This window comes from Actinoplanes sp. NPDC019969, assembly GCF_055562375.1.
Genome location: NZ_JBVHFK010000006.1, coordinates 115,344 through 344,363, shown reverse-complemented (window position 1 = coordinate 344,363; position 229,020 = coordinate 115,344). Strand labels below are relative to the sequence as shown.

The following is a 229,020-nucleotide window of genomic DNA, read 5'->3' as shown; positions in this document are numbered from 1 at the left end:
CCCAGGCCGCCCCGGGCGGTTCGGCGACCGGCGCGGCGCCCGGCACCTACGAGGCGGGCATCGAGGACTACAAGGTCCTCAAGACCAAGTGCCCGGCCACCAGCACGATCGCCGGCACCGCGTACGCGCTGTGCGGCAACAACTGGTGGAGCTACGACACCCCGTCGACGATCGCCGGCAAGATGACCTACGCGAAGAACCAGGGTCTCGGCGGCGCGTTCTTCTGGGAGCTCTCCGGTGACACCACCAACGGCGAGCTGATCAGCGCCATCAAGAGCAACCTGTAATCCGTTCCATGAGAAGAGGGGCACCGGCCGCAGGGTCGGTGCCCCTCTTTCGTAGGCTTTCCGATATGCGCCGTGAGTGGCATCAGCTCAGTCACCCCGGGGTGGGTAACCCTGCTCTGCAGACGTCCCGCCCGTCCACCGACTCCGCCGAGGACGAGGCTCTCGGCCTGGACCACTGGCGGAGCCTGCCGCGCGTCCAGATGCCGCCCTGGCCGGACATGGCCGAGGTCGCCGAGGTCTGCAAGGTCCTCGACAACGTGCCGTCGATCGTCGCGCCCTACGAGGTCGACCAGTTGCGGCACCGGCTCGCCGAGGTCTGCGAGGGCCGGGCGTTCCTGCTCCAGGGCGGCGACTGCGCCGAGACGTTCGCCGACAACACCGAGAGCCACCTGCTGGCCAACGCGCGGACCCTGCTGCAGATGGCGGTCGTGCTGACGTACGGCGCGTCGATGCCGGTGGTCAAGGTGGCGCGGGTCGCCGGGCAGTACACCAAGCCCCGCTCGTCGCCGACCGACGCGCTGGGCCTCCCGGCGTACCGGGGCGATCTGATCAACTCGCTGGACGCGAACGAGGCGGCCCGGGTCGCCGACCCGCAGCGGATGATCCGGGCGTACGCGAACTCCGCGGCCGCCATGAACATGCTCCGGGCGTACCTCTCCGGTGGTCTCGCCGACCTGCACGGCCTGCACGACTGGAACAAGGACTTCGTCCGCGCCTCCCCGGCCGGCGAGCGCTACGAGGCGATCGCCCGCGAGATCGACCGCGCCCTCGACTTCATCCGCGCCTGCGGCATGACCGACAGCGAGGCCCTGCGCACGGTCAGCCTGTACTGCTCGCACGAGGCCCTCGCCCTGGAGTACGACCGGGCCCTGACCCGGGTCTCCGACGGCCGGGCGTACGGGTTGAGCGGTCACTTCCTGTGGATCGGCGAGCGGACCCGCCAGCTCGACCACGCGCACATCGACTTCATCAGCCGGATCGCCAACCCGATCGGCGTCAAGATCGGGCCGGGCACGTCGCCGGAGACCGCGATCGAGCTGTGCGAGAAGCTGAACCCCGCCAACGAGCCGGGACGCCTGACCCTGATCAGCCGGATGGGCAACGGCAAGGTCCGGGACGTGCTCCCGCCGATCGTGGAGAAGGTCAACGCCTCCGGCGCCAAGGTCGTCTGGCAGTGCGACCCGATGCACGGCAACACCCACGAGTCCAGCAACGGCTACAAGACCCGCCATTTCGACCGGGTCGTCGACGAGGTGCTGGGCTACTTCGAGGTGCACCGCGGCCTCGGCACCCACCCGGGCGGCATCCACGTCGAGCTGACCGGTGAGGACGTCACCGAGTGCCTCGGCGGCGCCCAGGGCATCGAGGACCTCGACCTGCCGGACCGCTACGAGACCGCCTGCGACCCGCGGCTCAACACCCAGCAGAGCCTGGAGCTGGCGTTCCTGGTCGCCGAGATGCTCCGTGGCTGACCTGCGGTCGGACACCGTGACCCGGCCGACCGCCGGGATGCGGGAGGCGATGGCGAAAGCGGCGGTCGGCGACGACGTGTTCGGCGACGACCCGACCGTCAACGAGCTCGAGGCGTACGTCGCCGGCCTGTTCGGGCACGAGGCGGCGCTGTTCGCGCCGTCCGGGACGATGGCCAACCAGATCGCCATGCAACTGGTCGTCCCGGCCGGCGGCGAGCTGCTGGCCGGCGCCGACGCCCACGTGGTGACGTACGAGCTGGGCGCCGGCGCCCTCTACGGCGGCATCCAGACCCGCACCTGGGGCTCCGACGGCGCCGACCTGGACGCCGAACGGATCGCCGGGATGATCCGGCCGGCCGGCTACCCCTCGGTGCCGACCGCGGCGATCGCCGTCGAGCAGACCCACAACCTGGGCGGCGGCGGGGTCGTCCCGCTCGCCACCCTCCAGCACCTGCGGGGCGTCGCCCAGGCGCAGGGGGTGGCGCTGCACTGCGACGGCGCCCGGATCTGGCACGCCCACGTCGCCGACGGGGTGACCCTCGCCGAGTACGGCGCGCTCTTCGACACCCTGTCGGTCTGCCTCTCCAAGGGTCTCGGCGCGCCGGTCGGCTCGCTGATCGTCGGCAGCCGGGAGCGGATCACCCGGGCCCGGCTGATCCGCAAACGGATGGGCGGCGGCATGCGGCAGGCCGGGATCCTGGCCGCGGCCGGGCGGTACGCGCTCGACCACCACGTCCGGCGGCTCACCGAGGACCACGAGCGGGCCCGGATCATCGCCGAGGCGCTGGCCGGGTTCGGGGTGGTCGATCCGGAGAAGGTACGGACGAACCTCGTACCGCTGGATCTGTCGAAACACGACCTGGACGCGCCCACCCTGACCGCCCGTGCCGCCGAACACGGCGTGCTGATCTCCGCGATGCTGCCGCGCACCGCGCGCCTGGTCACTCACCTGGACCTCGACGACGAGGCGATGGACCAGGCCATCGAGGTATTGAGCGACTTGCTCGCCTAAATCCTTTGGTCGGACCGCCGGGAGCCGATATGTGCCATCGCTATGGTGAACACATCTCGAGCCCGCAGGGCCACCGCACTCACTGCCACCGCTGTGGCCGTCGTCGGCACCGTCGCGATCTCCGTCGCGCAGCCGGCGGCGGCCATCGGACGGACCGTCCTGGCCGCGACCTCAGCGGCCCCTGCCATCTCGGGCATCTCACCCGCGGTGGGCGTCCTCGAAGGGGGCACTCCGGTCGTCCTGACCGGCGCCGGCTTCAAGACCGTCGACACCGGTGACAACAGCGCCGTCACGTTCGGGGGAGTGCCCGCGCTGAGGTTCGTGATCCTCTCGGACACCAAGATGATCGCGGTGGCCCCGGCCGGCACCGGCACCGTCGCGATCAAGGTGGCCACCGCCAGCAAGACCGTGACCGCCGCCACGAAATTCGGGTACCGGATGGAGCTGGGGGCCGACTTCGAGAACCTCCCGGCCGGGGCCGGTGGTGGTCAGGCCGTCGTTGTCACGGTCACCGGCGGCACGGTCGGCGCCACGGCCCGGGAGTTCAGCGCGCTGCGGATCACCGCTCTGGTCGGCGGTGTGGCCGCGAAGGTCGCCTGGGTCGACTCCGAGCACGTCAAGGTGATCGTCCCGGCGACCACGAAGGCGGTCGCGTCCAGTCTGCAGCTGGTCCACGACGGTTACGCCGGGCCGTCGTCGGTCGCCAAGGTCGAGTACTTCCCGGTCGTCACCTCGGTCAACCCGTTCTCGGTCGGCATCGGCGGCGGCTCGACCGTCAAGATCAATGGTGCGGGTTTCCTCAGCGTGGACGCCGACGACGCGGACGCGGTGACCATCGGCGGCGTCCCCGCGATGTCCTTCGAGGTCAAGTCCGGCACCCTGATCGAGGCCGCGGTCCCGGCCGCGTCCAGCGGGTATGCGGCGGTCCGGGTGACCACCCCGGGCGGGACCAGCCCTGAGGAGGGCGCGCCCCGGGTCGTGTACCGCGGGCCACTGGCGATCGACACCTCCGGCGACCAGTTCCTGCGGGCCGACGGCGGCCAGCACATCCTCGCCGTCACCGGCGGCGTGCTGGGGGAGAACGCCAAGGAGTTCGCCGCCTCGAACATCACGGTACGGATGGGGGACCGCAAGCTCGTCGCCGCGTACCACGACTCCGCGCATCTCAAAGTCACCGTCCCGGCCCTGACCACCGCCACTGCCGCTCTCACGGTGACGAACGAGAAGGTCGCCGGCGAGCCGGCCACGCTGCCCGTCGGCCCGGTGGTGACCCGCCTCTCGGCGTCCGCGGACACGGTCGCCGGCGGCAAGACGGTCCAGATCAAGGTGGCCGGCGCCCAGATCGCCGACGCGTACGACTTCATGTTCGGCTCGAATCCCGCCACCTGCGAGCCGAAGGGCTCCGGGACGACCTTGATCTTCCACTGCGTCGTTCCGCCGGCCGCCGAGGCCGGCCCGGTGTGGGTGCGTTTCACCTCAGGTGACGACACCCCCAGCCGGTTCACCGCCACCGCCGCGTTCGCCTACACCGACATCGACTGAGGGACAGCCATGGCGCATTCGAGGAAGACCCGCAGGGCCGCCGGAATCGCGGCTGCCACCGTCGTCATCGCGGCGGCCGGCCTCTCCGCACCGGCCGGAGCGTTCGCGGCGCCGGGCACACCCGGCACGGTGAGCGTGCTGAGCGAGGCCGCCAGCCTGGGCGCGGACTTCGAGGACGGCGTCGAGGCCACGATGGCCGGCGGCACCGTCATCCCGGTGACCGTGACCGGCGGTGGCGTCGGCGCCACAGCGAAGGAGTTCTCGGCCGCGAAGGTGACCGCGAAGATCGGCGGCGTCAGCGCCCGGGTCACCTGGACGGACGCCACCCACCTCAAGGTGACCGCGCCGGCCAGCACGAAGGCGGCCCTCGCGACGATGCAGCTGTTCAGCAACGGCGTCGCGGGTCCCGAGTCGTCGGCGAAGGTGGCGTACCTGCCGGTGGTCAGCAGCGTCGTACCCGCCAAGATCGCGGTGGCCGGCGGCGTCACGGTCACCATCACCGGCGCCGGCTTCCTCGACGTGAACAAGGACGACCCGTCGGCGGTCATGTTCGGCGGGACCCCCGCCACATCGTTCGCCGTCGTGTCCGCCACCAAGATCACCGCAGTCGCTCCGGCCGGCGCCGACGGCACGGCCAAGGTGACCGTGATCACGGAGAGCGGCGAGAACGCCGCCGGCACCAAGGCCACCGTCACCTACCGGGCGACCCTCGGCCTCGATGTCGCGGACGAGACCGCGGTCCGCGCCAACGGCGGGCCGCTCGTCCTGACCGTCACCGGCGGCACCCTGGGCGAGAACGCCAAGGAGTTCGGCGCCTCCCGCGTCTCGGTCAAGATGGGCGCGAAGCCGCTCAAGGCCACGTACGTGGACGCCACCCACCTCAAGGTCACCGTTCCGGCCGCCACCACCGACACGGTGTCGCTCGCCGTGGACCGGGACGGGTTCGCCGGCACGCCCGCCGCGGTCTCGGTCGCGCCGGTGATCACCGGCCTGTCCGTGAAGTCCGGCGCTGTCGGCGGCGGCGTCCAGGTCGTCGTGAAGGTGGCCGGCGGCGACATCACCGGAGCGACCGACTTCACCTTCGGTGAGAACCCCGCCACCTGCTCCAAGCAGGGCGTGGGGGCGGCGACGACCTACCGGTGCACGGTGCCGGCGGCCGGTCAGCCCGGCCCGGTCGAGGTCGCCTTCGTGTCCAGCACCGGCAAGGAGAGCCGTTTCACCTCGGCCTCACTGTTCAGTTACACCGCGAACTGAGCGGAGGCCCTTCAGCAGGGCGATGTCGGCGGCATGGCCTTCGTGCTCGACCGTCGGCGTCTCCACGATGACCGGGACGCCGGCGGTGGCCGGATGGGCGAACAGCTCCGTGAACGGGGCCGCGCCGATCCGGCCCTTGCCGATCGTCTCGTGCCGGTCCCGCGTCGACCCGCACTCGTCCTTCGAGTCGTTGGCGTGGATCAGCTGCAGCCGGCCCGGGCCCACCGCCGCGACCAGCGCGTCCAGCGTCTCGGTCATGCCGCCCGGGGTGGCCAGGTCGTGCCCGGCCGCCCAGGCGTGACAGGTGTCGAAGCAGACGCCCATCCACGGGTGGTTCTCCACCGCCGCGAGGTAGGCCTCCAGGTCCTGCACCTTCGAGGCCAGACTGCGCCCGCCGCCCGCGCTCGGCTCCACCAGCAGTTTCGGCAGGCCCTCGGCGGCGGCCCGGTCGAGCAGCGGCAGCAGCGCCTCCCGGACCTGATGCAGGGCCTTGCCGTCGTGCGCCTCGTCGACCGAGCTGCCGGCGTGGTAGACGACAGCGGTCGCGCCGATCGCCCGGCCCCGCTCCAGCGCGTGGACCAGCGTCGCGAGCGACTTCTCCACCGTGAGCTCGGTCGGGGAGCCCAGGTTCACCAGCAGCGACGCGTGGATGTAGGCGGGCAGCCCGCGCTCGCCGATGCCGTCGCGGAACAGGGTGTCCTGCTTCGGGTCGCCGGCCGGCAGCGCCCAGCCCCGGGAGTTGGACACGTACACCTGGAGGGTTTCCGAACCCGCGGCGTCGGCGTACGGGAGGGCGGCCTTGGCGAGCCCTCCCGACGTCTTCGTGTGCGAGCCGATCCGATGACTTACAGGAAGCACGTCAGCTGCACCACGCTCTGCGGTTCGACCTGGGTGCCCGGCGGCGGGTTTTGCCCGCGGACGGTGGCGTTCGGGTCGATGCTGATCTGCACCTGCAGCCCCATGCCCTGCAACGTCTGCTGCGCCTGCGGGCACGGCTGGTTGTTGAAGTCGGGCAGCGTCAGCAGCGGCGGGCCGAGGCTGATCTGCAGCTTGACCTCGGTGTTCTTCTCCGCGCCGGTGCCCGCCTTGGGTGTCTGGCTGATGACCTCGTCGCGTGGCCTGTCGCTCTCCACCGACTCCTCGACGGCCTTCAGGCCCTTCTCGTTGAGCAGCTGCCGGGCCTCGTTGATGTTCTTGCCGACCACGTCCGGTATGTCGATCGGCGGCTTGCCCTTGCTCAGCACCAGGGTGACCGTCTCACCCGGCTTGAGCTTGGTGCCCGCTTTCGGGTTGGTCGAGACGACCACACCCTCCGGGGCCACGTCGCTGTAGACGCCCGGGCCCTGCTTGACCTTCAGCTTGAGGTCGGTCAGCGCGGCTTTCGCGAAATCCAGCTCCTGACCCTCCAGGTCGGGGACCGGGTGCATCTCCGGGCCGAGCGACAGGTTGACCGTGATGGCGTCGCCCTTGACGATCTCCTCGCCGGCGCCCGGGGTCTGCTTCACCACCGAGCCGGCGGGCACCTTGGCGTCGTAGATCCCGTCGCCGACCAGGACGGTGAAGCCCTCCTTGTTGGCGAGCGCGGCGGCCTGCTCCTCGCTCATCGTGAGCAGGGTCGGTGCCTCGGTGTACCGCCCGGAGGTCACCCACCACGTGCTGCCGAGCACGACGACGGCCATCAGGGCGATCAGCGAGGTCAGCACGACCCGCCGCCGGTCGGCGAAGAACCCGGGCAGCCCGCCGGCCGGCGCGGCGGAGCGGCGGTGCGGCGTGGTGCGGCCGCCCTGCTCCGGCAGCCGGGCCCAGGCCGGGCGGTGCGAGGCCTGATAGGTGCCGGCCGGGATCTGCGGCACCAGGGCGGTGGCGTCCGCGGCCGGGACGGCGGGCACGATCGCCGTCGCGTCGGCCGGGCGCGGCATGCCGGGGACCGGGCGCATCATCGCGGTCTCGGCCTGCGCGACGCCGAGACCCTCACGGGCCGCCTGCACCTCGGTCAGCAGGCCGCCGGCGTCGGTGGGCCGGGCGGCCGGGTCGCGCCGGGTGGCCCGGGCGACCAGCCGGTCGAGCAGCGTGGGCAGGCCCGGGACGGTCCGCGAGGGCGGCGGGACGTCGTTGTCGACGTGCTGCCAGGCGACCTCGATGGGTTCGGCGGCGTCGTACGGCACCTTGCCGGTGAGCATCTCGTAGAGCACGATGCCGGCCGAGTAGACGTCGGTGCGGGCGTCGGCCTGGCCGGTCTGCACAAGTTCGGGGGCCACGTACGCCACGGTGGCCATGAGCTGGCCGGAGTCGTCGACGGTGCTGGCCTCGATGGCCCGGGCCAGACCGAAGTCGGCCACCTTGACCACCGCGTCGACCAGGTCCGCGGAGCCGCCGCTGGGCGCCTCGGCGACGAGCACGTTCTCCGGCTTGACGTCGCGGTGCACCAGGCCGGCGCGGTGCGCGGCGGCGATCGCGGCGAGCATCTGCTCCAGGATCGCCAGCGCCTCGACCGGGTTCAGCCGGGTGCGCTGGCTCAGCAGGTCACGCAGTGTGCGGCCCTGCACGAACTCCATCACCAGATAGGGGAGTCCCTGATGCCGGCCCTGGTCGTAGACGGCCACCACGTTCGGGTGGGTCAGCCGGGCGATCGTCTTGGCCTCGTCGGTGAAACGGTCGACGAAGTGGACGTTGGTGGCCTGTGACGGGTGGATTATCTTCAGCGCGACGGTGCGCTCAAGCCGCTCGTCGGTGGCCCGGTAGACGGTCGCCATGCCACCACGGGCGACGCGACCGGTGATCCGGTAGCGCCCGTCAATCGTTGTGCCGATCAACGTATCGGCGACTGTGGTGTCCATCGGCGTGAAGTGTATGTGTCTTTCCCGTGAGGGTGACCCAGGATGTCACAGCTGAGTCCAAACGGGTATCCAAACGCTCTCAGTGACGGCGCCAGCGGTGACGACGGTCACTGCGTACCCCCGAGGAGCTGCTGTCCGGGGTGGGGGAGAGGGTCGGGTCGCTGCTGACGGAGGGGGACGGGGAGCCGGAATCCGACACGGAAGGTGTGGGTGACGGCGCGGTCGGGGTCGGCACCGGCGGTGTCTCGCAGTGACATTCCGGGGATGCCGTGGTCTCCGGGACCACGGTGCTCCGGGGCGGCGTGCGCGTGGGCGGGGCCGCCGGCGGGATGGTCTTCCGCGGGGCCGGGGTGACCGGCGCCGCGGTCGCCGGCCGGGCCGGCGGGGCGGCGCGGGGTTTGCGGGTGCTCGCCGGCACTCCGCCCATGGCCTCCTCGAAGGCGGGCGGCGCGGGGGCGGCGGCAGCGGGCGGCGCCACCGCGGCGACCCGGTCGCTCATCCGGTCGGCGAACGCCGTGGTCGCGACGAGGTACGACCCGGCCGCTCCACAGAGGGAAAGCGCGCAGAAGGCCGTAACCGCGACAAATCGCCGTGGGGGGCGGGCGTCTGCCGCCACCGGTGGCACCGGCAGGTCGACGAGCGATCCGGGGAACGTCTCCATCCCGGTCGACGTGACATCCGGCTCCCTCCCCTCCCGGGACACACCGCGCCGGCCCAGGTCGTAACAGATCGACCGCCATGCGCCGGCCATCTCGCCGCGGACGTTGCGCCACAGGCTCATCAAACGTTCTCCGATCCGGTCTGGCACGCTGTACTGGTGACCGATCCCGTAACCCCCGGCCCGACAGAGTGGGTCACTCTGCCGGATGTGTCCGAAAAGCTCGGTGTGACGATCAGCAAGGTGCACCAGCTGATCCGCGAGGGCTCACTGCTCGCGGTCCGCAGGGACGGCATCCGGGTGGTGCCCGCCGAGCTGGTGGCGAACGCCACTGTGCTCAAGCACCTGCCCGGGGTTCTGACCCTGCTCCATGACGCCGGGTACAACGACGAAGAAGCCCTCGGGTGGCTCTACGAACCGGACGAGACCCTGGACGGCAACGCGGCGATCGCCCTCGGCGGCGACCGCGCACGGGAGGCCAAACGGCGCGCGCAGGCTCTCGGTTTCTGAAACCCTTGATGTGGTACGGGGTGGAGCAGCCGAAATGCCCCACCCCGTCTTGTCTCAGACCGTTCGTCTGATCGCGGCCTCCGCCAGGGCCAGCAGCGCCGTGCGTCCCTCGCCGTCGATCGGGGCCGCCTCCAGCGCCGTCAGGGCCTCCCCGCTCAGCGCGTCGATCCGCGCCTCGGTGGCGGCCAGCGCGCCCGACTCCCGGATCATCGCCCGCAGCCGTTCCACCCCGGCGTCGTCCAGCCCCGGGTCGCCCAGCGCCCGGTCCAGCTCGGCCCGCCCCGCCTCGTCCAGCCCCCCGAACGCGGCCGCGACCAGATAGGTCCGCTTGCCCTCGCGCAGGTCGTCGCCGGCCGGTTTGCCGGTCTGCGCCGGATCCCCGAACACGCCGAGGACGTCGTCGCGCATCTGGAACGCCTCACCCAGCGGCAGCCCGAAGGCCGCGTACGCCGCGAAGATCTCCGGACCGGCGCCCGCAAGCGCCGCGCCCAGCAGCAAGGGCCGCTCGACCGTGTATTTCGCCGACTTGAACCGGGCCACCTTCCCGGCCCGCTCCAGGGACATCTCCCCGGTCGCCTGGGTCAGCACGTCCAGGTACTGCCCGACCGTCACCTCGGTCCGCATCTGATCGAACACCGGCCGTGCCCGGGCCAGCTCCGCCAGCCCCATCCCGGACGAGTGCAGCAGATCGTCCGACCACACCATCGCCAGGTCGCCGAGCAGCACCGCCGCCGCGTCGCCGAACCCGGCCGCCCCGCCCCGCCAGCCCGCCTCGACGTGCAGCACCTCGAACCGCCGGTGCACCGACGGCTCCCCGCGCCGGGTGTCCGACCGGTCCATCAGATCGTCGTGGATCAGCGCGCTCGCCTGCACCAGCTCCAGTGCCGAGACCGCCGCCACCACTTCGTCGGAGTCCACGCCGCCGGCGGCCCGGAACCCCCAGTACGCGAAGGCGGGCCGCAGCCGCTTCCCGCCGCCCAGCACGAACGCCGACACCGTGTCGGCGACCTCGGCCAGCGCCGGGTCGATCTCCAGCAGGCGGGCCCGCTGGGTGGCGAGGAAACCGGAGAGCGCCTTGTCGACACGCGGCCGCAGCCCGGCCCGATCGAGCGGAGAAGTCGTCACCCGGCTGACGGTATCGCGTGGCTGTTCACATCCGATCACGGCCGTGCCGGGCCGGTAGAGTTCGGCTATGTCCCTCGGTTTTCCCACCCGGCTGCCCGGCGCCCCGTCCATCGGCGACCTGGTCCGTGGCACGGCGCCGACGTTCTCGTTCGAGTTCTTCCCACCCAAGACCCCGGCCGGTGAGCAGTTCCTCTGGCAGGCCATCCGTGAGCTGGAGTCGTTGCGGCCCAGCTTCGTGTCGATCACCTACGGCGCCGGTGGCACCACCCGGGACACCACCGTCGCCGTCACCGAACGGGTCGCCACCGAGACCACCCTGCTGCCGATGGCGCACCTCACCGCGGTCAACCACTCGATCGCCGAGCTGCGCAACGTCATCGGCCGGCTGGCCGGCGCCGGCATCGGCAACATCCTGGCCGTCCGTGGCGACCCGCCCGGCGACCCCGCCGGCGAGTGGATCCCGCACCCCGAGGGCGTGCTATACGCCGAGGACCTGGTGCGGCTGATCCGCGAGTCGGGGAACTTCAGCGTCGGGGTGGCCGCGTTCCCGTACAAGCATCCCCGCTCCCCGGACGTGGAGAGCGACACCCGCGACTTCGTCCGCAAATGCCGGGCCGGCGCCGACTTCGCGATCACCCAGATGTTCTTCGACGCCGACGACTACCTGCGCCTGCGCGACCGGGTCGCCGCCGCCGGCTGCGACACGGCGATCCTGCCCGGCCTGATGCCGGTCACCCGGATGGCCACCATCGAACGTTCGGCCGTGCTGTCCGGCGCGCCGTTCCCGCCGGCCCTGCTGCGCCGCTTCGAACGCATCGCCGACGACGAGCAGGCAGTCCGCGCCCTGGGCGTCGAACTGTGCGCGGAGATGTGCGCCCGGCTCCTCGCCGAGGGCGCCCCCGGCATCCACTTCATCACCCTGAACCGTTCCACGGCGACCCGTGAGGTGTGGCAGCTGCTGGCCCCTTCCGAGATCGCCACCACCGCCTGACCTGAGCCATGCCAACCATCCCCACCGGCCCGCAGGCCTACGGCGGCTCGGCGGCCGGCTCCACGCCGTCCGAGCCGCCGCCGGCCTCCTCCATCTCGCCCTCCTACCCCGTCCCGCCCTCCAGCTCTGTCTCGCCTTCTGTCCCCGCCTCTCCTTCCACCCCTGCTGCTTCTTCCAGCTCTGACATTTCCTCCGGCGCTCCCGTTGACGCCGGACTGGGCACCCCCTCCCACTCCGCCATGTCGGATATGCCAGTCATCGGAGGAGATGTCGAGGCGGGCCTGACCTGGGATGAGTACGCGGTGGCATGGTCGAGGCTGCACGGCGGATTCGATCCGCGGCAGGCGTCGCTGGTGGTGCGGGGGTGGGTGCGAGGGGCGTACCGGATCGGCTCCTGGCTCGGCCGCAACCGGGTGGGGCCGCTCGCCGTGACCCTCGCCGGTCTCGCGCTCTGCCTGGCCGTGCCGCTCGCGGCGCTGGCCGGCCCACCCGGTCTCGCCATCGGTGCGGTGCTGGTGCTGCTCGCAGCCGCCGCGGACGGCCTCGACGGTGCGGTCGCGGTGGTCACCGGACGGGTCACCCGAACCGGTTTCGTGTACGACTCGGTCGCCGACCGCCTCGGCGAGATGGCCTGGCTGACCGCCTTCTGGGTGGCCGGCGTCCCCGGCTGGCTCACGGTCTGCGCCGGTGCGGCGAGCTGGCTGCACGAGTACGTTCGTGCCCGCGCCACCACCGCCGGCATGCCCGACATCGGCGTCGTCACCGTCGGCGAACGGCCCACCCGCGCCGCGGTCACCATCACCGGCTGCATCGTGGCCGCCCTCGCTGCCCTGATCATCCCCAGCTGGACCGTCCTGGTGCTGGTCGTCGCCACTGCCGTCTGGCTGATCCTGCAGCTGATCGGCCTGGCCCAGCTGGCCCATGCAGTCCGCGCCGCCCTCCGCTGACCCGCACGACCCGCCTCAGCCCCGCTGGCCCAGACGGTTCGCCCTGGCCCCACTGGCCCGCGCGGTCCGCCTCAGCTCCGCCGGTCCAGGCGGTTCGCCCTGGTTCCATGGCCGACGCGGCCCGCCTTGGTCCCGCCGGCCGATGCCAGACCCACAAGATCCCGAGTTGCGGCCGATTCCGGCGGTCGGCGTCTGAAGATCGTCAGGCCATGCGCCCACCGCCGCCGAGGGATTGCGGAGGCGATCGTGAGCAACTCGGAAGACCCGGCCATGAGCCCGATGATCGACTCCTATCCGGTGATCGTTTATTCGGTTGTCGGTGGTCGATGGCGCGCCTATTTTTCTCCTCAGCGGATCTGCCGGGGGAGGAACGCCCCTGAGCTGTGGATTCCCTATTTCGCAAATGATTTTCCGGGGGTGATGAAATGAGTGCGGTTCTGGTTCTGAACGCCGACTGCGGACCGCTGCACCGGGTCAGCCTCCGGCACGCGATCCGGATGCTGTTCCGTCAGGTCGCCGTGGTGCACGAGGCCCAGCCGGACACCCGGATCGGGGTCTATCCGGTGCCGACCGTGGTGCGGCTGGTGTCCTACGTCGTCACGCGGTGGCGGCGTGGCCGCGGTCCGGGCTGGTCGCGGGCCGGTGTGCTGGTGCGGGACGGGCGGAGGTGCGCCTATTGCGGCGACGCCGCCTCGACCATCGACCACGTCCTGCCGCGTTCGCGTGGCGGCCGCAACGAATGGCTCAACACGGTGGCGGCCTGCGGCCGGTGCAACAACCGCAAGGGCGACCGCACCCCTGCCGAGGCCCGCATGCCACTGCGTACGACGCCGTTCGCTCCGGTCTGGACCGCGTCCTTCCACTGACCGGCATTTCCTTCGGTCTTTCCTGAACGGGCGGTCGGCGGGTTTACACGGGGACCCGCCGGCCGCTCTCTTCCCGGCGAACCCCGACACCAGCCGGATGCTGGCGCGATCTGGCCACCTCTCCATGTCAACAAAACGTTGACAGTCAGATAGGCTGTGACGGTGGTTGATCTGGAAGCTCTTCGTGACATCCAGGCCCGGCGGTCCCGCCTCGACGCCGAGGAGCTGGAGACGATCGACCGTGCCCGGCGAGACGGCGCCACCTGGCCGGAGATCGCCGCCGCGCTCGGTCTGTCCAGCCGCCAGGCCGCCGAGCAACGCCGGCATCGCCTCGCCACGGCAGCCGACCGCGCCTTGCGGTCGCAGCGCCAAGAGCTTGACGAGGGGTACGGTCCCGCCGCCCCAGAACTCCGCCGCCGCGCCACCGACCTGCACCGCCGCATCGGCGCCGACCGCCGCTGGGATCACCGGTTCACTCGCGCTCCCTTGGTTCGCGAAACCCTGGCCGCCGCCCCCGACGCCCCTGCCGGCGCCCTCTTCGACCTGGTCACCGCCGCGTTGACCGACCTCGCCGCCCCGGACGTCCCCGCCCTCCCGGCCCCCTTGCGCGCCGCCGTCGATCACCTGCGCGAAGCCGCCACCCGCCCATAGCCCAGCCACTTTCGGTGCCCTGGTGGCTGTCCCTTGTGGTGTGCCGCCGCCGCAACTACCAGTTGACGTCTATTCCTGTCGCCCGCCAAGATATGAGCCGACAAGGCTCAGTCTTGTGAGTCGGCCCTGTGGCACGGCCGAGAGGTGGGAGTACGGCATGCGACGTAACGCGGCTCTCTTCGTACTGATCTCGGTCCTGTCCGGTTTCGGTGGCACCGCCATGACCTTGGCCGCCGGCATCTGGATCCTCGACCTGACCGGAAACGCCGGTCTCGCCGCACTCGGCGCCCTCGGTATCTACGCGCCCAGCCTGGCCGCCCCCTGGCTGGGCGCGCTGGTCGACCGTTTCCCCCGCCGTACCCTGCTGGTCTGCACCGAGATCATCCTCGGGCTGACGATGCTGAGCCTGCTCGCTGTCGGCAACGCGGGTCAGACCTGGCTGATCTACGCGGTCATGCTGATCCGTGGCATCGGCTACGTCCTCTCCGACGCCGGCGAGTCGGCGCTGCTCCCGGCGACCCTGCCCACCCGGCTTCTCGGCGACGTCAACGGCTGGCGATCCAGCGCCCAGGAAGGCATGAAGCTCCTGGCCCCACTGGCCGGCGCGGCCCTCTACGCATCCGCCGGCCCCCGCCCGGTGATTCTGCTCTGCGCCGCGCTGCCCCTGCTCAGCGCCATCCTGTACGCCTTCATCACCCTGATGCCCGCATCCTCCGCCGTGCCAAGCGATCTCGCGCAAACCCGCAGGCCAGCGGACGAGAAGCCGGTGCGGCCCGACGAGCCGATGAGAGCGGAGCGGCCCGGGCCGGTCGGGGAGAGGCATGGGATGCGGCCCGACGAGCCGATGAAGGCGGATCACGCCGAGGCGGCGGCTCCGGGGAAGCGGGTGACGCTGGGCTGGAGCAGCGTCCGGCAGGGGCTGGTCCTGTTGATGCGTGAACCGCTACGGACCCCGGTCCTGCTGGCGACCGTAGCGATCGCGGTCTCCGGGTTGACCAATGCGGCCGTACTGTCCCGGCTCGTCGACGACCTGCGCCTCCCCGCCACCCATCTCGGCATCCTGTCCAGTGCCCAGGGCGCCGGCTCCCTGATCGCCGGTCTCGTGGTGGGCCGCCTCCTCGCCCGGACGTCAGCGGCACGGGTCGGGGCGATCGGCGCGGCGGTCTTCGCGGCGGCCTGCGTCTTCTGGACGCTGCCCTGGTGGCCGACCATGATCGCCGGAAATGTGCTGGCCGGCATCGGCCTGGTGTGGGCGCTGATCGCCGCGGTGACCGCCGTGCAGACCGGAACACCCGCCCACCTGCTGGGCCGCGTCGCCGCCACCAGCAACACGGCCGTCTTCGGCCCGATCGCGATCGCCATCCCCCTCGGCGCGGCCCTGGTCCACATCAGCGACCGCCTCGTCCTCGCCACCGGCGCGATCCTCGTCCTCGTCACCGTCCTCCTGACCCGACGTCATCTCCGGTGACCTCGATTCCGGCTTCCTGAAGACCACCGTCCACTCTGCGACTGGTTCTCATGTGCCCGGGGGCAGCCAGGAGAACGGCGCCGACGGTGGGTGCGGAGACGATCCTGACGACCGGCTGAAGACTTCGACTAATCTCGATCACACCGCTGTCGATCCTGGAGTGAGAACTTGAGAATGCACCGCAAAGGCCCGACCATGTTCGCCGTCATGCTGGCCGCCGCTGCGGCGACAGTGGTTCCGGCGGCGGGGCCGGCCGCTGCCGCGCTGCCGGCCTGCCCGGAGGTCTACGGGCACGGGGGATATCCGACCAACGGCGTTCCGTACAACCTTGACAAGGTGCGCCAGCCGAACCACCCGAAGGGCCTCGGCGACCAGCGCAGCTGGGGTGCGGACGGGGTGGAGGCGGACGTCCAGCTCACCCGGGACGGCACCAAGGCGGTCATGTGGCACAACACCTCCACCGGCAAGCTGACCGGCACCTCGGCGAACATCACTGATCTGTGGTGGGCGTCCGGCGCCGACAAGCTGTCCGGGCGCACCATCGAGGTCGGCCCGTACGCCGGGCAGACCGTCTACACGCTGCGGGAATGGTTGAACTCGGCGAAGGCCAACGGGCTCAACGCCTACTTGGAAGTGAAGGGTGAGGCCAAGCAGTCGCTGCTGAACAGCGATGCCGCGATCAAGACGCGCGCCTGGTCGGAACTGCTCGCTCCGGTGCAGGAGCGGTACGCGGGGCAGGTCATCACCATGTACTCGAACGACGCCGCGGTCGCCGCCGAGCTGAAGACGCGAGCGACCGCGCTCGGGCTCGCCGCCGTGCTGACCGGCCGCCCGAAGTGGACCGACAGCGTCGCCTGGACGGAGCCGCCGGCCGCGGCGAGTGCGAACCACGCCCAGTGGGCGGCGGTGCTGGCGACCGGTCCGGCCCGGGTGTTCACCAGTTACCCCAGGGAGTACCGCGTGTGGCTGACCCAGCAGACCGGAACCCTCTGCACGGCCTGACCGAGGAGCCGGCCGGTCAGAGGGCGATCTGCTTGAGGTAGGCCAGGACGTCGGCGGGATCGGTGGTGACGCAGCCGACGTAGTTGTCCGGGCGGATCAGGAAGAGAGCCGGGCCGGTCGCGTCGTACGTCGCGGCGGCCTCGGAGACGTGGTGCACGGGAACCGGCAGGTCGGGCAGCAGCGCCGTCCAGTGGAAGGCCAGCAGAGTGGCGTGCGGGCCGCGGAGCAGGTCGAAGACGCGGCCCGCGGCGGTGCGGGCGTCGGGGGCGCGGTCGCCGGCGCGGACCGCGCCGGGAAGCGTCCGGTGGTCGGCGGCCAGGGAGGCGCCGCGGTAGTGCAGGGACAGCTGACGGAGCGCGGGGTCGTCGCGGCGTAGGGCGTCCTCGGCGCCGTCGACGTGACGCTGGTGCAGGCGGGTGCTGATGCCGAGCACGTCCGCGGCGACCGGGAGACGCTCCTCCTCGTAGGTGTCGAGGATCGTGGAGCTGCCGGTGGCGATCTTCCAGCCGAGGTTGTAAGCGTCCTGCACGCCGGTGTTGAGGCCCTGCCCGCCGGCCGGGGAGTGCACGTGTGCCGCGTCGCCGGCGAGGAAGACGTTGCCGCTGCGGAAGCGGGACGCCAGCCGGATGTTCGCCCGGTATTCCGAGGTCCAGCCGATCTCGGTGATGGTGATCGACGGATCGACGGCGGCGACCAGCTCCTCGACGGACTGTGTGGACGGAGGCGCGGTCAGCTGGAACCAGTCGGTGCCGGCCAGCGGGCACAGGCCGAGCCGGAACGACCGCTCGCCCTCGCCCGGCCACACGTGCCAGAACTCGCGGTCGAGCCCGGTCAGCCGGACGTCGGCGATCAGCAGGCGCTCCTCCTCGTGAGTGGAGCCCTCGAACGCCACACCGAGCAGCTTGCGGATCGTGCTGCGGCCGCCGTCGGCGCCGACCAGATGACGCGCGTCGATGACCTCGCCGGTGTCGAGGGTGACCCGCACCCCGTCGCCGGTGTCGGTGAAGCCGGTGACGCCGACGCCGAACTCGACCGGAATGCCCTCGGCGAGCAGCTCGCAGGTGCGCCACTGCGGGACCATCAGCCCGTTGGGATAGGGGACGGCATCCGTGGGGGCGCGCAGCTCGTCGAGGCGGAAGTCGTGGTTGCCGCCGCCTGGCACGTGCGCGCGCAGGACCGGATAGTCGCCGCCGGCCGCCAGGAACCGGTCGATCAGCCCCAGGTCGTCAAGCACCTCCAGCGTGCGGGGCTGCAGGCCCTTGCCCCGGGAGCCGGTGAACGGCTGCGCCGACTGCTCGACGATCCGGTAGGGCACGCCGTGGCGCTCCAGCTGACGGGCCAGGACGAGACCGGTCGGCCCCGCGCCGGCGATGACGGTGAATTCGGATTCAGTGAACATGAATTCACCATAGGTCGGTTGATAGCCTCGGTCAAGGCCGAAAGGGGGCAGCAGTGGTGGTTGGCACGCGCAAGGAGCAGGCGGCGCAGACCGAGGCGGAGTTGAAGGCGGCTGCGATCCGGGTGTTCCAGCGGGTGGGCTACCTGAACGCCAAGATCACGGACATCACCGCCGAGGCCGGCCGGGCGACCGGGTCGTTCTACAAGCATTTCGCCGGCAAGGAGGCGCTGCTCGTCGAGCTGCTGGCGGACCTGCTGGCGGAGAACGACGCGACCATCGATCCGGGCAATCACCCCGACGACTTCCGGGACCGGGCGGCGGTCCGCTGGCACATCGCGATGTACTGGGACTTCCACCGCCGGCACGGCCCGGTTCTGAACGCTCTCCATCAGGCGGCGATCATCGACGAGGGTTTCGCGCGGCGCGCCCGCGAGTTGATGGAGCCCGACCTGCACCACATCGCCGGTCACCTCACCGGTCTGGACCTGCCCGGTGATCCGCTGGTCGCGGCGTCACTGATCACCACGACGATGTCCGCGGCGGCGTCGGCCTGGTTCGCCGGCAGCGGCCCCACCGCCGGCGAGGAGGAGATGATCGAGACCCTCGCCACCTTCCTGCACAGCGGCCTGGGTGGCGACAAGATCAAAGACTGAGGATCAGGAGCGGGCCAGGCCCGCGAAGACGACGGCGAGGGTACGGGTACGCAGCTCCGCGTCCCACCCCCCGTGCAGCGCGCCCTGGCACACGCTGACCAGCAGCGCCATCACCTCGGGCAGCCGCACGCCCGCCGCCACCGTCCCGGCCGTCGCGGCCTGACCTCGCGATCCGGCTGGTTCTCAGGGCTGTCTCCGGGTGTTCGAGACAGCCCTGAGAACCAGCCGGGGTGGAACCGTACCCCTGGAAAACCGGAAGCCCGGCACGCCGTTGTGCCGGGCATCCGAAGAAGCCGGGTACCGGACACGCCGTTGTGCCCGATACCTGGAGTCGCTCTGGCGATCAGCGCTTGCTGACCGCCTTGCGGTAGTCGCTGTTCAGGCGGCCGATGAGGCTCAGCGGGATGCCCTTCGGGCAGACCGTGGTGCACTCGCCGGCGTTGGTGCAGCCGCCGAAGCCGGCGTCGTCCTGCGCCTGGAGCATGTCGAGGACGCGGCTGTCGCGTTCCGGCTGGCCCTGCGGCATCAGGCCGAGGTGGGTGATCTTCGCGGCGGTGAACAGCATCGACGAGCCGTTCGGGCAGGCGGCCACGCAGGCGCCGCAGCCGATGCAGGTGGCCGCCTCGAACGCGGCGTCGGCGTCCTTCTTGGGCACCGGCGTGGCGTGGGCGTCCGGCGCGGTGCCGGTCGGCACGGTGATGTAACCGCCGGCCTGAATGATCTTGTCGAAGGCGCTGCGGTCGACGACCAGGTCCTTGATGACCGGGAAGGCGGCGGCACGCCACGGCTCGACGTCGATCGTGTCGCCGTCCTTGAATTTGCGCATGTGCAGCTGGCAGACGGTGGTGGCCTTCTCCGGGCCGTGCGCCACACCGTTGACGACCATGCTGCACATGCCGCAGATGCCCTCGCGGCAGTCGTGGTCGAACGCGATCGGGTCGTCACCGTTGAGGATCAGCGTCTCGTTGAGCACGTCGATCATCTCGAGGAACGATGCGTCGGGGGAGATGCCCTTCACGTCGTAGGCGACCATCTTGCCGGCCGCGGACGGACCGGCCTGACGCCACACCCTGACCTTGATGTCCATTACTTGTAGCTCCGCGTGCTCGGGTGGACGTACTCGAAGTTGAGGTCCTCCTTGTGCAGGACCGGCTTGCCGTCGGCGCCGAAGTACTCCCACGCCGCGGCGTAGCTGAACTCGTCGTCGTGGCGCAGCGCCTCGCCGTCGGGGGTCTGCGACTCGGCCCGGAAGTGACCGCCGCACGACTCACGCCGGTGCAGCGCGTCGATGCACATCAGCTCACCGAGTTCGATGAAGTCGGCCACCCGGCCGGCCTTCTCGAGGTTCTGGTTGAGCTCCTCGCCCTTACCGGGCACCTTCACCCGGGTCCAGAACTCCTCCTTGAGCGCCCGGATCAGGCCGATGGCCTTGGTCAGGCCCTCCTCGGAGCGCTCCATGCCGCAGTACTCCCACATGATCTGGCCGAGCTCGCGGTGGAACGAGTCCACGGTGCGGTCGCCGTCGATGGAGAGGAACTTCTCGATCCGGTCCTCGACCTGCTTACGGGCCTCGACCACCGGGGCGTCCGACGCCGAGACGGCAGGGAACGGGCCGGCGGCGAGGTAGTTGCTGATCGTGTTCGGGAGTACGAAGTAGCCGTCGGCGAGGCCCTGCATCAGCGCGGACGCGCCGAGCCGGTTGGCGCCGTGGTCGGAGAAGTTCGCCTCGCCCACCACGAACAGACCGGGGATCGTCGACTGCAGGTCGTAGTCGACCCACAGGCCACCCATCGTGTAGTGCACGGCGGGGTAGATGCGCATCGGCGTCTCGTACGGGTCCTCGCCCGTGATCCGCTCGTACATCTCGAAGAGGTTGCCGTACTTCGCCTCGACCGCCTTGCGGCCCAGCCGCTTGATCGCGTCGGCGAAGTCCAGGTAGACGCCGAGACCGCCGGGACCGACGCCGCGGCCCTCGTCGCAGACGTTCTTGGCGGCACGCGACGCGATGTCACGCGGCACCAGGTTGCCGAACGACGGGTAGATCCGCTCCAGGTAGTAGTCGCGGTCCTCCTCCGCGATCTCCCCGGCGGGCTTCTGGCAGTCCTTGGCGTCCTTCGGAACCCACACCCGGCCGTCGTTGCGCAGCGACTCCGACATCAGGGTCAGCTTCGACTGGTGCGAGCCGGACTCCGGGATGCAGGTCGGGTGGATCTGCGTGTAGCAGGGGTTCGCGAACAGCGCGCCCTTGCGGTGCGCCCGCCACGACGCGGTGACGTTGCAGCCCTTGGCGTTGGTGGACAGGAAGAACACGTTGCCGTAGCCGCCGGAGGCCAGCACGACCGCGTCGGCGAACTCGGTGGTGATCTCGCCGGTGACCATGTCCCGGACGACGATGCCGCGGGCCTTGCCGTCCACGATGATCAGCTCGAGCATCTCGTGCCGGGCGTTCATCTCGACGTTGCCGAGGCCGATCTGGCGTTCCAGGGCCTGGTACGCGCCGAGCAGCAGCTGCTGGCCCGTCTGGCCCCGGGCGTAGAACGTCCGGGACACCTGGGTGCCACCGAACGAGCGGTTGTCGAGCAGGCCGCCGTACTCACGGGCGAACGGGACGCCCTGGGCCACGCACTGGTCGATGATGTTCACGCTGACCTGGGCGAGCCGGTACACGTTGGACTCGCGGGCGCGGAAGTCGCCACCCTTGACCGTGTCGTAGAACAGCCGGTAGACGGAGTCGCCGTCGTTGCGGTAGTTCTTCGCGGCGTTGATGCCACCCTGCGCGGCGATCGAGTGCGCACGGCGCGGGCTGTCCTGGTAGCAGTACGACTTGACCTTGTACCCGGCCTCGGCCAGGGTCGCCGCGGCCGAGCCGCCGGCCAGGCCGGTGCCCACCACGATCACGGTCAGCTTGCGGCGGTTCGCCGGGTTGACCAGCTTGGCGGAGAACTTGCGGCGCTCCCAGCGGGTCTCGACCGGCCCGTCCGGGGCGGCCTTGTCGAAGACGGGCTCGCCCTCGGCCCAGAAGTCGTTGGCACTCATGATCAACCCACCAATCCGGTCAGCACCGCGACGGGCACCGAGAGGTACATCGCGACCAGCGCGACCGAGAGGACCAGCGCGATGGCCTGCGCCCGGCGCTCACCCTTCGTCGTCTGCTGGCCCAGCGTGCGGAACGCGCTCCAGATGCCGTGCCGCAGGTGGAAACCGACGGCGACCACGGAGACGACGTAGAAGAGCGTCACGTACCAGCGGTCGGGGGCGAAGTCCGCCACCACCCGGGCGGACGGGTTGGAGTCGCCGCCCTCGGGGTTCAGGTGACCGGTGGTCAGGTCGAGGATGTGGTAGATCACGAACAGCACGATGATCACACCACCCCAGCGCATGGTGCGTGCGGCGTAGCTGCCCTGGATCTTCGGCCGGTGCGCGTACTTGACCGGGCGCGCCTTCTTCGCGCGGATGGTCAGCGCCGTCGCCGCCCAGATGTGCAGGCCGATCGCGACCAGCAGGCCGACCCGCTGGATCCAGAGGAACCACGCGTGCGGCAGCAGGGGCGTGCCGAGCCCGCGCAGCCATTCCGCGTAGTGGTCGAAGTCCGACTCGCCCACGAAGATCTTGAGGTTGCCGGCCGCGTGCGCGAAGAGGAAGAGGACCAGCAGCGCGCCGCTGACCGCCATGATCAGTTTGAGGATGACCGACGAGGGCCGGACCGACTTCCGCGGCGTGGGGCGTGCCGTCGCACCCGCCGCGTTCGTCGTTTTCGGAATAGGAGTGTCTACCGCCACAACTTGGACGGTAAGAAGTCCCGCACGATTCGTCTAATGCATGATCGGTGAGGAGTCCATAGCGGTAAGCTATTACGGTGCAGCTGCAACAACTCAGGTACTTCTTAGCGGTGGCAGAGACGCGACATTTCACCCAAGCGGCGGACGAAATGGGCGTATCGCAACCGACGCTGAGTAAGCAGATTCACACCCTGGAAACCTCACTCGGCGCGCCGCTCTTCGAGCGCATCCGCGGCGGGGTGACCCTCACCGTCGCAGGCGAAACTCTGCTCCCACTGGCGCAGCGGATGATCGCGGACGCCGACGCGGCGCGGGACGCGGTCGCCGACATCGTGGGGCTGCGGCGCGGCGAGATCCGGCTGGGCGCCACCCCGAGCCTGTGCTCCTCCCTGGTGCCGCCGGTGCTGCGCGCCTACCGGGCCGATCATCCCGCCATCCAGCTGCACGTGAGCGAGGGCAGCTCGCAGGACCTGATCGACAGCCTGCTCGCCCACGCCCTCGACCTGGCCCTGATCGTCTCGCCCGAGTCCGGCGTGGATCCGTCCCTGGAGGCGACCGAGCTGCTGCGGGAGAGCCTGGTGGTGGCCTCGGTCGCGTCCGGCCCACCGTTGACGGTGGCCCGTCAGCTCGACCTCGCCGAGCTCCGGCACACCCCGATGGTGATGTTCCGGGTGGGGTACGACATCCGCGACGTCACCCTGCACGCCTGCGAGCGGGCCGGGTTCACCCCGAAGTTCGCCGTCGAGGGCGGCGAGATGGACGCCGTGCTGGCCTTCGTCGAGGCCGGCCTCGGGGTCGCGGTGGTGCCGAGCATGGTGCTCGCCAACCGGCCGTTGCTGCGCGCCACCCCGCTCGCCCCGCCCGGGATGCGCCGGACCATCGCGCTGGCCCACCGCCGTGGCGCGGTGCTGCCGCACGCGGCCGCCGCGCTGCGCGAGGTGATCATCGAGCACAGCGCCTCGCTGTGAGGAGCGGGAGACGACTGTCCACTTCGGGTGGTGGAGTGGTTACCGCGCGTCTAGGCTCCCAGTGTGTGGCACGGTGAGTACCGGGACCCCCGCCTCGTCGAGGTGTACGACGCCGAACGCCTCCTGGGCTGGGAGGACGACTTCTTCCTGCGAATCCTCGCCGACCGGATGGCGCCGCGGGTCCTCGACCTCGGCTGCGGCACCGGCCGCCTGGCGATCGCGATGGCCGAGGCCGGTCACGAGGTGACCGCTGTCGACCCGGCCGGCCCGGTGCTCGACGCGGCCCGCCGCAAGCCCGGCGCCGCCCGGGTCCGGTGGATCCAGGGCTCGTTCGAGGACCTGCCGCCGCGATCGTTCGACGCCGCGTTCATGACCCGGCATGTCGCCCCGCACCTGGTCACCGACGACGAGTGGAACGGCGCGCTGCACGCCCTGCGCGACGCCCTGGTCACCGACGGGCGGCTGATCTTCGACAGCCCGGATCCGGCGGCCCGGCCCTGGCAGGACTGGACCCGCGCCGGCACCGAGCGGCCGATCGTGCTGACCGACGGCTCGATGGTGCGGGCGTGGACCGAGGCCGGCCCGGCCGGCGCCGACGACGTGGTTCCGGTCGTCCACCACTACCACTTCGACGACGGGCTCGAACTGAGCAGCACCGCCGCGCTCCGGTTCCGGGACGAGGCCCTGCTGCGCGCGTCGCTGCGGTCGGCGGGGTTCCGGGTGGATCAGGTGTACGGCGGCTGGGGCCGCGAACCACCCGGTCTCGGCGCCGACGGCGAATTGATAGTGATCGCCGTCGCGGAGCCTCGAATCCTGCCGTGATGTGCCGCTTTGCACATCGAACCATTGCGAGACATGAATCCCGGACTACTATCCGGCAGGCATCCGTCCCTCCCCTTACGACGGGTTAGGTGGAATGTCCGACAACGAGTGGCCAGAGCCACCGCAGGCCCGGAGCCGGGTCCTGCTCTCCGCGGCCCTGGTGATTGTGGTCCTGCTGGTCGCCGGCGGTGTCGCCTGGCGGCTGATGAGCAACGGAACGTCCCGGACGGCCGCTCAGCCCAGCTCCGGGCCGGTGCCCTCGGCGACGCAGCCCAGCGTCGCCCCCTGCCCCGACCCTCAGCTCACGGTGGCCGCCGCCCCCGAGATCGAGCCGGTGATCCGGGCCGCCGCGGACACCCTCAAACCGGCCGGGCAGCGCTGTGCGCCGATCCTGGTGCGGGCCGAGGAGCCCGGCGTCACCCTGGAGTCGGGCGGCAAGCCGGACGTCTGGGTGCCGTCGTCGACGGCCTGGCTGCGGATCGCCGAGGAGCGCCGGCTCGTCTACCGGACCTCCGGCGCCACCCTCGCCTGGTCCCCGATCGTCCTGGCCGCGCCGGAGTCCATCACCGGCCAGTTCGTCAAGGACGGCAGGACCAGCTGGGTCGCGGTGACCGAGGCGATCACCGAGGGCCGCATCCCGCTCGTCACCATGAGCAACCCGCTGCGGACGACCGCCGGGCTGCTCAGCGTCCACGGCGTGCAGGCCGCGACCGCGCTGACCACGAAGGACCCCGGCATCGCCCAGCTGCGGGCGCTCACCCTGCGCAGCCGGATGACGGTGGCGGCGGCCGACCCTGCCACCCTGATCGCCCGGCTGGCCGAGGAGTCCGACGCGGTGAAGGCGACGTACCAGATCGGTGTCTTCCCGGTGGCCGAGCAGCAGCTCGCCGTCTACCGCAAGGGCGGTTACAAGGTGCCGCTCGTCGGCGCGGTCCCGGCCGACGGTCAGATCGAGGCGGACTACCCGTACGCGATCCGCACCGGTGTGAAGAGCGGCCTGGCCGAGCAGCTGCGCGCGGCGATCAGCAAGCAGGCCGTCAGCGACGCCGGTTTCCGCACCGAGCCGACCGCCGGCGGCGCCCGCCTGCCCGAGTCCGGCGCGGGCCTGCTGACCCCGGCCAAACAGTGGGCGCAGTTCCAGGACCTGGCCTTCCAGGTGCTGCTCCTGATCGACGCCTCCGGCTCGATGAACGAGAAGATCGGCAAGGGTACGGCCACCAAGGCGTCCCTGCTGCGCGAGTCCGGGTCGGTCGCGGCCGGTCTGTTCGACGAGGACACCCGGATCGGCATGTGGTACTTCGGCGCGGCCTCGGCGAACAGTCCCGCCCACACCGAGGAGGTCGGCTTCGGCGACCTCACCGACACCGCCGACGGCAACGCCCGGCGCCAGAGCCTGGTCGGCAAGATCAGCTCGTACCGTCCGGTGCCGTCCGCCGGGACGCCGCTCTACCAGAGCGTCCTCGACGGGGTCGACTTCCTGCGCGGCAAGGCCCAGGCCGACCGGCCGTCGGTGGTCGTGGTGCTCACCGACGGCGCCGACGGTGGCACCCGGTTCGCGATGTCGAATCAGGAGTTCCTGAAGCGGCTCAACGCCGGCCGGGACCCGGCCAAGCCGGTGCCGATCATCGCCGTCGGTTACGGGCCGGACGCCAACATGGCCGCCCTGCAGGGCATGGCCAAGGCCACCGGCGGTCAGGCCATCGCCGCCCGTGACCCGGCCGACCTGGCCTCCGCCATGGCCAAGGCCTTCCTAGCGGCCCGTACCCCGTCCTGAGTTCTCGATCAGCTCGGCGGCGATCCGGGCGGAGAGGGTGACCATCGGCAGCCCACCACCCGGATGCACCGAACCGCCGACCAGGAACAGCCCGTCGACCGGCCCGCGGTTGCCGGGCCGCAGCAGCCCGCCCGCGGTGCCGTAGATCGACCCGCCCGGCGCGGCCGCCGCCTCCGCCAGGTCGGCCGGCGTCCGGACCTCCGTGAACGCCAGCCGATCCCGCACGTCCAGGCCGCGCCGGGCCAGCACGTCCAGGACATGGCCGGCGTACGCGTCGGCCAGCCCCGGCCGCCGCCAGTCCACAGCGGACCACGCCGACCCGTGCCGTGGCGCGTTGACCAGCACGAACCACGCCTCGTGACCGTCCGGCCGGACCGCCGGATCGTCGGCCCGGGTCACGAACACCGCCGGATCCGGCACCGGCCGGGCCCGCCGCCCCGGCCCGGGGAAGATCGCGTCGAACTCGGCGTCGTAGCGGCGCGGGAAGAACACCGTGTGGTGGGCGAGTTCCGGCGTGTGCCCGCGCACCCCGAGCAGCAGCACGAACCCGGCGAGACTGCGGTCCGCCAGCCGGGTCAGCGGTTTCGGCGCGGGAAGCAGATCCCGGTAGAGCGACACGGCGTCCACATTCGACACGACCACGTCGGCGGGCACGAACCCGCCCGAGGCCAGGCGCACCCCGCGGACCGCGGTGTCCGCCTCGATGCCGGTGACCTCGGCGCCGAGGCTCACCCGTACCCCCGCGGCAAGGCACTTGGCGTGCAACGCCGTGGCGATCGTGCCGAGACCGCCCGGCAGGTACCAGCCACCGTGGGTGAGTTCCGCGTAGGGGATCGCGGCCAGTGCGGCGGGCGCCCGGCGCGGATCCGTGCCGGTGTAGGTGGCGTAGCGGTCCAGCATCATCCGCAGCCGCGGATCGCGCAGGTGCCGGCGGCCCAGCGCGCGCAGCGACCGGCCCGGCGCGATCGCCGCGAGATCACCGAGCCGCCAGGACAGCCGGGCCAGCGACGCCGCCGTCACCGGCTGTTGCAGCACCGATCCCCACGAGGCCTGCCAGATGCGTGCCGCCCGCCGCCAGAACCGATCCCAATCGGCCGCCGCGTCCCCGCCCAGCGCCGCCGCGATCCGCTCCAGGAAGACACCGTGATCGGACGACGAGTCGAGCACCACCCCGTCCGGGAAGACGTGCCGCACCACCGGGTCCAGCGGTTCCGGCCGCAGGTCCAGGCCCAGTTCCTCGAACACCTGCGGCAGCGTCAGCAGGCTCGGCCCGGTGTCGAAGCGGTAGCCGTCCCGCTCGAACACCGCGAGTTTCCCCCCGGGCCGCGCCGCGCGTTCGAAAACGGTCACCCGATGTCCCGACGACGCCAGCCGCAGAGCCGCGGCCATGCCGCCGACCCCGGCTCCGATCACCACGATGTCACTCACGGTCAATTCCTATCCTGTACGCCGTCGGAGTCCCACCGAACCACACCTCCCGCCCGTGACAGCGCGGGGTCCGGCCGGGGTTGCCACCGAAACGCGCCTTTCGCGCGAGGCGTCCGGTCAGAGCGCCCGGCCGCGCCAGGACAGGCGGCCGGTGCGCCGCAGGTGGAAGGAACGGGCCACCAGCCAGGCGAACAGAACCACCGAGAGCGGGTGCGCGAACGCGTCGAGCAGCCGGCCGCCGGTCGCCGCCGCGCTGATCAGGCGGCCGGTCACGCCGAGCAGAAGCGCCGAGAGGGCGACGGCAGGCCAGGGGGAGAGGAGGAACAGCGCGGGTACGGCGTACAACGCGAGAAGAAGGACCACGACGGCGCCCGCACCCGCCGCCGACCCGAAGGACGCCCACAGGGATTTGCCGTAACCGTCCGCGAGCTCGCGCCAGGACCCGTACATGTGGCAGGTGGCCAGGCCCGAGCCGTCGGCGAGGGCGATCCGGCCGCCGGACCGTTTGACCGCCCGCGCCAGGCCGATGTCCTCCAGGACGTCGCCGCGGACCGCCGCGTGCCCGCCCGCCCGCTGATAGCCGGCCCGGTCGGTGACCAGCCACTGCCCACCGGCGGCGGCCAGGGACGGGCGCGGCGAGCGTTCCATCGCGCGCAGCGGCAGGAACGTCAGCCACGACCACTGCAACAGCGGCTGGACGAGACGCCCGGAACCCACGATCTTCGGGTACGGCGACAGCAACGTCACCCCGCTGTCCCGCAGCAGCGTCACCGCCCCCGCGACGGCGTCCGGCGCCAGGACCACGTCGGCGTCCACGAAGACCAGCACGTCCGCGTCCCCGGCGTCGTCGGCGAGCCGCCGGCAGGCGTTCGGTTTGCCGAGCCAGCCGTCCGGCGGCGGCGTGCCGGTGATCAGCCGCACCCGCGCGTCCCCGGCGGTGACCGCCCGCACCACATCGGCCGTGCCGTCGGTCGAATCGTCGTCGAGGACGTGGATGGTCAGGTCCGCCACGCCCCGCTGCGCCAGCAGGGACTCCAGGCACGGCGTGACCCGGTCCGCCTCGTCGCGCAGCGGCAGCAGGACGGCGACCCGCTCGCACGTCGTCCTGCCCCGGCGCGGGCGGCGCAGCAGCACGGCGTTGACCGCGGTGTGCGCGGTGAGCAGCACCAGCGGCGCCAGCGCGAACCAGCCCGTCATAGCCGCCGCAGCAGTGGCAGGACCGCCCCGCCCATCAGGAGACCACCCCAGGCCGCGGAGGCCGGCAGGTCGAGGAAGACGGCATGCGCGAGGACGGAGGACGCATAGGTCCAGAGCCACAGCGCGAGCATCGGCCCATCCCCGGCCCGCTTCTCGAAAGCGGATCCCGCGGCGAACGACAGGGCCGTCATCAGCAGCAAGGCGAACCCCAGCCAGCCCAGATAGTTGCCGATCGGGACACCGGGCACGCCGGGCAGCGCCGGCACCGGGTCGTGCCAGCGCCAGTACCCCTCGGCGACCATCTGCGGGTCCAGGAACAGGTCCCAGGCGGCCAGCCCGGCCGCGGCGATCATGATCCGGGGGACGCGGCCCCGGGCCACCCGGGTCGCCGCCAGCCAGGCCGGCCAGGCCATCCAGGTCCAGGCCAGCGGGATGATCAGCGGCACCCCGAGGACCTTCGGGCCGAGCTGGCCGGAGTAGTCGTACGTCCCGAACGGGAAACCGGTCGCCACACCGATCGCCTCGACCGCGAACCCACCCAGCGTCGCCGTCCCGACCAGCGCCAGCCCGGCGCGCACGCCCCGGCTCAGCAGCGCGTGCGACACCGACAGCAGCACCCCGATCAGCACCGTCGTCACGGTCAGTCCGGCGCGCAGCTCACCGTCGGTGAGCGGATAACAGATCTGGGCCAGGATCAGAGCGCCCAGCAGAACCCACGGGACCTTGCGCAACGGTGTCAGTCCGTGCCCTCGGACGGCAGCGGTATCTCCCGGCCGAGAATCGCGAACGCCCGCTCGTCACCGGGGAAGATGAAGTTCCGCAGCACGTCGGTGAAACCGTGCCGCCGGTACAGACGCCACGCGCGGGACGCCTGCTCGTCGGCCTCCGGTGTGGACAGCAGCACCGTCTTGCCGTCGGCCATCGCCAGCAGGGCACGCAACTGCTTGGCACCGACACCGTGACCCTGCGCGACCGGGCGCACATGCAGCTCGACGACCTCGAAACAGTCCGTCAGCCACTGCCGGCGGGCCGGCTCGCCCAGCGCCGACCGCACCTGGTCGTGCCACCACTGGCCGGGGGCGGAGGTGTAGCCGTACCCGAAACCGGCGACCTTGCCCTCGGCGGTCAGCGTCGCCACCGCCCGGAACCCCGGCCGGCGCACATGCGAGCCGATGTAGCCGCGGCGGGTCTGCAGCAACTCCTTGCGGTATCCCATCGCCTCGCCGTAGACGGTCACCACGTCGTCGAGCCGGCGCAGCAGGTCATCCGGCTGCCAAGCAACGAGCCTCATCGCTCCGTGCGCTCCTTCTCGTCGGCGGTCCAGCCCAGCACACCCCGGTCACCGCTGATCTCCCGCACCGCGAAACGGGCGAAGAGCTCCTCGGCGTACCAGCGGTCGGTGGGGGTGCGTGCGATCACCGCGCGGTGTTCTGGCTGACGGTACGCGAACGCGGTCAGGTCCGTCGTGCTGCGCCACACGCTGACCGTGCCCTGCCAGCCGATCGGCGCCTCCCCGATCCCGAACCGGGCGAGCAGGCCGGGCGCGGCACTGATCTCCCGGGCCACCGGCGGGATCGACCGCCAGAACGTCAGCGCACGAGTCGGGCGCAGCCGGGCCCGGGTGAGCGACAGCACCATGCCGTCGGTCTTCCCTCCCGCTGCCGGGAAAGGGCTCACACCCGACCATTTCCCCCGGCTGACCAGCGGGTCCAGGTCGACGCGGGCATGGCTCTCGGCGATCGACTCCCAGGCCGGGAACCGGACCTGACGATCGCTCACGGTGATCGCGGCCCAGCGGGTCAGATCCGAGTCGCCCGGGCCGAACGTGGCGCCGGTGCCCGTACCGAGGAATTTGCCGAAACGGACCCCCGCGAGACGGCGGCGGGCGAACGCCATGCGCAGCAGGGCGGAGCCCACGGAACGCCGGGGGATCCGCCAGACATGCAGGCTGACCAGGTCATCGGTCACCGGGTCACGCCACCACCGTCGGCGTGCCCGAGGTCACCCGGACCAGATCGGCATAGCCGATGGGGAAAACCGAGCGGGGTACGCCGCCCGCCGCCCACAGCACCGGGAATTGCTCCAGAGCGACGTCCACCAGCGTCCGCACCGGCTTCGGATGACCCAGCGGCGCGACGCCGCCGATCGCCTGCCCGGTGTGCTCCCGGACGAACTCCGGCGTGGCCCGCTTGATCTTCTCCGCACCGATCGCGGCGGCCACCGTGGCGGTGTCGACGCGGTGCGCGCCCGACGTCAGCACCAGCAGCGGAGCGCCGTCCGCGTCGAAGATCAGCGAGTTGGCGATCTGGCCGACCTCGACATCGAGGGCCGCAGCCGCTGCCGCCGCGGTGTGCACGGCCTCGTCCAGGATCACGACCTCGGTGGGCAGGCCGGCCGCCGCCAGGGCGTCCCGTACCGCTGTGACGTTGGGATGGTCGTGCATGGTCACCTCGCCACCGCCGCGGCGCTGGCGTCCCACAGCCGCGCGGCCAGGCCGGCGTCGCGGGCGTGCGGAGCCGGGGTGGTGAGCTGGTGGCCCACGTAGTAGCCGCCGTTCGTCAGCTCGGACTCCGGCGCGGTCGCCAGCCACACCAGCAACTCACCCGCCTTCTCCGGAGTCACCAGGAACGGCGCGAACCGGTAGAAGAACCGGGTCACCCTGCCCGCCCCGAAATTCGTCCGCACCACACCCGGGTGGAAGGACACGCTGAACACATCCGGCCAGCGGCGTGCCGCCTCGGCGGTGAACAGGATGTTCGCGGCCTTGCCCGCCCCGTAGGCCCGCCACGAGTTGTACTTCGCCGGATCACCCGCGAGGTCTTCCGGATCGGGGCTGCCCTGCAGGTGCGCACGCGACGCGGTGTTCACCACGCGGGCGCCGCGCAGACGCTCCCGCAGCAGGGTGGTCAGCAGGAACGGGGCCAGATGATTGCCCTGGATCGTCGCCTCGAAGCCGTCCCCGGTGCGCCGGAAGTCGCCGACCATGCCGCCGGCGTTGTTCGCCAGGACGTCGATGCGGGGGTGCGCGTCAAGGAGACGGGCGGCGAGATCGCGTACCTCATCGAGGTGTTCGAAATCGGTCCTGAAGTGGGCGGGCTCCCGGCCGTCGGCGACGGCCCGCACCTGCGCGACGGCGGCGGCCAGCCTGCCGGGATCACGGCCGACCAGAACCACCTCGTCCCCGCGGGCGGCGAACTGCTTCGCAGCCGCCAGGCCCACACCCGAACTGCCGCCGGTCACCACGATCGTCGCCATGCCGACCATCGTATTCATGATTCGCGTGAGGTCAGTGGTGGCGGGTGTTTCGTCGCTTTCCGGGGGGTTCGGCGCGGGTCCGGGTCCGCGCGGGGGTTCCGCTTGACCTCCCTTGCGGTTTCCTCCGCGGCGGTACGGGGGACGAGTTCGCCTGCCACCGCATCGCCTTCCGCCGTACCGCCTTCGTCCTTTGCCGCCGGTTTCGGCGCCTGCCCGGCCCGGCTCGCGCCTGTCCGCCCCGGTTCGCGCGTACCTGTTCCGGTTCGCGCGTGCCCGTTCCGGTTCGCGCCTGGCTGTTCCGGTTCGCGCCTGCTTGCGTCGGCCCGGCCCCTGTCAGCGTTTGCTCGCCCCTGCCCGTGCTTGCGTGCGTCGGCCGACCTCAGCCTGCGCCTGTCGACCCCGCCCCGCACCTGCTCAGCGATCGCCCTGGTGGCCTTCCCCTGCTCGGGTGCGGCTGGGATCTTGAGCACTTCGCGCCGGTGCCTCCTGCTCAAGATCGACAGCCTTCGCGATCTTGAGCAGGAGGCACCGGATTTCCGCAGCTCAGCGCACAAGGAGGGGCAGGAATTCGATCTTGTGCGCTCGGCTCCGGCGTCGAGTCCACAAGATCGGGCACTGACCCGGGCCCCGGCCGTACTCGTGACGGCATTGGCCGGGCAGGGAGGATCAATGGTGGTACTGGTGGACTGCCGCATGACCTTTGCCTCGAGCGATCAGCCACCGGTTGACCGGCACGGTCAGCACGAAGGCGACCGCCAGCGCGAACGCGAGCGACGCCCAGAACAGCGCGTTGCCCAAGCCGGCCTCCATGGCCCCGGGAACGGCGACCATGACCGCGTTGTCGACGATCTCCATGACGGCGATCGATACCGTGTCCGCTGCGAGCGCCACCTTGAGTGCCGTGCGGATGTCGATCCCGGAACGCAGCAGAGGCCGCATGGTCAGCGCATAGCCGAAGACGAACGCCAGCGCGATCGCCAGAGCCACGGTGGCTGCCGTGGGCCAGCCCAGCGCGCTGCCGATCACCATGCCGAGCACCTCGCCGATGGCGCAGCCGGTGAGGCAGTGCAGTGTCGCCCTCATCGCCGTCCGCCACGACTTCCCGTGTACTTCGTGATGCGCATGGTCGTTCATGTCCGTACCTCCTTCGCTCCCCAATATACCCCCGGGGGGTATACAGGTGAAGTGACGGTGGTCTCCGGATGGGGCGTTCTCCCGTCTTCAGGCAGTGGGTTCCGCAGCTTGCCGGCCTGGTCCGAGAGTTGTCGATCATCCGTACGAAAAAGCTGGCGGCGCGGGGTGCCAAAGGTTGCGTTTTTGTCGGAGGGGGGTGTTAGTCTCTGCAGTAGTTAGAACGGATGTTCGAAAGGGTGTTCGTTCTGCTCCGGGAGCGTGTTTCGCGGCGCGCCTCCCGGGTGCGGCGCCCGCGAAGTGCCGCACGCGTGGTCCGGGCATTCGCGGGTCCGGGCCCGTTCAAAGGCAGGCCGTCGCTCGCCGCCCCCGACCCCCGGTGGCGGGCGACGGACCCGCCGGCGGTGCCGGCCGGGTGTGGTGTGGGGAAGCTTCACGCCCGGCCGGCTTGCCGCTCGGCGACCCGAGTGGTCGCCCGCCGGGGCTCCGGCCGCCCGTTGGAGCTCCGGTTCCGGCTTCGGCCGGCAGGCAGGCTGCGTCTTCCTCCGCGGCGATCGATCCGGCCACCACGCCGGATGCGGAACAGGTGAGGAGAAACGACGATGGCGAGCACCACGGCCCCGGGCCTCACAACGGCTCCCGGTCCCGCTCTCGGCCCTATGCGGTCTGCGGCTGCCCCACCCCCGGGTGCACCCTGCCCCGCTTCCGGCTCGACACTCCCTGTTCCCGGCCCATCCCGGGCCAGTGCCGGCGTGCCCTCCGCCCCGGCCTCCACTGCTGCCGGCCCGGCTCCCATCGTGGCTCGGTCCGCTTCGGTCCCGGCTGTCGCGGGCCCAGCCGCCTCTGTTGTCGATTCGGCTTCCGGTCCAGCGTTGACTGATGCCGCCCCTGCCCTCGTTCCCGTGCAGCCTGCCGCCGGCCCGGCCTTGGCCCCAGCGCAACCCGCTGTCGGCCCGGCTCTCGGTCCATCGCAACCTGCCGGCGGCTCGGTGGCGCGGTCTGCCAGCGATTTGGCTTTCGACTCTGCGCGGTCTGCTGGCGGTGCGGCTTCCGGCCCTGTGAGGCCTGCCGGCGGTGCGGCTCCCGATTCCGCGGGGCCTGCCGCCGATGCGGCTCCCGGTCTCGTGGGGTCTGCCGGCGGTGTGACTTCCGGGCAGGGCCGGTCCGGTGGGGGTGCCCGGGCGGAGGCGCCGACGGTTCCGGCGCACATGCTGCCGCACCGGACTCCGGCTCAGCTGCTGACGATCGCCCGCGAGGGTTTGAGCGAGGCGGCACGTACTGCTCCCGACGGTCTGCGTTATGCGACCGCGCACATGGCCGCCCTGCGCGCGGCCGCGGCTCTGTTGGCTGCGCGGGCCCGGCCGTCGGCTCGCGGCAGTAGTCGCCGGGCCAAGGCGACAAGTGTCTGGTCGTTGCTCGTCATGGTGGCTCCGGAGTTCGGCGACTGGGCCGGCTATTTCGCCCTCGGCGCCGGCAAGCGCGCCGCCGCCGAAGCGGGCATCCCCCACGTGGTGAGCGCCCGCGAAGCCGACGACCTGTTGCGCGCCGCCGAGCAGTTCGTGGCGGTCGCCGAGTCCTCCCTCGGGTTCTCCTACCAGCCACCGCTAGCGGCATGAGCACCCCATCGGCGCTCCTCGCCGTTCCGCACGCCTGCCCCGCCTCTCGGTCTCTGGCGGATGCCGTCAGGCGGCGTTCGTGTCAGCCGTCCACCCGTCGGATCGGTAGGGGTCTGAGCCCGCCGACCCCAGGCAGAGCCTTGAGCCGTCTGCCTACTCCGTGGTTCCGGGGGTCTGGTCGGCCTGCTCCCTGGCCTCGGTGAGCCGTTCGATCTGTTCCTTGGCTTCGAGGCGGGCTGGGCGGTCCGATCGTTGGTTCCAGCGGGCCGGTTGACCTGCTTCTTGACTTCGGTGGTCGGTTGATCTGATCACCGGGTCCCGTGAGCCGTTTGCCCTGTTCCTGGGCTGCTCGGCCTGTTCTTGGCTTCGGGGCCGGGCCGGCCGATCCGCTCCTAGGTCCCGGTGGGTTGGTTGACCTGTTCCTCGGTTCGGCGAGCAGCTCGAACGGAGCGGGGTTGAACCGGCTTTGAACCGACTGAGGGGCTGGCTCTCCCCGTTAGTTGATCTTGATTCGTGCCGCGTGGCCGGTTCGGGAGGGTGATGCCTTCTAGGTATTCGTGGGGGTTGAGGCCTGTCGGGTGGCGCGGGGATTCGGGGGCGGTCCATTTCGGGGCTGGTCAGGTAGCCGGCTGATTGGAGGTCGGCGGGCTGGGCTGGCCGGGTGACTGGTGATCGGGCGGTGTGCGTGGCAGGGCCGGCCGTGGTGGTGCTTGGTGGGGGTCCGTCGCGTGACTGGGGTTGCCGTTCGGTGGCGCTTGACGGGGAGCAACAGAGCGGGGCTTGACGTGGCTGGGCGCATGATCAATGGTGCGGCCGCCCTCGCGGAGATGGTCCGGACGGCCACCGGGACCGGTGCGCCGGACATGGACCGGATGCTGCCGGTGGCGGCCGAGTTGAGCGGGCTGCTGCCGGGACGCGGTTTGCGCCGGGGCAGCACCGTCGCGGTCGCGGGCGCACAGACGTTCACGAGCGGGCAGACGTTCGTGAACGGACGGACGGTCACGGGCGAGCAGACGTTCGCGAGCGAGCAGACACGGGCGGGCGGGCGGAGGGTCGCGGGCGGGCAAGTGGGCACGGGTGCGCGGATGTTCGCCGGTGGGCAGACGGGCGGGGGTGGGCAGGCGTTTGCGGGTGGGCAGACGGGATCGGGCGGGCGCGTACCGGCAGGTGACCGTGCGTCTGCGGACCCGCGGGAGTTTGCGGGTGGGGGAGCGGCAGCGGGTGGTCGGGCCTCTGAAGTAGGGCGGTCGGCTGCGGGTGGTCGCCTGTCCGGGGTGGGGCCGGCACCGGTGGGTGGCCGGGCGTTCGCGGGTGGGAGAGACGGCCGTGGGTTCGCTGAGAGGCAGTCGCCGGCTGTGGGCGGGCCGGCGTACCCGGCGGAGCGGGGCATGCCGGCCGGTGGGGGCACGTCGCTGATGCTGGCGTTGCTGGCCGCGGCGTCGCGGAGTGGATCCTGGTGTGCGGTGGTCGGTGTGCCCTCGCTCGGGGCGCTCGCGGCGGCCGAGAGCGGGATCGTGCTGGAACGGCTCGCGCTCGTTCCGGACCCCGGGCCGGACTGGCCCACCGTGGTGGCCGCGTTGATCGACGGGGTGGACGTGGTGGTCGCCGCGGTTCCCGGGCCGGTGCCGGCGTCGATCGTCAGCAGGTTGGCGGCGCGGGCCCGGCAGCGGGGCAGTGTGCTCGTGCCGCTCGGGGACTGGGCCGGGGCGGATGTGACCCTGCAGGTCGGTAAGGGCCGCTGGGACGGTCTGGGTTCCGGGACCGGCCGGCTGCGTCGCCGTGAGGTCACCGTGGTGGCCCGCGGGCGAGGGGCCGCTGCCCGGCCACGGGAGATCACGATGTGGATGCCGGGTGTCACGGTCCGTCCCTTCGCCGTCCCGCCCGCTCCTCCGAGATCCGATGACCCCACCCCGCGCCGTTCTGCCCGCGCGGCCGGAGAGCCCCTCGGGCGCGAGAGGGCTCGGGCGGACCAGGTGGTGGTGGAGGGCGGCGTGGCGCGGGCGGACCAGGTGGTGTGGGAGGACGGCGTAGCGCGGGCGGGCCGGGCGGTGGGGGAGAGCGGCGTCGTGGCGCGGGCTCTTGAGGGCCGGGAGGGGGCGTAGTGGAAGCGGCGGTTCGTACGTTGCTGGTCTGGTGTCCGGACTGGCCGGTGGTGGCGGCGGAGATCGTGGCGGGGGTGGCGGCTTCCGAGCCGGTGGCGGTGATGTTCGGGAACCGGGTGCTGGCCTGTTCGGAGGCGGCGCGGCGGGAAGGGGTGCGCCGGGGGCTGCGGCGGCGGGAGGCACAGGGGCGGTGTCCGCAGCTGATCGTCGTCGAGCACGATCCGGGGCGGGACGCGCGGGCCTTCGAACCGGTGGTGGCGGCCGTCGAGGAGGTCGTGGCCGGGGTGGAGGTGCTGCGGCCGGGAGTGTGTGCGGCGGCGGTGCGCGGGCCGGCGCGGTACTTCGGCGGGGAGGAGGCGGCGGCCGAACGGATCGTCGAGCAGGTCGCGCTCGCCTGTGCGGTGGAGTGCCAGATCGGGATCGCCGACGGGGTGTTCGCGGCGGGTATCGCGGCGCGGACCGGGCGGGTGGTGGAGGCGGGGAGGAGCGGGGAGTTTCTGTACGGCGTACCCGTGGAAGCTCTGGAGGAACCGCAACTGACGGACCTCCTGAAGCGGCTCGGCATCAAGACCCTCGGGGAGTTCGCGGCGTTGCCGGCGGGGGATGTGCTGACCCGGTTCGGGTTCGAGGGGGCGCTCGCGCACCGGCTGGCGTCGGGAGCCGACCATCGGCCGCTCGCGGTGCGCAGGCCGCCGCCGGATCTGGCGGTCGAGGAGACATACGACGAGGCGCTGGAACGGGTGGACGTGGCGGCGTTCGCGGGGCGGGCGCTGGCCGAACGGCTGCACGACCGGCTCGCCGCGCACGGGCTGGCCTGCACCCGGCTCGGCATCGAGGCGGTCACGGCGGACGGCCAGGAGCTGTTCCGGGTGTGGCGGCACGACGGGCTGCTGACCGCCGCGGCGATCGCCGAGCGGGTGCGCTGGCAGCTGGACGGGTGGCTGACCGGGGCGCGGCGTGGTGGCCCGGCGCGGCCGACGGCCGGGCTGGTGCGGTTGCGGCTGGTGCCGGACGGGGTGCTCGCCCATGCGGGACTGCAGGCGGGGTTGTGGGGGGAGACCGGCGACGAGCGGGAGCGGGCCCATCGGGCGTTCAGCCGGGTGCAGGGCCTGCTCGGGCCGGAAGCCGTGCTGATACCGGTGATCGGCGGCGGGCGGTCGGCGGACGACCAGGTGCGGCTCGTGCCGTGGGGTGACGAGCGCGAGCCGGAGCGCCCGGCGGCCCCGCACCCGGATCCGATTCCCGGGGTCGAGACCGTCCCGGTTCTCGACAAGGCGACCGGGCCACCGCTGCGCCTGGCCTGGCCGGCGGAGAGGAGCCGGCCCCACCACGGACTGACGCTGGTCAACGGCCTGGCCGGCGCCGGCGGTCCGGAGACGGGGGAGGAGCGGGGAAGGGAGCGGAAGAAACCGCTGCCGCCGTGGCCGGGACGGCTGCCGAGGCCGTCGCCGGCGATCGTGCTGGAGCATCCGCTGCCGGCGGCGGTGTTCGACGAGGCGGGGCAGCCGGTCGGGGTCAGTGCCCGGCTGGAGCTGTCCGGCGCCCCGGCGACGCTGCGGATCGACCGGCGCCGGCCGGTGGCGATCACCGGCTGGGCCGGGCCATGGCCGGTCGACGAGCGCTGGTGGACGGCCCGGGAGTCCCGCCGCCGGGCCCGTTTCCAGATGCTCCTGGAGGACGGCCGGGCGCTGCTGATGTCCCTTTCCGGCGGCCAGTGGATGGTCGAGGCGATCTATGACTGACGGGGAACGTAGTGGGATTCAATAATCCGGATGTGCCGTGGGGCCGGCTGGAGGCCGCGCTGAGCGGCAAGGCGGTCGTCGATCCGCTGACGGTGGACGGGGACGGCGGTGACTCCCCGGCCTGGTCCCGCAAGCGGGAGCCGTACCGGGCCGCGCCCGGGCTGGTGCGGGCCGAGAGCCGGGTGGAGTACGCGGAGCTGCACTGCCACACCAACTTCAGCTTCCTGGACGGCGCGAGCCATCCGGAGGAGCTGGCCGAGGAGGCGGCCCGGCTCGGGCTGACCGGGCTTGCGGTCACCGACCATGACGGGTTGTACGGCGTGGTCCGCTTCTCCCAGGCCGCCCGCGAGCTGCGGCTTCCCACCGTCTTCGGCGCCGAGTTGTCGCTGGGCCTGACCCGTCCGCGCAGTGGCGAGCCGGATCCGGAGGGCCCGCACCTGCTGGCCCTGGCGCACGGCCACGAGGGGTACGCCCGGCTGGCCCGGGTGATCTCCGAGGCGCAGCTGCGCGGCGGGGAGAAGGGCCGCCCCGACTACGGCAGCCTGGAGCAGGTCGCCGAGCTGCTGCGGGATCACGTCCTGGTGCTGACCGGCTGCCGGAAGGGCACGGTTCCGCTCGCGCTGACCACGCACGGGCCGGAACGGGCGGCGTACGAGCTGGATCGCCTGATCGACGGTTTCGGCGCCCCGAACGTGGTGGTGGAGCTGACCGATCACGGCGACCCGTACGACGGCGACCGTAACGACGCTCTCTTCGACCTGGCCCGGAGCCGCCGGCTGGAGGTGGTGGCCACCAACAACGCGCACTACGCGACCCCGGGCCGCCGCCGTCTGGCGACCGCCCTGGCCGCGGTCCGGGCCCGGCGCAGCCTGGACGAGATGGACGGCTGGCTGCCCGCGGCCGGGGGCGCCCATCTGCGCAGCGGCGAGGAGATGGCCCGCCGTTTCGCCGGGTACCCGGGCGCCGTGGCGAACGCCGCGATGTACGGCAGGGACCTCGCGTTCAGTCTCGACCTGGTCGCGCCGAAGCTGCCGGACTATCCGGTGCCGCCGGGCCACACCGAGATGAGCTGGCTGCGGGAGCTGACGATGCGGGGCGCCCGGCAGCGGTACGGCGTGGATCATCCCCGGGCGTACGAGCAGATCGAGCACGAGCTGCGGATGATCGAGGAGCTGGGCTTCCCCGGCTACTTCCTGGTCGTCTACGACATCGTCCAGTTCTGCAAGGAGGCGAACATCTACTGCCAGGGCCGCGGTTCGGCGGCCAACTCGGCGGTCTGTTACGCGCTCTGGATCACCAACGTCGACGCGGTCAAGCACCGGCTGCTCTTCGAGCGGTTCCTCACCCCGGAACGGGACGGCCCGCCGGACATCGACGTCGACATCGAGTCGGACCGGCGGGAGGAGGTCATCCAGCACGTCTACCGCAAGTACGGCAGGGAGCACACCGCCCAGGTCGCCAACGTGATCTCCTACCGGCCCCGGTCGGCGGTGCGGGACATGGCGCGGGCGCTCGGGTTCTCGCCGGGCCAGCAGGACGCCTGGAGCAAGCAGATCGACCGCTGGGGTGACGTGGCGGAGGCCGAGGACATCCCGGAGAGCGTGATCCAGGCCGCCAACGAGGTGCAGGACTTCCCCCGCCACCTGGGCATCCACTCCGGCGGCATGGTCATCTGCGACCGCCCGATCATCGAGGTCTGCCCGGTGGAGTGGGGGCGGATGCCGGGCCGCACCGTCCTGCAGTGGGACAAGGACGACTGCGCCGCCGTCGACCTGGTCAAGTTCGACCTGCTCGGGCTGGGGATGCTGTCGGCGCTGCACTACGCGTACGACCTGATCGAGGACGAACTCGACATCGGGACGATGCCGCTGGACGACGAGGAGGTCTACGCGATGCTGTGCCGGGCCGACTCGGTCGGGGTGTTCCAGGTGGAGAGCCGCGCGCAGATGGCCACGCTGCCCCGGCTCAAGCCCCGCGAGTTCTATGACCTGGTCATCGAGGTGGCGCTGATCCGGCCGGGGCCGATCCAGGGCGGTTCGGTTCACCCGTACATCCGCCGCAAGAACGGTCTGGAGAAACCGGATGTGCCGCATCCCCTGATGAAGAACGCCCTGGCCAAGACCCTCGGGGTGCCGCTCTTCCAGGAGCAGCTGATGCAGCTGGCGATCGACGTCGCCGGGTTCGATCCGGCGGAGGCGGACCAGTTGCGGCGCGCGATGGGCTCGAAACGGTCCATGGAGAAGATGGAGAGGATCAGAAAGCGACTGTACGAGGGGATGGCCGCGAACGGGATCACCGGGAAACTGGCCGATGATCTCTTCGTCAAGCTGTCCGCGTTCGCCAGTTACGGCTTCCCGGAGAGCCACGCGATGAGCTTCGCCTACCTGGTGTACGCGAGCGCCTGGCTCAAGCGGTACCACCCGGCGGCGTTCTGCGCGGCGCTGCTCAACGCGCAGCCGATGGGTTTCTACTCGCCGCAGACCCTGGTCGACGACGCGCGGCGGCACGGCGTCGAGGTCAGGCGGCCGGACATCAACCTCAGTGACGCGATGGCGACGCTGGAGACCACGCCGGCGAGCCGGCACAAGAGCGAGGCAGGCGAGCCTCCGCAGGCGTGGGGCCTGGGCGGTCCGGCGGTGCGGCAGGGGCTTTCCCGCATCCGTACGATCGGCGCCGAACTGGCCGGGAAGATCGAGCGGGAACGCCGTACCCATGGTCCTTATCGGTCGATGACGGATCTCGCCCGGCGTACCGGATGCTCCACCGCCCACCTGGAAGCCCTCGCCACCGCCGACGCCTTCGCGAGTTTCGGCCTGTCCCGCCGTGAGGCGCTGTGGGCCGCGGGCGCCGCCGCCCAGGACAAACCGGACCGCCTGCCGGGCACCGTGACCGGCACCGAGGCGCCCACCCTGCCCGGCATGAGCGACCTGGACGTGCTGGTCTCCGACGTGTGGGCGACGGGCCTGTCACCGGAGACGCATCCCGCCCGGTTCCTGCGCGCGGAGCTGGACCGGGCCGGGGCGCTGACGATCGCGCGGCTGGCCGACGTGGAGGCCGGCACCCGGGTGCGGGTCGGCGGGATCGTGACCCACCGGCAGCGCCCGGCGACGGCGGGCGGGGTCACCTTCGTGAACCTGGAGGACGAGACCGGGATGCTGAACGTGACCTGCTCGGCGGGGTTGTGGGTGCGGTACCGGCGGGTGGCGCGCAGCAGTGCGGCGCTGCTGGTGCGCGGGCGCCTGGAGAAGGTGGCGGGCGTGCTGAACCTGGTCGCCGACCGGCTCGACGCCGTCACGCCACCAGTTGCCACGACTTCTCGTGATTTCCGGTGACATGCACCTTTAGCACGATAGGGTGCACTCCGAAGTCATCCGGGGGTGCCTCATGATCCATACGATGATCGGTCTCGCCGCGGCGTTGGCGCTGGTACCAGGGCCTGCCGTGGCCGACTCGTCGCTCACGCTCACGTATGAGGCGAAGGCGGTGAAACTGACCTGCAACCCGCCCGGCGGCGGCCATCCCAAGGCCGACCAGGCCTGCGCGACCCTGCGCGGCAGCGGCGGCAACCCGGCGAAGCTGAAAGCCGGCGACGCCATGTGCATGATGCTCTACCAGCCGGTCACCGCCAAGGTGAAGGGCACCTGGCAGGGCAAGCGGGTCAAGTGGGAACGCACCTACGGCAACAGTTGCGAGATGACCCGCGCGACCGGGGTGCTGTTCCAGTTCTGACTCGACAGTCTCGCTAGGCTGCTGGACGTGGAAACTTCTGCGCGTACCGGCCGCCCGCACGTCACGGCCCGCACCGCCGCGGTCTGGGCGGTGCTCCGCCGCGAGCTGGAGCGGCAGGGCCGCGAGCTGACCGTTCTCGACGTCGGCGGCGGCACCGGCGGGTTCGCGGTGCCGCTCGCCGAGGACGGCCACACCGTCACCGTGATCGACGCCAGCCCCGACGCGCTCGCCGCGCTCACCCGCCGCGCCGCCGACGCCGGGGTCGCCGACCGGGTCCGGGCCGTGCAGGGCGACGGCGACGCGCTCGCCGCCCTCGTCGAACCGGCCAGCGCCGACCTGATCCTCTGCCACTCCGTCCTCGAGGTCGTCGACGACCCGGAGCGGGTGGTCTCCGCGATCGCGGCCGCGCTGCGTCCCGGCGGCGCCGTCAGCGTGCTGGTCGCCGGCCGGGCCGCGGCAGTGCTGGGCCGGGCCGTCAACGGCCATCTGCGGGCGGCGGCCGCCCTGGTCACCGACCCGGCCGGCCGGGCCGGGCCGCGGGACACCCTGCTGCGCCGCTACGACGACGCCACGGCCAGCGGTCTGCTCACGGCTGCCGGGCTCGAGGTCGAGGAGACCCACGGCGTACGGGTGATCGCCGACCTGCTGCCCGCCACCGTCCTCGAGGAGGACCCGCAGGCGGTCCTCGAGCTGGAGCTGGAACTGAGCAGCCGGGCGCCGTTCCGGGACGTGGCCTCGCAGTTGCACCTGTTCGCGCGGCGCGCCGAGGACCTTCATACCGGCTCCTTCAGCGGAGGCGTCCCGGGCCGGTCATGACCGGGGCCTCTCCCGCTGCCGAGCCCGCCTTCCCTCCTGCCGGGGTGCCGGCGGATGGGCTGCCGGACGAGGCGTTCCGGGTGGTGGCGCCGGCCTACGGCTCGGGGAGTCTCGCGGACCTGCTGCCCAGCGTGTGCGCGGTGCTCGGGGTGCCGGGGGCGGTGGACGTGCTCGGGCTCACCGAGGCGCTCGACGGCGTGGACCGGGTCGGGGTGCTGCTGGTGGACGGCCTCGGGGCGTACCAGTTGCCCACGGCCGCGCCGTACGCGCCGATCCTGGCCGGTCTCGCCGCCGGCTCCCGTACCCTGACCGCCGGTTTTCCGTCGACCACCCCGGTCAGCCTGGTCACCGTCGGCACCGGGGTCCCGCCGGGGGCGCACGGCGTCCTCGGATTCACCGTGCGCCGGCCGGACGGCAGGGTGCTCAACCACATCGCCTGGGGTGACGACCCGGACCCGTACCTCTGGCAGCCGAAACCCACCACCCTGGAGACCGCCGCGGCCGCCGGTGTGCCGGTCACCGTGGTCAGCCGGGGCCTCTACCAGGGCACCGGGCTCAGCGTCGCGGCCAACCGGGGCGGCCGGTACCACATCGCCGACGACGGCCCGGCCGTCGCCGACGGGATGCTGGCGGCCCTGCGTGCCGGGCCCGGCCTGGTCTACGGCTACCACCCGGACCTGGACAAGGCCGGCCACGAGGACGGGGTGTGCTCCCCGCTCTGGCAGGCCGCGGCCCGCGGCGTCGACGACATCCTGGACCGGATCGTGCACGGGCTCCCGCCCGGCGCCGCGCTCCTGGTGATCGCCGACCACGGTCAGCTCAACGTCCCCGCCGAGGGCCGGTACGACGTGGCCGCGCTCGGCCCCGGCGTGATCGGGGTGGCCGGCGAGCCCCGGGCCCGCTACCTGTACGTCGCGGACGGCGCCCGGGACGACGTCCTGGCGAACTGCCGGGCCGTGCTCGGTGCGGACGCCGCCGTGCTGAGCCGGGACGAGGCGATCGCCGAGGGATGGTACGGCCCGATGGCCCCCGCACACGCCGGCCGGATCGGCGACGTGGTGATCATCTGCCGGAACCGGGCGGTCGTGGTGGCGCCGGTCTGGGAACCGGAGCGGGCCGGCCAGCTGGTCGCATACCACGGTTCGGTCACCGCCGCCGAGATGACCGTCCCGCTGTTGATCGCCCGGGCGGATCTCTGAGAGAGAACCTGGTCGATTTGTGCGCCTTACGGCAACAGCTTTTCGGATCATGTGTTGAGGCAGGTCACAGGCCGTGATCAGGGCCACACGCTGCCGTGACGGACGCGTTGTGCGACCGGATGATCGGTCTTTTGGGACGAACCGATCTTACGGACATGGAAAATCACCCGCACTCGGCGGTCGTCCCGCTTTCCGACCCGCCAACCCGCTCGTAGACTTGCGTGATAAGGCAGCCGACGGCTGCCCCGCATCATCACACCTGCACCACCCCGACCCCACTACGGGGCCGGACATGCGCCCGGGGAGGAATGCCGTGCCGCTCTCGGAGCACGAGCAGCGGCTGTTCGATCAGATCGAGCGGTCGCTTGCCGAGGACCCCAAGTTCGCCTCGGCTGTGCGGGCCAGCGACCCGCGTTTCCACGCACGGCGCCGGCTCCTCATCGCCGCGTTCGTGATCGTCCTTGGTCTGGCCATCGTCGTCTACGGGGCGATGAGTCAGAACCCGCCGCTTGGCGTGGCCGGTTTCGTCGTCATGCTCGGCTCGGCCGCCTTCGCGATGCAGTCGCGGCGCCGGGTCCAGGCCCCCGACCTGAAATCGGTCGGCGGCACGGCGTCCCGCCGCACCCGCCAGAGCAGCCGCAAGAGCGGCGGTTTCCTCGATCGTCTCGAGGACCGGTGGCGCCAGCGCCCGGAGGGACATCGCTGACCCAGCGAGCCGGCCGTCGGCCGGCTCCCGACGAACGGCGGCCGCCACCCGGCCGCCGTCGTCATTCCCTGCCCACCGCGCGTCCCGCCCCACCCGAGCCGTCGCTCCGCCCTCTCACCGCAGCCCGATAACCGCCCTCCCCAACGGCCGGCGTAGCCGTTCGGTCGTGGGCCGTCGTGGCGGCCGGTTTCCGCAGCCCGATAACCGCCCTGGCCGACGGCTGGCGTAGCGGTTTCGTTGGTGAGCCGTCGCTGGGGCCGGTTTCGGCGGGCCGATAGCCGTTGTGGCCGACGGCTGGCGTAGCCGTTTGGTGGTGGGCCGTCGTTGCGGCCGGTTATCGCGGGTCGGTAGGCGCTGTGGGCGACGGCTGGCGTAGCCGTTGGGTGGTGGGCCGTCGCTGGGGCCGGTTTCGGCGGGCCGATAGCCGCTCTCACCGACGGCTGGCGACCTTTCGGCCGTGAGTCGTCGCGCTACGGAGGGCTGATAGCCGCGCCGGCGGGCTCAGCGATGCGGCGGCGAGAGGATCCGGCGGGTAAGCGAAGGCGCCGCCCTCCGACGGAGGACGGCGCCCGAATCGCTCAGCGGGAGCGGGTCAGCAGCCGGCGAGGGTTGAAGCGGGTCAGGGTCTCGGCGACCCGGCTGAGGCGCTCCGCCGTCCGCGTGGACCACTCGGCCAGACCGAGGCGCCAACTGAGCAGCACCGACGGTGGCAGCAGAAGAGCCTGCATCCGGGTCCGGAACGTCGCCGTCTCGGCCATGCCCGACCGGACCCGGCCCAGTGCCGTCGTCAGCTCGGCGCCCTGCATCGGCTGCCGCGCGTACCGGGCCCGTTCCTCGGCGGTGCCCAGCAGGGTCGCCGCCTCGGCCGGGTCGCCGGTCAGCGACGACTCGCGGATCAGCCGCTGGGCGGTCACCCGGGGCGTCTCCGTCGGGTCCACCGGCACCCGGAAGTCGACCATGCAGTCGATCAACTCGTCCCACGCGGCGTGCGCGTCCTCCCGGGCCTGACCGGACTCGGCGGTGACCGTGATCTCGGTGCCCGTCGCGCCCCCGTCGGCCGACAGCACAGCGGGCGCCCGGGGGACAGTGGCGGCGTGTCTGCGGCGTCGCAGCAGCATCCGCCGCAGGGCCGGGATCAGCAGCAACGCGATGACCAGGGCGACCCCGACGGCGATCAGCAGACCGGTCCACGAGGTCTCCTCGGCGACGGCTCCACCGGTGCCGCCGGCGGCGGCGTTGTTCTCCGCCGGGTCGGGCCGGCCGACCTGGCCGGGCCGGGCCGAGGAATTGGCGCCCGGAACTCCGGCCCCGGCCGAGGCCGAGGCGGCCGGTTCGACCCGGTCGACGTCCGGCGCCCAGGCGGAGCGGGCGTTGCCGGCGACCCCGGCGGATGGGGTGGCGTCGAACGGCACCCAGCCGAAGCCCTGGAAGTAGACCTCGGTCCAGGCGTGCGCGTTGCGGTTGCTGATCTGGTAGACGCCCTTGGCCCCGTCGACTGCCGTGCCGCGGGTGAACCCGAACGCCACCCGGGCCGGGATGCCGGCGGCCCGCACCATCCAGGCCATCGCCGCCGCGTACTGCTGGCAGTAGCCGATCCGGTTGGTGAGGAACTGGGAGATCTCCGAGGCCGTCCCGTTGCTCTTGGCGTTCAGGTCGTACGAGAATCCGTTCTCCTTGGAGAAGAAGTTGTAGATCGCTCGTACCTTGTCGTAGTCGTTGGTCTTGCCGGCGGTCAGCTTGATGACCTCGGCGTTGACGTTCGCGTCACCGGGCGTGGTGGTGTACGCCCGCAGCGGGTCGCCGGACTCCAGCGACGGCGCCCGCCGCAGCAGGGCGGGCGGGTAACTGGCCCGCTGGTAGGTGAAGGTGTACGTCTGCCCGCGAGTGGTGGTCTGCCCGGAGAAGAGCACCTGCTGGTTCTGGTCGTACGACCACGCGCCGCCCAGATCCTGGACATCGGTGGTGTACGAGTACAGCGGCGCCATCGTCTGCTGCAGGTTGTTGGAGATCTCCACCGTCGCGGTGTACTGCGCGTACTCCGCGTTGCCGGTGGCCTCCAGCCGCCGCGGGTCGGGCAGCCCCTGGCTGGCCGAGTTCCCCTTCGGCGCCTGGTGCCCGAACCCGCTCGTGGTGAGCACGTCCGCCACCCCGAACCGCAGATAGAACGGCTCCGGCTCGTTGGTGGTGACCTTGAGCAGCGGGACCGTGCTGGTGTGGGTGAGCTGGCCGCTGAGCGACGCGAACAGGTTGATCCGCCCGCCCCCGCCGCCACCCGGGCCGCCGCCGGGCCCGGCGCCGCTCTGGGTGAGCTGGGTGAGCAGGCCGCCGGTCACGGTCGGCACGGCCAGCGGCAGCGTCACCGCGACCAGCACGCCGACCACGCCGATCCGCCGGCCGGCGGTGGCCAGCGGCGACGGCTCCCAGACGTCCACGTCGCGCCCGTCGCCGGTGAACCGGCGGCCGAAACGGCGTACCCGGTCGACGTTGTCGGCGACCAGCAGCCACATGAACCCGGCGGCGCCGATGACGAACGGCAGCGGGGGAACGCTGTCCAGGTAGACCGCGACCGGGATGGAGTAGATGGCGAGCATCGGCAGCCCGGCGAGGGCCGGCCGGCGGAACACCGCGGTCAGCAGGTCGACGGCGATGGCGACCACGCCGACGCCGAGGACCGCGACGAAGAGCAGGCCTTCCCGGTCCGGGACGGGCACGCCGTACGTCCGGGTGTCCTGCCCGGCCTGCCGGATCAGGTCCGCGAAGTGGGCGAAGGTGTCCGGCTGCGGGATGATGAACTCCCCGCCGCTCGGGAAGATCCAGGTCAGCGCGAGGACCAGGCCGAACACCATGCCGAGCGCCTGCGCCCAGGTGGGGAGGCGGAAGGTGCGGGCGGCCACCGCGGCGCCCTCGATCAGCACCACGGTGAGCAGGCACTCCATCAGCCAGGTCCACGTGCTGAAGATCGACGACAGGGGTGCCGCGGCCAGCAGGGTCGCGGTCGCGGCCACCAGGCCGAGGCGGCGCCGGCCGGTCATCGGATCACCCCGCTCACGGTCTCGGCCATCGCGGCGCGGTAGGCGAAGCCCTGCGAGCCGCGGGCCACGCTGGGCCACAGCGCCGGCAGGGTGTCCCCGTGCGTGACCGGCACCGATTTCCAGCCGCCGCGGACCAGGGCCAGCGACGCGGCAGCGTGCTCCCGGTCGGGTTCCGCGCCGGTCGTGGCCGGCACCCAGGTGGTGCTGTCGATGGCGAAGCCGATGCAGGTCGCGCCGTTGCCGCGCAGGCCGCCGAGCAGTTCCGCCTCGGCCACCGTGAGGGTGCCGAACAGGCCGATCACCAGGCCGCCGTCGTTGCGCCGGCGAACGTGCTCGACCAGCACCGAGATGTCCCCGCTCTGTTCGGTCTTCACATCGGCCAGGGTGTCCAGGATCAGGCCCTCCCCACCGGTCTCGGAGGCGTCGATGTCGATGCCGGTGCCGGTGACGAGCCGCAGCTTGTAACCGGCCTCCCGCAGGTGGACCGCGATGCTGGCGGCCGCCGAGACGGCCCACTCGAAGCTGGCGGTCGGGCCCTCGCCGCGGTGCGCGTAGACCCGGGTGTCCAGCACCACGGTGGCCCGGCTCTCCCAGGGCTGTTCCTCGCGGCGCACCATCAGCTCCCCGGTGCGCGCGGTGGACCGCCAGTGCACCCGGCGCAGGTCGTCGCCGCGCCGGTACTCACGGGTGGCCGCGTCGTCCTCGCCGTGCACCGCCACCGAACGGGCGCGGCTCTCGCCGGTGCCGGCGTACTCCCCGGCCAGGCGCACCCGGGGGAGCGGGGTGACCTGCGGGATCACGGTGAGCCGGTCGACGCTGGGGAACGACCGGGTCAGCTCGCACAGCCCGAACGGATCGGTGAGCCGGACCATGAGGGGGCCGATCGGGTACCGGCCGCGGACGTCGGCACGGACCGTGTACGCCACCGAGCTGGCCTGTTGTGCGCCGAGCCGCTCCAGCACCACCCGGGGGCGGCTGCCCAGCGCGTACGGCAGGCGGTCCTCCAGCAGCATGGTGCCGGTGGGCAGCCGGGACAGGTTCTGCAGGCGCAGGATGACCCGCGCGCTGGAACCGACCGGCGCCCGGCCCGGCTCCAGCGACCGGGTGCACGCCAGCTTGTACCGGCTGCGGCCGACGTACCACGCGGCGAGCAGCGGGAGGACGGCCAGGAGCACCGCCACCCGCAGCAGGTCGCGCTCGCCGAGGATCAGCGCCGAGACCGCGGCGGCGATCGCCGCGGCCAGGAACGAGCGGCCGCGCGTGGTGAGTCCCCGCAGCGCCTCCCGCATGCTCACCGCCCCCGGGACTCGAACGAGGCGCGGCCGTCACGGGTGTCGTAGGGGTTCCGGCTCCGGTCGTGCGGCAGCGGCAGCCGGTGCACGATCTCGGAGACGATGGCGTCCGTGGTGCGCCGGTTGAGCTGGGCGTCCGCGGTCGGGATGAGGCGGTGCGCGAGGACCGGCACGGCGAGCGCCTGCAGGTCGTCGGGGAGCACGTAGTCCCGGCCCTCCAGGGCGGCCACGGCCTTGGCGGTGCGCAGCAGCTGGAGGGTGGACCGGGGCGAGGCGCCGAGGCGGATCTCCGGGGCCTCCCGGGTCGCGGTGACCAGGGCGATCGCGTACTGCTGGACGGCGTCGGCGGCGTGCACCGCGCGGGCCGTCTCGATCAGCCGGCGGACCAGCGCGGCGTCGGCGACGGCCCGCAGATCGTTCAGCGGGTCGTGGTCGCCGTGACCGGTGAGCATGGCCAGCTCGGCCCGCGGGTCGGGGTAACCCATCGCGATCCGGGCGGTGAACCGGTCCCGCTGCGCCTCGGGCAGCGGGTAGGTGCCCTCCATCTCGATGGGGTTCTGGGTGGCCACGACCATGAACGGCGCCTGCAGCTCATAGGTCGTGCCGTCGACGGTGACCTGCCGCTCCTCCATGCACTCCAGGAGAGCGGACTGGGTCTTCGGCGAAGCCCGGTTGATCTCGTCGCCGACCACCAGGTTGGCGAAGACGGCGCCCGGCTTGAACTCGAAGTCGCGCGTCTCCTGGTTGTAGACGCTGACCCCGGTCACATCGCTGGGCAGCAGGTCGGGCGTGAACTGGATGCGCCGCACCGAACAGTCGATCGAGCGGGCGAGGGCCTTGGCGAGTTTCGTCTTGCCGACGCCCGGCACGTCCTCGATCAGCAGGTGGCCCTCGGCGATCAGAACCGCGATCGCCAGCCGCACCGTCGCGCTCTTGCCCTCGATGACCTGCTCGATGTTGGCCATGATGGCTTGCGTCGCGGCGCGGAACTCGGCGCTCGTCAGCGGTCCTGACGGCTCACCCCAGGTCGGCGTTGTCACGGGCCTCCTCCAAAACGTGTCTACCCCCGTAGGGCGGAGATCACCCACCGTCAAGGGGCACCGTAAGGTAGCGGGCGCCCAGCGGCCGTGGGCCTCCGGCGCTCGCCGCCCGTCCCCACAGGTTATCCCTGTACATACGTCTTGCCGAAAGGCCTGTTCGGGGCCCTGTTGATAACGGCGAGGGGGGAATAGGGACGAACTCGTGCCATCCGCCATCCCAGGCTGGTCGCCTGTGGACAGCCGGGAGTATGTCACGCGCCCGCCATACCGGTCGCCGTCCGTGACGGGCGGGGAGTATCATGCATCGCATGGCTCGGTCTGTTCTGCTCCTTAGCCGGCCGTGCTGATTCGCTGACCCAGCGGACCAGGCACGGCAACCCCTCCTGCGCGAGGGGCTTTTTTATGCCCTCTGCACGGCCTGTACATGAAAAAGACGAGACGTAGACGAGATGGTGAAGATGAGCGAGACCGAGACCCCGCCGTTCCGTTACACCGCCGCCCTGGCTGACGAGATCGAACTGCGCTGGCAGGACTTCTGGGACTCCAACGGGACGTTCCACGCGCCCAACCCGGTCGGCGAGCTGGCCGATCCCACCCACCCCCGGGCCGGCGCCCCCAAGCTGCACGTCCAGGACATGTTCCCGTACCCGTCCGGCGCCGGCCTGCACGTCGGGCACCCGCTGGGCTACATCGGCACCGACTGCTACACCCGCTTCCAGCGGATGGCCGGCTTCAACGTGCTGCACCCGATGGGCTTCGACGCGTTCGGCCTGCCCGCCGAGCAGTACGCGGTGCAGACCGGCACCCACCCGGCGGTCACCACCGCGGCGAACGTCGAGCGGTACCGGCAGCAGCTGCGCCGGCTGGGTCTGGCGTACGACGAGCGCCGTTCCTTCTCGACCACCGACCCGGACTACTACCGCTGGACCCAGTGGATCTTCCTGCAGGTCTTCAACTCCTGGTTCGACCCGTCGGTGCAGAAGGCCCGGCCGATCCAGGAGCTGATCGACGCGTACGAGTCCGGCGCCCGTGGCCCGGAGTGGGCCGGTCTGTCCGCCACCGAGAAGCGCAAGGTGATCGACGGGCACCGCCTGGCGTACGTGTCCGAGGCCCCGGTCAACTGGTGCCCCGGCCTGGGCACCGTGCTGGCCAACGAGGAGGTCACCCCGGACGGCCGGTCCGAGCGCGGCAACTACCCGGTCTTCCAGCGCAGCCTGAAGCAGTGGATGATGCGGATCACCGCGTACGGCGACCGCCTGGTCGAGGACCTGGACGCGCTGGACTGGCCGGAGCCGGTCAAGCTGATGCAGCGCAACTGGATCGGCCGCTCCAAGGGTGCGCATGTTGATTTTTCCGTTAATTCGGACAAAATCACCGTGTTCACCACTCGGCCCGACACCCTGTTCGGTGCGACCTACATGGTGCTGGCCCCCGAGCACGAGCTGGTGACCAGGATCGTTCCCGCCGCGTGGCCCGCCGGCACCCACGCGGTGTGGACGGGCGGGGCCGGGACCCCGGCCGAGGCTGTCGCGGCCTACCAAGCGAAAGCGGCCGCGAAGACCGAGGAGGAGCGCACCGCCGACGGCAAGGCCAAGACCGGCGTCTTCACCGGCGCGTACGCGATCAACCCGGTCAACGGTGAAGAAGTACCGGTGTTCATCGCCGACTACGTGCTGGCCGGTTACGGCACCGGCGCGATCATGGCGGTGCCCGGCCACGACGTGCGCGACTTCGAGTTCGCCACGGTGTTCGAGCTGCCGATCGTCCGTACCATCGCCACCCCGGACGGCTTCGAGGGCGCCTACGTCGGCGACGGCGAGGTGATCAACTCGGGCTTCCTGAACGGGAAGAACAAGGACGACGCCAAGGCCGCGATGATCGCCTGGCTGGAGGAGAACGGCAAGGGCGCCGGCGCCACCACCTACCGGCTGCGGGACTGGCTGTTCAGCCGCCAGCGGTACTGGGGCGAGCCGTTCCCGATCGTCTACGACGAGACCGGCCTGCCGATCGCGCTGCCCGAGTCGATGCTGCCGGTCGAGCTGCCGGACGTCGACGACTTCTCGCCGCGCACCTTCGACCCGGACGACGCGGACTCCGAGCCGGAGACCCCGCTGTCCCGCAAGAAGGACTGGGTGCAGGTCGAGCTGGACCTGGGCGACGGGCCGAAGACGTACACCCGCGAGACCAACACCATGCCCCAGTGGGCCGGATCCTGCTGGTACGAGCTGCGTTACCTGGACCCGGAGAACCAGAAGTTCCTGGTCGACCCGGAGAACGAGGCGTACTGGATGGGGCCCCGCTCCGAGGGCGACGCCGGTGGCGTCGACCTGTACGTCGGCGGTGTCGAGCACGCCGTCCTGCACCTGCTGTACGCCCGCTTCTGGCACAAGGTCCTGTTCGACCTGGGTCACGTCTCGTCCTTCGAGCCGTTCAAGAAGCTGTTCAACCAGGGCTACATCCAGGCGTACGCGTTCCGCGACGACCGTGGCGTGATCGTGCCGGCCGAGGAGGTCGTCGAGCGCGACGGCAAGTGGTACCACGGTGACCAGCAGGTCAACCGGGAGTACGGCAAGATGGGCAAGTCGCTGAAGAACGTCGTCACCCCGGACGAGATGTGCGAGCAGTACGGCGCCGACACGTTCCGGGTGTACGAGATGGCGATGGGCCCGCTGGACGTCTCCCGCCCCTGGGAGACCCGCGCTGTCGTCGGCTCCCAGCGGTTCCTGCAGCGCGTCTGGCGTCTGGTGATCGACGAGGAGACCGGCGCCGTCCGGGTCGGTGACGAGCCGCTGGACCCGAAGACCCGGAAGATCCTGCACAAGGTCATCGCCGGGGTCCGGGAGGACATGGCCGAGCTGCGGTTCAACACCGCGATCGCCAAGCTGATCGAGCTGACGAACGCGCTGACCCCGCTGCCGGTCGCCGCCCGCGAGGCGGTCGAGCCGCTGGTGCTGATGCTGTCCCCGTTCGCCCCGCACATGGCCGAGGAGCTGTGGGGCAAGCTGGGCCACGAGGGCACGCTGGCGTACGTGGACTTCCCCGTCGCCGACCCGGCCCAGCTGGTCGCCGACGCGATCACCTACCCGGTGCAGGTCAACGGCAAGGTCCGCGGCCGGGTCGAGGTCTCCCCGGACACCGCCGAGGCGGACGTACGGGCGGCCGCGCTGGCCGAGGTCGCCGAGGCGCTGGCCGGCCGCGAGCCGAAGAAGGTCATCGTGGTCAAGGGCCGCCTGGTCAGCGTCGTCGTCTGACCCACCCACGGCGAACGGCCCGTCGCGACTCCTCGCGGCGGGCCGTTTCTCGCGGTTTTGACCGTGGTTGCGGTCAGAGCAGCTTGCGGCGTACGGGGAAAGCTTTAAGCGGTCTTCAGCCCGTCGCGGCGGGACGTGTGGCGCCAGCGGAGGATGATCGCGGTGGAGAGGGCGAAACTGACCAGCGCGGGCACCAGGGTCAGGAAGTTCATCTCGCCGGGCGCGACCACCGCGGCGCCGATCACCGCGTAGGTGACCGTGGACGGGATCGCGGCGATCGTAGTGCCGAGCAGGTAACGCTTGCGGCACACGCTGGTGGTCCCGTACGCATAGCCGACCAGCCCGAACGGGGCCAGCGGCAGGAACCGGACCAGCAGCACGGCGGCCAGGCCCCGGCGGTTGAGCCAGCCGTCGAGCCGGGCCAGGCGGCTGCCGGCACGGGCCTGAAGGGCGCCCCGGCCGGCCCAGCGGCCCGCGTAGTAGGTGGCGACCGCGGCGATCACCGCGGCGGCCAGCGCGGCCGTGCCACCGGTCAGCGGGCCCAGCAGGGCGCCGCAGGACATCGTGATCAGGGTGCGCGGGACCAGCACCGACAGCAGCATCCCGCCCATCACCGCGACCGCGAAGACGGCGCTCGGGCCCATCGTCGAGAGGGTCTCGGCGATGTCGCGCAGCGGCAGCACCGCCGACACGCCGGCGAGCGCGGCCACCCCGGCGGCCAGCAGCCCGAACCGGACCAGACGCTTGCGCCAGCCGGAGCGGTCGGCCTTGTCAACGGCCTGAGAGTCCACGGAGTCGAGGCCCCGCGGGGCGTTCAGGGAGTCGATCATGCAGGCCTACCGCCTCGGCTTTCTCGTCGGGTCAGGTCAGGGTCATGCGCATCACGCCGCCGGGGTCGCGGCGGTGAGACGCTCGCTCCGCAGCCGCTCGGACCACGAATCGTCGAGAGGCTGAAGCCTATCCGCGCCCGTCGACCAGCGCAGTAGCAGATCGGCTATCGCTGGGTTGCGAGCCAGCGCCGGGCCGTGCGAGTAGGTGCCGAGGATCTTGCCGGCCCACGCGCCCTCGGTCTGGCCGTCGTTGCCGATGCCGCCGGTCACCCGGGCCAGCGGCGCGGCGTGCTGGCCGACGTGGGTCCGGCCGCCGTGGTTCTCGAAGCCGGTCAGCGGGGGCAGACCGAGCCGGGGGTCGATGTCACCGCGCAGCTCGCCGACCGCTCGCGTCTCGCCCCGGTCGGAGGAGATGTCGAGCAGGCCGAGACCGGCGCACTTGGCCCCCTTCGCGTAGAACGAGTGACCGAGCAACTGGTAACCCGCGCAGATGGAAAGGATCGCGGCGCCCCGGGCGACGGCCTCGTGCAGGCCGCGGTCGGCGATCAGGCGCTGGGCGGCGAGCGCCTGCGGACCGTCCTCGCCGCCGCCGATCAGGTAGATGTCGGCGCCGTTGGGCATCTTCTGGTCGGAACGGATCTCGTAGGTCTCCACCGGGATGCCGCGGTCGGCGGCCCGGCGGGCCAGGATGAGCATGTTGCCGCGGTCGCCGTACGTGGAGAGCAGATCGGGGTAGATCCACACGATCCGCAGGGCCTCAGTTGACACGGTCCAACTCCGCTCGGATGTCCTGGAACGCCGTGTAGTTGGCGATCACTTCGAGGCGGCCGGGCGGCACGGCGGCCAGCGCCTCGTCGAAACTGGTCACGTGCCGGAACGGCACCTGGTTCACCTGCAGGCGTACGGCCAGGTCGTACGCCCGGTCGCCGGTGATCAGCACCGGCCGGTCGCGCAGCGGCGAGAAGTCCACGTCGTAGAGCCACGACGTGTCCAGGCCGTCGGGGTCCCGGGCGTTGATCGAGAGCAGTGTCGGCGCCTGGTCGGCCATGTCGAAGGCCTCCAGCCAGCTCGCCGGGTTCTTCGCCAGCAGCAGCCGGATGTTGCGGCCGTCCTTGTCGACCTGCGCGTACCGCCCGGCGATCGACGCCACCCGGGCCAGCCGGGGGAGCGCCTCGATCGGGCGGACCCCGAACTCGCCGGCCACGGCCAGCGCGGTCGCGGCGTTACCGATGTTGACCTTGCCGGGTAGCTGCAGCTTGACCAGGTGCCAGTCGCCGCGCGGGTCGATCACGCCCTCGTCCTCGACCACCCACTGCGGGCGGGGCCGGCGCAGCGGGCAGCCGGTGCACCACCACTCACCCTGGGCGCGCTCGATCGGGTGGCCGCTCTCCGGGCAGACGAACGAGTCGTCGAGCCAGCGCTGGCCGGCGCTGAACCAGGTGATCTGCGGGCTGGCCGAGGCCGCCCACACCACCATCGGGTCGTCGGCGTTGGCCACCACCTTGATCTCCGGGTGGCCGGCGAGCGCGGTCTTCCACAGCTGCGCCATCATCGCCACCTCCTTGGCCCGGTCGAGCTGGTCCCGGGACAGGTTCAGCAGCGCCACCACCTTGGGGCGGGTGGCGTCGATCACCTGGGCCAGGTAGTGCTCGTCCACCTCGAGGACCGCGAACGGGGTGTGTCCCTCCCGCGCCAGGGCCGAGGTGTGGCCGGTCGGCATGTTGGCGCCGAACGAGTTGGTGGCGACCCGGCCGAGCACGCCGACGGCGGCCGCGGTGAGCCGGGTCGTCGTGGTCTTGCCGTTGGTCCCGGAGACGAGCGCCACAGCGCGCCCGGACGCGAGATGGGTCAGGAGGTCAGGGTCGATCTTGAGGCCGATCCAGCCGCCGATCACCGAGCCGTCGCCGCGGCCCGCGGCCCTGGAGAGCGCCGCAGCGGTCTTCGACACGGAGGTCGCGACCTTGGCGATGAGAGGCATCTTCCCGTCCGTCACGCCAGCGAGGGTACCGGAAGCGAACGTTACGTCGCGTTGCCAGACGGTCAAGATCACGAGGCGTACGGCGATTTTCCCGCTGGTTTCCCAGTTCGGGCGTTTCGGGCAAGGTCGCGGGTGAGCCGCCGACTTTTTATGTGTTCTGATTCACCCGTAACCTTCTGCGGAGAGTATTCGATCATGCGCGACGGGTAATGGCATTTGTCTCGTGGAGGTAACAAACTGGACAGTAACAACTGTGCCAATCACTCTGGGTGATCAGGACGGGGCTGACGATCATGGCCGGATTCAGGTAGCAAGGATTCGCCGGCGGCACTCCGCCTGCCGGCCGCACCGGATCGGTTCACGCCGAGCCCTGCCCCGGGCCGGTCGGTGCGACACCGCAGCAGCAAGCCAGACCACAAGGCATTCGGGGGCAGGGACGGGGGACCCAACACCGGTCTCTCCCCGCACCACCGCTCCGGTGGCGCACCGGGAGAAACCTTGGGGTGAAGCCGCCCACCCGCGGCCGGGCAAGCCTTCCCGCCCGAACCCGACAGCTAACCTCGCAGGCGTGCCGGAGGGAACTCTCTACCGTGCACGGACATCGTTCGAGCCGTCCTCGCCACCGCCGCCCGTCCACCATGGGCCCCGGCACCGCCGTCCTCTCGCTGGGGCTGTGCCTCTGCGCCGGGCAGCTGTTCACCTCGTCGCCCGCCGCCGCTGCGGCCGCCGCCCCGGTGAAAGCCACCGCAGTCCCGGTCGCCCAGGCCGCGGCCGTCGCGAAGGTCACGCCGAAGCAGACCGTCTACACCGCCTCGCGCAACATCCCCTGGGGCTCCACCCTCAAGGTCACCACGAAGGTGATCAACCCGAAAACCGGCAAGATCGCCAAGGGCAACGTCAGCTTCCAGGCCTACACCAACGGCGCGTGGCGCACCTGGAGCACCAAGGCGTCCACCAACGGCTGGGTGACCTTCACCGTCAAGCCGACCTCCAACGTGCTGTTCCGGACCCTCTTCTTCGGCTCCGGGTACAACTGGAGGCTCAGCCCCAACACCAAGGTCACGGTGCGGGCCAGCGGCGCCAAGGTCCTCGCCGAGGCGAAGCGGCACAAGGGCGCGCTCTACCTGTACGGCTCGGCCGGCCCCAACCGTTTCGACTGCTCCGGCTTCACCAAGTACGTCTACAAGAAGGCGGCCGGCAAGAACCTGCCGCACAAGGCGAACTCGCAGCAGAGCTACGGCAAGAGCATCGCCAAGGGCCAGAAGCAGATCGGTGACCTGATCATCTTCCGGAACGGGTCGTACGGCTACCACGCCGGGATCTACGCCGGCAACGGCTACATCTACGACTCGCCGCACACCGGCGCCCGGGTCGGCCTGCACAAGATCTGGAACAACAACTACGTCGTACGCCGTCTGGTCGCCTGACGATCCTCGTCGGCGCTGCCCTGGCCGGGTGAGCGTGACCGCGTAGTAAGTAAGGAACAGCAACGCCGCTGAGGGGCGTGACCCGATCCCGGGGTCACGCCCCTCAGGCGTCTCCGCGCCCGCCCATCCGGTCTCCCCGCCTTCCGGAACAGCGGGCGCCGCGAAATGCCCGTTTCCAGGCGAGCCGATCGGGCGGCGTCGCTGTCCGGCTGGCGCTCAGGGCTGTCTCGCGCCGCGCGAGACAGCCCTGAGAGCCAGCCGCGCAAGATCCGCCGGCCGGCGGACCGGTTCGGGAGGCCGTCGGGTCCGCCGTGGTCTTGCGCTCTCGGGTCCTCCCTGCCGATCGCCCGTCTTCGGCCGTGCGGCAGTTCTCCCGTGGGTGCGTCGCCTCGCTTCTGCTGAGCCCTCACCTACCTTCCGGAGGTTGCTCGTCTCGCCGGGTTCCGTGTCGCCTCCCGGCGGGCCGCTGTGGTCCTCCACCTCTCCTCGCGGCTCTCCACCTCTCTCCTCGCGGCCCTCCACCTCTCTCCCCGGGTGGCCGCCACTTCCTTCCCGGGCGGCCTCCACCTCTCTCCACGGGCGGCCTCCACTTCCCTCCCCGGGGATCCCCCACTTCCCTCCACGGGAGGTCTTCACTTCCTCGGCCGGTGGCTGTATGGGGGTTCAGGGCGGGTGTAGAGGGCGCTCCCGGAGGCGGTTTGCGACCGCGAGTGCTCGATGTCGGAAACCGGACCAAGTGGATCTTGATAGCTCCCTCCACTCGGCTCCACCGCCTTTGAACAGGGCTAACGTCCGCGAAAAGGCCTCGCGAGGGATCGCTTTCGGGTTGCAGGTGGAGTGAAGTGGAGTAGAGTGGAGCGCAGTGGCAGGGCGGAGGAACGTCGCCGGACCTGCCGGCCCGAGTTGACAGGCGGTCCACTTCTCCGCGAAGGGGCGGGCGGCCACGGCAAGGGGGTGAGGGCCGATGTTCCTCGGCACGCACACCCCGCGCCTCGACGAGAAGGGCCGGCTGATCCTCCCGGCGAAGTTCCGTGATGAGCTGGCGGGAGGTGTCGTGATCACGAAGGGGCAGGAGCGCTGTCTGTACGTGTTCCCGATGCCGGAGTTCCAGCGCATCGCCGGTCAGCTACGGGAGGCTCCGGTCACCAACAAGGCCGCCCGGGCTTACAGCCGGGTGTTCTTCGCGAGTGCGCACGACGAGGTTCCTGACAAGCAGGGCCGGGTGATGATTCCGGCCCATTTGCGGGAGTATGCCAGCCTTGGCCGTGACCTCGTGGTGATCGGTGCGAGCACCCGGGTCGAGATCTGGGACAAGCAGTCCTGGGACGACTACCTCTCGGCGAGCGAGGAAGAGTTCGCCGACATCGAGGAGGGGGTGCTGCCCGGCGGACTGTAAGGCGTGGCACTCGGTCGGACCCCAGGTTCGGCCCGGACGTCACTGCCGCCGTAACGCGAGATCTCCACCCGCTCCCGCTCCTGGCGCCTCTTCCCCGGCGCCAGGCGCGTGTCCGGGCCGGTTCGCCGGCGCGGGACATGAGAGCGGATGGGGATCTGGCGGTACGGACGGGCGCCCGGGCCGGACAGCACCATGGAACAGACGAGTGAGACGCGAGCGGGCACGGCGATGGGGGTCGACATGGGGGAGCCGCGGGGCACGCATGTGCCGGTGCTGCTCGAGCGCTGCTTGGAGCTGCTCGACCCCGGCCTCACCTTGCCGGGCGCGGTCCACGTCGACTTCACGCTGGGTCTGGGCGGGCACGCCGAAGCGGTCCTCGAGCGGTACCCGGACGTGGTCCTCATCGGGCTGGACCGGGACACCGAGGCGCTGGCACACGCACGGCACCGGCTGATCCGGTTCGGTGACCGGGCGCATCTGGTGCACGCGGTCTACGACGAGTTGCCGCGGGTTCTCGACGAGCTGGGCATCCCGGCGATCCACAGTGGGCTCTTCGACCTCGGGGTCTCGTCGTTGCAGCTGGACGAGGCGGACCGGGGGTTCGCCTATGCGCAGGACGCCCCGCTGGACATGCGGATGGACCAGTCCCGTGGGGTGACCGCGGAGGAGATCGTCAACAGTTACGAACCTGGTGATCTTGTTCGCGTTTTGCGGCAGTACGGCGAGGAGAAGTTCGCTCCGCGAATCGTTCAATCGATCATGCGGGAGCGGGTGAAGGTGCGGATCACCTCGACGGCACGGCTGGCCGAGCTGGTGAAGGACGCCATCCCCGCCGCCGCGCGGCGAACGGGTGGAAATCCCGCGAAAAGAACCTTCCAGGCACTACGCATTGAGGTCAACAGGGAGCTGGAGGCGCTCGAAGGGGCGGTTCCGGCGGCTTTGGACGTGCTGGCGCCCCGGGGGCGCCTTGTGGTGATGAGTTATCAATCGTTGGAGGACAGGATCGTCAAGCGCGCACTCACCGCGAGGTCGCGCAGTACCGGGCCGGTCGACCTGCCGGTCGAACTCCCCGGTACCGGACCGAGTCTGAGGCTCCTGACCCGCGGGTCGGAGCTGCCCAGCGATGCGGAGGTGGCAGCGAACCCGAGGGCGGCCTCGGTGAAGCTGCGAGCGGTGGAGCGGATCGACGAGCAGGAGCAGGCGCGCAAGTTCGAGAAGCAGTTCGGGGCCGGCCGCGAGCGGCCCCGGATGGCCGGGCCGTCCCGGGGTGGGACGCCGTAACGGCACCGAGGTTTCAAACGCGTGGGGGACCGGGCGGTTACGCCCCGGGGCGAGCGACGAGGGGGAGGGAAGAGCATGAGCGAGCGATCCGGAGCGCCGCGGTCGGGGGGCCGGGCGCAGGCGCGCACCACAGCCGGGGGGCTGGGGCGCCGGGTCGGCCGCGATGCCGGGACCGGGACGGGCGCGCGGGGGCAGCGCCGGTCCGAGGGAGCCGACACGCGCCGGTCCGGGATGCGGGGCCGGGATGCCGTGGAGACGGTCGCGCCGGTCGACGGCGCCACCGCGCTGGACATCGAGGTGACCGCGGAGCCGCAGCCGGCGCCGAGCGGGCGGCCGCGCCTGTGGGTGGCGCCGCCGCTGCCGATCCGGGCGCCGCGGGCCACGTTCGCGGCCGCTGTCGTCATGGTGATCGTGGCCGGTGTGGTCGGCATCCTGCTGCTCAGCACCGAGACGATGGAACGTTCGTTCCGCCTTGCCGCCCTGCGTGAGCAGAAAGCGGACCTCGACAAGCAGCACTCCGAACTGCAGCGGCAGATCGTCGAGAAATCGGCGCCCGGCAGTCTGCACGCGGCCGCCCGGCGGCTCGGCCTGGTGCCGGCCACGAATCCCGCGGTCATCGTCCTGCCGAGCGGCGAGAAGATCGGCACCCCGAAGGCGGGCGAGGGACCGACCTCGCCGACGGCCGGGCGGTAACCGGCATGGCGCCGCGAGCTGACGACGACACACCGCGCCGGGGCGACCAGCCCCGGCGCGGTTCGTCGCGTGACCTGCCGGGCGAGGAGCACACCGACGACCCCCGGGAGGGGCGGCGCGGGCGATCCAGCATCGGCGAGGCCCGGGCGTACACCCCGCGCGGGCGGACGGTGGCCGAACGCGGCCGGCTGCCCCGCGACGGCGCTCGTGGCGGCGACCCGTTCCGGCCGGCGTTGCAGGTGCTCGACGGCGGCGAGAGCGGCCAGCGGACCAGGGGACGCGGCCGGCAAGCCGAGCCACCGGCGCCGCGGGAGCGAGCGAAACAGCAGGACCAGGACAAGCCGCTGGAACGGGCGAAACCGCAGGACCAGGACAAGCCGCGGCAGCGGGCGAAACCGCAGGACCAGGACAAGCCGCGCGAGCGGGACAGGCCGCGGGACCGAGCGAAGCCGCGCGAGCAGGACAAGACCCGGGAACGGGCCAGGCAGCGGGAGCAGGACAAGCCGCGGGAGACGGCCCGGGACCGGGAGAGGCCGCGCGAGCGGGAACGCGAGCTGCCGCGGGCGTGGGATCGGGACGCGCGTACCCGTACGCCGAAAGAGAAAGCCGGACCACGGCGGACCGCGACCCGGCGGCCGGTCCCGTCCGAGCCGCCGAAGCTCGCCAACAGCACCCGCCGCCTGCGGCTGGGCACCGTGCTGGCGCTCTCGTTGTTCGTCACCATCGGCGTGCGGCTGGTGGTGCTGCAGGTGGCGACCTCCCCGGAGGAGGCGGCGAGCCTGCTGGAACTGCGCGAGGGCCGGCTGAGCAGTGTCACGCTGCCGGCGCCGCGCGGCAGCATCCTGGACCGGGACGGCCACCCGCTGGCGCACAGCGTCGAGGCGCGGTACGTGTTCGCCGACCCGCAGAACGAGCTGCTGCAGAAGAACCTGCCGTCCATCGCCGAGCAGCTCGCGCCGCTGGTCGGGATCCAGAAGTCGCTGCTGATGGAGCGGATGAAGCCGAAGTTCGTGCTGGGCAAGTGGACCCGGTTCCGTTACCTGGCCCGCGGTGTGAACATCGCCCGCGCCGACCAGGTGGACGCGCTGAAGCTGCCCGGCATCTACACGCACTTCGACGAGCGCCGCGACGTGCCGGGCGGGGACCTCGCGGCGAACCTGGTCGGTTTCACCGGTGACGAGCAGCGCGGCCTGGTCGGGCTGGAGGCGCGCTACGACGAGCTGCTGCACGGCATCGACGGCAAACGGGTCTTCGAGGTCGGTACGAGCGGGATGGACGCGCCGATCCCCGGCGGGTACCAGCACGAGACCGCCGCCCAGCCCGGCGACTCGCTGAAGCTCACCATCAATCAGGACCTGCAGTTCCAGGTGCAGCGGATCCTCAACGAGGCGGGCCGGTCGCGCAACGCCACCGTCGGCGCCGCTGTCGTGCTGGACGTCAAGACCGGCGAGGTGCTGTCCCAGGCGAGTTACCCGACCTACAACGCGGCGGACCCGGAGAAGTCCCAGCCGCGGGACCGGATCGACGTGGCGAGCAGCGTCGTCACCGACCCGGGGTCGACGCACAAGGCGTTCATCTTCGGCGCCGCGCTGCAGGAGGGTCTGGTCAAGCCCTCCGGCACGGTGACGGTCGGCCCGGCGATCAAGAAGGGCGACACCACCTTCAAGGACCATCACCAGTTCGAGTCGGGCACCAAAGTGACCCTGCCGGGGCTGCTCGCCTACTCGTCGAACGTCGGCACGATCCTGCTCGCCGACCGGCTCGGCAAGGAGAAGGTGCACGAGTACCAGCAGAAGTTCGGGCTCGGCAAGGCCACCGGCGAGGGCATGCCGGGCGAGGCCGAGGGCAAGCTGCTGGCCCCGGGAGACTGGAGCGGCTCGTCGTACGGCTCGGTGCCGATCGGGCACAGCGTCGACGCCACCCTGGTCCAGATGGCCGCCGCGTACGCCGCGATCGCCAACGACGGCGTCTACATCCAGCCGCACCTGATCAAGTCGACGATCTCCGGTGAGGACGAGAAGGAGACCCCGGCCGCCGCGCCGGAGACGCACCGGGTGCTCGACGCCGAGGTGGCCCGTGAGCTGCGGCTGATGATGGAGGCCGTGGTCAGCGTCAAGGACGGCACCGGCCGGGCCGCCCGGGTCGAGGGATACCGGGTGGCGGGCAAGACCGGCACCGGCAAGATGCTCATCGACGGCGAGTACACCAGCCACAACGCGAGTTCGTTCATCGGCATGGCGCCGGCCGAGAACCCGCGGTTCGTGATCGCCGTGTCGATGGACGTCAGCAGCGGCGGCGGCGGCGACGTGGCGGCTCCGGCGTTCAGCCAGATGATGTTCCACGCCCTTGCCGGTGACGGGGTGCCACCGTCCGGTAGCAAGTCGCCGAACTTCACGATCAAGGAATGACCCGGGTCGCATGGCGTTGACAACGGGCCCCGGGGTACGGGGTAGGGTCTGACGCCGTGTCCGGCATTCCACGTCCCGAGACCGTCGAACCGCGCCTCACGTCGCGGCTCGCGGAACTGTTACCGGCAGCGCTGACCGGCGGTGACGTCCCGGTCACCGGTGTCACGCACAGCAGCCGAGAGGTTCGTCCGGGTGATCTCTACGCGGCCCTGCCCGGCGCCAACCGGCACGGCGCAGAGTTCGTCGCGGACGCCGCCCGCTCCGGAGCGGCAGCCGTCCTGACCGATCCGGCCGGTCGTGCCGCCGCCGAGGCCGCGGGCCTGCCCGTGCTGGTGGCCGACGATCCGCGGGCGGTGCTCGGCGCGGCGGCGGCGGCGATCTACGGGGAGCCGTCCCGGCGGCTCACCATGATCGGCATCACCGGGACGGCCGGGAAGACCTCGACGTCGTACCTGGTGGAGGCCGGCCTGCGAGCCGCCGGCCGGGTCACCGGCCTGGTCGGCACGGTGGAGACCCGGCTCGGCGAGCTGGTGGTCAAGAGCGTGCGCACCACCCCGGAGGCCACCGACCTGCAGGCGATCCTCGCCGCCGGGGTCGAGCGCGGCGTCCAGGCGGTGGTCATGGAGGTCTCCAGCCACGCGCTGGTGATGGGCCGGGCCGACGGGATCCGGTTCGCCGCCGCCGGCTACACCAACTTCGGCCAGGACCACCTGGACTTCCACCCGACCACCGAGGACTACTTCGCGGCCAAGGCCCGGCTCTTCGACGGCCGCGCCGACGCCGCCGTGCTGAACCACGACGATCCCGCGCTCGTGCCGCTGCGCACCCCGGCCACGGTCACCTACTCGGCCGCCGGGGACACCGCGGCGACCTGGTGGGCCTCCGACGTGCAGCCGTCCGATTTCGGTCAGCGGTTCGTCGCGCACGGCCCGGACGGGCTGACCGTCGAGGTCGGCGTGGCGCTGCCCGGCCTGCACAACGTCGCCAACGCGCTGCTCGCGCTGGCCCTGCTGGTCGCCGCGGGCGTGGACGCCCGGGCCGCGGCCGAGGGCATCGGCGCCTGCCGCGGTGTCCCCGGCCGGCTGGAGCAGGTCGCGGCGCCCGGCGAGATCCTCGGCGTGGTCGACTACGCGCACAAGCCCAACGCGATCGTCGCGGCGCTCGCGGCGCTGCGCGGCCTGGCGACCGCCCGGCAGGGCCGGCTGATCTGCGTCATCGGCGCCGGCGGCGACCGGGACCAGGGCAAACGTCCGCTGATGGGTGCGGCAGCCGCGCAGGGCTCGGATCTGGTGATCATCACGGACGACAACCCCAGGACCGAAGATCCTTCCGTTGTACGGTCGTCGATCCGCGTGGGCGCAGACGAGGCGTCGGCGGGCGCGAAGGTCATCGAAGTGCCCGGCCGCCGCGCCGCGATCGACGAGGCCGTGCGGCTGGCGGCGCCCGGTGACGTGATCGCGGTGCTCGGCAAGGGTGCCGAACAGGGGCAGGAGGTGAACGGCGAGGTGCTGCCGTTCGACGACCGGATCGAGCTCGCCGCCGCACTGGAGGCCCGCGCATGATTCCACTGACCCTGGGCGAGATCGCCTCGATCACCGGTGGCCGGGTCGTCGGCGGCGACCCGTCGATCACGGTGACCGGCACCGTCGAGTACGACACCCGCAAGATCGGCCCCGGCGGCCTGTTCGTGGCCTTCGCCGGGGAGAAGGTGGACGGCCACGACTTCGCCGGTGCCGCCCTCGCGGCGGGTGCGGCGGCCGTGCTCGGCAGCCGGGAGACCGAGGCGCCCGGCGTCGTCGTCGAGAACCCCCTCGACGCGCTCGCCGCCCTGGCCCGGGTGGTCGTGTCCCGGCTGGACAAGCTCACCGTGGTCGGGCTGACCGGCTCCTCCGGCAAGACCACCACCAAGGACTACATCGGCCAGCTGCTGTCGCGCCTCGGGCCGACGGTGGCGCCGGCCGGATCGCTCAACAACGAGCTGGGATTCCCGTACACCGTGCTGCAGGCTACCGAGGAGACCCGGTTCCTGGTGCTGGAGATGGGCGCCCGGGGGATCGGCCACATCCGGTACCTGACCGAGATAGCCCAGCCGTCGATCGGCGTGGTGCTCAACATCGGGTCCGCCCACCTCGGCGAGTTCGGCTCCGTCGAGGGGACCGCGCAGGCCAAGGGTGAGCTGGTCGAGGCGCTGCCGTCGTCCGGGGTGGCGATCCTGAACGCCGACGATCCGCTGGTGGCGGGGATGGCCCCGCGAACCGCCGCGTCCGTGGTGCTCGTCGGTTCCACAGGGGATCTCGTGGCTACGGATGTGTCGCTGGACGCTGACGGCCGGGCATCGTACACCCTGATCTCTGGTCCTAAATCCGGAAATGTCCGCCTCTCGGTGGTCGGGGAGCACCAGGTCGCCAACAGCCTGGCCGCCGCCGCCGTCGCGCTGGCCGCCGGCATGCCCTTCGAGGAACTGGCCACCGCGCTCGGCGAGGTCGGGATCGTGTCCGGCCGCCGGATGGACGTCTTCACCCGTCCCGACGGCGTGACCGTCATCGACGACTCCTACAACGCCAACCCCTCGTCGGCCGCCGCCGCGCTGCGGTCGCTCGCGTCGATGGGTGCGGGGAAGCGGACCACCGCCGTCCTCGGCTACATGGCCGAACTCGGCGAGCACGAGGTCTCCGGGCACGCCGAGGTCGGCCGGCTCGCCGCCGAACTGGGCGTCGACCGGCTGATCGCCGTCGCTCCCGAGAGCGGCCCGATCCTCGACGGCGCGGCCGGCGTGGCCGGATGGCAGGGCACGGGGCTCCTCGCCGCCGATCAGGCCGCCGCGATCGAGATTCTGCAAGCCGACCTGCGCGCCGACGACGTCGTGCTGGTCAAGGGTTCCCGGTACCGCACATGGGACGTCGCCGACCGGCTGCGTTCTACAGGAGGTTCAGCCCTGTGAGGGCAGTCATCGTCGCGGCCGCGGTCGCCTTCCTCATCTCGCTCTTCGGCACCCCGATCGCCATCCGGGTCTTCTCGGCGCTCAAGGCCGGCCAGCCGATCCGCACCATCGGCCCGCAGACCCACCTGGGCAAGCGGGGCACCCCCACGATGGGTGGCGTGGCGTTCATCCTCGCCACCGTTCTCGCGTACGTCGCCGGGCACCTGGCCCTGACCACGCTGCCGGACCGGCAGATCGCCCAGGAGAAGCCGACCATGACCGCCCTGGTCCTGCTCGGCGTGTTCGTCTTCTGTGGCGCGGTGGGCTTCATGGACGACTTCCTGAAGGTGCGCAAGCGCAACTCGGACGGTCTCAGCGCCAAGGGCAAGCTGCTCGGCCAGCTGATCATCGGCACCGGCTTCGGCATCGCCGCGCTCTACTTCCCGAGCACCAACGGCCAGACCGTGGCCAGCGAGAAGATCTCCTTCATCCGGGACGTGAGCTGGCTGGACGTCGGCAAGGTCGGCTCGGTCATGGTGTTCGTCTTCGTGATCATGGCGATGTCGAACGGCGTGAACCTGACCGACGGCCTGGACGGTCTCGCCACCGGCGCGTCGATCCTGGTGCTCGGCGCCTACTCGCTGATCGGCTTCTGGCAGTACCGGCACTGGTGCGGCGACAACGACTACGCCGGCGCACCGGGTTCGCTCACCGCCCAGCACTGTTATCAGGTCCGAGATCCACTGGAGATCGCGATGATCGCGGCCGCGGCGGCCGCGGCCTGCGTCGGCTTCCTCTGGTGGAACACCAACCCGGCCCGGATCTTCATGGGTGACACCGGCGCGCTCGCGCTCGGCGGCCTGATCGGCGGCCTGGCGGTGGCCACCCGGACCACCCTGCTCTCGGTCATCATCGGCGGCCTGTTCGTGATCATCACGATGTCCGTGGTGATCCAGATCATCTCGTTCAAGACCACCGGCAAGCGGGTCTTCCGGATGTCGCCGCTGCAGCACCACTTCGAACTGGCCGGGTGGAGCGAGGTCAACATCGTGGTCCGGTTCTGGATCATCGCGGGCATCTGCGCCGCGATCGGCCTGGGCCTGTTCTACAGCGACCACCTGGCGGTCATGGGCTAGACCGGTTCGGCAGTCGAGCACGGGAGGGGTTGTGGCCGGTGAGCCGCAACCCCTCCGGCATCACCGGCCTCATCCTGCTATTCCACCTGGAAAGCGATATATCCGTCCTTAGGCTGTGAACTGCGCGTGGAGGAACCGGCAGCGGGGCGTGCCCACACCCCCGCCGATATCGGCCTCCGGCGAAGACTCGCGACTCACAGAGGATGGAAACCTATGAGGTCACGCCTCCTGCTCACGTCCGTCGGCGCGATGGGGATCATTTTCGCGACCGGTTCCTCGGCGGCTGCCGCGGCACCGATGGTTCCGGCCGACATCAAAGTGTGTGTCAACAAGAAGTCCGGTGAGATGCGCTGGGTGGGGTCCGGCGCGACCGGTTGCCGCAACGGCGAGGTGCTGCGCTCCTGGGACGAGGAGGGCCCCAGGGGTCCCGCCGGGCCGAAGGGCGCCACCGGCCCGAAGGGCGCCGACGGTGATGCCGGTCCGGCGGGACCGGCCGGCCCCGCGGGTCCCGAAGGCCCCGCCGGTCCCCAGGGGAGTGCCGGCGCGGCGGGCCCCGCCGGCCCGCAAGGTGTCGCGGGTCCGGAAGGCCCGGGCGGTCCGCAAGGTGCCACCGGAGCAGCGGGTGGCACCGGTGACAAGGGACCCACCGGTGACAAGGGACCCACCGGTGACAAGGGTGCGACCGGTGACAAGGGCCCCGCCGGTGACAAGGGTGTCGCCGGTGACAAGGGTGCGACCGGTGACAAGGGTGCCACCGGCGATCAGGGTCCGGTCGGTGACAAGGGTCCGGTCGGTGACAAGGGTGCCACCGGCGATCAGGGTCCGGTCGGCGAGCAGGGCCCGCCCGGTGAGTCCGGGGCGCGCTTTGCCTGACACGGCTACGAAGCCGCCTGTCTCTGACCCCGCGCTGCTGCCCGTATAGGGCCCACGGGCCGGCCGGTGGAATCACCGGCCGGCCCGCGTGGCGTACATGACAATCGCTCACGCGACACGCCATCGACGGTGTAGGGCGATGGCGTGAGCGCGGGACGATGATGGGGGCATGGCGGACGACCGTACTCAGACTGCGGCCCGCCCGTCACTGAGCCGGCAGCTGCTGCCCGCCGTGCACGGGCTGCTGGCCAGACCCCTGTCGTCGTACTACCTGCTGATCTCCAGCTGCTCGCTGCTGCTGCTGATCGGCCTCACCATGGTCTTCTCGGCGACCTCGGTGAAGGCGTTCGCGGAGAAGGACAACGCGTTCGCCGAGGTCAGCAGCCAGTCGGTGTACGCGCTGCTGGGTCTGGTGGCGTTCTGGGTCTGCCAGCGGCTTCCGGCGGGGACCCTGCGGACCCTGGGCAAGTACCTGCTCGGCGTGGCGATCCTGCTGCTCTCCTTCCTCGCGGTGCTCATGGCGCTGGGCTCGGCCGGGGTGCTGAGTCCGCCGGACAAGCCGCGGATCGGCCCGGTCTGGGCGTACCTCAACTGGCTCTATTTCGGACCGGTCAGCATCCAGCCGGGTGAGCTGGCCAAGCTCGCCATCGTGCTGTGGGGCGCCGGCATGCTGGCCCGCAAGGGCCCGGCGCTGGCGCACTGGCGAGAGCTGGCGATGCCGCTCTTCCCGGTGGTCGGCCTGCTCTTCCTCCTCGTCGGCTACAACGACCTGGGCACCATGCTGGTGCTGCTGGGCCTGATCGTCGGCCTGCTCTGGGCGGCGGGTGTCCGGCTGAAGGTCTTCGGCGCCCTCGGGGTGCTGGGGCTGGCCGGTGTCGGTCTGCTGATCGCGGCGGCCTCCCGGGGAGCCGGCTCCGGTGCCGCCGGCGTGGAGAACTACCGTCTCGCGCGGCTCACCTCGTTCCTGCAGCCGCTGGAGGACTGTGACATCTCCAGCGAGGCGGGCAAGTGGTGCTATCAGATCGTTCAGGGCCGGTCGGCGATCTTCGAGGGTGGCTGGTTCGGTGTCGGGCTGGGGGAGAGCGCGCTGAAGTGGGGCTGGGTCCCGGAGGCCGGCAACGACTTCATCTTCGCCATCGTGGCCGAGGAGCTCGGCGTGGTGGGCTGTGCCGTGGTGCTGGCGTTGCTGTCGGTGATGGCGTACACCGGGTTCCGGATCGCCCGCCGGTCCGCCGACCCGTTCCGCCGGCTGGCCGCCACCGGCATCACCACCTGGCTGGTCGTCCAGGCGGTCATCAACATGGGCGGCGTGGTGAAGCTGCTGCCCATCACCGGTCTTCCGCTACCGTTCATCTCCGCAGGTGGTACGGCCCTCGTGGTGACCATGGCGGGCATCGGGATCCTGGCGTCGTTCGCCCGTGCGGAGCCCGATGCGGCGCGAGCCCTGAACGCCCGTCCGACGCCTCGATGGGTACGGCTAGTCTGGGCCCCGCTGCCGCCGCTTCCCCCGCCGCGGCGGCCGGCGCAGCCGCGCCCGCCCGCGCCGAAGGATGCGGGGAGTAATCGGGCATCCACGAAGGTGGGGGGCGAGAGGAGACGGTGATGGGTCCGACGCTGCGGTCGGTCGTGCTCGCCGGAGGAGGCACCGGCGGTCACATCTATCCGCTGCTCGCCTTCGCCGACGCTCTACGGCGCCACTTCCCCCAGATCAGGATCACCACGCTGGGCAGCCCGAAGGGCATGGAGAACCAGCTGATCCCGGCCGCCGGGTACGACCTGCGGGTCATCCCTGCGTTCCAGCTGCCCCGCGCGCTGAACCTGGACCTGCTGCGCACCCCGGACCGGATGGTCCGGTCCGCCGCGGCGGCCGGCGAGGTCATCGACGAGGTGCAGGCCGAGGTCGTGGTCGGTTTCGGCGGGTACGTGTCGGTGCCGGCCTATCTGGCCGCCTGGCGCCGTGAGCTGCCGATCGTGATCCACGAGGTGAACGTGCCGCCGGGCGTCGCGAACCGGATGGGCATGAAGTTCACCAAGCGGATCGCCGTCGGGTTCCCGCACCAGCTGGAGCAGGCGGAGTCGCTGCGCAACGCCCGGCTGGTCGGCGTGCCCCTGCGCACCGGGATCACCCACATGGACCGGCCGGCGCTGCGCCCGCAGGCGCTCTACCACTTCGGGCTGCGCCCGGACCTGCCGGTGCTCTTCGTCTCCGGTGGCTCGTCCGGGGCCCGCACGATCAACCTGGCGGTGGCCGCGGCGGCGAAGCGGCTGGCCCACGCCGGCATCCAGGTGCTGCACGTGCAGGGCGGGCGCAACGACCCGTTCGAGGTGCCGAACGACCTGCCGGTTCCCTATGTCGTCGTGCCCTACCTGTCGGACATGCAGCTCGGCTACGCTGCCGCCGACCTGATGCTCTGCCGGGGCGGTGCGATCACGGTGGCCGAGACCACGGCGCTCGGCATGCCCGCGATCTACGTGCCCTATCCGTTCAGCAACCAGGAGCAGCGGCGGAACGCGCTGCCCGTGGTGGAGGCCGGTGGCGGGCTGCTGGTCGACAACAGCGAGCTGACGCCGGACTGGATCGAACGCAACATCATCCCGCTGGCCCGGGACCGGCAGCGGCTCGCCGCGATGGGACACGCCGCCGCGGGCTACGGGCGCCGTGACGGTGACGAGCAGCTGCTGCGGTACGTACTGGAAGCGGTGAGCTGATCTTGAGCAAGGGAGTGGAACTGTGAACACGGCGGAGCTGACGCCGGCCGGTGAGATGACCGCCGAGGACCTGGGCAGTGTGCACCTGATCGGGATCGGCGGGGTCGGCATGGCCGGCCTGGCCCGGCTCCTGCTCACCCGGGGCGTGCCGGTCTCCGGCAGCGAGCTGCGGGAGTGGCCGGCCCTGGCCGCGCTGCGGGCGCTCGGCGGCACCGTGCACATGGCCCACGAGGCGTCCAACCTGGACGGCGTGGACACGGTGGTCTACTCGACCGCCATCCCGAAGGACCACGTGGAGATGGTCGAGGCGCGCCGCCGCGGGCTGCGGGTGCTGCACCGCTCGGAGGCCCTCGCCGCGGCGATGACCGGGCGGCAGACCATCGCGGTGGCCGGCACCCACGGCAAGACCACCACCACCTCGATCATGACGGTGATCCTGCAGCACGCCGGGCAGGACCCGTCGTTCGTGATCGGCGGCGAGATGTCGGCGGCCGGGTCGAACGGGCACCACGGCACCGGGCCGCACTTCGTGGCCGAGGCCGACGAGCACGACCGGTCGTTCCTGATCTACCGGCCGCACGTCGCGATCATCACCAACGTCGAGGGCGACCACCTCAACAACTGGGGTGACCTGGAGACGCTGAAGGCCGGGTTCCTGGAGTTCGGCGGGCTGGCCGACGGGTTCGTGGTGACCTGCGCGGACGGGCCGGGCACCGAGGAGCTGATCGCGGGGCTGAAGGCGCAGGGCAAGACCGTTTACACGTACGGCGAATCGGCCGGCTCGGATCTGCGGATCTTCGACGTCACCTCGTCGACCAGCGGCGTCCGTTACCAGGCGGAGCTGGGCGGGCAGCCGCTCGGCGAGTTCAAGCTGGCGCTGCCCGGCACCCACATGGGGCTGAACAGCGCGGCCACCGTGCTCACCGCCCTGAAACTGGGCATCGGACTCGAGAAGATCACCGAGGCGCTGGAGTCGTTCCCGGGGGTGCGGCGGCGGTTCGAGCGCAAGGGCATCGCCGCGGGCGTGCGGGTGTACGACGAGTACGCGTACCACCCCACCTCCGTGAAGGCCGCGCTCCGCACCCTGCGTGAGGTGGCCGGGGACGGCCGCCTGCTGGTCGTCTTCCAGCCGTACCGGGTGTACCGCACCCGGGACCTGCAGGCCGAGCTCGCCGACGGCCTCGGGGTCGCCGACGAGGTGATCTGCATGGAGGTGTTCGGCCCGGGCGAGACCCGCGGCCCGGGGGAGGGCGGCCGGGCGCTGACCGCGGCGATCGAGCTGCCCGGTGAGCAGAAGGTGTTCGTGCCCGACTGGGAGGACGTCCCGGCCGAGGTGGTCCGGCGCAGCCGTCCCGGCGACGTCGTGGTGACCATGGGCGCGCCGCCGATCTCGCTGATGGGCGACGAGCTGTTGGCCGCGCTCGCCGAGGCGGACCACCAGCCGGACCTGGCCCGGTAGCACCGTGGCGGGCGGGGGCACGCGGAACTGGCGGCTGGTGCGGGCGGACACGGACGCCGTGCCGTCCTCGGCCCGGCGTTTCATGGCCCGGGCCCGGCAGCGGCGCCTGCGGGCCGCGATGCCCTGGCTGATCGGCGCCGCGGTGTTGCTGGTCGCCGGCGGCGTGGCCTGGGTGGTGTACGGGACCGCGGTCTTCGGCGTCCGCGAGGTCCGGGTGGTCGGCGCCCAGTCGCTCGCTACCGACCAGGTGCTGGCCGCCGCCGCGGTGCCGCCGGACCGGCCGCTGGCCCGGGTCGACCTGGACGAGGTCGGTGACCGGGTCCGGGGCCTGCCGGCGGTGGACCGGGCGGCGGTCACCCGGAGCTGGCCGTCGACGGTGGTGATCGAGGTGGTCGAGCGGGTCGCGGTGGCGGCGGTGCCGGCCGGGACCGCGTTCACGCTGATCGACGACGATGGTGTGGCGTTCCGCACGGTGGACGCCCAGCCGGCCGGGCTGCCGCTGGCCCGGCTCGCCACGCCCGGTGGCCGCGACGAGAACACCCGCTCGGCGCTGACCGTGCTGAGTTCGCTCACCGACGAGCTGCGCGAGCAGCTGGTGGCGGTCTCGGTGGAGTCGCCGGTGAAGATCCGCCTGGAGCTGCGCAAGGGCCGGGTGGTGATCTGGGGCGACGACACCAAGAGCGACCGCAAGAGCACCGTCGCCACCGCGCTCCTCCGGGAGAAGGGTGACGAGATCGACGTCAGCGCACCCCGGGTGGTGAGCATTCGATAAGCATGCGATTAAATGGACAAAGCGTTCTGAACGCTACAAAAGCGTACGAGGTTACGGGTGAGTCGGATACTCACCTCGTTAGCGGACGCGACACGCCGCCCGGGGTCTTTGGCTGAGGCGGCATGTCCGCATACGTTGCCTCGAGAGGTTCGAGTGGTTGACATAACTCTGAACCTCTAGTAGAGGGTGAGGGTTTCCTCGCCCTCCCTTGTACGGATGCGGATGTCGAAGTGCGGTTCCCGGACCGCAGGGGCCGTCGACATCCGCCAACCCCGGAAGGGATGGCTGAGCCCGATGACACCTCCGCACAACTACCTCGCGGTCATCAAGGTCGTCGGCATCGGCGGTGGCGGCGTGAACGCCGTCAACCGCATGATCGAAGTTGGGCTCAAGGGCGTGGAGTTCATCGCGATCAACACCGATGCCCAGGCGCTGTTGATGAGCGACGCCGACGTCAAGCTCGACGTCGGCCGGGAACTGACCCGCGGCCTCGGCGCCGGCGCCCAGCCCGAGGTCGGCAAGAACGCCGCCGAGGACCACCGGGACGAGATCGAAGAGGTGCTCAAGGGCGCCGACATGGTCTTCGTGACGTGTGGCGAGGGCGGCGGCACCGGCACCGGCGGCGCGCCCGTGGTCGCCAACATCGCCCGCAAGCTGGGCGCGCTGACCATCGGCGTGGTGACCCGGCCGTTCAACTTCGAGGGCAAGCGCCGTCAGGTGCAGGCCGAGGCCGGCATCGACGAGCTGCGCAACCAGTGCGACACCCTGATCGTGATCCCGAACGACCGGCTGCTCGCGCTGGGCGACCGCGGGATCAGCATGATGGACGCGTTCCGGCAGGCCGACCAGGTGCTGCTCTCCGGTGTGCAGGGCATCACCGACCTGATCACCACGCCGGGTCTGATCAACCTGGACTTCGCCGACGTCAAGAGCGTCATGAGCAACGCCGGCAGCGCCCTGATGGGCATCGGCAGCGCCCGCGGCGACAACCGCGCGGTCGAGGCCGCCGAGAAGGCGATCTCCAGCCCGCTGCTGGAGCAGAGCATGGACGGCGCCCGCGGCGTGCTGCTCTCCATCGCCGGCGGCTCGGACCTCGGCCTGTTCGAGATCAACGACGCGGCGCAGCTGGTGACTGACGCGGCCCACCCGGACGCGAACATCATCTTCGGCGCGGTCATCGACGACGCCCTCGGCGACGAGGTGCGGGTCACCGTGATCGCGGCCGGCTTCGACGCGGGCGCGCCCGCCTACAAGCCGTCCGAGCCGGCCCGCAAGGTCCCGGCGCCGTCGACCGGGAGCAACCTGCCCCCGATCCCGGCCGCGCCGGTCGCCCCGCCGCCGCCGGTGACGACCACCCCGCCGCCGCGCAGCCGGGTGCTCTTCGACGACGTGGATGTGCCGGACTTCCTGAAGAACGGCTCCTGAGGCTCACCCGTACCCCTCAAGAAGGTTGAACCTTGACCGACGCCGGACGGCGCGCCGAGCTCGCCGCCAACCTTGATCGTGTGCGGGAGCGCATCACGCGTGCCTGTCTGGCGGCCGGACGGCCGCCGGACGCGGTCACCCTGACCGCGGTGACCAAGACCTACCCGGCGAGCGACGTCCTGTTGCTCGCCGGGCTCGGTGTCACGGACGTCGCGGAGAACCGCGACCAGGAGGCGTCCGCCAAGGCGGCCGCCGTGCGGGCCGAGGGCGTACGGCTCCGGTGGCACTTCGTCGGCCAGTTGCAGCGCAACAAGGCCCGATCGGTGACCGGGTACGCCGACGTGATCGAGTCGGCCGACTCGGTGCGCCTGGCCGAGGCGCTGGGCCGGGCCGCCGCGGACCGGGAGATCCCGATCGATGTTCTCGTCCAGGTGAGCCTGGACGGAGATCCGGCGCGTGGCGGAGTGTCGGGAGATGATCTCTGGCGGGTATCCGACGCGGTGGCCTCATCGGACGGTCTGCGCCTCGCCGGCGTGATGGCCGTCGCGCCACTCGGCGAGGAACCCGGCGCGGCGTTCGCCCGGTTGGAAGTTCTGGCTGGTCAGATGGCTGTCCGGCATCCCGGCGCGAGCACTGTCTCGGCGGGCATGAGCGGCGACCTGGAGGCCGCGATCCGGTACGGGGCGACACACGTACGGATCGGTACTTCTTTACTCGGGATGCGAAACTCGCTGCGGTAGCCTTGCGGCGGGCAGCAAACTACACAGGTGTTGTTTTACGCGACGCGCCGGGCGGGCATGACCGCACGGCGGCCGGCGCGTCCGACGACGCAGCGTCGCAACGGGTCGGTGGTCCGAATCGGACCGGGGTTACCGGCTCGTGAGGGGGGACGCGGCACGCCAGGGGGCGCGGGTCGCAAAGCGGACATGAGGGGTGTGGGGGCATATGGTCTCTCGGCAGGAGGCGATGGCATGAGCGAGCGAAGCGAGTTCATGCCGGAGCAGGCGTGGGCTTCTGACTCCCGAGAGGGGGGACAGGCATGAGCGGTGGCGCTTTTCGTAAAGCAGGCGTCTGGCTCGGCCTCGTCGAGGAGGACGACGACCGCGGTTATGACGACCGCAACTACCGGGAGAGCTCCTACCGGTCGCGGGAGCGCGACCGTGACCGGGATCGCGACCGTGATCGTGACCGGGACCGATACTCCTCCGACCGTTACTCCGACGAGTTCGCCGACGAGGACGAGGAGGAGGAGCGCGCCGTCCCACGGGCCCGGCGTGAGCGTCTCTCCACCGCCCGCACGGAGCTGGACCGGGACGAGAGCGAGCGCCTCGATCGGGCGAGCGTCCGCTCCATCACCCGGCCGTCCCCGGTCGCCGAGCAGCCGAACGCGCTGACCTATCCCACCCGGGACAACACGGCGCTCAAGCCGCAGCCGGTGGTCCACCCGCAGCCGGTGATCCAGCGGCAGGAGGAGGAGCAGCGGTACCAGATCACCACGCTGCACCCGACCACCTACCGCGAGGCGCGGACGATCGGCGAGCACTTCCGGGACGGTGTGCCGGTCATCATCAACCTCACCGAGATGGATGAGTCGGACGCCCGGAGACTGGTCGACTTCGCGGCGGGTCTGGCCTTCGGCCTGCGGGGTACGATCGAGCGCGTCACCAACCGGGTCTTCCTGCTCTCTCCGGCGAACGTCCAGGTCACCGCGGAGGACAAGGCCAAGATCGCCGAGGGTGGCTTCTTCACCCAGGGTTGATGTTGACCGGTTGCCGATAGACCCCGAACGAGGGATCCGCCTGACGTGCTGTCGATCGTGTTCCAGATCCTCTACATCCTGCTGTACCTCTTCACCATGGTGCTGTTGACCAGGTTCGTGCTGAGCGCGGTACTCCAGTACGGTCGGCGCTGGCAGCCCAGCAGGGGCGCCTCGGCCGCACTCGAAGCCGTGTGGAGCGTCACGGATCCACCCCTCAAGGCGTTGAGGCGTGTGATCCCACCGCTGCGCATTGGTAACGTGAGTTTGGACCTGGCTTCCATCGTGCTGCTGGTTATCCTGTTCGTGCTCACGGACCTGGTACTGAGAAGACTGATTTCGCAATACAGCTAGACAGCAGCCCCAACCGCGGCCGCGACTGACCCGAGGAGTTTCGATGCCGCTGACCCCGGCCGACGTTCATAACGTCGCCTTCAAGAAGCCCCCGATCGGCAAGCGGGGGTATGACGAGGAGGAGGTCGACGCCTTCCTTGACGAGGTGGAGCGCGAGCTCGCCCGTCTGATCGAGGAGAACAACGAGCTCCGCGCGCAGGTGGAGCGCGGCGGCCGGGGTGGCTCTCCGGCTGCGGCCGGCGCCGACCCCCGCCTCGCGGCCGAGCTCAACGAGCTCAAGGCCCAGCTGGACCGCGTGCAGCGGGACAAGACCGCCGCCGAGCAGGCCGCCCGGCAGATGCAGGCCGAGCTGGAGCAGGTGCGTGCCCAGGGCCCCGGTCCCGGCGCCGCCGCGTCCGCTGCCGACGGCGAGCAGCAGGCCCTGCGCGTGCTGATGATGGCGCAGCGCACCGCCGACGACCACGTCGCGGACGCCCGCCGCGAGGCCGACAAGCTGCTTTCCGACGCCCGCTCCAAGGCCGAGGAGGTCACCCGCGAGGCGCGGGCCAAGGCCGACGCCCTCGAGCGGGACGCCCGTCAGCGCCACCAGGAGGCCATGGGCGGCCTGGACGCGAAGCGGACCGCGCTGCAGAAGCACATCGAGGAGCTGAAGCAGTTCGAGCGGGAGTACCGCACGCGCCTCAAGGCGTACCTGGAGAGCCAGCTCCGTGACCTGGACGGTCGTGGGCAGGGTCTCGAGGCCGAGCTGACCCGGGCCGACTCCGGCCGGGCCGTCGGTGGCTCCGGCGGTCTCGCCGCGGCCGGTCTCGCCGGGTCGTACAGCGGCGGCCGGACCAACTCCATCGAATCGGGCCGCTGACTTCAGCCCCCCGCACCGCGACGAGGATGAGCCATGATCGTTGCTACTCTCCTGCTCATCCCCGTCGCGGTTCTTTTTCTCGCGCTGGGCATCGTCAACGGCTCGAGCAGTCTTCTCATAACGTCGATCGTGGTCAGCCTGCTGGCCGCGGTCGCGCTCGTCATCGGCCTGCGACAGGCCGCGGCACGGCGCGCGGCTGAGTCTCCCGCCGCCCCGGCCGCCCGGGTGAGCCGGGCCGGCCGCCGTGATCCCGAGTTCGACGACTTCGACCCGCCTCCGCCGCCGGTGATCTTCGACGAGCCGGTGGCCTCCGCGGACGATTCTGCCCCCGCGCCGACGGCGTCCGCAGGCGAATCCGGCAGCTACGAGCGGGCCGCCGCGGCCGAGGCGGACGACGCGCGGGCGGCCGGCGCCCGGGACGCCGCCACCCATCTGGGCGACCGGGAGCCGGTCCCCGCAGACTATGCCGATTCCGACTCCACGGTGGATTCCCCCCGTGCGACGGCTCCGGACTCCGACGAGCACGCGTGGCGGCCGGCCACCGCCGGGCCGGCCGAGGCCGACGAGTTCGACGAGCCGGACGACGACGATCCCGACGACGAGCCGCTGCCGCAGTCGGTGCGGCCCGCCGACGCCGTGCTGGTCGCCCGGTTCGACACCGAGGTGCTGGTGGTCGACGGCCGCCCGCGGTACCACATGGCCGACTGCCCGCACCTCGTCGGCCGGCTCACCGAGCCGCTCCCGGCGAACGAGGCGGTCGAGCTGGGCTTCAGCCCGTGCGGTCTGTGCCGGCCGGTGGATCGTCTGGTCGCCGCCGTGGCGCATCAGCGTTGAGAGCCGGTCCGGCGGGCGTCTCCGTGCCGGTGCGGGTGCGGCCGGGCGCCGGGCGTACCCGCGTCGGTGGCCGTTACGAGGGCCCGCACGGCCCCGCGCTGATCATCGCGGTGGGTGCGCCCGCAGTCGACGGCAAGGCCACCGAGGCGGTCCGGAAGGCCTTGGCCGGCGCGCTCGGGGTGCGGCCCGGCGAGGTGTCGCTGCGGCTCGGCGCGACCAGCCGGGACAAGGTGTTCACGGTGACCGCCCCGGCCGGCGGGTGGGAGCGGCGGCTCACCGGTCTCCGTGACGGCGACTCCGACCTGTGATCAAAGAGTCACGTGGGGTGTATCGTCGGTTTTCCGGCCCGGCCCTGAGCGTTCTGCGGCGGTTTGCCTCTTCTGCGGTCTGTGGCGGGTTGTCGGCCTAGTTCACGTTCCGTATCCTTGCCACCCTCGCCGAGTGCGCGGCAGTTGTTCCCGCCGCGCCGTTCGTGCAGGTGGGCCCACGCGAGCCGACACGGGGACATGACCAGGGGACACGAGACCGGCGGCCCGGCGAGCCGGCCGGAGGTGTTCCGCAACCGTTGATCGCCGCGCTCGCCGCGGCCGAGGGAGCGACGATGGCCAAGGCAACCGACACCCGTTCCGGCTCGGCCACACCGGCCACGGACCGCAGCCGCAGCGCCGAGGAGACCGCTCGGATCCGCGAGGCGCTGGTCGCGCGGCTCGACGAGCTGCAGGCCGAGTACGATCAGGCGCTCAGTGAGATCACCGTGTTGCAGCGCGAGCGGCTCGCCGACTCGGCCGGGGACGACCAGGCCGACACCGGCACCAAGACGTTCGAGCGGGAGCAGGAGATCACGCTGGCCAACAACCTGCTCGAGCGGATCACACAGGTCGAACGTGCGATCGATCGGCTCGGGTCGGGCAATTACGGTTGGTGTGAGCGGTGCGGCACCCAGATCCCGGTCGAGCGGCTGGCTGCCTTCCCCTCCGCCACCCTCTGTGTCTCGTGTAAGCAGTTGGAGGAACGACGCTGAACGCCGACGAGCAGGCCGCGCCGCGGTTCACGACCCGTGCCGTGGCCGTCCTGGCCGCCACCGCCGCGGTCGCCGTGGTGGTCGACCAGTGGGTCAAGCACCTGTCCACCGAGAACCTGGAGCCCGGCGAGCCGGTCCGCATCCTCGGTGGCCTGATCTACCTGTCGCTGCTGCGCAACAGCGGAGCGGCGTTCAGCTTCGGCAGCGGGTTCACCTGGGTGTTCCCGCTGATCACCTTCGTCGTGGTGGGGGTGATCGTCTGGATGGCCACCCGGCTGCGGTCGGTGCCCTGGGCGATCTCCCTGGGCCTGGTGCTGGGCGGCGCGCTCGGCAACCTGGGCGACCGCCTGTTCCGCGCGCCCGGCGTGTTCCACGGCCATGTGGTCGACATGATCAGCGTGTTCGCGCCGTACGGGGAGAAGTTCGCCGTTTTCAACATCGCGGACAGCTGCCTCACCGTCGGCGTGTGCCTCGCGGTGCTGCTGGAGCTGACCGGGCGGCAGCGTGACGGCAGCCGGATCACCAAGGAAAAGGCGGACGCGTCATCGGAGGAGACAGCGTGAGCGGGCAGCGTTCCCTTCCGGTTCCGGACGGACTCCACGGCATGCGGCTGGACCAGGCCGTCTCCCGCCTGTTCGGGCTGTCCCGGACCGCGGCCGCGATGCTGGTCGAGGCCGGCGACGCGATGGTCGACGGGGTGCCCCGCCCCAAGTCGGAGAAGGTGGTGGCCGGCTCCTGGCTGGAGGTGACGCTGCCGTCGCCGGCCGCGCCGCCGTCGCTTACGCCCGAGCCGGTGCACGGCATGGGCATCATCTACAGCGACGACGACATCGTGGTGGTGGACAAGCCGGTCGGCGTCGCCGCGCACCCCAGCCCCGGCTGGACCGGCCCGACCGTGGTCAGCGGGCTGGCCGCGATGGGGCAGAACGTCGCGACCAGCGGCGCGGCCGAGCGGCAGGGCATCGTGCACCGCCTCGACGTGGGCACCACCGGCATCATGGTGGTGGCCAAGAGCGAGCAGGCGTACAGCTTCCTGAAGCGGGCCTTCAAGGAGCGCGAGGTGGAGAAGCGGTACCACGCGGTGGTCCAGGGGCACCTGGATCCGCTGCGCGGCACCATCGACGCGCCGATCGACCGGCACCCGACCGCCGACTACAAGTTCGCGGTGATGTCCGGGGGCAAGCCGAGCGTCACCCATTACGACACGGTCGAGGCGTTCCGGTCGGCGAGCCTGGTGGACGTACGGCTGGAGACGGGGCGCACGCACCAGATCCGGGTGCACTTCTCGGCGATGCGGCACCCGTGCGCGGGCGACCTCACCTACGGGGCCGACCCGACGCTGGCCACCCGGCTCAAGCTCAACCGGCAGTGGCTGCACGCGCGCGAGCTGGCGTTCACCCACCCCCGGACGTACGAGGAGGTCAGGTTCGTCAGCGACTACCCTGACGACCTGAAATACGCGCTGGACGTCCTCCAGGACGCCGGCTGACTTCTCGGGAGACAACGTGGGCCCCGCGCATGGCATGCGGGCAGTCCTCGTCCGGTTCGGGGGCGCCGCGCTCCGGTTGCAGGTCATGACCGGAACGGCGGTGGTGGCTACCTTCGCACTGGTCCTGGTGGTCTTCTGGGCCGGCCCGGAGCTCCCGATCCGGCCGGAGGCCGGCGACGTGCTGCGGGTCGGCGTGGTGGAGGGTCAGTCGGTCGCCGGCTACCTCCACTCCTCGCGTGACGAGCTGGACCGGCTCACCGACCCGTCGGCGCCGGTGACCGGCGACACCTGGGCGCTCGTCGCTCTCGGTGAGTACACCGCGGTGGATCTCCTGTCCGGGCTGTTCGCGGGCAGTCAGGTGGCGCAGGTGTACACGCGGGCGCCGGTGGCAGGCGCCCGCACCGCGGTGATCCGGATCCCGGTCCACCGGCTGCCGGGGGACGTGACGGCGGGGATGCTCGGGGCGGCGCTGACCCGCGACCGGGAGCGGGCCGACTATCTGCGGCTGAGCCGGGAGCTGACCGGCGGCGGGCGCAACGAGGCGCGGCTGCGGACGGCGTACGAGACCGCCGCGCGGATCGCCGCCGGGGAGGCCACCGCGTACCGGTCCGGATGCGCGTGCGTCTTCGCCGCCGTGGTGCGGGGCACGCCGGCGGTGCTCGGGACGATCGCGGACCGGCCCGGGATACGGGTGGTGGACCCGGCGCCGGAGGTAGGGCAGTTGGAGCGGGCCGAGTTCCGGCCGCCGCTGCCCGAGGAGATCGCGGTGGTGTCGCCGGAGCCGGTCCCCGTCGTGCCATCCGCACTGGCCGGCGTTGCCTCAGCCGTCCCGGGACCGTTACCGTCGTCGATCGGGCCGGATGTGACATCTACCTCACCGATTGATTCAGGCGTCACGCCGTCCACCGCCGTATTCCCCTCCGAGGGGGCGGTTGCCGTACCCTCTGCAACGGACACGAGCCCTGCTCATGCCGGGCCGGATGTCTCGCCGGGAGCATCCAGCGGCGATTCCGGCCGTTAAGTTTTCCGTTCGCACAATGTTCGGCCGGGTTACGCAGGCACGACCGGGAGCGTCGTGTGATCAAGAACGACCGGGGGATGGGCGGTCGGCCGGTGGCCCGAATAGGGTTTGCCTCCGTAGCCTGTCAGGGGCGAGCGAGACCATCGCCGTGAGAGATGCCGGGTAGGCGCAGAAGGGACGAGCCGTGGACGGGACCGAGACCGGCTGGGGCCGGCCTGCGGAACCAGCCCCGCGCTGGCGGGCGCTGCTCGACCGTGCCCGGCATGGCCGCAGCGAGGAGCCGGAGGAGGCTCCGAAGCAGCCGGAGGCGCCCGCGCAGCAGCAGTGGGGCCAGCAGCAACAGCAGCAGCAGCCGGGGCGGGGATCGGCGGCGGTCGGCCGCCCGGTCAACCCGCTCGACCCGCGGCAGAGCCGGCACGGTGGCTTCGAGCGGCCCGCCGAACCACAGCGGCCGGCGGTCCCGCAACGGCCGATCAACCCGCTCGACCCGCGCTGGCAGAACCGTGGCGAGACCGAGCAGCCGCACAGCTTCTTCGACCCGCCGCAGCGGTCCGCGCCCGCGGCCCCGCCGCCCCCACCGTCCGCCCCGTCTCCGGCGCCCGCCACGCCGCCCGCCCGGGCCTACCCGCCGGCGCCCGCGCGCGACTATCCGGCGCCCAACGGGTTCACGCCGCCGCCGGCCGCCCCCAACGGGTACGCCCAGCCGGCCCCCGCGTACGCGCCGCAGCCCACCGCGTACCCACCGCCGGTCGCGCCCCCGCCGCCCGCACCCGTCCCGCAGCCCGGCCGGGCGCCCGCGCCGGTCTCCCCGGCGCCCGCCGCCGCCCGGATCGAGTGGCGGCAGAGCCGCACCGAGGACGGCGTGGACCGCGCCGTGTCGGTGATGCGCCGCAAGCTCGGCCAGCCCCGGGTGCTGGCCTTCGCCAACCCCAAGGGCGGCGTGCACAAGACCACCGCGACGGTGCTGGCCGCGGCGACCATCGGCAGCGTCCGCGGGCGTGGCGTGCTCGCCTGGGACGACAACGAGCTTCGCGGCACCCTCGGCCTGCGGGCCGGCAGCGCCCGGCACGCGCGGACGATAAAGCACCTGCTGGCCGACCTGATGCGGATCGAGAGCCTGCACGGCGACGAACTGCTGCAGGAGTTGGACGCCTACCTGCGACACGCCTCGGACGGCTCCTACGACGTGCTGGCCGGCGAGGAGAACCCGCGCTTCGCCCAGCGGCTGGACCAGGCCACCGTGCGCCGGGTGATGGACCTGCTCCGGCGCACCCATGACGTGATCTGCGTGGACACCGGCAACAACGTGGAGAGCGTGAACTGGCAGACCGTGATGCGGTCGGCCGACCAACTGGTGATCACCACCGTGCCGCGGGAGGACGCCGCGTTCACCGCGGACTGGATGCTCGACGTGCTCGAGGAGGGTGGGCAGGGCGACATGGTGGCGAACGCCGTGACGTTGATCTCCTGCCCGTCGCCGGGGCATCTGCCGCTGCTGGAGGACTTCAAGCGGCACTTCGCGACCCGCACCCGGGCGGTCGCCGTGGTGCCCTACGACCCGGCGCTCGAGGTGGGTTCCTCGATCGAGTACGGGGACCTGCAGCAGGAGACGCGGCAGGCGTGGTTGCGCGCGGCGTCGGTGATGCTGGAGCCCTTCGCGGAGTAGGTTCTTGTCCAGCGCCGGCGGTTCGCCGCCGGTGAGGATCTCAACTTGTCGTACGCCGGGGCTAGGCTGCACGGCACCGTCAACGGAAGAGGGGGTTCCGGGTGTCTGACTCGTTTGTGCACCTGCACGTGCACACAGAGTATTCGATGCTCGACGGTGCGGCCCGGATCAAGGAACTCCTCGCGGAGGCGAAACGGCTCGGCATGCCGGCCGCCGCGATCACCGACCACGGCAACATGCACGGCGCCTACGACTTCTACAACCAGGCGAAAGCCGCCGGGATCACCCCGGTCATCGGCGTCGAGGCGTACGTCGCCCCGGAGTCCCGCCTGGACAAGAAGCGCATCAAGTGGGGCCGTCCGGAGCAGAAATCCGACGACGTCTCCGGTAACGGTGCGTATACCCACATGACCATGTGGGCGCGCAACGCGGTCGGCCTGAAGAACCTGTTCCGGCTCAACTCGCGCGGCTCCATGGAGGGCCAGCTCGGCAAGTACCCGCGCATGGACTTCGAGATCATCGCGGAGCACGCCGAGGGCATCATGGGCACCACCGGCTGCCCGTCCGGCATCGTGCAGACCCGGCTGCGGCTCGGGCACTTCGACGAGGCGCTGAAGTCCGCCGCGATGTACCAGGAGGCGCTCGGCAAGGAGCACTACTTCCTGGAGCTGATGGACCACGGCCTGTCGATCGAGAAGCGGGTCCGTGACGGCCTGCTGGAGATCGGCAAGAAACTGGACATCCCGCCGCTGGTCACCAACGACTCGCACTACGTGCACGAGGAGCAGTCCGCGGCGCACGACGTGCTGCTGTGCGTGCAGACCGGCAGCAACGTGGCCGACCCCAACCGGTTCCGCTTCGACGGCTCCGGCTATTTCGTGAAGTCGGCCGACCAGATGCGTGCCGTCGACTCCTCGGAGGCGTGGCAGGACGGCTGCCGCAACACCCTGCTGGTCGCCGAGAAGGTGGACATCGACGGGATGTTCACCTTCAAGAACCTGATGCCCCGGTTCCCCATCCCGGACGGGTTCACCGAGGAGGAGTACTTCCGTCACGTCGCGTTCGAGGGCCTGCGCAAGCGGTTCCCGGACGGCATCCCGGAGACGCACGTCAAGCAGGCCGACTACGAGCTCGGCGTGATCATCTCGATGGGCTTCCCGGCGTACTTCCTCGTGGTCGCCGACTTCATCCAGTGGGCGAAGAACAACGGCATCGCGGTCGGCCCCGGCCGTGGCTCGGCGGCGGGCTCGCTGATCGCGTACGCGATGGGCATCACCGACCTCGACCCGATCCCGCACGGCCTGATCTTCGAGCGGTTCCTCAACCCCGAGCGCGTCTCGATGCCCGACGTCGACATCGACTTCGACGACCGGCGCCGTGCCGAGGTGATCCGCTACGTCACCGAGAAATGGGGCGAGGACAAGGTCGCCCAGATCGCCACGTTCGGCACGATCAAGGCGAAGGCTGCGATCAAGGACTCGGCCCGGGTGCTGGGCTATCCCTTCGCGGTCGGCGACAAGATCACCAAGGCGATGCCGCCGGACGTCATGGGCAAGGGCATCACCCTCGGCGGCATCTTCAACAAGGACGACAAGCGGTACAACGAGGCCGGCGAGGTCCGCGGCCTCTACGAGACCGACCCCGACGTGAAGAAGGTCATCGACACCGCGCGCGGCATCGAGGGCCTGATCCGGCAGACCGGTGTGCACGCCGCCGGCGTCATCATGAGCGCCGAGCCGATCATCGATCACATCCCGCTGATGCGCCGGGCCAGCGACGGCGTGATCATCACGCAGTTCGACTACCCGACCTGCGAGACGCTCGGCCTGCTGAAGATGGACTTCCTCGGCCTGCGCAACCTGACCATCCTCGACGACGCGAACCGCAACGTCGAACTCAACCACGGGCAGAAACTCGACCTGCTGTCGCTGCCGCTGGACGACCCGAAGGCGTACGAGCTGCTGTCCCGCGGCGACACCCTGGGCGTGTTCCAGCTCGACGGTGGGCCGATGCGGTCGCTGCTGCGGCTGATGAAACCGGACAACTTCGAGGACATCTCCGCCGTCCTGGCGCTGTACCGGCCCGGGCCGATGGGCGTCGACTCGCACACCAACTACGCGCTCCGCAAGAACAAGCTCCAGGAGATCACCCCGATCCACCCGGAGCTGGAGGAGCCGCTGCGGGAGATCCTGGAGCCCACCTACGGCCTGATCGTCTATCAGGAGCAGGTGCAGCGCGCCGCGCAGATCCTCGCCGGCTACAGCCTCGGCCAGGCCGACCTGCTGCGCCGCGCGATGGGCAAGAAGAAGAAGGAGATCCTCGACAAGGAGTTCGTGCCGTTCCGGGACGGCTGCCGGGAGCACGGCTACTCCGACGAGGCGATCCAGGCCGTGTGGGACGTGCTGGTGCCGTTCGCCGGCTACGCGTTCAACAAGGCGCACTCCGCGGCGTACGGCCTGGTGTCCTTCTGGACCGCGTACCTGAAGGCGCACTATCCCGCGGAGTACATGGCCGGCCTGCTCACCAGCGTCGGCGACGACAAGGACAAGATGGCCATGTACCTGGCCGAGTGCCGCCGCATGGGCATCCAGGTGCTGCCGCCGGACGTGAACCAGTCGGCCGGCCCGTTCACCCCGGTCGGCAAGGACATCCGGTTCGGTCTCGGCGCGGTCCGCAACGTCGGCGGCAACGTGGTCGAGGCGATCGTCCGGTGCCGCAAGGAGAAATCCGAGTACAACGACTTCTACGACTTCCTGTCCAAGGTCGACGCGGTGGCCTGCAACAAGCGGACCATCGAATCGCTGATCAAGGCGGGCGCGTTCGACTCGATGGGGCACAGCCGCAAGGGCCTGCTCGCCGTGCACGCCGAGGCCATCGATGCGTACGCGGATGTCAAGCGCAACGAGGCGGCCGGCCAGTTCGACCTGTTCGGGGCGTTCGGAGACGATGCCGGCGGCGGCAACTCGGCAGCGGTCAGCATGCCGCCGATCGGCGAGAGCGAGTGGGACAAGCGCGACAAACTGGCCTTCGAGCGGGAGATGCTCGGCCTCTACGTCTCCGACCACCCGCTCGCCGGCCTGGAGATGATGCTGGCGAACGCGGCCGACACCAGCATCGCCGCGCTCAACGAGGAGGGCTCGGTCCCGGACGGCTCGGTCGTCACCCTGGCCGGCATCCTCACCGGCGTGCAGCGGCGGATCACCAAGCAGGGCCGGTCCTGGGCGTCGGCCACCCTGGAGGACCTGGCCGGCGGGGTCGAGGCGCTGTTCTTCCCCAACACGTACGAACTCGTCGGGCAGTACATCGCCGAGGACGCCATCGTGGTCGTCAAGGGCCGGATCGAACGCCGTGACGGCGCCGCCCGGATCATGGCGATGGACATGTCCATCCCGGATATCTCGCACAACCCGGACAGCAAGCCGGTGACCCTGACGATGCCGATCACCCGGTGTACGCCACCGCTGGTCGACGAGCTCAAGGAGATCCTGGTGAGCCACCCCGGCGACACCGAGGTGCACGTCCACCTGCAGAACGGCAGCCGGACCACGGTGATGCGGCTCGGCGGGCTGAGGGTCGCGGCGACCCCGGCCCTGCGCGCCGACCTCAAGACGATCCTCGGCCCGTCGGCCGTCGCCTGACGGCGCGGGCCGGTCTGGAAGGATCGCAGCGTGCACCCGAGTGAGCAGCCGGCCGGACCACCCCCACCGCTGGAGGGGATGGCCGGGCCGCCCGCGGCCCCGGAACCGGGCGGTTACGCCGGGCAGCCGGTGTCGTCCGGGCCGGGTGGGTTCGTGCCGGTGCGGCCGGACTGGCGGCAGTTCATGCTGCAGGGGAGCGCGCGGCCGTGGCGGCGCAGCCTGGCCGCCGGATTCGGGGCGGCGACAGCGGTCGCTGTGCTCGGGGTGCTTCTCGGCCTGTTGTGGGGATGGCTCGCGCCGACCGTGCCGGTGGTCAACGCCGGTGAGTCGGGGATCCTGGTCACCGATCCCTCGCCGGAGCAGTACATCGCCGCCGATGGCTGGTTCACGCTGCTCGGGCTCGGGTTCGGGCTCATCGTGGCGGTCGGGGCGTGGCTGGCGCTGCGCCGGGACCGCGGGCCGTTCCTGCTGATCGGGGTGGTCGTCGGCGCCTATGTGGCGGGCCGCTGGGTGGCGCCGGCCGCCGGGGAGTTCCTCGGGCGGGGCGCCTACGAGCAGTGGATGGCGACGGCGGCGCGCGGAGCGACCTACCTGGCGCCGCCGGAGGTGCAGGCGGCCGGGCCGAAACTGGTGCCGGCATTCGTGGCGGCGATCGTGCTCACCCTGCTGGCCGGATGGTCCAACGATCCGGACCTGGATCTGCCGGGCGCGCAGCCGGGGTACGGGCCGAATCACGCCTACCCGCCGCCGTACGACGCCCCGCCGCTCTATGCGCCGGATCACATCCCGACGGGCTCGCCGTATGCGCCACCGGCCGGCCCGCCCTACGGGGCGCCTGCCGACGGAGGGCCGGGCGGCTTGTCGCAAACGCCGCCGGCCGGCTCGCCCTACATGCCGCCGGCCGGCCCGCCTCATACGCCGCCGGGTGGCTCGCCGTACACGCCGGCGGCCGGTGGTGGGCAGGACGGCTTGACGCATACGCAGTCGGCGGGAGTGGATCCGACCGGGGCGTTCCCAGGGCCGCCGCCGGTGGATCCGACGGCCGCGCCCGGCAGCGGGACGGTGGGCGACCAGAACCGGCGGGACTCGTAGCGCGCCGAGGAGGGGTGACCGGGACGGGCATGCATGGCCCGCACCCGCGGGTCGGTCGTGCGGGGACGCCTGCCGGGGCCGGCGCGAGTCACGGGACGCTACTGGCCCGTACCGGAGCATGGGGTGAGAGAAGCACGGCGGACCGGAAGCCGAGGGCGGGGTCAGTTGGGGCTGGCGGGGCGGGCCAGGTCGGAGAGCGGGACGGGGACCGCACGGACCCGGGCGAGCAGGCCCGCCTCCCGGTTGAGCAGGCGCAACTCGGCGCGCAGGCGGCTGGCGGTGTCCGGCATGGCGAGGAGCATCTGGCGTTCCTCGACGGTCAGCTGGGCGGTCGCGGCGACCAGGTGGGACAGCACTGTCGCGTCGTCGGGGACCTGGTCGAGGACCTCGCTGTTGGGGCGCAGCAGTTCCAGGTAGGTGCGGAAGGCGGTCAGCACCCGCGGCGCGAGGATCTGCGCGGTCTGGCTGGGCTCCTCCTCGTCGGGGAGCCAGCGGACACGGGCGGTCAGGTACGGCTCGGCGCCCTGCTCGACGCTGAGGACCGTGAACCGGCGCCGGCCGACCGTCATGATGTCGAAGCGGCCGTCCGGAAGCTCGGTGACGTGGCGCAGCTCAGCGGTGCAGCCGACGTCGTAGAGATCGCCGGCGGCGACCAGCGGCTGCGGGGGAGCGCCGTCCTCGCCGGGGTCGGGGGCGACCTCGCTGCCGTGGCGCAGCGTGACCACGCCGAACTCGTGCGGTGTCTCCGCCGAACTGGCCACCAGCTCACGCACGAGGGTGCGGTAACGCTCCTCGAAGATGTGCAGGGGCAGCACCAGACCGGGGAAGAGCACCGTACTCAGCGGGAAGACCGGCAGCCGATCGCTCACGCACTCAGCCTAGTCCCCGCAAGACCATGGTCAACCCGCCGCGGGAGCCGCGCCGGGCGGTATTCGGTCGCCCCGCCTCGGCCATGATCGATATCGTGCCCCGGTGCCGTCGAACTTCGCATGCCTGGGACTCGGATCACTGGACCGGGACGGGCTGAACACGCTGATCAACCGGGTCATGCCGGACACCGAGCCGCTCGGCGAGCCGGGTGGCGTCGCGGTGCGCCGCTGGACCGACCCGTCCGGGGTGCGCCTGGTGTTCACCATCCGCGACCGGGAACTGGTCGAGTTGCTGCCGTCGTTCGCCGGCACGCCGGGCGCGAACCTCGCCGAGGTGCGCCGGGTCAACGGCGAGATGGTGGTCGCCGACGTGCTGGACGACGACGGCGAGCAGGTCACCATGCTGGCCGCGGCCGCCGAGCAGCTGCCGCTGCTGACCGTGGGCGGCCCGCCGTCGCGCGGCCGGGCCACGGTGGTCGCTCTCGGCGTGGACGTCACCGTGCACGCCGACGAGGAGGCGTTCGCGGCCTCGGACGCCAGCATGCTCAGCGCCCCGGAGCCGGGCGAGGAGCCGCCGGCCCACTTCGTGGAGAACGGGTGGCCGTGGCCGCCGCGGATGGGCGCCGAGTCGTTCATCTCGTACGGCACCTTCGACCAGGAGAACGGTGAGCCGGTCGCCCGGTTCAACGGGGTGGTGCTCGCCGCCGAGCGGCGTGCCGTGGCGGCGACCGGCGGCGAGTTCTCGGTGGTACGGGCCCGGTGCGCGGGCTTCGAGGCGGACGTCTGCCTGCCCGGCGACGTGCCGACCCCGGCGCCGGGGAACGTGGTCGGCGGGACCGTCTACCTGATCACCGACCTGCCGTTCGCCGTCGCCCGGCCGCCGCTCTCGGCGCCGTCCGGGAAGGCCCGGCGCTCGTGGTGGCCGTTCTGACATCCCACGGTCCGGGCCGGAGCCGTCGCCGGAGAAAAACCCGGTTGGGCGGCGGCCTAGACTGGGCGGCGTGCTGAATCGGATCGACCTGCGCGGCTCCCGCCGGGACCCGCGCGGACTGCTGCCCCGTGCCCAGCTCGACGTCTCCGTGGCCGTCGAGAGGATTCGCCCGCTCGTCGAGGCGGTCCATGAGCATGGATTCAGTGCGATCCGGGAGGCGACCGAGAAATTCGACGGCGTCACCCTGGAGCGCCTGCGGGTGCCGGCCGAGGCGATCGCCGCGGCCGCCGAGACGCTCGACCCCGAGGTGCGCGCCGCGCTGCTCGAGGCGATCAAGCGGACCCGCAAGGTGCACGCCGACCAGCGCCGCACCGACGTGACGACCCAGGTGGTCGACGGTGGCACGGTGACCGAGCGGTGGATCCCGGTGCGCCGGGTCGGGCTCTACGTGCCGGGCGGCCTCGCCGTCTACCCCTCGACCGTCGTGATGAACGTGGTTCCCGCCCAGGAGGCCGGCGTCGAGGGCCTGGTCGTGACGTCGCCGCCGCAGGCCGCCAACAACGGCCTGCCCGACTCCCGGGTGCTCGCCGCGTGCGCGCTGCTCGGGGTGACCGAGGTGTACGCGGTCGGCGGCGCCCAGGCGATCGCCATGCTCGGCTACGGCTCCGACGGTGTCGACGAGAGCGACCGCTGTGAGCCGGTCGACGTGATCACCGGGCCGGGCAACATCTGGGTGACCGCCGCCAAGCGGCTGCTCCAGGGCCGGGTCGGGATCGACGCCGAGGCGGGCCCGACGGAGATCGCCATCCTGGCCGACGACACCGCCGACCCGCGGCACGTCGCCGCCGACCTGATCAGCCAGGCCGAGCACGACCCGCTGGCCGCCTCGGTGCTGGTGACCCCGTCGCTCGAGCTGGCCGACGCGGTCGAGGTGGAGCTGGCGAAACAGGTCCCGGCCACCAAGCACCAGGAGCGGGTCCGCACGTCGCTCACCGGCGAGCAGTCCGGCATCGTGCTGGTCGACGACCTGGAGCAGGGCCTGCGGGTCGTCGACGAGTACGCCGCCGAGCACCTGGAGATCCAGACCCGGGACGCTCGGGAGTGGGCCCTGCGGGTCCGCAACGCCGGGGCGATCTTCGTGGGCGCGTTCGCGCCGGTGTCGCTCGGTGACTACGCGGCCGGTTCCAACCACGTGCTGCCGACCGCCGGCTGTGCCCGGCACTCCTCGGGCCTGTCGGTGCAGTCGTTCCTGCGTGGGGTCCACATCGTGGAGTACACCGAGGACGCCCTCCGGGACGTCGCCGGGCACGTGGTGGCCCTGGCCAACGCCGAGGATCTGCCCGCCCACGGTGACGCTGTCACAGCGAGGTTCGGCCGGTGACGACGATCGACGACCTGCCGATCCGGGACGACCTGCGGGGGCAGACGCCGTACGGCGCCCCGCAGCTGGACGTCGCCGTCCGGCTGAACACCAACGAGCACGCCTTCGCCGTCCCGGAGCCGGTGATCGAGGCGATGCGCAAGTCCCTCGACGCCGAGCTGGCGAACCTGAACCGCTACCCCGACCGGGACGCCGTGGCGCTGCGCACCGACCTCGCCGCGTACCTGGGCCACGGCCTCGGCCACCGGCAGGTCTGGGCCGCGAACGGGTCGAACGAGGTGCAGCAGCAGCTGCTCCAGGCGTTCGGCGGCCCGGGGCGGACGGCTCTCGGCTTCGGCCCGTCCTACTCGATGCACCCGCTGCTCGCGGCCGGCACCGGCACCCGCTGGATCGGCGCGCTGCGTGACCCCGACTTCGGCCTGCGTGCCGACGCGGCGGTCGCCGAGATCCAGCGGCACGACCCCGACCTGGTCTTCCTGTGCTCGCCGAACAATCCGACCGGCACCGCCCTGGACCCCGCGGTGATCGACGCGGTGCTGGGCGTGGCCCGTGGCATGGTGCTGGTCGACGAGGCCTACTTCGAGTACGCCCGGACCGGCACCCGCAGCGCCATCGAGCTGTTGCCCGGGCACCCGAGGCTGGTGGTGACCCGGACCATGAGCAAGGCGTTCGGGTTCGCCGGCGGGCGGCTGGGCTATTTCGCCGCCGATCCGGCAGTGGTCGACGCGGTCCAGCTGGTCCGCCTGCCGTACCACCTCAGTGCCCTCACCCAGGCCGCCGCGCGGGCCGCCGTGTCGCAGAGCGCGGCGCTGCTGGCGACCGTCGAGCAGATCAAGGTCCAGCGCGACCGGATCGTCTCCGTTCTTCGCGACCGGGGCGTCCAGGTCGCCGACAGCGACGCGAACTTCGTGTTGTTCGCCACCCGCGGGGATCAGAAGACCGCCTGGCAGGCGTTCCTGGACCGGGGGGTGCTGATCCGCGACGTCGGCCTGACCGGCTGGCTGCGGGTCACCGCCGGCACCGAAGACGAGACCACCGCATTCCTGAACGCCGCCGAGGAGATTCTGTCGTGAGCCGCACCGCACGGATCGACCGTGTGACCAACGAGACCAAGGTGCTGATCGAGATCGACCTCGACGGCACCGGCAAGGGCGACCTGCACACCGGGGTCGGCTTCTACGACCACATGCTCAACCAGCTCGCCAAGCACGGCGGGTTCGACCTCACCGTGCGCTGCGAGGGCGACCTGGAGATCGACTCGCACCACACCATGGAGGACACCGCCATCGCCCTCGGTGAGGCCTTCGCGCAGGCGCTCGGCGACAAGCGGGGCATCCGGCGGTACGGCTCGGCGACCATCCCGATGGACGAGGTGCTGGTCCGGGCGGCCGTCGACCTGTCCGGCCGGCCCTACGTGGTGCACGACGAGCCGCTGCTCACGCCGTACATCGGCCCGGTCTACGCGACCAGCATGACCCGGCACATCTTCGAGGCGTTCGGCCACGCCGCCAAGGTGACCCTGCACGTGGACGTGCTGCGCGCCTGCCGTCCCGGCGGCCACCCGGACGCCCACCACGTGGTGGAGGCCCAGTTCAAGGCGTTCTCCCGGGCGCTGCGCGAAGCCGTCGAGATCGACCCGCGCAACGCCGGTTCGCTGCCGTCCACCAAGGGTGTGCTGTGACGTCCGTGGTGATCCTCGACTACGGGTCGGGGAACCTGCGGTCGGCCGAGCGGGCGGTCGCCCGGACCGGGGTGGACGTCACGGTGACCAGCGATCTGTCGCTGGCGGCCGAGGCGGACGGCCTGGTCGTGCCGGGCGTCGGGGCGTACGCGGCGTGCATGGCCGGGATCGAGGCCCTGGAGGCCGGGCCGGTCATCGCCGACCGGGTCGCGGCCGGGAAACCGGTGCTCGGCATCTGCGTCGGCATGCAGATCCTGTTCGAGTCCGGGGTCGAGCACGGGGTGGAGACCAAGGGGCTCGGGCTGCTGCCCGGCTCGGTCACCAAGCTGGCCGCCGAGCGGATCCCGCACATGGGGTGGAACACCGTGGACGTCCCGGAGGGGTCCCGGCTGCTCGCGGGACTCGGCGGGGACGCGCGGTTCTACTTCGTCCACTCGTACGCCGCGCAAGATCTTGATCTGCTGAGCACGGCGAAGGTGACCACCGCGAGTCACGACCTGCCGTTCGCCGCGGTGGTGGAGGCCGGCCCGCTCAGCGCCGCCCAGTTCCACCCGGAGAAGTCGGCGGACGCCGGTTTCGCGCTGCTCGGCAACTGGGTCAAGACACTGCCGTGAGCAAGGAACGTGCCCGGCGGCGGGCCGAACGGCTCGCCGTCCTGGAGCGGGAGAAGACGGCCCGCGCCCGGAAGGCCGCCCGCCGGGACCGTCGCCGTGCTCTGATCAGGAGAATCAAACCCCGATTCGGCCGGGACGGCCGGCTCTACCATCGCAGCCGGCGGCAGCGGACCGGCATCGTGGTCGTCACGCTGCTGGCCGTCGCCGCGGTCTGGACCCTGATCCCGGACCTGGCGCTGCGCATCATCCTCACCGCCATTCTCGTGCTCGCCGTGCCGGCCCTCGTGGTCGTGGTGCTCGGCCGCCGCAATTAAGGGAGATCCCCGTGACCCTGCAACTGCTGCCCGCCGTCGATGTCGCCGACGGCCAGGCCGTCCGGCTCGTCCAGGGCGCCGCCGGTTCCGAGACCGCCTACGGCGACCCGCTCGAAGCCGCGCTGGCCTGGCAGAACGACGGCGCCGAGTGGATCCACCTGGTCGACCTGGACGCGGCCTTCGGCAAGGGTTCGAACGCCGAACTGCTCGCCGAGGTGGTCCGCCGCCTCGACGTCAAGGTGGAGCTGTCCGGCGGCATCCGCGACGACGCGTCGCTGACCCGGGCCCTCGCCACCGGCGCGCAGCGGGTCAACATCGGCACCGCCGCCCTCGAGGACCCGGAGTGGTGCGACCGGATCTGCGGCGAGTACGGCGACCGGGTCGCGATCGGCCTCGACGTGCGCGGCCGGACCCTGTCGGCGCGCGGCTGGACCCGCGACGGCGGCGACCTGTACGAGGTCCTCGCCCGCCTGGACAAGGCCGGCGCGTCCCGGTACGTCGTCACCGACATCACCAAGGACGGCACGCTCAAGGGCCCGAACCTGGACCTGCTGCGGGAGGTCTGCGCGGCCACCGACAAGCCGGTCATCGCCAGCGGCGGCGTGTCCAGCCTGGACGACCTGCGGGCCCTGGCGACGCTGGAGCCGATCGGGGTGGAGGGCGTGATCGCGGGGAAGGCGCTGTACGCGGGCGCGTTCACCGTACGAGAAGCGCTTGCCGTTCTTGGTTGATCTTCCAAGCCTCACGGAGTGCCTCCTCGGCGGCCCGGATGGCGGGCCGGGCTGCTGAGGAGTCGCGCCAGGCGATGACCACACGCCGTGTTGGCGTCGGATTCACCTCGACAATTCGAACTTTTTCCGGCAGTGCTCCGCGCGCGAGCCGGGGGATCAGCCCCACTCCCAGCCCTGCCGCGATCAGCGTCAGCTGAGTCTCGAACTCGCCCACCTGGAAGTCCGGGACGATGCCCGGGAGGCGGCGGATCAGGTACTCGTAGCAGACGTCGCCGGCGCGGACGCCGATCCAGCGTTCACCGCGCGCTTGCTCAAGTCTGATATTTCCGGACAAATGATGGTCGTCGGGTACGACCAGGTCGGCGTGGTCGAGGCCCAGCTCGACCCGGGAGATGCCTTCGGGGTAACGCAGCGCCACCTCCGGCCAGTCGTCGAGCACCGCCACGTCGACATGGCCGCGCCGCAGCAACTCCAGGCCCTCGTGCGGGTTGACCTCGATCAGGCCGATGCTCAACGACGGATGCTCGGCGGCCAGCTTGTGCAGCGCGTGCGGCATGAGCGCCCGGCAGGCGGTGGCGAACGCGGACACGGTGAGCCGCCCGGTCACCGTGTCCCGGTGCGCGGCGAGCGCGGCCTCGGCCTCGTCCATGCCGGTCAGCACCCGCTCGGCATGATCGGCGAGGAGCCGGCCGGCCTCGGTGAGCCGCAGCCGCCGCCCGTCCTTCTCGACGAGTGTGGCGCCGGTCTCCCGCTCCAGTTTGGCGAGCTGCTGGGAGATCGCCGACGGGGTGCAGTGCAGGGCCTGCCCGGCCGCGAGGACGGTGCCGTAACTGGCGACGGCGTGCAGGGCGCGCAGCCTGCCCAGGTCGATCATGTAGCGATGCTACATCGACGGTGTAGGTTATTTCGCTGGTGCTTAACTGTCCCGTCGGGCGAGGCTGGCCGCATGAGACCGCGTGACCTCGCCCTCGCCGTCGCCGTGGCGGCCGTCTGGGGCGTCAACTTCGTCGTGATCGACACCGGGCTGGAGCACTTCCCGCCGCTGCTCTTCTCCGCCCTGCGCTTCGGTCTCGCCGCCTTCCCCGCCGTGCTGTTCATCGGCCGTCCGCAGGTGCCCTGGAAGTGGCTGATCACCGTCGCGCTGGTGCTCGGGGTGGTCAAGTTCAGCCTGCTCTTCATCGGCATGGAAGCCGGGATGCCGGCCGGGCTCAGCTCGCTGGTGCTGCAGAGCCAGGCGATCTTCACGATGCTGTTCGCGGTGCTGTTCCTGCGCGAACGGCCCCGGCCGGTGCAACTCGCCGGCCTGGCCGTGGCGGCCGCCGGGGTCGTCCTGGTCGCCACCCGGATGACCGCGAACCTGCCCGCCTTCCTCCTGCTGCTCGGCGCGGCCGCGGCCTGGGGCGTGTCCAACATCGCCACCCGCAAGGCGTCCCCACCGGACACGCTGCGCTTCATGGTCTGGGTCAGCGCCCTCGCCACCGGCCCGCTGCTCATCCTCACCCTGATCGTCGACGGACCGTCCGCCGACCTGGCCGCCCTGCGCGCGATCGACACCGAGGCGGTGCTGGCGCTGCTCTACATCGCTCTGCTCTCGACCCTCGCCGGCTTCGCCGGATGGGGCTTTCTGATGCGACGGTACGGGGCCTCGACCGTCGCCCCCTTCTCCATGCTCGTCCCGTTCTTCGGCATCGCCTCGGCCGCCGTGGTGCTCGACGAGCCGGTGCACACGGTCGACGTCATCGGCGGGATCCTGGTCGTCGGCGGCGTGCTTCTGGGACTGGTCAGGGCCCGCTCCGCCACCCCGCAACCGCTGGCTAGGGTTGAGGCATGACGGTCGCGGTACGTGTGATTCCCTGCCTGGACGTGGACGCCGGTCGGGTGGTGAAGGGTGTCAACTTCGTCGACCTGCGCGACGCGGGCGACCCGGTCGAGCTGGCCGCCGCCTACGACGTGGCCGGCGCCGACGAGCTGACCTTCCTCGACGTGACCGCCTCCTCCGACGACCGCGGCACCATGCTCGACGTGGTCCGGCGTACCGCCGAGACGGTGTTCATCCCGCTCACCGTGGGCGGCGGCGTCCGCTCCCCGGAGAATGTGGACGTCCTGCTGCGCGCCGGCGCCGACAAGGTGGGCGTCAACACGGCGGCGATCGCCCGTCCTCAGCTGATCACGGAGATCGCCGAACGGTTCGGCAACCAGGTCCTCGTCCTGTCGCTGGACGTGCGCCGGTCGGCGGAGCAGCCGAGCGGCTGGGAGGTCACCACCCACGGCGGCCGCCGCAGTGCCGGGCTCGACGCGATCGAGTGGGCCGCGCGGGTGGCCGAGCTGGGCGCCGGCGAGATCCTGCTGAACTCGATGGACGCCGACGGCACCAAGGCCGGTTTCGACCTGGACCTGATCCGGGCGGTCCGTAAGGTCGTCGACATCCCGGTGATCGCCAGCGGCGGCGCCGGGGCGGTCGAGCACTTCCCGCCGGCTGTCGACGCGGGCGCCGACGCGGTCCTCGCGGCCAGCGTCTTCCACTTCGGTGACCTGACCATCGGCGAGGTCAAGGACAGCCTGCGCGCGGCCGGCAACCCGGTCCGCTGAGCTATCTCCCGTCGGCGAGCCGCAGGCTGTACTCCCGGACGGCGGCGTTGTACGCCTGCTCGTCCAGATCCCACGCGGCGTAACCGGGCTCGGCGGCCCGGTTGAGCTGGGTCTGCAACGTCATCACCGCCGAGGACAGGCCGCTGAACGGCCGGGTGCGCCAGAGCTGCTCCCCGGCCGGGGCGACCTCGATCGTGTCGTCCTCCACCAGGATCAGCCCGGCCCCGGCCAGGCGGCGCACCGACTCCTCCAGGTCCTCCCGGCTCGGCACGCTGTGGTGCAGGAAATCGGCGGCGGCCAGCAGGTCGGCCAGGGTCGCCCCGGTCACCGGCAGCGCCGCGTGCAATGCCCGGTCACGCTCCAGGCGCTCGGCGATGACCGCGGAGACGAAGATCCAAGCGTCGTTCCAATTCCAGTCACCGGCCCCCATGTCGCAATGATGCCGTGCCGTGGCGTCACCGGGAAGCGAATGTGTCCGGAAGATCACTGCGGACCGGTTCCGGCACGGTCAGCTTCGGCAGGAACAGATGCACCAATGGACCGATCGCCACCGCATAGGCGATGGTCCCCACGCCGACCGTGCCACCCAGCAGGAAACCGGCGCCCAGCACGGTCAGCTCGATGCCGGTGCGCACCACCCGGACCGACAGCTTCGGGAACCTCGCCGTCAACCCGGTCATCAGGCCGTCCCGTGGGCCCGGTCCCATCCGGCTGCCGATGTAGAGGCCGGTCGCGAACCCGTTCAGCAGGATCCCGCCGACCAGGTAGCCGACCCGCGCCGGCAGGCCCTCGCCGGCGGGCAGCACCGCGAGCGCCGCGTCCGCGGCGACACCCACGAGGATCAGATTGGCCACCGTGCCGGCGCCCGGTTTCTGTCGCAAGGGGATCCAGAGCAGCAGCACGGGTACGCCCACGAGCACCACGATCCAGCCGAAGCTGATCCCGGTCACCTCGGAAAGTCCCTGGTGGAGGACGTCCCACGGGTTCAGGCCGAGATTCGATTCGACCATGAGGGCGATGCTGACGCCGTAGAGAACGAGCCCGGCCAACAGCTGCGGGACGCGGCGCACAAGATTCATGCTGTCACTCTTCATGCCAATTCACCGATGCTAAAGTGCCAATCTTCGGGAGGTGGCTATGACGACATCGGTTCGTGGAGACCAATTGGCCCGGCTGCTGGGGCGGTGGCATGCGCTGCCCGGCCGCCGGCGCAGCCCCGACTACGCCGCACTGGCCGGCGCCGTCCGCGGTCTGCTCACCGACGGCAGGCTCGCCCTCGGCGTCCGGCTGCCCGCCGAACGGGAACTCGCCGAAGCCCTCGCCATCAGCCGCACCACCGTGTCCGCCGCCTACCGGGCGCTCCGCGAGACCGGCCACCTGACCAGCCGGCGCGGCGCCGGCAGCTGGACCACCCTGCCGCACGGGCACCGCGTCGCCTCGTCCGGCCTGTGGACCCCCGACGACGACCTCGACATGATCGACCTGGGAGTGGCCGCCTCGGCCGCGCCGGTCGAGATCGTGCACGCCGCCCGCGCCGCCGCCGACGACCTCCCGCGGTACCTCGGCAGCTCCGGCTATCACCCGATCGGGCTCCCCGAACTGAGGGCCGCCGTCGCCGACGGGTACACCGCCCGGGGCGTGCCCACCTCCGCCGAACAGATCCTCATCACCAGCGGCACCCAGCAGGCCCTCGATCTGGTGCTCCGCCTCTCCGTGCCGGCCGGCGCCCCGGTCCTCGTCGAGACGCCGACCTATCCCAACGCGCTGGCCGCCCTCGCCGCCCGCCGCGCCCGGATCAGCACCCACGGCCTCGACATCGAACACGGCTGGGACACCGAGATGCTGCTCGGGGCGTTACGGCAGACCCGGCCCCGGATGGCGTACGTGATCCCCGAATTCCACAACCCGACCGGCCACCTGATGCCCACCGAGCTGCGGGAACGCCTCGTCGCCACGGCACACTCCACCGGCACCGAGCTGATCGTCGACGAGGCGTTCGTGGACCTGCCGCTGGACGACCCCACGATGCCGCCACCGGTCGCCGTCTTCGACCGGCACTCCCGGGTCACCTCGATCGGCGGGATGAGCAAACCGTACTGGGGCGGCCTGCGGATCGGCTGGGTCCGCGCCTCCGCCCCGCTCGTGCAGCGCCTCGCCGCGATCCGGGTCGGCGTCGACATGGCCAGCCCGGTTCTGGAGCAGCTCGTCGCCGTACATCTGCTCCGCAGCTCCTCGGAAATCGTCGCCGCCCGCCGCGCCCAGCTCCGGTTCCGGCGGGACGCCCTGGTCGAAGCCCTGCGCGACCAGCTCCCGGAGTGGCGCTTCCGGATCCCCGGCGGCGGTGTCACCCTCTGGGCCGAACTCGACGGGCCGATCTCCAGTGCCCTGTCCCGCGCGGCGGAGGACGTCGGGGTGCGACTGGCCCCGGGCCCGCGGTTCGGTCTGGACGGCACCCTGGAACGTTTCGTCCGGCTGCCGTTCACCCTGGCGGCCGACGATCTGACCGAGGCCGTGCGCCGGCTGGCCTCGGTTCGGCACGACCTTGATCACGCCGCTCGGCCGACCTGGCGTACCCCCACCGTCATCGCCTGACGTTGTTGTCCGGCTGGTTGTCAGGGCTGCCTCGGCGCCGCCGAGACAGCCCTGACAACCAGCCGGATGCCCGCCGTCGGTCCGGGCCCGATCGCGAGCCGTCGTTGCGGCGGGTTACCGGTGGCGGTGGAGACGGCCGGGTGGTCGGCCGTCGTTCAGGCCGGTCATGCGTGGCGGGTAGGCGGTTTCAGGGACGGCTGGGGTGGTCGGCCGTCGTTCAGGCGGGTTGTGGCCGGCGGGTGACCGGCCTGGGCGACGGCTGGCGCTCGGGTGGTTACAGCCAGGTGCCGTTGCGCATCAGGGTGCGGCCGGGGATCTCGTTCGCCTCGCGCCAGGCCTGGATGCGGGTCGGGCGCAGGATCAGGAAGAGGTACGAGGGGCCTGCCGTGCGCGGGTCCCAGTCGGCCTGAGCGGCGTAGGCCTCGCCGATCTCGGCCGCCTCGGTGACGGGGCGGTGGCTCTCCAGGACCGCGTCGATCATCACGACGTCGCGGGTCGGGCCCAGGCCGATGCGGGCCTTGCCGGTCGTGATCAAGGACCTGGCGGTCGGGGAGTCGCGGTCGGTGGCCACGATCAGCCGTTCCTGGAACCAGCCGAGCGTGAGCGGCACCAGGTTCGGCCCGTCCGTGGCCACCCACGCGTCCAGCACCGGCGAGGCCAGCTTGGCGAGGGTGTCGGCCTTGCGCTGCTCGCGCGATCGCACGATGTCCGTCATGCCCACACCCTAGATCCACACATCGGCGCCTGGCTCGCGCACGATGCGGCGGTTCGGCATCCGGCACGACGGCTGAGGGATCTTGGGTGACGGGCTACGGGGGAGGTGGTTCGGGCAGGTGGGTGATCTCGGTGGCGGGTGCTGGAGGTGGTGGGCCGGCGGCTCGATGATCTGGCGTGGGCGGCCAGGGGAGAGGTGGCTCGGTCGCGGCCGGGCTGAGAGGTGGCCACGGGGGAGAGGGATCGGCGGGGCTGCTTCGGGCGTACGGCAAGCGGGGTGGGAAGCGGAAGCCGCGCGGACCGTAAGGGATCAGCCGGGTGTGGGAAAGAGAAGGCCCGGCGACCGCGAGCGGTCGGCCGGGCCGGAAGTAGCAGAAGGGTCAGATCTGGGCGAGGGAGCCCGCGTACATCTCGTCGATCTGCGTGGCGAAGTTCGACTCGACGCTGCGGCGCTTGATCTTCATGGAGGGGGTGACCTCGCCGGCCTCGATGCTGAGGTCGCGGGGGAGGAGGGCGAACTTCTTCACCGTCTCCCAGCGGTTCAGCTTGGCGTTGAGCTCCTTGATGTAGCCCTCGACCAGCGCGATCGTCTCCGGGGCGGCGACGATCTCGGCGTAGGACTTGCCCGCCAGGGGGCCGGAGGCGGCCCAGCCGACGATCGCTTCCTCGTCGAGGGCGATCAGCATGGTGACGAAGTTGCGGTTCTGGCCGATGACGACGGCCTGCGAGGTGTACGGGCAGACGGCCTTGAACGCGCCCTCGATCGCGGACGGGGCGATGAACTTGCCGCCCGACGTCTTGACCAGGTCCTTCTTGCGGTCGGTGATCTTGAGGTAGCCGTCGGCGTCGAGTTCGCCGATGTCGCCGGTGCGCAGGAAGCCGTCGGAGGTGAACGCCTCGGCGGTGGCGTCGGGGAGGTTGTGGTAGCCGCGCATGACGGGGGCGCCGCGCAGCAGCACCTCGCCGTCGGAGTCGATGCGGACCTCGAGGTCGCCGAGCGGCTGGCCGACCGAACCGATCTTGAGCTTGCCGCGCCGGTTGACGAAGTTGGCGGCGCAGGCCTCGGTCATGCCGTAGCCCTCGAGGATCGGCAGGTTGGCCGCGGCGAAGAACTCGCTGATGTCCCGGCTGAGCGCGGCCGACCCGCTGACCAGCACCTTGATGTTGCCGCCGAGCTTCTGCTGCAGCTTGCTGAAGACGAGCTTCTCGGCGATCGAGTACTGCAGGGCGAGGCCGGCCGGGACCGGCTTGCCGGCCTGCTGGAAGGCGACCCGCTTCTTGCCGGTGGCGACGGCCCAGCTGAAGATCTTCGGCTTGAGGCCGGTGCCGGAGAGGCCGCTGGTGACGGTCTTGTTGTAGACCTTCTCGTAGATGCGCGGCGGGGCGCACATCAGCGTCGGCTTGATCACCGCGAGCAGGTCGATGAGCCGATCGACGCGGCCGTCGACATAGGTCGGGACGCCCACGTGCAGGATGCCGCAGAGCAGCGTCTTGCCGAACGCGTGCGACATCGGCAGCCACAGGTAGTGCAGGTCGGTCGGGGAGAACAGCCCGAGGTCCTCCTGCGCGACACCCTCCCAGGTCCAGCCCTTGTGCAGCAGCTCGACGCCCTTCGGGCGGCCGGTCGTGCCGGAGGTGTAGATCAGGGTGGCGACGTTGTCCGGCCCGAGCTGGGCGACCACGTCGTCGATCAGGCTCGGGTTGCGGGTCAGCGCGTCGGCGCCGAGCTTCTCCAGGTCGGCGAGGGTGATCTGGGGCGGGGTGGCGCCGGCGTCGGCGGGGCCGTCGATCAGCACCACCTTGGTCACCGCGGTCTCCGCGCCGGAGATCTTGAGGGCCTGCTTCGCGTTCTCCGCGATCAGGATCTTGGAGCCGGAGTCGGACACGATGAACGTGGTGTCCTCGGGCTCGGTGGTCGGGTAGACCGTGGTGGCGGCCGCGCCGGCGACGTTGATGCCGAGGTCGGCGAGGATCCACTCGAGCCGGGTGTTGGACAGGATCGCGACCCGGTCCTCCAGGCCGATGCCCAGCTCACGCAGGCCCGCGCCGATCGCCCGGACCCGGTCGCCGACCTGCCGCCAGGTCAGCCAGTCGGCCCCCGTGTCGGTCGCGTTCGGCCCGGCGAGCGCCTGCGCGTCCGGGGTCTTGGCCACGCGCTGGAACAGCATGTCCGGGATCGACCGGTAGGGAACCTCGAGAGCCATCGGGCGCCGCCTTAACCACATCAACGGGGGGTACGAAACGTATGTGTTACCGCACAGTAATGGTCATGCGGCACCACGGCTAGATCCTGATCAACCTGCGCCGGTCGTTCCATCCTAGTCAGCCCCCACTACGTTGTCCGTCATGACTTTCCTCGTGATCGGCGGCACCGGGGTCGACACCGTCGTGCCGGTGGCGGACCTCCCCGTGCTCGGCGCCGACTCGGCTCGCCCCAGGGGTCCCATCACCGACCACGTGTCACACACCGGCACGTGCGTGGCGCTCGCCCTGAAAGCGCTGGACGAGCAGGTCACCGTGATCGACACGGTCGGTGACGACGAGCTGGGTGACCGGGTGCGGGCCGCGTTCGGCGGATGGGGGATCCGCCTGCGGGCGGCGCCCGCCCCGGCCGGGACGCGGCGTGCGGTCAACCTGATGAGCCCGGACGGGCGCCGGCTCTCCCTGTACGACGGCCGCGACGTCCCCGGATACCGCCTGCCCGAGGAGTTCTACCGCCCGCTGCCCGCCGGTGTCCGGCACGCCCACGTGACGATCATGGATTACGCCCGGCACCTGCTGCCGTCGCTGCGCGAGTCGGGCGTGACCATCTCGACCGACCTGCACGACTGGGACGGCACGAACCCGCACCACCTCGACTTCGCGCTCGGCGCCGACATCGTCTTCGTCAGCGCGGTGCAGCTGGCCGACGGGTCGGCGGAGCGGATCCTGGCCGAGGGTGTGGCCGCCAAGGTCGTGGTGACGAACGGCGGCAAGGGCGCCGACCTCCACACCCGGGACGGCGTGACGCACCGGGACGCCGTCGACCCGGGCGCGCCGATCGCCGACACGAACGGCGCGGGCGACGCGTTCGCTGCCGCGTTCCTGAGCGCCTGGCTCGGTGGGGCGGACGACGCCGCCTGCCTGGACCGGGCGGTGATCGCCGGGGCGTACGCGTGCACCGCCCCGGTCGGCGCCGGCGCCTTCATCGACCGGGCCACCCTGGACAGCCGTTGGACCTGATCCTCGAGCTGGAGCCGGGCGGGGAACGGACCGCCGCCGTCCACCGCGCGCTGCGGGCGGCGATCGTGGACGGCCGGATCCCGTCCGGGCACCGGCTGCCGGCGACCCGGGCGCTCGCCGCCGACCTGGGCGTGTCCCGGGGCAGCGTGGCCGGGGCGTACGAGCGGCTGGCCGCCGAGGGTTTCCTGGCCGCGCGGGTCGGCGCGGGGACGTTCGTGGCGTTCGGCACGCCGAGCCCGGCGGCCCGCCGGGCGTCCGGTGACGCGTTGCGGCCCCGGGCCGGCTGGACGTTCCTGCCGGAGCCGGCCAGTGGCGAGGCGCCGGCGCCCCGGTACGACTTCCGGGTCGGCATCCCGGACGCCCGGCTGTTCCCGTTCGACACGTGGCGGCGGCTGGTCGGCGCGGAGCTGCGGCTGGGCGCGAACGGCCCGGGGACGTACGCCGAACCGTCCGGCCATCCCGCGCTGCGTGCCGCGATCGCCCGCTACCTGGGGTACGCCCGGTCGGTGCCGGCCACCGCCGCCGAGGTGGTGGTGACCAACGGCACCCAGCACGCCCTCGACCTGATCGCCCGGGTGCTGCTGCGCCCCGGCGACGTGGCCGCGGTGGAGGAGCCGGGTTACCCGCCGGCCCGCCGCCTGCTGACCTCCCTGGGCGTACGGGTCACCGGCGTCCCGGTCGACGCCGAGGGCCTGGTCGTGTCCGAGCTGCCGGACCGTGCCCGGCTGGTCTACGTGACCCCGTCGCACCAGTTCCCGCTGGGCCGGGTGATGAGCCTGGCCCGCCGTCAGGAGCTGCTGGCGTGGGCCCGGGACCGGCGGGCGGCGATCGTCGAGGACGACTACGACAGCGAGTTCCGGTTCTCGGCCCGGCCGCTGGAGCCGCTGTGCACGCTGGACCGGGACGGCCGGGTGCTGTACGCCGGCACCTTCTCCAAGAGCATGCTGCCCGCGATGCGGACCGGGTTCGTGCTGGCCCCGCCCGGTCTGCGCCCGGCGCTGGCGGCGGCCCGGCAGCTCACCGACGCGCACGGGCAGACGGCGGTGCAGGCGGCGCTGGCCCGGTTCATCGACGAGGGGACGTTCGCCCGGCACGTGCGGCGGGCCGGCCGGGCGTACCAGGACCGGCACGCCCGGGTCGCCGCCGGCCTGGCCCGGATCCCCGGCCTGGAGGTGATCCCGAGCGCCGCCGGGCTGCACATGACGGCGTTGGGTGATTTCAGAGATGAGAACCTCGCGCGGGCCCGCCGGGCCGGGGTGGCCGTGGAGGACCTGAGCGCCTACACCGGCGAACCCTCCTCGCAGCGGGGACTGGTCGTCGGGTTCGGCGCCGTCGATCCGGCGCTGATCGAGGAGGGCCTGGCCGTCCTGGAACGACTGATCGCCCGGTAGGCCACCGCGCCGCCGGCGATCACCACGCTGAGCAGGGCGGGCGGCCCGGTGAGCCAGAGCAGCGTGACCACCGCGGCGAAGGCGAGACCGGCCACCACCCGCGACCACACGCCGGGCAGCAGGCGCAGCGCGGCGGCGGTGCCGATCACGTACACCAGGGTGAAGCAGCCGGTGGTCAGCAGCGCGGAGGTGCGCAGGTCCAGCGGCAGGAACACGCAGCCGATGCCGGCCAGGAAGATGAAGGTCAGCGAACGCCGCTGGGCGCCGAACACCCGGGCCGGCAGCGCGCCGTCGGCGGCCAGCGCCACCCCGAGCCGGCTGGCCCCGGCGAAGTAGGCGTTCACCGCGCCCAAGGTCAGCACCACCGCCACCACCGCGGTGACGATCCGGACCGGGCCGCCCAGGCCGATCGCCAGCAGGTCGGCGAGCGGGGCCCGGCTGCCGGCCAGCGCCGGGCCGAGGGCGAGCACGCTGACCAGCGCGACCGCCAGGTAGAGGACACCGACGACGGCGACCGCGATTCCGGTGGCGCGGGGCACGTCACGGCGCGGGTTCCGGTACTCGCCGGACAGCGACGACAGCGCCTCCCAGCCGGCGAAACCCCAGACCAGCAGGGCGGCGGCCGCGCCGATCCCGGCGAAGCCGTGCGGGTTGAACGGGGTCAGGTTCTCCCAGCGGGCGTGCGGCAGCGCGGCGATCACGACCACCACCAGCAGGGTCGCGAGCGAGATCGAGAGGACCAGCTGCACACCGCCGGAGATCTTCAGGCCGAACCAGTTCATGACGTACGCCGTACCGACGATCACGAGGAACGTGGCGAGTTCGGTCGCCCGCCCGCCACCGAGCACGTCGGACACGTACCCGCCGGTGAAGCCGACAGCGACCGGCGCGCCGAGCGGCACCGCGAAGTAGAAGCACCAGCCGACCGCCGCCGACACCCGCGGGCCGAACGCCATCTGCGCGTACGTGGCGACCCCGCCGCCGTCCGGGTAGCGCGCCCCGAGCGCGGCGAAGGTCCAGGCCAGTGGCGCGGAGAGGACGATCAGGGCGAGCCAGGCGAGCAGTGACGCCGGGCCGGCCGCCTCGGCGGCGAGCGCGGGCAGCGAGATCAGCCCGGTGCCCAGGACGGCGCCGACGGAGAGGGCGGCGCCCTGCGCGACGGACAGGTCGGTACGTGCGGTCATGGCACGAACCTAAGGGCCGATCGGCATCCCGGCCGAGCCAATCACGGCCCGGATGGGTGGGCCAATCTACAGGCCGAGACGGGCCGTGCGGAGCCGCTCCGCCACCTGCGGGTCGCCGTCGACGGTCACCCGGGTGGCGCGCTGCCTGCCGAAGAAGAACAGGGCCAGCTCGCCGGCGTCCCCGGCGATCCGGACCTGCGGATCGGGACTGTTGCGCACCGCGGACAGCCCGGTGGCCCGGATCTCGGCGGTGACGCCGACCCGCTTCAGCGCGGCCCGGGACAGCAGTTTCACGTTGCCCCACAGCGTGGCGTCCATCGCCTCGCCGAGCACCCGGGGCTCCCACTGGCCGTCGCCGCGGCGCACGTCCTCGTGGTGGATGAACATCTCCATGGTGTTGGCCAGCGGGTCGACCAGCGGATTGCTGACGGGGCTCCACACCGGCGGGGTGCGCAGCTGGGCGATCAGTTCCTCGTACGGCAGCGCTGCGCGGGCCAGGCGGACGCGTTCCCCGTACCCCGACAAGGGTTTGATCACCATCCCGGCGGCGCTGTCCGGCCGCCGCTCGCGCACCACGATGTGGGCGGCCAGATCCCGCGTGGTCCAGCCCGCGCACAGCGTCGGCGCGTCCGGCCCCTCACGCAGCAGCAGGTCAGCGAGCAGGTCACGCTCCACGCGGGCAAAGTTGGTCATCGGTCGATGATAGGCGTGTAATCGTGGCCACACTGTAAACACTCAGGTGGCTGGGTAGGTAAGGTCGGAGGGGCAGACCAATACTTACCAGTCAGGTAGGAATGTGAGCAGCAGAACCAGCAATGACGTGCTGGGACGGGGTCTGCGAGTGCTCGGTCGGGCGATCCGCACGGAGCCGCGCCTGTTCGTCGTCAGCGCACTCGGCAGCAGCCTCTTCGGGCTGTTGATCGTTGCGAACTCGTACATCGTCGGGGCGATCGTCGGCCGGGTCGTGGTGCCCGCGCTCGCCGAGCGCAGCGTGACCACCGGTGGCCTCGCGCTGGCCGTCGCGGTCCTGCTCGGGATCAGCGCGCTGCGGGTGGCGACCATCTTCGCGCGCCGGCTGGGCGCCGGTTTCATGCAGTTCCGGCTGCAGGCGCGGTACAGGCGCGCGGTGACCCGCCGCTATCTCGCGCTGCCGCCGGAGTGGCATCAGCGGCACGCCACCGGCAGCCTGCTGTCCAACGCCAGCTCCGACGTGGAGGCCACGTTCGCGCCGATCGCGCCGATGCCGTTCGCGGTCGGCACGATCGTGATGATCCTCGGGGCGGTGGTGACGCTGTTCCTCACCGACTGGGTCCTCGCCCTGGTCGGGGTGGCGCTGTTCCCGGCGCTGTTCGCGCTGAACTTCTTCTACTCGCGGCGGATGTCGCCGCGGCAGATCCATGCCCAGCGGATGCGGGCCAAGGTCGCCGCGGTGGCGCACGAGAGCTTCGACGGCGCCCTGGTGGTCAAGACGATGGGCCGGGAGGCCGACGAGTCGCGCCGGTTCGGGGTGTTCGTCACCGAGCTGCGGGACGCGCTCGTGGCGGTGGGGCGGCTGCGCGGCGTGTTCGACCCGCTGATGGAGAGCCTGCCCAGCCTCGGCACCCTGGCCGTGCTGCTGCTCGGCACCTGGCGGCTGCAGACCGGCGCGATCGGGGTGACCGAGCTGGTCAGCGTGGCGTTCCTGTTCACCGTGCTGGCGTTCCCGGTGCGGGCGATCGGCTGGGTGATCGGCGAGCTGCCGCGCAGCGTCGCCGGCTGGGAGCGGGTCGAGGCGGTGCTGTCGGCCGACGGCGATCTGGCGTACGGGTCCGGTGAGCTGTCCGGCGACGGCCCGGCCGAGCTGCGCTTCGAGCGGGTCGGCTACCGGTACGCGCAGGGCCCGCCGGTGCTCACCGACGTGACGTTCACCGTGCCCGCCGGCAAGACCGTGGCCCTGGTCGGCGCCACCGGCTCCGGCAAGTCCACGGTGGCCGCTCTGGCGATGCGCCTGGTCGACCCCGACTCCGGCACGATCGCGCTGGACCGGGTGAAACTGCCCGACCTGTCGGCGCCGGCCCTCGCCGGGGCGACCGCGCTGGTGCCGCAGATCCCGTTCGTGTTCGACGACACGGTCCGCGGCAACGTCGCCCTGGACCGGCCCGGCATCGGCGACGACGAGGTGTGGTCGGCGCTGCGGCTGGCGCAGGCCGACGGTTTCATCGAAGGGCTGCCGGAGCAGCTGGACACCGCGGTCGGAGAGCGCGGCACGTCGCTGTCCGGCGGGCAGCGGCAGCGGCTCACCCTGGCCCGGGCTCTGGCCGGCCGGCCGCGGCTGCTGGTGCTCGACGACGCCACCAGCGCTGTGGATCCGCGGGTGGAGGCGGCGATTCTGGGCGCCCTGCGGCGGGCGGGGACGTCGCTGCTGGTGGTGGCCTATCGGCGGGCCAGCATCGCGCTCGCCGACGAGGTGGTCTACCTGCATCAGGGCCGGGTGGTGGCGACCGGGACGCACGCGGAGCTGATGGAGACGCAGCCGGGGTACCGGGAACTGGTCACGGCGTACGAGAAGGCGGACACGTGAGCGAGGTCGGGACGGTCGCCACCATCCGGCGTGGGCTGTCGCTGTCGCCGGAGCTGCGGACCGGGCTGGCCGGCACGCTCGGGCTGGCGATCCTGCAGATGGCCGGCCGGGTGTCCGTGCCGATCGCCGTGCAGCAGGCCATCGACCACGGCGTCAACGGCCCGCAGGGCCCGGATCCGCGGTTCGTGCTCGGCGTGGTCGCGGTCACCCTGCTGGTGATCGCCGCCTCCACCCTGTGCGGCTATCTGATGACCCGGCGCCTGTTCACCGTCAGCGAGACCGCGCTGGGCGGTCTGCGCTCCCGCACCTTCCGGCACATCCACGACCTGTCGATGCTGCACCAGCAGTCCGAGCGGCGCGGCTCGATGGTGTCCCGGGTGACCGGCGACGTGGACCAGATCTCCCAGTTCCTGCAGACCGGCGGCATCCAGCTGCTGCTCTCGATCGGCCAGCTGATCGTCTCCACGGCGGTGATGTTCGTCTACTCCTGGCAGCTCACCGTGGTGGTGCTGCTGGCGTTCGCCCCGGCGATCGGGGTGATCCGGCTGTTCCAGAAACGGCTCGCCGCCGCGTACCGGACGGTCCGTGAGCGCAGCGGCACGATGCTCGGCACGATCGCGGAGAGTGTGGTCGGCGCCACCGTGATCCGGTCGTACGGGGTGGCCGGCCGCACCGGCCGGCGCCTGGACACCGCCGTCGACGAGCTGCGCCAGGCTCAGCAGATGGCCATGCGCACCAGCGTGACCAGCTTCTCCAGCGGGGAGATCTCGGCCGGGCTGGCACTGTCCGGGGTGGTGGTGGCCGGCACCCTGCTCGGTGTCGACGGCGACATGACGGTGGGCCGGCTGACCGCGTTCCTGTTCCTGGTGACGCTGTTCATCCAGCCGGTGCAGATCGCCACCGAGCAGCTCAACGAGGCGCAGAACGCGGTCGCCGGCTGGCGGCGCATCCTGGACGTGCTCGATGTGGACCCGGACGTGGCCGACCCCGACGACCGGGGGGTGGCGCTGCCGGCGGGGCCGCTGTCGGTGCGCTTCGACCACGTGTCGTTCCGCTATCCCGGCGGCCCGGTGGTGCTCGCCGACGTCGACCTGACCCTGGACGCGCGCCGCAAGTACGCGGTGGTCGGCGAGACCGGCAGCGGCAAGACGACGTTCGCGAAACTGCTGACCCGCCTGATGGACCCGGCGGAGGGCACGGTGCTGCTGTCCGGGACCCCGCTGACCGGCGTGCGGTTCTCGTCGCTGCGGTCGCGGGTGGTGATGGTGCCGCAGGACGGGTTCCTGTTCGACGCGACGGTCGCCGAGAACATCCGGTTCGCCGAGCCGTCGCTCACCGACGACCAGCTGCGGGAGGCGTTCACCGAGCTGGGGCTGGGGGACTGGCTGGCCGGTCTGCCGGCGGGGCTGGACACGCCGGTGGGCGAGCGCGGGGAGGCGCTCAGCGTGGGGGAGCGGCAGCTGGTGGCGCTGGTCCGGGCGTACGTCGCCGACCCCGACCTGCTCGTGCTGGACGAGGCGACCAGCGCCGTGGACCCGGCCACCGAGGTGCGTCTGCAGCACGCCCTGGATTTGGTGACGCGGGGCCGCACCACTGTCGCGATCGCGCACCGGCTGTCCACGGCGCAGGCCGCGGACGAGGTCATCGTGGTGGACGCGGGCCGCGTCGTGCAACGCGGCCCGCACTCCCGTCTCGTCGCCGAGCAGGGTTCGATCTACGCCAAGCTCTACGCCAGCTGGTTGGAACAGACACGCTGACCGGTATCGATCACCGGTGAGATGAGCGCGTCGCCCGCCGCGGCTGCGGTGACCCGCAGCCGCGGCGAGAGGCCCGCCATTTCAGCGATTCACGAGCCTGGTGCTTATCGGGCGTAGTACTCGACGACCAGCTGCTCGTCGCACATCACCGGGACCTCGGAACGCTGCGGGGCACGGATCACCGTGGTGCGCAGGTCCTCGAGAACCGTGGAGAGGTACGGCGCGGTCGGGCCGTCGATGTGGGTGCCGGTCGCCGCGATCTGGAACGGCGGCTTCTGCCGGCTCGTCTCCTTGACCTCGATGACCTGACCCGGCTTGAGCTTGTAGCCCGGGCGGTCCACCTTCTTGCCGTCCACGGTGAAGTGACCGTGCACGACCAGCTGGCGGGCCTGGTAGATGGTCCGGGTGAAACCGGCGCGGAAGACGGTCGCGTCCAGCCGGCGCTCGAGCAGCGTGACCATGGTCTCGCCGGTCTTGCCCTCGGCCTTGTGGGCGGCGTCGTACGCGGCCCGCATCTGGACCTCGCTGATGTTGTACTGGTGGCGCAGCCGCTGCTTCTCCAGCAGACGGACCTGGTAGTCGGAGGCCTTGCGACGGCCCCGGCCGTGCACGCCCGGCGGGAACGGCCGCCGCTCGAAGTACTTGACGCACTTACGCGTCAGAGGGATGCCGAGGGCGCGCGACAGCTTCGCCTTGGGTCGAGAGTTGTTCAACTGCGATCTCCTGTTACGGTAAGCCTTGCCTAACTTAGGTAAGCCTAACCGGTGCCCGGAGGTGCTCGTCATGCAACCCAGTCCCGCCGAGATCGCGCGCACGCTCACAGCCGGCCACCTGCCCGCCGTCGCTCACATCGCCTGCCGTCCCGGACCGATTCCGGTCAGGCACGTCACCGATGCGCAAGGACGCGTGCTCCTGCTAGTGCCCAGCGAGGGTACCCTCGCCGTCGCACTTCGCCCACAGGACGGCAACGACGACACCGCGCTGGTTCTGGACATCAAAGATGTTCCGCCCATGGCTACGTCGCCGTCGCTGGGCCGCGTCTGGGTGTCCGGGTGGGCGGTCAGACTGGAGGGTGACGACGCCCGGGCCGCCGCCCTGGACTACGCCGACACCGACGCCTGCGGTGACCTGCTGGACATCGGCGAGAGTCAGTCGCTGTACCGGATGGACGTCGCCGAGGTCCGTTACGAACGTCACGAGAAGCTCGTCGAGGTCGACCCGGACGACTACGCCGAGGCCACCCCGGACCCGCTGCGCACCGTCGAGTTCGACCTGATCGCCGACCTGGCCGACCACCACACCGCCGAGATGAGCGATTACGTGCGCCGCCAGCTGGGCCGGAACGCCCGCCCCGGCGACGAGCCCACCGTGGTCCGGATGGACCGGTACGGCTTCCTGGTCCGGATGGGTGGCCGCAGCGCCCGCCTGGCCTTCCCCCGCCCGGTCACCGACCGGCACGATCTGGCGCACCTGCTGCACCCGATCCTCTGCCGGCGCTGCTGCGACGGCAGCGCCGCCTAGAACGAGACGGGATCCCGCGGCCGTCCTTCTGCCGCCGTCAGGCCGCGGGATCCCGTCTTCGAGCCCTGCCACCCGGTGCCGCGGGTGGCAGGGCTCACACCATCTACAGCGACAGGATGCGCTCGAGGAACTCCCGGTAGCCGCGCATCGCCATCCGCATGCTCTCGGTGTCCGGCGCGCCGTTGCCCCGTAGCGGGTCCAGCTCGTCCCGCTCGGCCAGCAGCACCTCGGTCAGCTCGTTCACCGCGTCGGTGAGCAGGTCGTGCGCCCGGGTCAGAGCCCGCTCCGGGTCGTCGACGAACTCCGCCTTCACCTCGTGCCAGGCCGCCCGGAAGTGCCGGGCGGCGTCCTCGTCCCAGATCGTGCGGCCGGTCACCAGCTCCTCGGCGGCCTGCTCGCTCGCCGGGGCCGGCTCGTGGACGGAACGGCGGCCGGCCCGGCGGACCGGCTCGGCGTCCTCCAGGCTCGCCGACCGGCGGGCCGGCTCCGGGCGCACCACCGGAACGGCGATGGTCAGCGACTCGGCCGCGGGCGGGAAAGCCTGTTCCGCCGGGGTGTAGGCCTGGTCCGCCGCCGGCGGGAGAGCCTGGAAGTCCGGCGGCGTGGCCACCGGTGCGGCGGGCGCGGCCGGCGTGGCGACCGACGCCACACCGAAGGCCTCCGGGGTACGCCCGAGGCTGTACCCGGACGGCGCGAACCCGTAGCCACCCTCGGCCGACGCCGGCAGTCCCGGGTATCCGCCCTGCTCCGACGCCTGGTCGATGGTCAGGTCCGGTGGGGTGCGGGTGGCCGGGATCTGCACCGCCGCGGACCCGGTGGCGGGCTGCGCGGGCGACACCGGCGCCGGCGCGGCCGGGTCGTCGGGCTCCTCGGCCTGCTCCGGCAGCCCGGACACCGGCTGCAGGTTGCCCGCCGGGTGGTCGGGGGTGAAGTCGGCGGCCGAGTACGGGTTCGGCGGGTATGCCGGCGACACCGGGACCCCGGAGGTGGGCGTGGCCGGAGCCGTGCCGGGCACCGTGGCCCAGCCCGCGGCCGGGCGTGCCGAGTCGGCCGGGGCCTGACCGGGCGCCTCCTCGGCCGGCTCGCCGGCTCCGTCCGGGCCGGCCTCGCCGGTCTGGGCGTACCCGGGGGCCGCTGCCCGTCCGTTCATGTCCTCACGTCCGTTCTCGTCGCTGGGTTCCGCCGGCTCGGCGGCGTCGTCCTCGTCCTGGCCGGCGTCCCGCGGCGTCGGGTCCGCGGGTTCGTCCGCCGCGGTGGTCCCCTCGTCGGCCGGCTCGTCGCCGACCTGAGCCTCACCGGGTCCGCTCTCGTCCACCGGCTCGGCGCCGGTGTCGCCGAAGAAGGATCTCCCGGCGCCTCCGCCGAGGCCGAAGCCTCCGAAGGAGCCGGCGGGCGGTTCCTCGGACTGTACGTCCTGGCCGGGTTCCGCCCGATCCCCCGAGGGCCCCGAGTGATCAGGATCGCCGTGCTGCCCGGTGACCGGCGGGTGGTTCGTGGCGGGCTGGTGCGGGACCCGCCCCGCCGCCCGGTTCAGGCCGAACGGGTCGGCCTCGCTGTTCGGGTGGCGGGTGGCCGAGGCGATCGGCGCCAGCGGCGGGATCGGCCGGCTGCGGAAGGTGCCCAGCAGGGAGCCGGCCAGCAGGTCGGCGGGAGTCTCCGGCGGTTCGGGCGGACGTGGCGGCAGCGGCTCGGGTGGGCCCTCCCGCTCCGGCCGGACCTGCCAGAAGCGGGCCAGGCCAGGGGAGGGCCGGGTGTTGTCGGGGCTGGACGTCGGCTCCATCTCGGTTCACCACTCCCGTCGCGAGGCCGCGCCGCCGCCGAGGGCGGCGGGAGCCGGGCAGTCTGGCACGTACCGCGCTTCCCGGCGACGGTACCGCTGTACCCCGCCGAGCACACCCCCGGTTACCGGATCGTGGGCCTACCACCGGCGGCGGGAGGGATGGGGGACAATCGTCAATCGTGTCCGTACCCGAAGCAGAGACCACCCTGGACCCGGCGATCGCCGACCGGCTCAAGCGCACGCCCGACGGCCTCGTCGCGGCCGTCGTGCAGGAGCACGGCACCGGCGACGTCCTGATGCTCGCCTGGATGGACGACGAGGCGCTGCATCGCACCCTGACCACCGGCAAGGCCACCTACTGGTCCCGCAGCCGCGGCGAGTACTGGGTGAAGGGCGCGACCTCGGGCCACCACCAGCGGGTGGTGAAGGTGTCGCTGGACTGTGACGGCGACGCCCTGCTGGTCACCGTGGTGCAGACCGGCGCGGCCTGCCACACCGGCACGCACACCTGTTTCACCGACGACCTGTTGGAGGGCCAGTGACCAGTGGAGTGGTGAGCCCGGACGAGACCGGCTTCCTGGAGCGGTCGCGCCGGACCCGGGTGGTCCCGGTGACCCGCAAGGTGCTGGCCGACGGGGAGACCCCGGTCGGGGTCTACACCAAACTGGCCGGTGGGCCGGGCACCTTCCTGCTGGAGTCGGCGGAGCAGGGCCTGGCCTGGTCGCGGTACTCGTTCATCGGGGTGCGCAGCGCGGCGACGCTGGTCGAGCGGGACGGGCAGGCGGCCTGGCTGGGCACGCCGCCGTCCGGGGTGCCGCACGGCGGCGACCCGGTGGTGGCGCTGCGCGAGACGGTGGCGGCGCTGACCGGCGGCGAGCCCGACGGGAGCCTGCCGCCGCTGACCGGGGGCATGGTCGGCTACCTCAGCTACGACCTGGTCCGCCGGTTCGAGAAGCTGCCGTCCACCTCGGCCGACGACCTGCGGCTGCCCGAGCTCGGGATGATGCTCGCCACCGACCTGGTGGTCCTGGACCACCACGAGGGCTCGGCGCTGCTGGTGGCCAACGCGGTGCTGGACGAGGACGCCGGCGACGCGGCCCGGCTCGCCGCGTACCACCAGGCGGTGGGCCGGCTCGACGCGATGACCACCGCCCTGTCCCGGCCCACCCCGCCGATGGTGTCCCTGGTGGACCGGCGGCCGGCCGGGGAGCCGGTCAGCCGCACCCTGCCCGGGGACTACCAGAAGTCGGTGGAGGAGGCCAAGGAGGCGATCCGGGCCGGCGAGTGCTTCCAGATCGTGGTGGCGCAGCGGTTCGAGCGGCCCACCGACGCGAACGCCCTCGACGTCTACCGGGTGCTGCGGGCCACCAACCCCAGCCCGTACATGTACCTGCTGCGTTTCGACGACTTCGACATCGTCGGCTCGTCGCCGGAGGCGCACCTGAAGGTCAGCGCCAACCGGACCGCGCTGCTGCACCCGATCGCCGGGACCCGCTGGCGCGGCGCCACCCCGGAGCAGGACGCGGCGCTCGCCGCCGAGCTGCTGGCCGACCCGAAGGAACGCTCCGAGCACGTCATGCTGGTCGACCTGGGCCGCAACGACCTGGGCCGGGTGTGCGAGCCGGGTTCGGTGGAAGTGCCGGAGTTCGCCCGGATCGAGCGGTACAGCCACGTCATGCACATCGTGTCGACGGTGGTCGGCCGGCTGCGGGCGGACCGGTCGGCGTTCGACGCGCTGGCCGCGACGTTCCCGGCCGGGACGCTGTCCGGCGCGCCGAAGGTCCGGGCCATGGAGATCATCGAGAGCCTGGAGCCGACCCGCCGCGGCCTGTACGGCGGCACGGTCGGCTACTTCGGTTTCGCCGGCGACATGGACATGGCGATCGCGATCCGGACCGCGCTGCTCAAGGACGGTGTCGCCTACGTCGGGGCGGGCGCCGGCATCGTGGCCGACTCGGACCCGGCCGCCGAGGAGACCGAGACCCGGAACAAGGCCGCCGCGGTGCTCGCCGCGATCGCGTCCGCGGAGACCCTGCGCGCCGCCCGATGACCCGGCAACGGCTCGCCGCGGTCGTCGCCTGCCTGGCCGGCGCGGCCCTCACCCTGTACGCGGTGACCCGCGTCTGGGCGGTCCAGGTGGAGCAGCGGCCCGGCCTGTCCGACCTGCGCACCGAGCAGACCGGCTCGGACGTGCAGCCGTGGCTGACCGGCCTGGCGCTGGTGGCGCTGGCCGGCGCGGGCGCGCTGCTGGCCACCCGGGGCGTGGCCCGGCGGGTGCTGGGCGTGCTGCTGGCGCTGTCCGGTGCCGGGATCGCGGTGGGCGCGGTGCTGGCCCGGGCGGGCGTCGACCCGGGCGCGGCCGGCCCGGCCGGCACGGCGTGGCCGGTGGCGTGCGTCCTCGGGGGCGCGGCGGTGGTGGCGGGCGGCGTGGTCACGGCGCGGCACGGCCACCGGTGGGCGGCGATGTCGTCACGGTACGAGCGGCGCCCGGCCGCGGAGACGGCGGCCGTGAACGAGACACCCGACGGCCGGGCGCTCTGGGACGCCCTGGACCGCGGGGAGGACCCGACCGCCCGTTAGCGGGCGCTGGCGAGCGGTTTGGCCCGCTTGCCGGCCCGCAGCCGGTGGCTCGGGGCGGGCCCGGCGGCGAGCATGGCGGCCACGGCGCGGGCGGTCTCCGCGCGGGCGGCCTCACGGGCGCGGTCGGCCTGCATGGCGTCCCACGCGTTCTCCCGGGCGGTGCGCACGTTGGCGGGGCCGACGACGGCGCGCTGCACGCCGGTGGCGACCTCGGCCGCCACGGAGACGAGGACCCGCGAGACGAGGGCGAAATTCATCGGCTGGTGTGAGTCTGTGGCCATGGGGTCGACTCCGCATCATCGTCCGGCTGGCTGGCGGTGCGCGGACGCACCGGGGACAAGTCTGCCCGACTCACATGATGGTGGAGTCCTATTTCCGCACGGTGACGCCGCCGTCAACGAAGGGATGGCATCGGCCGAAAGGGGGAAGGAAGCCTGCACAGGGCTTCGCGGCGGATCGCCGAATGTGAAGGATGAGACATCGGTGACAGGCAGCCTGGCATTATGCCGCAGTCCATTCCGTGAGGCGCGCCATACCCCCAGGAGGTCGTCACACCCTGTCACCTCCTAGCATCAGGCCGAAGACACCCGGAGAGGGGAGTCATTAGGTGACATCCGATCAGCAGGCAGCGGGCAGTGGCGGTCCCGCTCGCGGAGCGGCACAGCAGAACGTCCTCGAGGAGATCCTCGCCGGCGTCCGGGAGGACGTCGCGGCGCGGCAGGCACAGGTGCCCCTCGAGAGAGTCCGGGAGCTCGCGGCGGCGGCCCCGCCGGCGATCGACGCGTACGCGGCCCTGCGCAAGCCGGGCGTGGCGGTCATCGCCGAGGTGAAGCGGGCCTCCCCGTCGAAGGGCGCGCTCGCCGACATCCCGGACCCGGCCGAGCTGGCCGGGGAGTACGCGGCCGGTGGCGCCCGCTGCATCAGCGTGCTCACCGAGGGCCGCTGGTTCGGCGGTTCGCTGGACGATCTGGCCGCGGTGCGGGCCGCGGTGAAGATCCCGGTGCTGCGCAAGGACTTCGTGGTCTCCAGCTACCAGATCCACGAGGCCCGCGCGCACGGCGCCGACCTGGTGCTGCTGATCGTGGCGGCGCTGGAGCAGAACGTTCTGGTCGGCCTCCTGGAGCGCATCGAGTCGCTGGGCATGACCGCCCTCGTCGAGGTGCACAACGAGGAGGAGGCGGACCGGGCACTGGAGGCGAACGCGAAGGTGATCGGGGTGAACGCCCGCGACCTGCGCACCCTCGAGGTGGACCGGTCGGTCTTCGAGCGGATCGCGCCGGGCCTGCCGCAGAACGTCGTGAAGATCGCCGAGTCCGGTGTCCGCGGCCCGCACGACCTGATCCGGTACGCGTCGGCCGGCGCCGACGCGGTGCTGGTCGGGGAGGGCCTGGTGACCCAGAAGTCGCCGCGGGACGCGGTGGCCGAGCTGGTCAACGCGGGCAACCACCCGGCGACGCCGCGGCCGGTCCGATGACCGCGGAGACGCTGCCGGATCTGGCCGGGCACTTCGGCCGGTACGGCGGCCGGTTCGTCCCGGAGGCGCTGATCAAGGCCCTGGACGAGCTGGACGCCGCGTACCGGTCGGCCAAGGCGGATCCGGAGTTCCAGGCGCGGTTCCAGGATCTGCTGCTCAACTACGCGGGCGTGCCGTCGCTGCTGTACCGGGCGACCCGGCTGTCCGAGGCGCTCGGCGCGGACATCTGGCTCAAGCGTGAGGACCTGAACCACACCGGCGCCCACAAGGTGCGCAACGTGCTGGGCCAGGCGCTGCTCGCCAAGCGGATGGGCAAGCCCCGGGTGATCGCCGAGACCGGCGCCGGCCAGCACGGTGTGGCCAGCGCGACCGCGGCCGCCCTGCTGGACCTGGAGTGCGTGGTCTACATGGGCGAGACCGACACCCAGCGGCAGGCGCTGAACGTGGCCCGGATGCGGATGCTCGGCGCGACGGTGATCCCGGTGACGAACGGGTCCCGTACCCTCAAGGACGCTCTCAACGAGGCGCTGCGGGACTGGGTGTCCACCGTCGACACCACGCACTACCTGCTCGGCACCGCGGCCGGGCCGCATCCGTTCCCGGAGCTGGTGCGCGACTTCGTCGGCGGCATCGGCGTGGAGGCCCGGGCGCAGAGCCTGGAGCAGATCGGCCGGCTGCCGGACGCGGTGGCGGCGTGCGTGGGCGGCGGGTCGAACGCGATCGGCATCTTCCACGCCTTCGTTCCGGACGAGAGCGTGCGGCTGTACGGGTTCGAGGCCGGCGGCGACGGTGTGGAGACCGGCCGGCACGCGGCGTCGATCACCGGCGGTTCGGTGGGGGTGCTGCACGGCAACCGCACCTACCTACTGCAGGACGACGACGGGCAGACCATCGAGTCGCATTCGATCTCGGCGGGCCTGGACTATCCCGGCGTCGGCCCGGAGCACGCCTGGCTGCACGACGCGGGCCGGGCGGTGTACGAGCCGGTCACCGACGGCGAGGCGATGGCCGCGTTCCAGCTGCTGTGCCGGACCGAGGGCATCATCCCGGCGATCGAGAGCGCGCACGCGCTCGCGGGCGCCGCGAAGATCGCGCCCCGGCTGCGCGAGGAGCTGGGCCGCACGCCGACGATCGTGGTGAACCTGTCCGGCCGCGGTGACAAGGACGTGCACACCGCGGGCGCGTACTTCGGGATCCTGGACCAGGCGGAGACGATCGTCCCCGGGGAGAACACGTGAGCATCTCGGAGACCTTCGCCAAGGCGAAGTCGGAGAACCGCGCGGTGCTGATCGGCTGCATGCCGGCCGGATTCCCGACGGTCGACCACAGCATCGAGCAGATGATCGCGATGCACGAGGCCGGCTGCGACGTGATCGAGGTCGAGCTGCCGTACTCGGACCCGGTGATGGACGGCCCGGTGATCCAGAAGGCGAGCGACATCGCGCTCGCCAACGGGGTCCGCACCCGGCACACCCTCAAGATCATCGAAGCGGTCGCGTCGGCCGGGGCCACCGTCGTGCTGATGACGTACTGGAACCCGATCGAGAAGTACGGCGTCGACGCGTTCGCCCGTGACCTGGCCGCGGCCGGCGCCACCGGGCTGATCACGCCGGACCTGATCCCGGACGAGGCGGGCGAGTGGATCGCCGCCTCCGACCGGCACAAGATCGACCGGACGTTCCTGGTCGCGCCGTCGTCGACCGACGAGCGGATCCGGATGACCCTGGAGAACTGCCGCGGCTTCGTCTACGCGACCGCGCTGATGGGTGTCACCGGCGCCCGTACCAGCGTCTCCTCGCAGGCCCCGGACCTGGTCGCGCGGATCCGTGCGATCGATGAGGACCTGCCGGTCGGCGTCGGCCTCGGGGTCGGCACCGGCGAGCAGGCCGCCGAGGTGGCCGCGTTCGCCGACGGTGTGATCGTCGGCAGCGCCCTGATCCGCAGTGTTCTGGAGGCCCCGGACCGGGCGGCCGGTCTGGCGAGCCTGCGCGCGCTCAGCGCCGAGCTGGCCGAGGGCGTCCGGAGCTGAGCGAAAGAGGGCACCGGCCGGGAAAGATTGGCCGGTGCCCGGGCATCGCGGGATGGCTGAACGGCTGTACCGTGTGCACCCGTGAACATCGCCGCCATCCCCAGTCCCACCGAGTCGGTGTGGCATGTGCTCGGGTTCCCGATCCGCGCGTACGCGCTGTGCATCATCGCCGGCATGGTCGTCGCGACGCTCCTGATGGAGCAGCGCCTGCGCCACCGCGGCGTGGCTCCGTGGGTCTCGCTGGACCTGGTGGTCTGGGCGGTGCCGTTCGGCATCATCGGCGCCCGGATCTACCACCTGATCACCTCCCCGCAGGAATACTTCGGCTCCGGCGGTGACCCGATCCGCGCCTTCTACATCTGGGAGGGTGGCCTCGGCATCTGGGGCGCGGTGGCCGGCGGCGCGCTCGGCGCCTGGATCGCGGCCCGGCAGATGGGCCTCCCGCTGAGCATCTTCGCCGACACCCTCGCGCCGGCGCTGCCGGTGGCGCAGGCGATCGGCCGGCTCGGCAACTGGTTCAACAACGAGCTGTACGGCAGCCCGACCACCCTGCCGTGGGGCCTGGAAGTGCACGACATGGACTCGTCGAACCAGGGCCACGCCAAGATGGTCGACGGTGAGCCGGTGACGCTGACCGGGCTCTACCACCCGGCGTTCCTCTACGAGCTGCTGTGGAACCTGGGCGTCGCCGCGATGGTGTGGCTGCTGGACCGTAAGTTCAAGTTCGGCCGCGGCCGCGCGTTCGCGCTGTACGTGATGGGTTACACCGCCGGCCGCCTGTGGATCGAGATGCTCCGCGAGGACACCGCGACCCTCTTCTTCGGCGTCCGGGTCAACGTGTACGTGTCGATCCTGGTGTTCCTCGGCGCGGCGATCTACTTCGCCGTCGTCCGCGGCCCCCGCGACTACGTGGTCCCGGCCGACGCCCCGGACACCGCCGAGGCCGCGCACGAGAAGTCCGGGAACGACGTCTCGCAGGTCGACGTGGAGGCGGCGGCGAAGGCGCCGGCGAACCGGCAGCCGACCGCGTACCAGGTGGTCAGCGAGGAACGGTTCCGGGAGTACCAGCGCACCGGTGTGCTGCCCGCCGAGAGCACCACCGAGCCGGTGCCCGCCACGGTGGGCGAACCGGACAAGACCGACGAGAACTGACGCCGGGACCTCGGGCGATGCGGACAGCCGTGGTGGTGGGCGCCGGGATGGCCGGCCTGGCCGCGGCGGGCGCGCTGTCGCGGTCCGGCTGGCGGGTGACGGTCCTGGAACGGGCCGAGCGGATCGCCGCCCCGCCGACCGCTGTGGTGCTGTGGCCCAACGGGCTGCGGGCGCTGCACGCGCTGGACGCCGACGGTGGCTGGGCGGCGATCGCGTCGCCGCTGCCGGACGGTGGGGTCCGCCGCCCGGACGGGCAGTGGCTGGTCGCGCCGCGGGCCCGCACCGGGGTGGCGCCGGCGCCGGCCGCCGCCCACCTGGAGGACGTGTACGACGCCCTGGTCGCGGGTCTCGGTGACGCGGAGGTCCGCACCGGTTTCGAGGCGACCACGGTGCGCACCGGCCCGCGGGAACGCCCGGCGGTCGGTGACGGCCGCACCATGATCGAGGCGGATCTACTGGTCGGCGCGGATGGCATCGACAGCCGGGTGCGGGCCTCGGTGGCGCCCGAGTCGGTGGCCGTCGGGTCCGGTTTCGCCGCCTGGCAGGCCGTGATCCCGGCGTTCCGGCTGCCACGCGCCGACGAGAGCCGCTGTGCCGGCGGGGAGACGCTGGGCGCCGGCTACCGGTTCGTGGCGATCCCGCTGGGGGAGCGGGCCGCCGGCCGGGGCGGTGTGTATTGGGTGGCCACCGCGGCCGGCGCGGCCCGTCCCGAGTCGCCCGCCACCCAGCTGGCGCTGCTGCGGCGCTGGTTCGCCGGCTGGCACGAGCCGGTCGGCGCGCTGCTGGACGCCACCCGCCCGGAGGACCTGGTGCCGCAGGGCGTCCGGGAGCTGCGGCCGCTGCCACGCTCCTACGGTTTCGCGTGCGGTTCCGGCGCTGTGGTGCTGATCGGGGACGCCGCCCACGCCATGCCGCACCATCTGGGTCAGGGCGCCTGCCTGGCGTTCGAGGACGCGGCGACGCTGTCCGCGCTGGCCGCCACCGCGCAGCCGGGCGCCGATCTGCACGCGGCGGTGGACGCCTACAGCCGTCTGCGCCGTCCGCGTACCACCACGGTGGTCCGGCAGAACCGGCGGATGTCCGCGGTGGTCCAGGCCCGCGGCCGGCTCGCGTTGCGGGCCCGCGACGCCGCGCTCAATCACATGCGCCCGCGGATGCTGGCGCATCCGGGCGCCGATTGGACCCCTCCGGAATAGGCCGGGCGTTTTCCTTCCGCTTTTTCAACCGCCTTTTTCGTACGCCGTGAATCGTGTCCGCCGATTTCGCCCGTGCCGGGAGTCCTGCGCGAGGTTCGCGGCTCACCGGGCCGTTGCGCGCCTTTCGGGCGAGGCGGTGGGTTCCGGCTGGTTCTCCGGGCTGTCTCACCGCCCGTGAGACAGCCCGGAGAACCAGCCGGGGGTTACGGCGTGGAACATCTCACAGCGTCGTTCACCCGTACGACACCGTGCTGAGCCGTGGGCCGATGGCGTGCTCGGCGGCGTCGGGGCCACGAATTGGTAAGGAGCCCAGAGACCTGGACTCCTTACCGCGTACCATCATGTGGGAACTGTGACCAATCGCGGACGCCGTGCCGGACCGCGTGCCGTCACAGCGGCACCGCCGCCGGCTCGGCGATGCAGGCGGTGCCCACCCGGCGGAACCCGACCCGGGTGTAGAGCCGCGCCACGTCGTCGTCCCCGGCCGAAAGGAACACCAGCTCCGTGCCGCCGGCCACCAGCCGGCCGCTGAGCGTCGCGGTGAGCTGGGAGGCGTACCCGCGGCGCCGCGCCGACGGCAGCGTCGCCACCCCGACCACCTCGGCCACGTCACCGTCGCGCTGGCTGGTCGCGGTGGCCACGATCCCCTCGTCCGGCGACTCGGCCACCGCCGTCAGGAACGCCCCGCCGGCGAACATCTCCCGCGCGTGACGCACCGCGTCCGCGGACAGCGGCTCGGCGGCGTCCCGCTCGGCGGGCCCGGCACCCTGGATGAGCAGCGTCTTCTCGGCCACCTCCAGCGGCGCCCGGTAGGCCGGGGCGGCGAACCCGAGCCGGCTGACGGTCCGTGAGGCGTGCAGGTCGGCGGCGAACGTGGGGGCCGCCGGGTCGAGGTAGCGCAGGGTCGCGCCGCGCAGCGGCAGGTCCGGCACGAGCGCCGCCGGGTCGAGCACCAGCAGCGGCGCGAGCAGCACGTCCAGGCCGGCCGACCGGGCCACCGCCAGCAGGTCCGGGGTGGTCTCGTGAACCCACTCGAACGTCTCGGGAAGGCCCAGGTCGCGCTGCCGGGCGCGGACCTCGGTGATCTCAGCGGCCGAAGGGGTGGGCGAACCCGGTCTCGGACGGGCATAGTAGGGCCAGCCCTCTCCCTCGCGGATGAAGAGAACGAGCGATCCGATCTCCTCGGTCCGCGCCCAGGGGCGGGGCATAGCGTCGTAGAACCGTTCGAGTCGGTCGAAGAGGCCGGAATCCGCTGGCGCCATCGCGCGAGACTACCGGTCGGCGCACCGGCTGTGCTATTCAGATCGTCCGCGGATCGCAGCGCGATCGGCACCAGGTGTGATCAATCCGCATCTGGCGGAGATCAGAGCCTCTTAACGTAGACTCAAGAGACTTTGCAGGGCCGACGTCGTCCCGACCTCAGAATGAAACACCAGTGACGACAGGAGGCCCGGTGGCATATCCGCACCCCCAGGGGCTTTATGACCCTCAGTCGGAGCGAGACGCCTGTGGTGTCGCATTTGTTGCCGACATTCACGGCCGTCGCTCCCACGATGTGGTGGCCAAGGGCCTGTCCGCGCTGATCCGCCTCGATCACCGGGGCGCGCGCGGAGCCGAGCAGAACACCGGTGACGGCGCCGGCATCATGATCCAGGTCCCGGACGCCTACTACCGCGCGATCGCCGGCTTCGAGCTGCCGCCCGCCGGGTCGTACGCGACCGGCCTCGTGTTCCTGCCGACGGACCCCGACGATGCGGCCCGTGCGATCAAGGTCTTCGAGAAGTACACGCTCGTCGAGGGCGGCGAGGTGCTCGGCTGGCGTGACGTGCCGGTCGACCCGTCCGACCTGGGCGCCACCGCCGAGGACGCCCGGCCCGCGATCCGCCAGGTGTTCCTGGCCGCGCACCGGCTCGTCGACTCGGCCGCCGGCCCGGCCGGCGCGCAGCTGAGCGGCCTCGAACTGGACCGGGTCGCGTTCTGCATCCGCAAGCAGGCCGAGCGGGAGACCTCGCAGCGTGGCGTCGCGGCGTACCTTCCGTCGCTGTCCTCGCGCACCATCACCTACAAGGGCATGCTCACGCCCGAGCAGCTTCCGGACTTCTTCCCGGACCTGGTCGACGCGCGGGTCGACTCGGCGATCGCCCTGGTGCACTCCCGGTTCTCGACGAACACGTTCCCGTCGTGGCCGCTGGCCCACCCGTACCGGCTGATCGCCCACAACGGTGAGATCAACACGATCCGCGGCAACAAGAACTGGATGGCCGCCCGCGAGGCGCTGCTGTCGTCGCCGAACCTGCCCGGCAACATCAAGCGGCTCTTCCCGATCAACTCGCCGGAGGCGTCCGACTCCGCCAGCTTCGACGAGGTCCTCGAGCTGCTGCACCTGGCCGGCCGCAGCCTGCCGCACGCGGTGCTGATGATGATCCCGGAGGCGTGGGAGAACGACCCGGAGATGGACCCGGCCCGCAAGGCCTTCTACCGGTTCCACGCGAGCCTGATGGAGCCGTGGGACGGCCCGGCCGCCGTCGCGTTCACCGACGGCGCGATCATCGGCGCCGTGCTGGACCGCAACGGCCTGCGCCCCGGCCGCTGGTGGCACACCCGCGACGGCCTGGTCGCGCTCGGCTCCGAGGCCGGCATCATCGACGTCGACCCGGCCGACGTGATCGCCAAGGGACGGCTCCAGCCGGGCAACATGTTCCTGGTCGACACCACCGCCGGGCGCATCGTGCACGACGCCGAGATCAAGGCCGAGCTGGCCGCCGCCGAGCCGTACGCGGAATGGCTGCACGCCGGGCTGATCGAGCTGAACGACCTGCCCGCCCGCGAGCACGTCATCTACACCCACGACTCGGTCACCCGCCGCCAGCAGGTCTTCGGCTACACCGAGGAAGAACTGAAGATCATGGTGGCGCCGATGGCCCGGGGCGGCGCCGAGCCGCTCGGGTCGATGGGCACCGACACCCCGATCTCGCCGCTGTCGACCCGCCCGCGCCTGCTGTTCGACTACTTCCACCAGCTGTTCGCGCAGGTCACCAACCCGCCGTTGGACGCCATCCGGGAAGAGATGGTCACCAGCCTGGCGATGACGATCGGCCCCGAGGGCAACCTGCTCGACCCGGGCCCGGCCAGCTGCCGGCAGATCGTCCTGCCCTACCCGGTGATCGACAACGACGAGCTCGCCAAGATCCTGTCGATCGACGAGGACGGCGACCTGCCCGGCTTCAAGGCCGTCCGGGTCTCCGGGCTGTACCCGCTGCGCGACGGCGCGGCCGGCATCAAGGCCCGGCTCACCCAGATCTGCCGGCACGTGTCGGAGGCGATCGAGGACGGCGTGCGCATCCTCGTGCTGTCCGACCGCGACTCCAACGCCGACCTGGCGCCGATCCCGTCGCTGCTGCTCACCGCGGCCGTGCACCAGCACCTGGTGCGCGAGCAGACCCGTACCCAGGTGGCCCTGGTCGTCGAGTCCGGCGACTGCCGCGAGGTGCACCACGCGGCCACCCTGATCGGTTTCGGCGCGGCGGCCGTCAACCCGTACCTGGCGTTCGAGACCGCCGAGGACCTGATCGCCACCGGTGCGCTGGTCGGCGTCGAGCCGCGCAAGGCCGTGCGCAACTACATCAAGGCGCTCTCCAAGGGCGTCCTGAAGATCATGTCGAAGATGGGCATCTCGACCGTCTCGTCGTACTGCGGCGCCCAGGTGTTCGAGGCCGTCGGCCTGGACAACAAGCTGCTGCAGCGCTACTTCGCCGGCACCAGCGGCCGGATCGGCGGCGTCGGCCTGGCCGAGATCCACGCCGAGATCAAGGCGCGGCACGAGAAGGCGTACCCGGCGAACCGGGCCGAGCGGGCGCACCGCCGCCTCGAGGTCGGCGGCGAGTACCAGTGGCGCCGCGAGGGCGAGCTGCACCTGTTCAACCCGGAGACCGTGTTCCTGCTGCAGCACGCCACCCGCAGCAAGCAGTACGACGTCTTCAAGCGCTACACCACCAAGGTCGACGAGCTGTCCGCCCAGGCCGGGCACCTGCGCGGCCTGTTCCGGTTCAACCCGGACCGCCCCTCCATCTCCATCGACGAGGTCGAGCCGGCCAGCGAGATCGTCAAGCGGTTCTCCACCGGCGCGATGAGCTACGGCTCCATCTCCGCGGAGTCCCACGAGACCCTCGCGATCGCCATGAACCGGCTCGGCGCCAAGTCGAACACCGGCGAGGGCGGCGAGGACGTCGAGCGCCTGTACGACCCGGAGCGCCGGTCCGCGATCAAGCAGATCGCCTCCGGCCGGTTCGGTGTCACCAGCGAGTACCTGGTCAACGCCGACGACCTGCAGATCAAGATGGCGCAGGGCGCGAAGCCCGGCGAGGGCGGCCAGCTGCCCGGCAACAAGGTGTGGCCGTGGATCGGCAAGACCCGGCACGCCACCCCCGGTGTCGGCCTCATCTCGCCGCCGCCGCACCACGACATCTACTCCATCGAGGACCTGGCCCAGCTGGTCCACGACCTCAAGATGGTCAACCCGATGTCGCGGGTGCACGTCAAGCTGGTCAGCGAGATCGGCGTCGGCACCGTCGCCGCCGGTGTCGCGAAGCTCAAGGCCGACGTCATCCTGATCTCCGGCCACGACGGCGGCACCGGCGCGTCCCCGCTGAACTCGCTCAAGCACGCCGGCACCCCGTGGGAGCTGGGCCTGGCCGAGGCGCAGCAGACGCTGCTGCTCAACAAGCTCCGCGACCGGGTCACCGTGCAGGTCGACGGCCAGCTCAAGACCGGCCGTGACGTGGTCGTCGCCGCGCTGCTGGGCGCCGAGGAGTTCGGTTTCGCCACCGCGCCGCTGATCGTCTCCGGCTGCATCATGATGCGGGTCTGCCACCTGGACACCTGCCCGGTCGGCATCGCCACCCAGAACCCGGTGCTGCGCGAGCGCTTCACCGGCAAGCCCGAGTTCGTCGAGAACTTCTTCATGTTCCTCGCCGAGGAGGTCCGCGAGCTGCTGGCCGAGCTGGGCTTCCGCAGCATCGACGAGGCGATCGGCCGGGCCGAGGTGCTCGACGTGGTCGAGGCCATCGACCACTGGAAGGGCAAGGGCCTCGACCTGGCCCCGGTCCTCTACGTGCCGGAGCTGCCCGAGGGCGCCGCCCGCCGCGGTGTCGTCGCTCAGGACCACGGCCTCGAGCTGGCCCTGGACAACAAGCTGATCGAGCTGGCGCAGCCGGCCCTGACCGAGGGTCACCCGGTCAGCGCCGAACTGGCCACCCGCAACGACCAGCGCAGCGTCGGCGCCATGCTCGGCGGCGAGGTCAGCCGCCGGTACGGCGGCAACGGCCTGCCCGACGACACCATCTCCTTCACCCTGCGCGGCACCGGCGGCAACTCGTTCGGCGCCTTCCTGCCGCGCGGCGTCACCCTGCGGCTCATCGGCGACACCAACGACTACGTCGCCAAGGGCCTGTCCGGCGGCCGCGTGATCGTGCGCCCCGCCGAGGACGCGCCGTTCACGGCGGAGGAGAACACCATCGCCGGCAACACCATCCTGTACGGCGCGACCAGCGGCGAGGTGTTCCTGCGCGGCCGGGTCGGGCAGCGCTTCGCGGTCCGCAACTCCGGTGCCTCCACGGTCGTCGAGGGTGTCGGCGACCACGGCTGCGAGTACATGACCGGCGGTGTCGTGGTCGTCCTCGGCCCCACCGGCCGCAACTTCGCGGCCGGCATGAGCGGCGGCAAGGCGTTCGTGCTCGACCTCGACCAGAACCTGGTCAACCCCGAGCTGGTCGACCTCGCGCCGCTGACCGACGAGGAGCGCGACGTGCTGCGCACCCTGGTCGAGAAGCACCACGCCGAGACCGACTCGGCCGTCGCCGGCCGCCTGCTCAAGGACTGGACGGCAGCGCTGGACCGGTTCACCGCGGTGGTGCCGCGCGACTACAAGCGCGTGATGGAACTGATCAAGACCGCCGAAGCCGCCGGTCGTAACGTTGACGAGGCGGTCATGGGGGTTACCAGTGCCTGACCCTAACGGTTTCCTCCGCTACGAGCGGCAGCTGCCGAAGCGGCGCCCGGTGCCGGTGCGGATCCTGGACTTCAAGGAGGTCTACCCGCCGGCGGGCGAGGAGCTCATCCGCGACCAGGCCACCCGCTGCATGGACTGCGGCATCCCGTTCTGTCACGACGGCTGCCCGCTGGGCAACCGCATCCCGGACTGGAACGACCTGGTCCGGACCGGTGGATGGGCGGCGGCGGCGGACTCGCTGCACGCCACCAACAACTTCCCCGAGTTCACCGGCCGGCTCTGCCCCGCGCCGTGTGAGGCGGCCTGCGTGCTCGGCATCGGCGACGACCCGGTGACGATCAAGCAGGTCGAGGTGGAGATCGCCAACTACGCGTTCGGCGCGGGCCTCGTCCCGCAGCCGGCGCCGGCGGCCTCCGGCAAGTCGGTCGCGATCGTCGGGTCCGGCCCGGCCGGTCTCGCCGCCGCGCAGCAGCTGGCCCGGGCCGGGCACGCCGTGACGGTCTACGAGCGTGACGACCGCATCGGCGGCCTGCTTCGCTACGGCATCCCCGACTTCAAGATCGAGAAGCACGTCATCGACGCGCGGCTCGCTCAGATGCGTGCCGAGGGCGTCGAGTTCCAGCCGGGCGTCGACGTCGGCACCGACATCACCGCCGACGACCTGCGCGACCGGTACGACGCGGTCCTGCTCGCCGCCGGCGCCCTGGCCGGCCGGGACACCCCGGAGACCCCCGGGCGGGGCCTGAAGGGCGTCCACCTGGCCATGGAGCACCTGGTCCCGGCCAACCGGATCGTCGCGGGCCTGCAGGACTCCACCCCGATCGACGCCCGTGGCAAGCACGTCATCATCATCGGTGGCGGCGACACCGGCGCCGACTGCCTCGGCGTCGCCCACCGCCAGGGCGCCGCGTCGGTCACCCAGCTCGACCAGTACCCCCTCCCGCCCGACGTGCGCACCGGCGTCAAGGACCCGTGGCCGACCTGGCCGCTGATCCTGCGCAACTACGCCGCCCACGAGGAAGGCGGCGACCGCGTGTTCGGCGTCGCCGTGCAGGAGTTCGTCGGTGACGCCGACGGCAATCTCGTCGCGGTGCGCATCGCCGACGTGTCGGTGCAGCGCGTCGACGGCGTCCGCACCGTCGTCGTCGCCCCCGGCAGCGAACGCGAGCTGCCGGCCGACCTGGTGCTGCTCGCCATCGGCTTCGAGGGCACCGAGGATCAGCCGCTGCTGGCCCAGTTCGGGATCACCCGCAACCGGCGCAACGTCCTCGACGCCGACGCCGGCTGGCAGACCGGCGCCGAAGGGGTCTTCGTCGCCGGCGACATGCACAAGGGCGCCTCGCTGATCGTCTGGGCGATCGCCGAGGGCCGGGCCGCCGCGTCGGCGATCCACAACTACCTGGGCGCGGCCGGCGAACTGCCCGCCCCGGTCCGGTCGGACTCGCAGCCGCTGACCGTCTGATCCACCTGTTCCCGCGGCCCGTCGCCCCACCCGGGGAGGCGGGCCGCGGGCGTTTTCCGGGTCGCTTTCGGAACGTGCCGCCAAAACGGGCGTTAATGGCACGCCGCAATGGCGTCCGTCGATGATCGGGGCGCCGCGGAAATCGACCGCCACCGACCCGGTGCCCGAAACGTCCGATTGGCCCGGCCGGGATCTCACCCATGATCGACAGCAGTGACTGTCACGACGCCTTTTCCGCTGGCAGGGGCGCACGTACGCCGTACAACCAAAGGGGTTGGGGCATGTGCCGACGGACGCCGCAAGGCGACCGCTAGGCTGAACCGGCGGTCGCTGAAGCCCGCGGACGACGCAGCGCACCCCGCCACACCTCGCGGGTTGACCTCGCCGTCGACACCCGCAGTTCATGCCGAGGACGGGGGTCGGCCGCCGGGCCGCCCCAGGAGAAGGACTAGCCTGATGGCCGTGACACGCCGCGCAAAGATCGTCTGCACGATGGGCCCCGCAACCAAGTCACCCGAGCGGATGCTCGGACTTGTCGAAGCGGGCATGAACGTGGCCCGGATGAACTTCAGCCACGACAGCCTGGAGAACCACCGCGAGATCTACGAGCTGGTCCGCGCCGCCGCCGCGCAGGCCGACCGGCCCGTCGCCATCCTCGGCGACCTCCAGGGCCCGAAGATCCGGCTCGGCAAGTTCGCCGACGGCCCGCACCGCTGGGAGACCGGCGACCGCGTCGTCATCACCAGCGAGGAGATCCTCGGCACCAAGGACCGGGTGAGCTGCACCTACAAGAAGCTCCCGCACGAGGTCAAGGTCGGCGACCGGCTCCTCATCGACGACGGCAAGGTCGCCATCGAGGTGACCGGCGTCGACGGCGAGGACATCCAGTGCCTCGTCACCGAAGGCGGCCCGGTCAGCAACAACAAGGGCGTCAGCCTGCCGAACGTCGCCGTCAGCGTCCCCGCCCTCAGCGAGAAGGACGAAGAGGACCTCCGCTTCGCCCTCAAGCTCGGCGTCGACCTGATCGCCCTGTCGTTCGTCCGCGCCCCCGAGGACATCAACCTCGTCCACAAGATCATGGACGAGGAGGGCCGCCGCGTCCCCGTCATCGCCAAGGTCGAGAAGCCCGAGGCCGTCGAACACCTCGAAGCCATCGTCCTCGCCTTCGACGGCGTCATGGTTGCCCGCGGCGACCTCGGCGTCGAGCTGCCCCTCGACCAGGTCCCCCTGGTCCAGAAGCGCGCCGTCCAGCTCTGCCGCGAGAACGCCAAGCCGGTCATCGTCGCCACCCAGATGCTCGACTCCATGATCGAGAACTCGCGCCCGACCCGCGCCGAGGCCTCCGACGTCGCCAACGCCGTCCTCGACGGCGCCGACGCCGTCATGCTCTCCGGCGAGACCTCCGTCGGCAAGTACCCGGTCCTCACCGTCAGCACCATGGCGAAGATCGTCACCACCACCGAAGCCGGCGGCATGGGCGTCCCGCGCCTGCAGCACGACCCGCGCACCCACGGTGGCGCCCTCACCGTCGCCGCCTCGCAGATCGCCCGCAACATCGGCGCCAAGGCCCTCGTCGCCTTCAGCCAGACCGGCGACACCGTCAAGCGGCTCTCCCGCCTGCACTGCGACCTGCCGCTCTACGCCTTCACCCCGGTCGCCGAGGTCCGCAACACCCTCGCCCTCAGCTGGGGCGTCGAAACCTTCCTCACCGACTTCGTCGAGCACACCGACGACATGTTCCGGCAGGTCGACGCGAAGATGCTCACCATGGGCCTGGCCAAGCCCGGCGACTACGTCGTCGTCGTCGCCGGCTCCCCGCCGAACGCGCCCGGCTCCACCAACACCCTGCGCGTCCACCAGATCGGCTCGCTCGTCGAGACCGCGAAGGTCTGACCTTGCTGCAGGGACAGGCCGCCGTCGACCAGCTTCTGGAGCTCCTCGACCTGAAGCAGGTCGACGCGGCCACCTTCCAGGGCGAAAGCCCGCAGACCGGCGCCCAGCGCGTGTTCGGCGGCCAGGTCGCCGGACAGGCGCTGGTCGCCGCCGGCCGCACCGTCGACCCCGCCCGGCACGTCCACAGCCTCCACGGCTACTTCGTCCGCGCCGGCGACCCGACCGTGCCCATCACCTTCCACGTCGAGACCATCCGCGACGGCCGCAGCTTCTCCGTCCGCCGCTCGACGGCCACCCAGCACGGCAAGACCATCTTCTTCATGTCGGCGTCCTTCCAGACCCTCGAACACGGACTGGACCATCACACGCCGCCACCCGCGGACGTCCCCGCTCCCGAAGACGTCCCCACCATGCTCGACTGGGCCGCGAAATACCCGGACCGGATGGCGATGTTCAAATCCTCGCCCCGCTCCGTCGACGTCCGCTACGTCGGCGTCCCCGGCTGGGTCCCACCCGGCGACCGCGGCATCCAACCCGAACAACGCGTCTGGATGCGCCTCGACGGCCGCCTCCCCGACGACCCGCTCATCCATGCCTGCGCCCTCACCTACGCCAGCGACATGAGCCTGCTCGACGCCGTGCTGTCGACCCACGGCGAGGTCTGGGGCCCCGGCGGCGTCATCGGCGCCAGCCTCGACCACGCACTCTGGTTCCACCGGCCGTTCCGCGCCGACGAATGGTTCCTCTACGACAGCACCAGCCCGTCCGCCGGCGGCGCACGCGGGCTCGCCAACGGCCGCATGTTCACCCGCGACGGCCGGCACATCGCCAGTGCCGTCCAGGAAGGGCTCCTCCGCCGCATCGGCGGCTGACCCCAGTTCATCAGTACGAGGCGGCGCTAAGAAAGTTGAGACCTCTTGGGGACCCCGCCAATGAAGTCCGACCCAAGTACCGGATGGCGAGCATCGACCCTCTGCGTCAACCTTCGGCCGGTAAGGGCGCACGAACTTGGCGACACCGGTAACCTTGCGCACATGACGTGCGGCCCGACCTCGGCATGGTCAGGGAGCGACTGGCGATCCTGTGTGGTGATCGCAGTCTTGGACCGCGCGGCCGCTACGGGTGCTGTCCCTCTCGCTCATAGCCCAGCCGTGCCGGTGGAACCTGATGCGAGCAGTGGGCGAACCTTCGAGAACGAACTTCAAGATTTGCTTGGCGACCTGCTGCAACGGCTCACCTGATCGGTGAAGTACATGTCGTTGCCGCGGGTCGCTCGAGCAGCAGCGCCACCACCCGATCATTCGACATCTCGACAGTTAGCCCGCCGGTCGGTGCCTGGTCAAGGGGTTCGATGGACAGACGAGCGTCTCGCCAGTTGCCGGAACTCGCCGAAAATCCCACAGTATCGGCCTTCTCAGGAAGGCGGCAGTGTGTAAACTAATCGACGAGTTGGAATGCGAAGTGTTCGGCGACCCAAGAGGGTGCGCCAAAAGGCTGTTGCGGCGAGATGCTGCATCACAGGAGGAATGAATTGAAGGTTACCTTCCGCCGTAGAATTGGCTCCTACCTGCTCGCGATTGTTGCCGCCTGCGGCATTTTCCAGGCGGTTGCCTCCACGCCAGCAAACGCAGGTGAATGCTATACGCAGTGGTGTGGTGGTGTGGTTAGCAACGGGGCTTCGCAGACCATAGCAGTCTCGAATTGTTGGCGTGATGGTATGACGTACTACTACGGGGATATCCTTCCGGCAAGTATCTGCCAGAATGGCTGGAACTACAATGCTAAAAGCTCGATGATGGCAGTCGCTCCCCGTGGTGACAGCACGATCGGATACGCCTTCTACTATGACACCGATAGCTTCCGGGTGTACCAGAACTGCCAAGTGTTTGGGAACTGGGGAACAGCCAGCGGCACCCCGTTCTCTTACAATCGACGCGGTTTGTCCTCGATGTGGGTGAAGATCGATAACTGGACCCGTGTGTACATTCGTAGCATCAGCTGTGGGTAATGCGCGCTGAGCGATGCTGATGATGCTGGCCGGGCGAATCCTGATTGACCAGCCCGGCCAGCTGACATTTAGGATCTTCGCGGCAAGCGTGTATCCCGAATCCACCGTGACGAGCTATAAGCAGCGCGACAGAGACCGGATCACTCCGATTGCGTGAGTCTCGGCGGCCAGACATCGCGTCGATATGCTGTTTACGTTTAGATGACGAGGCTTGCGGCGCACCTGCCGAGCGGTGCAAGGGGCGGTCCCCGTTCCTGGCTCGCTCCTCCGACGGCGTGGTTGATGTCAACGCCCAGGCCGGTCTACGGCAACTCCCTCGCCAGGTGGAACGGGTTGTGGTCAACAGCGGTCGACACCATGAAACAGCTTTTCCTCGACCTTGCGTACTAGGCGAGCGGAAAGTCTGGACTGTCGAGCTCTACGATCCACCACAAAACGTTGACGCGTTAGAAACTGGAATTCGAGGCCTGGGTTAACCTAATAAAGCACTTATTCCGGCTCGCTCATCTGGACGAAAAAATCCCGAGGGGGATGATCGGCGCGGGGGAGCCGTATGGATGCCTTTTACTCGCATTCTTTCGGTGTCGGCGATCAGCCGCTCATGCCTTGTCCACCAGGGCCAGTAGTGATGGCTGATCGAACTCGAACAGATCAACATGCTGACGCTCGATGGAATGTCTGTACGCGCCTTGGCATGCGACAGCTATTGCGCCCGTGGTGCATTGAAGTGTCCGAGGAAGTGCGGGCGCTATGCGAAGCTCATGCACGTAGAACCCCGCCGGCGTGGATCACGGCCTGGCGACCGGCCGTCCCGACGATCCACCGCCGGCGGGGCCGGGAAACAAGCTCAATGCCCCGCCACCGGCCGCTCCGCCTCCGCCGGCGAATCCGGAACCACCACACCCTCCGGGACCTCCGCCGCCCCCGCCCGCGGCCCCGTGATCCCCGCCCGCACCAACATCGCATCCAGATCGGCAGTCGTCCGCACCACCCGATCATGGAAACTCTCCGCCACCGGAGCCACCGGAGCCGTCGAGCCACCCGGCCGCGCCCGATGCCGCGCCCGGGGAGCCTGCTCCCCATCCGCCAGCCCCGCCGCATAACCCGCCACGCCAGCCGTCCGATCCGGCGGCAACTCCAGCACATCCCGCCGCGGCGCCACCTCACGCAACCGCAACGCCGTCACCAGATCCGCCACCGCCCGCAACACACCCAGACCACCCAGCGTCACCAGCACCAGCTCCGCCGACCGCGCGAACGGGCTCGCCGAGAAGAACCCCAGCCCCGTCTCCAGCACACCGAGCGCCACCAGCAGACTCCACACCCGATCCTGCCCCCGGGTCATGAACCCCACCGCTACATCGACCGCGCCACGCACCATCAGGTACCAGCCCACCAGCGACGCCGGCGCCGTCAACGACGAACCCCCGTCCGCCTCGGCGATCAACAACGCCCCCGTCACCGCGAACAACACCGCCAGCCCCGCGTTCAACCACCACGTCCGCGTCCCCGCCAGCGCCCGCACCAGCTCACACACCGCGCCGAACAGGACCACCGGGCCCGCGACCGCCGCCACATTCGTCGGATCCAGCCGCAACACCACCCAGCCGATCACCAGCCAGGCCGCACCCGCGAACAGCAGCACGCCCCACAGGTCCGGGCGCTTCACGCTCAACGGTGACGAACCGGACGACAACATGAGGCCTCCCACTGAAGCTGTCCCTGCCATGACAGCATCCAGGCTCGGTGTCGGCCCGCCGTTCGCCCAGATTAGGCGCGCCCCGGACAGCCTCAGATCAAGATCAAGACCGCTTGCTGGTACGGAGTAACGCGCGTCACGATTTTGGCCCGATGAACTCGTCCAGTCGCGCCACGCTCTCACGTTGCGCCACCGACAACATATTGGGCTTGCACATCCGCCATCCGATCCCGAGGCGGTCGAGCGATTTCTGGCAGAGCCCCATGATGTCGGCCGACTCGTTCGAGAAGTGGTAGCGCGGATACTCGTACGTTTTCTTCGGGTGCTTTATTCGATTGATGACACGACAGCCATCGGAGTGAAACAACCCGCGCAGGAATTCCTGGCCGTGGCGATCGACTATCTCGTCCTGCCACGGCTCGAGGACGATCGCCCTCGTATGCTTCGTCCCGGGACCGTGCTGCGGTAGAAAGCAGGGCCAGTGGTTGGAGTAGCTCTGAACCGTGATGCAACCGGTGCGGTTGACCCGTTGCACCCTCTTGGCCAGCACGCGCAGCATCGCCACCTCGCAGGCATCAACGAGCCGTGGCCAGCTAGCCGTGCAGTAGACGCGGAGAACCGGCACCTTCGTCGAGGTGACCAGGTGGCCGTCGCCCAGGTAGAGGCCCAATAGATAGGCATAATCCTGCGGATTGGCAAGATCGGCAGGCGGGTCCGAGCAGCGTGCGCACTTCGGCGTATCGGCCTCGCGCTCTGCCCGTCGTTGTGGCCGGTCCCCGTAGAACCAGTGGCCGACCGTGCGCCTCGGCAATCCAAGATCGCGGCAGATGTCGCCGAAGGGGACACCTTCGGCTCGAAGCCTCAGGGCTTTTGCATGTACATGAGGGGGATGCATACCCCCATCATGGAATGCGGGTATGACAACTTTTCCTGTGCCGGGGACGGGAGTCGAACCCGCATGCCCTTTCGAGCGAATGATTTTGAGTCATTTGTGTATACCGATTCCACCACCCCGGCATGCTCGACCCGGCGAGACAAGGTCACGCCAACCCGAGCAAGTGACAGAGTACCTACTAGGCTTAGGGCGGCGACACCCACATACGGGGTGTCGTGTCATCGACGTTCTGGGGGTAGGGGTTTCCGTGGCCGACACGCAGGCTGGTGCCGAGCGCAAGCGGGTGCTCATCGCCGAGGACGAGGCCCTCATCCGCCTGGACCTCGCCGAGATGCTCGTCGAGGAGGGCTACGACGTCGTGGGCGAGGCCGGTGACGGTGAGACCGCCGTGCGCCTGGCCGAGGACCTGAAGCCGGACCTGGTGATCCTCGACATCAAGATGCCCATCATGGATGGGCTGGCGGCCGCGGAGCGGATCGCCGGTGGCCGGATCGCGCCGGTGGTGATCCTGACGGCGTTCAGCCAGCGTGATCTGGTGGAGCGGGCCCGTGCGGCGGGCGCCATGGCTTATCTGGTGAAGCCGTTCCAGAAGTCGGATCTGGTGCCGGCGATCGAGATCGCGCTGTCGCGGTACTCGGAGATCGCGGTGCTGGAGGCCGAGGTGGCGGGGCTGACGGAGCGTCTGGAGACGCGGAAGTCGGTGGAGCGCGCCAAGGGTGAGCTGATGACGAAATATGCGATGACGGAGCCGCAGGCGTTCAAGTGGATCCAGCGGACGGCGATGGATCATCGGATGACGATGCGTGAGGTCGCGGACCGGATTCTGGCGGAGCAGCAGGCCGAGGGGGAGCCTCCGAAATGAGACGTGCGGGCGCCGTGCTGGTGACAGCGTTGTTGTTGTCGGTGTTCGGGTGCTCGTCGAGTTCTGACGCTGAGCCGTCTCCCCTGTCTCTGGACTGGCGGGAGGCGGCTCTTCCGCTTCCTGCCGGGGTGTCGGGCGCGCCGGTGGTGCGGGACGCGGTGGCCTGCGGGGGCGCCTGGTTCGTGGTGGGCGGGGTGCGTGACGCGGCGGGGGCGACGCGTCCGGCGGTGTGGCGTGCGGGTGCCGATGGCGCGTCGTGGTCGCCGGTGCCGGTGGCGGCGGACAGTTTCTACGGCAAGCAGAACGTGTTGTCGGCGGTGGCGTGCCGGGAGGGCCGGCTGGCCGCGGTGGGGGACAAGCCGGGTGGCGCGCACGGCAATCCGCGGACGAGTTCGTGGTTCCTGGACGGCGAGGGTGTGCTGCGGGAGGTCGCGGCGCGGTTCGAGTTGTTCGGTGGCCCGACGGCGGTGAACGTGTCGCGGCTGGTGGCGGGCACGCCGGGTTTCCTGATCGCGGGTAACCGTGCGTCGGGTGCGGCGGTGTGGTCGTCGGTGGACGGGTCGGCGTTCGAGATCGCGGAGGGTGTGCCGGGTCTGGCGTCGGATGCCGCGGGTGTGACGTGGGCGGCGGATGCGGTGGCGGTGGACGGCGGCTGGGTGGTGGCCGGCGGGGTGTTGCCGAAGGGCCGGATCGATCGGGATCCGATGGGCTGGTCGTCGTCAGGCGATGGGGTGTGGCGGCGGTTGGCGGCGGAGGGCGCGTCGGGGGAGTACGAGGAGTTGCAGCGGGTGACGTTGTCCGGTGGTGTGCCGGTGGCGTTGGGTTTGCGGGGTTCGGCGCTGGGTGTGTGGCGGTTGGAGTCGGGTTCGTGGCGGCCGGTGGGGTCGTTCGGTTCGGTGCGGCCGTCGGCGTGGTCTGGTGTGCGGGCGGTGACGGCGTCGGGGTCGCGGTTGGTGGCTGCGGCGGGGGACGGGTCGGCGTTCGGGTTGTGGGCTTCCGAGGATGGTGGGTCCTCGTGGCGGCCGGTGGAGTTGCCGCGGCCGGTGCCGGGGGTGTCGGGGGCTGCATTGGCTGTTTCGGCTGGTCCGGGGCTTTTGGTGGTGTCTTCGGATGACGGTGTCTCGGGCCGTGTTTTCACGTCGGTTTCGGCTACGTGAAGGTTTCCTGCTGGGGGATGGTCCGTGAAGATCATTCTTGGTGGGTCGTTCGAGTGGCTCTCGGTAACGGTTTGGCAAGTGTGGCCCCAAGTTCTTAACTGTCGATGCGGAGCCCAGTACGCTGCGCCAACACGAGCAGTGCGCAGGTTCGTGGTGCGTGGTCGAGCGGGGGGATGAGGATCTTGTGGTCTCGCCTGGCTGCGGTACGCCGAATCCTGCACCAGGATGAAAGGTCAGAAGCCTTGAGGCGTAACTATGGACGGGTTCTGGGCGCGGTCGGGATCGCTGCGGCGATGTTCGCGGCGGCCGGTTGTCAGGACTCGGGTGGCGGTAGCACGAACAACACCACTGCGGCGGGTTGCGGTGGCAAGATCGCGATCTTCGGTGCGTTCACCGGTGACAACGCGGGTCTGGTCATTCCGTCGCTGAACGGCGCGAAGCTGGCGATCAAGCAGCACAACGCGGCGAACCCGGACTGCCAGATCACGATGCAGGAGTTCGACACGCAGGGTGCGGCGGACCAGGCGACGCCGATCGCGAGCCAGGTCGCGGGGGACCAGTCGTTCCTGGGTGTGATCGGTGGTCACTTCTCGGGTGAGTCGGATGCGACGATGCCGACGTACGAGGCCGCCGGCCTGGCGATGGTCAGCCCGTCCGCGACCCGGACGGACCTGACGGCGAAGGGCAACAAGTCCTTCTTCCGGGTGGTCGGCAACGACGGCACGCAGGCCGGTGCGGTGTCGACGTACCTGAAGTCGCAGAACGCGGCGAAGGTGTTCATGATCGACGATGGTTCGGCTTACGGCGCGGGTATCACCGCCGAGCTGGAGAAGAACCTGGGCACGTCGCTGGCCGGCAAGGACAAGATCCAGGAGAAGCAGGCTCAGTTCGACGCGACCATCTCGAAGATCAAGACGGCGCAGGCCGACTTCGTCTTCTACGGCGGCTACACCCGTGAGGCCGCTCCGCTGGTGCGCCAGATGCGGGCTGCCGGTGTGACCGCGAAGTTCGTGGGCCCGGACGGTCTGTACGACCCGGCGTTCCCGCAGGGCGCGCAGCAGGGTGCCGAGGGCGCGATCATCACGTGCCCGTGTCTGCCGGCCTCCAAGGCAGGTGGCACGTTCTCGGCCGACTACGAGAAGGAATACAAGATCGCGCCGGGTTCGTACGGTGCTGAGGGCTTCGACGGCGCGACGATCTTCATCGACGCGTTCAAGGCCGGCAAGAAGACCCGTGCCGACATCCTGGCCTTCGTGAAGGCGTACGACAAGCAGGGTGTCTCGAAGTACATCAAGTTCGCTGACAACGGTGACGTCGACCCGACCAAGGTCGTGATCTGGTCGTACCAGATCAAGGGCACCACGTTCGAGCCGCTTCAGGAGCTCAAGCTCAGCTGACGACAAGCGCTGAGGGTGCGGCCGGGGTTCACGCCCCGGCCGTCTTCATCGCAAGGAGAACTTGGTGAATTTCGACGAACTCATCGGCCAATTCGGGCAGCACACTGTCAACGGGCTGTCCAAGGGTGCGATCTATGCGCTGATCGCGCTGGGTTACACCCTGGTGTACGGCGTCCTGCGTCTCATCAACTTCGCCCATTCCGAGGTCTTCATGGTCGGCACCTTCGCGGTGTTCGGGACGTGGACCGCGATGGGCCTGCAGAACAATCCGCCGCTCGGGACGGCGATCATCGCTCTGGTGGTCGGCCTGGTGGTGGCGGCGGTCGCCTCGGGCGGCACGGCGCTGGCGATCGAGCGGATCGCTTACCGGCCGTTGCGGAAGAAGAATGCGCCGCCGCTCGTCTTCCTGATCACCGCGATCGGTGTGTCGCTGGTGCTCGTCGAGGTGTTCGGCGTGCTGTTGCCGGATCTTCTCGGCGACAAGGGCCACACGATGGAGACGTTGTTCAACCGGCCACGGCAGCTGTTGGGTATGCCGACGGTGCTGGAGCACAAGCCGCTGATCACGATCGGAGACACGAGCGTCACGAACGTGCAGGCCATCGTCTTCGTGTCGGCGATGGTGATGATGTTCCTGCTGGACCGCTTCATCAACAAAACCCGGTACGGCCGGGGCGTGCGGGCGGTGGCGCAGAACCCGGAGACGGCCGCGCTGATGGGCGTGAACCAGGAGCGCGTCATCATGCTGATCTTCGTGCTCGGTGGCGCGATGGCGGGTGCCGCGGCGCTGCTGTGGAACATGCGGTTCGGTAACACGCAGAACACGATCGGTTTCGTGCTGGGCCTGAAGGCGTTCACCGCCGCGGTGCTCGGCGGTATCGGCAACCTGCGCGGCGCGCTGGTGGGCGGTCTGTTCCTCGGCCTGGTGGAGGTGTACGGCGCCACCCTGTTCAGCAGCTCGTGGGAGGATGTCATCGCCTTCGTCGTGCTGATCGTGGTGCTGATGTTCCGTCCGACCGGTCTGCTGGGCGAGTCGTTGGGGAGGGCCCGCGCATGAGCCAGAGTGTGGAGGCGAGCGCTCCGAAGGTCGGACGGCTGGAGGCGGTCGGGGACCGGTGGCGGGCGTTGCCGAAGTGGCAGCGGTCGCTGGGTTTCGTGGCGTTCGTGGCGTTCCTGTACTACCTGCCGCTGCTGGGCATCCCCGGTCTGACGTGGTTCCGGACCGACTACATCGCGGGTGGCACCAGTTGGGCCGGCACGCTGTTCACGGTTGCCGTCTATGTGCTGGTGGCGATCGGCCTGAACGTGGTGATCGGCCTGGCCGGTCTGCTGGACCTCGGGTACATCGGCTTCTTCGCGATCGGCGCCTACGGTGTCGCTCTGTTCGGGTCGGTGAACTCGCCGGTGGTGAAGGCGATCCAGGCGAAGTTCGATCTGCCGGCGACGTGGGCGGTGGGCTGGGCGATCTGTCTGTTCATCGCGATGACGCTGGCGATGATCTCCGGTGTGCTGCTGGGCTGGCCGACGCTGCGGTTGCGCGGTGACTATCTGGCGATCGTCACGCTGGGCTTCGGCGAGATCATCCGGATCGTGGCGAAGAACGTCACCACGGTCACCAACGGCAACGCCGGTATCTCGGCGGTCCCGGGGCCCGAGGGCCCGCCGTCGAAAGACAACACGGTGTTCGGTCTGCTCGATTTGAAGCCGTGGTACTGGCTGGCGATCACGTTCGTATTGATCATGGTGTTCTTCGTGCGGCGGCTGGAGAACAGCCGGGTCGGCCGGGCATGGCTGGCGGTCCGTGAAGACGAGGACGCCGCGGCCGTGATGGGTGTGAACCCGTTCAAGTTCAAACTGTGGGCGTTCGCGATCGGCGCGGCTCTGGGCGGTCTGGCAGGTGTGCTGTTCGCCAGCCGGCAGGCGTTCATCGACCCGACGAAGTTCGACCCGATGACGTCGATCCTGTTCGTGGCGATGGTCGTGGTCGGTGGCTCCGGCAACATGCTGGGTGTGTCGCTCGGCGCGTTCCTGCTGGTCTACCTGCCGGAACGGTTCCGTGAGGTCGCCGACTACCGGTACCTGGCGTTCGGCGTCGCGATGGTCGTGGTGATGATCCTGCGCCCGCAGGGCCTGATCCCGAGCCGGCGGCGAGCCCGCGAGTTGAAGGATCGTGCGGCAGAGGGAGAGGAGGCGCCCGCTCATGCCTGACGAGATCACCACGGTCGCGTCGCCGGACGTGCCGGCTCCGCCGTCGCCCGGTAAGAAGCTGCTCGAGATCGACGACGTGACGCTGCGGTTCGGCGGCGTCGTCGCGCTGGACGGGATCAGCTTCGACATCCACGAGGGTGAGATCCTCGGCTTGATCGGCCCGAACGGCGCCGGCAAGACGACCACGTTCAACGTGATGACGGGCGTCTACAAGCCCACGTCGGGTGCGGTCCGGTTCGCCGGGCAGCAGGTGACGGGCCGCAAGCCGTACCAGATCAGCCATATGGGCATCTCCCGTACGTTCCAGAACATCCGTCTCTTCCCGGAGATGAGTGCGCTGGAGAACGTCATGGTCGGCACCGACTCGCGGCACAAGACGAGCGTGCCGGGTGCGCTGTTCCGGCTCTACCGGGTGCGGCCCAAGGAGCACGAGCTGCCGAGGGTCGACTCCGGCAACGGAGCCGTCCGGGCGTGGCAGCAGGCCCGCCGTACCTTCGCGAAGGTGTTCGGGTTGTCCCGGCACATCCTGGAGGAGCGGGCGGCCGAGGACAAAGCCCTGGAGCTGCTGCGGTTCGTCGGCATCGCCGACCGGGCCAACGACGGGGCCCGCAACCTTCCGTACGGCTACCAGCGCCGCCTGGAAATCGCCCGGGCGCTCGCCACCGAGCCGAAGCTGCTCTGCCTGGACGAGCCGGCCGCCGGCTTCAACCCGGCGGAGAAGGAGGAGCTGCTCGAGCTGATCCGTAAGATCCGGGCTCAGGGCATCACGGTGCTCCTGATCGAGCACGACATGCGCCTGGTCATGGGCGTCACCGACCGGATCGTCGTGCTGGAGTTCGGGCGGAAGATCGCCGACGGTACACCGGCCGAGGTCAGCCGGAACCCGAAGGTCATCGCCGCGTACCTGGGAGAGACCACCGATGATGCTTGAGCTGGACAACGTGTCGGTGTCGTACGGGCGGATCGAGGCCCTGCACGGCATCAACCTCACCGTCGACGAGGGTGAGATCGTGGCGCTGATCGGTGCGAACGGCGCCGGTAAGACCACCACGATGCGGGCCATCTCCGGAACCCGGTCGCTGTCCGGCGGCCGGATCACCTTCAACGGTGAGGACATCAGCAAGCTGCGGGCCGACCTGCGGGTCATCCGCGGCCTGTGCCAGTCCCCGGAGGGACGCCAGATCTTCCCCGGCATGACGGTGCTGGAGAACCTGGACATGGGCGCCTACACCCGCAAGGACTCCAAGGGGATCGCCGAGGACCTGGAGAAGGTGCTCACCATGTTCCCGCGGCTGCGGGAACGGCGGAAGCAGCCCGGCGGCACCCTGTCCGGCGGTGAGCAGCAGATGCTGGCCGTCGGCCGGGCGCTGATGAGCCGGCCGAAGCTGCTGCTGCTGGACGAGCCGTCGATGGGCCTGGCCCCGATGATCATCCAGCAGATCTTCGACATCATCGTGGAGATCAACCAGGCGGGCACCACGGTGCTGCTGGTGGAGCAGAACGCGCAGCAGGCGCTGTCCCGCGCGCACCGGGCGTACGTGCTGGAGACCGGCCGGATCGTCAAGGAGGGCTCCGGCCAGGAGCTCCTGCACGACCCGGCGGTCAAGGAGGCGTACCTCGGCGTCGCCTGAGCGGCCTGATCACGGGGCGGTCCTCTCTTTCCGGGTGGGCCGCCCCGTGGTGTGCGCGGAACTTGTCAGACCCGGCGACTAGAGTCCTGGGGCGTGAGCGACGACGCCGTGACCCCCCGCCTGCTGCTGCTCGACGGCCACTCCCTGGCCTACCGGGCGTTCCACGCGCTGCCCAAGGAGAACTTCAGCACGGCGACCGGCCAGCACACGAATGCGGTGTTCGGCTTCACCTCCATGCTGATCAACATGCTGCGCGACGAGAAGCCGACGCACATCGTGGTCTCCTTCGACCTGTCCCGCGTGTCCTTCCGCACGGCGAAATACCCGGAGTACAAGGCCGGCCGCAAGGAGACGCCGACGGAGTTCCACGGCCAGGTCAGCCTGATCAAGGAGATCCTGGCGGCGCTGCGCATCCTCGTCGTGGAGAAGGAGAACTACGAGGCCGACGACGTCCTCGCCACGCTCGCCTGCCAGGCCCGGGACGCCGGCATGGAGGTGCTGATCTCCTCCGGCGACCGTGACGCGCTGCAGCTGGTCGACGAGCACATCACCGTCCTCTACCCCAGCCGTGGCGTCTCCGAGGTGTGGCGGATGACCCCGGCCCTGGTCGAGGAGAAGCAGCTCGTCCCCCCGCACCTCTATCGGGACAAGGCCGCCCTGGTCGGTGAGACCAGCGACAACCTGATCGGTGTGCCCGGCGTGGGGCCGAAGACCGCCGCCAAGTGGATCACCGAGTTCGGCGGGATCGACGGTGTCGTCGCCAACGTCGACAAGATCAAGGGCAAGGCCGGCGACAACCTGCGCGCCCACCTCGCCGACGTGCTGCGCAACTACGAGCTGAACAATCTGGTCCGCGACCTGGAGCTGCCGGTGCGGCCGGAGGACGGGCGCTGGGAGGGCTGGGACCAGGAGGCCGTGCACCAGCTCTTCGACGCCCTGGAGTTCCGGGTCCTGCGCGAGCGGCTCTACTCCTATCTCGGCACGGCCGAGCCGGAGGCCGAGGCGGAGGCCGGTTTCGAGATCGACGGGCAGGTCCTGCGCACCGGCGCCGTCGCCGCCTGGCTGCGCGAGCACGCCGGCACCGCCCCGGTCGGGGTGGCCGTGACCGGCTCGTTCGGCCGTGGCACCGGGGCTCTCACCGGTGTCGCCGTCGCCACCGCCGGTGGTCCCGCCGCCTGGTTCGACCCCACCGCCCTCGACGAGGACGACGAGCGGGCCGTCGCGGCGTGGCTCGCCGAGCCGTCCCGGCCCAAGATCGTGCACGACGCCAAGCCGGCCCTGCTCGCCTTCCACGCCCACGGCTGGCAGCTCGCCGGCGTCACCACCGACACCGCCCTCGCGGCCTACCTGGCGAAACCCGACCAGCGCACCTACGGCCTCGACGACCTGGCGCTGCGCTACCTCAAGCGCGAGCTGAAGGTGGAGGAGCCGGGCAACGGCCAGCTCGCCCTCAGTTTCGACGGCGACGGCGACGACCACGCCGCCGAGCAGGGCGTGATGCTGCGCGCCCGGGCCACCCTCGAGCTGGCCGACGTCCTCATCGCCGACCTGTCCCGCGACGGCGGCGAGTCGGTGCGCCTGCTCGCCGACGTCGAGCAGCCCCTGTCGGTGGTGCTCGCCGAGATGGAGCGGCGTGGCATCGCCGCCGACACCGCCTACCTGTCGGAGCTGGAGTCGCATTTCGCCGCCGAGGTGAAGGCCGCCCAGCAGGCCGCCCACGAGGTCGTCGGCCGCGAGTTCAACCTGGGTTCGCCCAAGCAGCTCCAGGAGATCCTCTTCGTCGAGCGCAACCTGCCGAAGACGAAGAAGATCAAATCCGGCTACACCACCGACGCCGACGCGCTGACCAGCCTGTTCGCGCAGACCGGCGACCCGCTGCTGGAGCACCTGCTGCGCCACCGCGACGTCGCCAAGCTCAAGTCGACGATCGACGGCCTGCTCAAGTCGGTCTCCGACGACGGGCGCATCCACACCACCTTCAACCAGACCGTCGCCGCCACCGGCCGGCTCTCCTCCACCGACCCCAACCTGCAGAACATCCCGATCCGCACCGAGGAGGGCCGCCGGATCCGCCGCGCCTTCATCGTCGGATCCGGCTTCGACCAGCTGATGACCGCCGACTACAGCCAGATCGAGATGCGGATCATGGCGCACCTGTCCGGCGACGACGCGCTGATCGCCGCGTTCAACTCCGGCGCCGACTTCCACGCCGCCACTGCGTCGTCGGTCTTCCACGTCGGCCTCGACGAGGTCACCCCCGACCAGCGCCGCAAGATCAAGGCAATGAACTACGGCTTGGCGTACGGGTTGAGCGCCTTCGGCCTGTCCAACCAGCTCAGCATCTCCAACGACGAGGCCAAGGGCCTGATGGAGGAGTACTTCAAGGGGTTCGGCGGCGTCCGCGACTACCTGCAGACCGTCGTCGCGCAGGCCACCACCGACGGCTACACCGCGACCATCCTCGGCCGCCGGCGCTACCTGCCCGACCTGACGAGCGACAACCGCCAGCGCCAGGAGATGGCCAAGCGGATGGCCTTGAACGCCCCGATCCAGGGTTCCGCCGCCGACATCATCAAGGTCGCGATGCTGCGCGTCGACGAGGCGCTGAAGGACGCCGGCCTCACCTCCCGCGTCCTCCTGCAGGTCCACGACGAGTTGGTGTTCGAGGTCGCCCCCGGCGAACGCGACACCCTGGAGGAGCTAGTCCGCCGCGAGATGGGCGGCGCCTACCCGCTGTCGGTCCCCCTGGAGGTCTCCATCGGCACCGGCCGCGACTGGAACGGCGCCGACCACTGACCCGCTCCCGCCACCGGCTCCCCGGGCCGTCCTGACAGGCGGCCCGGTCCGCCGCGCCTGGCCGCCCGCCTTCGGGGCGACCTGCGGCGAGGGGTGGCCGGCCTGTGCATTGCTCAGCGTGGCGGCGGGGTGACCAAGGGTGGGGCGGGGGTGCTCCGCCGGGTGATGTAAGCCGTCTCCGGGCACTCGACCGGGTGGCCCGTGCACCGCTGTTTGCGCTGATCTGAGACCCTGGGCCGATGCCGATCCCATCGACGTCGATTGAGGTTCGCCCGGGGTTCGCGCCTGATCGGGGCCTGTTGCCACCGGTGGGTTCCGCCGCCGTGACCGCCCCGGAGGCCGGCGCCGCGCTCACCGAGGGCCCGCTCGACTCGGGCCGAGCCGGCGACCTCGCGGGCACGTTCAAGGCTCTCGGCGATCCGGTGCGGCTCCGCCTCCTGTCGATGATCGCCTCGGCTGCCGACGGGGAGGTCTGCGTCTGCGAGCTGACCGAGGCGTTCCACCTGACCGGCCCCACGATCTCCCACCATCTGCGCATCCTGCGCGAGGCCGGCCTGGTGCACGGCACCCGCCGCGGCACGTGGGTCTACTACCGCGCCGTCCCCGCCGAGCTGACCCGCCTGGCCGGCGTCCTCACTACCGGCCGCCCCGTCCCGGCTCCGGCCTGAGCCGCGCCATCGGCAGTCCCGGGCGGCGGGTCGCGGAGACCCTCCATCGGCAGCCTCAGGCGGCCGGTCGCGGGTCCTTGTAGAACCAGACGACGGCCTGCGGCAACTCGTCCGCCACGCGGGCGGCCAGCAGCCGCCCCTCCACGTGCAGGGCCTCGCGCTCCGCCGCGCCGACCGGCCGGCTGTCGTGGGGATCGGCGAGGTCGACCATGGATTCGTACCACTGCCGCCACGCGGTCAGCCGCCCGGCGAGCCCGGCGCTGAGCCCGAGCGTGGCCGGATCGCGAGGCGCGAAGGTCTCGTCATGGTCGCCGCGGACCCACAGCGGCGCGCAGTCGTAGTCGTCCACCACCTTGACCAGCACCCGCCCCACGCTACGGGCGCCGGGACAGGTCACTTCTTCAGCGGGTCGTGGCCCCAGTTCATCAGCGAGTGCCGCCACCGGGTGTCACTGACGTCACCGTCCGGGCGCTGCGCCATGTGCCGGTGCACGTAGCCGACCACCTTGCGCATGTGCTGCTCGTCCGCTTCGGTCAGGTCGGCCTTCCTCGTCCCGAGGATCTGCACGATCTTGCGGCCGGAGTCGTGCCCGACCGACTCCGCGCCCGCCGACTTCTTCTGGCCGGCTTCCTGGGACTCGTCGCTGCCGAGCCAGCGGCGCAGTTCCGTGGCGCTCATGTTGACGGCGTCGCGGAACTCGGCGTACACGTCGGTGTTGTCAGCCATGCCGCAGCGCTCCCGCCTTGTGCACCGCCTCGCGCCCGGTCTTGTCGCTCTTGACCTTGTACTGCGGGTCGTCCGGCGAGGCCGCCACGGTCCGCCCGGCCGCCTCGGTCCGCTTGGTGATCTTCTGCTGGACGGTGCCGTGAACGTTCTCCCCGTGGCTCCGCCAGCTCACCTTGTCACCCTTTTTGGGGTTTTCCTCGCTATTGCTCATATCTGACAGGTACCCGGCCGTCCCGCCCGGAAACGAAAAGCCGAAGGCGTGTGGAGTTCGGGCGCGCATAACGGCCGAACTCCACACGCTGGTGTCAGCGCTGGGGCAGATCGCAGACGAAGATCGCGGTGCCGGGGAACAGCCGGCCGCGCAGCGGGCTCCACTGGCCCCAGATCTGCTCGTGGCCCGCCGGCCATTCCGGCTCGACCAGGTCGCGCAGCACGAACCCGGCCGCCACCAGCTCCCGGATCCGGTCGCCGAGGGTCCGATGCTGCTCCAGGTAGCTGACCTCGCCGTCCTCGTCGCGTTCCACGTACGGCGTACGGTCGAAGTAGGAGTTGCGGGCCAGCAGCCCACGTTCGTCCGGCTCGTCCAGGAAGACCCACCGCATCGGGTGCGTGACGGAGAACACCCAGCTGCCGCCCGGCCGCAGCACCCGGGCCACCTCCCGCATCGCCGCCGCCGAGTCCGCCACGAACGGGATCGCGCCGAACGCCGTGCACACGATGTCGAACGCGCCGTCCGCGAACGGCAGGGCGAGGGCGTCGGCCTGGACGAGCGGAACGCGTACCCCGCTGCGGCCTGCCGCAACCCGCGCGTGCCGCAACATGCCCGCCGAGAGGTCCAGGGCGACCGGATGGGCGCCCTCGCGGCGCAACCACCGGCTCGCTGCCGCGGCGCCGGCGCCCAGTTCCAGGATCTTCCTGCCGTGTACGGGGCCGAGCAGCCGGGCGTCCGCCTCCCGCAGCCGCTCGGGGCACCAGACGAAGTCCACGTCGCCGAGGAAGGCGCCGTGCTCGTCCTGGTAGTCGTCGGCGTCCAGGTCCCACCAGGAGCGATTGGCCCGGCGCGCCTCGGTCTCGGTCACGCGACGGTGTGAAAGGTCCGGTGAGGTCACCCGGCCACGGTACGGCAGGCGTGTCGGCCGTCCAGATTCACCTCATAAAGGGCATGCTGACGGGTTCTCGGCCGACAATGTGCCGCGCTCCTCAGGAGGGCTTGCAACCTGTGGTAATGCGCACGGTAAGCTAGTCGATGCGCTCGCGGATCGTGTGCCTCGGCAGGGAGCAGGTTCCGTGGTCGCTGGTCCCGACATGATCGACTGCATTGATCAGACTGCTCCTGGAGTGGTCGTCCAGCTCGCTCGTGTCGCTTCCAGCGGCAGTTCCGTGGAGCGCAGAGACACCACCAATCCATTCCGTTCGGAGCAACTGTCCACATGACGAGCAGCATCGAGGCCACCTCGAGCGCCAACAAGGTCACCGTCGACGATCTCGGATCCGAGGAAGCTTTCCTCGCCGCCATCGACGAGACCATCAAGTACTTCAACGACGGCGACATTGTCGAAGGCACCGTCGTCAAGGTCGATCGGGACGAGGTCCTGCTCGACATCGGCTACAAGACCGAGGGTGTCATCCCCTCGCGCGAGTTGTCGATCAAGCACGACGTGGACCCCGCGGAAGTGGTGTCGGTTGGTGACCACATCGAAGCCCTCGTCCTCACCAAGGAGGACAAGGAGGGTCGTCTGATCCTCTCGAAGAAGCGTGCGCAGTACGAGCGCGCGTGGGGCACGATCGAGAAGATCAAGGAAGACGACGGTGTCGTCCGCGGCTCCGTCATCGAGGTCGTCAAGGGTGGTCTCATCCTCGACATCGGCCTCCGTGGCTTCCTCCCGGCCTCCCTGGTCGAGATGCGCCGTGTCCGTGACCTGCAGCCGTACGTCGGCCGCGAGCTCGAGGCGAAGATCATCGAGCTGGACAAGAACCGCAACAACGTGGTTCTGTCCCGCCGCGCCTGGCTCGAGCAGACGCAGTCCGAGGTTCGCACCGAGTTCCTCAACAAGCTGCAGAAGGGCCAGGTCCGCAAGGGCGTCGTGTCCTCGATCGTCAACTTCGGCGCCTTCGTCGACCTGGGCGGCGTGGACGGCCTGGTGCACGTCTCCGAGCTCTCCTGGAAGCACATCGACCACCCGTCCGAGGTCGTCGAGGTGGGCCAGGAGGTCGAGGTCGAGGTGCTCGACGTCGACCTGGACCGCGAGCGCGTCTCCCTGTCGCTGAAGGCGACCCAGGAGGACCCGTGGCGTCAGTTCGCCCGGACCCACGCGATCAACCAGATCGTCCCGGGTAAGGTCACCAAGCTCGTCCCGTTCGGCGCGTTCGTCCGCGTCGACGACGGCATCGAGGGCCTGGTGCACATCTCCGAGCTGGCCGAGCGTCACGTGGAGCTGCCCGAGCAGGTCGTGCAGGTCGGTTCGGACGTCCTGGTCAAGGTCATCGACATCGACCTGGAGCGCCGCCGGATCTCGCTGTCGCTCAAGCAGGCCAACGAGGGCTTCGTCGAGGGCGAGGAGCACTTCGACCCGACCCTCTACGGCATGGCCGCGACGTACGACGCCGAGGGCAACTACATCTACCCGGAGGGCTTCGACCCGGAGACGGGCGAGTGGCTCGAAGGCTTCGAGAAGCAGCGCGAGACGTGGGAGAAGCAGTACGCCGACGCCCGCGAGCGCTGGGAGGCCCACACCAAGCAGGTCCAGGCGTCCCGCGACGCCGACGCCGAGGCCGCGCTCAACCCGGTTCCGGCCGGCGGCGTGACCAGCTCGTCGTCGTCCTCCACCTCGAGCTCGTCGGGCCCGGCGCGCTCGGCCGAGGAGCCCGCGGGCACCCTCGCCACCGACGAGGCTCTCGCCGCTCTGCGCGAGAAGCTGGCCGGCGGCAAGTGATCTGACGCGAGTCACTGCCTGACGCGAGTCAAGCAGCCGGTAGTACCCAGAAAGGCCGTCCCGACTCCGGTCGGGGCGGCCTTTCGGCGTCCTGGCGCACTCCGCCGCCTCCCGGTTCCGCCGGCCAGGGACATCTGGCGATACTTACCCCATGCTGAGAGTGGGACTGACGGGTGGAATCGGTGCCGGCAAGAGCGCGGTCGCCCGCCGTCTCGCCGAGCGGGGCGCGGTGATCATCGACGCCGACCTGCTGGCCCGTGAGGTGGTCGAGCCGGGCACGGACGGGCTGGCCGAGATCGTCGAGGCGTTCGGCTCCGGCGTGCTCACCGCCGACGGCACGCTCGACCGGCCCGCGCTGGGCGCCAAGGTCTTCGGCGACGAGGCGGCCCGCCGCCGTCTGGAGAAGATCATTCACCCTCGGGTACGGGCCCGCACCGCCGAACTGACCACCGCGGCGGGACCGGACGCGATCGTGGTCAACGACGTGCCGCTGCTCGTCGAGGCGGGGCTCGCGGCCACGTACCACCTGGTGATCGCCGTGCTCGCAAGCCGTGACCTGCGCATGGACCGTCTCACCCGCCTGCGTGGCATGCCCGCGGCGGAAGCCGCCGCCCGGATCGACGCGCAGACCGGCGACGAGCAGCGCCGGGCCGCCGCCGACGTGGTCCTGGTCAACGAGGACGACCTGGACGGCCTGCACAGCCGGGTGGACGAGCTGTGGCACGCCAGGCTGACCGCGTTCGAGAGCAACCTGCGGGCCGGGCGGTCCGTGGTGAAGAGTCCGGCGCTGCGCCTCCTGCCGCCCGACCCGCGGTGGTCGCAGGCGGCGGCCCGGCTGATCGCCCGGATCCGGCACGGGCTCGGCGGCGGTCATGACGTGCATCACATCGGATCGACGGCGGTGCCGGGGCTGCCGGCCAAGGACATCATCGATCTGATGCTGAGCGTGCGGACCCTCGACGAGGCCGACGCGCTCGCCGAACGCCTCGGTGAGCTGGGCTTCCCGGCCCGGCCGGGGGACTGGACCGACCACGCGCACGGCATTCCCGGCGGCACCTGGCCGAAACGGCTGCACGGCTGCGCCGACCCCGGTTACCGGGTGAACCTGCACGTCCGGGTGGCCGGCTCGCCGGGCTGGCGGTTCGCGGTGCTGATGCGCGACCACCTGCGGGCGGTGCCGGAGGCGCGGGACGCCTACGCGGCGGTCAAGGCCCGGCTCGCCGGCGAACACCACGACCGTTCGGGGTACGCGGAAGCGAAGGAGCCGTGGTTCGCGGCGGAGGCGCGGGCGGCCGACGACTGGGCGGAGGCGACCGGCTGGCAGCCGCCGGCGTCCTGACCCTCGCCCGTGCGGACGGCTCTCGCGGCGGCCGGGTCCGCTGACCCACCGCGGGTGCGCTCGCCAGGGCGTCCGGGGCGCAGCGACCGGGGTGCGGCGACAGCGGGCCGTGTGACCCGCACGCTGCCGGCGGCCGCCGCGAGCGGCCTGCCCCTGCAGCCTAGGCAGGCCCGGCGAACTCCGGGAACCCCGCGGAATGTGCACCCTGAGCACGCCGCTTCGCGAACTTGTCATACCCCCCACGTACGGTGGGGACATGGCGCTCGACATCCCACGACTCGACGGCCGGTTCGAGGTCGTCAGCGACTACCAGCCCGCGGGCGACCAGCCCGCCGCGATCGACGACCTGGAGCGGCGGGTCCGCCGCGGCGATCGGCACACCGTCCTGCTCGGCGCCACCGGCACCGGCAAGAGCGCGACCACGGCCTGGCTCATCGAGCGGCTGCAACGGCCCGCCCTGGTGCTCGCCCCGAACAAGACTCTCTGCGCCCAGCTGGCCAAAGAGTTCCGGGAGCTGCTGCCCAACAACGCGGTGGAATACTTCGTCAGCTACTACGACTACTACCAGCCCGAGGCGTACATCGCCCAGACCGACACCTACATCGAGAAGGACTCGTCGGTCAACGAGGAGGTGGAGCGGCTCCGGCACTCGGCCACCATGTCGCTGCTGACCCGGCGCGACACGATCGTGGTCGCCACCGTCAGCGCCATCTACGGCCTCGGCACCCCCCAGGAATACGTCGACCGTGCCGTCCGGGTCAAGGTCGGCGAGGACTACGACCGCGACAAGCTGCTGCGCCGCCTCGTCGACATCCAGTACACGCGCAACGACATGGCCTTCCAGCGCGGCACGTTCCGGGTCCGCGGCGACACCCTGGAGATCATCCCGGCCTATGAGGAGCTGGCCATCCGGATCGAGCTCTTCGGCGACGAGGTGGAGAAGCTCTACTATCTGCACCCGCTCACCGGCGACGTGGTCCGCGAGGTCGACGAGCTGATCATCTTCCCGGCCACCCACTACGGCGCCGGCCCGGAGCGGATGGAGCGGGCGATCCGCGACATCGAGGCCGAGCTGGAGGACCGGCTCGGCGAGTTCGAGCGGCAGGGCAAGCTCCTCGAGGCGCAGCGCCTGCGGATGCGCACCACCTACGACATCGAGATGATGCGGCAGGTCGGCTTCTGCAACGGCATCGAGAACTACTCGATGCACATGGACGGCCGCACCTTCGGCGAGCCCGCCTACACCCTCCTCGACTACTTCCCCGACGACTTCGTCACCGTCATCGACGAGTCGCACGTGACCATCCCGCAGATCGGCGGGATGTACGAGGGCGACGCCTCCCGGAAACGGATCCTCATCGAGCACGGGTTCCGGCTGCCCAGCGCCGCCGACAACCGCCCGCTGCGCTTCGACGAGTTCCTCGAGCGCGTCGGCCAGATGGTGTTCCTGTCCGCCACCCCCGGCAACTGGGAGATGGATCAGGCCCAGGGCGAGTTCGTCGAGCAGGTGATCCGCCCCACCGGCTTGGTCGACCCGCACGTCGTGGTCAAACCCACCAAGGGCCAGATCGACGACCTGATGCACGAGATCAAGCTGCGCACCGAGCGCGACGAGCGGGTCCTCGTCACCACCCTCACCAAGAAGATGGCCGAGGACCTCACCGACTATCTGCTGGAAAACGGCATCCGCGTCCGCTACCTGCACTCCGAGGTCGACACGCTGCGCCGCGTCGAGCTGCTCAAGGAGCTGCGCAAGGGCGACTACGACGTCCTGGTCGGCATCAACCTGCTCCGGGAGGGCCTCGACCTGCCCGAGGTGTCGCTGGTCGCCATCCTCGACGCCGACAAGGAGGGCTTCCTGCGCAGCGGCCGGTCCCTGATCCAGACCATCGGCCGCGCCGCCCGTAACGTCTCCGGCGAAGTCCACATGTACGCGGACAAGATCACCCCGTCGATGAGCGCCGCCATCGAGGAGACCGACCGGCGCCGGGCCAAGCAGATCGCCCACAACGAGGCCAACGGCATCCAGCCGCAGGCCCTCCGCAAGAAGATCCACGACATCCTCGACGACATCTACAAGGAGGCCGAGGACACCGACGAGGTGGTCGGCAGCCCCGCCGCCGGCGGCAGCGGCCGGCAGATGTCCCGCGGCAAGGCCTCGGTCGCCGAGACCCGTGCCCGCGGCCGCGCCGGGACCAGCCCCGCCGCCAGCGCCGGCATGGCCCGCGCCGAACTCGCCCAGCTCATCCAGGACCTCAACGAGCAGATGCTCGGCGCCGCCCGCGAACTGCAGTTCGAGCTGGCCGCCCGCATCCGCGACGAGATCCACGAACTGAAGAAGGAAATCCGCGGCATGGACTCCGCCGGCGTCCAGTAACCACCCGCCGTCGCCCCGCGTGTCCATGCCCCGTCCCGGGGCATGGACACTTCCTTTCCCGGCCGCTGGCCGTCTGCCGTCTGCCGTCGACCGGACGGGATCGATCGAGCCGCTCGCCTCCTCTCACGGCCGTTTCGTTCGGTTTCGGCGGGAGAGTGTTGGTGGGGGAGTGCAACGACCGCCGAGAGGATGCCTTCGGCGCCCCGCGGCCGGTGGGCAGCGTCACGACGTGGAGGGATGGCGATGATTCGGTGGGTCAGCGCCTGTATCGACCGGCCGGTTTCGGGGCTGGACGGTGCGGCGGCGTTCTGGAGTACGGTCACCGGCACGGTCGCCCGGCCCGAGCCGTGGCCCGGCTTCGTCGGGCTGCGGGCCGGGGACGGTGACGACTGGCTGGAGATCCAGGGCGTCGCGGACGGACCCGGCGGTGTGCACCTGGACCTGTCGGTCGACGATGTGCCCGGGATCGCCGAGCGTGCGGCCCGGGCGGGCGCACCGACGGTGGCCGACCACGGCGCGTGGCGGGTCCTCCGGTCGCCGGCCGGGCTGGCGTTCTGCGTGGCGCCCTGGAAAGGAGAAGCGCGGCGGCCGGCACCGTTCCGCGGCCCGGGCGGCGAGCTCAGCCGGGCGCATCAGGTCTGTCTCGATCTTCCGCCGTCCCGGTTCGGCGACGAGGTGACCTTCTGGCACGAACTGACCGGCTGGTCCCTGGAACAGGACGGGCTGCCGGTCTTCTCCCGCCTGCGGCCCGAGCCGCCGATCCCGGTCCGGATCCTGCTGCAACGCCTCGACGAGGAGCGCGATGCCTCCGCCCACCTCGACGTCTCCTCCGCCGACATCCCGGCGAGCCGCTCCTGGCACGAGAGTCTCGGCGCCTCGTTCGTGGGCGAGTGGCCGTACTGGACCACGATGCGCGACCCGGCCGGCGGCACCTACTGCCTCACCCGCGGCAACCCGGCAACCGACTGATCCGCCTCCCGCGGCCGGGCCGCGGTCAGGGGTGCTGGCCGGAGGTGAAGAAGTCGTGATCGGGGTCGTGGCGGTGGCCGGTGGCGATGTCGGTGAAGTACTCGGCGACGGGCGGCTGGGCGAGCGAACCGCCGATCAGGGCGCGCCACTGGGCGAAACGGTCGGTGCGGCGGAAGTTCTGCTCGTGGGCTTCGACACTGTCCCACTCGATCAGCAGGACGAAGCGGGTCGGTGTCTCGAGGCCGTGCTGCAGGCGCACCGAACGGCAGCCGGGAGTGCCCGCCACCACCGGGCGGGCCAGCTCGTAGGCGTTGACGAAGTCGTTCTCCCGCCCCGGCAGAACGTCGATCAGTGTGACTTCGAGAACCATGCCCGCAAGCGTCCCATACGCACCGGATGATCAGCATACTAGGATGCCGCAGAGGTGGTGCAGGCGGCGAACCGCCGGGATTCTCGCAGCTCAGGGCGTACGCTGAAAGCGACAGCGCTGTTCCGCAGGGGGCGGGCCGGGCGACTGGGCGGAATGTCGCCCGGAGGGTGGTTCGACCGCGAGCCGCGCCACTGTCCCGGCTCCCGGTGTGCCGTTCAGGCCGAGGATGCGCAACAATGGCAACTGTGGGAGGGGAGTATTCCCTCGCTCCGGTCTCGTCAACACGGAACGCCTCACCGGCGGGCCCGGGGCCGGTGGTCGCGGAGTGATCCGCGGCGGAAGAGACCTCCGACAGTCGCACGTCGCTGTTCTCAACCGATCACGGGTGGGCGCAGCGACGACCCGTGTCTGCCGGAGGTCCTAGTTGAACGTTTCTGCCTGGGTGTGGGTCGCCACTCTGGTCGCACTCATCGCCGTCCTGGCCGTCGATCTGCTCATCATCGGCCGCCGGCCACACGAGCCCAGCATGAAGGAAGCGGGTGGCTGGGTCGCGTTCTACGTGGGCCTCGCCGTCATCTTCGGCATCGGGGTCTGGGTGACGGCGGGTGGTCAGGCCGCCGGCGAGTTCTACACCGGCTGGCTCACCGAGTATTCGCTGAGCGTCGACAACCTCTTCGTCTTCGTGATCATCATGGCCCGGTTCGCGGTGCCACGGCATCTCCAGCAGAAGGTGCTACTGATCGGCATCGTGCTGGCGCTCGTGATGCGTGGCGCGTTCATCGCCGCCGGCGCCGCGCTGATCTCCGAGTTCTCCTGGGTCTTCTACATCTTCGGCGCGTTCCTGGTCTACACGGCGATCACGCTGGTCAAGGGCGAGGACGAGGGCGACGAGTTCAAGGAGAACATCCTGATCCGCTGGGCGAAGCGGGCGCTGCCGCTCTCCTCGTCCTTCGGTGACGGCCGGTTCAGTGTCGTCACCGAGACCGGCAAGCGGCTCTTCACCCCGATGCTCATCGTGATGATCGCCATCGGCACCACGGACCTGATCTTCGCGCTCGACTCGATCCCGGCGATCTTCGGCATCACGAAGGAGCCGTACCTGGTCTTCACCGCGAACGTCTTCGCGCTGATGGGCCTGCGCCAGCTCTTCTTCCTGCTCGGCGGTCTGCTGGAACGCCTCGTCTACCTGAACATCGGCCTGGCCGTGGTGCTCGCCTTCATCGGCGTCAAGCTGGTCCTCGAGGCCCTGCACACCAACAACCTGTCGTTCATCAACGGCGGCGAGGGCTTCCACTGGGCCCCCGAGATCCCGATCTGGCTCTCCCTGGCGGTCATCCTCGGCACCCTGGGCATCGCCACCGTCGCCAGCCTCGCCAAGACCTCCCGCGACAAAAAACGCGACCTCCAAACCACCCCCCAATAAAGAACCCACAGGAACGGGCGTAGGCGATAAATCGCCTACGCCCGTTCCGTGCTTTCCCAACCCTCGAGACCCGAGCCGCCGCCACAGAGACGCTCTCCCACGCCCACCCGCCCGCCATGAATCTTGCCCAGTCGGCGCTCAGGGCTGTCTCACGCGCGGTGAGACAGCCCTGAGAGCCAGCTGGGGTTTGAGCTGAGGAACCGGAACTGCCGAAGGTGGGGGAGGGGTGGTGACGGTGCTTCGGGCGTACCGCGGAGGGGTGGAAGAACCGCAAGTAAGGCGCCGCCCAAAACCGTCCCCCCGCAAGCCGAAATACACAACGGCCCGCCCCCGCAAAGAGGGGACGGGCCGCAGGGCAAAACCTACTGGTGCTTCCGGCGAGCCGCCGTCCGCCCACGAACCGTCTGGTCCAGCTCGACCTTACGGATCCGAACCGCCACCGAGGTGACCTCGACGCACTCGTCCTCGCGGCAGAACTCGAGGGACTGCTCCAGGGACAGCTTGCGCGGCGGGATCACCTTCTCGGTGTTGTCCGCGCTCGCCGCACGCATGTTGGTGAGCTTCTTCTCCTTGGTGATGTTGACGTCCATGTCGTCGTCACGGGAGTTCTCGCCGACGATCATGCCTTCGTACACCTCGGTGCCCGGCTCGACGAAGAGCTGGCCGCGCTCCTGCAGGTTGATCATCGCGAAGGCGGTGACCGCGCCGGCCCGGTCGGCGACGAGGGAGCCGTTCTGGCGGGTGCGGAGCTCGCCGAACCACGGCTCGTGCTTCTCGTACAGGTGGTGCATGATGCCGGTGCCGCGGGTCTCGGTGAGGAACTCGGTCCGGAAGCCGATCAGGCCACGCGCCGGGACCAGCCACTCCATGCGCAGCCAGCCGGTGCCGTGGTTGATCAGCTCCTCCATCCGGCCCTTGCGGGTGGACAGCAGCTGGGTGATGGCGCCCATGTATTCGTCCGGGGCGTCGATGGTGACCCGCTCGACCGGCTCGTGCACCTTGCCGTCGACGACCTTGGTGACGACCTGCGGCTTGCCGACGGTCAGCTCGTAGCCCTCGCGGCGCATCTGCTCGACCAGGATGGCCAGGGCCAGCTCGCCACGGCCCTGGACCTCCCAGGCGTCGGGGCGGTCGGTGGGGAGGATGCGGAGCGAGACGTTGCCGATCAGCTCCTTGTCGAGGCGGTCCTTGACCATGCGCGCGGTGACCTTGGCGCCCTTGACCTTGCCGACCATCGGCGAGGTGTTGGTGCCGAGGACCATCGAGATGGCCGGCTCGTCGACGGTGATCAGCGGCAGCGGGATCGGGTTCTCCGCGTCGGCGAGGGTCTCACCGATCATGATCTCGGGGATGCCGGCGAGGGCGATGATGTCGCCGGGGCCGGCGCTCTCGGCGGGCTTGCGCTCGAGGCCCTCGGTGACCAGCAGCTCCGAGATGCGCACGTTGGAGATCGTGCCGTCGGTCTTGCACCAGGCGACGGTCTGGCCCTTGCGGATGGTGCCCTCGTGCACGCGGCAGAGCGCGAGACGGCCGAGGAACGGTGACGCGTCGAGGTTGACGACGTGGGCCTGGAGCGGCGCGTCCTCGGTGTAGGTCGGCGCCGGGATGGTGTCGAGGATGGTGCTGAACAGCACTTCGAGGTCGTTGGAGTCCTCGGGGACGGTGCCGTCCTTGGGCTGGGTCAGCGAGGCGATGCCGTCGCGGGCGCAGGCGTAGACGATCGGGAACTCGATCTGGTGCTCGTCGGCGTCGAGGTCGAGGAACAGCTCGTACGTCTCGTCGACGACCTCCTTGATCCGCGCGTCGGGCCGGTCCACCTTGTTGATGATCAGGATGATCGGGAGCTTGGCGGCGAGGGCCTTGCGCAGCACGAAGCGGGTCTGCGGGAGCGGGCCCTCGGAGGCGTCGACGAGCAGGGCGACGCCGTCGACCATGGTGAGGCCGCGCTCGACCTCACCGCCGAAGTCGGCGTGGCCGGGGGTGTCGATGATGTTGATGGTGACCGGGTCGCCCTCGGCCGGCTGGTAGCTGATCGCCGTGTTCTTGGCGAGAATGGTGATGCCCTTTTCCCGCTCCAGGTCCATGGAGTCCATGACGCGGTCGGCCATCTCACCGCGCGCGTGGGACTGGCTGCCCTGGCGCAGCATGGCGTCGACCAGGGTGGTTTTGCCATGGTCGACGTGAGCGATGATGGCGACGTTGCGTAGGTCGGTGCGGGTCTGCATGCCGTCCATTGTTCCCGGCTCAGGTTGCCGATCGCGACACGGGGTCGAGTCCCGAATCTTGTGGTCTTCTGTCCGGATTTCCGGCCTGCGAAGATCATCTAGCCGCTGTTAACGTTCCTCTTCGATGTTTCACGGGGAGGTAGGCGTCGATGAGTAGGCGTATCAGCATTGTGGCCGCGGTGATGGCTCTGATGGTCACCGCCGGGTGCGGGCTCCTCGGTTCGGGAGGCGGCGAGCAGGCCGCGACGCCGCAGCCGGAGTTCACGTTCGAGTCGATCGCGCCGACCACGGCCGAGCCGACGGCCGATCCGGTGGTGGAGGAGACGACACCACCGCCGACGGTGAAGCCGTCGGCGACCACGAGGAAGCCGACGCCGAAACCGACCGCCCCGACGTTCAACACCCAGCTGCCGGACTGTTTCAAGTACATCGGCAAGCCGGTCACGTACGCCAAGGCGAAGGCGGCGCTGAACGCGGCCGCGAAGAAGACGTACTGGCCGGGTTCGGCGCCGGCCCTCAAGGTGCCGGCGGATCTGATCCGGGCGACAGCGTGGCACGAGAGCGGCTGGACGTCGAACATCGAGAACTGTGACGGCGGGTTCGGCCTGATGCAGGTGATGCCGGACACCGAGGCGTTCATCAACCAGCGGTTCGAGCAGTCGTACGACTATCGCGACTACCAGCAGAACGCAATCATCGGCGCCAACCAGCTGGCCTGGCTGACCAGGTACTTCGGCGAGAAGTACTTCAAGAAGAACTACGACATGAGCGCCGCCAGGTGCAAGACCGACTCCTCCGTCTGCCTGCTGAACCTGGTGATCGACGGATACAACATGGGGTACGGGTCGACGGAGGCGGCGTTCGTGAACGGCAAGAAGCTCTCCAACCCGAAATACGTGCACCTCATCCGGGCGAACATGCGCGAATGTGACTGCGACACCCTCTGATCCGGGGCGGTCCCGGGGTCCCCGGAGCCGCGAGCTACACTGGTCGGCGGACCCGAGACCCCGCTTACCAGCCGTTTTGACCCTGTCGTCGACGCGGTAGTAAGGTCTCGGGGTTGTCGTGTGTCGTTGATGCTGGCGAGCTGCGTTGTCTCGGCCCGCAGCTCACCCTAAGGAGCCTTACCCAATGCCTCCCAAGAAGAAGACCCATGAGGTAACCCTCGCGCTTGAGGCGGGTAACGCCGCGATGGTCGACCTCGGTAAGATGCTCGGCCCGACCGGCGCCAACATGCGTGCCGTCAAGGTCGAGTACGACGAGGCCACGTCGAAGAACCGGGGCGAGATCATCCCGGTCATCGTGTCGGTCTACGAGGACCGCAGCCACACGCTGGCCTACAAGACGCCGCCGACCAGCTTCCTCATCCGGAAGACCCTGGGCATCAACTCCGGCGCGGCCAACCCGCTCACCACGACCGTCGGCACCCTGAGCGCCGAGCAGGTCAAGGCGATCGCGGAGCGCAAGCTGGTCGACCTCAACGCGAACGACCTCGAGGCCGCGATCAAGATCGTGTCCGGCACCGCCCGTTCCATGGGTGTCAAGGTCGCTTCCTGAAGTTCCTGATCTGAAGAACGGGCCCCGGTGTCTACCGGGGCCCGTTCTTTTTCGGGGCCACGACCTCGTCGATCAGCCCGTACTCCAGGGCCTCGGCGGCGCTCAGCGCCCGCCCCGCGGACAAATCGTCCTCGATCCGGCTGCGCGGTTTCCCGGTGATCTCCGCCAGCCGGACCACCACCTCCTCCAGCTCGCGCAGGTGCTGCCCGGCCGCGGCGGCCACCTCGTCGGCGGTCCCGGTGACCCCGGCGGCGCGCGGCTCGGAGAGTTTGAAACGCGCATGCCGGTACGCCGCCCGCTGATCCGCCGCCGCGAGCACCGCCAGCGCCGCCCCGCCGGCCTCGGACGTGACCAGCGCGTGCACCGGCGCCGACAGCGCGTCGAGGACGTCCACCACCGACAGCGCCGCGCTCAGCTCCCCGCCCGGGCTGGACACGTGCAGGTGCACCACCTCCGGCCCGGCCGAGTCGAGGGTGAGCAGCGCCGCCGCGATCCCGGACGCGGTCTCGCCGGTGATCTGGCCGCGCAGCATCACGATCCGCTGGTCGAACAGCCGCTCCTCGAGCCACCCGGGGAAGCCGGGGGTGAGGCCGGGCAGGTGCGGCGGCTGCCATTCGGGCTGATGGTGCGGATGCGGGAAGAGCGGCATGACGCCAGCGTAACCAGGCGGCCGCGAAACGTGCCGATAACCGGAGGGGGGCCAGGGTCCGGCCATGTCCGGACCCCGGCACCGTTCCGCCCTGCTCGCCCGGCTGGCTGATCGGCCGGCCGGCAGCGCGCAGAGCGCGATCGTCGACGAGTTGCGGTCCATCATCCTGTACGGCGAGGTCCCACCCGGCTCGGCGATCCCGGTCGACGCGGTCGCGGCGGCGTTCGGGGTGAGCCGGATCCCGGTCCGGGAGGCGCTGATGACCCTGATCGGCGAGGGTCTGGTGGACCATCGGACGAACGGCGGCTACCGGGTGGCCATGATGACCGCCCGCGAGTTCGGGGAGATCTACCTGGTCCGGGAGGCCCTGGAGGCGGCGGCGCTGCGGGCGGCGGTGGCCGGGGTGACGGCCGAGGACGACCGGCTGGCGCGGGCGGCGTTACGGGCGCCGGGCACCACGCCCGGCTGCAACGGTTCATCGCGGAGCTGCCGCAGCACACCGGCCTGTTCGTCGAGGAAGAGATACAGTTCCGCAAATCCGGGTGAAACAGCGGGTTCATAGCGTGCAGCCATCGCCCGCCTTCGACTTCTCCAACGTCAGCCCGCAGCGGATCTCCTGGCGGGCCGGTGGCATGATCGCCGCGGTCGGGTCGGTGCTGCTCACCCCGTGGAACCTCTACAACAACCCGGAGGTCGTCCACTACACCCCGGAGACGCTCGGCGCCTTCATCGGCCCGCTGATCGCCGACTACTACCTGGTCCGCAGGCAGAAGGTGGACGTGGACGCGATGTTAACCATGTCCCCGGAGGGCGCCTACCACTACCGCAAGGGCTACCACCCGCCGGCGATCATCGCCACGGTGGCCGGCGCGGTCATCGCGGTGATCCCGGTGCTCGGGAAGATGACCGACATGGCGCAGTACAGCTGGTTCATCGGCTGCGGGCTGGGCTTCCTGGTCTACCTCGGGCTGGTGAAGCGGCGCTGATGCGGATCCGGGTCGTCAATCCCCACACCACGGCGTCGATGACCGGAGTGATCGAGGCGAGCGCCCGGGCCGTCGCCGGCCCGGGCGTCACCGCCGAAGCGGTCACCCCGGCGATGGGCCCGGCCTCCATCGAGAGCCACTACGACGAGGCGCTGTCCGTGCCCGGCCTGCTCGCGGCGGTCACCGAGGGGGAGCGGTCCGGGGTGGACGGCTACGTCGTCGCCTGCTTCGGCGACCCCGGGCTCGACGCGGCGCGGGAGGTCGCGGCCGGGCCGGTGGTCGGCATCGCGGAGGCGGCGATGCATGCGGCGATGCTGGTCGGTCGCGGTTTCAGCGTGGTCACCACCTTGCGGCGTACGGGGAGACGCGCCCATGATCTGGCCCAGCGGTACGCCCCCGCCGGCGCCTGCCGGGGCGTGCACTCCTGCGACATCCCCGTCCTCGCGCTGGAGGACGACCCCACGGTCCTGCCCCGGGTGGTGGCACTGGCCCGGCACGCCCTGGACCACGACGGCTCCGACGTCATCGTGCTCGGCTGCGCCGGGATGGCCGGGTTCTGCGCCGCGGCGTCCGCGGAACTCGGCGTGCCGGTCGTGGACGGGGTGTCGGCGGCCACCCTGCTCGTGCAGTCGCTGGTCACGCTGGGGCCGCGCACGTCGAAGCGGGACGAGTACGCTGCGCCCCCGGTCAAGCCGTACACCGGGATGTTGCGTCCTTTCATGCAACCCGCGGGAGGTGACAGCCGTCAGGGAGGCGTGAAAGCAAAGGAGGGGCTCGTGTGAAGACCGAGCGTGATGAGCAATTCCACCAGTTCGTGGTCAGCCGGAGGGCCGCGCTGGTGCGGACGGCGACTCTGCTCACGGCGGGCGACGCCCACCTGGCCGAGGACCTCGTCCAGTCCACGCTGACGAAGCTGTACGTCGCCTGGCCGGCGTTCCAGCGAGCCGACAACCCGGACGGTTACGTCCGGCGGACGCTGGTGAACGCGCTGACCGACGAGCGGCGCCGGTGGTGGCGGCGTAGTGAACGGTCGATGGCGGAGGTTCCCGACCGGGCGGCCGTCCCGCTCCCCGAGGGTTCGCTCTCCGATGGGCTGCGCGTGGCCCTGCGGGAGCTGCCCCCACGGATGCGGGCGGCGCTGGTGTTCCGCTACTTCTACGACCTCGACGTCGCCGACACCGCCGACGCCCTCGGATGCTCCGAGGGGACGGTGAAGAGCCAGACCGCCCGGGCCCTCGACCGGCTCCGCGCGGTACTCGGCCCGAATCCCTCCATGGCAACCCTCTGAGCAGGAGAAACTGTGATGATGAACCTTCACGACGGGCTGGCCGGCCTGGCCGGCCCGGCCGCTGAACCGACTCAGGAGACGGTCGCGGCCGACCTGGCCCGGGGCCGGCGGGCACTGCGCCGCCGCCGCACCGCGCAGGCCGCCGCCGGTTCCGCCTTCACCGTCGCCGCCGTGGCCGCCGCGTTCGCGTTCGCCACCGCCGGTTCGACCGCGCCCACCCCGGGCCCGGTCGAGGCGAAGGCCCCGGCGACCACCACCGCCACCCTCCCGGCCGGCGGTTTCCAGCTGGTCGACTACCGCGGCGCCCAGCCGGACGCCTTCACCGTCGGCAAGGTGCCGGCCGGCTGGGAGGTGCAGGGCGTCACCGACAGCTCCCTCACCGTCGGCCCGGTGGGCATGGCCGACAAGGACCCGAACAGCTTCGTCGGCAAGGTCGCCGTGATGCTGCAGTCCGTCGACGAGCACGGCGAACTGCCGGGGAAGCCCACTCCCGTGCGGGTCGGTGACAAGGACGGCTTCTTCGTCCAGCGGCCCGGCTCCGCCGGGGTGACGCTGTTCGTCAAGCAGCCCGACGGCGTCAACCTGGAGATCCAGGTCTGGGACGGCATCGACTGGACCCGCGACCAGATCGCCGCGTTCGCCGCGACCGTCACGGTCAACCCGAACGCCAAGCAGGGCCGGGGCTGACCGGCAGGTAGGAACGGGGAGACCGGGACGAGGTAAGCGCCCCGGTCTCCCCGCGTCTCGTCACCAGCCGCGGGCGCGCCACTCCGGCAGATGCGGGCGTTCCGCGCCGAGGGTGGAGTCCCTGCCGTGGCCGGGATAGAACCAGGTGTCGTCGCCGAACCGGCCGAAGACCTTCTGCTCGACGTCGTCGATCAGCGACGCGAAATTCTCCTTCACGCCGCGGGTGTTGCCCACCCCGCCGGGGAAGAGGCTGTCGCCGGTGAACAGGTGGGCGCCCCGATAGGCCAGGATGATCGAGCCCGGGGTGTGCCCCACCACATGGATCACGTCCAGCACGTGGCCGCCGACCTCGACCGTGTCGCCGTCACGCAGGGTGCGGGTCACCACCGGGATCTCCGCCGCGTCGTCGGCGTGGGCGAGCGACTCGGCGCCGGTGGCCTTCACCACCTCGGCGAGGGCCTGCCAGTGGTCGCCGTGCCGGTGGGTGGTCACGACGGTGCGCAGCCCGGCCGGGCCGATCAGGTCCAGCAGGGTCGCCGCGTCGTTGGCCGCGTCGATCAGCAACTGCTCGCCGCCGGCGCTCAGCAGGTAGGCGTTGTTGTCCATGGCGCCGACCGAGACCTTCGTCAGGGTCAGGCCGCCGCCCAGGTCACGGACGGCGGGCACGCCGCCGCGGACGACGTCTCCGGTGTATGCGGTGCCCACCTACCACCTCGCGGGTGTCGGAAGCTCGCCGTCCGGCGAGACGGTCAGATCGGCGCCGTCGGCACGGCCCGCCAGCCACGCCGCCAGCGACCGGGTCGGCCCGCTGATCACCGGGCCGTCCGCCGCGCCGATCACCAGCGGATGCTCCAGCCCGGCCGGGCGCAGCACCATGTCGGGCGAGCCGGGCGGCGGGTCGCCGGCGGTCGTCCGCAGCAGCCGCAGCGCGAACGCCTCCGGCCAGTCGGCCGGCGTGTAGCCGCGGCCCAGATCGACCCGGTGGATCTCCACCTCGCACAGCCGCAGCCACGGCACCACCGCCGCGGTCCGGGCCATCGGCAGCGGGGTGGCCCAGGCCGCCGCCGGCATCGCCGCGGCCGCGTCGGCGAACCGCTCGTGCGCGGCCCGGATGTCGGCGATCTGCTCGGCGGCCGGACGCGCCGCGCCCGCCTCGATGCCGGCGTCGCGGGCCTCCCGGGACGCGTAGGCCGGGGTCTCCACCCCGGTCCGGGCCCAGGTCAGCAGGTTGGTCAGGGCGTCCGCGTTGCGTGCCAGGTGGGTCAGCACGTGCCCGAGGGACCAGCCGGGCAGCAGCGACGGGGCGCCGATCTCGCCGTCGGACAGCGGCTCCACGGCGCGCAGCAGCGCCTCGGTGGCGTCCTCCACGTCGGTCATCAGCACGAGCGGATCGATCGTCACCCACCGACCCTATCCGGCCCGGCCGGAATTCGCTTTCGCGCCGCGACGCCTCGGCCGTACCGTCGGTGCCAGACGCGATCGATCAACCCGCGGAGGAGGTGAGGACCGTGCAGTTCCGAGTCGCCGCGTCCCTTCACCCGGGGGCCTTCGCCTGATCAGGCGCTGCCGTCCCCCCAGACCGTAAAGGGTTCTCATGTCGTACGACCTGTCCCAGCTCGGCTGGGACGACCACTTCGCATCCTCGTTCCGCCGTTTCGACCGGTCCGACGCCAGCGCGGGCCGGGTGCTGCGCGCCGACCGCGGCGTGTGCACGGTGCTGACCGCGGCCGGCGCCACCCGGGCCGGTCTCGGCGGCGCCGTCATGCTGGACGCCGCCCGCGACCCCGCCAACCTGCCCTGCACCGGCGACTGGGTGGTCCTGCGCCACTGGCCGGACCGGCGCACCACGATCGAGCTGGTGCTGCCGAGACGCACCACACTGATCCGGCGGACCGCCGACAAGGACTCGTCCGGGCAGGTCCTGGCCGCCAACATGGACACCGTCGCGGTCGTCGAGCCGATCCATCCGGAGCCCGACGACGCCCGCGTGGAACGCCTGCTCGCCCTCGCCTGGGAGTCCGGGGCCGACCCGATCCTGGTCCTCACCAAGAGCGACACCACCACCGATCCGGCCGCGGTGGCCCGGCAGCTCGGCGATCTCGCGCCCGGCGTGCCGGTGCTGCCGGTCAGCGTCCAGCGTGACGAGGGACTCGGCGCGCTCCGCGAACATGTCGGCCCCGGCCGCACCCTGGCGCTGCTCGGCCGGTCCGGCGCCGGCAAGTCGACGCTGGTCAACGCCCTCGCCGGGGCCACCGTGATGTCGGTGCAGGCGATCCGGGACGCCGACGGCAAGGGCCGGCACACCACCGCGTACCGCAACCTGGTCGTCGTGCCCGGGGGTGGCACGGTCATCGACACGCCGGGCATCCGGGGCGTCGGCCTGCTCGACACCGGCAGTGGCCTGGAACGGGCGTTCGCCGACGTCACCGACCTGGCCCGGCGATGCCGTTTCGACGACTGCTCGCACGAGAGCGAACCGGGCTGCGCCGTCCAGGCCGCCCTCGCCGACGGTTCGCTGCCACCGCGCCGCCTGGCCAGCTGGCGCAAACTGCGCCGCGAGGTCGAGGTGGAGAGCGGCAGGCGGTCGGCCCGGCTGGCCCGGCAGCGCCGCGTCCCCACACCCCCGAGCGCCCGGCGCCTATAGCGGGCTCTGGCAGAATTCGGCCGGTGCATGCGGCTGACGAGATGACCGGGAGTGCGGCGGCGGAGGTCACGGAGCGTGCGCCGCGGCGGCGGTGGCGGCCGATCGACACCATGGTCCTGCTCGGGTTCCTGGGGCTCGCCGTGCTGGTGCTGAGCCGGCTCTGGGCCGACCCGAACGGGCGGGTCCTGGACGGCAACGACGACGACCACGGGATCTTCCTGTTCATGCTGGCGCACGCGGAGCGGGTGGTCTTCGACGGCGCGGCGCCGTTCGTCACCGACCGGTTCAACGTGCCGGCCGGGGTCAACATGATGGCGAACACGTCCATCCTGGCCCTGGCCCTGCCGCTGGCGCCGGTCACGCACTTCCTCGGCGGCGGGGTGACCGTCGCGCTGCTGATCACCGCCGGCCTCGCCGGGACCGCGTCCGCCTGGTACTGGGTGCTCTCCCGGCATCTGCTCGGCAGCCGTCTCGCGGCGTGGATCGGCGGGCTGTGGTGCGGGTTCGCGCCGGCGATGATCTCGCACGCGGCCGGGCACGTGAACTTCGTCAGCAACTACGTGCTGCCGTTCATCGTCTGGCAGGTGCTGCGGCTGGCCGAACCGGGCCGGGCCCGGCGCGGCGGGATCGTCCTGGGCCTGCTGATCGTGCTGCAGATCTTCATCAACGAGGAGGCGCTGCTCTTCACCGCGCTGACCCTGGGCATCTTCGCGGTCGCCTGGGCGGCGATGGCGCGGGACGAGGCGCGGCGGGTGTGGCGGCACTTCACGGCCGGGATCGGGGTGGCCGCGCTGACCTCGGGCGTGCTGGTGGCGTACCCGCTCTGGTACCAGTTCTTCGGCCCCGGCAACTACCACGGCCAGCCGTTCCGGCCCACCGACTACGTCACCGACCTGCTCTCCCTCGGCGCCTTCCCGCGGCAGTCGGTGGCCGGCAGCGAGGCGGTCGCGCAGCGGCTCAGCGTGAGCGCGACCGAGGACAACACGTTCTTCGGCCCGGCCGGCCTGGTGATGATCGTGGTGGCGGCGGTGGCGCTGTGGCGCTCGGTGGCGCTGCGGGCGACCACGATCGCCGGGCTGGTGCTGCTGCTCATGTCGTTCGGGCCACAGTTGCGGGTGGCCGGGCACGACACCGGGATCCCGCTGCCGTTCGGCCTGATCAGCCACGTGCCGGTGATCGACCTGGTCAGTGTGACGCGATTCGCGATGGTGCCGGCCACGGTCGCCGGGGTGCTGCTGGCGTTCGCGGCCGACCGGATCCGGCGCCGGCGGCGGCTGTTCTGGATCGGGATGGTCCTCGCCCTGGTGCCGCTGTTCCCGAAACCGCTGCCGGTGGTGCAGGGGACCCCGATGCCGGCGTTCCTCACCGCGGGGACCTGGCGGGAGTACGTGCCGGACGGCAGGACCCTGGTCACGGTGCCGCTGCCGGACGTGACCAGTGGCCGGACCGGGCAGCGCTGGGCGACCCTCAACAACCTGGACTATCCGACGCCGCGGGGCTACTTCATGGGCCCGGCGGACCCGCCGGACGACGACACCGGGTCCTGGTCGGCGCCGCACCGGTACACCTCGCGGCTGCTGCTGAACGCGCAGATGTACAACCGGCCGCCGATCGTCGTCGACCGGGACCGGGTCCGGGCCGACCTGGCGTACTGGCGGGCGGCCGTGGTCGTGCTGATTCCCGGGGTCCGTAACGGCGACCTGCTGCGCACGGTCCTGGTCGAGGTGCTGGGCGAGCCACAATGGGTGGGCGGCGTGGAGATCTGGCGGGTTCCCCCGGAAGAGTGAGGGGCCTCCTGCCGGAAAATGTCGTACCCCGTGGCTAGAGTGACTGGTCGACTTCAAACACCTGTACGGACTCGCTCTTAAGGCAGAGAGGCTGGCCGTGGCCGACCGACTGACAATCCGTGGCGCTCGCGAGCACAACTTGCGTGACGTCAACCTCGACCTGCCCCGCGACGCCATGATCGTCTTCACCGGGCTCTCCGGTTCGGGCAAGTCCAGCCTCGCGTTCGACACGATCTTCGCCGAGGGGCAGCGCCGGTACGTGGAGTCCCTGTCGTCGTACGCGCGGCAGTTCCTCGGCCAGATGGACAAACCGGACGTCGACTTCATCGAGGGCCTGTCCCCGGCGGTGTCGATCGACCAGAAGTCGACGAACCGGAACCCGCGCTCGACCGTCGGCACCATCACCGAGGTGTACGACTACCTGCGCCTGCTCTTCGCCCGGACCGGCATCCCGCACTGCCCGGTCTGCAAGGAGCGGATCAGCAAGCAGACCCCGCAGCAGATCGTCGACCGGGTCCTGGCGATGCCCGAGGGCACCCGCTTCATGGTCCTGGCCCCGGTGATCCGCGGCCGCAAGGGGGAGTACGTCGACCTCTTCGCCGACCTCCAGGCCAAGGGGTACGCCCGCGCCCGGGTCAACGGCGTGGTGCACGCGCTCACCGAGCCGCCGAAACTGAAGAAGCAGGAGAAGCACACCATCGAGGTGGTCATCGACCGGCTCAGTGTGAAGGCTTCGTCGAAGCAGCGGCTCACCGACTCGGTCGAGGCCGCGCTCGGGCTGGCCGGCGGCATCGTCCTGCTCGACTTCGTCGACCTGCCGGAGGACGACCCGGACCGGGAGCGCCGCTTCTCCGAGCACCTGGCCTGCCCCAACGACCACCCGCTCGCCATCGAGGACCTGGAGCCGCGGGTCTTCTCCTTCAACGCGCCGTACGGCGCCTGCCCGGAGTGCTCCGGCCTCGGGACGAAGAAGGAGGTCGACCCCGAGCTGATCATCCCGGACGAGGAGAAGAGCCTCGGCGCCGGCGCGATCCAGCCGTGGGCCGGCGGCACCACCCAGGAGTACTTCGCCCGGCTGCTCGAGGCGCTGGCCGCCGCCGAGGGTTTCAAGATGGACACGCCCTGGCGGGCGCTGCCGACCCGGGTCCAGAAGACGATCCTGTACGGCGCCGACGACCAGGTCCACGTGCGGTACCGGAACAAGTACGGCCGTGAGCGCTCCTACTACACCGGCTTCGAGGGCGTGGTGCAGTGGATCGAGCGGCGCCACAACGATACCGAGAGCGACTGGTCGCGCGACAAGTACGAGGGGTACATGCGCGACGTGCCCTGTTCGGTGTGCGGCGGCGCCCGGCTCAAGCCCGAGGTCCTGGCCGTCACGGTGGCCGGCAAGAGCATCGCCGAGGTGTGCAACCTGTCCGTCGGCGACTGCGCCCAGCTGCTGGCCGGCCTCCAGCTCGACGACCGGCAGAAGATGATCGCCGAGCGGGTGCTCAAGGAGATCAACGCCCGGCTGCGGTTCCTGGTCGACGTCGGCCTGGACTACCTGTCCCTGGACCGGGGCGCCGGCACGCTGTCCGGCGGCGAGGCGCAGCGCATCCGGCTCGCCACCCAGATCGGCTCGGGCCTGGTCGGCGTCCTCTACGTGCTGGACGAGCCGTCGATCGGCCTGCACCAGCGGGACAACCACCGGTTGATCGAGACCCTGGTGCGGCTGCGCAACCTGGGCAACACGCTGATCGTGGTGGAGCACGACGAGGACACCATCCGGATGGCGGACTGGATCGTCGACATCGGCCCGGGCGCGGGCGAGCACGGCGGGCAGATCGTGCACTCCGGGACGGTCGAGGGGCTGCTGGCCAACGAGAAGTCGCCGACCGGGGCGTACCTCTCCGGGCGCAAGGCGATCCCGGTGCCGGCCACCCGCCGCCCGCAGACCGACGGCCGGGAGGTCGTCGTACACGGCGCCCGCGAGCACAACCTGCGCAACATCACCGTGCCGTTCCCGCTCGGCCAGTTCATCGCGGTCACCGGGGTCAGCGGTTCCGGCAAGTCGACCCTGGTCAACGACATCCTGCACACCGTCATGGCGAACCAGATCAACGGCGCCCGCCAGGTGCCGGGCCGGCACACCACGGTGACCGGCCTGGAGCACGTGGACAAGGTCGTCGGGGTGGACCAGTCGCCGATCGGGCGGACCCCCCGGTCCAACCCGGCCACGTACACCGGTGTCTTCGATCACATCCGCAAGCTGTTCGCCGAGACCACCGAGGCCAAGGTCCGGGGGTACGGTCCCGGCCGCTTCTCGTTCAACGTCAAGGGCGGCCGCTGCGAGAACTGCTCCGGCGACGGCACCATCAAGATCGAGATGAACTTCCTCCCGGACGTGTACGTGCCCTGTGAGGTCTGCAAGGGCGCCCGCTACAACCGGGAGACCCTGGAGGTGCACTACAAGGGCAAGACCATCTCCGAGGTGCTGAACATGCCGATCGAGGAGGCCGCGGACTTCTTCTCGGCGCTCCCCGCCATCCACCGGCACCTGCGCACGCTGAACGAGGTCGGCCTGGGCTACGTGCGCCTCGGCCAGCCCGCCACCACCCTGTCCGGCGGTGAGGCCCAGCGGGTGAAGCTCGCCTCCGAGCTGCAGAAACGCTCCACCGGCCGGACCGTCTACGTGCTCGACGAGCCGACCACCGGCCTGCACTTCGAGGACATCCGCAAGCTGCTGCTGGTGCTCAACGGCCTGGTCGACAAGGGCAACACGGTGATCACCATCGAGCACAACCTGGACGTCATCAAGACCGCCGACTGGCTGATCGACATGGGTCCCGAGGGCGGCAGCAAGGGCGGTCTGGTGCTGGCCACCGGCCGGCCCGAGGAACTGGCCGAGGTGCCGGACAGCCACACCGGGCAGTTCCTGCGCCCCATGCTCGGCCTGTCCGGCGAGGCGGCCGGGTCGGCGGCGGCGACCGCGCGGGCGGCGAAGGCCAACGGCGCCGCGCCGAAGGGCCGGGCCACCCGGTCGCGGGCGAAGGCGACGGCGGCCATTTAAGAAGTTCTTAGACGACTCTCAGCGACCGCACCCGGTTGATCTCCTAAGGTCGGCCGGGTGCGGCGGTGGGTCGGCACCCGGCAAACCGGCCGGACGAACGCGGAGAAAGCGGGAGAATCTCGCTTTCGCCTACGTTGAACTGATCACGGCATCGATCCGTACTCGGTAGCGACTCCGCGTGACATTGGCGGCAGAGAACAGGTAGTGGAGGGCGACAAATGACTGACGTGCAGCCGAGGACCGACGCCGAGAGCCGGCCGGACCTTCCCGGGACCGCCTCGACCCGCCGCGTCGTCCTGATGGGTGCCGGCGCGCTCGGCGCCACCGCGGTCCTGGCGGCCTGCGGCACCGATTCCACCGGCTCCAACCCGAACGGCTCCGACTTCGCCGACAACCCGGTCCCGGCCGGCAGCACGGCGGCCGACGGCAGCACCAGCGGCGGCGCCGGCGGGACCGTGCTGGTGGCGGCGTCGAAGGTGGCCGTCGGCGGCGGCGTGATCCTGGACGACCTGGTGGTCACCCAGCCGACCGAGGGCACCTACAAGGCGTTCAGCAACGTCTGCACGCACCAGCAGTGCAAGGTGTCGGAGATCAAGGACGGCTCGATCATCTGCCGGTGCCACAACAGCCTGTTCTCGATCAACGACGGCGCGCCGTCCTCCGGTCCGGCCAGCACGCCGCTGTCCGAGACCAAGGTCGCCCTCGACGGCACCAACGTGGTGACCGCGGGCTGACGCGCGCGGGACCGGAGACCCGGGCCGTGGCGGCGGCGCCGGGTCTCCGGCCGGGCAATTCTGTCAGTCCCACGCACTATCGTTGAGGTTGTGCCAGACCCGTCCACCTATCGCCCCGCTCCCGGTACCATCCCGGAGTCCCCGGGCGTCTATCGTTTCCGCGATCCCGCCGGCCGGGTGATCTATGTCGGCAAAGCGAAGAACCTGCGTAACCGGCTGAATTCCTATTTCGCCGACGTCTGGTCGCTGCACGCCCGGACCCAGCAGATGGTCACCACCGCCGCGAGTGTGGACTGGGTCACCGTCGGCACCGAGGTCGAGGCGCTCCAGCTGGAGTTCTCCTGGATCAAGGAGTTCGACCCCCGCTTCAACGTGAAGTATCGCGACGACAAGTCGTACCCCTTCCTCGCCGTCACCCTCGACGAGGAGTTCCCCCGCCTGCAGGTGATGCGGGGCGCCAAGCGCAAGGGCGTCCGCTATTTCGGGCCCTATTCGCACGCCTGGGCCATCCGCGAGACCCTCGACCTGCTGCTGCGCGTCTTCCCGGCCCGCACCTGCAAGGCCGGCGTCTTCCAGCGCGCCCACCAGATCGGCCGGCCCTGCCTGCTCGGCGACATCGGCAAGTGCTCGGCCCCCTGCGTCGGCCGGGTCAGCCCCGATCAGCACCGGGCCATCGTCGACGAGTTCTGCGACTTCATGGGCGGGCGCACCGACCTGTTCCTCAAGCGGGTCGAGCGGGAGATGCTGCAGGCCTCCGAGGAGCTGGAGTTCGAGCGCGCCGCCCGGCTGCGCGACGACCTGGTGGCGCTGCGCCGTGCCCTGGAGAAACAGGCGGTGGTGCTCGGCGACGGCACCGACGCCGACGTCGTCGCGTTCGCCGAGGACCCGCTCGAGGCCGCCGTCCAGGTCTTCCACGTGCGCGGCGGCCGGATCCGCGGTGAGCGCGGCTGGATCGTGGAGAAGGTGGAGGACCTGTCCACCGGCGACCTGGTCCACCACTTCTGCCGCCAGATGTACGGCGAGGAGCAGGGCGAGGGCGACGTCCCCCGGGAGATCCTGGTGCCGGCCATGCCCGACGACGCCGACGCGCTTGCCGACTGGCTCACCGGGCGGCGCGGCAGCCGGGCCACCCTGCGGGTGCCGCAGCTCGGCGACAAGAAGACGCTGATGGAGACGGTCGCCCGCAACGCCGCCGGGGTGCTGCAACGGCACAAGCTTCGCCGCGCCGGCGACCTGACCACCCGCAACAAGGCGCTCGAGGAGATCGCCGAGGCGCTCGGGATGGACAGCGTGCCGCTGCGGATCGAGTGCTTCGACGTGTCGCAGATCCAGGGGACCGACGTGGTCGCCTCGATGGTGGTCTTCGAGGACGGGCTGGCCCGCAAGAGCGAGTACCGCAAGTTCATCGTCCGCGGCAATCCCGACGGCAGCGGCCTGGACGACCTGTCGGCGATGAGCGAGGTGATGCGGCGGCGGTTCGCGCGGGTCAAGGCCGCGCCGGCGGAGCCCGCCGAGGGCGAGATGCCGGGGATCGACCCGCTGACCGGCAAGGCGCGCCGATTCGCGTACCCCCCGCAGTTGATCGTGGTCGACGGCGGCCAGCCGCAGGTCAACGCGGTCGCCGAGGTCCTCTCCGAGCTGGGCGTCACCGACGTCGCGCTGTGCGGGCTGGCCAAGCGGCTGGAGGAGGTGTGGCTGCCCGCCGACGACTTCCCGGTCATCCTGCCGCGCACCTCGGAGGCGCTCTACCTGCTGCAGCGCGCGCGGGACGAGGCGCACCGGTTCGCCATCACCTTCCACCGGCAGCGGCGGTCGCAGCGGATGACCGAGTCCGCCCTGGACGAGGTCGCCGGGCTGGGCGAGGTGCGCCGCAAGGCCCTGCTGCGGCATTTCGGGTCGCTGAAACGGCTCGCCGAGGCCACCCCGGAGGAGATCACCGAGGTGCCCGGCATCGGCCGGCGGACCGCGGAATCGGTGCTGGCCGCGCTGCGTTCACCCGAGACGGGGAAGCCCGCGGAGGGATAGCCCTTCCCGGCCTACCATGTTGTGTCCGCGAAACCGACGCAGGAGGCGTGCGTGACCGAAGCGATGCCGGACCTCGGAAGTGATCCCGGGAGCGATCTCGGGAGTGGCGAGGTGCTGGAACCCGACGAGGCCGGGACGGACCTGGTGGTGGTGACCGGGCTCTCCGGCGGTGGGCGCAGCACGGTCGCGCGGGCGCTGGAGAACGTCGGCTTCTATGTGGTCGACAACCTGCCGCAGGCGCTGATGCTGGAGATGGCCGAGCTGGCGTTCGCGGCCGGCGGCGCCGCCCGGCGCACCGCCATGGTCCTGGACGTGCGCAGCCGTGCCTTCTCCACCGACCTGGCCGGCGCGGTGCGCGCCCTCAAGGAGCGCGGCTTCTCGCCGCGGGTGGTCTTCGTCGACGCCGACGACGAGGTGCTGATCCGGCGCTTCGAGTCGGTGCGGCGCTCGCACCCGCTGCAGGGCGACGGGCGGCTGGCCGACGGCATCGCCGCCGAGCGCAAGCTGCTCGAGGAGGCCCGCGAGCAGTCCGACGTCATCATCGACACCAGCCACCTGAACGTGAACCAGCTGCGCCGCCGGGTGGAGGAGCTGTTCGGCGGGGAGGACAGCCGCAAGCTGCGGATCACCGTCCTGTCCTTCGGCTTCAAGTACGGCCTGCCGCCGGACGCCGACTACGTGCTGGACGCCCGCTTCCTGCCCAACCCGTTCTGGGTGCCCGAGCTGCGCGAGCACACCGGCCTGGAGGAGGGCGTGAGCAGCTATGTGCTCGGCCAGGAGGGCGCCACCGACTTCGTGGCCACCTACGCCGGCCTGATCGCGGCCACCGCCCCCGGTTTCGAGCGGGAGGGCAAGCGCTACCTCACCGTCGCGATCGGCTGCACCGGCGGCAAGCACCGCAGCGTCGCCATCACCGAGGAGCTGGCCTCCCGGCTCAGCGACATGCGGCTGTCCGCGCACACCTCGCACCGCGACCTGGGGCGCGAGTGACGGCGATCCGGGTGGTCGCCTTCGGCGGCGGGCACGGGCTGAGCGCCTCGCTGCGGGCCCTGCGGCACAGCGCGCGGGACCTCGACCTGGAGATCACCGCGATCGTCACGGTCGGCGACGACGGCGGCTCCAGCGGCCGCCTGCGGGTCGAGCGGGACGCCCTGCTGCCCCCGGGCGACCTGCGCCAGGCCCTCGCCGCGCTGGCCGCCGACAACCCGGCGCACCGGCTCACCGCGACGCTGATGCAGCACCGGTTCGCCTCGATGACACCGGACGCCGCGCCGGCCGCCGGCCGCGGCCCGCGGATCGAGCGCCGCGCCGACCGCAGCAAGGACACCCTGGCCGGGCACGCCGTCGGCAACCTGGTGCTGCTCGGGCTGATCGAGATGCTCGGCGACCCGGTCGCGGCCCTCGACCACGCCGCCGAGATGGTCGGCGCGCAGGGCCGGGTGCTGCCGATGGCGCTGCACGCGGTCGGGATCGAGGCCGACGTGGTGGCGCCGGACGGCGAGCGGGTCACCGTCTCCGGGCAGCACTCGGTAGCGGTCGCCGACGGCCGGGTGACGTCGCTGCGGCTGCGGCCGGAGCATCCGCCGGCCTGCCCCGAGGCGGTCGCCGCGGTGCGCGACGCCGACTGGCTGATCTTCGGGCCCGGCAGCTGGTACACCAGCGTCCTGCCGCACCTGCTGGTCCCGGACCTGGCCGCCGCGATCGTGGCGAGCCCGGCCCGGCGGCTGGTCACCCTCAACCTGAGCCCCGACCGGGAGACGCGCGGGCTGTCCACCGCCGACCACCTGGCCGCCCTCCAGTGGTACCTGCCCGATCTCCGGGTCGACACGGTGGTCGCGGACGCCAAGTGGGTGGGCGAGCCGGAGCCGGTCCGGGCCGCCGCCGCGGAGCTGGGCGCCGACCTCGTTCTGGTACCCGTCGCCGTTGCGGACGGCAGCCCACGGCATGATCCTGAGTCATTGGGCGCCGCCCTGGTGCCAGTATTGGGCGCCACTCGTTGATTAGAGACGTAGTGCGGCACACATTGTTCAAGATCCGGCGCATGAGGTGACAACACGATGGCGATGACGGCAGCGGTCAAGGACGAGCTGAGCCGGGTCGACGTGCCCAAGCCCTGCTGTCGCCGGGCGGAGATGGCCGCCCTGCTGCGCTTCGCCGGCGGCCTGCACATCGTCTCCGGCCGGGTGGTCGTGGAGGCGGAGCTGGACACCGGCGCGGTGGCACGGCGGCTGCGGCGGGAGATCGCCGACGTCTACGGGTACCCGAGCGAGGTCCACGTGCTGGCCTCCGGCGGCCTGCGCAAGGGCAGCCACTACATCGTCCGGATCGTCAAGGACGGCGAGGTGCTGGCCCGCCAGACCGGGCTCCTCGACGTGCGCGGCCGTCCGGTGCGCGGCCTGCCCCAGCACGTGGTCAGCGGCAACGTCTGCTGCTCGGTGGCGGCCTGGCGGGGCGCCTTCATGGCGCACGGCTCGCTCACCGAGCCGGGCCGGTCCAGCGCGCTGGAGATCACCTGCCCGGGCCCGGAGGCGGCGCTGGCGCTGCGCGGGGCCGCCCGGCGGATCGGGATCACGGCCAAGGACCGGGAGGTCCGCGGCGTCGACCGGGTGGTCATCAAGGACGGCGACGCGATCGCTGCGCTGCTCACCCGGGTCGGCGCGCATTCCAGCGTGCTGGCCTGGGAGGAGCGGAGGGTACGCCGTGAGGTGCGCGCCACCGCCAACCGGCTGGCCAACTTCGACGACGCCAACCTGCGGCGCTCGGCCCGTGCGGCGGTCGCGGCCGCGGCCCGGGTCACCCGGGCGCTGGAGATCCTCTCCGAGGAGGCGCCGAACCACCTGACCTCGGCGGGACAGCTGCGGCTGGAGCACCGGCAGGCGTCCCTGGAGGAGTTGGGCGCCCTGGCCGACCCGCCGCTGACCAAGGACGCGATCGCCGGCCGGATCCGGCGGCTGCTCGCGCTGGCCGACAAGCGGGCCCGGGATCTCGGCATTCCGGACACCGAGGCCGCGGTCACCCCGGAGATGATGGCCTGCTGATCAGGGTGATGCCGATCACCCTGATGGGGGGACCTTCGGTCCTTATCGCCGGGGGCCAGGCGGGGAAGGCTGAAGGTGCTTCCGGTAACGCCGCCGTGATCCAGTTAGGTAACGTTCAGGTCGCGCCCCGGCGCTTCGTGGGCATGCGGGCTCGGATAGGGTCACTGGTGACGGCGACGGTGCCGGCAGTCCGGTCGAGCCCCCCGTCTTCGCTTGTGGGCGCGGCAGCCGGACGCCTTGTGACGGCCGTTCGCTCGGTCGGCACGCAGACCCCTCCGCCGGTCGCAGATTCCGGCGGACCGTAAAGAGGAGACCACCTGTGACCATCCGGGTTGGCATCAACGGCTTCGGCCGTATCGGTCGTAACTTCTTCCGGGCGGTTCTCGCCTCCGGCGCCGACATCGAGATCGTCGGCGTGAACGACCTGACCGACAACGCCACGCTGGCTCACCTGCTGAAGTACGACAGCATCCTGGGCCGCCTCGGCCAGGAGGTCAAGGCGACCGCCGACGAGATCACCGTGGGTGGCAAGACGTTCAAGGCGTTCGCCGAGCGCGACCCGAACAACCTGCCGTGGGGCGACCTGGGCGCCGACGTCGTCATCGAGTCGACCGGCTTCTTCACCGACGCCACCAAGGCCAAGGCGCACATCGACAAGGGCGCCAAGAAGGTCATCATCTCGGCTCCGGCCAAGAACGAGGACATCACGATCGTGATGGGTGTCAACGACGGTCTGTACGACGCCGCCAAGCACAACATCATCTCGAACGCGTCCTGCACCACCAACTGCCTCGCCCCGATGGCGAAGGTCCTGAACGACACGATCGGGATCGAAAAGGGTCTGATGACCACGATCCACGCGTACACCCAGGACCAGAACCTCCAGGACGGCCCGCACAGCGACCTGCGCCGCGCCCGCGCCGCCGCGCTGAACATCGTGCCGACCTCGACCGGCGCCGCGAAGGCCGTCAGCCTGGTGCTGCCGGAGCTCAAGGGCAAGCTGGACGGCTACGCGCTGCGCGTGCCGATCCCGACCGGCTCGGCCACCGACCTGACCTTCACCGCCGCCCGTGAGACCACGGTCGACGAGGTCAACTCGGTGATCAAGGCCGCCGCCGAGGGCGCGCTCAAGGGCATCCTGGTCTACACCGAGGACCCGATCGTGTCGGCCGACATCGTCACCGACCCGGCCTCCTCGATCTTCGACGCCGGCCTGACCAAGGTCATCGGCAACCAGGTCAAGGTCGTCTCCTGGTACGACAACGAGTGGGGCTACTCGAACCGTCTCGTCGACCTGGTCAAGCTCGTCGGGGCCTGATCTTCACGATGAAGACTCTCGACGACCTGCTCGGCGAGGGTGTCTCGGGTCGGCGCGTGTTCGTGCGCGCCGACCTGAACGTCCCGTTCGACAAGGCAAACCCGGGTGTCATCAGCGACGACGGCCGGGCCCGCGCGGTCCTGCCCACGCTGATCGCCCTGCGTGACGCGGGCGCCCGCGTGATCGTGGCGTCCCACCTGGGCCGCCCGAAGGGCGCGCCGGACCCCAAGTTCACCCTCGCGCCGGTCGCGACCCGGCTGGGTGAGCTGCTCGGCTCCACGGTGGTCTTCGCGGAGGACACCGTGGGCGCCTCCGCCTCCGCGGCCGTCGAGGCTCTCGAGGACGGTCAGGTCCTGCTGCTGGAGAACCTGCGGTTCAACGAGGGTGAGACCTCGAAGGACGACGCGGTTCGGGGCGCTTTCGCCGACGAGCTGGCGAAGTTCGCGGACTTCTACGTCGATGACGCGTTCGGCGCCGTACACCGCAAGCACGCCTCGGTGTACGACGTGGCCGCTCGTCTCCCGCGCTACGCCGGTGGCCTCGTCCTCAAGGAGGTCGAGGTCCTGAAGAAGGTGTCGGAGAGCCCGGAGCAGCCTTACGTCGTCGTCCTCGGCGGCTCGAAGGTCTCCGACAAGCTCGCCGTCATCCAGGCGCTCCTGCCCAAGGTGGACAAGCTCCTCGTCGGTGGCGGCATGTGCTTCACCTTCCTCAAGGCCCAGGGCCACGAGGTCGGCAAGTCGCTGCTCGAGGACGAGATGGTCGCCGTCTGCGCCGATCTGCTGGAGCAGGCGCAGGGCCGGATCGTGCTGCCCGTGGACGTCGTCGCGGCCGCCGAGTTCTCCGCCGACGCCGCGCACGACGTGGTCTCCGCGTCGGAGATCCCGGCGGACCGGCTCGGCCTCGACATCGGCCCGAAGTCCACGGAACTGTTCGCGTCGGCGATCGCCGGAGCGAAGACCGTGTTCTGGAACGGCCCGATGGGCGTCTTCGAGCTGGCGCCGTTCGCCGCGGGCACCCGCGGCGTGGCCGAGGCGATCACCAAGATCGACGGCTTCTCGGTCGTCGGCGGCGGTGACTCCGCGGCCGCGGTGCGCACGCTCGGCCTGGACGAGACCGCGTTCGGTCACATCTCCACCGGTGGGGGCGCGTCCCTGGAGTACCTCGAAGGCAAGACGCTGCCGGGCGTCGCCGCTCTGGAGAAGTGATGGGTGACGTGACCCGCAAGCCGATCATCGCCGGCAACTGGAAGAGCAACCTCAACCACTACGAGGCCAATCTCCTGGTGCAGAAGCTGGCCGCCAGCCTGACCCCCGAGCAGCTCGCCGCGGTCGAGACCGTGGTGCTGCCCCCGTTCACCGACCTGCGCACCGTGCAGACCGTGATCGAGGGCGACAAGCTGGCCATCGGGTACGGCGCGCAGGACATCTCCCAGCACAACGGTGGCGCGTACACCGGTGAGATCGCCGGGTCCTTCCTGGCGAAGCTGGGCGCGACCTACGTGGTCGTCGGGCACTCCGAGCGCCGCGAGTACCACAACGAGAGCGACGAGCTCATCAACGCGAAGAACAAGGCGGCCTTCGCGGCCGGCCTCGTGCCGATCTTCTGCGTGGGTGAGGGCCTGGAGATCCGCGAGGCGGGCAACCAGGTGTCGCACGTGCTGGCGCAGGTCGACGCGGGCCTCGAGGGCCTGAAGACCGAGCAGCTCCAGCAGATCGTGATCGCGTACGAGCCGGTCTGGGCGATCGGCACCGGCAAGACCGCGACGCCGGAGGACGCTCAGGAGGTGTGCGGGGCGATCCGCGCGCGCCTGACCGAGAAGTTCGGCGCCGAGGTGGCCGACGTGATCCGCATCCAGTACGGCGGTTCCGTCAAGTCCGGCAACATCGCGCAGATCATGGCGAAGCCCGATGTGGACGGCGCCCTGGTCGGCGGCGCGAGCCTGGACGCCGAGGAGTTCGCCTCCATCGTGCGTTTCCCGGAGCACGTCGCACGCTAGAAAGCAGAATCGCGCGTGCCCGGCCGTATCATGCGGCCGGGCACCCGCTATTGTGGGACCGCTGCTGTGCCCTTCGAGAGGAATGACCCGACGATGCCGATCGCGTTCGCTTACACGTTGATCGTGTTGCTGATCATCACGAGCATCCTGCTGACGCTGCTGATCCTGCTGCACCGTGGCAAGGGTGGCGGCATGTCGAGCATGTTCGGCGGCGGCGTGACCTCCAGCCTCGCCGGCTCCTCGGTCGCGGAGAAGAACCTGGACCGTTACACGGTGCTGGTGGGAATCATCTGGTTCGCCTGCATTGTCGGGTTGGGCTTCTGGCTGAAGGTTCAGATCGCCTGACAGCGCGCGAGAGTCGTACAATCTGCCGCGCGGCCGGTTTTTCCGGCCGCGCGGTTTTTCGTCTCCGCTGTCCGATTCTGCGAGTCGCCGACAGCCCTAGAGGCCCCTCGAGACAGGAGTGACGTCCGTGTCCAGTGGCAGCGCTATCCGCGGTAGCCGTGTCGGGTCCAGCCCGATGCGTCCCGACGAGCGCACCGAACCCGCGCCGCGCAGGCAGGTCACCTATTACTGTGCGGCCGGGCACGACAGCATCATCTGGTTCGCGGCCGAGGCCGCCAACCCCGACACCTGGGATTGTCCGCGGTGCGGGCAGCCGGCCGGGCTCGACCGGGCCAACCCGCCGGGGAAGTCGCGCACCGAGCCGTACAAGTCACATCTCGCGTATGTGAAGGAGCGCCGCAGCGACGAGGATGCCGCGGCGATCCTCGCCGAAGCCCTCGCCAAGGTCCGCCAGCGCCGCGGCGAATAGATCCCGAGAGCGTGTGGGGTACGGCCGTCCAGCGCGCCCGTACTCCACACGCGTGCTGGTCAGCGCTCGCCCTCAGCGCAGCGGGCTGGTGTCCCGGCCGACGAAGCGGGCGCCGGGGTCGGGCACCTCCAGGTCGTGGAAGCCCAACCGGCGGTAGAAGGCGTAGGCGCCGTGGTTCTCCGCGGCCATCCCCAGGTGCACCCCCGGCACGCCGGCGGCCCGCAGCCCGTCCAGGAACGTCCCCATCAGCCCGCGGCCCTGCCCCCTGCCCTGCCACTCCGGCAGCAGATCGATGTGCAGATGCGCCGGGTAGTCCGCGAACTCGGGACGGATCATCCGCTCCGGGTTGCGGTGGAGGGCGGCGAGTTCCTCGTCGTTCACGAACCGGTCGATGGTCGACGGCAGCCACTCGTCGCGGTACCACGCCACGAAGGCCGGGGTGTCCGCCGTACCCAGGACGTATCCGACGGCCTGCCCGCTCCCGTCGTCGAGCACGTGCGCGTGCTCCGGCTCGCGGATGACGTACGGCACCGCCCAGACGTCGCCGAGCAGGCGGTCCGAGCTGTGTTTCCCGCGCGCGTCACCCCCGGAGGCGGCGGTCCGCACACAGATGTCGTAGATCGCGTCGAGGTCGCCGGGCCGGTAAGCGCGAATGATCGGCTGCACCCCGGCAGTTTATGATCGTGACGGGCATCACATCGACCCCGCCAACCTTTCGGCGGGCCGCGCGTCTACTCCTGCGACAGCGCAAGCAAGGCGATCACGAAGCAGGAGAGTCCCGATGCGTATCTCGACCCGTGGCCTGGCCATCACCTTCGGCGCGGCTGCCGTCCTCACGGCCGGTGGCCTGTCGGCGGCCGCGTTCGCCGACGACGCGGCCCCGGCCCCGAAGCCCTCCCCGACAGCGGTCGCCACCAGCCCGGCGACCGCGTCGCCGGCCACCACCCCGTCGGCTTCGCGCCCGGCCACCACCGCGTCGGCGTCGCGCCCGGCCACCACCCCGTCGGCTTCGCGCCCGGCCACCACCGCGTCGGCGTCGCGCCCGGCCGCCACCCCGTCGGCTTCGCACCCGGCCACCGCGGCGCCCGCCACCACCCCGTCGGCCTCCCGCCCGGCCACCCCGGCGCCCGGCAAGCCCGCCGTCAGCCCCGGTTCGGGGAAGCCGGCCGTGAGCCCGGGCTCGGGCAAGCCGGCCGCCACCCCCGGTTCCGGGAAGCCGGCCGTGAGCCCGGGTTCCGGCAAGCCGGCCGCCACCCCGGCCCCCGCCAAGCCCACCGCCACGGTCTCGCGGTAGCTCCGGCCCGGAAGGTACCGTTCGTCTCCGCCGATCGACCCCGAGGCCGCGCCTGTGATCTCCGTTCTGCCGTTCCCCGCACTGCTGGCCTGGCTGCGTGGGCTCTCCGCCGGTGTGCGGACCCCGGGCCGTGACGCGCCGGACACGCCACCCGCGATCAACGAGCTCTACCACGCACGGCGGCTCAGCCTGGTCCGGCTGGCGGTGCTGATGGTCGACGACCTGCCGACCGCGGAGGACATCGTGCAGGACGTGTTCACCGCGCTCTACCGCAAGCACGGGCCGGAGCTGCGGGGTGTGACGGATCCCCACGCGTACCTGATCACCGGAGTCACCAACGCGGCCAGGTCCGCGCTGCGCCGCCGCCGGACCGCCCGCGCCTATGTTCCACCGCCACCGGGCGCGGTTCCGGCGGCGGAGGACGAGGCGCTGCTCGGGGTCGGCGACCGGGAGATGTTGCGGGCGCTGCGCGGCCTGACCGTACGGCAGCGGCAGGTGCTGGTGCTGCGGTACTGGTCGGAGCTCTCCGAGGGGGAGATCGCCGACACGCTGCGGGTGTCCCGCGGCACGGTCAAGTCGACGGCGCACCGGGCGCTGACGATCCTGCGGGAGAGATTGGGGGAGCGGTGACCGATCAGGTCGAGGCACGGCTGAGGACCGCTCTGGCGGCCCGGGCCGGGCAGATCACGCAGGACCGGCTGCGGTTCGGTACGCCACCGACACTGGCCCCGGCGCCCACCCGGTCGCCGTGGCGGCGATGGCTGCCGCTGCCGGTCGGGGTGGGAATCGCGGCGGGGGTGCTGGCGTTCGTGCTGCTCCCGCGCTCTCCGGAGACGGATCCGCCGGCTCCGCCCGCCGGTCCGGTGGTGGTCACGCCGTCGTCGTCCGTGCCGCCCACACCGACGTCGTTCTCCACACCGTCGGCGTCCCCCGCTCAGTCGCCCGGGGTGTCCAGCTCGGCATCGCCGGCGACGTCCGCACCCGGTAGGCCGGCCGTCTCGACGGCCTCACCCCCGGACACCGCGGCCCCACAGGTGACCCCGGCCGGCTGACCGATTCGCCAGCCGTCGCCCGGACACGCCATGGCCGTGCGGTGGCCGGGTTGGGCGACGGCTGGGGTCTCGGCCGTCGTCTGAGCAGGCTATGGCTGTGCGGTGGCCGGGTTGGGCGACGGCTGGGGTCTCGGCCGTCGCCCGGGCACGCTACGGCTGGGCGGGGACCTTCGCGGCGGCTGCCTGGTCGAGGAGCCAGAGCGTCCTGCGTACGCCCGTCGCGTTCGCCGCCGGCAGGTGGCCGCCGGACAGGACGGTTCCGATCGGAGCGGCCTTGTCCGGCCCGGCCGCGATCAGCCACACCTCATCGGCGCTCTGAATGGTCGGCAGGGTGAGCGTCACCCGTACCGGCGGCGGTTTCGGGCTGTCGAAGGTGGCGGCCGTCGTACCGGTCTCCTGCAGCACCGGGTGGTCCGGGAACAGCGACGCCACGTGCCCGTCCTCCCCGACGCCGAGCATCAGCACGTCGAAGCGGGGCAGCGGCCCACCGCCGGGGCCGGCCGCGGCGGCGAGCTCGTCGGCGTACCGGGCGGCGGCCGCGATCGCGTCCTCCCCGTCCGGGCCGTCGGAGGCCGGCATGGCGTGCACCCGGGCCGCGTCGAGGGGCAGCTTGTCCAGCAGGGCGTCGCGGGCCTGGGTCTCGTTGCGGTCCGGGTCGCCGGACGGCAGGTACCGCTCGTCGCCCCACCACAGGTCCACCCGGGACCAGTCGATCGCGGCGGAGGCGGGCAGTTCCCGGACCGAGCGCAGCACCTTCGCGGCGACCCGGCCGCCGGTCAGCACCACACTCGCCGAGCCGTGCGCCGCCTGCGCGTCGATGATCTTGATGACGAGCCGAGCCGCCACCGTGGACGCCAGGATGTCGGCGTCCGGAACCACCACGACCACGGTCTCACTCAATGCGGTTGTCTCCCTCTATGAAGAGGCCGCCCACCGCGGTGCGGCGGGCGGCCCCGATCTTGAAAAGTGATGTGTCGAGTTCGGCCGCCATGCGCGCCCGAACTCGACACGCGGGTCAGGCGGGGGAGCCGGCGATCGCGGCGAGCGCCGGGTCCTTCCAGACGTGCACCCGCTGCGGGTTGCGGTGGTCCAGGCCGGACAGCCCGGCCATGGCGCCGAGCGCGTCCGCGTAGATCTGGTCGGCGTCGAGCCGGCGCAGCTCCTCGGCCAGCTCGTCACCGACCGGCCGCTTCGGCAGCGGCATGTAGCGGTCCTCCTGGCCGGTACGGCTGAACAGGGCCGTGCCCTCCTCGCGGGTGACCCGGACACAGTCGCCGTTCTCGCACTGCAGCTCCACCGAGTGCATCCGGGGCGCCCGGTCGGTGTGCTCCAGCACCGGCTCGATGCCGAGGCGGGACTTGAGCCAGCCGAACATCAGCCAGGCGGTGGGGTCCCGGTCCGGCGCGACGATCCGGGCGCCGATGACCCGCGCCTCGGTGCTGTCGAAGGCGCCGGCCACCAGGGTCCGCCACAGCGTGATCCGGGTCCAGGTGAGGTCGGTGTCGCCGGGCGCGTAGTCGACGGCCCGCTGCTTGAGCGCGGCCACCGGGTCGGGCGACTGCGCGCTGTCGGTGATCCGGCGTTCCGAGACGACGCCCAGGAAGTCGTTGGCGATCATGTTCGGCGGCTCCTCGTGCCACCAGGTGACCACCGGGACGTCCGGGGCGAGCAGCGGCATGACCACCGATTCGGCGTGCAGGGCGAGCCGCCCGTACATCCGCATGACGACCGCCTCGGCCGGGCCGAGACGCCCGCCGACGACGATCTCGGCGTCCAGCCGGCTGCGGCCCTCCAGGTCGGAACGGACCACGATGAGCAGCCGGCAGGGGTGCGCGGCGGCCGCGATGGTGGCCGCGGCCTCGGCCTCCCGGACCTTCTTCTCCTCGACCACCGCGATCAGGGTCAGCGCCAGGCCGGAGGCCACGCCGCCGGCGCTGCGGCGTTCGGCGGCCAGGGCCTTGACGACCTCGTTGCCGGTGGTGTCCCACAAACCGATCATGCCCGCCTCCAGGTACGGCCCTCGCGTGCCAGCATCTCGTCGGCGGCCCGCGGCCCCCACTCACCGGCCCGGTAGGGCTCCGGAGTGGTGTCCGCCCAGGCCGCCTCGAGCGGGTCGATGACCCGCCAGGACTGCTCGATCTCGGCCGCGTCCGGGAAGAGGGTCCGGTCGCCGATGAGAACGTCCAGGACGAGGCGCTCGTACGCCTCCGGGCTGGACTCGGTGAACGCCTCGCCGTACTGGAAGTCCATCGCGATGTCGCGGACCTCCATCGAGGTGCCGGGGACCTTGGAGCCGAACTTCAGCACCACGCCCTCGTCCGGCTGCACCCGGATGACCAGCTGGTTGTGGCCCAGCATCTCCACGTCGGCCGGGTCGAACGGCAGGTGCGGGGCCCGCTTGAAGAGGATCGCGATCTCGGTGACCCGGCGCGGCATCCGCTTGCCGACCCGCACGAAGAACGGGACGCCGGCCCAGCGCCGGTTCTGGATGCCGAGGCGGACGGCCGCGTACGTCTCGGTGGTGGAGTCGGCCGGGATGTTCGGCTCCTCCAGGTAGCCGACGGCCCGTTCCCCGGCCACCCAGCCGGGGAGGTACTGCCCGCGGACCGAGCCGGTGGCGATGTCCGCGGGGAGGCTGATGGCTTTGAGGACCTTCAGCTTCTCCGCGCGTACCTCCTGAGGGTCGAAGCTCGTCGGCTCTTCCATGCCGACCAGGGCGAGCAGCTGCAGGAGGTGGTTCTGCAGCACGTCGCGGGCCGCGCCGGAGGCGTCGTAGAACGCCGCCCGGGTGCCGATGCCGACGTCCTCGGCCATGGTGATCTGCACACTGTCGACGTACTTCGAGTTCCACACCGGCTCGAACAGGCTGTTCGCGAAGCGCAGCGCCAGAATGTTCTGGACCGTCTCCTTGCCGAGGTAGTGGTCGATCCGGAAGACGTCCTCCGGGTTGAAGACGTTGTCGACCAGCTCGTTGAGCTGCACGGCGCTCTGGTAGTCGTGGCCGAACGGCTTCTCCACCACGACCCGCCGCCAGCCGCCGGTCTTGGCGCTGTCGGCCATCCCGGTGCGGTTCAGCTGGTTGAGCACCAGCGGGAACGCGGCCGGCGGGATGGAGAAGTAGAAGGCGGCGTTGCCGGAGATGCCGTTCCGTTCCTTCAGCTCGTCCAACGTGGTGGCGAGCTGGTCGAACGCGGCGTCGTCGTCGAACGAGCCGGGAATGAAGTGGAATCGCTCGACCAGGCGCTGCCAGACGTCCTCGCGCCACGGGGTCCGGGCGCCCTTCTTGGCGGCGGCGTAGGCCAGCGACTCGAAGCTGCCGTCGCCCCAGTCGGCGCGGGCGAAGCCCACCACCACGAAACCGGGGGGAAGCAGACCGCGGTTGGCCAGGTCGTACACGGCCGGGATGAGCTTCTTTCGGGACAGGTCACCGGTGACCCCGAAGATCACCAGAGCGCAGGGCTCCGGGATCCGTGGTAGCCGTCGGTCCTGTGCGGTGCGCAGCGGATTACCCACGTCCACATCCTGCCAGTTATCGGGGTTCCGGATCGGCCTGTCACGGGACGCCGTGACAGGCCGATGCGGGACGATGGCGCCTAGGAGGCGGCCTTGAGCGTCTTGGCGACGTGCTCGAGCAGCTCGGTCCAGGCCTGCTCGAACTTCTCCACGCCCTCGGACTCGAGGACCTTGAAGACGTCGGTGATGTCGATGCCGGCGGCCTCGAGGTCGGCGAAGAGCTGGTGGGCCTCCGCGTAGGTGCCGGTGACGGTGTCACCCTTCGTGGTGCCGTGGTCCTCGTACGCGAAGATCACCGACTCCGGCATGGTGTTGACCGTGCCGGGCGCGATGAGCTCCTCGACGTAGATGGTGTCGAGGAAGTCGGGGTTCTTCGTGCCGGTGGACGCCCAGAGCGGGCGCTGCGGGTGGGCGCCGGCGTCGGCCAGGGCCTTCCAGCGGTCGGTGCCGAAGACCTTGGTGTACGCCTCGTACGCCAGGCGGGCGTTGGCGATGGCCGCCTTGCCCTTGAGCGCCTTCGCCTCGTCCGAGCCGATCTTGTCGAGGCGCTTGTCGATCTCGGTGTCCACGCGGGAGACGAAGAAGGACGCGACCGAACCGATCTTGGACAGGTCGTGGCCGTTCTCCTTGGCCAGCTCCAGGCCCGCCAGGAACGCCTCCATGACGGCCTCGTACCGCTCGACCGAGAAGATCAGCGTGACGTTGACGCTGATGCCCGCGCCGAGCACCTGGGTGATCGCGGGCAGGCCGGCCAGGGTGGCCGGGATCTTGATGTACAGGTTCTCCCGGTCGACCAGCCACCACAGCGTCTTCGCCTCGGCGACGGTGGACTCGGTCTGGTGGGCCTTGCGCGGGTCCACCTCGATCGAGATCCGGCCGTCGATGCCGTTGGAGGCGTCGTACGCCGGGCGGAACACGTCGGCCGCCCAGCGGACGTCCTTCGCGGTCATCAGCCGGATCGCCTCTTCGACGGTCACGCCCTGCACGGCCAGGTCACGGACCTGCTCGTCGTAGGCGTCGGCGTCGGAGAGGGCCTTCTGGAAGATGCTCGGGTTCGTGGTCACGCCGACCACGTGCTGCTCGGTGCGCAGCTTGTCCAGCGAGCCGCTGGTCAGCCGGACCCGGGAGAGGTCGTCGAGCCACACCGCGACGCCCTGGGCGGACAGCTCGGCAAGTCTGTCGGTCATTTCCCTCAACTCCTGAATGAAGGTCGTGGTTAAAAGAGTCAGTTGCCGGTCTTGTGACCGGTGATCTCGCCGACCTTGGCCAGGGAGGCGTGGGCCTTCGCGACGACGTTGTCAGCGGTGAACCCGAACTGCTCGAACAGGACCTTGGCCGGGGCGCTGGCGCCGTAGTGCTCGATGCTGACGGCCTCGCCGGCGTCACCGAGGAGACGGTCCCAGCTCATCCGGATGCCGGCCTCGACGGTGACGCGAGCCTTCACACCGTGCGGGAGAACCTGCTGCTGGTACGCGGTGTCCTGCTGGAAGAACCACTCCTGGCAGGGCATCGACACGACCCGGGTGGGGGTGCCCTCGGCCTCCAGGCGCTCCTGCGCGGTCAGCGCGATCGACACCTCGGAGCCGCTGGCGATCAGGATCACGTGCGGGGTGCCGGACGACGCCTCGGACAGGATGTAGCCGCCCTTGAGGGTGCCCTCCGCCGACGCGTACTTGCTGCGGTCGATGGTCGGCAGGTTCTGCCGGGACAGCGCCAGCGCGGTCGGCCGGTCGGTGTGCTCGAGGGCGCCGCGCCAGGCGTACGCCGTCTCGTTCGCGTCGGCCGGACGGACCACGTCGAGGCCGACGATGGCGCGCAGCGCGGTCAGCGTCTCGATCGGCTGGTGCGTCGGGCCGTCCTCGCCGAGACCGATCGAGTCGTGCGTCCACACGAAGACGACCGGCAGTTTCATCAGCGCGGAGAGGCGGACCGAGCCCCGCATGTAGTCCGAGAAGACCAGGAAGGTGCCACCGTACGGCCGGGTGCCGCCGTGCACCGCGATGCCGTTGAGGATGGAGCCCATGCCGTGCTCGCGGATGCCGAAGTGCAGCGTGCGGCCGTACTCGTGGCCGGGGAACTCCTTGGTCGCGTACTCCGCGGGGATGAACGACGGCTCACCCTTCATGGTGGTGTTGTTGCTCTCCGCCAGGTCGGCGGAGCCACCCCACAGCTCGGGGAGCACCGGCGCGAGCGCCTCCAGGATCTTGCCGGACGCGGCGCGGGTGGCCAGGCCCTTCTCGTCCGCGGGGAACTCGGGCAGCGCCTTGTGCCAGCCCTCCGGCAGGGTCCGGGTGGACAGCCGGTCGAACAGCGCCTTGCCCTCGGTGTTGCCGGCGGCCCAGGCGTCGAACTTCTGCTGCCACTCGGCGTGCGCCGCCTTGCCCCGCTCGACGGCCTGCTGCGCGTGCTTGACGACCTCGTCGTCGATCGCGAACGGCTCGTCGGTGAAGCCCAGGATCTCCTTGGTGGCGGTGATCTCGGCGGCGCCCAGGGCGGAGCCGTGGATCTTGCCGGTGTTCTGCTTCTTCGGCGCCGGGTAGCCGATGATCGTCTTGAGGACGATGAACGACGGCTTGTCGGTCACCGACTTGGCGGTCTGGATCGCGTCCCAGAGCGCCTCGACGTCCTCCTTGTACTCACCCTCGCCCCGCCAGTTGACGGTCTGGACGTGCCAGCCGTACGCCGCGTAGCGGGCGCCGACGTCCTCGTTCTTGGCGATCCGGGTGTCGTCCTCGATGGAGATCTCGTTGTCGTCGTAGATGACGACCAGGTTGCCGAGCTTCTGCACCGACGCGATGGCGCTCGACTCGTGGCTGACGCCCTCCTCGATGTCGCCGTCCGAGGCGATCGAGTAGACGTAGTGGTCGAACAGCGACTCGCCGGCCGGGGCGTCCGGGTCGAGCAGGCCGCGCTCGCGACGGGCCGCCATGGCCATGCCGATCGCGTTGCCGATGCCCTGGCCGAGCGGCCCGGTGGTGATCTCGACGCCGGGGGTGTGCCCGTACTCCGGGTGGCCCGGGGTCAGCGAGTCCCACTGGCGCAGGGACTTGAGGTCGTCCAGGGACAGGCTGTAACCGTTGAGGTACAGCTGGACGTAGAGGGTGAGGCTGGAGTGTCCGCAGGACAGCACGAACCGGTCGCGCCCCGCCCACTCCGGGTCCGTGGGGTCGTGCCGCAGCACTTTGTTGAACAGCAGGTAGGCCGCGGGCGCGAGGCTCATGGCGGTGCCGGGGTGACCGTTGCCGGCCTTCTCCACGGCGTCCGCGGCCAGCACCCGGGCGGTGTCAACCGCCTTGCGGTCGAGGTCGGACCAGTTGAGAGCGGGGTTAGTGGCAGCCACGTCGGTTGTGCTCCTCGGGCAAAATTATGGAACCCTTTTCGGCTTGACCCTATCCAGTAGGGCTAAACGTCCGCGCAGCGAACGCCCCAGGCACATACGCTGTGAGCGGACACGCCGGTTCAAGGGATGTGACCGTCTGCACCCGTGCCGGGTGCCCCCAGCAGCGGAGACGACGGCGCGTAGGCTGTCCGGGCGAGCCGCCGGGTCGTACCCGGTTCACGGCCGCGAAATAAAGCCGATGCCGGAAGGTGGCTGTCCGTGAGCATGATCACCGAGCGTCCCGCCCAAAAGCGGACGCCCGGCGTGGCTGAGCGCCCTGCGGGGGCCGAGGCCCGGCGGAGCTGGCTCGCGCTGTTCCGGGCGTACCTCGCCCTCACCAAACCGCAGATCGTCGAGTTGCTGCTGGTGACGACCGTGCCCACGATGATGCTCGCGGCGAAGGGCTGGCCGGACCCGGTCACCTTCGCTGCGGTGCTGGTCGGAGGTGGTTTGGCCGGTGGAGCGGCGAGCGCGCTGAACTGTTACATCGACCGCGACATCGATCAGGTGATGCGGCGTACGAAGCGGCGGCCGCTCCCGGCGAACGTGATCACCCCGCGGGCCGTGCTCATCTTCGGCCTGACCATGGCTGTGATCTCGGTCGCGCTGATGGCGGTTCTCACCAATTGGTTGGCCACCGCGCTGACCGCCTTCTCGATCTTCTATTACGACGTCGTCTACACGCTCTGGCTGAAGCGGCGCACCCACGCGAACACGTTCTGGGGCGGCGTGTGCGGCGCGGCGCCGGTGGTCATCGGCTGGGCCGCGGTGACCGGAACGATCCCGGCGATGGCGTGGGCGCTGTTCGGGATCGTCTTCTTCTGGCAAATGCCGCATTTCTACGCACTTGCCGTGAAGTACAAGGACGACTATGCCCGGGCCGGTATTCCGATGCTGCCGGTGGTGCGCTCGATGCAGCGGGTGAACCTCGAGATCCTCGTCTACACCGTCCTCACCGTGGTGGTCTCACTGGTCGCCTGGCCGCTCGGGCACGGGCTCGGCCCGATCTACGGGGTGACGGCGATCGTGATGGGCGGCGTCTTCCTGGCCGAGGCGATCCGGCTGGTCCGGCAGACCCGGGCCGGGGCGACGGTCAAGCCGATGCGGCTGTTCCATCTGTCCATCACGTACCTCACGGTGGTCTTCATGGCCGTCGCCGTCGATGCGCTGATCTGACCCGGCTGTCGCACAGGATGCCCGGATTGCCACTAGTGTTAGTCACTGTCCGTCACTCGAAGGGCGGATTGGCGGGCGCGTCGCAATTCGGGCTTAATCAGGCCAAAACAATGCTCAGAATCTTGAAACCTGCAGGTAATTGGAGTCACAAAAATTGATCGGAGTGCACATGGCACGCCGGTTGACTGCTTAGGCTGCGGACCATGGCAGAAGGTTCCGTAACGACGCTGACCTCCGAGATCAAGTCTTTCGCCGCCGGTCACGGCGGCGCCAAGGCGGTGATCGAGTACGTCGGCAAGCGCGGCGCCCGCATCGTCCTCGTCGGCGAGGACGGCGAGTGGTCCGACCAGTTCGCCCCGGACACCGGCGTCGCGCGTGAGGCGTGCGACCACGCGGGTGTCGCGGTGGAGAACGAGTGGGAGCGCGAGCTCCTGGAGCAGATGCGGCCCAGCAACGACCTGTGGCGTTCGATGTCGCGCCGGAGCATGGCCCGCTGATGGGCCGTGACGCCCGGGTCGCCCTGGTCACCTCGGTGGACCTCCCCGACCTGTGGGACGACGACCACCCCCTCCGCGACGCGCTGCGCTCGCGCGGGGTGACCGTCGAGGCGGTCCGCTGGGACGACCCGGCGGCCGACTGGTCCGGCTACGACCTCGTGGTGATCCGGTCCCCCTGGGACTACGTGGCCCGCCGCGAGCAGTTCGTCGCCTGGGCCGCCGCCGTCCCACGCCTGGCCAACCCGGCCGAGATCATCGCGTGGAACACCGACAAGCGGTACCTGAGCGAGCTCGCCGCGGCCGGCATCCCGATCATCCCGACCGCGTTCATCGGCCCGGGGGAGAGCTGGACCCCGCCGTCCGACGGCGAGTGGGTGGTCAAGCCGACGATCAGCGCCGGCAGCCAGGACACCGCCCGTTACCGGCTCCCCGGCGACACCGCGCTCGCCACGGCACATGTCGAGCGCCTCACCGGCGCCGGCCGGACCGCGATGATCCAGCCGTACCTGTCCGCGGTGGACACCGCCGGGGAGACCGCCGTGCTGTGCACCCCGGACGCGTCCGGCGAGCTGACCTTCAGCCACGCCATCCGCAAGGCCCCGATGCTGACCGGGCCACCCGGCGTGCCGGTCGATCCGGACTCCGAGCGGATCACTCCGCGGGAGCCCTCGGCGGCCGAGCTGGAAGCGGCGGCCCGGGTCCTCGCGGTCATCCCGGGCGGGGCCAAACAGCTGCTGTACGCGCGGGTCGACCTGATCCCCGGCCCGGACGGCACGCCGACCCTGATCGAGCTGGAGCTCACCGAGCCGTGCCTGTTCCTGCGGACCGCTCCCGGCTCCGCCGACCGCCTCGCCGAGGCGATCCTCGCCCGCCTCTGACACGACGAGAAGGCCGCCCCGACGGGGCGGCCTTCTTCGTATGCGGGCACCGGACCGAGGGGTGACCGCGGCGTGCATGCATGACCCGCACCCGGGGACGATCCGGAGGGCACGCCTGCCGCAGCGACCGGGGGACACGGGACTTGCGTGGCCCGTACCGGGAAAGGTCGGAGAGGGGAACCGCGGACCGGGAGCCGGGGATGTGCCGGAACTGGGCGCTGACCTGAGCCGGGGTCAGGCCGGGACCGGCTCGCCGACCTGGGCCGGGGTGGCGGGGGTCAGGGCGGGGCGGGAGCGCAGCGACCACAGCACCGACAGGGTCGCGACCCAGACCAGGCCGGAGCCGAGCATGTGGGCGGCGACGAGCAGCACCGGCAGGTGGGTGAAGTACTGCACGAAGCCGATCAGGCCCTGCCCCATCTCCACCCAGAACAGCACGGCGGCCGCCCGGATCGCGGCGGCCGGGGCGTTCACCGCGCGCAGCGCGAACCACAGCGCCACGGTCAGGCCGATCAGCAGGAACACCAGGTCGGCATGCACCTGGGAGATCTGGGCCGGGTCCAGGCCGTTGCGCTTGGCGCCCTGGTCGCCGGAGTGCGGGCCGCTGCCGGTCACCACCACGCCGGCCGCGATCACCGCGAAACTGGCCACCGCCGTCAGCCGGGCGAGCTGGCGCAGCGGGGCCGGGGCCAGCGGCACCGGGCCGCCGTCGCCCTCGTCGACCCGGCGCCACAGCGCGTACGCCCCGGCGACCAGCGCGATCGAGAGGATGAAGTGCAGGCCGACCACCCACGGGTTGAGGTTGGTCAGCACCGTGATGCCGCCGATGATGCCCTGCCCGGGGATGCCGAGCGCGACCGCGACCGAGAGCCGGATCAGCGACCGGCGCCCGCGGGCCAGCGCGCCGACGAAGCACGCCACCGCGATCGCGACCAGGACGAAGGTGAGCAGCCGGTTGCCGAACTCGATGGCGCCGTTGACGCCCATCTCCGGGGTCGACACGTACGACTCGTCGGTGCACCGGGGCCAGGTCGGGCAGCCGAGGCCGGACTTGGTGAGGCGGACCGCCGCGCCGGTGACGATGATCCCGATGTTCGCGATCAGCGAGGCGAGGGCGAGGCCGCGCAGCGAGTCGCCGAACCAGCGAACGGGACGGGAGGACAGTAAAGCGGAGGACTTCACCCGGTGGATCGTACGCTCGCCGCTGATCGTGATTTCCGCAGCTCCGCATGCCGGTGGGGTGGATCACCGGGGGGCGGTTTGCAGGGGTCGGAGGAAATACGTAACGTTGGCGTAGTGAAAAACGAGGTGCTGATCCAGATCGGCGTGGCGGCTCCGGCCGGCGCGGCCGACGGGCGCACCCGTGACCGGGTCGCGCAGCTTCTGCTGAAGCGTGGCGCGACCACCGCGGCCGAGCTCGGCGCCGCTCTGGGCCTGAGCCCCGCCGCCATCCGCAAGCACCTCGACGCGATGCTCGCCGAGCAGCTCGTCGAGACCCGTGAGGTCCGCCGGGACAAGCCGCGCGGCCGGGGGCGGCCCGCCAAGGCGTTCGTGCTCACCGCGGCCGCCCGCGAGGATCTGAACCCGCACCACTACGACGGCATCGCCACCGCCGCGCTGCGCTGGATCGCACAGCAGCACGGTCCGGAGGCCGTCTCCGCCTTCGCGTCCGCTCAGGTCGCGGCGCTCGAGGAGCGCTGCACGGCGGCGCTGCTCGAGGCCGGCCCCGATCCGATCGCCCGGGCCGAGGCTCTCGCCGAGGTGCTGACCGCCGAGGGTTACGCTGCCAGCGCCTCGACGATCGCGTCCGGCGGGCAGCTGTGCCAGCATCACTGCCCGGTGGCTCACGTGGCTGCCGAGTTCCCTCAGCTGTGCGACGCCGAGACCGAAGTGATCTCCCGCCTCATCGGCACCCACGTGCAGCGCCTCGCCACCATCGCGCACGGCGACGGGGTGTGCACCACGCACATTCCCAGTCGTGCGAACACCACCGCCATCACGGTTAGGACAGATACATGACTGACCAGATCGTCACTCAGGAAGAGCACCTCGCCGCTCTTGGCAAGTACGAGTACGGCTGGGCCGATGCCGACGTCGCCGGCGCCGCCGCGCAGCGTGGCCTGTCCGAGGCGGTGGTGCGCAACATCTCCGCGCTCAAGAACGAGCCGGAGTGGATGCTGAACCTCCGGCTCAAGGGCCTGCGCCTGTTCGACCGCAAGCCGATGCCGCACTGGGGCGCCGACCTGACCGGCATCGACTTCCAGAACATCAAGTACTTCGTGCGTTCCACCGAGAAGCAGGCCACCTCGTGGGAGGAGCTGCCGGAGGACATCAAGGCGACGTACGACAAGCTCGGCATCCCGGAGGCGGAGAAGCAGCGCCTGGTCGCCGGTGTCGCCGCGCAGTACGAGTCCGAGGTCGTCTACCACGCGATCCGTGAGGACCTGGAGCAGCAGGGCGTCCTGTTCCTCGACACCGACACGGCTCTCAAGGAGCACCCGGAGATCTTCCAGGAGTACTTCGGCACGGTGATCCCGGTCGGCGACAACAAGTTCGCCGCGCTGAACACCGCGACCTGGTCCGGCGGCTCGTTCATCTACGTGCCGAAGGGCGTGCACGTGGACATCCCGCTGCAGGCCTACTTCCGGATCAACACGGAGAACATGGGCCAGTTCGAGCGGACCCTGATCATCGCCGACGAGGGCTCCTACGTTCACTACGTCGAGGGCTGCACCGCCCCGATCTACTCGTCGGACTCGCTGCACTCCGCGGTCGTCGAGATCGTCGTGAAGAAGAACGCCCGCGTGCGGTACACGACCATCCAGAACTGGTCGAACAACGTCTACAACCTGGTCACCAAGCGCGCCACCTGCGAAGAGGGCGCGACCATGGAGTGGATCGACGGCAACATCGGCTCCAAGGTGACGATGAAGTACCCCGCGGTCTACATGACCGGCCCGCACGCCAAGGGCGAGGTGCTCTCGATCGCGATGGCCGGCGAGGGCCAGCACCAGGACTCCGGCGCCAAGATGGTGCACGCCGCGCCGCACACCTCCTCGACGATCGTGTCGAAGTCGATCGCCCGTGGTGGCGGCCGCACGTCGTACCGCGGACTGGTCCAGGTCCTGGAGGGCTCGTCGCACTCGAAGAGCACGGTCAAGTGCGACGCGCTGCTGGTCGACACGATCTCCCGGTCCGACACGTACCCGTACGTCGACATCCGCGAGGACGACGTCAACATGGGCCACGAGGCGACCGTCTCCAAGGTCAGCGAGGACCAGCTCTTCTACCTGATGAGCCGCGGTCTGACCGAGGACGAGGCGATGGCGATGATCGTGCGCGGCTTCATCGAGCCGATCGCCAAGGAGCTCCCGATGGAGTACGCGCTCGAGCTGAACCGCCTGATCGAGCTGCAGATGGAAGGGGCCGTGGGTTAATCACCCGCCCGGCCATCAGAAGAAGCGGACATAAAGGACGAAATGACTACCGAGGCCATCGCCCCGCCGAGCACCAAGTCGCAGGTGCTGCGCTCCTTCGACGTCACCGACTTCCCGGCCCTCACCGGCCTGGAGGAGGAGTGGCGTTTCACCCCGCTCAAGCGGCTGCGTGACCTGGTCACCGCCACGTCGCTGAGCGGGGCGGCTCCCTCCGCGGAGTACGGCGACCTCCCCGCCGGTGTGACGGTGTCGGACGCGGACGACGTGGACCCGGTGCTCACCCCGTTCGACCGGATCAGCGCCCTCGCGTACGGCTCGGCCGCCGGCGTCACCGTGATCGAGGTGGCGCCTGAGGCCGAGCCCGCCGAGCCGGTGATCATCCGGTTGGTCGGCAAGGGCGGGGACGCCGCCGCGGCGCGGTACGTCGTCAAGGTCGGCAACTTCGCCAAGGCCACGATCGTGCTGGAGCAGACCGGCACGGTCACCCTGGCCGACAACATCGAGGTCGTCCTCGGTGACAGCGCCCAGCTCGTCTTCGTCACCCTGGCGGAGTGGGAGCGGGACGCGGTCCAGGCGCAGCACATCAAGTTCCGGGTCGGCAAGGACGCCCGGGTCCAGCACGTGCAGGTGGCCCTCGGCGGTGACCTGGTCCGCCAGTTCACCTCGGTGGAGTACGCGGGCCGTGGCGGCGACGCCGAGCTGTGGGGTCTGTACTTCACCGACTCCGGCCAGCACCACGAGCACCGCCAGCTGGTCGACCACGCCGTGCCGGACTGCCGCAGCAACGTGGGTTACCGCGGCGCCCTGCAGGGCAAGTCGGCGCAGACCGTCTGGGTCGGCGACGTGCTGATCCGGGCCGCCGCGACCGGCACCGACACGTACGAGATCAACCGGAACCTGATCCTCACCGACGGCGCGGTCGCCCACTCCGTGCCGAACCTGGAGATCGAGACCGGCGAGATCGCCGGCGCCGGCCACGCCAGCGCCACCGGCCGGTTCGACGACGAGCAGCTGTTCTACCTGATGGCGCGCGGCATCCCCGAGGGTGAGGCGCGCAAGCTGGTGGTCCGCGGCTTCTTCGCCGAGCTGATCAACAAGATCCCGGTCGAGCACCTGCGCGAGCGGCTCGGCGACGCCATCGAGGCCCGGCTGGTCGACAGTGGCCTTTGAGAACGTCGGTCCGGTGACGGACATCGCGAAAGGCACCGCGCTCCAGGTGGAGGTCGACGGTGTCGAGATCGCGGTGGTGCACGCCGACGATGACAACTTCTACGCCGTCCGTGACGAGTGCAGCCACGCTTCGGTGGCGCTCTCCGAGGGGGAGGTGGACGGGTGCACGCTGGAGTGCTGGCTGCACGGCTCCCGGTTCGATCTGCGCACCGGTGAGCCCTCCGGGCCGCCCGCCTTCAGTCCGGTGGCGGTCTACCCCGTCGAGATCCGCGACGGCGACATCTACGTTTCGACGACACCTAGCAATGGAGTAGAGCCGTGAGCACCCTGGAGATCCGCGACCTGCAGGTTTCGGTGAAGCTGCCGGATGGCGAGCTGAAGCCGATCCTCGCCGGGGTCGACCTCACCATCAAGTCGGGCGAGACGCACGCCATCATGGGCCCGAACGGCTCCGGCAAGTCGACGCTGGCCTACTCCATCGCCGGCCACCCGAAGTACGAGATCACCGGCGGCTCGGTGACCCTGGACGGCCAGGACATCCTGGAGCTCAGCGTCGACGAGCGCGCCCGGGCCGGCCTCTTCCTGGCCATGCAGTACCCGGTCGAGGTCCCCGGCGTCTCGGTGGCGAACTTCCTGCGGACCGCGAAGACCGCGATCGACGGCGAGGCGCCGAAGCTGCGCACCTGGGCCGGCGAGCTGCGCGGCGCCATGGAGAAGCTGCAGATGGACCCGGCGTTCGCCCAGCGCAACGTGAACGAGGGCTTCTCCGGCGGTGAGAAGAAGCGGCACGAGATCATGCAGCTCGAGCTGCTGAAGCCGAAGATGGCGATCCTCGACGAGACCGACTCCGGCCTCGACATCGACGCGCTGCGAGTGGTCAGCGAGGGCGTCAACCGGGTTCGCGCCACCGGTGAGACCGGCTTCCTGCTGATCACCCACTACACCCGGATCCTGCGCTACATCAAGCCGGACTTCGTGCACGTCTTCGTCGCCGGCAAGATCGTCCAGGAGGGCGGCCCGGAGCTGGCCGAGGAGCTCGAGGCGTCGGGTTACGAGAAGTTCCTGACCAAGGCCTAGGAGTCGGCTGATGAGTTTCGACGTCGAGCAGGTCCGGAAGGACTTCCCGATCTTCCAGCGGGAGGTCAACGGCCACCCGCTGGTCTACCTGGACAGCGCCAACACCTCGCAGAAGCCGGTTCAGGTGCTCGACGTCATGCGCGCGCACCAGGAGCGGTACAACGGCAACGTGTCCCGCTCCGTGCACACGCTCGGCACCGAGTCGACGGAGGCCTACGAGAGCGCCCGGGCCCGCATCGCGTCGTTCATCGGCGCGGCGAGCCCGGACGAGGTGGTGTTCACCAAGAACTCCACCGAGGCGCTCAACCTGGTCGCGCACTCGGCCGGGCAGCATCTGCGGCTGGGCCCGGGCGACGAGATCGTGATCTCCGAGATGGAGCATCACTCGAACATCGTCCCGTGGCAGCTCCTGTGTGAACGGACCGGCGCGACCCTGCGCTGGTTCGGGATCACCGACGAGGGGCGTCTGGACCAGTCGCGTCTCGACGAGCTGATCACGCCGCGGACGAAGATCGTTTCTCTGGTCCATATGTCCAATGTTCTGGGCACCGTGAATGATTTCTCGGACATTTCGGCCCGAGTGAAGGCTGTCGGCGCGCTGCTGGTGCTGGACTGCTCGCAGTCGGTGCCCCACCTGCCGATCAACGTCCAGGAGCTGGGCGCCGACCTGATCGCGTTCACCGGGCACAAGATGCTCGGCCCGACCGGCATCGGCGTGCTGTGGGGCCGTTTCGGGCTGCTGGAGCAGCTCCCGCCGTTCCTCGGCGGCGGTTCCATGATCGAGACGGTCACCATGACCGGGACGACCTATGCCGCCCCGCCCGCGCGTTTCGAGGCCGGCACCCCGCCGATCACCGAGGCGATCGGTCTGGGCGCGGCCGTGGACTACCTGACCGGGCTGGGCATGGCGGCGGTCCACGAGCACGAGCAGGCGATCACGGCGTACGCCCTGGACGCGCTCTCGTCGGTCCCCGGCGTGCGGATCTTCGGCCCGGCGACGGTCGAGGGCCGGGGCGGCACGGTGTCGTTCGGCGTCGACGGGGTACACCCGCACGATGTGGGACAGATCCTGGACGCGCTCGGCGTCGAGGTGCGGGTCGGTCATCACTGCGCCCGGCCGGTGTGCTCGCGGTTCAGTGTTCCGGCGATGACCCGGGCCTCGTTCTACCTCTACACGACCACGGACGAGATCGACGCTCTGGCGCGCGGCCTCGACCAGGTGAAGAAGGTGTTCGGCTGATGCTGCTCGACGGTCTCTACCAGGAGATCATCCTCGATCACTACAAGAACCCGCACGGCCGTGGCCTGCGGGACCCGTTCGACGGCGAGGCGCATCACGTCAACCCGACGTGCGGCGACGAGATCACGGTCCGGGTCACGTCGGATCTGACCGACGTGTCGTACGACGGTCTCGGCTGCTCGATCAGCCAGGCCTCGGCGTCGGTGCTGCACGAACTGCTGCACGGGAAGACCTCGGCGGAGGCGTCGGAGATCCACCACGCCTTCGTGGAGCTGATGCAGGGCCGTGGCCAGGTCGAGCCGGACGAGGAGGTCCTCGGCGACGGGATCGCGTTCGCCGGTGTGGCCAAGTTCCCGGCCCGGGTGAAGTGCGCGCTGCTGCCGTGGATGGCGTTCAAGGACGCGGCGGCGCGTGCCGGCGTGGAGGTGGGCGTGAGCCCGGAGGTGAAGGCATGAGTACAGACCAGACCGATACCGCCCGCACCGTGGCCTCGGCTCCGGCGTCGGGCGCGGCGCCCGGAGCGGGCGAGGAAGTGCCGGACTGGCTGGCCGAGGAGCGGGCCGCCGCCGCTGAGGCCGGCGAGCCGGTGGAGACGCCGTCGGTGAGCGTTTCCGCGTCCCCGGACGCGGCCTTCGGCGGGGACGCGCCGTCAGCGGCCGACGCGGCGGTGGGTACCGACGCGGCTCCGGCCGACGCGGTCGCCTCGGACTCGATCTCCGGCGGGGGCCCGGCCGACGAGGTGCCCACCGGCGACGTCTCCGGCACGGTGAAGGAGTCGCCCGAGGGCGGCGCCGCGCCCGGCAAGCCGAAGGCGTCGATCGCCGACATCGAGGAGGCGATGAAGGATGTCGTCGACCCCGAGCTCGGCATCAACGTCGTCGACCTGGGCCTGGTCTACGGCACCCACGTGGACGACGACAACGTGGTCACCATCGACATGACGCTCACGTCGGCGGCCTGCCCGCTGACCGACGTCATCGAGGACCAGACCCGGCAGGCGCTGACGGCCGGCCCCGGCGGCGGGCTCGTCAACGACTTCCGGATCAACTGGGTGTGGCTCCCGCCGTGGGGCCCGGACAAGATCACCGACGACGGCCGGGACCAGCTGCGGTCGCTGGGCTTCAACGTCTGATTTACCCCCTGAGGGCGGTACGCGATCCAGCGTGCCGCCCTTCGGCGTACCCCGGTGGTAGAAACCGGGCATGACTTCGACTCCGCCGTTCCCCGAGCTGCTGTCGCTGATCGAGGCCCGGTCGGCGGCCCTGCGCGCGGCCGCCGCCGTCGCGCCGTCGCTGGACGCCGCCGTCCCCGGGTGTCCCGGCTGGTCGCTCACCGACCTGATCACCCACCTGGGCGGTGTCCAGCGGTTCTGGGCCGCCACCGTGGCTCTCGGCGACGACTCCGGCCCGCCCGCGCCCGAGCAGCGCGGTGACCTGACCCCGCACGGCGACCTGCTGGACTGGTCGGCGGCGTCGACCGATCTGCTGCTCGCCCGGCTGCGCGAGGCCGGCCCGGAGGCCCCGGCGTGGGCGTGGTGGGCCGATTCCGGGGCGGCGCCGCTGACCGCGGGTGCGATCGCCCGGCATCAGGTGCAGGAGGCGGCGGTGCACGCGTTCGACGCCCAGCAGGCCGCCGGGCAGCCGGAGCCGTTGCCTGCGGCGGTCGCCGTCGACGGGGTGAGCGAGTTCCTCACCGTCTGCCTGGGTTCGCGGGAGGCGTGGCCGCACCGTCCGGCGCGGGTCGCGTTCCAGGCGATCGAGGGCCCGTCCTGGACGCTGGATCTCTCGCCGGCGGGCGCCACGGCTGATCCGCCGGCCAGTGGCGATCCGGTCACCCGGCTGCAGGCGACGGCGAGCGATCTGGTGCTGGTCCTCTACCGGCGCGTCCCGCTGGCGGAGGTCCGGGTGGACGGTGACCGCGAGGTGGCCGAGCAGCTGGTGGAGTGGAGCAAAATGGGCTGATTCGCGGGCGTACGAACGGGCCGGGGCCTTCCCCGGCCCGTTCTGTTTTTTAATGATTCGGCAATTCTTGCTTGTCACCCGGGAAACGTGATGGTGACGTGCGACTCACTTAACCGCAATTAGCTATCTCCGTGACCAAGGGCACACCGTCCACTGTGGCCTGCTAGAACGCCGGAGTAACAAGCGCTTAACCGGTTCAGGGCTTGACGTCATGGGGCGACTCCAGCCAGTGTTGGGAGCGCTTCCATCGAAGCGGTTCGAAAGACCAGATCCGTTGCGTGAATTGACGCGGAAAGGTCAATGATGAGTTCAAGTGTTGTCTCCCGGCCGGTCACCGGACTGCCGGAATATGCCGGTGACGGCATCTACCTGCACATCGACGGGGAACGGTACATCGACTGTGCCTCCGGGACGTTCAACGTCTCCCTCGGCTATTCCACCCCGGAGATCATCGACGCGCTGCACGGTCAGCTCGACCGGATCGCCCACCTGTCCTCGGAGTTCACCAGGGCCAAGTCGGCCGAGATCTTCGAGCTGATGCGCCCGGAGCTGCCGCCGCACATCGGCGCCTTCTGGTTCCGTGACATCACCGGATCGGGCGCCAACGAGGCGGCGATCAGAATCGCGCAGAAAGCGACCGGCCGGTCCGACATATTCTCGTTGTTCCTGTCGCATCACGGACAGACGGTCGGCACCACCGGGGTCTCCGGCAATGCTTTTCGGCAACGCAGTTTCTCGCTCCCGTTCGCGCATTCCGTCAAGATCCCCGGACCGGACTGCGCCAACTGCTTCTACGGCCAGGTGCCCGGCAGTTGCGCGATGATGTGCGCCCGGCGCCTCGAGGACTTCGTCGAATACGCGTCGAGCGGCCAGGTGGCGGCCCTGGTCGTCGAGCCGGTCATGGGCAACGGCGGCAACATCGTCCCGCCCCGCGACTATTACCGGGTCCTCCGGGAGACGTGCGACCGGCTCGGCATCCTGATCATCGCCGACGAGGTGCAGACCGGCTTCGGCCGTACCGGATCGTTCTTCGCCTCCACCGGATACGCCGCCGGCCTGCGCCCCGACATCATCACCTTCGCCAAGGGCGCCGGTGGCGTCGGCATCCCGGTGGCCGGCGTCGTGATGCGGCCGGAACTCGACGTCCTCGAGTCGTGGGAGCACTCCAGCACCTCCGGCGCCAACCCGCTCGCGCTGGTCGCCCTGGAGGAGACCGTGCGCTACATCCGGGACCGGGACGTGCTCGGCAACGTGGCGGCGGTCTCCGGCCGGCTGCACCTCGGCCTGCTCAGCCTCTCCCGGGCCTTCCGCGACATGACCGGCGTCCGCGGCGTCGGCCTGATGCAGGCGTTCGACCTGCCCACCAGCGTCGACGTCGAGCAGTTCCTCGCCATCGGCCGGCGGCACGGCCTGATCCTGCGTGGCAGCCGGTACGGCTTCGGCCGCGCCGTCAAGGTCCGCCCGCCCCTGATCATCACCAGCGCCCAGGTGGACGACCTGCTCGACCGCCTGCACGCCACCCTGCAGACCTTCCAGAAGGAGGCCATCCGGCCGTGAAAGCTCTCAAGTTCCGCAGCGCCTGGGACGTCGAACTCGCCGAGGTCCCGGATCTGCACGTGATCGGTGACGACGACGTGGTCGTCGACATCAAGTTCTGTGGCGTCTGCGGCACCGACCTGGCCATCGTCTCCGGTTCGTACCCGGTCGCCGTCCCCGGTGTCACCCTCGGCCACGAGGCGAGCGGCATCGTCGCCGAGACCGGCGCCGCGGTCACCTCGGTCGCGCCCGGGGACCGGGTGGTGATCAACCCGACCCCGTACTGCGGCCGCTGCCGGATGTGCCAGACCCAGCGGATCAACCACTGCGTCAACAAGCACGGCACCGAGAGCGGCGTCAGCTACGACGGCGCGTACGCCGGGAAGTACCGCACCACCTCGGCGTTCGTGCACCGGGTCCCGGACGACGTGTCGCTGCGGGCGGCCGCCCTCACCGAGCCGCTGAGCTGCGTGGTGGCCGGCGCCCGCAAGATCCAGCCGCCGTCGCTGAGCGCCTTCACGTACGTCTTCGGCGCCGGCCCGCTCGGCCTGCTCTACACCTGGGTGCTGTCGCTGAAGGGCCTGACCCCGGTGGTGATCGAGCACTCCGCGGCCCGCCTGGAGTACGCCCGGGACCGCCTGCCCGACGGCACCGCCGCGTACGCCTCCCTCGAAGAGGCCCGCACCAAGTACTTCAACGACCCGCAGGCGCCGATCGACATCGTCGTGGACACCACCTCGATGCTGCTGGAGGACCTGTTCCCGCAGATCGCGCCCGGTGGCACGTACATGTCGATCGGTCTCAAGGAGAAGCTCGCGTCGATCGACACCATGCTGCTGGCCGACCGCAGCCTGTCGGTCATCGGCTCGATCGACTCGCTGCACGGGTCGTTCACCGAGGCTTTCCACCTGATCACCACCGGCCGGATCCCGGCCGAGCGGCTGGTCAGCCACGTGATCCCCCTCGATGACTTCGCGACCGGTTTCGCGGCGCTCGGCCTGGACGTCGACGGCAAGCGGTTCGGGCCGGCCGACCAGGCCAGCTGCAAGGTGCTGATCGCCCCGGGCGGCGTCGATGAGTGAGCCGCGGATCAGCGTGATCGTCCCGTACCGGGACCGGGCCGACAACCTGCGCCTGGCACTGTCCGCGCTCGCCGAGCAGACCCTGCCGGCCGGCGCGTTCGAGGTGGTCCTCGGCGTGCTCGACGACACCGGGGAACACGCGGAGGTGTGCCGGGAGTTCGCCGGCCGGCTCGACATCGTCACGGCCTCCTCGTCCCGGCCCTGGCAGGTCGGCCTGGCCCGCAACCTGGCGCTGCGACAGGCCACCGGCGAGGTCGTGGTGCTGATGGACGTCGACATGGCGCTGCCTCCCCGGTGCCTGGAGGATCTCTACGACCAGCACTTCGCGTACGGGCAGCGGATCTGCGTGGTCGGCCAGATGATCGACTACGACAACAACACCGGCGACGTCACCGAGGTCGGCGTCCTGCCCTTCGAGCACTACCGCAAGCTGCTCGCCGACCTGCAGCTCACCGGCACCGGCGGCCAGGACCCGCGGATGACCGCCGCGCACGTGATCCCGTGGTCGTTCGCGTGGACCGCGCTGGTCGCGCTGCCCCGCGAGCTGGCCGGGGAGTTCGACCTCAACTTCCACGGGTACGGGGTCGAGGACCTGGAGTGGGCGTACCGGGTGACCCGCACCGGGACGCCGGTCGTGATGGGCCGTGACTTCTTCGGCGTGCACCTGCCGCACGTGCGGGACGTCGCCGCCAACAAGCGCACCGAGGCGCCCAACTACCGGTACTTCCTGCGCCGCTGGCCGGGCGCGGACGTCGAGCTGGCCTGCGCGTTCGGCGACTTCGAGGCCAACGAGCGGTACCCCGGGTTCCGCCGGGCCGTCGAGGAGGCCACCGGAGTGCCCGGGGGCACGCTCACCGTCGTACACGCGAAGGTCGAAGGCCACAGCGAACTGGTGGTCGGCGTGCCCGCCGGAACCACCGCGGCGCTGCCCGCGACGGCGACCGACGTCGAGGTGCTGCCGCTGGCCGGGCTCGCGCTGCCGTTCGAGGACGGCGCCGTCGACCGCTGCCGGGTGCTCGGGCCGGTCACCGCGCTGCCCGAGGTGTACCGGGAGCGGATCCTCGCCGAGGTCCGCCGGGTCAGCCGCCTGGTCGGGGCCTGACGTGCTCCGGGACGAGCTGCTCGACGCGGCGGTGGCGGCGGCCCGGGCCGGCGCGCGGGTGATCCGGGACGCCGGGGCCGTCCAGGCGCTCCGGCACAAGTCCAGCGGCACCGACCCGGTGACCGAGATCGATCTGGCGGCCGAGGCCGCGATCACCGGGTCGCTGTCCGCCGCGCGGCCGCACGACGCGCTGCTGGGCGAGGAGGGCACGGCCCGCGCGGGGACCTCCGGCGTGCGGTGGGTGGTGGATCCGGTCGACGGCACGACCAACCTGCTGTACGGGTCCCCGCACGTCACCGTGAGCATCGCGGCCGAGCAGCGGCTCCCGGACGGCGCCTGGCGGGCCGTCGTGGGCGTGGTGGCCGACCCGTCCCGCTCGGAGATGTTCACCGCCGTCCTCGGCCGGGGCGCCCGCCGCAACGGGACCCCGATCCGCGTCAACGATCCGGTGCCGCTCGACCAGGCCCTCGTCACGACCGGTTTCGCCTATCTCCCGGAGTCCCGGGCCCGGCAGGCCGCCGTCGTCGCCGAACTGCTGCCCCGGGTCCGTGACATCCGCAGCCACGGCAGCGCCGCCCTCGAGCTGTGCTGGCTCGCCGCCGGCCGCTGCGACGCCTACTACGAGGACGAGCTGGCGCCCTGGGACTGGGCGGCAGGCGCGCTGATCGCCGCCGAGGCGGGAGCGGTCGTCACCCCGCTGGGAACCGGGGTGCTCGCCGCCGGGCCCGCCCTCTTCGGATCACTTCAGACAAGGACCGGACATGCAGCCGTACCGCATTGATCAGATCACCGACCGGGACCCGCCTCGCCTGCGCGTGCTCTACGCCGTCTTCATGACCCTCGCCCCGATCTTCGTGATCTGGCGGACCGCCGTCGTCAACTGGACCGTCTGGTACGGCCCGCTCGCCTGGGCGGCGGAGATGTTCGCCGTCGTCACCACCGCCATGTTCGTGGTGTCGCTGCGCACCCGCACCCGGCCCGTCCCGCGCACCGTCACCGCCCCGGTGACCGCCACCGTCGACATCCTGGTGCCGACCGTCAACGAGCCGCTGCCGGTGCTCGAACCGACGGTCCTCGGGGCGCTGCGGGTCCGTGGCGTCCGGGACGTGATCGTCCTCGACGACGGCGACCGCCCCGAGATCAAGGCGATGGCGGACCGGCTCGGCGCCCGGTACCTGCCGCGCACCACCAGCGAGGGCGCCAAGGCCGGCAACCTCAACCACGGGCTGAGCATCACCGACGCCGAGTTCGTCGTCACCCTCGACGCCGACCACATCCCGCTGCCCGAGTTCATCGAGAAGACCCTCGGCTACTTCGCCGACCCGGATGTGGCGGTCGTACAGTCGCCGCAGTCGTTCTACAACACCGAGTCGTTCACCTTCCGGAAGCGGCACGGGAGCGAGGCGGCCTGGCACGAGCAGGAGATGTTCTACGGCGGGGTGCAGCCCACCAAGAACAGCACCAACAGCGCCATCTACACCGGGACGTCGGCGATGCTGCGCCGGGCCGCCCTGGACGCCGCCGGCGGCTTCGCCGAGGACACCTCCACCGAGGACATCCACACCTCCCTGCGGCTGCACGCGCGCGGCGGGAAGTCGGTCTATCTGGAGGAGCCTCTGGCGTACGGGCTCGAAGTCGACAACCTCCGCCAGTACTACGGGACCCGCCGCCGGTGGGCGATCGGCAGCCTCCACCTGCTGCTGCGCCACCGCGACTCGCCGCTGCGGGCCCGCGGGCTGACGTTCCACCAGCGGCTCAACTACGCCAGCGCGATGGTCGCCCACTTCCAGGGCCTCAACCGGCTGCTCTACCTGCTCATCCCGGTCGCCGCGCTGACCACCGGCGTCGCCCAGGTCACCGGCCCGTACGCGATCTACGGCTTCGCGTTCCTCGCCTTCACCGTGTTCTCCATCTACACCGTGGTCAGCTTCGGCCGGGGCCACTACCACATGCTGCACAGCGAGGCGTTCGCCGTCGCGGACACCCTGCCGATGCTCGCGGCACTGCCGGCCGCGCTGTTCGGGGAGCGGCAGTTCGGGGTCACCCAGAAACGGGCGCGGCGGACGACGGACGCCCCGCTGAAGTGGGCGTACCGGCTGTTCGCTCTGGTCGAGGTGGGTGCGCTGGGATTCGCGGTGACCCGGCTGATCCAGGGCGAGCACGTGGTGATCGCCGCGTGGGCGGCCGCGTCCCTGGCGCTGAGCACCGGGTACACGCTGTTCTTCCTGGCCGGGACGGAACGGTACGAGCGCCGGCCGGTCACCCCGTGGTACACCGACCTCGCACCCGAGGACCTGTACCAGCACATCGTCGCTCTCTCCGGCGCGCGTTCCCCGGCCATTTCCGAGAAGATCACGGCATGACGATTCTCGGCGCGGTCTGCCTGCCCCAACTGCCCCCGGAACGCCTCCGCGGCGTCGTCGAAGCCGCCGACCAGGCCGGACTCGACGAACTGTGGCTCTGGGAGGACTGCTTCCTCACCGGCGGGGTGGCCACCGCCGCGGCGGTGCTCGCCTGGACCCGGCGGCTGCGGGTCGGCGTGGGCCTGCTGCCCGTGCCGTTGCGCAACGTGGCGCTGACCGCGATGGAACTGTCCGCCCTGCACCGGCTCTTCCCGGACCGGGCGATCATCGGGGTGGGCCACGGCGTCCAGGACTGGATGGGCCAGGTCGGCGCCCGGGCGGACTCGCCGATGACCCTGCTCCGCGAGTACGTCACCGCCCTCCGCGCTCTCCTCTCCGGCGAACGCGTCACCGTCGGCGGGAAGTACGTCCACCTCGACGGGGTCGCCCTGGACTGGCCGCCGCAGAGCCCCGCGCCGATCCTGATCGGCGGCACCGGCCCGCGGACGCTGCGGCTGGCCGGTGAGATCGGCGACGGCACCATCCTCGCCGGCGGCACCACCCCCGACCAGGTACGCGAGGTACGGCAGTCGATGGGCGACGGCAGCCTCGTCGTCTACCTGCACACGGCCACCGGCCCGGACGCGGACACCCGGATGGAGGCGGAACGGGTCCGCTGGGGTTACCCGTCGCTCACCGACCGGGCCGTGACCGGTGACGCCGCCGCGATCGCGGCCGGCGTCCGCCGGTGGGCCGACGCCGGCGCCGACACGGTCGTGCTGCAACCGACTCCCGACGACCCCGATCCGGAAGGTTTCGTCCGCTTCATCGCCGAGCAGGTCCGTCCCCTGCTCGCGGCATAGCGGCCGGCACCGACCCCAGCCGGCCGTCAGTGCTGTCTCCGCACCCTCGAGACAGCACTGACGGCCCGCCGGACTCGCCGTTCCACCCCGGCCGTCGTCAGCGCTGTCTCGTCGCCGTCAAACCCCGGCTGGTTCTCAGGGCTGTCTCGACGCCGCCGAGACAGCCCTGAGAACCAGCCGGATCCGGGCCTCACGCGGTGGCGACCGCGGCGGTGGCGTCGGCGCGGGGGTGGGCGTCCAGCTCACGCCAGGCCGGGAAGACGAACGGCGCGGCGGTCACCGTCAGATAGCCGAACGCGGCGACCAGAGCGGCGGTACGCAGGCCCAGCAGGTCGGTCGCCCAGCCGCCGAGCACGCCGCCGAACGGGATGCCCGCCCAGGACACGGCGATCAGGACGCTGATCGCCCGGCCGTGCAGATGGGTCGGGACCCGGCGGTAGACCGCGGACATCAGGATCGGGTTCACCGTGGACATCAGCGCGCCCGCGCAGGCCGCCGTGAACAGCACCGTCCACACCCGCTCGGCCAGCGCCAGAGCGAGGAGCTGCGCGGGGCCGCCGAGGAAGAAACAGATGCCGAAGGTACGGCGGCGGGGCAGTCGCGGGGCCACCACGGTGTAGAGGATGTTGCCGGCGACCGCGCCCAGGCCGAACGCGGTTCCGATCGCCCCCAGCGCGGCCGGTCCGTGCGCGCCGTCGCGTACCCATACCGGCACGAACACCGTCGCGAACGCCTGGTCGAACATGTTGGTGACGAACAGCATCGACATCACACCGAGGATCAGGCGGTCCGAGCGTACGCAGCGGAAACCGTCCCGCAGCGCGTCGGCGTACCCCTGCTCCTCGCTCTGGGCCAGCGCTGCGGCGTCGGCGGAGCCGACCCGGACCGTCATCGCGATGATCAGCGCGCTCGCCGCGAACGACAGCGCGTCGACCAGCAGCACCGCCGCCGGATGGGACGCCGCGATCAGCACCCCGGCCAGCGGCAGGCCGACCAGGGTCGAGGCGCGGCAGATGCCGTCGTACATCGCGGTGCCGCGCTCGGTCGACACGCCCGCCACGGCGAGGGTCCGGGGGAGCAGCGCGCGCTTGGCCGCGTCACCGAACCCGCGCAGCGCGCCGGCCAGCGCGATCAGCACCATCAGCGCGGTCAGCGACATCCCGTCGCAGTAGGCGAGCAGCGGTATCCCGGCGACCGCGAGCACACTGGCGGTGTCCGCCACCACCGCCGTCGGCCGGGGCCCGACCCGGTCCACGATCGGCCCGCCGATCAGTCCCGCGAGCACGTACGGCAGCATCTCGGCGAGCCCGGCCAGCCCGGCGAGCAGGGCGGAGTCCTGCGTGGTGAGGACCAGCCACGGTACGGCCACGAAGGTGATCCGGCTGCCGAGCATGGAGATCGCTTCGGCCGTGAGAAGGGCGCCGAGCTGACGGTTCACCGCTCGCCCGGGCAATTGTCATCGAACATCATCAATGCCAGAGGGTATGTCACGCCGGCGGCAGATGGTCGATCACGTTGTACCGGTCCAGCGTGAGCGTCCCGGAGGCGCCGTCGAAACGCGAGATCGAAGCATTGCGTACGCTGCCCGCGCCCCGTTCCACCTCGAGCACCTCGTCCCAGCTCAGCTGCTCGATCACGGCCCGCATCATCAGCACCACCGCGTCGTGCGCGACGACGATCACCCGCTTGCCGGCATGATCGGCGTGCAGGTCGTCGAGGAACGACTTCAACCGGACCGCGATGTCCGCAAACGATTCCCCGCCGGGTGGGGCGTACTCGTACTCGCCCGCCTTCGCCCGCCGCTCCGCCTCCCCCGGGAACCGGGCCGCCACCGCCGCCCGGGTCAGCAACTCCAGCTCACCCATCAGCCGGTCCACGAGCCGGTCGTCGGTCCGCGGCGCCGGCAGATCCAGCCCCGACGCCTCGGCGGCGATCCGCCACGTCTCACGGGCCCGCACGTACGGCGACGTGATCGCCACCTGTGGCCGGTGCTCCTCCGGAAGCGCGGCCAGCCAGCGGCCCAGGGCGGCGGCCTGCTCCTCACCGGTCGCGGTCAGCGGCACCTCGGCGTCGCGGCCGCTCACCGCCGCCTCCATCAGGTCGTCCTCATCGGCTGCGGCGAAGGCGACATTGGCCAGGCTCTGCCCGTGCCGCACCAGAATCAGTTCAGCGACCATGATCGGACCCTATCCGCCCGACCGCCCGCCGGTCACGCACCGGATTCGCGGCGACACCGTCCAGTAACCGCACCCTCCGCCGAATCCGGCCCGCCATTGCATCAGCAGATCCATCCGGATGTGCGCCCACCCCGATCATCTCCACACCCGACCGCACTCCGCGCCCACTCCGCCCCGCACCTGCCTCACCCCGCGCCCGCCCCGCACCTATCCTCACTCCGCGCCCGCCCCGCGCCCGCTTCGCACCTACCTCACCCCGCGCCCGCCCCGCGCCCGTTCCGCTCGCGACGCCTTGCGGGTAGGAAAACCCGGCTGGTTCTCAGGGCTGTCTCAACGCCCCTCGAGACAGCCCTGAGAACCAGCCGCACAAGATCCACGGTCGACCGGCCGGTCCCTCTCGCCACACCTCCCGACGCAACGCTGTTACCGGCTGTGTGGTGATCTGGGGCCGGTAACGCGAGGGGCAGTGTGGTGACCCGACGTTCATCGCGCACCAGGCAACGCGGTCCTCGGCCGGTGGAAAATCGGTGGCCGGCGAGCCGGGGTGGGTTTGATGATGGCGGCGTGACCACGATGAAGCCGTACTCCGCCGTCTCTGTCGCTGTGGCCGAACGGGCCGCGCGACAGCAGCCGGCCGCCACGGAAACGGCGGGTGTTCGGCAGCGGTCATGAGCGGCGCGTTCCTCGCCGGCGTCGTCGCCGGTTACGGGATCGCCGTGCCCGTCGGGGCGATCGCGGTACTGATCGCGGGCCTCAGCGCACGAACGTCACTGCGGGTCGGCGCTGCCGCGGGATTGGGCGCGGCCACGGCTGACGGCATCTACGCGCTGGCCGCCGTCGTCGGGGGAGCAGCGGTAGCGGGCGTCATCGCGCCGGTCGCCACGCCGTTGCGCTGGGCCGGGGCGGCGGTGCTGCTCGGGCTGGCCGGGTGGACCGCGTGGGGCGCGCTCCGGCGACCCGGCGTCACGGAACGGGACGAGCGACCGGCCACACCGTTCCGCGCCTACCTGGGAATACTCGGTCTCACCCTGCTCAACCCGGCCACCGTGATCTACTTCGCGGCCCTGGTCCTCGGCAACGGTGGGAGCGGCGGCGGTGTCTGGTTCGTGATCGGCGCGTTCCTCTCGTCGGCGAGCTGGCAACTCCTGATCGCGGGCGGCGGTTCCCTGATCGGCCGCGTCCTGACCGGCCCCCGTGGCCGCCTGATCACCGCCCTGGTCTCGAGCGCCGTCATCACCGTCCTCGCCCTCCGCCTCCTCCTACCCTCCTGACGCCCGCCCTCCCTGCCGGCCGGCCATCTCTTGACGCCCGTCCTCCCTGCCGGCCGGCCACGGCGTAGATCTTGCTCGGCTGGCTCTCATGGCTGTCTCCAGGCGCTCGAGACAGCCATGACGACCAGCCGGGGTTGCACCTGGGCACCGGTAGCCGCGCGACGAGCCCGGCCCCGGGCTGGCCATCAGTGCTGTCTCCAGGCGTTCGAGACAGCACTGATGACCAGCCGGGGTTTCGGCTGTTCGTGAGGGCGGTCTCGGTACAGGTGAGAGCGCCCCGTACCGGCCGCTGGTCGTCAGGCCGGTCCGGGGGTGAGCCTTCTTCTCGGTTACTCAGGTCCGTATCCGCCAGGCCTCGAGCGGGTGAGTCCGCACGCGCCATTGACCACCAAGATCGACCCCCGGCCGGCGTTCTTGTGCGATGCGGTCCGGCACCGCCTGCCCAAGATCTATGAGGCTCGCGTTCTTGGGCAGGTGGCATCGGATTTCCGCAGCTCAGCGCACAAGTAAGAGCAGAAATTCGATCTTGTGCGCCCGGCTCCGGCGTCGAATCCACACGATCGGGCACTGGCCCGGGGAGCCCCGGCCGTAGGCGTGACGGCATCGCCCCGGACAGAGGGCTTGACTACTCGCCGTTCAGCACCCCGGAAGAAGACTCGGGTGGGCGAGACAGCACCCAAGATCGGTCGGGAGAGGGTGCCTAAAGGTGTTTGGCGGCCTCCCGGAGGGAGAGTGGCGACAACTGGCCGGCGTGAGCGGTGAGGAAGGCGCGGACGGCGCCGGGATCGGTCCGGGCGTAGTGGCGTAAGGCCCAGCCGATCGCTTTGCGGACGAAGAAGTCGGGATGACCGGCCTGCCGGGCGCAATAGCCGAACAGCCGTCCGGTGTCGGTCTCGGTGCGGTAGTGCAGCTGGTGCAGGATCGCGGTGCGGATCAGCCACATGTCGTCAGCGGTGGACCACTCGTCCATCCGGGCGGTGAGTGCCGCGTGGCGGCGGACCAGGCCGGCGACGACGTGGGTGGCCAGCGGGTCCACAGTGTCCCACCAGGACCTGGTGGTGATCAGCTCGGCGACGGTGCCGAGGAACGCCGGGCCGGGGACGCGCACGTGGGCGGTCAGGAAGTCGCACGCGAACTGCTGGAACTCCCGCTCCGGGCGCGACCAGCAGGCCACGGCCACGGCTCGCAGGTCGGCCTCGGTGGGTGGTGGCAGGCCGGTCAGCGCGATCCTGGCCTGGGCCCGGCGGACCGCGCTGGTCAGGCCGAGGAAGGGGAACTGGTCGCGCATGTAGGCGGCCGCTCCGACGGCCCGCACCGGGTCGCGGGCGGCTTCGAACGCGCCGGAGAGGCGGTCCATCAGCACTGCCGCGAAGTCGCTCATGCCGGAAATGATGCCAGCGGGGTACGACACGAAACGCCACGTAGGCTGAACCGATGGCGGAACGGGCGGCGGCCGGCGGTGGGAAGTGGGTCGATGTCGCGCCGGAGCGGCTGCCCCGATGGCTGGAGAACTTCGGGACGCGCCATGGGGCGTACACCGCAGAGGGGTTGACCCTGACCGCCGCGGACGGCGCGGTGGCGACGCTGCATCTGCCACCGGGAGCCGGCCCGGCGATGACCGTGAGTGATTTGATCCGGGAGGCGCAGACGCCGCGCAGGCTGGGGCTGCTGCTGGCGCGCAAGGGCGCGGTGGCGGTCGGCATCGCGGACGGTGGCGAGCTGACGGCCTCCAAGGTGGACACCCACTACGTGCAGGGGCGCACGGCGGCGGGTGGCTGGTCGCAGCAGCGCTTTGCGCGCCGCCGGGACAATCAGGCCAAGGCGGCGGCTGCGGACGGCGCCGGGATCGCGGGGCGCATTCTTCTTCCTGAGGTACGGTCGATGGCCGCGCTCGTGACCGGCGGCGACCGTTCCGCGATCGACGCGATCCTGGCGGCGCCCGCACTGGCGGCGGTTGCCGCGCTGCGTACCGGAAGGGTCCTGGATGTGCCGGAGCCGCGGCACGCGGTCCTGGTGTCCGCCGTGGCCGCGGCTCGTGCCGTGCCGATTCTGATCAGCGAGCCGGTTACCCCAGCGCGCCGGCCTTGAAGGTGTCGCACTGCTTCGGGTCGCCGGATTCGTAACCGACCCGGAACCAGCGCTGCCGCTGCTCGGACGTGCCGTGGGTGAACTGCTCCGGGTCGACCCGCCCGCCGCCGCGCTTCTGCAGCGTGTCGTCGCCGATCTGGCCGGCGGCCTGGATGCCTTCCTGGATGTCGGTGTCGGTGAGACTGGTGAAGATCTTGTCGCCGTCCTTGTCGACGGTGGTCGCGGCGGCGTGCGCCCAGGCCCCGGCGTAGCAGTCGGCCTGCAGTTCCAGCTTGACCGACTCGGCATTGGCGCTGCCCGGGTCGCGCTGCTGCCGGCGCCGCATCTCCGCCTCGGTGCCGAGGACGTCCTGCACGTGGTGGCCGTACTCGTGGGCCAGCACGTAGGGCTGCGCGAACTCGCCCGGGGCGCCGAGCTGTTTCGACAGCACCTCGTAGAAGGCCAGGTCGATGTAGACCTTGTCGTCGGCGGGGCAGTAGAACGGCCCGACGCCGGAGTCGGCCGCGCCGCAGCCGGTGTTCACCGCGTTCTTGAACATGTTGGTCTTGGCGGGGACGTACTGTTCGCCGAACGACGCGGGAAGCTCCTGGCGCCAGTAGTTCTGGATCGACGTCACGTACAGCGCGTTACGGCACTCCAGCACCTGCAGTTGCTGCGCGCCGGTGGTGCACTGGCTGATGGGGGTGCCCGCCGTCTCCTGGCCGCCGCCACCGCCCATGGTGTTGATCCCGAAGTATCCACCCACCAGCGCGATCACCAGGGTGATGACGATGCCGGCCAGGCCCCCGCCGCCGATCGGCAGGCCGCCGATGCCGCCACCGCCCGATCCCCGGCTCTGCTCGATCTGACTGGTGTCGATGTCGGCGCGTTCGTTCAGTTCCATGTCGTCCCACCCTCACCACGGTTGCTCCGCCGAGTACCCGGGGACCTCCCGGATTAATCGGGTGGGAGGTGTGAGTGAACGCCCGGTAGGATGGCCGCGTGCTGCTCTGCGAAGGCTGACCTGCCCCGGCGCCGACCGTCATCTGCGATGGCCGGCGCTTTTCTGCGCCCTGAGTCAGCCCGTACACCGAGAGCGAGAACCTTCATGATCACCGCCACCGGACTCGAACTCCGCGCCGGCGCGCGCATCCTCATCTCCCCGACCACCCTGCGGGTGCAGCCGGGCGACCGGATCGGCCTGGTCGGCCGCAACGGCGCCGGCAAGACCACCACGCTGAAGGTGCTGGCGGGGGAGGGGATCCCGTACGCGGGTACGGTCGAGCGCACCAGTGAGATCGGTTACCTCCCGCAGGACCCGCGCACCGGCGACCTGAACGTGACCGGCCGCGACCGCGTCCTCTCCGCCCGCGGCCTGGACAGCATCCTCGCCGAGATGCAGAAACTCGAGGTTCAGCTCGAGGAGAGCTCCGAGGACAAGCTGGTCCGCCTATACGGCCAGCTGGAGGACCAGTTCTCCGCCCTCGGTGGCTACGGCGCCGAGGCCGAGGCCGCCCGGATCTGCGCGAACCTGGGCCTGCCGGACCGTGCCCTGGCCCAGACGATCGGCACCCTCTCCGGCGGTCAGCGCCGGCGGATCGAGCTGGCCCGCATCCTGTTCGCCAACTCCGGGCAGAACGGCAAGGGCATCCTGCTGCTGGACGAGCCGACCAACCACCTCGACCACGACTCGATCGCCTGGCTCCGCGGGTACATGGCCCAGCACAAGGGCGGCCTCATCGTGATCAGCCACGACGTCGAGCTGCTCGACGCCGCGGTCAACAAGGTGTGGTACCTCGACGCCAACCGCTCGGTCGTCGACATGTACAACATGGGCTGGAAGACGTACCTCGAAGCGCGTGAGACCGACGAGCGCCGCCGCCGTCGTGAGCGGGCGAACGCCGAGAAGAAGGCCGGCGCCCTGATGGCGCAGGCCGACAAGATGCGGGCGAAGGCCACCAAGACGGTCGCCGCGCAGAACATGGCGAAGCGTGCCGAGAAGCTGCTGGGCGGCCTGGAGGAGACCCGGACCTCGGACAAGGTGGCGAAGGTCCGGTTCCCGAACCCGGCGCCGTGCGGCAAGACTCCGCTGACCGCGACCGGGCTGTCGAAGTCGTACGGGTCGCTGGAGATCTTCACCGACGTCAGCGTGGCGGTGGACCGGGGTTCCCGGGTCGCCATCCTCGGGCTCAACGGCGCCGGCAAGACCACCCTGCTGCGGATGCTGGGCGGGCTGCTCGAGTCGGACACCGGTGAGGTGCGCGCCGGGCACGGCCTGCGGCTGGGCTACTACGCCCAGGAGCACGAGACCCTGGACGTGGACCGGACGATCCTGGAGCACATGCGCAGCGCCGGCTCCGAGCAGACCGACACCGAGCTGCGGAAGATCCTCGGCGCGTTCCTCTTCTCCGGCGACGACGTGGACAAGCCGGCCGGGGTGCTCTCCGGTGGTGAGAAGACCCGTCTCGCGCTGGCCACCCTGGTCTGCTCCGGGGCGAACGTGCTGCTGCTGGACGAGCCGACGAACAACCTCGACCCGGTCAGCCGGGAGCAGGTGCTCGACGCCATCGCCAACTATCCGGGGGCGATCGTGCTGGTCACCCACGACGCCGGCTGTGTGCAGGCGCTCAAGCCGGACCGGGCGATCCTGCTGCCGGACGGCGACGAGGACGCGTGGAGCGACGACCTCCTGGAGCTCGTCGAGCTGGCCTGAGGGCCGATCATCGCCGATCGTCAGTTGTCAACTGGTGCCCACACAGACAGTGCGATGTTCGGGCGTTTCCGAACAGGTCGGGCACCCGTCGGCCGGTACGCTGCAAGGTCGAGAGTCACTCCACGGAGCGATCCCAGCACTCTCCGGAGCGATCGAGGGCCCGTCCTCGATCGAGTGTTTTCGCAGGTGATCGATGGTCTTGGGCGGCCGGTCGCCGAGCCGGAAATGCGCGCCGAGAGAGTCCCGCCAAACTGTCTGACATTGATGCCCGTGGTAACCGTCAAGTTCCTGACAGTAATAAATGGGCACGTTCACGGGGGCTGGATGCCTGGCGCATGATCGTTCGAGACGGTGTAATGGGTGGGACCGTATCTGACCGCACTGTCTGCGACGTGAGGATTCAAGATGGCAGCCACTGGCACAGCTACCAGTACTGAGAAGGGTCGTCGAATCGTCGGTAGCGAGCGGCAGTCGCTCGCCAAGGACCTGGTGAAGCGTTACACCGGCGGCGAGAGCATCCGCGCGCTGGCCGCCTCCACCGGCCGTTCCTACGGATTCGTCCACCGCGTGCTCACCGAATCGGGCGTGCAGTTGCGCCAGCGTGGCGGCGCACGCCGCCGCAAGAAGGCGTGACGGCGGCCAACGCCGGACCAGGGTCCACCGACGAGGTAGGCGTTCGCTACGAACAGGACGGGCCGGTCGCGACGGTGACGTTGTGCCGGCCCGGCGTTCTCAATGCCCAGACTCCGGCCATGTGGACGGAGCTCGGCAACATTTCCCGGAAATTGCCGGGAGACGTACGGGTCGTCATTGTCCGCGGTGAGGGGCGCGCGTTTTCCGCGGGCCTGGATCTGTCGGTGGCGAAGGGCGACGGCGATTCTTCACTCACCCGGCTGGCGCAGTTGTCGGCAGCCGAGTGCGCGGATCGGATTGCCGGCTTCCAGACCGCGTTCACCTGGCTCCGCAGTCCGTCCATTGTGACGATTGCGGCGGTGCAAGGACACGCGATCGGCGCCGGGTTCCAGCTGGCGCTCAACTGCGACATGCGGATCCTCGCCGACGACGCGCGGTTCTCCATGGCCGAGGTGGCCCTCGGACTGGTGCCCGACCTGGGTGGCACGAAACGGCTCACCGACCTGGTCGGCCCGTCGCGTGCTCTGGAGATCTGCGTCACCGGCCGGCGGATCTCGGCGGACGAGGCGGACCGGATCGGCCTGGCGACGGCCGTCGTGCCGCCCGCCGAGCTCGACGGAGCCGTCGCCGACCTGGCCGCCGCCGTGCTGGCGGCGGACGGCGGCGCGGTCGCCGAGATCAAGGCCCTGCTCGCGGGTGCGCCCCTGCGGTCGTACGCGGAGCAGGACCGGGCCGAACGGGAAGCCCAGACACGGCGGCTCAGCGACCTGCTGGGCGCCGGGGAGTAAGGCACCTCCCGGGATTGTCGTACCCACGGGGCAGACTGTGTCTCGCCCTGTCGAACGACGCCCGGGAGGTGACATGTCCACGAGCTGGAGTGTGCTGCGCTCGATCCAGAACGCGGATCGGGTCAGCAGGCACGAGGTGCGTGCGGGCACGACACGGCGGATCTTCCGCTTCGCGGTGCCGTACCGTCGCGACATCGCGGTCTTCCTGCTGACGGTGGTGCTCGCCGCCGGCATCGGGGTGGCGACCCCGCTGCTCGCCGGTGACGTGATCAACGCGATCACCTCGGCCGAGTCCTCCGCCGTGGTGCGGCTCGCCCTGATGATCGCCGCGCTGGCCGTCGCCGAGGCGCTGCTCTCCCTCGCCCAGCGGTGGTATTCGGCCCGCATCGGCGAGGGCATCATCCTCGACCTGCGCACCCGGGTCTACGACCACGTGCAGCGGATGCCGCTGCAGTTCTTCGCGCGCACCCAGACCGGGGCGCTGGTCAGCCGGCTCAACAACGACGTGGTCGGCGCGCAGCGGGCGTTCACGTCCACCCTCTCCGGGGTGGTCAGCAACGTCATCCAGCTGGTGCTCACGGCCGGCGTGATGTTCACCCTGTCCTGGCAGATCACCGGGCTCTCGCTGCTGCTCCTGCCGGTCTTCATCGTGCCGGCCCGCCGGGTCGGGAAACGGCTCGCCGAGATCACCCGCGAGTCGTACAACCTCGACGCCAAGATGAACGCGACGATGACCGAGCGGTTCAACGTCTCCGGCGCCCTGCTGGTCAAGCTGTTCGGCCGGCCCGGCGCCGAGGCCGCCCGGTTCGGCGAACGGGCCTCCCGGGTTCGCGACATCGGCGTCCAGCAGGCGATGTACTCGCGCACCTTCTTCGTCGCGATGCTGCTGGTGGCCTCGCTGGCGCAGGCCCTGACGTACGGGCTGGGCGGCTGGCTGGCCGTCCGGGGCAGCGTCTCGGCCGGCACCGTCGTCACCCTGGCCCTGCTGCTCACCCGGCTGTACGGTCCGCTCACCGCGCTCAGCAACGTCCGGGTCGACGTGATGAGCGCGCTGGTCTCCTTCGACCGGGTCTTCGAGGTGCTCGACCTGGAGCCCGGCATCACCGAGAAACCCGGCGCCGCCGAGATCCCACCCGGCTCCGGGCGGATCGAGTTCCGTGACGTGCGGTTCCGTTATCCCAGCGCCGACCAGGTCTCCCTGGCCACCCTGGAGGACGTGTCCACGCTGGACACCCGGGCGAACCAGGAGGTGCTCACCGGTCTCGACTTCACCGTCGAGCCGGGGCAGATGGTGGCCCTGGTCGGGCCGTCCGGCGCGGGCAAGTCGACGCTGTCGATGCTGCTCTCCCGGGTCTACGACGTCACCGGCGGCGCGGTGCTGATCGGCGGCGTCGACGTCCGGGACGCGACGCTCGACTCGCTGCGTGACACCGTCGGCGTCGTCACCCAGGACTCGCACCTGTTCCACGAGACGATCGCCGAGAACCTGCGGTACGCCCGGCCCGGCGCCACCGAGGAGCAGATGTGGGAGGCGCTGACCGGGGCCCGGATCGCCGCCCTGGTGCGGGCCCTGCCGGACGGTCTGGACACGGTGGTGGGCGAGCGGGGGTACCGGTTCTCCGGCGGGGAGAAACAGCGGCTCGCGATCGCCCGGCTGCTGCTGAAACAGCCGTCGATCGTGATCCTCGACGAGGCCACCGCGCACCTGGACAGCGAGTCGGAGGCGGCGGTGCAGCGGGCGCTCACCGAGGCCCTGCAGGGACGGACCGCGCTGGTGATCGCGCACCGGCTCTCCACGATCCGGGAGGCCGATCAGATCCTCGTGCTGGACCGCGGGCGGATCGTCGAACGCGGCACCCACACCGAACTGATCGGGGCCGGCGGCCTTTATGCCGACCTCTACCGGACGCAGTTCGCCGACGCGATTCCGGCGCCGGCACGGGACGAGGAGATCGAGATCGTCACCGTCCCGGCGAAAGTCATCGAACCATGATCGAATTCCTGATCTTCGCGATGATCTTCGGGGCGATGCTTTACGGGTTCGCGCGTTTCGCCGGATGGGTCAGACGAAAAGGGATCGGCGGCGGCATCATGGGGCCGATCGATGAGGCCTGGCATCCGTCGGCCGACCGTTTCCGGCGCGAGATCGCGATGCACGAACAGCGGGTCCTGCCGCCCCGGCCCGGCGACGACCGGGACCGGCCATGACGGGCGCGGGCGGTGTCAGAGGGCGCCGCGCAGCGCCGCGAACTCGGTGATCAGCGCGGGCAACTGGAAGTGGGCGTTGAGGCCGCTCGGATTCGGCAGCACCCAGACCGGCACACCGGAGATCGTTCCGGGCTGGCGGCCGATCCGCGCCTTCGGCTGGGCGAAGGCGGCACGGTAAGCGGTCACGCCCAGAACGGCCAGGAACCGGGGGCGGAGCCGGGCCACCCGCTCGGCGAGCAGGGCGCCGCCGTGGACGAACTCCTCCGGGGCCAGTTCGTCGGCGCGGGCCGTGGCGCGGGCGACCACGTTCGTGATGCCGAGCCCGAGCGCGGGCAGCAGATGCTGCTCCGACGGGTGCAGCAGCCGGCCGGTGAAACCCGCGCCGTGCAGCGCCGGCCAGAACCGGTTGCCCGGGCGGGCGAAGTGATGGCCGGTCGCCGCCGAGTACAGGCTCGGGTTGATACCGGAGAACAGCACCAGCAGGTCCGGGCCCTCGACGTCGGGAATGGTCCGCCCGGCGGCGGCCGTCATCTCGCCGGCGCTCGGCCGCCCCACCCGCGCGGCCGCCGTTTGCCCGCCGGTCCGGCCCTGGCGGCGGGCGGAGAGCCGGGTGGACGGTGGGTCGGCTGCCGGGCCGGGTGGGGTGGTCACAGGGCGCGGAGGGCGCCGCCGTCGACCGCGACCGCGACGCCGGTCACGTAACTGGCCGCGGGGGAGAGCAGGAACGCGGCGACACGGCCGAACTCCGAGGGCTCGCCGATGCGGCGCAACGGAACGGACGAGGCGATCCGCTCGGCGGCGTCCACCGGGTCGTCGGTGGCGGCGAGCAGCTCACGGCTGCGGTCGGTCATGAAACGGCCGGGCAGGATGCTGAGGACCCGGACGCCGCGCGGAGCGAACTCGTCGGCCATGTCCTTGGCGACCATCGCCAGCCCGGGCCGGAAACCGTTCGACAGGCCCAGCCCGGTCAGCGGCGTCTTCACCGACGTGGACAGCACCAGGCCGATCGCCCCGCCCTCGGGCAGGGACGAGGCGAAGGTGCGCGCCGCCCGTACCGAACCCAGGAAGACCGTCTCGAACGCACTCGTCCACTGGTCGTCGCTCATGCTCGCCGCGGTGCCCGGAGCGGGGCCGCCCACCGAGATCAGCGCCCCGTCCAGCCGCCCGAACCGCTCCTGTGCCGCGTGCACCAGCTCGCGCGGGGTGCTCGGGTCGGCCAGGTCGGCGGTTACCCCCAGCGCGTGCTCCGGGCCGCCCAGTGTGGCCACCGCCTCCGTCACCCGGTCGTCGTCGCGGGAGGAGATCACCACCCGGGCGCCGTCGCCGACGAGCGCCTGCGCGGTGGCCAGTCCGAGCCCCCGGGAGGCCCCGGTGAGAATGAAGACGCGATCAGCGAGCCCAAGGTCCATATGTCGATACTGCCATCCCACCGGACAGCGCGGCGGCGGTGGCCGCGTCGGCCGGCAGGAACGCCTCGATGGCCAGTTCGGACAGGGTGACGTCGCGCGGGGTGCCGAGGACCGAGGTGATGCTGAAGAAGTTCAGATCCTCGAAGCGGAGCGGGACGACCAGACCGTCCGGGCGTTCCGGCACCTCGCCGCCGGGATAGCCGGCCAGCTCGGCGCGGAGGTCGTGCAGGACCGGGTCGGCGGTGGCGGCGGCCTGCCGGTCGAGGCGGTGCAGGAGGTGCGTACGCCACTCGGCCAGATTCCCGATCCGCGGCGCCATGCCGGCCGGATGCAGGGCCAGGCGCAGCACGTTGACCGGCGGGACCAGCAGCTCCGGGGCACAGCCGGCGGTGAGCCGGGCCACCCCGTCGTTGGCGTCCACCATCGTCCAGTGCCGGTCCACCAGCACCGCCGGGTAGGGCGCGTGCCCGGCGAGCACATTGCGGAGCGCGGTCAGCACGTCCGCCAGCGGCGGGCCGTCCAGCTCCGACTCCGGGTAGGCCGGGGCGAACCCGCCGGCCAGCAGCAACTCGTTGCGGGCGCGCAGCGGGACGTCGAGTTCCTCGGCCAGCCGCAGCAGCATCCGCCGCGTCGGGCGGGACCGGCCGGTCTCCATGAACGACAGGTGCCGCGTGGACACCCCGGACCGGCCGGAGAGATCGAGCTGGCTCATCCGCCGGGTGTCCCGCCAGCCGCGTAACAGCTTGCCGACCTCGCTCATCCCCGCAGCGTAGGGACCGGCCGCGAGGGCCCGCCATTACCCGCGGGGTAATCGACGGCGCTACCCGGTCCCGGTCAGGCTCATGCCGTCAACCGGACGAGAGAGGACGAGCCGATGAGCGACTTCGACAGGATGATCGAGCAGTACCTCGCGGTGTGGAACGAGACCGGCCCGGAGGCGCGCCGGGCGGCGATCGATGAACTGTTCGCGGAGAACGTCCGCTACGTCGACCCGCTCGCGGCGGTCGAGGGCCGGGAGGCGCTGAACGCGGTGATCGGGGCGGCGCAGCAGCAGTTCGCCGGGCTGGTGTTCAGCTCCGGCGGACCGGTGGACGCCCACCACGACCAGGCCCGGTTCACCTGGCACCTGGGCCGGCCCGGCGAGGAGCCGCTGGTGGTGGGCTTCGACGTGGCCGAACGGGACGCGTCCGGCCAGATCTTCCAGGTCCTCGGTTTCATCGACCGGGCGCCCGCCCTCTGACCTCAGGCGGGTTTGCGGACCGCCTCTTCGACGACGTCGAGGACGCGGGTCAGTTCGCCGGGCGGGCGGCCGGTGGCCAGGTGCAGGACCAGGCCGTCGTACGCCAGCTCGAGGAACTGGGTGAGGACCTCGACCGGGACGTCCCGGCGCAGCACACCGGCGTCCCGCTGGCGCTGCAGGCGGTCGCGGGTGGCGTCGGCGATGGCGGCGGAGCGCTGGGCCCACCGTTTCGCGAAGGACGGGTCGGTGCGGAGACGGTGCGAGACCTCCAGCTGGGTGCCGAGCCAGCCGGCGGTGTCACCCTCGCTGTTGCCGGCCCGGTCGAGGAGGTCGCGCATCACCTGCACGAGACCGTTCTGCGCGACGGTCTCGACCATGGTGACGGCGTCGTCCTCGGCGACGGCGAGGAACAGCGACTCCTTGTCACGAAAATGGTGGAAAATCGCCCCACGGGACATGCCGGTGGCTTCTTCGAGGCGGCGCACCGTGGCACCCCCGTAGCCGAATCGGGCGAAACAGTTGCGGGCCGCGCTGAGGATCTCGTGGCGGCGCGCATCTAGCTGGTCCTGACTCACCCTGGGCACGTCACCGATCGTTTCACGGGGCCGGACGGTCCTGCAAGCCGTACGTACGGTTTACAGAAGGACCCCGTACCTCGATCGGATGATGCGAATTTCGTCATGGTCTCAGCGTTTTGTTAACAGTCCTGGGCTGTTCGGTCCCGCGAGCGCTCACGTAAAGTGCCCGCGTGCCTCTAGTCTTCCTCTCCCTGGACGACACCCTGCTCGATCGCAGCGGTGCGTTCCGGCTGTGGGCTAAAGGTTTCCTCGACGAGATCTCCGCGCCCCAGGACGATCTGGAGTGGCTGGTCGCTGTCGACGCGGACGGCCTCACCTCCCGATGGGACCTCGCCGACCGGATCCGCGACCGCTACCGGCTACGGGTGCCGTCGATCGACCTGGTGGACGAGCTGAAGGCCGGACCGCTCACCTATGAACGGCTCGACCCCATGGTGGGTTGCGCCCTGGAGATCGCGGGCGACGCCGGGCTGGTGCCGGTGGTGGTGACGAACGGGCCCACCGAGCAGCAGGAGTCACGCATCCGGCGGACCGGTCTGGACCGGTACGTCGCCGATTGGGTGATCTCGGAGGAGTGCGGCGTCAGCAAACCGAACCCGCGGATCTTCGCGATGGCCGCGCAGCGGGTCCGGATGCGGCTGGCCGGGGCGTGGGTGGTCGGCGACAGCCCGGAGTCGGACATTGGCGGGGCGGCGGCGCTCGGGCTGCCCAGCGTGTGGCTGCACCGCGGGCGGGACTGGGTGGACAACCGGTTCGCGCCGACGAAGGTGGTCGGGAACGTGATCCAGGGCATCTCAGCGATCATGGCGGCGCGCTGAGCGGAAAATGAGTTGCGCGGCTTCCGGCGATCGGCGAGAGTCGACCGCGCACGAGCGAACCGACGAGAGAGAAGGGGGTCGACTTCGATGGCTGTCTTTGTGATGCCTGCTGTCCTCGTTTCCCCGCTTACTTCTTTCTCTGAGGAGACCCTCCCGTGCGCGAGCACTCGACCATGCGTAACAAGCGTCGCAAGTTCGATGACGACGAGCCCGATTTTCTGAAGATCAGCCGGCTGGAGCCGGCTCTCCAGGAGGACCCGGATCTGCCCGAGGAGGGTGACCGGTGGTCCACCTGGGACGGTGCGCTGCACGGCCCGGAGCCGAGACCCGATTGGGTACGCACGGAGCACGGCGCCGTCGACACCGAGCTGGGCATGCTCAAGACCGGCAAGGAAGCGGACGTCTTCCTGGTCCGGCGGGAGCTCCCGGGCACCGACAAGATCAGCATGCTGGCCGCCAAGCGGTACCGCGACGGCGATCACCGGATGTTCCACCGCGACTCCGGCTATCTCGAGGGACGTCGCGTGCGGCGGTCCCGGGAGATGCGGGCCATGGCCAACCGCACCTCCTTCGGCAAGGAGATGATCGCCGGGCAGTGGTCGGCGGCCGAGTTCGACGCGCTGGGCCGGCTGTGGGAGATCGGCCAGGAGAGCGGTCTGGTCCGCGTGCCGTACCCGGTCCAGCTCATCGGCACCGAGCTGCTGATGGAGTTCATCGGCGACTGGGAGACCGGCGAGGCGGCGCCCCGGCTCGCGCAGGTGCGTGCCGAGCCCGATCAGCTCGCCGGACTGTGGCAGCAGATGACCGACGCGCTGTCGGTGCTGGCCCGGGCCCAGGTGGCGCACGGTGACCTGTCGCCGTACAACACGATGGTGCACCGCGACCGGCTCGTCATGATCGACCTGCCGCAGATCATCGACGTGATCGCGAACCCGCGGGGCGCCGAGTTCATCGCCCGGGACGTGCACAACGTGGCGGGCTGGTTCCGGCAGCGTGGACTGACGGTCGACGCCGAGGAGCTGACCGACCGGCTGCTGTACGAGGCCGGGCTGCGCTGACCCGGCGGTGATGCGCGGCCGCCGTGGATGCGGCGGCCGCGTACGCGTCACTGGATGTAGTGCTCGACCTCGTCGGTGGTGTGCGCCTGCTCGGCATCCGGGTCGTGCCCGGCGTCACGGGCCGCGCGGCGCCGGCGCAGCAGGTCCCAGCACTGGTCGAGGGCTTCCTCCAGCTCCTTGAGGCGGCTGTGCTCCTCGTCGGCGGAGATCTCGCCCTGGCTCAGCCGGTTGCGGAGCTTGTGCTCCTCGTCGACCAGTTCGCTGATCCGGCCCAGAACAGTCTTGTCATCCATCGCTGAAGCGTATTCACCACCGGCCGGTTCGTGCCGGGCAGGATGGCAAGATCACAGGGTGACGCTTGAGGAGCAGCGGGAGCACATTCTCTCCGGCCGGATGTACAACGACCTGACCTCGGAACTCGTGCGGGCGCGGGAGCGGACCGTGCTGCTGGCCGACGAGTACAACAGCAGTTTCGGGCGGCTCCAGGCCGAACGGGAGGCGATCCTGCGGCGGCTGCTGAAGTCGGTGGGGGAAGGGTGCCACTTCGAGCCGGTGTTCCGGTGCGAGTTCGGGTTCAACATCAGCGTCGGGGACCACTTCTACGCCAACTTCGACTGCGTGATGCTGGACGGCGGCGGGATCACCATCGGGGATCATGTGCTGTTCGGGCCGCGGGTCGGGATCTACACGTCGAACCACGCCATCGACGCGGCGGAGCGTGCGGCGGGCGCCTGCTACGCCAAGCCGGTGACGATCGGGAACAACGTGTGGGTCGGCGGCGGGGTCACCATCAACCCGGGCGTGACCATCGGCGACGGCTCGATCATCGGTTCCGGCAGCGTGGTCACCAGGTCCGTGCCGGCGGGCGTGATCGCGGCGGGCGTGCCGGCCCGGGTGCTGCGCGAGATCACCGACGCGGACCGGACCGGCTTCCGGCCCTGAGACGGGGCGACCCGCCTGCCTCTTCCGGCGAGCCGGGGCGCGTCACCCGTACCCCCGCGAAATAGGCAGAAGCCCCGCCCTCCGTGAGAGGAGAGCGGGGCCTCGGCGGAAGCAGCGTCAGCTGCGGAGCATCTTGCGGAGGACGTACTGCAGGATGCCGCCGTTGCGGTAGTAGTCGGCCTCGCCGGGCGTGTCGATGCGGACGACCGCGTCGAACTCGATGCCGGTGTCGGTCGTCACCTTGACGGTGCGCGGGGTGGTGCCGTTGTTGAGCTCGGTGACGCCGGTGAACGAGAAGGTCTCGGTGCCGGTCAGGCCGAGGGACTCGGCGTTCTGCCCCTGCGGGAACTGCAGCGGGAGCACGCCCATGCCGATCAGGTTGGAGCGGTGGATGCGCTCGTAGCTCTCGGCGATGACGGCGCGGACGCCCAGCAGCATGGTGCCCTTGGCGGCCCAGTCGCGGGAGGAACCCGAGCCGTACTCCTTGCCGGCCAGGATCACCAGCGGGATGCCGGCCTCCTGGTAGGCGACGGAGGCGTCGTAGATGGTGGTCTGCTCGCCGGTCAGGTGGTTGAGCGTGAAGCCACCCTCGACATCGTTCAGCAGCTGGTTGCGCAGCCGGATGTTGGCGAACGTGCCACGGATCATGACCTCGTGGTTGCCGCGGCGCGAGCCGTAGCTGTTGAACTCGGCGCGCGGGACGCCGTTCTCCGCGAGGTACTTGCCGGCGGGCGAGTCCGGCTTGATCGAGCTGGCCGGGGAGATGTGGTCGGTGGTGACCGAGTCGCCCAGCTTGGCCAGCACGCGGGCGCCGGCGATGTCGTTCACCGGGGCCGGCTCGGCCTGCATGCCCTCGAAGTACGGGGGCTTCCGGACGTAGGTGGAGTCCCCGGCCCAGGCGAAGGTGTCACCGGTCGGGGTCGGCAGCGACTGCCACTGCTCGTCACCGGCGAAGACGTCCTGGTAGGCGGAGCTGAACGCCTCGGCGCCGATGGCCTGGGCGATCGTCTCGTCGATCTCGGCGTTGGTCGGCCAGATGTCGTTCAG

207 protein-coding genes, 1 tRNA gene, 3 pseudogenes and 1 riboswitch (2 of these 212 running past the window's edge) are annotated in these 229,020 nt (G+C 71.0%); of the genes and pseudogenes, 147 read left to right on the top strand and 64 right to left on the bottom strand.

Features of this window, described 5'->3' with window-relative positions:
• The 5 genes from ACZ3II_RS20280 to ACZ3II_RS20260 form a co-directional block, all read left to right on the top strand.
• Positions 1-287, top strand: partial view of a glycosyl hydrolase family 18 protein gene (locus ACZ3II_RS20280; protein ID WP_465519209.1) — the 3' portion only. 1,186 nt of this gene lie to the left of the window's left edge; 287 of the gene's 1,473 nt are visible here — the last part of the coding sequence; the start codon falls outside the window, past its left edge; its stop codon occupies positions 285-287.
• A gap of 65 nt (positions 288-352) precedes the next feature.
• Positions 353-1,759, top strand: a complete 1,407-nt coding sequence (locus ACZ3II_RS20275; protein ID WP_465519208.1) for a class II 3-deoxy-7-phosphoheptulonate synthase — start codon at positions 353-355, stop codon at positions 1,757-1,759.
• On the top strand, positions 1,752-2,771 hold the full coding sequence (locus ACZ3II_RS20270) for a threonine aldolase family protein (protein ID WP_465519207.1): 1,020 nt from the start codon (positions 1,752-1,754) through the stop codon (positions 2,769-2,771). Before ACZ3II_RS20275 ends, ACZ3II_RS20270 begins: the two co-directional genes overlap by 8 nt.
• A gap of 45 nt (positions 2,772-2,816) precedes the next feature.
• Positions 2,817-4,313, top strand: coding sequence for an IPT/TIG domain-containing protein (locus tag ACZ3II_RS20265; RefSeq protein WP_465519206.1), 1,497 nt, complete (start codon positions 2,817-2,819; stop codon positions 4,311-4,313).
• A 9-nt stretch (positions 4,314-4,322) separates the two neighbouring features.
• Positions 4,323-5,567 (top strand): IPT/TIG domain-containing protein, encoded by a 1,245-nt coding sequence (locus ACZ3II_RS20260; RefSeq protein ID WP_465519205.1) that lies wholly within the window; start codon positions 4,323-4,325, stop codon positions 5,565-5,567.
• On the opposite strand, the gene ACZ3II_RS20255 is transcribed toward ACZ3II_RS20260, so the two are convergent.
• The 3 genes from ACZ3II_RS20255 to ACZ3II_RS20245 all read right to left on the bottom strand — a co-directional run bounded on the left by ACZ3II_RS20255 (position 5,541) and on the right by ACZ3II_RS20245 (position 9,185).
• Positions 5,541-6,425, bottom strand: coding sequence for a deoxyribonuclease IV (locus ACZ3II_RS20255; protein WP_465519204.1), 885 nt, complete (start codon positions 6,423-6,425; stop codon positions 5,541-5,543). The two genes, ACZ3II_RS20260 and ACZ3II_RS20255, sit on opposite strands and share 27 nt — an antisense overlap.
• Positions 6,413-8,404 carry a Stk1 family PASTA domain-containing Ser/Thr kinase gene (pknB, locus tag ACZ3II_RS20250; protein ID WP_465519203.1) on the bottom strand — a complete coding sequence of 664 codons (1,992 nt, stop codon included), beginning with the start codon at positions 8,402-8,404 and terminating at the stop codon, positions 6,413-6,415. Before pknB ends, ACZ3II_RS20255 begins: the two co-directional genes overlap by 13 nt.
• A gap of 79 nt (positions 8,405-8,483) precedes the next feature.
• A complete protein-coding gene (locus ACZ3II_RS20245; protein ID WP_465519202.1) occupies positions 8,484-9,185 on the bottom strand; it encodes a hypothetical protein in 702 nt (233 codons plus the stop codon).
• A gap of 36 nt (positions 9,186-9,221) precedes the next feature.
• Here ACZ3II_RS20245 and ACZ3II_RS20240 point away from each other — a divergent pair, with 36 nt between their 5' ends.
• Entirely contained in the window at positions 9,222-9,572 is a 351-nt protein-coding gene (locus ACZ3II_RS20240) for an Rv2175c family DNA-binding protein (protein WP_465519201.1), read from the top strand.
• Positions 9,573-9,626: 54 nt separating this feature from the next.
• Here ACZ3II_RS20240 and ACZ3II_RS20235 read toward each other — a convergent pair whose 3' ends face one another.
• A complete protein-coding gene (locus ACZ3II_RS20235; RefSeq protein WP_465519200.1) occupies positions 9,627-10,697 on the bottom strand; it encodes a polyprenyl synthetase family protein in 1,071 nt (356 codons plus the stop codon).
• A gap of 67 nt (positions 10,698-10,764) precedes the next feature.
• Between ACZ3II_RS20235 and metF the strand changes: the two genes are divergently transcribed.
• The 7 genes from metF to ACZ3II_RS20200 all read left to right on the top strand — a co-directional run bounded on the left by metF (position 10,765) and on the right by ACZ3II_RS20200 (position 16,622).
• On the top strand, positions 10,765-11,688 hold the full coding sequence (gene metF, locus ACZ3II_RS20230; protein ID WP_465519199.1) for a methylenetetrahydrofolate reductase [NAD(P)H]: 924 nt from the start codon (positions 10,765-10,767) through the stop codon (positions 11,686-11,688).
• A 248-nt stretch (positions 11,689-11,936) separates the two neighbouring features.
• Complete coding sequence (locus ACZ3II_RS20225) at positions 11,937-12,635, top strand: CDP-alcohol phosphatidyltransferase family protein (protein WP_465519198.1); 699 nt, start codon at positions 11,937-11,939, stop codon at positions 12,633-12,635.
• Between the two features lie 246 nt (positions 12,636-12,881).
• Complete coding sequence (locus ACZ3II_RS20220; protein ID WP_465519197.1) at positions 12,882-13,064, top strand: hypothetical protein; 183 nt, start codon at positions 12,882-12,884, stop codon at positions 13,062-13,064.
• Positions 13,061-13,501: an HNH endonuclease gene (locus ACZ3II_RS20215; RefSeq protein ID WP_465519196.1), complete on the top strand. Its 441-nt coding sequence runs from the start codon at positions 13,061-13,063 to the stop codon at positions 13,499-13,501. Before ACZ3II_RS20220 ends, ACZ3II_RS20215 begins: the two co-directional genes overlap by 4 nt.
• A 162-nt stretch (positions 13,502-13,663) precedes the next feature.
• On the top strand, positions 13,664-14,152 hold the full coding sequence (locus tag ACZ3II_RS20210) for a hypothetical protein (RefSeq protein ID WP_465519195.1): 489 nt from the start codon (positions 13,664-13,666) through the stop codon (positions 14,150-14,152).
• A 157-nt stretch (positions 14,153-14,309) separates the two neighbouring features.
• Entirely contained in the window at positions 14,310-15,620 is a 1,311-nt protein-coding gene (locus ACZ3II_RS20205) for an MFS transporter (protein WP_465519194.1), read from the top strand.
• A 174-nt stretch (positions 15,621-15,794) separates the two neighbouring features.
• A complete protein-coding gene (locus ACZ3II_RS20200) occupies positions 15,795-16,622 on the top strand; it encodes a glycerophosphodiester phosphodiesterase (RefSeq protein ID WP_465519193.1) in 828 nt (275 codons plus the stop codon).
• Between the two features lie 16 nt (positions 16,623-16,638).
• Here the strand turns inward: ACZ3II_RS20200 and ACZ3II_RS20195 are convergent, their stop codons facing one another.
• Positions 16,639-18,021, bottom strand: a complete 1,383-nt coding sequence (locus ACZ3II_RS20195) for an FAD-dependent monooxygenase (RefSeq protein WP_465519192.1) — start codon at positions 18,019-18,021, stop codon at positions 16,639-16,641.
• Positions 18,022-18,074: 53 nt separating this feature from the next.
• On the opposite strand from ACZ3II_RS20195, the gene ACZ3II_RS20190 reads away from it, so the two are divergent.
• Positions 18,075-18,674, top strand: a complete 600-nt coding sequence (locus ACZ3II_RS20190; protein WP_465519191.1) for a TetR/AcrR family transcriptional regulator — start codon at positions 18,075-18,077, stop codon at positions 18,672-18,674.
• Between the two features lie 3 nt (positions 18,675-18,677).
• Here the strand turns inward: ACZ3II_RS20190 and ACZ3II_RS20185 are convergent.
• From ACZ3II_RS20185 to ACZ3II_RS20170, 4 genes and pseudogenes are all read right to left on the bottom strand, one after another.
• Positions 18,678-18,824, bottom strand: a pseudogene (locus ACZ3II_RS20185) (SbtR family transcriptional regulator); the annotation flags it as partial.
• A 193-nt stretch (positions 18,825-19,017) separates the two neighbouring features.
• A complete protein-coding gene (locus ACZ3II_RS20180) occupies positions 19,018-19,761 on the bottom strand; it encodes a succinate dehydrogenase/fumarate reductase iron-sulfur subunit (RefSeq protein ID WP_465519190.1) in 744 nt (247 codons plus the stop codon).
• Positions 19,761-21,710 carry a fumarate reductase/succinate dehydrogenase flavoprotein subunit gene (locus tag ACZ3II_RS20175; protein WP_465519189.1) on the bottom strand — a complete coding sequence of 650 codons (1,950 nt, stop codon included), beginning with the start codon at positions 21,708-21,710 and terminating at the stop codon, positions 19,761-19,763. The genes ACZ3II_RS20180 and ACZ3II_RS20175 overlap by 1 nt, the downstream gene beginning before the upstream one ends.
• Positions 21,711-21,712: 2 nt before the next feature.
• Positions 21,713-22,360: a succinate dehydrogenase cytochrome b subunit gene (locus tag ACZ3II_RS20170; protein WP_465519400.1), complete on the bottom strand. Its 648-nt coding sequence runs from the start codon at positions 22,358-22,360 to the stop codon at positions 21,713-21,715.
• A 164-nt stretch (positions 22,361-22,524) separates the two neighbouring features.
• Here ACZ3II_RS20170 and ACZ3II_RS20165 point away from each other — a divergent pair, with 164 nt between their 5' ends.
• The 3 genes from ACZ3II_RS20165 (at position 22,525) to ACZ3II_RS20155 (ending at position 26,017) form a co-directional block, all read left to right on the top strand.
• Complete coding sequence (locus ACZ3II_RS20165; RefSeq protein WP_465519399.1) at positions 22,525-23,421, top strand: LysR family transcriptional regulator; 897 nt, start codon at positions 22,525-22,527, stop codon at positions 23,419-23,421.
• Between the two features lie 63 nt (positions 23,422-23,484).
• Complete coding sequence (locus ACZ3II_RS20160; protein WP_465519188.1) at positions 23,485-24,243, top strand: class I SAM-dependent methyltransferase; 759 nt, start codon at positions 23,485-23,487, stop codon at positions 24,241-24,243.
• A 94-nt stretch (positions 24,244-24,337) separates the two neighbouring features.
• Positions 24,338-26,017, top strand: a complete 1,680-nt coding sequence (locus ACZ3II_RS20155; RefSeq protein ID WP_465519187.1) for a substrate-binding domain-containing protein — start codon at positions 24,338-24,340, stop codon at positions 26,015-26,017.
• Here ACZ3II_RS20155 and ACZ3II_RS20150 read toward each other — a convergent pair.
• The 8 genes from ACZ3II_RS20150 to ACZ3II_RS20115 form a co-directional block, all read right to left on the bottom strand.
• Complete coding sequence (locus tag ACZ3II_RS20150; protein ID WP_465519186.1) at positions 25,994-27,445, bottom strand: phytoene desaturase family protein; 1,452 nt, start codon at positions 27,443-27,445, stop codon at positions 25,994-25,996. The genes ACZ3II_RS20155 and ACZ3II_RS20150 overlap by 24 nt on opposite strands.
• A gap of 117 nt (positions 27,446-27,562) precedes the next feature.
• The gene (locus ACZ3II_RS20145; protein ID WP_465519185.1) at positions 27,563-28,642 is read right to left on the bottom strand and encodes a glycosyltransferase family 2 protein; all 1,080 of its coding nucleotides are present in this window, start codon (positions 28,640-28,642) and stop codon (positions 27,563-27,565) included.
• A complete protein-coding gene (locus tag ACZ3II_RS20140) occupies positions 28,639-29,373 on the bottom strand; it encodes a carotenoid biosynthesis protein (RefSeq protein WP_465519184.1) in 735 nt (244 codons plus the stop codon). The genes ACZ3II_RS20145 and ACZ3II_RS20140 overlap by 4 nt, the downstream gene beginning before the upstream one ends.
• Before the next feature lie 5 nt (positions 29,374-29,378).
• On the bottom strand, positions 29,379-29,933 hold the full coding sequence (locus ACZ3II_RS20135) for a GNAT family N-acetyltransferase (RefSeq protein WP_465519183.1): 555 nt from the start codon (positions 29,931-29,933) through the stop codon (positions 29,379-29,381).
• The gene (locus tag ACZ3II_RS20130) at positions 29,930-30,610 is read right to left on the bottom strand and encodes a monooxygenase (protein ID WP_465519182.1); all 681 of its coding nucleotides are present in this window, start codon (positions 30,608-30,610) and stop codon (positions 29,930-29,932) included. The genes ACZ3II_RS20135 and ACZ3II_RS20130 overlap by 4 nt, the downstream gene beginning before the upstream one ends.
• Before the next feature lie 4 nt (positions 30,611-30,614).
• A complete protein-coding gene (locus ACZ3II_RS20125) occupies positions 30,615-31,085 on the bottom strand; it encodes a YbaK/EbsC family protein (RefSeq protein WP_465519398.1) in 471 nt (156 codons plus the stop codon).
• Positions 31,086-31,087: 2 nt separating this feature from the next.
• Positions 31,088-31,897 carry an SDR family NAD(P)-dependent oxidoreductase gene (locus tag ACZ3II_RS20120; RefSeq protein WP_465519181.1) on the bottom strand — a complete coding sequence of 270 codons (810 nt, stop codon included), beginning with the start codon at positions 31,895-31,897 and terminating at the stop codon, positions 31,088-31,090.
• A gap of 666 nt (positions 31,898-32,563) precedes the next feature.
• Positions 32,564-33,031, bottom strand: a complete 468-nt coding sequence (locus ACZ3II_RS20115; protein ID WP_465519180.1) for a DUF4396 domain-containing protein — start codon at positions 33,029-33,031, stop codon at positions 32,564-32,566.
• A 1,205-nt stretch (positions 33,032-34,236) separates the two neighbouring features.
• Here ACZ3II_RS20115 and ACZ3II_RS20110 point away from each other — a divergent pair.
• The 8 genes and pseudogenes from ACZ3II_RS20110 (at position 34,237) to ACZ3II_RS20075 (ending at position 44,938) form a co-directional block, all read left to right on the top strand.
• Positions 34,237-34,644 (top strand): SAV_6107 family HEPN domain-containing protein, encoded by a 408-nt coding sequence (locus ACZ3II_RS20110; RefSeq protein ID WP_465519397.1) that lies wholly within the window; start codon positions 34,237-34,239, stop codon positions 34,642-34,644.
• A 1,085-nt stretch (positions 34,645-35,729) separates the two neighbouring features.
• Positions 35,730-36,497 (top strand): annotated as a pseudogene (locus tag ACZ3II_RS20105) (hypothetical protein); the annotation flags it as partial.
• 248 nt (positions 36,498-36,745) lie between these two features.
• Complete coding sequence (locus ACZ3II_RS20100; RefSeq protein ID WP_465519179.1) at positions 36,746-38,488, top strand: DNA polymerase Y family protein; 1,743 nt, start codon at positions 36,746-36,748, stop codon at positions 38,486-38,488.
• 11 nt (positions 38,489-38,499) lie between these two features.
• A complete protein-coding gene (locus ACZ3II_RS20095; RefSeq protein WP_465519178.1) occupies positions 38,500-41,820 on the top strand; it encodes an error-prone DNA polymerase in 3,321 nt (1,106 codons plus the stop codon).
• A gap of 64 nt (positions 41,821-41,884) precedes the next feature.
• Positions 41,885-42,217 (top strand): SSI family serine proteinase inhibitor, encoded by a 333-nt coding sequence (locus ACZ3II_RS20090; protein WP_465519177.1) that lies wholly within the window; start codon positions 41,885-41,887, stop codon positions 42,215-42,217.
• Between the two features lie 27 nt (positions 42,218-42,244).
• Complete coding sequence (locus tag ACZ3II_RS20085) at positions 42,245-43,033, top strand: methyltransferase domain-containing protein (RefSeq protein ID WP_465519176.1); 789 nt, start codon at positions 42,245-42,247, stop codon at positions 43,031-43,033.
• Positions 43,030-44,232, top strand: a complete 1,203-nt coding sequence (locus ACZ3II_RS20080; protein ID WP_465519175.1) for an alkaline phosphatase family protein — start codon at positions 43,030-43,032, stop codon at positions 44,230-44,232. Before ACZ3II_RS20085 ends, ACZ3II_RS20080 begins: the two co-directional genes overlap by 4 nt.
• 313 nt (positions 44,233-44,545) lie before the next feature.
• Entirely contained in the window at positions 44,546-44,938 is a 393-nt protein-coding gene (locus ACZ3II_RS20075; protein WP_465519174.1) for a DUF3040 domain-containing protein, read from the top strand.
• A gap of 578 nt (positions 44,939-45,516) precedes the next feature.
• Here the strand turns inward: ACZ3II_RS20075 and ACZ3II_RS20070 are convergent.
• Genes ACZ3II_RS20070 through ACZ3II_RS20060 form a run of 3 tightly spaced genes read right to left on the bottom strand, consistent with a single transcriptional unit; the run spans position 45,517 to position 50,302 of the window.
• Entirely contained in the window at positions 45,517-47,970 is a 2,454-nt protein-coding gene (locus ACZ3II_RS20070; protein ID WP_465519173.1) for a transglutaminase TgpA family protein, read from the bottom strand.
• Entirely contained in the window at positions 47,967-49,259 is a 1,293-nt protein-coding gene (locus tag ACZ3II_RS20065) for a DUF58 domain-containing protein (protein WP_465519396.1), read from the bottom strand. Before ACZ3II_RS20065 ends, ACZ3II_RS20070 begins: the two co-directional genes overlap by 4 nt.
• Positions 49,260-49,261: 2 nt before the next feature.
• Positions 49,262-50,302 carry an AAA family ATPase gene (locus ACZ3II_RS20060; protein WP_465519172.1) on the bottom strand — a complete coding sequence of 347 codons (1,041 nt, stop codon included), beginning with the start codon at positions 50,300-50,302 and terminating at the stop codon, positions 49,262-49,264.
• A gap of 449 nt (positions 50,303-50,751) precedes the next feature.
• Between ACZ3II_RS20060 and leuS the strand changes: the two genes are divergently transcribed.
• A complete protein-coding gene (leuS, locus tag ACZ3II_RS20055) occupies positions 50,752-53,553 on the top strand; it encodes a leucine--tRNA ligase (RefSeq protein WP_465519171.1) in 2,802 nt (933 codons plus the stop codon).
• Positions 53,554-53,657: 104 nt separating this feature from the next.
• Here the strand turns inward: leuS and ACZ3II_RS20050 are convergent, their stop codons facing one another.
• Genes ACZ3II_RS20050 through ACZ3II_RS20040 form a run of 3 tightly spaced genes read right to left on the bottom strand, consistent with a single transcriptional unit; the run spans position 53,658 to position 56,361 of the window.
• A complete protein-coding gene (locus ACZ3II_RS20050; RefSeq protein ID WP_465519170.1) occupies positions 53,658-54,383 on the bottom strand; it encodes a TVP38/TMEM64 family protein in 726 nt (241 codons plus the stop codon).
• A gap of 51 nt (positions 54,384-54,434) precedes the next feature.
• Complete coding sequence (locus ACZ3II_RS20045; protein ID WP_465519169.1) at positions 54,435-55,151, bottom strand: type 1 glutamine amidotransferase; 717 nt, start codon at positions 55,149-55,151, stop codon at positions 54,435-54,437.
• Positions 55,141-56,361, bottom strand: a complete 1,221-nt coding sequence (locus tag ACZ3II_RS20040) for a MurT ligase domain-containing protein (protein ID WP_465519395.1) — start codon at positions 56,359-56,361, stop codon at positions 55,141-55,143. The genes ACZ3II_RS20045 and ACZ3II_RS20040 overlap by 11 nt, the downstream gene beginning before the upstream one ends.
• 396 nt (positions 56,362-56,757) lie before the next feature.
• A riboswitch (cyclic di-AMP (ydaO/yuaA leader) is annotated at positions 56,758-56,945 on the top strand.
• Between the two features lie 54 nt (positions 56,946-56,999).
• Here ACZ3II_RS20040 and ACZ3II_RS20035 point away from each other — a divergent pair.
• From ACZ3II_RS20035 to ACZ3II_RS19905, 27 genes are all read left to right on the top strand, one after another.
• Positions 57,000-57,788 (top strand): C40 family peptidase, encoded by a 789-nt coding sequence (locus ACZ3II_RS20035; RefSeq protein ID WP_465519168.1) that lies wholly within the window; start codon positions 57,000-57,002, stop codon positions 57,786-57,788.
• A 964-nt stretch (positions 57,789-58,752) separates the two neighbouring features.
• Entirely contained in the window at positions 58,753-59,184 is a 432-nt protein-coding gene (gene mraZ, locus ACZ3II_RS20030; RefSeq protein WP_465519167.1) for a division/cell wall cluster transcriptional repressor MraZ, read from the top strand.
• A 228-nt stretch (positions 59,185-59,412) separates the two neighbouring features.
• On the top strand, positions 59,413-60,465 hold the full coding sequence (gene rsmH, locus ACZ3II_RS20025; RefSeq protein WP_465519394.1) for a 16S rRNA (cytosine(1402)-N(4))-methyltransferase RsmH: 1,053 nt from the start codon (positions 59,413-59,415) through the stop codon (positions 60,463-60,465).
• A 75-nt stretch (positions 60,466-60,540) separates the two neighbouring features.
• The gene (gene ftsL, locus ACZ3II_RS20020; RefSeq protein WP_465519166.1) at positions 60,541-61,158 is read left to right on the top strand and encodes a cell division protein FtsL; all 618 of its coding nucleotides are present in this window, start codon (positions 60,541-60,543) and stop codon (positions 61,156-61,158) included.
• A 5-nt stretch (positions 61,159-61,163) separates the two neighbouring features.
• Complete coding sequence (locus ACZ3II_RS20015; RefSeq protein WP_465519165.1) at positions 61,164-63,566, top strand: peptidoglycan D,D-transpeptidase FtsI family protein; 2,403 nt, start codon at positions 61,164-61,166, stop codon at positions 63,564-63,566.
• 56 nt (positions 63,567-63,622) lie between these two features.
• On the top strand, positions 63,623-65,128 hold the full coding sequence (locus ACZ3II_RS20010; RefSeq protein ID WP_465519164.1) for a UDP-N-acetylmuramoyl-L-alanyl-D-glutamate--2,6-diaminopimelate ligase: 1,506 nt from the start codon (positions 63,623-63,625) through the stop codon (positions 65,126-65,128).
• Positions 65,125-66,507, top strand: a complete 1,383-nt coding sequence (locus ACZ3II_RS20005) for a UDP-N-acetylmuramoyl-tripeptide--D-alanyl-D-alanine ligase (protein WP_465519163.1) — start codon at positions 65,125-65,127, stop codon at positions 66,505-66,507. The genes ACZ3II_RS20010 and ACZ3II_RS20005 overlap by 4 nt, the downstream gene beginning before the upstream one ends.
• Positions 66,504-67,622, top strand: a complete 1,119-nt coding sequence (gene mraY, locus ACZ3II_RS20000) for a phospho-N-acetylmuramoyl-pentapeptide-transferase (RefSeq protein WP_465519162.1) — start codon at positions 66,504-66,506, stop codon at positions 67,620-67,622. The genes ACZ3II_RS20005 and mraY overlap by 4 nt, the downstream gene beginning before the upstream one ends.
• A 213-nt stretch (positions 67,623-67,835) precedes the next feature.
• On the top strand, positions 67,836-68,495 hold the full coding sequence (locus tag ACZ3II_RS19995; RefSeq protein ID WP_465519161.1) for a hypothetical protein: 660 nt from the start codon (positions 67,836-67,838) through the stop codon (positions 68,493-68,495).
• 169 nt (positions 68,496-68,664) lie between these two features.
• The gene (locus ACZ3II_RS19990; protein WP_465519160.1) at positions 68,665-70,098 is read left to right on the top strand and encodes an FtsW/RodA/SpoVE family cell cycle protein; all 1,434 of its coding nucleotides are present in this window, start codon (positions 68,665-68,667) and stop codon (positions 70,096-70,098) included.
• A complete protein-coding gene (gene murG / locus ACZ3II_RS19985) occupies positions 70,098-71,204 on the top strand; it encodes an undecaprenyldiphospho-muramoylpentapeptide beta-N-acetylglucosaminyltransferase (RefSeq protein ID WP_465519159.1) in 1,107 nt (368 codons plus the stop codon). Before ACZ3II_RS19990 ends, murG begins: the two co-directional genes overlap by 1 nt.
• Before the next feature lie 22 nt (positions 71,205-71,226).
• Positions 71,227-72,663 (top strand): UDP-N-acetylmuramate--L-alanine ligase, encoded by a 1,437-nt coding sequence (murC, locus tag ACZ3II_RS19980; protein WP_465519158.1) that lies wholly within the window; start codon positions 71,227-71,229, stop codon positions 72,661-72,663.
• A gap of 4 nt (positions 72,664-72,667) precedes the next feature.
• Positions 72,668-73,435 carry a cell division protein FtsQ/DivIB gene (locus ACZ3II_RS19975; protein WP_465519157.1) on the top strand — a complete coding sequence of 256 codons (768 nt, stop codon included), beginning with the start codon at positions 72,668-72,670 and terminating at the stop codon, positions 73,433-73,435.
• Between the two features lie 294 nt (positions 73,436-73,729).
• Positions 73,730-74,860 carry a cell division protein FtsZ gene (ftsZ, locus tag ACZ3II_RS19970; protein ID WP_465519156.1) on the top strand — a complete coding sequence of 377 codons (1,131 nt, stop codon included), beginning with the start codon at positions 73,730-73,732 and terminating at the stop codon, positions 74,858-74,860.
• A gap of 32 nt (positions 74,861-74,892) precedes the next feature.
• Positions 74,893-75,600, top strand: a complete 708-nt coding sequence (locus tag ACZ3II_RS19965; RefSeq protein WP_465519155.1) for a YggS family pyridoxal phosphate-dependent enzyme — start codon at positions 74,893-74,895, stop codon at positions 75,598-75,600.
• A 299-nt stretch (positions 75,601-75,899) separates the two neighbouring features.
• A complete protein-coding gene (locus tag ACZ3II_RS19960; RefSeq protein WP_465519154.1) occupies positions 75,900-76,619 on the top strand; it encodes a cell division protein SepF in 720 nt (239 codons plus the stop codon).
• A 45-nt stretch (positions 76,620-76,664) separates the two neighbouring features.
• Complete coding sequence (locus ACZ3II_RS19955; RefSeq protein WP_043523814.1) at positions 76,665-76,970, top strand: YggT family protein; 306 nt, start codon at positions 76,665-76,667, stop codon at positions 76,968-76,970.
• A 43-nt stretch (positions 76,971-77,013) separates the two neighbouring features.
• On the top strand, positions 77,014-77,829 hold the full coding sequence (locus ACZ3II_RS19950; RefSeq protein ID WP_465519153.1) for a DivIVA domain-containing protein: 816 nt from the start codon (positions 77,014-77,016) through the stop codon (positions 77,827-77,829).
• Positions 77,830-77,862: 33 nt separating this feature from the next.
• On the top strand, positions 77,863-78,663 hold the full coding sequence (locus ACZ3II_RS19945) for a hypothetical protein (RefSeq protein ID WP_465519152.1): 801 nt from the start codon (positions 77,863-77,865) through the stop codon (positions 78,661-78,663).
• Positions 78,660-78,971, top strand: coding sequence for a DUF167 domain-containing protein (locus tag ACZ3II_RS19940; protein WP_465519151.1), 312 nt, complete (start codon positions 78,660-78,662; stop codon positions 78,969-78,971). The genes ACZ3II_RS19945 and ACZ3II_RS19940 overlap by 4 nt, the downstream gene beginning before the upstream one ends.
• A gap of 293 nt (positions 78,972-79,264) precedes the next feature.
• Positions 79,265-79,684 carry a TraR/DksA family transcriptional regulator gene (locus tag ACZ3II_RS19935; RefSeq protein ID WP_465519393.1) on the top strand — a complete coding sequence of 140 codons (420 nt, stop codon included), beginning with the start codon at positions 79,265-79,267 and terminating at the stop codon, positions 79,682-79,684.
• Positions 79,681-80,247, top strand: coding sequence for a signal peptidase II (lspA, locus tag ACZ3II_RS19930; protein ID WP_465519392.1), 567 nt, complete (start codon positions 79,681-79,683; stop codon positions 80,245-80,247). The genes ACZ3II_RS19935 and lspA overlap by 4 nt, the downstream gene beginning before the upstream one ends.
• A gap of 41 nt (positions 80,248-80,288) precedes the next feature.
• Positions 80,289-81,173: an RluA family pseudouridine synthase gene (locus ACZ3II_RS19925; protein WP_465519391.1), complete on the top strand. Its 885-nt coding sequence runs from the start codon at positions 80,289-80,291 to the stop codon at positions 81,171-81,173.
• Between the two features lie 16 nt (positions 81,174-81,189).
• Complete coding sequence (locus ACZ3II_RS19920) at positions 81,190-82,194, top strand: hypothetical protein (RefSeq protein ID WP_465519150.1); 1,005 nt, start codon at positions 81,190-81,192, stop codon at positions 82,192-82,194.
• Positions 82,195-82,378: 184 nt separating this feature from the next.
• Complete coding sequence (locus ACZ3II_RS19915) at positions 82,379-83,860, top strand: MinD/ParA family ATP-binding protein (protein WP_465519149.1); 1,482 nt, start codon at positions 82,379-82,381, stop codon at positions 83,858-83,860.
• 101 nt (positions 83,861-83,961) lie between these two features.
• Entirely contained in the window at positions 83,962-87,498 is a 3,537-nt protein-coding gene (gene dnaE / locus ACZ3II_RS19910; RefSeq protein ID WP_465519148.1) for a DNA polymerase III subunit alpha, read from the top strand.
• A gap of 30 nt (positions 87,499-87,528) precedes the next feature.
• Positions 87,529-88,590, top strand: a complete 1,062-nt coding sequence (locus ACZ3II_RS19905) for a hypothetical protein (protein WP_465519147.1) — start codon at positions 87,529-87,531, stop codon at positions 88,588-88,590.
• Between the two features lie 161 nt (positions 88,591-88,751).
• Here the strand turns inward: ACZ3II_RS19905 and ACZ3II_RS19900 are convergent, their stop codons facing one another.
• A complete protein-coding gene (locus tag ACZ3II_RS19900; protein WP_465519146.1) occupies positions 88,752-89,459 on the bottom strand; it encodes an LON peptidase substrate-binding domain-containing protein in 708 nt (235 codons plus the stop codon).
• A gap of 103 nt (positions 89,460-89,562) precedes the next feature.
• Here ACZ3II_RS19900 and ACZ3II_RS19895 point away from each other — a divergent pair, with 103 nt between their 5' ends.
• The 7 genes from ACZ3II_RS19895 to priA all read left to right on the top strand — a co-directional run bounded on the left by ACZ3II_RS19895 (position 89,563) and on the right by priA (position 95,111).
• Positions 89,563-90,390, top strand: coding sequence for a hypothetical protein (locus ACZ3II_RS19895; protein ID WP_465519145.1), 828 nt, complete (start codon positions 89,563-89,565; stop codon positions 90,388-90,390).
• Between the two features lie 70 nt (positions 90,391-90,460).
• Positions 90,461-91,771, top strand: a complete 1,311-nt coding sequence (gene hisD / locus ACZ3II_RS19890; RefSeq protein WP_465519144.1) for a histidinol dehydrogenase — start codon at positions 90,461-90,463, stop codon at positions 91,769-91,771.
• Positions 91,768-92,844, top strand: coding sequence for a histidinol-phosphate transaminase (locus ACZ3II_RS19885; protein ID WP_465519143.1), 1,077 nt, complete (start codon positions 91,768-91,770; stop codon positions 92,842-92,844). Before hisD ends, ACZ3II_RS19885 begins: the two co-directional genes overlap by 4 nt.
• A complete protein-coding gene (hisB, locus tag ACZ3II_RS19880) occupies positions 92,841-93,452 on the top strand; it encodes an imidazoleglycerol-phosphate dehydratase HisB (RefSeq protein ID WP_465519142.1) in 612 nt (203 codons plus the stop codon). Before ACZ3II_RS19885 ends, hisB begins: the two co-directional genes overlap by 4 nt.
• Positions 93,449-94,066 (top strand): imidazole glycerol phosphate synthase subunit HisH, encoded by a 618-nt coding sequence (gene hisH / locus ACZ3II_RS19875; protein ID WP_465519141.1) that lies wholly within the window; start codon positions 93,449-93,451, stop codon positions 94,064-94,066. The genes hisB and hisH overlap by 4 nt, the downstream gene beginning before the upstream one ends.
• On the top strand, positions 94,063-94,380 hold the full coding sequence (locus tag ACZ3II_RS19870) for a hypothetical protein (protein WP_465519140.1): 318 nt from the start codon (positions 94,063-94,065) through the stop codon (positions 94,378-94,380). Before hisH ends, ACZ3II_RS19870 begins: the two co-directional genes overlap by 4 nt.
• 11 nt (positions 94,381-94,391) lie before the next feature.
• A complete protein-coding gene (gene priA / locus ACZ3II_RS19865; RefSeq protein WP_043523800.1) occupies positions 94,392-95,111 on the top strand; it encodes a bifunctional 1-(5-phosphoribosyl)-5-((5-phosphoribosylamino)methylideneamino)imidazole-4-carboxamide isomerase/phosphoribosylanthranilate isomerase PriA in 720 nt (239 codons plus the stop codon).
• Here priA and ACZ3II_RS19860 read toward each other — a convergent pair.
• The gene (locus ACZ3II_RS19860) at positions 95,077-95,985 is read right to left on the bottom strand and encodes a LysR family transcriptional regulator (RefSeq protein WP_465519139.1); all 909 of its coding nucleotides are present in this window, start codon (positions 95,983-95,985) and stop codon (positions 95,077-95,079) included. The two genes, priA and ACZ3II_RS19860, sit on opposite strands and share 35 nt — an antisense overlap.
• Positions 95,986-96,057: 72 nt before the next feature.
• Here ACZ3II_RS19860 and ACZ3II_RS19855 point away from each other — a divergent pair, with 72 nt between their 5' ends.
• Both ACZ3II_RS19855 and hisF read left to right on the top strand, forming a co-directional pair.
• Entirely contained in the window at positions 96,058-96,942 is an 885-nt protein-coding gene (locus ACZ3II_RS19855; protein ID WP_465519138.1) for an EamA family transporter, read from the top strand.
• Positions 96,939-97,700, top strand: a complete 762-nt coding sequence (gene hisF, locus ACZ3II_RS19850) for an imidazole glycerol phosphate synthase subunit HisF (RefSeq protein WP_465519137.1) — start codon at positions 96,939-96,941, stop codon at positions 97,698-97,700. The genes ACZ3II_RS19855 and hisF overlap by 4 nt, the downstream gene beginning before the upstream one ends.
• Position 97,701: 1 nt before the next feature.
• Here the strand turns inward: hisF and ACZ3II_RS19845 are convergent, their stop codons facing one another.
• Both ACZ3II_RS19845 and yczE read right to left on the bottom strand, forming a co-directional pair.
• Positions 97,702-98,130, bottom strand: a complete 429-nt coding sequence (locus ACZ3II_RS19845) for a hypothetical protein (protein WP_465519136.1) — start codon at positions 98,128-98,130, stop codon at positions 97,702-97,704.
• 25 nt (positions 98,131-98,155) lie between these two features.
• The gene (yczE, locus tag ACZ3II_RS19840; RefSeq protein WP_465519135.1) at positions 98,156-98,779 is read right to left on the bottom strand and encodes a membrane protein YczE; all 624 of its coding nucleotides are present in this window, start codon (positions 98,777-98,779) and stop codon (positions 98,156-98,158) included.
• 58 nt (positions 98,780-98,837) lie between these two features.
• Here yczE and yczR point away from each other — a divergent pair, with 58 nt between their 5' ends.
• Complete coding sequence (yczR, locus tag ACZ3II_RS19835) at positions 98,838-100,292, top strand: MocR-like transcription factor YczR (protein WP_465519134.1); 1,455 nt, start codon at positions 98,838-98,840, stop codon at positions 100,290-100,292.
• 274 nt (positions 100,293-100,566) lie between these two features.
• On the opposite strand, the gene ACZ3II_RS19830 is transcribed toward yczR, so the two are convergent.
• Complete coding sequence (locus ACZ3II_RS19830) at positions 100,567-101,007, bottom strand: pyridoxamine 5'-phosphate oxidase family protein (protein WP_465519133.1); 441 nt, start codon at positions 101,005-101,007, stop codon at positions 100,567-100,569.
• Between the two features lie 379 nt (positions 101,008-101,386).
• Entirely contained in the window at positions 101,387-103,210 is a 1,824-nt protein-coding gene (locus ACZ3II_RS19825) for an AMP-dependent synthetase/ligase (protein ID WP_465519132.1), read from the bottom strand.
• A 142-nt stretch (positions 103,211-103,352) separates the two neighbouring features.
• Here ACZ3II_RS19825 and ACZ3II_RS19820 point away from each other — a divergent pair, with 142 nt between their 5' ends.
• Both ACZ3II_RS19820 and pdxR read left to right on the top strand, forming a co-directional pair.
• Positions 103,353-104,228, top strand: coding sequence for a carbohydrate kinase family protein (locus tag ACZ3II_RS19820; RefSeq protein WP_465519131.1), 876 nt, complete (start codon positions 103,353-103,355; stop codon positions 104,226-104,228).
• Positions 104,219-105,619 (top strand): MocR-like pyridoxine biosynthesis transcription factor PdxR, encoded by a 1,401-nt coding sequence (pdxR, locus tag ACZ3II_RS19815; RefSeq protein WP_465519130.1) that lies wholly within the window; start codon positions 104,219-104,221, stop codon positions 105,617-105,619. Before ACZ3II_RS19820 ends, pdxR begins: the two co-directional genes overlap by 10 nt.
• Here the strand turns inward: pdxR and ACZ3II_RS19810 are convergent.
• Together ACZ3II_RS19810 and ACZ3II_RS19805 are read right to left on the bottom strand one after the other, a co-directional pair.
• Positions 105,508-106,803, bottom strand: coding sequence for an APC family permease (locus ACZ3II_RS19810; RefSeq protein ID WP_465519129.1), 1,296 nt, complete (start codon positions 106,801-106,803; stop codon positions 105,508-105,510). The genes pdxR and ACZ3II_RS19810 overlap by 112 nt on opposite strands.
• Positions 106,804-106,869: 66 nt before the next feature.
• Entirely contained in the window at positions 106,870-107,496 is a 627-nt protein-coding gene (locus ACZ3II_RS19805) for a TIGR03085 family metal-binding protein (protein ID WP_465519128.1), read from the bottom strand.
• Positions 107,497-107,599: 103 nt separating this feature from the next.
• On the opposite strand from ACZ3II_RS19805, the gene ACZ3II_RS19800 reads away from it, so the two are divergent.
• Positions 107,600-109,363, top strand: a complete 1,764-nt coding sequence (locus ACZ3II_RS19800) for an ABC transporter ATP-binding protein (protein ID WP_465519127.1) — start codon at positions 107,600-107,602, stop codon at positions 109,361-109,363.
• Positions 109,360-111,120, top strand: coding sequence for an ABC transporter ATP-binding protein (locus ACZ3II_RS19795; RefSeq protein WP_465519126.1), 1,761 nt, complete (start codon positions 109,360-109,362; stop codon positions 111,118-111,120). Before ACZ3II_RS19800 ends, ACZ3II_RS19795 begins: the two co-directional genes overlap by 4 nt.
• Before the next feature lie 104 nt (positions 111,121-111,224).
• On the opposite strand, the gene rpsD is transcribed toward ACZ3II_RS19795, so the two are convergent.
• Positions 111,225-111,833, bottom strand: coding sequence for a 30S ribosomal protein S4 (rpsD, locus tag ACZ3II_RS19790; protein WP_465519125.1), 609 nt, complete (start codon positions 111,831-111,833; stop codon positions 111,225-111,227).
• A 70-nt stretch (positions 111,834-111,903) separates the two neighbouring features.
• On the opposite strand from rpsD, the gene ACZ3II_RS19785 reads away from it, so the two are divergent.
• Positions 111,904-112,641: a DUF2470 domain-containing protein gene (locus tag ACZ3II_RS19785; RefSeq protein WP_465519124.1), complete on the top strand. Its 738-nt coding sequence runs from the start codon at positions 111,904-111,906 to the stop codon at positions 112,639-112,641.
• A gap of 103 nt (positions 112,642-112,744) precedes the next feature.
• On the opposite strand, the gene ACZ3II_RS19780 is transcribed toward ACZ3II_RS19785, so the two are convergent.
• Positions 112,745-114,421 (bottom strand): hypothetical protein, encoded by a 1,677-nt coding sequence (locus ACZ3II_RS19780; RefSeq protein WP_465519123.1) that lies wholly within the window; start codon positions 114,419-114,421, stop codon positions 112,745-112,747.
• 176 nt (positions 114,422-114,597) lie between these two features.
• On the opposite strand from ACZ3II_RS19780, the gene hisI reads away from it, so the two are divergent.
• The 3 genes from hisI to ACZ3II_RS19765 are packed head-to-tail and all read left to right on the top strand — an operon-like array spanning position 114,598 to position 117,001.
• On the top strand, positions 114,598-114,963 hold the full coding sequence (gene hisI, locus ACZ3II_RS19775; protein WP_465519390.1) for a phosphoribosyl-AMP cyclohydrolase: 366 nt from the start codon (positions 114,598-114,600) through the stop codon (positions 114,961-114,963).
• Entirely contained in the window at positions 114,960-116,471 is a 1,512-nt protein-coding gene (locus tag ACZ3II_RS19770; protein WP_465519122.1) for an anthranilate synthase component I, read from the top strand. The genes hisI and ACZ3II_RS19770 overlap by 4 nt, the downstream gene beginning before the upstream one ends.
• Complete coding sequence (locus tag ACZ3II_RS19765) at positions 116,468-117,001, top strand: Trp biosynthesis-associated membrane protein (protein WP_465519121.1); 534 nt, start codon at positions 116,468-116,470, stop codon at positions 116,999-117,001. The genes ACZ3II_RS19770 and ACZ3II_RS19765 overlap by 4 nt, the downstream gene beginning before the upstream one ends.
• Here the strand turns inward: ACZ3II_RS19765 and ACZ3II_RS19760 are convergent.
• Positions 116,998-117,282 (bottom strand): hypothetical protein, encoded by a 285-nt coding sequence (locus ACZ3II_RS19760; protein WP_465519120.1) that lies wholly within the window; start codon positions 117,280-117,282, stop codon positions 116,998-117,000. The two genes, ACZ3II_RS19765 and ACZ3II_RS19760, sit on opposite strands and share 4 nt — an antisense overlap.
• A 401-nt stretch (positions 117,283-117,683) precedes the next feature.
• On the opposite strand from ACZ3II_RS19760, the gene trpC reads away from it, so the two are divergent.
• From trpC to ACZ3II_RS19735, 5 genes and pseudogenes are all read left to right on the top strand, one after another.
• A complete protein-coding gene (trpC, locus tag ACZ3II_RS19755; RefSeq protein ID WP_236642615.1) occupies positions 117,684-118,475 on the top strand; it encodes an indole-3-glycerol phosphate synthase TrpC in 792 nt (263 codons plus the stop codon).
• Positions 118,472-119,713: a tryptophan synthase subunit beta gene (gene trpB, locus ACZ3II_RS19750; RefSeq protein WP_465519119.1), complete on the top strand. Its 1,242-nt coding sequence runs from the start codon at positions 118,472-118,474 to the stop codon at positions 119,711-119,713. The genes trpC and trpB overlap by 4 nt, the downstream gene beginning before the upstream one ends.
• Entirely contained in the window at positions 119,710-120,504 is a 795-nt protein-coding gene (gene trpA / locus ACZ3II_RS19745; RefSeq protein ID WP_465519118.1) for a tryptophan synthase subunit alpha, read from the top strand. Before trpB ends, trpA begins: the two co-directional genes overlap by 4 nt.
• A gap of 81 nt (positions 120,505-120,585) precedes the next feature.
• Positions 120,586-121,792 (top strand): annotated as a pseudogene (lgt, locus tag ACZ3II_RS19740) (prolipoprotein diacylglyceryl transferase); the annotation flags it as partial.
• Positions 121,674-122,852 carry an FAD-dependent monooxygenase gene (locus tag ACZ3II_RS19735; RefSeq protein WP_465519117.1) on the top strand — a complete coding sequence of 393 codons (1,179 nt, stop codon included), beginning with the start codon at positions 121,674-121,676 and terminating at the stop codon, positions 122,850-122,852. The pseudogene lgt and the gene ACZ3II_RS19735, both read left to right, overlap by 119 nt.
• A 389-nt stretch (positions 122,853-123,241) precedes the next feature.
• Here the strand turns inward: ACZ3II_RS19735 and ACZ3II_RS19730 are convergent, their stop codons facing one another.
• Entirely contained in the window at positions 123,242-124,114 is an 873-nt protein-coding gene (locus ACZ3II_RS19730) for a GNAT family N-acetyltransferase (RefSeq protein WP_465519116.1), read from the bottom strand.
• A gap of 173 nt (positions 124,115-124,287) precedes the next feature.
• Here ACZ3II_RS19730 and gltB point away from each other — a divergent pair, with 173 nt between their 5' ends.
• The 5 genes from gltB to ACZ3II_RS19705 all read left to right on the top strand — a co-directional run bounded on the left by gltB (position 124,288) and on the right by ACZ3II_RS19705 (position 134,379).
• On the top strand, positions 124,288-128,859 hold the full coding sequence (gltB, locus tag ACZ3II_RS19725) for a glutamate synthase large subunit (RefSeq protein WP_465519115.1): 4,572 nt from the start codon (positions 124,288-124,290) through the stop codon (positions 128,857-128,859).
• Entirely contained in the window at positions 128,852-130,321 is a 1,470-nt protein-coding gene (locus tag ACZ3II_RS19720; RefSeq protein WP_465519114.1) for a glutamate synthase subunit beta, read from the top strand. The genes gltB and ACZ3II_RS19720 overlap by 8 nt, the downstream gene beginning before the upstream one ends.
• Before the next feature lie 456 nt (positions 130,322-130,777).
• Entirely contained in the window at positions 130,778-132,214 is a 1,437-nt protein-coding gene (pyk, locus tag ACZ3II_RS19715; RefSeq protein WP_465519113.1) for a pyruvate kinase, read from the top strand.
• A 2-nt stretch (positions 132,215-132,216) separates the two neighbouring features.
• A complete protein-coding gene (locus tag ACZ3II_RS19710) occupies positions 132,217-133,086 on the top strand; it encodes an acyl-CoA thioesterase (RefSeq protein WP_465519112.1) in 870 nt (289 codons plus the stop codon).
• 1,149 nt (positions 133,087-134,235) lie between these two features.
• Positions 134,236-134,379, top strand: a complete 144-nt coding sequence (locus ACZ3II_RS19705; protein WP_465519111.1) for a hypothetical protein — start codon at positions 134,236-134,238, stop codon at positions 134,377-134,379.
• 690 nt (positions 134,380-135,069) lie between these two features.
• Here the strand turns inward: ACZ3II_RS19705 and ACZ3II_RS19700 are convergent.
• The 3 genes from ACZ3II_RS19700 to ACZ3II_RS19690 form a co-directional block, all read right to left on the bottom strand.
• A complete protein-coding gene (locus ACZ3II_RS19700) occupies positions 135,070-135,867 on the bottom strand; it encodes a hypothetical protein (protein WP_465519110.1) in 798 nt (265 codons plus the stop codon).
• 190 nt (positions 135,868-136,057) lie between these two features.
• Positions 136,058-136,816 (bottom strand): helix-turn-helix domain-containing protein, encoded by a 759-nt coding sequence (locus ACZ3II_RS19695; protein WP_465519109.1) that lies wholly within the window; start codon positions 136,814-136,816, stop codon positions 136,058-136,060.
• A 38-nt stretch (positions 136,817-136,854) separates the two neighbouring features.
• Positions 136,855-136,938, bottom strand: a tRNA-Leu gene (locus ACZ3II_RS19690).
• Positions 136,939-137,063: 125 nt separating this feature from the next.
• Here ACZ3II_RS19690 and ACZ3II_RS19685 point away from each other — a divergent pair.
• The 9 genes from ACZ3II_RS19685 to ACZ3II_RS19645 all read left to right on the top strand — a co-directional run bounded on the left by ACZ3II_RS19685 (position 137,064) and on the right by ACZ3II_RS19645 (position 147,535).
• Positions 137,064-137,678 carry an ANTAR domain-containing response regulator gene (locus ACZ3II_RS19685; protein WP_465519389.1) on the top strand — a complete coding sequence of 205 codons (615 nt, stop codon included), beginning with the start codon at positions 137,064-137,066 and terminating at the stop codon, positions 137,676-137,678.
• 194 nt (positions 137,679-137,872) lie between these two features.
• Positions 137,873-138,835, top strand: coding sequence for a beta propeller repeat protein (locus tag ACZ3II_RS19680; RefSeq protein ID WP_465519108.1), 963 nt, complete (start codon positions 137,873-137,875; stop codon positions 138,833-138,835).
• 242 nt (positions 138,836-139,077) lie between these two features.
• On the top strand, positions 139,078-140,232 hold the full coding sequence (locus ACZ3II_RS19675; RefSeq protein WP_465519107.1) for a branched-chain amino acid ABC transporter substrate-binding protein: 1,155 nt from the start codon (positions 139,078-139,080) through the stop codon (positions 140,230-140,232).
• A gap of 64 nt (positions 140,233-140,296) precedes the next feature.
• Complete coding sequence (locus tag ACZ3II_RS19670; protein ID WP_465519106.1) at positions 140,297-141,289, top strand: branched-chain amino acid ABC transporter permease; 993 nt, start codon at positions 140,297-140,299, stop codon at positions 141,287-141,289.
• A complete protein-coding gene (locus ACZ3II_RS19665) occupies positions 141,286-142,440 on the top strand; it encodes a branched-chain amino acid ABC transporter permease (protein WP_465519105.1) in 1,155 nt (384 codons plus the stop codon). Before ACZ3II_RS19670 ends, ACZ3II_RS19665 begins: the two co-directional genes overlap by 4 nt.
• Positions 142,433-143,371, top strand: coding sequence for an ABC transporter ATP-binding protein (locus ACZ3II_RS19660; RefSeq protein ID WP_465519104.1), 939 nt, complete (start codon positions 142,433-142,435; stop codon positions 143,369-143,371). The genes ACZ3II_RS19665 and ACZ3II_RS19660 overlap by 8 nt, the downstream gene beginning before the upstream one ends.
• Positions 143,361-144,071 (top strand): ABC transporter ATP-binding protein, encoded by a 711-nt coding sequence (locus ACZ3II_RS19655; RefSeq protein WP_465519103.1) that lies wholly within the window; start codon positions 143,361-143,363, stop codon positions 144,069-144,071. Before ACZ3II_RS19660 ends, ACZ3II_RS19655 begins: the two co-directional genes overlap by 11 nt.
• Before the next feature lie 93 nt (positions 144,072-144,164).
• The gene (gene polA / locus ACZ3II_RS19650) at positions 144,165-146,867 is read left to right on the top strand and encodes a DNA polymerase I (protein WP_465519102.1); all 2,703 of its coding nucleotides are present in this window, start codon (positions 144,165-144,167) and stop codon (positions 146,865-146,867) included.
• Between the two features lie 308 nt (positions 146,868-147,175).
• Positions 147,176-147,535 (top strand): ArsR/SmtB family transcription factor, encoded by a 360-nt coding sequence (locus tag ACZ3II_RS19645; protein WP_465519101.1) that lies wholly within the window; start codon positions 147,176-147,178, stop codon positions 147,533-147,535.
• Positions 147,536-147,590: 55 nt separating this feature from the next.
• On the opposite strand, the gene ACZ3II_RS19640 is transcribed toward ACZ3II_RS19645, so the two are convergent.
• The 4 genes from ACZ3II_RS19640 to ACZ3II_RS19625 form a co-directional block, all read right to left on the bottom strand.
• Positions 147,591-147,899 (bottom strand): hypothetical protein, encoded by a 309-nt coding sequence (locus tag ACZ3II_RS19640; protein WP_465519100.1) that lies wholly within the window; start codon positions 147,897-147,899, stop codon positions 147,591-147,593.
• A gap of 29 nt (positions 147,900-147,928) precedes the next feature.
• Positions 147,929-148,261 carry a DUF3140 domain-containing protein gene (locus ACZ3II_RS19635; protein ID WP_465519099.1) on the bottom strand — a complete coding sequence of 111 codons (333 nt, stop codon included), beginning with the start codon at positions 148,259-148,261 and terminating at the stop codon, positions 147,929-147,931.
• Positions 148,254-148,433, bottom strand: coding sequence for a hypervirulence associated TUDOR domain-containing protein (locus ACZ3II_RS19630; protein WP_465519098.1), 180 nt, complete (start codon positions 148,431-148,433; stop codon positions 148,254-148,256). Before ACZ3II_RS19630 ends, ACZ3II_RS19635 begins: the two co-directional genes overlap by 8 nt.
• Before the next feature lie 133 nt (positions 148,434-148,566).
• Positions 148,567-149,340: a class I SAM-dependent methyltransferase gene (locus ACZ3II_RS19625; RefSeq protein WP_465519097.1), complete on the bottom strand. Its 774-nt coding sequence runs from the start codon at positions 149,338-149,340 to the stop codon at positions 148,567-148,569.
• 351 nt (positions 149,341-149,691) lie between these two features.
• On the opposite strand from ACZ3II_RS19625, the gene rpsA reads away from it, so the two are divergent.
• From rpsA to ACZ3II_RS19605, 4 genes are all read left to right on the top strand, one after another.
• On the top strand, positions 149,692-151,194 hold the full coding sequence (rpsA, locus tag ACZ3II_RS19620; protein WP_465519096.1) for a 30S ribosomal protein S1: 1,503 nt from the start codon (positions 149,692-149,694) through the stop codon (positions 151,192-151,194).
• Between the two features lie 151 nt (positions 151,195-151,345).
• Entirely contained in the window at positions 151,346-152,533 is a 1,188-nt protein-coding gene (gene coaE, locus ACZ3II_RS19615; protein ID WP_465519095.1) for a dephospho-CoA kinase, read from the top strand.
• Positions 152,534-152,789: 256 nt separating this feature from the next.
• The gene (gene uvrB, locus ACZ3II_RS19610) at positions 152,790-154,910 is read left to right on the top strand and encodes an excinuclease ABC subunit UvrB (protein WP_465519094.1); all 2,121 of its coding nucleotides are present in this window, start codon (positions 152,790-152,792) and stop codon (positions 154,908-154,910) included.
• Between the two features lie 237 nt (positions 154,911-155,147).
• Positions 155,148-155,879: a VOC family protein gene (locus ACZ3II_RS19605; protein ID WP_465519093.1), complete on the top strand. Its 732-nt coding sequence runs from the start codon at positions 155,148-155,150 to the stop codon at positions 155,877-155,879.
• A gap of 25 nt (positions 155,880-155,904) precedes the next feature.
• On the opposite strand, the gene ACZ3II_RS19600 is transcribed toward ACZ3II_RS19605, so the two are convergent.
• Positions 155,905-156,249, bottom strand: coding sequence for an antibiotic biosynthesis monooxygenase family protein (locus ACZ3II_RS19600; protein WP_465519092.1), 345 nt, complete (start codon positions 156,247-156,249; stop codon positions 155,905-155,907).
• 424 nt (positions 156,250-156,673) lie between these two features.
• On the opposite strand from ACZ3II_RS19600, the gene ACZ3II_RS19595 reads away from it, so the two are divergent.
• A complete protein-coding gene (locus ACZ3II_RS19595; protein WP_465519091.1) occupies positions 156,674-157,672 on the top strand; it encodes a TerC family protein in 999 nt (332 codons plus the stop codon).
• 362 nt (positions 157,673-158,034) lie between these two features.
• Here ACZ3II_RS19595 and typA read toward each other — a convergent pair whose 3' ends face one another.
• Positions 158,035-159,897 (bottom strand): translational GTPase TypA, encoded by a 1,863-nt coding sequence (gene typA, locus ACZ3II_RS19590; RefSeq protein WP_465519090.1) that lies wholly within the window; start codon positions 159,895-159,897, stop codon positions 158,035-158,037.
• 149 nt (positions 159,898-160,046) lie between these two features.
• Between typA and ACZ3II_RS19585 the strand changes: the two genes are divergently transcribed.
• Both ACZ3II_RS19585 and ACZ3II_RS19580 read left to right on the top strand, forming a co-directional pair.
• Positions 160,047-160,844, top strand: coding sequence for a transglycosylase SLT domain-containing protein (locus tag ACZ3II_RS19585; protein WP_465519089.1), 798 nt, complete (start codon positions 160,047-160,049; stop codon positions 160,842-160,844).
• Positions 160,845-161,028: 184 nt separating this feature from the next.
• Positions 161,029-161,454 carry an uL11 family ribosomal protein gene (locus ACZ3II_RS19580; protein WP_465519088.1) on the top strand — a complete coding sequence of 142 codons (426 nt, stop codon included), beginning with the start codon at positions 161,029-161,031 and terminating at the stop codon, positions 161,452-161,454.
• Positions 161,455-161,485: 31 nt separating this feature from the next.
• Here the strand turns inward: ACZ3II_RS19580 and ACZ3II_RS19575 are convergent, their stop codons facing one another.
• On the bottom strand, positions 161,486-162,103 hold the full coding sequence (locus ACZ3II_RS19575) for an ATP-dependent Clp protease proteolytic subunit (RefSeq protein WP_465519087.1): 618 nt from the start codon (positions 162,101-162,103) through the stop codon (positions 161,486-161,488).
• A 64-nt stretch (positions 162,104-162,167) separates the two neighbouring features.
• Here ACZ3II_RS19575 and ACZ3II_RS19570 point away from each other — a divergent pair, with 64 nt between their 5' ends.
• Genes ACZ3II_RS19570 through ACZ3II_RS19550 form a run of 5 tightly spaced genes read left to right on the top strand, consistent with a single transcriptional unit; the run spans position 162,168 to position 165,064 of the window.
• On the top strand, positions 162,168-162,665 hold the full coding sequence (locus ACZ3II_RS19570) for a GntR family transcriptional regulator (RefSeq protein ID WP_465519086.1): 498 nt from the start codon (positions 162,168-162,170) through the stop codon (positions 162,663-162,665).
• Between the two features lies 1 nt (position 162,666).
• Complete coding sequence (locus tag ACZ3II_RS19565) at positions 162,667-163,089, top strand: cytosine permease (RefSeq protein ID WP_465519085.1); 423 nt, start codon at positions 162,667-162,669, stop codon at positions 163,087-163,089.
• Positions 163,089-163,871, top strand: a complete 783-nt coding sequence (locus tag ACZ3II_RS19560) for an aspartate/glutamate racemase family protein (RefSeq protein ID WP_465519084.1) — start codon at positions 163,089-163,091, stop codon at positions 163,869-163,871. Before ACZ3II_RS19565 ends, ACZ3II_RS19560 begins: the two co-directional genes overlap by 1 nt.
• Positions 163,868-164,377, top strand: coding sequence for a SigE family RNA polymerase sigma factor (locus ACZ3II_RS19555; protein ID WP_465519083.1), 510 nt, complete (start codon positions 163,868-163,870; stop codon positions 164,375-164,377). The genes ACZ3II_RS19560 and ACZ3II_RS19555 overlap by 4 nt, the downstream gene beginning before the upstream one ends.
• Before the next feature lie 18 nt (positions 164,378-164,395).
• Positions 164,396-165,064 (top strand): hypothetical protein, encoded by a 669-nt coding sequence (locus tag ACZ3II_RS19550; RefSeq protein WP_465519082.1) that lies wholly within the window; start codon positions 164,396-164,398, stop codon positions 165,062-165,064.
• Between the two features lie 60 nt (positions 165,065-165,124).
• Here ACZ3II_RS19550 and ACZ3II_RS19545 read toward each other — a convergent pair whose 3' ends face one another.
• A complete protein-coding gene (locus tag ACZ3II_RS19545; RefSeq protein WP_465519081.1) occupies positions 165,125-165,769 on the bottom strand; it encodes an MBL fold metallo-hydrolase in 645 nt (214 codons plus the stop codon).
• Positions 165,770-166,465 carry a maleylpyruvate isomerase family mycothiol-dependent enzyme gene (locus tag ACZ3II_RS19540; RefSeq protein ID WP_465519080.1) on the bottom strand — a complete coding sequence of 232 codons (696 nt, stop codon included), beginning with the start codon at positions 166,463-166,465 and terminating at the stop codon, positions 165,770-165,772.
• Between the two features lie 193 nt (positions 166,466-166,658).
• On the opposite strand from ACZ3II_RS19540, the gene rsgA reads away from it, so the two are divergent.
• The 13 genes from rsgA to ACZ3II_RS19475 all read left to right on the top strand — a co-directional run bounded on the left by rsgA (position 166,659) and on the right by ACZ3II_RS19475 (position 182,472).
• Positions 166,659-167,708 carry a ribosome small subunit-dependent GTPase A gene (gene rsgA, locus ACZ3II_RS19535; RefSeq protein WP_465519079.1) on the top strand — a complete coding sequence of 350 codons (1,050 nt, stop codon included), beginning with the start codon at positions 166,659-166,661 and terminating at the stop codon, positions 167,706-167,708.
• Positions 167,709-167,731: 23 nt separating this feature from the next.
• Entirely contained in the window at positions 167,732-169,495 is a 1,764-nt protein-coding gene (locus ACZ3II_RS19530) for a hypothetical protein (RefSeq protein ID WP_465519078.1), read from the top strand.
• Positions 169,496-169,592: 97 nt separating this feature from the next.
• Positions 169,593-172,547 (top strand): excinuclease ABC subunit UvrA, encoded by a 2,955-nt coding sequence (gene uvrA / locus ACZ3II_RS19525; RefSeq protein ID WP_465519077.1) that lies wholly within the window; start codon positions 169,593-169,595, stop codon positions 172,545-172,547.
• Positions 172,548-172,765: 218 nt separating this feature from the next.
• Positions 172,766-173,281, top strand: a complete 516-nt coding sequence (locus tag ACZ3II_RS19520) for a Rieske (2Fe-2S) protein (protein ID WP_465519076.1) — start codon at positions 172,766-172,768, stop codon at positions 173,279-173,281.
• Positions 173,282-173,371: 90 nt separating this feature from the next.
• Positions 173,372-175,306, top strand: coding sequence for an excinuclease ABC subunit UvrC (gene uvrC, locus ACZ3II_RS19515; RefSeq protein WP_465519075.1), 1,935 nt, complete (start codon positions 173,372-173,374; stop codon positions 175,304-175,306).
• Between the two features lie 63 nt (positions 175,307-175,369).
• Positions 175,370-176,296, top strand: coding sequence for an RNase adapter RapZ (gene rapZ / locus ACZ3II_RS19510; protein WP_465519388.1), 927 nt, complete (start codon positions 175,370-175,372; stop codon positions 176,294-176,296).
• Complete coding sequence (locus ACZ3II_RS19505) at positions 176,293-177,306, top strand: gluconeogenesis factor YvcK family protein (RefSeq protein WP_465519074.1); 1,014 nt, start codon at positions 176,293-176,295, stop codon at positions 177,304-177,306. Before rapZ ends, ACZ3II_RS19505 begins: the two co-directional genes overlap by 4 nt.
• A 57-nt stretch (positions 177,307-177,363) precedes the next feature.
• Complete coding sequence (whiA, locus tag ACZ3II_RS19500; protein ID WP_106317059.1) at positions 177,364-178,344, top strand: DNA-binding protein WhiA; 981 nt, start codon at positions 177,364-177,366, stop codon at positions 178,342-178,344.
• Between the two features lie 319 nt (positions 178,345-178,663).
• A complete protein-coding gene (gene gap, locus ACZ3II_RS19495) occupies positions 178,664-179,662 on the top strand; it encodes a type I glyceraldehyde-3-phosphate dehydrogenase (RefSeq protein ID WP_465519073.1) in 999 nt (332 codons plus the stop codon).
• A gap of 8 nt (positions 179,663-179,670) precedes the next feature.
• Positions 179,671-180,867: a phosphoglycerate kinase gene (locus tag ACZ3II_RS19490; protein ID WP_465519072.1), complete on the top strand. Its 1,197-nt coding sequence runs from the start codon at positions 179,671-179,673 to the stop codon at positions 180,865-180,867.
• Positions 180,867-181,658, top strand: coding sequence for a triose-phosphate isomerase (gene tpiA, locus ACZ3II_RS19485; RefSeq protein WP_465519071.1), 792 nt, complete (start codon positions 180,867-180,869; stop codon positions 181,656-181,658). The genes ACZ3II_RS19490 and tpiA overlap by 1 nt, the downstream gene beginning before the upstream one ends.
• 93 nt (positions 181,659-181,751) lie before the next feature.
• Complete coding sequence (gene secG / locus ACZ3II_RS19480; RefSeq protein ID WP_043521518.1) at positions 181,752-182,003, top strand: preprotein translocase subunit SecG; 252 nt, start codon at positions 181,752-181,754, stop codon at positions 182,001-182,003.
• Between the two features lie 127 nt (positions 182,004-182,130).
• Positions 182,131-182,472 carry an RNA polymerase-binding protein RbpA gene (locus tag ACZ3II_RS19475; protein ID WP_465519070.1) on the top strand — a complete coding sequence of 114 codons (342 nt, stop codon included), beginning with the start codon at positions 182,131-182,133 and terminating at the stop codon, positions 182,470-182,472.
• 72 nt (positions 182,473-182,544) lie between these two features.
• On the opposite strand, the gene ACZ3II_RS19470 is transcribed toward ACZ3II_RS19475, so the two are convergent.
• Entirely contained in the window at positions 182,545-183,138 is a 594-nt protein-coding gene (locus ACZ3II_RS19470; RefSeq protein ID WP_465519069.1) for a GNAT family N-acetyltransferase, read from the bottom strand.
• 115 nt (positions 183,139-183,253) lie between these two features.
• Between ACZ3II_RS19470 and ACZ3II_RS19465 the strand changes: the two genes are divergently transcribed.
• From ACZ3II_RS19465 to ACZ3II_RS19455, 3 genes are read left to right on the top strand one after another with little or no spacing between them, the layout of a single operon-like run.
• On the top strand, positions 183,254-183,766 hold the full coding sequence (locus ACZ3II_RS19465; protein ID WP_465519068.1) for a hypothetical protein: 513 nt from the start codon (positions 183,254-183,256) through the stop codon (positions 183,764-183,766).
• A 54-nt stretch (positions 183,767-183,820) separates the two neighbouring features.
• The gene (locus ACZ3II_RS19460) at positions 183,821-184,396 is read left to right on the top strand and encodes an RNA polymerase sigma factor (RefSeq protein ID WP_465519067.1); all 576 of its coding nucleotides are present in this window, start codon (positions 183,821-183,823) and stop codon (positions 184,394-184,396) included.
• Positions 184,393-184,818 (top strand): hypothetical protein, encoded by a 426-nt coding sequence (locus ACZ3II_RS19455; RefSeq protein ID WP_465519066.1) that lies wholly within the window; start codon positions 184,393-184,395, stop codon positions 184,816-184,818. Before ACZ3II_RS19460 ends, ACZ3II_RS19455 begins: the two co-directional genes overlap by 4 nt.
• Positions 184,819-184,968: 150 nt before the next feature.
• Here ACZ3II_RS19455 and pgl read toward each other — a convergent pair whose 3' ends face one another.
• The 5 genes from pgl to tkt form a co-directional block, all read right to left on the bottom strand.
• Positions 184,969-185,718 (bottom strand): 6-phosphogluconolactonase, encoded by a 750-nt coding sequence (gene pgl, locus ACZ3II_RS19450; RefSeq protein ID WP_465519065.1) that lies wholly within the window; start codon positions 185,716-185,718, stop codon positions 184,969-184,971.
• A 115-nt stretch (positions 185,719-185,833) separates the two neighbouring features.
• The gene (locus ACZ3II_RS19445; protein WP_465519064.1) at positions 185,834-186,817 is read right to left on the bottom strand and encodes a glucose-6-phosphate dehydrogenase assembly protein OpcA; all 984 of its coding nucleotides are present in this window, start codon (positions 186,815-186,817) and stop codon (positions 185,834-185,836) included.
• On the bottom strand, positions 186,814-188,331 hold the full coding sequence (gene zwf / locus ACZ3II_RS19440; protein WP_465519063.1) for a glucose-6-phosphate dehydrogenase: 1,518 nt from the start codon (positions 188,329-188,331) through the stop codon (positions 186,814-186,816). Before zwf ends, ACZ3II_RS19445 begins: the two co-directional genes overlap by 4 nt.
• 80 nt (positions 188,332-188,411) lie before the next feature.
• Positions 188,412-189,518, bottom strand: a complete 1,107-nt coding sequence (tal, locus tag ACZ3II_RS19435; RefSeq protein WP_465519062.1) for a transaldolase — start codon at positions 189,516-189,518, stop codon at positions 188,412-188,414.
• A gap of 38 nt (positions 189,519-189,556) precedes the next feature.
• The gene (gene tkt / locus ACZ3II_RS19430; RefSeq protein WP_465519061.1) at positions 189,557-191,671 is read right to left on the bottom strand and encodes a transketolase; all 2,115 of its coding nucleotides are present in this window, start codon (positions 191,669-191,671) and stop codon (positions 189,557-189,559) included.
• A gap of 264 nt (positions 191,672-191,935) precedes the next feature.
• Here tkt and ACZ3II_RS19425 point away from each other — a divergent pair, with 264 nt between their 5' ends.
• The 3 genes from ACZ3II_RS19425 (at position 191,936) to ACZ3II_RS19415 (ending at position 194,261) form a co-directional block, all read left to right on the top strand.
• Positions 191,936-192,886 carry a heme o synthase gene (locus ACZ3II_RS19425; protein ID WP_465519387.1) on the top strand — a complete coding sequence of 317 codons (951 nt, stop codon included), beginning with the start codon at positions 191,936-191,938 and terminating at the stop codon, positions 192,884-192,886.
• A gap of 203 nt (positions 192,887-193,089) precedes the next feature.
• Positions 193,090-193,383 (top strand): hypothetical protein, encoded by a 294-nt coding sequence (locus ACZ3II_RS19420; RefSeq protein WP_465519060.1) that lies wholly within the window; start codon positions 193,090-193,092, stop codon positions 193,381-193,383.
• Positions 193,383-194,261 carry an ATP-grasp domain-containing protein gene (locus ACZ3II_RS19415; RefSeq protein ID WP_465519386.1) on the top strand — a complete coding sequence of 293 codons (879 nt, stop codon included), beginning with the start codon at positions 193,383-193,385 and terminating at the stop codon, positions 194,259-194,261. The genes ACZ3II_RS19420 and ACZ3II_RS19415 overlap by 1 nt, the downstream gene beginning before the upstream one ends.
• Before the next feature lie 234 nt (positions 194,262-194,495).
• On the opposite strand, the gene ACZ3II_RS19410 is transcribed toward ACZ3II_RS19415, so the two are convergent.
• On the bottom strand, positions 194,496-195,443 hold the full coding sequence (locus ACZ3II_RS19410; RefSeq protein ID WP_465519059.1) for a COX15/CtaA family protein: 948 nt from the start codon (positions 195,441-195,443) through the stop codon (positions 194,496-194,498).
• A 114-nt stretch (positions 195,444-195,557) separates the two neighbouring features.
• Between ACZ3II_RS19410 and ACZ3II_RS19405 the strand changes: the two genes are divergently transcribed.
• The 15 genes from ACZ3II_RS19405 (at position 195,558) to ACZ3II_RS19335 (ending at position 210,071) form a co-directional block, all read left to right on the top strand.
• Positions 195,558-196,280, top strand: coding sequence for a helix-turn-helix transcriptional regulator (locus ACZ3II_RS19405; protein ID WP_465519058.1), 723 nt, complete (start codon positions 195,558-195,560; stop codon positions 196,278-196,280).
• On the top strand, positions 196,277-197,698 hold the full coding sequence (gene sufB, locus ACZ3II_RS19400; RefSeq protein ID WP_465519057.1) for a Fe-S cluster assembly protein SufB: 1,422 nt from the start codon (positions 196,277-196,279) through the stop codon (positions 197,696-197,698). Before ACZ3II_RS19405 ends, sufB begins: the two co-directional genes overlap by 4 nt.
• Before the next feature lie 42 nt (positions 197,699-197,740).
• Positions 197,741-198,868 (top strand): Fe-S cluster assembly protein SufD, encoded by a 1,128-nt coding sequence (gene sufD / locus ACZ3II_RS19395; protein ID WP_465519056.1) that lies wholly within the window; start codon positions 197,741-197,743, stop codon positions 198,866-198,868.
• Complete coding sequence (locus ACZ3II_RS19390) at positions 198,858-199,190, top strand: Rieske (2Fe-2S) protein (RefSeq protein WP_465519055.1); 333 nt, start codon at positions 198,858-198,860, stop codon at positions 199,188-199,190. Before sufD ends, ACZ3II_RS19390 begins: the two co-directional genes overlap by 11 nt.
• Entirely contained in the window at positions 199,187-199,945 is a 759-nt protein-coding gene (gene sufC / locus ACZ3II_RS19385) for a Fe-S cluster assembly ATPase SufC (RefSeq protein WP_465519054.1), read from the top strand. Before ACZ3II_RS19390 ends, sufC begins: the two co-directional genes overlap by 4 nt.
• A 10-nt stretch (positions 199,946-199,955) precedes the next feature.
• Complete coding sequence (locus tag ACZ3II_RS19380) at positions 199,956-201,185, top strand: cysteine desulfurase (protein ID WP_465519053.1); 1,230 nt, start codon at positions 199,956-199,958, stop codon at positions 201,183-201,185.
• Entirely contained in the window at positions 201,185-201,640 is a 456-nt protein-coding gene (gene sufU, locus ACZ3II_RS19375) for a Fe-S cluster assembly sulfur transfer protein SufU (protein ID WP_465519052.1), read from the top strand. The genes ACZ3II_RS19380 and sufU overlap by 1 nt, the downstream gene beginning before the upstream one ends.
• 311 nt (positions 201,641-201,951) lie before the next feature.
• Positions 201,952-202,317, top strand: coding sequence for a metal-sulfur cluster assembly factor (locus tag ACZ3II_RS19370; protein WP_465519385.1), 366 nt, complete (start codon positions 201,952-201,954; stop codon positions 202,315-202,317).
• 70 nt (positions 202,318-202,387) lie between these two features.
• Positions 202,388-203,146 (top strand): maleylpyruvate isomerase family mycothiol-dependent enzyme, encoded by a 759-nt coding sequence (locus ACZ3II_RS19365; RefSeq protein ID WP_465519051.1) that lies wholly within the window; start codon positions 202,388-202,390, stop codon positions 203,144-203,146.
• A 303-nt stretch (positions 203,147-203,449) separates the two neighbouring features.
• Positions 203,450-204,703 (top strand): aspartate aminotransferase family protein, encoded by a 1,254-nt coding sequence (locus ACZ3II_RS19360; RefSeq protein WP_465519050.1) that lies wholly within the window; start codon positions 203,450-203,452, stop codon positions 204,701-204,703.
• Positions 204,700-205,764 (top strand): zinc-dependent alcohol dehydrogenase, encoded by a 1,065-nt coding sequence (locus ACZ3II_RS19355; RefSeq protein WP_465519049.1) that lies wholly within the window; start codon positions 204,700-204,702, stop codon positions 205,762-205,764. The genes ACZ3II_RS19360 and ACZ3II_RS19355 overlap by 4 nt, the downstream gene beginning before the upstream one ends.
• The gene (locus ACZ3II_RS19350) at positions 205,757-206,866 is read left to right on the top strand and encodes a glycosyltransferase family 2 protein (RefSeq protein WP_465519048.1); all 1,110 of its coding nucleotides are present in this window, start codon (positions 205,757-205,759) and stop codon (positions 206,864-206,866) included. The genes ACZ3II_RS19355 and ACZ3II_RS19350 overlap by 8 nt, the downstream gene beginning before the upstream one ends.
• A 1-nt stretch (position 206,867) precedes the next feature.
• On the top strand, positions 206,868-207,647 hold the full coding sequence (locus ACZ3II_RS19345) for an inositol monophosphatase family protein (protein WP_465519047.1): 780 nt from the start codon (positions 206,868-206,870) through the stop codon (positions 207,645-207,647).
• Positions 207,628-209,229 carry a glycosyltransferase family 2 protein gene (locus tag ACZ3II_RS19340; RefSeq protein ID WP_465519046.1) on the top strand — a complete coding sequence of 534 codons (1,602 nt, stop codon included), beginning with the start codon at positions 207,628-207,630 and terminating at the stop codon, positions 209,227-209,229. The genes ACZ3II_RS19345 and ACZ3II_RS19340 overlap by 20 nt, the downstream gene beginning before the upstream one ends.
• Positions 209,226-210,071, top strand: a complete 846-nt coding sequence (locus ACZ3II_RS19335; RefSeq protein ID WP_465519045.1) for an LLM class flavin-dependent oxidoreductase — start codon at positions 209,226-209,228, stop codon at positions 210,069-210,071. Before ACZ3II_RS19340 ends, ACZ3II_RS19335 begins: the two co-directional genes overlap by 4 nt.
• A gap of 190 nt (positions 210,072-210,261) precedes the next feature.
• Here ACZ3II_RS19335 and ACZ3II_RS19330 read toward each other — a convergent pair whose 3' ends face one another.
• Complete coding sequence (locus ACZ3II_RS19330) at positions 210,262-211,509, bottom strand: MFS transporter (protein WP_465519044.1); 1,248 nt, start codon at positions 211,507-211,509, stop codon at positions 210,262-210,264.
• Between the two features lie 49 nt (positions 211,510-211,558).
• Entirely contained in the window at positions 211,559-212,248 is a 690-nt protein-coding gene (locus ACZ3II_RS19325) for a histidine phosphatase family protein (protein ID WP_465519043.1), read from the bottom strand.
• A gap of 668 nt (positions 212,249-212,916) precedes the next feature.
• Between ACZ3II_RS19325 and ACZ3II_RS19320 the strand changes: the two genes are divergently transcribed.
• The gene (locus ACZ3II_RS19320; RefSeq protein ID WP_465519042.1) at positions 212,917-213,519 is read left to right on the top strand and encodes a LysE family transporter; all 603 of its coding nucleotides are present in this window, start codon (positions 212,917-212,919) and stop codon (positions 213,517-213,519) included.
• A 700-nt stretch (positions 213,520-214,219) separates the two neighbouring features.
• On the opposite strand, the gene ACZ3II_RS19315 is transcribed toward ACZ3II_RS19320, so the two are convergent.
• Positions 214,220-214,900, bottom strand: a complete 681-nt coding sequence (locus ACZ3II_RS19315) for a DNA alkylation repair protein (RefSeq protein WP_465519041.1) — start codon at positions 214,898-214,900, stop codon at positions 214,220-214,222.
• A gap of 53 nt (positions 214,901-214,953) precedes the next feature.
• Here ACZ3II_RS19315 and ACZ3II_RS19310 point away from each other — a divergent pair, with 53 nt between their 5' ends.
• Positions 214,954-215,607, top strand: coding sequence for an acVLRF1 family peptidyl-tRNA hydrolase (locus tag ACZ3II_RS19310; RefSeq protein ID WP_465519040.1), 654 nt, complete (start codon positions 214,954-214,956; stop codon positions 215,605-215,607).
• On the opposite strand, the gene ypfJ is transcribed toward ACZ3II_RS19310, so the two are convergent.
• The gene (ypfJ, locus tag ACZ3II_RS19305; protein WP_465519039.1) at positions 215,585-216,490 is read right to left on the bottom strand and encodes a KPN_02809 family neutral zinc metallopeptidase; all 906 of its coding nucleotides are present in this window, start codon (positions 216,488-216,490) and stop codon (positions 215,585-215,587) included. The two genes, ACZ3II_RS19310 and ypfJ, sit on opposite strands and share 23 nt — an antisense overlap.
• A 204-nt stretch (positions 216,491-216,694) precedes the next feature.
• Between ypfJ and ACZ3II_RS19300 the strand changes: the two genes are divergently transcribed.
• From ACZ3II_RS19300 to ACZ3II_RS19280, 5 genes are all read left to right on the top strand, one after another.
• Positions 216,695-218,299 carry an ABC-F family ATP-binding cassette domain-containing protein gene (locus ACZ3II_RS19300; RefSeq protein ID WP_465519038.1) on the top strand — a complete coding sequence of 535 codons (1,605 nt, stop codon included), beginning with the start codon at positions 216,695-216,697 and terminating at the stop codon, positions 218,297-218,299.
• A 405-nt stretch (positions 218,300-218,704) separates the two neighbouring features.
• Positions 218,705-218,932 (top strand): helix-turn-helix domain-containing protein, encoded by a 228-nt coding sequence (locus ACZ3II_RS19295; protein WP_020510159.1) that lies wholly within the window; start codon positions 218,705-218,707, stop codon positions 218,930-218,932.
• Positions 218,929-219,720, top strand: a complete 792-nt coding sequence (locus ACZ3II_RS19290) for an enoyl-CoA hydratase/isomerase family protein (protein ID WP_465519037.1) — start codon at positions 218,929-218,931, stop codon at positions 219,718-219,720. The genes ACZ3II_RS19295 and ACZ3II_RS19290 overlap by 4 nt, the downstream gene beginning before the upstream one ends.
• 73 nt (positions 219,721-219,793) lie before the next feature.
• A complete protein-coding gene (locus tag ACZ3II_RS19285) occupies positions 219,794-221,713 on the top strand; it encodes an ABC transporter ATP-binding protein (protein ID WP_465519036.1) in 1,920 nt (639 codons plus the stop codon).
• Positions 221,710-221,928 (top strand): hypothetical protein, encoded by a 219-nt coding sequence (locus ACZ3II_RS19280; protein ID WP_465519035.1) that lies wholly within the window; start codon positions 221,710-221,712, stop codon positions 221,926-221,928. The genes ACZ3II_RS19285 and ACZ3II_RS19280 overlap by 4 nt, the downstream gene beginning before the upstream one ends.
• A gap of 15 nt (positions 221,929-221,943) precedes the next feature.
• Here the strand turns inward: ACZ3II_RS19280 and mug are convergent, their stop codons facing one another.
• The 3 genes from mug to ACZ3II_RS19265 all read right to left on the bottom strand — a co-directional run bounded on the left by mug (position 221,944) and on the right by ACZ3II_RS19265 (position 224,097).
• A complete protein-coding gene (mug, locus tag ACZ3II_RS19275; RefSeq protein ID WP_465519384.1) occupies positions 221,944-222,459 on the bottom strand; it encodes a G/U mismatch-specific DNA glycosylase in 516 nt (171 codons plus the stop codon).
• Between the two features lie 116 nt (positions 222,460-222,575).
• A complete protein-coding gene (locus ACZ3II_RS19270; protein WP_465519034.1) occupies positions 222,576-223,337 on the bottom strand; it encodes an SDR family oxidoreductase in 762 nt (253 codons plus the stop codon).
• The gene (locus ACZ3II_RS19265; RefSeq protein ID WP_465519033.1) at positions 223,318-224,097 is read right to left on the bottom strand and encodes a helix-turn-helix domain-containing protein; all 780 of its coding nucleotides are present in this window, start codon (positions 224,095-224,097) and stop codon (positions 223,318-223,320) included. The genes ACZ3II_RS19270 and ACZ3II_RS19265 overlap by 20 nt, the downstream gene beginning before the upstream one ends.
• A gap of 114 nt (positions 224,098-224,211) precedes the next feature.
• Between ACZ3II_RS19265 and ACZ3II_RS19260 the strand changes: the two genes are divergently transcribed.
• On the top strand, positions 224,212-224,577 hold the full coding sequence (locus ACZ3II_RS19260) for a nuclear transport factor 2 family protein (RefSeq protein ID WP_465519032.1): 366 nt from the start codon (positions 224,212-224,214) through the stop codon (positions 224,575-224,577).
• Positions 224,578-224,579: 2 nt separating this feature from the next.
• On the opposite strand, the gene ACZ3II_RS19255 is transcribed toward ACZ3II_RS19260, so the two are convergent.
• Positions 224,580-225,161 carry a TetR/AcrR family transcriptional regulator gene (locus ACZ3II_RS19255; RefSeq protein WP_465519031.1) on the bottom strand — a complete coding sequence of 194 codons (582 nt, stop codon included), beginning with the start codon at positions 225,159-225,161 and terminating at the stop codon, positions 224,580-224,582.
• 164 nt (positions 225,162-225,325) lie between these two features.
• On the opposite strand from ACZ3II_RS19255, the gene ACZ3II_RS19250 reads away from it, so the two are divergent.
• Positions 225,326-225,973: an HAD family hydrolase gene (locus tag ACZ3II_RS19250; protein WP_465519030.1), complete on the top strand. Its 648-nt coding sequence runs from the start codon at positions 225,326-225,328 to the stop codon at positions 225,971-225,973.
• Positions 225,974-226,146: 173 nt separating this feature from the next.
• Positions 226,147-227,031: a serine protein kinase RIO gene (locus ACZ3II_RS19245; RefSeq protein ID WP_465519029.1), complete on the top strand. Its 885-nt coding sequence runs from the start codon at positions 226,147-226,149 to the stop codon at positions 227,029-227,031.
• 47 nt (positions 227,032-227,078) lie between these two features.
• Here the strand turns inward: ACZ3II_RS19245 and ACZ3II_RS19240 are convergent, their stop codons facing one another.
• A complete protein-coding gene (locus ACZ3II_RS19240; RefSeq protein ID WP_465519028.1) occupies positions 227,079-227,324 on the bottom strand; it encodes a DUF2630 family protein in 246 nt (81 codons plus the stop codon).
• Between the two features lie 58 nt (positions 227,325-227,382).
• On the opposite strand from ACZ3II_RS19240, the gene ACZ3II_RS19235 reads away from it, so the two are divergent.
• Positions 227,383-227,973: a sugar O-acetyltransferase gene (locus ACZ3II_RS19235; protein WP_465519027.1), complete on the top strand. Its 591-nt coding sequence runs from the start codon at positions 227,383-227,385 to the stop codon at positions 227,971-227,973.
• 117 nt (positions 227,974-228,090) lie between these two features.
• Here ACZ3II_RS19235 and acnA read toward each other — a convergent pair whose 3' ends face one another.
• On the bottom strand, positions 228,091-229,020 hold the end of the coding sequence (acnA, locus tag ACZ3II_RS19230; protein ID WP_465519383.1) for an aconitate hydratase AcnA. Its footprint extends 1,848 nt past the window's final position; the window shows 930 of its 2,778 coding nt (coding positions 1,849-2,778); its start codon lies off the right edge, out of view; its stop codon occupies positions 228,091-228,093.

What these genes read in the sequence shown, in the direction of transcription:
- ACZ3II_RS19820 (WP_465519131.1), top strand. Translation starts at nt 103,353, where the DNA reads ATGACTTTCCTCGTGATCGGCGGCACCGGGGTCGACACCGTCGTGCCG.
- ACZ3II_RS19950 (WP_465519153.1), top strand. Translation starts at nt 77,014, where the DNA reads ATGCCGCTGACCCCGGCCGACGTTCATAACGTCGCCTTCAAGAAGCCC.
- yczE (WP_465519135.1), bottom strand. Translation starts at nt 98,779, where the DNA reads ATGAATCTTGTGCGCCGCGTCCCGCAGCTGTTGGCCGGGCTCGTTCTC.
- ACZ3II_RS20120 (WP_465519181.1), bottom strand. Translation starts at nt 31,897, where the DNA reads ATGGCGACGATCGTGGTGACCGGCGGCAGTTCGGGTGTGGGCCTGGCG.
- ACZ3II_RS20200 (WP_465519193.1), top strand. Translation starts at nt 15,795, where the DNA reads ATGCACCGCAAAGGCCCGACCATGTTCGCCGTCATGCTGGCCGCCGCT.
- ACZ3II_RS19425 (WP_465519387.1), top strand. Translation starts at nt 191,936, where the DNA reads ATGATCACCGAGCGTCCCGCCCAAAAGCGGACGCCCGGCGTGGCTGAG.
- rpsA (WP_465519096.1), top strand. Translation starts at nt 149,692, where the DNA reads ATGACGAGCAGCATCGAGGCCACCTCGAGCGCCAACAAGGTCACCGTC.
- ACZ3II_RS20195 (WP_465519192.1), bottom strand. Translation starts at nt 18,021, where the DNA reads ATGTTCACTGAATCCGAATTCACCGTCATCGCCGGCGCGGGGCCGACC.
- ACZ3II_RS20090 (WP_465519177.1), top strand. Translation starts at nt 41,885, where the DNA reads ATGATCGGTCTCGCCGCGGCGTTGGCGCTGGTACCAGGGCCTGCCGTG.
- ACZ3II_RS19270 (WP_465519034.1), bottom strand. Translation starts at nt 223,337, where the DNA reads ATGGACCTTGGGCTCGCTGATCGCGTCTTCATTCTCACCGGGGCCTCC.
- ACZ3II_RS20035 (WP_465519168.1), top strand. Translation starts at nt 57,000, where the DNA reads ATGGGCCCCGGCACCGCCGTCCTCTCGCTGGGGCTGTGCCTCTGCGCC.
- ACZ3II_RS20050 (WP_465519170.1), bottom strand. Translation starts at nt 54,383, where the DNA reads ATGATCGACTCCCTGAACGCCCCGCGGGGCCTCGACTCCGTGGACTCT.
- hisF (WP_465519137.1), top strand. Translation starts at nt 96,939, where the DNA reads ATGACGGTCGCGGTACGTGTGATTCCCTGCCTGGACGTGGACGCCGGT.
- ACZ3II_RS19490 (WP_465519072.1), top strand. Translation starts at nt 179,671, where the DNA reads ATGAAGACTCTCGACGACCTGCTCGGCGAGGGTGTCTCGGGTCGGCGC.
- ACZ3II_RS20180 (WP_465519190.1), bottom strand. Translation starts at nt 19,761, where the DNA reads ATGGACATCAAGGTCAGGGTGTGGCGTCAGGCCGGTCCGTCCGCGGCC.
- ACZ3II_RS19585 (WP_465519089.1), top strand. Translation starts at nt 160,047, where the DNA reads ATGAGTAGGCGTATCAGCATTGTGGCCGCGGTGATGGCTCTGATGGTC.
- ACZ3II_RS19935 (WP_465519393.1), top strand. Translation starts at nt 79,265, where the DNA reads ATGGCCAAGGCAACCGACACCCGTTCCGGCTCGGCCACACCGGCCACG.
- ACZ3II_RS19805 (WP_465519128.1), bottom strand. Translation starts at nt 107,496, where the DNA reads ATGACCAACTTTGCCCGCGTGGAGCGTGACCTGCTCGCTGACCTGCTG.
- ACZ3II_RS19990 (WP_465519160.1), top strand. Translation starts at nt 68,665, where the DNA reads ATGGCGGACGACCGTACTCAGACTGCGGCCCGCCCGTCACTGAGCCGG.
- ACZ3II_RS19780 (WP_465519123.1), bottom strand. Translation starts at nt 114,421, where the DNA reads ATGGAGCCGACGTCCAGCCCCGACAACACCCGGCCCTCCCCTGGCCTG.
- trpB (WP_465519119.1), top strand. Translation starts at nt 118,472, where the DNA reads ATGACCGCGGAGACGCTGCCGGATCTGGCCGGGCACTTCGGCCGGTAC.
- ACZ3II_RS20135 (WP_465519183.1), bottom strand. Translation starts at nt 29,933, where the DNA reads ATGAGGCTCGTTGCTTGGCAGCCGGATGACCTGCTGCGCCGGCTCGAC.
- mraZ (WP_465519167.1), top strand. Translation starts at nt 58,753, where the DNA reads ATGTTCCTCGGCACGCACACCCCGCGCCTCGACGAGAAGGGCCGGCTG.
- uvrB (WP_465519094.1), top strand. Translation starts at nt 152,790, where the DNA reads ATGGCGCTCGACATCCCACGACTCGACGGCCGGTTCGAGGTCGTCAGC.
- ACZ3II_RS20040 (WP_465519395.1), bottom strand. Translation starts at nt 56,361, where the DNA reads ATGCCTCTCATCGCCAAGGTCGCGACCTCCGTGTCGAAGACCGCTGCG.
- ACZ3II_RS19325 (WP_465519043.1), bottom strand. Translation starts at nt 212,248, where the DNA reads ATGGTCGCTGAACTGATTCTGGTGCGGCACGGGCAGAGCCTGGCCAAT.
- ACZ3II_RS20175 (WP_465519189.1), bottom strand. Translation starts at nt 21,710, where the DNA reads ATGAGTGCCAACGACTTCTGGGCCGAGGGCGAGCCCGTCTTCGACAAG.
- ACZ3II_RS20205 (WP_465519194.1), top strand. Translation starts at nt 14,310, where the DNA reads ATGCGACGTAACGCGGCTCTCTTCGTACTGATCTCGGTCCTGTCCGGT.
- ACZ3II_RS19995 (WP_465519161.1), top strand. Translation starts at nt 67,836, where the DNA reads ATGAGGTCACGCCTCCTGCTCACGTCCGTCGGCGCGATGGGGATCATT.
- ACZ3II_RS19420 (WP_465519060.1), top strand. Translation starts at nt 193,090, where the DNA reads ATGGCAGAAGGTTCCGTAACGACGCTGACCTCCGAGATCAAGTCTTTC.
- ACZ3II_RS19520 (WP_465519076.1), top strand. Translation starts at nt 172,766, where the DNA reads ATGACTGACGTGCAGCCGAGGACCGACGCCGAGAGCCGGCCGGACCTT.
- ACZ3II_RS19945 (WP_465519152.1), top strand. Translation starts at nt 77,863, where the DNA reads ATGATCGTTGCTACTCTCCTGCTCATCCCCGTCGCGGTTCTTTTTCTC.
- ACZ3II_RS19660 (WP_465519104.1), top strand. Translation starts at nt 142,433, where the DNA reads ATGCCTGACGAGATCACCACGGTCGCGTCGCCGGACGTGCCGGCTCCG.
- ACZ3II_RS19260 (WP_465519032.1), top strand. Translation starts at nt 224,212, where the DNA reads ATGAGCGACTTCGACAGGATGATCGAGCAGTACCTCGCGGTGTGGAAC.
- ACZ3II_RS20245 (WP_465519202.1), bottom strand. Translation starts at nt 9,185, where the DNA reads ATGAGCCTGTGGCGCAACGTCCGCGGCGAGATGGCCGGCGCATGGCGG.
- sufB (WP_465519057.1), top strand. Translation starts at nt 196,277, where the DNA reads ATGACTGACCAGATCGTCACTCAGGAAGAGCACCTCGCCGCTCTTGGC.
- ACZ3II_RS19575 (WP_465519087.1), bottom strand. Translation starts at nt 162,103, where the DNA reads ATGCCGCTCTTCCCGCATCCGCACCATCAGCCCGAATGGCAGCCGCCG.
- ACZ3II_RS19655 (WP_465519103.1), top strand. Translation starts at nt 143,361, where the DNA reads ATGATGCTTGAGCTGGACAACGTGTCGGTGTCGTACGGGCGGATCGAG.
- ACZ3II_RS19465 (WP_465519068.1), top strand. Translation starts at nt 183,254, where the DNA reads ATGCGTATCTCGACCCGTGGCCTGGCCATCACCTTCGGCGCGGCTGCC.
- ACZ3II_RS19570 (WP_465519086.1), top strand. Translation starts at nt 162,168, where the DNA reads ATGTCCGGACCCCGGCACCGTTCCGCCCTGCTCGCCCGGCTGGCTGAT.
- whiA (WP_106317059.1), top strand. Translation starts at nt 177,364, where the DNA reads ATGGCGATGACGGCAGCGGTCAAGGACGAGCTGAGCCGGGTCGACGTG.
- ACZ3II_RS19245 (WP_465519029.1), top strand. Translation starts at nt 226,147, where the DNA reads ATGCGTAACAAGCGTCGCAAGTTCGATGACGACGAGCCCGATTTTCTG.
- ACZ3II_RS20070 (WP_465519173.1), bottom strand. Translation starts at nt 47,970, where the DNA reads ATGACCGGCCGGCGCCGCCTCGGCCTGGTGGCCGCGACCGCGACCCTG.
- ACZ3II_RS19280 (WP_465519035.1), top strand. Translation starts at nt 221,710, where the DNA reads ATGATCGAATTCCTGATCTTCGCGATGATCTTCGGGGCGATGCTTTAC.
- ACZ3II_RS19760 (WP_465519120.1), bottom strand. Translation starts at nt 117,282, where the DNA reads ATGGCCACAGACTCACACCAGCCGATGAATTTCGCCCTCGTCTCGCGG.
- leuS (WP_465519171.1), top strand. Translation starts at nt 50,752, where the DNA reads ATGGTGAAGATGAGCGAGACCGAGACCCCGCCGTTCCGTTACACCGCC.
- rsmH (WP_465519394.1), top strand. Translation starts at nt 59,413, where the DNA reads ATGGGGGTCGACATGGGGGAGCCGCGGGGCACGCATGTGCCGGTGCTG.
- coaE (WP_465519095.1), top strand. Translation starts at nt 151,346, where the DNA reads ATGCTGAGAGTGGGACTGACGGGTGGAATCGGTGCCGGCAAGAGCGCG.
- ACZ3II_RS19550 (WP_465519082.1), top strand. Translation starts at nt 164,396, where the DNA reads ATGAACCTTCACGACGGGCTGGCCGGCCTGGCCGGCCCGGCCGCTGAA.
- ACZ3II_RS19705 (WP_465519111.1), top strand. Translation starts at nt 134,236, where the DNA reads ATGCTGATGATGCTGGCCGGGCGAATCCTGATTGACCAGCCCGGCCAG.
- mug (WP_465519384.1), bottom strand. Translation starts at nt 222,459, where the DNA reads ATGACGGCCGCCGCCGGGCGGACCATTCCCGACGTCGAGGGCCCGGAC.
- ACZ3II_RS19860 (WP_465519139.1), bottom strand. Translation starts at nt 95,985, where the DNA reads ATGATCGACCTGGGCAGGCTGCGCGCCCTGCACGCCGTCGCCAGTTAC.
- tpiA (WP_465519071.1), top strand. Translation starts at nt 180,867, where the DNA reads ATGGGTGACGTGACCCGCAAGCCGATCATCGCCGGCAACTGGAAGAGC.
- ACZ3II_RS19315 (WP_465519041.1), bottom strand. Translation starts at nt 214,900, where the DNA reads ATGAGCGACTTCGCGGCAGTGCTGATGGACCGCCTCTCCGGCGCGTTC.
- ACZ3II_RS19335 (WP_465519045.1), top strand. Translation starts at nt 209,226, where the DNA reads ATGACGATTCTCGGCGCGGTCTGCCTGCCCCAACTGCCCCCGGAACGC.
- ACZ3II_RS19265 (WP_465519033.1), bottom strand. Translation starts at nt 224,097, where the DNA reads ATGAGCGAGGTCGGCAAGCTGTTACGCGGCTGGCGGGACACCCGGCGG.
- ACZ3II_RS19765 (WP_465519121.1), top strand. Translation starts at nt 116,468, where the DNA reads ATGACCCGGCAACGGCTCGCCGCGGTCGTCGCCTGCCTGGCCGGCGCG.
- ACZ3II_RS19415 (WP_465519386.1), top strand. Translation starts at nt 193,383, where the DNA reads ATGGGCCGTGACGCCCGGGTCGCCCTGGTCACCTCGGTGGACCTCCCC.
- ACZ3II_RS20080 (WP_465519175.1), top strand. Translation starts at nt 43,030, where the DNA reads ATGACCGGGGCCTCTCCCGCTGCCGAGCCCGCCTTCCCTCCTGCCGGG.
- ACZ3II_RS19320 (WP_465519042.1), top strand. Translation starts at nt 212,917, where the DNA reads ATGAGCGGCGCGTTCCTCGCCGGCGTCGTCGCCGGTTACGGGATCGCC.
- ACZ3II_RS19810 (WP_465519129.1), bottom strand. Translation starts at nt 106,803, where the DNA reads ATGACCGCACGTACCGACCTGTCCGTCGCGCAGGGCGCCGCCCTCTCC.
- ACZ3II_RS19310 (WP_465519040.1), top strand. Translation starts at nt 214,954, where the DNA reads ATGGCGGAACGGGCGGCGGCCGGCGGTGGGAAGTGGGTCGATGTCGCG.
- ACZ3II_RS19365 (WP_465519051.1), top strand. Translation starts at nt 202,388, where the DNA reads ATGACTTCGACTCCGCCGTTCCCCGAGCTGCTGTCGCTGATCGAGGCC.
- ACZ3II_RS19825 (WP_465519132.1), bottom strand. Translation starts at nt 103,210, where the DNA reads ATGGCTCTCGAGGTTCCCTACCGGTCGATCCCGGACATGCTGTTCCAG.
- ACZ3II_RS19240 (WP_465519028.1), bottom strand. Translation starts at nt 227,324, where the DNA reads ATGGATGACAAGACTGTTCTGGGCCGGATCAGCGAACTGGTCGACGAG.
- metF (WP_465519199.1), top strand. Translation starts at nt 10,765, where the DNA reads ATGTCCCTCGGTTTTCCCACCCGGCTGCCCGGCGCCCCGTCCATCGGC.
- rsgA (WP_465519079.1), top strand. Translation starts at nt 166,659, where the DNA reads ATGTCGTACGACCTGTCCCAGCTCGGCTGGGACGACCACTTCGCATCC.
- ACZ3II_RS20145 (WP_465519185.1), bottom strand. Translation starts at nt 28,642, where the DNA reads ATGACGGGCTGGTTCGCGCTGGCGCCGCTGGTGCTGCTCACCGCGCAC.
- ACZ3II_RS20125 (WP_465519398.1), bottom strand. Translation starts at nt 31,085, where the DNA reads ATGCACGACCATCCCAACGTCACAGCGGTACGGGACGCCCTGGCGGCG.
- ACZ3II_RS19730 (WP_465519116.1), bottom strand. Translation starts at nt 124,114, where the DNA reads ATGGCGCCAGCGGATTCCGGCCTCTTCGACCGACTCGAACGGTTCTAC.
- murG (WP_465519159.1), top strand. Translation starts at nt 70,098, where the DNA reads ATGGGTCCGACGCTGCGGTCGGTCGTGCTCGCCGGAGGAGGCACCGGC.
- ACZ3II_RS20155 (WP_465519187.1), top strand. Translation starts at nt 24,338, where the DNA reads ATGTCCGACAACGAGTGGCCAGAGCCACCGCAGGCCCGGAGCCGGGTC.
- ACZ3II_RS20115 (WP_465519180.1), bottom strand. Translation starts at nt 33,031, where the DNA reads ATGAACGACCATGCGCATCACGAAGTACACGGGAAGTCGTGGCGGACG.
- ACZ3II_RS19580 (WP_465519088.1), top strand. Translation starts at nt 161,029, where the DNA reads ATGCCTCCCAAGAAGAAGACCCATGAGGTAACCCTCGCGCTTGAGGCG.
- ACZ3II_RS19350 (WP_465519048.1), top strand. Translation starts at nt 205,757, where the DNA reads ATGAGTGAGCCGCGGATCAGCGTGATCGTCCCGTACCGGGACCGGGCC.
- ACZ3II_RS19845 (WP_465519136.1), bottom strand. Translation starts at nt 98,130, where the DNA reads ATGGGGGCCGGTGACTGGAATTGGAACGACGCTTGGATCTTCGTCTCC.
- typA (WP_465519090.1), bottom strand. Translation starts at nt 159,897, where the DNA reads ATGCAGACCCGCACCGACCTACGCAACGTCGCCATCATCGCTCACGTC.
- ACZ3II_RS19960 (WP_465519154.1), top strand. Translation starts at nt 75,900, where the DNA reads ATGAGCGGTGGCGCTTTTCGTAAAGCAGGCGTCTGGCTCGGCCTCGTC.
- ACZ3II_RS20225 (WP_465519198.1), top strand. Translation starts at nt 11,937, where the DNA reads ATGCCAGTCATCGGAGGAGATGTCGAGGCGGGCCTGACCTGGGATGAG.
- sufD (WP_465519056.1), top strand. Translation starts at nt 197,741, where the DNA reads ATGACTACCGAGGCCATCGCCCCGCCGAGCACCAAGTCGCAGGTGCTG.
- ACZ3II_RS19925 (WP_465519391.1), top strand. Translation starts at nt 80,289, where the DNA reads ATGCGGCTGGACCAGGCCGTCTCCCGCCTGTTCGGGCTGTCCCGGACC.
- ACZ3II_RS19665 (WP_465519105.1), top strand. Translation starts at nt 141,286, where the DNA reads ATGAGCCAGAGTGTGGAGGCGAGCGCTCCGAAGGTCGGACGGCTGGAG.
- secG (WP_043521518.1), top strand. Translation starts at nt 181,752, where the DNA reads ATGCCGATCGCGTTCGCTTACACGTTGATCGTGTTGCTGATCATCACG.
- ftsL (WP_465519166.1), top strand. Translation starts at nt 60,541, where the DNA reads ATGAGCGAGCGATCCGGAGCGCCGCGGTCGGGGGGCCGGGCGCAGGCG.
- ACZ3II_RS19340 (WP_465519046.1), top strand. Translation starts at nt 207,628, where the DNA reads ATGCAGCCGTACCGCATTGATCAGATCACCGACCGGGACCCGCCTCGC.
- ACZ3II_RS19600 (WP_465519092.1), bottom strand. Translation starts at nt 156,249, where the DNA reads ATGGTTCTCGAAGTCACACTGATCGACGTTCTGCCGGGGCGGGAGAAC.
- ACZ3II_RS19605 (WP_465519093.1), top strand. Translation starts at nt 155,148, where the DNA reads ATGGCGATGATTCGGTGGGTCAGCGCCTGTATCGACCGGCCGGTTTCG.
- ACZ3II_RS20260 (WP_465519205.1), top strand. Translation starts at nt 4,323, where the DNA reads ATGGCGCATTCGAGGAAGACCCGCAGGGCCGCCGGAATCGCGGCTGCC.
- ACZ3II_RS19300 (WP_465519038.1), top strand. Translation starts at nt 216,695, where the DNA reads ATGATCACCGCCACCGGACTCGAACTCCGCGCCGGCGCGCGCATCCTC.
- ACZ3II_RS20215 (WP_465519196.1), top strand. Translation starts at nt 13,061, where the DNA reads ATGAGTGCGGTTCTGGTTCTGAACGCCGACTGCGGACCGCTGCACCGG.
- ACZ3II_RS19635 (WP_465519099.1), bottom strand. Translation starts at nt 148,261, where the DNA reads ATGGCTGACAACACCGACGTGTACGCCGAGTTCCGCGACGCCGTCAAC.
- ypfJ (WP_465519039.1), bottom strand. Translation starts at nt 216,490, where the DNA reads ATGGAACTGAACGAACGCGCCGACATCGACACCAGTCAGATCGAGCAG.
- ACZ3II_RS20110 (WP_465519397.1), top strand. Translation starts at nt 34,237, where the DNA reads ATGCTGCCGCACCGGACTCCGGCTCAGCTGCTGACGATCGCCCGCGAG.
- ACZ3II_RS19360 (WP_465519050.1), top strand. Translation starts at nt 203,450, where the DNA reads ATGAGTTCAAGTGTTGTCTCCCGGCCGGTCACCGGACTGCCGGAATAT.
- pyk (WP_465519113.1), top strand. Translation starts at nt 130,778, where the DNA reads ATGGCCGTGACACGCCGCGCAAAGATCGTCTGCACGATGGGCCCCGCA.
- pknB (WP_465519203.1), bottom strand. Translation starts at nt 8,404, where the DNA reads ATGGACACCACAGTCGCCGATACGTTGATCGGCACAACGATTGACGGG.
- ACZ3II_RS19695 (WP_465519109.1), bottom strand. Translation starts at nt 136,816, where the DNA reads ATGCATCCCCCTCATGTACATGCAAAAGCCCTGAGGCTTCGAGCCGAA.
- rapZ (WP_465519388.1), top strand. Translation starts at nt 175,370, where the DNA reads ATGCCGGACCTCGGAAGTGATCCCGGGAGCGATCTCGGGAGTGGCGAG.
- tal (WP_465519062.1), bottom strand. Translation starts at nt 189,518, where the DNA reads ATGACCGACAGACTTGCCGAGCTGTCCGCCCAGGGCGTCGCGGTGTGG.
- ACZ3II_RS19785 (WP_465519124.1), top strand. Translation starts at nt 111,904, where the DNA reads ATGCAACCCAGTCCCGCCGAGATCGCGCGCACGCTCACAGCCGGCCAC.
- sufU (WP_465519052.1), top strand. Translation starts at nt 201,185, where the DNA reads ATGCTGCTCGACGGTCTCTACCAGGAGATCATCCTCGATCACTACAAG.
- ACZ3II_RS19380 (WP_465519053.1), top strand. Translation starts at nt 199,956, where the DNA reads ATGAGTTTCGACGTCGAGCAGGTCCGGAAGGACTTCCCGATCTTCCAG.
- yczR (WP_465519134.1), top strand. Translation starts at nt 98,838, where the DNA reads ATGACGACATCGGTTCGTGGAGACCAATTGGCCCGGCTGCTGGGGCGG.
- ACZ3II_RS20005 (WP_465519163.1), top strand. Translation starts at nt 65,125, where the DNA reads ATGATTCCACTGACCCTGGGCGAGATCGCCTCGATCACCGGTGGCCGG.
- ftsZ (WP_465519156.1), top strand. Translation starts at nt 73,730, where the DNA reads ATGACACCTCCGCACAACTACCTCGCGGTCATCAAGGTCGTCGGCATC.
- ACZ3II_RS19560 (WP_465519084.1), top strand. Translation starts at nt 163,089, where the DNA reads ATGCGGATCCGGGTCGTCAATCCCCACACCACGGCGTCGATGACCGGA.
- ACZ3II_RS20275 (WP_465519208.1), top strand. Translation starts at nt 353, where the DNA reads ATGCGCCGTGAGTGGCATCAGCTCAGTCACCCCGGGGTGGGTAACCCT.
- ACZ3II_RS19735 (WP_465519117.1), top strand. Translation starts at nt 121,674, where the DNA reads ATGCGGACAGCCGTGGTGGTGGGCGCCGGGATGGCCGGCCTGGCCGCG.
- ACZ3II_RS20015 (WP_465519165.1), top strand. Translation starts at nt 61,164, where the DNA reads ATGGCGCCGCGAGCTGACGACGACACACCGCGCCGGGGCGACCAGCCC.
- ACZ3II_RS19855 (WP_465519138.1), top strand. Translation starts at nt 96,058, where the DNA reads ATGAGACCGCGTGACCTCGCCCTCGCCGTCGCCGTGGCGGCCGTCTGG.
- ACZ3II_RS19830 (WP_465519133.1), bottom strand. Translation starts at nt 101,007, where the DNA reads ATGACGGACATCGTGCGATCGCGCGAGCAGCGCAAGGCCGACACCCTC.
- ACZ3II_RS20065 (WP_465519396.1), bottom strand. Translation starts at nt 49,259, where the DNA reads ATGCGGGAGGCGCTGCGGGGACTCACCACGCGCGGCCGCTCGTTCCTG.
- ACZ3II_RS19445 (WP_465519064.1), bottom strand. Translation starts at nt 186,817, where the DNA reads ATGATCGGTTTGTGGGACACCACCGGCAACGAGGTCGTCAAGGCCCTG.
- ACZ3II_RS19295 (WP_020510159.1), top strand. Translation starts at nt 218,705, where the DNA reads ATGGCAGCCACTGGCACAGCTACCAGTACTGAGAAGGGTCGTCGAATC.
- ACZ3II_RS19285 (WP_465519036.1), top strand. Translation starts at nt 219,794, where the DNA reads ATGTCCACGAGCTGGAGTGTGCTGCGCTCGATCCAGAACGCGGATCGG.